The sequence below is a fragment of the Pseudoalteromonas sp. FUC4 genome, from assembly GCF_008370255.1.
In the GTDB taxonomy this organism is placed as follows: domain Bacteria; phylum Pseudomonadota; class Gammaproteobacteria; order Enterobacterales; family Alteromonadaceae; genus Pseudoalteromonas.
Window position 1 is genome coordinate 115,343 of record NZ_SEUI01000005.1, and the last position, 230,686, is coordinate 346,028.

General features: G+C 39.0%; 200 protein-coding genes and 1 other RNA gene (2 of these 201 cut by a window edge). 115 read left to right on the forward strand and 86 right to left on the reverse strand.

Going from position 1 to position 230,686, the window contains the following annotated elements:
* From EU510_RS15115 to mrcB, 3 genes are all read left to right on the forward strand, one after another.
* Positions 1-75: the end of a P-II family nitrogen regulator gene (locus EU510_RS15115; protein ID WP_004587162.1), read on the forward strand. 264 nt of this gene lie to the left of the window's left edge; only the last 75 of its 339 coding nucleotides appear in the window; its start codon lies off the left edge, out of view; it ends in the stop codon at positions 73-75.
* Positions 76-84: 9 nt separating this feature from the next.
* Positions 85-1,314, forward strand: coding sequence for an ammonium transporter (locus EU510_RS15120; RefSeq protein WP_149594178.1), 1,230 nt, complete (start codon positions 85-87; stop codon positions 1,312-1,314).
* A gap of 150 nt (positions 1,315-1,464) precedes the next feature.
* Complete coding sequence (gene mrcB, locus EU510_RS15125; RefSeq protein ID WP_149594179.1) at positions 1,465-3,807, forward strand: penicillin-binding protein 1B; 2,343 nt, start codon at positions 1,465-1,467, stop codon at positions 3,805-3,807.
* A 65-nt stretch (positions 3,808-3,872) separates the two neighbouring features.
* Here mrcB and EU510_RS15130 read toward each other — a convergent pair whose 3' ends face one another.
* The 5 genes from EU510_RS15130 to EU510_RS15150 form a co-directional block, all read right to left on the reverse strand.
* Positions 3,873-5,714, reverse strand: coding sequence for a methyl-accepting chemotaxis protein (locus tag EU510_RS15130; protein WP_149594180.1), 1,842 nt, complete (start codon positions 5,712-5,714; stop codon positions 3,873-3,875).
* A 178-nt stretch (positions 5,715-5,892) separates the two neighbouring features.
* Positions 5,893-7,173: a glutamate-1-semialdehyde 2,1-aminomutase gene (gene hemL / locus EU510_RS15135; protein WP_149594181.1), complete on the reverse strand. Its 1,281-nt coding sequence runs from the start codon at positions 7,171-7,173 to the stop codon at positions 5,893-5,895.
* A gap of 33 nt (positions 7,174-7,206) precedes the next feature.
* A complete protein-coding gene (locus EU510_RS15140) occupies positions 7,207-8,223 on the reverse strand; it encodes an aspartate carbamoyltransferase (RefSeq protein WP_002958914.1) in 1,017 nt (338 codons plus the stop codon).
* Positions 8,224-8,337: 114 nt separating this feature from the next.
* The gene (locus EU510_RS15145; RefSeq protein ID WP_149594182.1) at positions 8,338-8,772 is read right to left on the reverse strand and encodes a CopD family protein; all 435 of its coding nucleotides are present in this window, start codon (positions 8,770-8,772) and stop codon (positions 8,338-8,340) included.
* A 14-nt stretch (positions 8,773-8,786) separates the two neighbouring features.
* Entirely contained in the window at positions 8,787-10,469 is a 1,683-nt protein-coding gene (locus tag EU510_RS15150; protein WP_149594183.1) for a chloride channel protein, read from the reverse strand.
* Between the two features lie 322 nt (positions 10,470-10,791).
* On the opposite strand from EU510_RS15150, the gene erpA reads away from it, so the two are divergent.
* A complete protein-coding gene (erpA, locus tag EU510_RS15155; RefSeq protein WP_002958911.1) occupies positions 10,792-11,130 on the forward strand; it encodes an iron-sulfur cluster insertion protein ErpA in 339 nt (112 codons plus the stop codon).
* 49 nt (positions 11,131-11,179) lie between these two features.
* Here erpA and EU510_RS15160 read toward each other — a convergent pair whose 3' ends face one another.
* Positions 11,180-11,368: a hypothetical protein gene (locus EU510_RS15160; RefSeq protein ID WP_010555198.1), complete on the reverse strand. Its 189-nt coding sequence runs from the start codon at positions 11,366-11,368 to the stop codon at positions 11,180-11,182.
* Between the two features lie 444 nt (positions 11,369-11,812).
* Here EU510_RS15160 and EU510_RS15165 point away from each other — a divergent pair, with 444 nt between their 5' ends.
* Complete coding sequence (locus tag EU510_RS15165) at positions 11,813-12,052, forward strand: helix-turn-helix domain-containing protein (RefSeq protein WP_002958908.1); 240 nt, start codon at positions 11,813-11,815, stop codon at positions 12,050-12,052.
* Positions 12,053-12,122: 70 nt separating this feature from the next.
* Here the strand turns inward: EU510_RS15165 and EU510_RS15170 are convergent, their stop codons facing one another.
* Genes EU510_RS15170 through EU510_RS15185 form a run of 4 tightly spaced genes read right to left on the reverse strand, consistent with a single transcriptional unit; the run spans position 12,123 to position 15,878 of the window.
* Complete coding sequence (locus EU510_RS15170; RefSeq protein WP_149594184.1) at positions 12,123-13,502, reverse strand: AmpG family muropeptide MFS transporter; 1,380 nt, start codon at positions 13,500-13,502, stop codon at positions 12,123-12,125.
* A 49-nt stretch (positions 13,503-13,551) separates the two neighbouring features.
* Positions 13,552-14,172 (reverse strand): peptidylprolyl isomerase, encoded by a 621-nt coding sequence (locus EU510_RS15175; RefSeq protein ID WP_149594185.1) that lies wholly within the window; start codon positions 14,170-14,172, stop codon positions 13,552-13,554.
* A 2-nt stretch (positions 14,173-14,174) separates the two neighbouring features.
* The gene (locus EU510_RS15180) at positions 14,175-14,735 is read right to left on the reverse strand and encodes a YajG family lipoprotein (RefSeq protein ID WP_149594186.1); all 561 of its coding nucleotides are present in this window, start codon (positions 14,733-14,735) and stop codon (positions 14,175-14,177) included.
* Positions 14,736-15,878: a methyltransferase gene (locus EU510_RS15185; protein WP_149594187.1), complete on the reverse strand. Its 1,143-nt coding sequence runs from the start codon at positions 15,876-15,878 to the stop codon at positions 14,736-14,738.
* A gap of 42 nt (positions 15,879-15,920) precedes the next feature.
* On the opposite strand from EU510_RS15185, the gene EU510_RS15190 reads away from it, so the two are divergent.
* The 17 genes from EU510_RS15190 (at position 15,921) to cyoE (ending at position 32,811) form a co-directional block, all read left to right on the forward strand.
* On the forward strand, positions 15,921-16,532 hold the full coding sequence (locus EU510_RS15190) for an alpha-ketoglutarate-dependent dioxygenase AlkB family protein (RefSeq protein ID WP_149594188.1): 612 nt from the start codon (positions 15,921-15,923) through the stop codon (positions 16,530-16,532).
* Positions 16,533-16,586: 54 nt separating this feature from the next.
* The gene (locus EU510_RS15195) at positions 16,587-16,898 is read left to right on the forward strand and encodes a BolA family protein (RefSeq protein WP_149594189.1); all 312 of its coding nucleotides are present in this window, start codon (positions 16,587-16,589) and stop codon (positions 16,896-16,898) included.
* 114 nt (positions 16,899-17,012) lie between these two features.
* A complete protein-coding gene (gene fabV / locus EU510_RS15200) occupies positions 17,013-18,206 on the forward strand; it encodes an enoyl-ACP reductase FabV (protein ID WP_149594190.1) in 1,194 nt (397 codons plus the stop codon).
* Between the two features lie 629 nt (positions 18,207-18,835).
* The gene (locus tag EU510_RS15205; RefSeq protein ID WP_024596562.1) at positions 18,836-20,179 is read left to right on the forward strand and encodes a Na(+)-translocating NADH-quinone reductase subunit A; all 1,344 of its coding nucleotides are present in this window, start codon (positions 18,836-18,838) and stop codon (positions 20,177-20,179) included.
* A 4-nt stretch (positions 20,180-20,183) separates the two neighbouring features.
* Positions 20,184-21,386, forward strand: a complete 1,203-nt coding sequence (locus tag EU510_RS15210; protein ID WP_149594191.1) for an NADH:ubiquinone reductase (Na(+)-transporting) subunit B — start codon at positions 20,184-20,186, stop codon at positions 21,384-21,386.
* Positions 21,379-22,131 carry a Na(+)-translocating NADH-quinone reductase subunit C gene (locus EU510_RS15215; RefSeq protein WP_002958898.1) on the forward strand — a complete coding sequence of 251 codons (753 nt, stop codon included), beginning with the start codon at positions 21,379-21,381 and terminating at the stop codon, positions 22,129-22,131. The genes EU510_RS15210 and EU510_RS15215 overlap by 8 nt, the downstream gene beginning before the upstream one ends.
* A complete protein-coding gene (locus EU510_RS15220; protein WP_002958897.1) occupies positions 22,131-22,763 on the forward strand; it encodes an NADH:ubiquinone reductase (Na(+)-transporting) subunit D in 633 nt (210 codons plus the stop codon). Before EU510_RS15215 ends, EU510_RS15220 begins: the two co-directional genes overlap by 1 nt.
* Positions 22,764-22,773: 10 nt before the next feature.
* Entirely contained in the window at positions 22,774-23,382 is a 609-nt protein-coding gene (gene nqrE, locus EU510_RS15225; protein WP_002958896.1) for an NADH:ubiquinone reductase (Na(+)-transporting) subunit E, read from the forward strand.
* Positions 23,383-23,400: 18 nt separating this feature from the next.
* Entirely contained in the window at positions 23,401-24,630 is a 1,230-nt protein-coding gene (nqrF, locus tag EU510_RS15230) for an NADH:ubiquinone reductase (Na(+)-transporting) subunit F (protein ID WP_149594192.1), read from the forward strand.
* A 109-nt stretch (positions 24,631-24,739) separates the two neighbouring features.
* The gene (locus EU510_RS15235) at positions 24,740-25,771 is read left to right on the forward strand and encodes an FAD:protein FMN transferase (protein ID WP_149594193.1); all 1,032 of its coding nucleotides are present in this window, start codon (positions 24,740-24,742) and stop codon (positions 25,769-25,771) included.
* A 101-nt stretch (positions 25,772-25,872) separates the two neighbouring features.
* Positions 25,873-26,085 carry a (Na+)-NQR maturation NqrM gene (gene nqrM / locus EU510_RS15240; RefSeq protein ID WP_007376137.1) on the forward strand — a complete coding sequence of 71 codons (213 nt, stop codon included), beginning with the start codon at positions 25,873-25,875 and terminating at the stop codon, positions 26,083-26,085.
* A 1,167-nt stretch (positions 26,086-27,252) separates the two neighbouring features.
* On the forward strand, positions 27,253-27,672 hold the full coding sequence (locus tag EU510_RS15245) for a hypothetical protein (protein WP_149594338.1): 420 nt from the start codon (positions 27,253-27,255) through the stop codon (positions 27,670-27,672).
* Between the two features lie 318 nt (positions 27,673-27,990).
* A complete protein-coding gene (cyoA, locus tag EU510_RS15250; RefSeq protein WP_024603771.1) occupies positions 27,991-28,950 on the forward strand; it encodes a ubiquinol oxidase subunit II in 960 nt (319 codons plus the stop codon).
* A gap of 2 nt (positions 28,951-28,952) precedes the next feature.
* A complete protein-coding gene (cyoB, locus tag EU510_RS15255) occupies positions 28,953-30,941 on the forward strand; it encodes a cytochrome o ubiquinol oxidase subunit I (protein WP_149594194.1) in 1,989 nt (662 codons plus the stop codon).
* On the forward strand, positions 30,938-31,579 hold the full coding sequence (cyoC, locus tag EU510_RS15260) for a cytochrome o ubiquinol oxidase subunit III (RefSeq protein ID WP_149594195.1): 642 nt from the start codon (positions 30,938-30,940) through the stop codon (positions 31,577-31,579). The genes cyoB and cyoC overlap by 4 nt, the downstream gene beginning before the upstream one ends.
* Positions 31,579-31,917, forward strand: a complete 339-nt coding sequence (gene cyoD / locus EU510_RS15265) for a cytochrome o ubiquinol oxidase subunit IV (protein WP_149594196.1) — start codon at positions 31,579-31,581, stop codon at positions 31,915-31,917. The genes cyoC and cyoD overlap by 1 nt, the downstream gene beginning before the upstream one ends.
* Positions 31,918-31,926: 9 nt before the next feature.
* Positions 31,927-32,811: a heme o synthase gene (gene cyoE, locus EU510_RS15270; RefSeq protein ID WP_002958102.1), complete on the forward strand. Its 885-nt coding sequence runs from the start codon at positions 31,927-31,929 to the stop codon at positions 32,809-32,811.
* 101 nt (positions 32,812-32,912) lie between these two features.
* Here cyoE and EU510_RS15275 read toward each other — a convergent pair whose 3' ends face one another.
* The 5 genes from EU510_RS15275 to ettA all read right to left on the reverse strand — a co-directional run bounded on the left by EU510_RS15275 (position 32,913) and on the right by ettA (position 37,378).
* Positions 32,913-33,578 carry a hypothetical protein gene (locus EU510_RS15275; RefSeq protein WP_149594197.1) on the reverse strand — a complete coding sequence of 222 codons (666 nt, stop codon included), beginning with the start codon at positions 33,576-33,578 and terminating at the stop codon, positions 32,913-32,915.
* A gap of 85 nt (positions 33,579-33,663) precedes the next feature.
* Entirely contained in the window at positions 33,664-34,158 is a 495-nt protein-coding gene (locus tag EU510_RS15280) for a TlpA family protein disulfide reductase (RefSeq protein ID WP_149594198.1), read from the reverse strand.
* Between the two features lie 62 nt (positions 34,159-34,220).
* Positions 34,221-35,129, reverse strand: a complete 909-nt coding sequence (locus EU510_RS15285; RefSeq protein WP_149594199.1) for a histone deacetylase — start codon at positions 35,127-35,129, stop codon at positions 34,221-34,223.
* A gap of 53 nt (positions 35,130-35,182) precedes the next feature.
* A complete protein-coding gene (locus EU510_RS15290) occupies positions 35,183-35,548 on the reverse strand; it encodes a PilZ domain-containing protein (protein WP_149594200.1) in 366 nt (121 codons plus the stop codon).
* 156 nt (positions 35,549-35,704) lie between these two features.
* Positions 35,705-37,378 (reverse strand): energy-dependent translational throttle protein EttA, encoded by a 1,674-nt coding sequence (gene ettA, locus EU510_RS15295; protein WP_149594201.1) that lies wholly within the window; start codon positions 37,376-37,378, stop codon positions 35,705-35,707.
* A 333-nt stretch (positions 37,379-37,711) separates the two neighbouring features.
* Here ettA and EU510_RS15300 point away from each other — a divergent pair, with 333 nt between their 5' ends.
* The 9 genes from EU510_RS15300 to EU510_RS15335 all read left to right on the forward strand — a co-directional run bounded on the left by EU510_RS15300 (position 37,712) and on the right by EU510_RS15335 (position 47,860).
* The gene (locus EU510_RS15300; protein WP_149594202.1) at positions 37,712-38,365 is read left to right on the forward strand and encodes a porin family protein; all 654 of its coding nucleotides are present in this window, start codon (positions 37,712-37,714) and stop codon (positions 38,363-38,365) included.
* A 208-nt stretch (positions 38,366-38,573) separates the two neighbouring features.
* On the forward strand, positions 38,574-39,521 hold the full coding sequence (gene metA / locus EU510_RS15305; protein ID WP_149594203.1) for a homoserine O-succinyltransferase: 948 nt from the start codon (positions 38,574-38,576) through the stop codon (positions 39,519-39,521).
* Entirely contained in the window at positions 39,511-40,584 is a 1,074-nt protein-coding gene (locus tag EU510_RS15310; RefSeq protein ID WP_149594204.1) for a homocysteine S-methyltransferase family protein, read from the forward strand. Before metA ends, EU510_RS15310 begins: the two co-directional genes overlap by 11 nt.
* Before the next feature lie 9 nt (positions 40,585-40,593).
* The gene (metH, locus tag EU510_RS15315; protein ID WP_149594205.1) at positions 40,594-43,227 is read left to right on the forward strand and encodes a methionine synthase; all 2,634 of its coding nucleotides are present in this window, start codon (positions 40,594-40,596) and stop codon (positions 43,225-43,227) included.
* Positions 43,228-43,471: 244 nt separating this feature from the next.
* Complete coding sequence (locus EU510_RS15320; RefSeq protein WP_039487230.1) at positions 43,472-43,840, forward strand: hypothetical protein; 369 nt, start codon at positions 43,472-43,474, stop codon at positions 43,838-43,840.
* Between the two features lie 80 nt (positions 43,841-43,920).
* Entirely contained in the window at positions 43,921-44,058 is a 138-nt protein-coding gene (locus EU510_RS19930) for a hypothetical protein (RefSeq protein WP_188085429.1), read from the forward strand.
* A 103-nt stretch (positions 44,059-44,161) separates the two neighbouring features.
* A complete protein-coding gene (locus EU510_RS15325) occupies positions 44,162-44,917 on the forward strand; it encodes a hypothetical protein (RefSeq protein ID WP_149594206.1) in 756 nt (251 codons plus the stop codon).
* Positions 44,918-45,104: 187 nt separating this feature from the next.
* A complete protein-coding gene (locus EU510_RS15330; RefSeq protein ID WP_149594207.1) occupies positions 45,105-45,602 on the forward strand; it encodes a (2Fe-2S)-binding protein in 498 nt (165 codons plus the stop codon).
* Positions 45,599-47,860, forward strand: a complete 2,262-nt coding sequence (locus tag EU510_RS15335; RefSeq protein WP_149594208.1) for a xanthine dehydrogenase family protein molybdopterin-binding subunit — start codon at positions 45,599-45,601, stop codon at positions 47,858-47,860. The genes EU510_RS15330 and EU510_RS15335 overlap by 4 nt, the downstream gene beginning before the upstream one ends.
* Positions 47,861-47,923: 63 nt before the next feature.
* Here EU510_RS15335 and EU510_RS15340 read toward each other — a convergent pair whose 3' ends face one another.
* Positions 47,924-48,121: a CsbD family protein gene (locus EU510_RS15340; RefSeq protein ID WP_149594209.1), complete on the reverse strand. Its 198-nt coding sequence runs from the start codon at positions 48,119-48,121 to the stop codon at positions 47,924-47,926.
* A 274-nt stretch (positions 48,122-48,395) separates the two neighbouring features.
* Here EU510_RS15340 and EU510_RS15345 point away from each other — a divergent pair, with 274 nt between their 5' ends.
* Together EU510_RS15345 and hrpB are read left to right on the forward strand one after the other, a co-directional pair.
* Entirely contained in the window at positions 48,396-48,809 is a 414-nt protein-coding gene (locus tag EU510_RS15345) for a group II truncated hemoglobin (protein ID WP_149594210.1), read from the forward strand.
* An 83-nt stretch (positions 48,810-48,892) separates the two neighbouring features.
* Positions 48,893-51,319, forward strand: a complete 2,427-nt coding sequence (gene hrpB, locus EU510_RS15350) for an ATP-dependent helicase HrpB (RefSeq protein WP_149594211.1) — start codon at positions 48,893-48,895, stop codon at positions 51,317-51,319.
* A gap of 3 nt (positions 51,320-51,322) precedes the next feature.
* Here hrpB and EU510_RS15355 read toward each other — a convergent pair whose 3' ends face one another.
* The gene (locus tag EU510_RS15355; protein ID WP_002958138.1) at positions 51,323-51,538 is read right to left on the reverse strand and encodes a hypothetical protein; all 216 of its coding nucleotides are present in this window, start codon (positions 51,536-51,538) and stop codon (positions 51,323-51,325) included.
* A 170-nt stretch (positions 51,539-51,708) separates the two neighbouring features.
* Here EU510_RS15355 and EU510_RS15360 point away from each other — a divergent pair, with 170 nt between their 5' ends.
* The 4 genes from EU510_RS15360 to EU510_RS15375 all read left to right on the forward strand — a co-directional run bounded on the left by EU510_RS15360 (position 51,709) and on the right by EU510_RS15375 (position 56,972).
* Positions 51,709-53,616 carry a DUF1800 family protein gene (locus EU510_RS15360; protein WP_149594212.1) on the forward strand — a complete coding sequence of 636 codons (1,908 nt, stop codon included), beginning with the start codon at positions 51,709-51,711 and terminating at the stop codon, positions 53,614-53,616.
* A gap of 9 nt (positions 53,617-53,625) precedes the next feature.
* The gene (locus EU510_RS15365; protein WP_149594213.1) at positions 53,626-54,966 is read left to right on the forward strand and encodes a DUF1501 domain-containing protein; all 1,341 of its coding nucleotides are present in this window, start codon (positions 53,626-53,628) and stop codon (positions 54,964-54,966) included.
* A gap of 106 nt (positions 54,967-55,072) precedes the next feature.
* The gene (locus tag EU510_RS15370) at positions 55,073-55,786 is read left to right on the forward strand and encodes a DUF1499 domain-containing protein (protein WP_149594214.1); all 714 of its coding nucleotides are present in this window, start codon (positions 55,073-55,075) and stop codon (positions 55,784-55,786) included.
* A 139-nt stretch (positions 55,787-55,925) separates the two neighbouring features.
* Positions 55,926-56,972, forward strand: a complete 1,047-nt coding sequence (locus EU510_RS15375) for an NAD(P)-dependent alcohol dehydrogenase (RefSeq protein WP_149594215.1) — start codon at positions 55,926-55,928, stop codon at positions 56,970-56,972.
* A 339-nt stretch (positions 56,973-57,311) separates the two neighbouring features.
* On the opposite strand, the gene EU510_RS15380 is transcribed toward EU510_RS15375, so the two are convergent.
* On the reverse strand, positions 57,312-58,517 hold the full coding sequence (locus tag EU510_RS15380; RefSeq protein WP_149594216.1) for an MFS transporter: 1,206 nt from the start codon (positions 58,515-58,517) through the stop codon (positions 57,312-57,314).
* Positions 58,518-58,891: 374 nt separating this feature from the next.
* Between EU510_RS15380 and EU510_RS15385 the strand changes: the two genes are divergently transcribed.
* The 3 genes from EU510_RS15385 (at position 58,892) to EU510_RS15395 (ending at position 63,691) form a co-directional block, all read left to right on the forward strand.
* Positions 58,892-60,190, forward strand: a complete 1,299-nt coding sequence (locus EU510_RS15385) for a PAS domain-containing methyl-accepting chemotaxis protein (protein WP_149594217.1) — start codon at positions 58,892-58,894, stop codon at positions 60,188-60,190.
* 158 nt (positions 60,191-60,348) lie between these two features.
* Positions 60,349-62,514, forward strand: coding sequence for a TonB-dependent receptor (locus EU510_RS15390; RefSeq protein WP_149594218.1), 2,166 nt, complete (start codon positions 60,349-60,351; stop codon positions 62,512-62,514).
* A gap of 214 nt (positions 62,515-62,728) precedes the next feature.
* Positions 62,729-63,691, forward strand: a complete 963-nt coding sequence (locus EU510_RS15395; RefSeq protein ID WP_149594219.1) for a TDT family transporter — start codon at positions 62,729-62,731, stop codon at positions 63,689-63,691.
* Positions 63,692-63,693: 2 nt separating this feature from the next.
* On the opposite strand, the gene EU510_RS15400 is transcribed toward EU510_RS15395, so the two are convergent.
* Positions 63,694-63,885, reverse strand: a complete 192-nt coding sequence (locus EU510_RS15400) for a DUF2986 domain-containing protein (RefSeq protein ID WP_149594220.1) — start codon at positions 63,883-63,885, stop codon at positions 63,694-63,696.
* Between the two features lie 137 nt (positions 63,886-64,022).
* Here EU510_RS15400 and EU510_RS15405 point away from each other — a divergent pair, with 137 nt between their 5' ends.
* Entirely contained in the window at positions 64,023-65,510 is a 1,488-nt protein-coding gene (locus EU510_RS15405) for a dipeptidase (protein ID WP_149594221.1), read from the forward strand.
* Positions 65,511-65,549: 39 nt separating this feature from the next.
* Here the strand turns inward: EU510_RS15405 and EU510_RS15410 are convergent, their stop codons facing one another.
* Positions 65,550-66,326 (reverse strand): EAL domain-containing protein, encoded by a 777-nt coding sequence (locus tag EU510_RS15410; protein ID WP_149594222.1) that lies wholly within the window; start codon positions 66,324-66,326, stop codon positions 65,550-65,552.
* A gap of 217 nt (positions 66,327-66,543) precedes the next feature.
* Here EU510_RS15410 and EU510_RS20115 point away from each other — a divergent pair, with 217 nt between their 5' ends.
* Entirely contained in the window at positions 66,544-66,669 is a 126-nt protein-coding gene (locus tag EU510_RS20115; RefSeq protein WP_262501239.1) for a hypothetical protein, read from the forward strand.
* A gap of 399 nt (positions 66,670-67,068) precedes the next feature.
* Here the strand turns inward: EU510_RS20115 and EU510_RS15420 are convergent, their stop codons facing one another.
* From EU510_RS15420 to EU510_RS15430, 3 genes are all read right to left on the reverse strand, one after another.
* The gene (locus EU510_RS15420; protein WP_024593544.1) at positions 67,069-67,506 is read right to left on the reverse strand and encodes an OsmC family protein; all 438 of its coding nucleotides are present in this window, start codon (positions 67,504-67,506) and stop codon (positions 67,069-67,071) included.
* Positions 67,507-67,636: 130 nt separating this feature from the next.
* Entirely contained in the window at positions 67,637-67,771 is a 135-nt protein-coding gene (locus EU510_RS15425) for a DUF2256 domain-containing protein (protein WP_076916399.1), read from the reverse strand.
* Positions 67,772-67,773: 2 nt separating this feature from the next.
* A complete protein-coding gene (locus EU510_RS15430; protein WP_149594223.1) occupies positions 67,774-69,297 on the reverse strand; it encodes a cryptochrome/deoxyribodipyrimidine photo-lyase family protein in 1,524 nt (507 codons plus the stop codon).
* A gap of 120 nt (positions 69,298-69,417) precedes the next feature.
* On the opposite strand from EU510_RS15430, the gene EU510_RS15435 reads away from it, so the two are divergent.
* From EU510_RS15435 to EU510_RS15455, 5 genes are all read left to right on the forward strand, one after another.
* Positions 69,418-70,026: a flavin reductase family protein gene (locus EU510_RS15435; protein ID WP_149594224.1), complete on the forward strand. Its 609-nt coding sequence runs from the start codon at positions 69,418-69,420 to the stop codon at positions 70,024-70,026.
* Between the two features lie 298 nt (positions 70,027-70,324).
* A complete protein-coding gene (locus EU510_RS15440) occupies positions 70,325-71,992 on the forward strand; it encodes a YHYH protein (RefSeq protein ID WP_149594225.1) in 1,668 nt (555 codons plus the stop codon).
* A 9-nt stretch (positions 71,993-72,001) separates the two neighbouring features.
* Complete coding sequence (locus EU510_RS15445; protein WP_149594226.1) at positions 72,002-72,532, forward strand: hypothetical protein; 531 nt, start codon at positions 72,002-72,004, stop codon at positions 72,530-72,532.
* Positions 72,532-73,977, forward strand: coding sequence for an ATP-binding protein (locus tag EU510_RS15450; RefSeq protein WP_149594227.1), 1,446 nt, complete (start codon positions 72,532-72,534; stop codon positions 73,975-73,977). The genes EU510_RS15445 and EU510_RS15450 overlap by 1 nt, the downstream gene beginning before the upstream one ends.
* Before the next feature lie 38 nt (positions 73,978-74,015).
* Positions 74,016-74,690 (forward strand): response regulator, encoded by a 675-nt coding sequence (locus tag EU510_RS15455; RefSeq protein ID WP_024597035.1) that lies wholly within the window; start codon positions 74,016-74,018, stop codon positions 74,688-74,690.
* Between the two features lie 24 nt (positions 74,691-74,714).
* On the opposite strand, the gene EU510_RS15460 is transcribed toward EU510_RS15455, so the two are convergent.
* The gene (locus tag EU510_RS15460) at positions 74,715-75,572 is read right to left on the reverse strand and encodes a PA4780 family RIO1-like protein kinase (protein ID WP_002958167.1); all 858 of its coding nucleotides are present in this window, start codon (positions 75,570-75,572) and stop codon (positions 74,715-74,717) included.
* 301 nt (positions 75,573-75,873) lie between these two features.
* On the opposite strand from EU510_RS15460, the gene EU510_RS15465 reads away from it, so the two are divergent.
* Positions 75,874-76,149: an EF-hand domain-containing protein gene (locus EU510_RS15465; RefSeq protein WP_007581281.1), complete on the forward strand. Its 276-nt coding sequence runs from the start codon at positions 75,874-75,876 to the stop codon at positions 76,147-76,149.
* A gap of 12 nt (positions 76,150-76,161) precedes the next feature.
* Positions 76,162-76,614 (forward strand): hypothetical protein, encoded by a 453-nt coding sequence (locus EU510_RS15470; protein ID WP_149594228.1) that lies wholly within the window; start codon positions 76,162-76,164, stop codon positions 76,612-76,614.
* A gap of 88 nt (positions 76,615-76,702) precedes the next feature.
* Here the strand turns inward: EU510_RS15470 and EU510_RS15475 are convergent, their stop codons facing one another.
* From EU510_RS15475 to EU510_RS15495, 5 genes are all read right to left on the reverse strand, one after another.
* The gene (locus EU510_RS15475) at positions 76,703-78,082 is read right to left on the reverse strand and encodes an FG-GAP repeat domain-containing protein (RefSeq protein WP_149594229.1); all 1,380 of its coding nucleotides are present in this window, start codon (positions 78,080-78,082) and stop codon (positions 76,703-76,705) included.
* Between the two features lie 313 nt (positions 78,083-78,395).
* Positions 78,396-80,336, reverse strand: coding sequence for a putative bifunctional diguanylate cyclase/phosphodiesterase (locus EU510_RS15480; protein ID WP_149594230.1), 1,941 nt, complete (start codon positions 80,334-80,336; stop codon positions 78,396-78,398).
* Positions 80,337-80,595: 259 nt separating this feature from the next.
* Positions 80,596-81,441, reverse strand: coding sequence for a glutathione-dependent disulfide-bond oxidoreductase (gene yghU, locus EU510_RS15485; RefSeq protein ID WP_024604673.1), 846 nt, complete (start codon positions 81,439-81,441; stop codon positions 80,596-80,598).
* Between the two features lie 87 nt (positions 81,442-81,528).
* A complete protein-coding gene (locus EU510_RS15490; RefSeq protein ID WP_149594231.1) occupies positions 81,529-82,110 on the reverse strand; it encodes a rhomboid family intramembrane serine protease in 582 nt (193 codons plus the stop codon).
* A 117-nt stretch (positions 82,111-82,227) separates the two neighbouring features.
* Positions 82,228-82,911: a type 1 glutamine amidotransferase domain-containing protein gene (locus EU510_RS15495; RefSeq protein WP_149594232.1), complete on the reverse strand. Its 684-nt coding sequence runs from the start codon at positions 82,909-82,911 to the stop codon at positions 82,228-82,230.
* Positions 82,912-83,068: 157 nt separating this feature from the next.
* On the opposite strand from EU510_RS15495, the gene EU510_RS15500 reads away from it, so the two are divergent.
* Positions 83,069-83,992 (forward strand): LysR family transcriptional regulator, encoded by a 924-nt coding sequence (locus EU510_RS15500; RefSeq protein ID WP_149594233.1) that lies wholly within the window; start codon positions 83,069-83,071, stop codon positions 83,990-83,992.
* A gap of 19 nt (positions 83,993-84,011) precedes the next feature.
* On the opposite strand, the gene EU510_RS15505 is transcribed toward EU510_RS15500, so the two are convergent.
* From EU510_RS15505 to EU510_RS15525, 5 genes are all read right to left on the reverse strand, one after another.
* Positions 84,012-84,746, reverse strand: a complete 735-nt coding sequence (locus tag EU510_RS15505) for a dienelactone hydrolase family protein (protein ID WP_149594234.1) — start codon at positions 84,744-84,746, stop codon at positions 84,012-84,014.
* A gap of 82 nt (positions 84,747-84,828) precedes the next feature.
* On the reverse strand, positions 84,829-86,154 hold the full coding sequence (locus tag EU510_RS15510; protein WP_149594235.1) for a glycerophosphodiester phosphodiesterase family protein: 1,326 nt from the start codon (positions 86,152-86,154) through the stop codon (positions 84,829-84,831).
* Between the two features lie 68 nt (positions 86,155-86,222).
* Positions 86,223-87,074 (reverse strand): carboxylate/amino acid/amine transporter, encoded by an 852-nt coding sequence (locus EU510_RS15515; protein ID WP_149594236.1) that lies wholly within the window; start codon positions 87,072-87,074, stop codon positions 86,223-86,225.
* 114 nt (positions 87,075-87,188) lie between these two features.
* Complete coding sequence (locus EU510_RS15520; RefSeq protein WP_149594237.1) at positions 87,189-89,324, reverse strand: M3 family metallopeptidase; 2,136 nt, start codon at positions 89,322-89,324, stop codon at positions 87,189-87,191.
* Between the two features lie 210 nt (positions 89,325-89,534).
* Positions 89,535-89,744: a hypothetical protein gene (locus tag EU510_RS15525; RefSeq protein ID WP_149594238.1), complete on the reverse strand. Its 210-nt coding sequence runs from the start codon at positions 89,742-89,744 to the stop codon at positions 89,535-89,537.
* Positions 89,745-89,944: 200 nt separating this feature from the next.
* On the opposite strand from EU510_RS15525, the gene EU510_RS15530 reads away from it, so the two are divergent.
* From EU510_RS15530 to yegD, 6 genes are all read left to right on the forward strand, one after another.
* Positions 89,945-90,805 (forward strand): mechanosensitive ion channel family protein, encoded by an 861-nt coding sequence (locus EU510_RS15530; RefSeq protein WP_149594239.1) that lies wholly within the window; start codon positions 89,945-89,947, stop codon positions 90,803-90,805.
* 420 nt (positions 90,806-91,225) lie between these two features.
* Positions 91,226-93,511: a TonB-dependent receptor gene (locus tag EU510_RS15535; protein ID WP_149594240.1), complete on the forward strand. Its 2,286-nt coding sequence runs from the start codon at positions 91,226-91,228 to the stop codon at positions 93,509-93,511.
* A gap of 105 nt (positions 93,512-93,616) precedes the next feature.
* Positions 93,617-93,916, forward strand: coding sequence for a hypothetical protein (locus tag EU510_RS15540; RefSeq protein WP_149594241.1), 300 nt, complete (start codon positions 93,617-93,619; stop codon positions 93,914-93,916).
* Positions 93,917-93,987: 71 nt separating this feature from the next.
* Entirely contained in the window at positions 93,988-94,644 is a 657-nt protein-coding gene (locus EU510_RS15545) for an HAD family hydrolase (protein ID WP_149594242.1), read from the forward strand.
* 33 nt (positions 94,645-94,677) lie between these two features.
* Positions 94,678-95,520: a DNA ligase gene (locus EU510_RS15550; protein WP_149594243.1), complete on the forward strand. Its 843-nt coding sequence runs from the start codon at positions 94,678-94,680 to the stop codon at positions 95,518-95,520.
* A 62-nt stretch (positions 95,521-95,582) separates the two neighbouring features.
* Positions 95,583-96,947, forward strand: coding sequence for a molecular chaperone (yegD, locus tag EU510_RS15555; RefSeq protein ID WP_149594244.1), 1,365 nt, complete (start codon positions 95,583-95,585; stop codon positions 96,945-96,947).
* Positions 96,948-96,966: 19 nt separating this feature from the next.
* Here the strand turns inward: yegD and EU510_RS15560 are convergent, their stop codons facing one another.
* The 3 genes from EU510_RS15560 to EU510_RS15570 form a co-directional block, all read right to left on the reverse strand.
* Positions 96,967-97,431: a methylglyoxal synthase gene (locus EU510_RS15560; RefSeq protein WP_149594245.1), complete on the reverse strand. Its 465-nt coding sequence runs from the start codon at positions 97,429-97,431 to the stop codon at positions 96,967-96,969.
* Positions 97,432-97,497: 66 nt separating this feature from the next.
* Positions 97,498-98,142 (reverse strand): LysE family translocator, encoded by a 645-nt coding sequence (locus tag EU510_RS15565; RefSeq protein WP_149594246.1) that lies wholly within the window; start codon positions 98,140-98,142, stop codon positions 97,498-97,500.
* Positions 98,139-99,338, reverse strand: coding sequence for a multidrug effflux MFS transporter (locus tag EU510_RS15570; RefSeq protein WP_149594247.1), 1,200 nt, complete (start codon positions 99,336-99,338; stop codon positions 98,139-98,141). Before EU510_RS15570 ends, EU510_RS15565 begins: the two co-directional genes overlap by 4 nt.
* Positions 99,339-99,521: 183 nt before the next feature.
* On the opposite strand from EU510_RS15570, the gene EU510_RS15575 reads away from it, so the two are divergent.
* The gene (locus tag EU510_RS15575) at positions 99,522-99,995 is read left to right on the forward strand and encodes a hotdog fold domain-containing protein (protein WP_002958195.1); all 474 of its coding nucleotides are present in this window, start codon (positions 99,522-99,524) and stop codon (positions 99,993-99,995) included.
* A 21-nt stretch (positions 99,996-100,016) separates the two neighbouring features.
* Here the strand turns inward: EU510_RS15575 and EU510_RS15580 are convergent, their stop codons facing one another.
* The 12 genes from EU510_RS15580 to bcsR all read right to left on the reverse strand — a co-directional run bounded on the left by EU510_RS15580 (position 100,017) and on the right by bcsR (position 120,006).
* Complete coding sequence (locus EU510_RS15580; protein ID WP_149594248.1) at positions 100,017-100,499, reverse strand: polymer-forming cytoskeletal protein; 483 nt, start codon at positions 100,497-100,499, stop codon at positions 100,017-100,019.
* Entirely contained in the window at positions 100,489-101,652 is a 1,164-nt protein-coding gene (locus EU510_RS15585) for a M23 family metallopeptidase (protein WP_149594249.1), read from the reverse strand. Before EU510_RS15585 ends, EU510_RS15580 begins: the two co-directional genes overlap by 11 nt.
* A gap of 143 nt (positions 101,653-101,795) precedes the next feature.
* Positions 101,796-103,109, reverse strand: coding sequence for a fumarylacetoacetase (gene fahA / locus EU510_RS15590; protein ID WP_149594250.1), 1,314 nt, complete (start codon positions 103,107-103,109; stop codon positions 101,796-101,798).
* 135 nt (positions 103,110-103,244) lie between these two features.
* Positions 103,245-104,291, reverse strand: coding sequence for a 4-hydroxyphenylpyruvate dioxygenase (gene hppD, locus EU510_RS15595; protein ID WP_149594251.1), 1,047 nt, complete (start codon positions 104,289-104,291; stop codon positions 103,245-103,247).
* Positions 104,292-104,609: 318 nt separating this feature from the next.
* Positions 104,610-107,342 carry a metallophosphoesterase gene (locus tag EU510_RS15600; protein ID WP_149594252.1) on the reverse strand — a complete coding sequence of 911 codons (2,733 nt, stop codon included), beginning with the start codon at positions 107,340-107,342 and terminating at the stop codon, positions 104,610-104,612.
* Positions 107,343-107,488: 146 nt separating this feature from the next.
* Positions 107,489-108,982: a peptide MFS transporter gene (locus tag EU510_RS15605; protein ID WP_149594253.1), complete on the reverse strand. Its 1,494-nt coding sequence runs from the start codon at positions 108,980-108,982 to the stop codon at positions 107,489-107,491.
* Positions 108,983-109,228: 246 nt separating this feature from the next.
* The gene (locus tag EU510_RS15610; RefSeq protein ID WP_149594254.1) at positions 109,229-113,047 is read right to left on the reverse strand and encodes a cellulose synthase subunit BcsC-related outer membrane protein; all 3,819 of its coding nucleotides are present in this window, start codon (positions 113,045-113,047) and stop codon (positions 109,229-109,231) included.
* A complete protein-coding gene (bcsZ, locus tag EU510_RS15615; protein WP_149594255.1) occupies positions 113,038-114,168 on the reverse strand; it encodes a cellulose synthase complex periplasmic endoglucanase BcsZ in 1,131 nt (376 codons plus the stop codon). Before bcsZ ends, EU510_RS15610 begins: the two co-directional genes overlap by 10 nt.
* On the reverse strand, positions 114,168-116,414 hold the full coding sequence (bcsB, locus tag EU510_RS15620; protein WP_149594256.1) for a cellulose biosynthesis cyclic di-GMP-binding regulatory protein BcsB: 2,247 nt from the start codon (positions 116,412-116,414) through the stop codon (positions 114,168-114,170). Before bcsB ends, bcsZ begins: the two co-directional genes overlap by 1 nt.
* Complete coding sequence (gene bcsA / locus EU510_RS15625; protein WP_149594257.1) at positions 116,407-119,076, reverse strand: UDP-forming cellulose synthase catalytic subunit; 2,670 nt, start codon at positions 119,074-119,076, stop codon at positions 116,407-116,409. The genes bcsB and bcsA overlap by 8 nt, the downstream gene beginning before the upstream one ends.
* Position 119,077: 1 nt before the next feature.
* Positions 119,078-119,794, reverse strand: coding sequence for a cellulose biosynthesis protein BcsQ (gene bcsQ / locus EU510_RS15630; RefSeq protein WP_149594258.1), 717 nt, complete (start codon positions 119,792-119,794; stop codon positions 119,078-119,080).
* Between the two features lie 8 nt (positions 119,795-119,802).
* A complete protein-coding gene (gene bcsR, locus EU510_RS15635) occupies positions 119,803-120,006 on the reverse strand; it encodes a BcsR/BcsP family cellulose biosynthesis protein (RefSeq protein ID WP_149594259.1) in 204 nt (67 codons plus the stop codon).
* A 114-nt stretch (positions 120,007-120,120) separates the two neighbouring features.
* On the opposite strand from bcsR, the gene bcsE reads away from it, so the two are divergent.
* The 3 genes from bcsE to tyrR all read left to right on the forward strand — a co-directional run bounded on the left by bcsE (position 120,121) and on the right by tyrR (position 125,238).
* Complete coding sequence (gene bcsE / locus EU510_RS15640; protein ID WP_149594260.1) at positions 120,121-121,743, forward strand: cellulose biosynthesis protein BcsE; 1,623 nt, start codon at positions 120,121-120,123, stop codon at positions 121,741-121,743.
* 169 nt (positions 121,744-121,912) lie between these two features.
* A complete protein-coding gene (gene bcsG / locus EU510_RS15645; RefSeq protein WP_149594261.1) occupies positions 121,913-123,493 on the forward strand; it encodes a cellulose biosynthesis protein BcsG in 1,581 nt (526 codons plus the stop codon).
* Positions 123,494-123,681: 188 nt separating this feature from the next.
* Positions 123,682-125,238 carry a transcriptional regulator TyrR gene (tyrR, locus tag EU510_RS15650; RefSeq protein ID WP_149594262.1) on the forward strand — a complete coding sequence of 519 codons (1,557 nt, stop codon included), beginning with the start codon at positions 123,682-123,684 and terminating at the stop codon, positions 125,236-125,238.
* Positions 125,239-125,266: 28 nt separating this feature from the next.
* Here the strand turns inward: tyrR and EU510_RS15655 are convergent, their stop codons facing one another.
* Positions 125,267-125,761: a hypothetical protein gene (locus EU510_RS15655; protein WP_149594263.1), complete on the reverse strand. Its 495-nt coding sequence runs from the start codon at positions 125,759-125,761 to the stop codon at positions 125,267-125,269.
* Positions 125,762-125,867: 106 nt separating this feature from the next.
* Here EU510_RS15655 and EU510_RS15660 point away from each other — a divergent pair, with 106 nt between their 5' ends.
* Positions 125,868-126,401, forward strand: a complete 534-nt coding sequence (locus tag EU510_RS15660; protein WP_149594264.1) for a thioesterase family protein — start codon at positions 125,868-125,870, stop codon at positions 126,399-126,401.
* A gap of 81 nt (positions 126,402-126,482) precedes the next feature.
* On the opposite strand, the gene EU510_RS15665 is transcribed toward EU510_RS15660, so the two are convergent.
* The gene (locus EU510_RS15665) at positions 126,483-127,136 is read right to left on the reverse strand and encodes an OmpW/AlkL family protein (protein ID WP_039487096.1); all 654 of its coding nucleotides are present in this window, start codon (positions 127,134-127,136) and stop codon (positions 126,483-126,485) included.
* A 409-nt stretch (positions 127,137-127,545) separates the two neighbouring features.
* Positions 127,546-129,252, reverse strand: coding sequence for a lysophospholipid acyltransferase family protein (locus tag EU510_RS15670; RefSeq protein WP_149594265.1), 1,707 nt, complete (start codon positions 129,250-129,252; stop codon positions 127,546-127,548).
* Between the two features lie 129 nt (positions 129,253-129,381).
* Between EU510_RS15670 and EU510_RS15675 the strand changes: the two genes are divergently transcribed.
* Both EU510_RS15675 and EU510_RS19935 read left to right on the forward strand, forming a co-directional pair.
* Entirely contained in the window at positions 129,382-130,302 is a 921-nt protein-coding gene (locus EU510_RS15675; protein WP_149594266.1) for a 2-hydroxyacid dehydrogenase, read from the forward strand.
* 96 nt (positions 130,303-130,398) lie between these two features.
* Positions 130,399-130,545: a hypothetical protein gene (locus EU510_RS19935; RefSeq protein ID WP_188085430.1), complete on the forward strand. Its 147-nt coding sequence runs from the start codon at positions 130,399-130,401 to the stop codon at positions 130,543-130,545.
* Between the two features lie 193 nt (positions 130,546-130,738).
* Here the strand turns inward: EU510_RS19935 and EU510_RS15680 are convergent, their stop codons facing one another.
* Positions 130,739-130,984 (reverse strand): hypothetical protein, encoded by a 246-nt coding sequence (locus EU510_RS15680; protein ID WP_002958222.1) that lies wholly within the window; start codon positions 130,982-130,984, stop codon positions 130,739-130,741.
* 106 nt (positions 130,985-131,090) lie between these two features.
* Positions 131,091-131,534, reverse strand: coding sequence for a hypothetical protein (locus tag EU510_RS15685; protein ID WP_149594267.1), 444 nt, complete (start codon positions 131,532-131,534; stop codon positions 131,091-131,093).
* Positions 131,535-131,647: 113 nt separating this feature from the next.
* Between EU510_RS15685 and EU510_RS15690 the strand changes: the two genes are divergently transcribed.
* A complete protein-coding gene (locus tag EU510_RS15690) occupies positions 131,648-132,031 on the forward strand; it encodes a response regulator (protein ID WP_002958224.1) in 384 nt (127 codons plus the stop codon).
* 108 nt (positions 132,032-132,139) lie between these two features.
* On the opposite strand, the gene rpsT is transcribed toward EU510_RS15690, so the two are convergent.
* Complete coding sequence (rpsT, locus tag EU510_RS15695; protein ID WP_002958225.1) at positions 132,140-132,400, reverse strand: 30S ribosomal protein S20; 261 nt, start codon at positions 132,398-132,400, stop codon at positions 132,140-132,142.
* 295 nt (positions 132,401-132,695) lie between these two features.
* Between rpsT and murJ the strand changes: the two genes are divergently transcribed.
* From murJ to EU510_RS15760, 13 genes are all read left to right on the forward strand, one after another.
* Positions 132,696-134,234, forward strand: a complete 1,539-nt coding sequence (gene murJ, locus EU510_RS15700; protein ID WP_410477421.1) for a murein biosynthesis integral membrane protein MurJ — start codon at positions 132,696-132,698, stop codon at positions 134,232-134,234.
* An 84-nt stretch (positions 134,235-134,318) separates the two neighbouring features.
* Positions 134,319-135,269, forward strand: coding sequence for a bifunctional riboflavin kinase/FAD synthetase (ribF, locus tag EU510_RS15705; RefSeq protein WP_149594268.1), 951 nt, complete (start codon positions 134,319-134,321; stop codon positions 135,267-135,269).
* A gap of 5 nt (positions 135,270-135,274) precedes the next feature.
* Positions 135,275-138,103, forward strand: a complete 2,829-nt coding sequence (gene ileS, locus EU510_RS15710) for an isoleucine--tRNA ligase (RefSeq protein ID WP_149594269.1) — start codon at positions 135,275-135,277, stop codon at positions 138,101-138,103.
* A gap of 12 nt (positions 138,104-138,115) precedes the next feature.
* Positions 138,116-138,616, forward strand: a complete 501-nt coding sequence (lspA, locus tag EU510_RS15715) for a signal peptidase II (RefSeq protein WP_149594270.1) — start codon at positions 138,116-138,118, stop codon at positions 138,614-138,616.
* Positions 138,613-139,053 (forward strand): FKBP-type peptidyl-prolyl cis-trans isomerase, encoded by a 441-nt coding sequence (gene fkpB, locus EU510_RS15720; protein ID WP_149594271.1) that lies wholly within the window; start codon positions 138,613-138,615, stop codon positions 139,051-139,053. Before lspA ends, fkpB begins: the two co-directional genes overlap by 4 nt.
* The gene (gene ispH, locus EU510_RS15725; RefSeq protein ID WP_149594272.1) at positions 139,053-139,982 is read left to right on the forward strand and encodes a 4-hydroxy-3-methylbut-2-enyl diphosphate reductase; all 930 of its coding nucleotides are present in this window, start codon (positions 139,053-139,055) and stop codon (positions 139,980-139,982) included. The genes fkpB and ispH overlap by 1 nt, the downstream gene beginning before the upstream one ends.
* Before the next feature lie 39 nt (positions 139,983-140,021).
* A complete protein-coding gene (locus tag EU510_RS15730; RefSeq protein ID WP_149594273.1) occupies positions 140,022-141,056 on the forward strand; it encodes a sensor histidine kinase in 1,035 nt (344 codons plus the stop codon).
* Positions 141,053-141,754, forward strand: a complete 702-nt coding sequence (locus tag EU510_RS15735) for a LytR/AlgR family response regulator transcription factor (RefSeq protein WP_149594274.1) — start codon at positions 141,053-141,055, stop codon at positions 141,752-141,754. Before EU510_RS15730 ends, EU510_RS15735 begins: the two co-directional genes overlap by 4 nt.
* Positions 141,755-141,939: 185 nt before the next feature.
* A complete protein-coding gene (gene pilV, locus EU510_RS15740; RefSeq protein ID WP_149594275.1) occupies positions 141,940-142,506 on the forward strand; it encodes a type IV pilus modification protein PilV in 567 nt (188 codons plus the stop codon).
* A 1-nt stretch (position 142,507) separates the two neighbouring features.
* Positions 142,508-143,503: a PilW family protein gene (locus EU510_RS15745; protein WP_149594276.1), complete on the forward strand. Its 996-nt coding sequence runs from the start codon at positions 142,508-142,510 to the stop codon at positions 143,501-143,503.
* Positions 143,491-144,021 carry a type IV fimbrial biogenesis protein PilX gene (locus EU510_RS15750; protein ID WP_039487071.1) on the forward strand — a complete coding sequence of 177 codons (531 nt, stop codon included), beginning with the start codon at positions 143,491-143,493 and terminating at the stop codon, positions 144,019-144,021. The genes EU510_RS15745 and EU510_RS15750 overlap by 13 nt, the downstream gene beginning before the upstream one ends.
* Before the next feature lies 1 nt (position 144,022).
* Entirely contained in the window at positions 144,023-147,193 is a 3,171-nt protein-coding gene (locus EU510_RS15755; RefSeq protein WP_149594277.1) for a PilC/PilY family type IV pilus protein, read from the forward strand.
* Between the two features lie 10 nt (positions 147,194-147,203).
* Positions 147,204-147,632, forward strand: a complete 429-nt coding sequence (locus tag EU510_RS15760) for a type IV pilin protein (protein WP_149594278.1) — start codon at positions 147,204-147,206, stop codon at positions 147,630-147,632.
* 6 nt (positions 147,633-147,638) lie between these two features.
* Here the strand turns inward: EU510_RS15760 and EU510_RS15765 are convergent, their stop codons facing one another.
* Both EU510_RS15765 and EU510_RS15770 read right to left on the reverse strand, forming a co-directional pair.
* Positions 147,639-148,169 (reverse strand): GspH/FimT family pseudopilin, encoded by a 531-nt coding sequence (locus EU510_RS15765; protein ID WP_149594279.1) that lies wholly within the window; start codon positions 148,167-148,169, stop codon positions 147,639-147,641.
* Positions 148,170-148,248: 79 nt separating this feature from the next.
* Positions 148,249-148,824 (reverse strand): GspH/FimT family pseudopilin, encoded by a 576-nt coding sequence (locus tag EU510_RS15770; protein WP_149594280.1) that lies wholly within the window; start codon positions 148,822-148,824, stop codon positions 148,249-148,251.
* A gap of 160 nt (positions 148,825-148,984) precedes the next feature.
* On the opposite strand from EU510_RS15770, the gene glnB reads away from it, so the two are divergent.
* Positions 148,985-149,323, forward strand: a complete 339-nt coding sequence (gene glnB, locus EU510_RS15775) for a nitrogen regulatory protein P-II (protein ID WP_002962211.1) — start codon at positions 148,985-148,987, stop codon at positions 149,321-149,323.
* 49 nt (positions 149,324-149,372) lie between these two features.
* On the opposite strand, the gene EU510_RS15780 is transcribed toward glnB, so the two are convergent.
* Entirely contained in the window at positions 149,373-150,137 is a 765-nt protein-coding gene (locus EU510_RS15780) for an outer membrane protein assembly factor BamD (RefSeq protein ID WP_002962210.1), read from the reverse strand.
* A 141-nt stretch (positions 150,138-150,278) separates the two neighbouring features.
* Here EU510_RS15780 and rluD point away from each other — a divergent pair, with 141 nt between their 5' ends.
* The 3 genes from rluD (at position 150,279) to clpB (ending at position 154,660) form a co-directional block, all read left to right on the forward strand.
* Positions 150,279-151,256, forward strand: a complete 978-nt coding sequence (gene rluD, locus EU510_RS15785) for a 23S rRNA pseudouridine(1911/1915/1917) synthase RluD (RefSeq protein ID WP_149594281.1) — start codon at positions 150,279-150,281, stop codon at positions 151,254-151,256.
* Positions 151,256-151,987, forward strand: a complete 732-nt coding sequence (gene pgeF, locus EU510_RS15790; RefSeq protein WP_149594282.1) for a peptidoglycan editing factor PgeF — start codon at positions 151,256-151,258, stop codon at positions 151,985-151,987. Before rluD ends, pgeF begins: the two co-directional genes overlap by 1 nt.
* Before the next feature lie 96 nt (positions 151,988-152,083).
* The gene (clpB, locus tag EU510_RS15795) at positions 152,084-154,660 is read left to right on the forward strand and encodes an ATP-dependent chaperone ClpB (protein ID WP_149594283.1); all 2,577 of its coding nucleotides are present in this window, start codon (positions 152,084-152,086) and stop codon (positions 154,658-154,660) included.
* Positions 154,661-154,883: 223 nt separating this feature from the next.
* Here clpB and EU510_RS15800 read toward each other — a convergent pair whose 3' ends face one another.
* Positions 154,884-156,431 carry a methyl-accepting chemotaxis protein gene (locus EU510_RS15800; RefSeq protein ID WP_149594284.1) on the reverse strand — a complete coding sequence of 516 codons (1,548 nt, stop codon included), beginning with the start codon at positions 156,429-156,431 and terminating at the stop codon, positions 154,884-154,886.
* A gap of 595 nt (positions 156,432-157,026) precedes the next feature.
* On the opposite strand from EU510_RS15800, the gene gshA reads away from it, so the two are divergent.
* Together gshA and EU510_RS15810 are read left to right on the forward strand one after the other, a co-directional pair.
* Positions 157,027-158,604, forward strand: coding sequence for a glutamate--cysteine ligase (gshA, locus tag EU510_RS15805; RefSeq protein WP_149594285.1), 1,578 nt, complete (start codon positions 157,027-157,029; stop codon positions 158,602-158,604).
* Positions 158,605-158,751: 147 nt separating this feature from the next.
* On the forward strand, positions 158,752-159,363 hold the full coding sequence (locus tag EU510_RS15810; protein ID WP_002962200.1) for a transglycosylase SLT domain-containing protein: 612 nt from the start codon (positions 158,752-158,754) through the stop codon (positions 159,361-159,363).
* Between the two features lie 57 nt (positions 159,364-159,420).
* Here EU510_RS15810 and EU510_RS15815 read toward each other — a convergent pair whose 3' ends face one another.
* Positions 159,421-160,689, reverse strand: coding sequence for an HlyC/CorC family transporter (locus EU510_RS15815; RefSeq protein ID WP_002962198.1), 1,269 nt, complete (start codon positions 160,687-160,689; stop codon positions 159,421-159,423).
* A gap of 61 nt (positions 160,690-160,750) precedes the next feature.
* Positions 160,751-161,557, reverse strand: coding sequence for an inner membrane protein YpjD (locus tag EU510_RS15820; protein WP_002962197.1), 807 nt, complete (start codon positions 161,555-161,557; stop codon positions 160,751-160,753).
* 252 nt (positions 161,558-161,809) lie between these two features.
* Here EU510_RS15820 and ffh point away from each other — a divergent pair, with 252 nt between their 5' ends.
* The 6 genes from ffh to tyrA all read left to right on the forward strand — a co-directional run bounded on the left by ffh (position 161,810) and on the right by tyrA (position 166,822).
* Positions 161,810-163,189, forward strand: a complete 1,380-nt coding sequence (ffh, locus tag EU510_RS15825) for a signal recognition particle protein (protein WP_002962194.1) — start codon at positions 161,810-161,812, stop codon at positions 163,187-163,189.
* A 261-nt stretch (positions 163,190-163,450) separates the two neighbouring features.
* A complete protein-coding gene (gene rpsP, locus EU510_RS15830; protein ID WP_002962192.1) occupies positions 163,451-163,699 on the forward strand; it encodes a 30S ribosomal protein S16 in 249 nt (82 codons plus the stop codon).
* Between the two features lie 17 nt (positions 163,700-163,716).
* On the forward strand, positions 163,717-164,253 hold the full coding sequence (gene rimM / locus EU510_RS15835) for a ribosome maturation factor RimM (RefSeq protein WP_024596584.1): 537 nt from the start codon (positions 163,717-163,719) through the stop codon (positions 164,251-164,253).
* Entirely contained in the window at positions 164,253-165,020 is a 768-nt protein-coding gene (trmD, locus tag EU510_RS15840; protein ID WP_149594286.1) for a tRNA (guanosine(37)-N1)-methyltransferase TrmD, read from the forward strand. The genes rimM and trmD overlap by 1 nt, the downstream gene beginning before the upstream one ends.
* A 33-nt stretch (positions 165,021-165,053) precedes the next feature.
* Positions 165,054-165,413, forward strand: a complete 360-nt coding sequence (rplS, locus tag EU510_RS15845; RefSeq protein ID WP_002962189.1) for a 50S ribosomal protein L19 — start codon at positions 165,054-165,056, stop codon at positions 165,411-165,413.
* Between the two features lie 275 nt (positions 165,414-165,688).
* Positions 165,689-166,822, forward strand: coding sequence for a bifunctional chorismate mutase/prephenate dehydrogenase (gene tyrA, locus EU510_RS15850; RefSeq protein ID WP_149594287.1), 1,134 nt, complete (start codon positions 165,689-165,691; stop codon positions 166,820-166,822).
* 61 nt (positions 166,823-166,883) lie between these two features.
* Here tyrA and EU510_RS15855 read toward each other — a convergent pair whose 3' ends face one another.
* Positions 166,884-168,041 (reverse strand): chorismate mutase, encoded by a 1,158-nt coding sequence (locus EU510_RS15855; protein ID WP_024604450.1) that lies wholly within the window; start codon positions 168,039-168,041, stop codon positions 166,884-166,886.
* A gap of 361 nt (positions 168,042-168,402) precedes the next feature.
* Here EU510_RS15855 and EU510_RS15860 point away from each other — a divergent pair, with 361 nt between their 5' ends.
* A complete protein-coding gene (locus tag EU510_RS15860) occupies positions 168,403-171,417 on the forward strand; it encodes an EAL domain-containing protein (protein ID WP_149594288.1) in 3,015 nt (1,004 codons plus the stop codon).
* 12 nt (positions 171,418-171,429) lie between these two features.
* On the opposite strand, the gene EU510_RS15865 is transcribed toward EU510_RS15860, so the two are convergent.
* Positions 171,430-171,759: a translation initiation factor gene (locus EU510_RS15865; RefSeq protein WP_002962947.1), complete on the reverse strand. Its 330-nt coding sequence runs from the start codon at positions 171,757-171,759 to the stop codon at positions 171,430-171,432.
* Between the two features lie 135 nt (positions 171,760-171,894).
* Here EU510_RS15865 and EU510_RS15870 point away from each other — a divergent pair, with 135 nt between their 5' ends.
* From EU510_RS15870 to EU510_RS15885, 4 genes are all read left to right on the forward strand, one after another.
* Positions 171,895-172,200, forward strand: coding sequence for an STAS domain-containing protein (locus EU510_RS15870; protein ID WP_002962948.1), 306 nt, complete (start codon positions 171,895-171,897; stop codon positions 172,198-172,200).
* Complete coding sequence (locus EU510_RS15875) at positions 172,200-173,849, forward strand: SpoIIE family protein phosphatase (RefSeq protein ID WP_149594289.1); 1,650 nt, start codon at positions 172,200-172,202, stop codon at positions 173,847-173,849. The genes EU510_RS15870 and EU510_RS15875 overlap by 1 nt, the downstream gene beginning before the upstream one ends.
* A 56-nt stretch (positions 173,850-173,905) precedes the next feature.
* The gene (locus tag EU510_RS15880) at positions 173,906-174,565 is read left to right on the forward strand and encodes a GAF domain-containing protein (protein ID WP_149594290.1); all 660 of its coding nucleotides are present in this window, start codon (positions 173,906-173,908) and stop codon (positions 174,563-174,565) included.
* 80 nt (positions 174,566-174,645) lie between these two features.
* Positions 174,646-175,836: an amino acid aminotransferase gene (locus EU510_RS15885; RefSeq protein ID WP_002962951.1), complete on the forward strand. Its 1,191-nt coding sequence runs from the start codon at positions 174,646-174,648 to the stop codon at positions 175,834-175,836.
* 77 nt (positions 175,837-175,913) lie between these two features.
* Here the strand turns inward: EU510_RS15885 and EU510_RS15890 are convergent, their stop codons facing one another.
* Positions 175,914-177,116 carry an aromatic amino acid transport family protein gene (locus EU510_RS15890; RefSeq protein ID WP_149594291.1) on the reverse strand — a complete coding sequence of 401 codons (1,203 nt, stop codon included), beginning with the start codon at positions 177,114-177,116 and terminating at the stop codon, positions 175,914-175,916.
* Between the two features lie 216 nt (positions 177,117-177,332).
* On the opposite strand from EU510_RS15890, the gene EU510_RS15895 reads away from it, so the two are divergent.
* On the forward strand, positions 177,333-178,226 hold the full coding sequence (locus EU510_RS15895; RefSeq protein WP_149594292.1) for a DMT family transporter: 894 nt from the start codon (positions 177,333-177,335) through the stop codon (positions 178,224-178,226).
* 2 nt (positions 178,227-178,228) lie between these two features.
* Here the strand turns inward: EU510_RS15895 and EU510_RS15900 are convergent, their stop codons facing one another.
* Positions 178,229-179,110, reverse strand: a complete 882-nt coding sequence (locus tag EU510_RS15900) for a flagellar protein MotY (RefSeq protein ID WP_149594293.1) — start codon at positions 179,108-179,110, stop codon at positions 178,229-178,231.
* A 202-nt stretch (positions 179,111-179,312) separates the two neighbouring features.
* Between EU510_RS15900 and rnt the strand changes: the two genes are divergently transcribed.
* On the forward strand, positions 179,313-180,011 hold the full coding sequence (rnt, locus tag EU510_RS15905; protein ID WP_024604455.1) for a ribonuclease T: 699 nt from the start codon (positions 179,313-179,315) through the stop codon (positions 180,009-180,011).
* Here the strand turns inward: rnt and EU510_RS15910 are convergent.
* A complete protein-coding gene (locus tag EU510_RS15910; RefSeq protein WP_149594294.1) occupies positions 179,995-181,620 on the reverse strand; it encodes a DUF342 domain-containing protein in 1,626 nt (541 codons plus the stop codon). The two genes, rnt and EU510_RS15910, sit on opposite strands and share 17 nt — an antisense overlap.
* 263 nt (positions 181,621-181,883) lie before the next feature.
* Between EU510_RS15910 and ssrA the strand changes: the two genes are divergently transcribed.
* The 6 genes from ssrA to EU510_RS15940 all read left to right on the forward strand — a co-directional run bounded on the left by ssrA (position 181,884) and on the right by EU510_RS15940 (position 186,025).
* Positions 181,884-182,240: a transfer-messenger RNA gene (gene ssrA, locus EU510_RS15915) on the forward strand.
* A gap of 177 nt (positions 182,241-182,417) precedes the next feature.
* Positions 182,418-183,656: an integrase domain-containing protein gene (locus tag EU510_RS15920; RefSeq protein WP_262501241.1), complete on the forward strand. Its 1,239-nt coding sequence runs from the start codon at positions 182,418-182,420 to the stop codon at positions 183,654-183,656.
* The gene (locus tag EU510_RS15925; protein ID WP_149594295.1) at positions 183,656-184,384 is read left to right on the forward strand and encodes a hypothetical protein; all 729 of its coding nucleotides are present in this window, start codon (positions 183,656-183,658) and stop codon (positions 184,382-184,384) included. Before EU510_RS15920 ends, EU510_RS15925 begins: the two co-directional genes overlap by 1 nt.
* A gap of 73 nt (positions 184,385-184,457) precedes the next feature.
* A complete protein-coding gene (locus EU510_RS15930; protein ID WP_149594296.1) occupies positions 184,458-184,712 on the forward strand; it encodes a helix-turn-helix transcriptional regulator in 255 nt (84 codons plus the stop codon).
* A gap of 9 nt (positions 184,713-184,721) precedes the next feature.
* Positions 184,722-185,165, forward strand: coding sequence for a hypothetical protein (locus EU510_RS15935; RefSeq protein ID WP_149594297.1), 444 nt, complete (start codon positions 184,722-184,724; stop codon positions 185,163-185,165).
* A 284-nt stretch (positions 185,166-185,449) separates the two neighbouring features.
* Positions 185,450-186,025 (forward strand): inovirus-type Gp2 protein, encoded by a 576-nt coding sequence (locus EU510_RS15940; RefSeq protein ID WP_188085431.1) that lies wholly within the window; start codon positions 185,450-185,452, stop codon positions 186,023-186,025.
* Between the two features lie 6 nt (positions 186,026-186,031).
* On the opposite strand, the gene EU510_RS15945 is transcribed toward EU510_RS15940, so the two are convergent.
* Positions 186,032-186,643 carry a hypothetical protein gene (locus tag EU510_RS15945; RefSeq protein WP_149594298.1) on the reverse strand — a complete coding sequence of 204 codons (612 nt, stop codon included), beginning with the start codon at positions 186,641-186,643 and terminating at the stop codon, positions 186,032-186,034.
* A gap of 100 nt (positions 186,644-186,743) precedes the next feature.
* Between EU510_RS15945 and EU510_RS15950 the strand changes: the two genes are divergently transcribed.
* Entirely contained in the window at positions 186,744-187,355 is a 612-nt protein-coding gene (locus EU510_RS15950; protein WP_149594299.1) for a hypothetical protein, read from the forward strand.
* Between the two features lie 191 nt (positions 187,356-187,546).
* Here the strand turns inward: EU510_RS15950 and EU510_RS15955 are convergent, their stop codons facing one another.
* The 3 genes from EU510_RS15955 to EU510_RS15965 all read right to left on the reverse strand — a co-directional run bounded on the left by EU510_RS15955 (position 187,547) and on the right by EU510_RS15965 (position 190,120).
* The gene (locus tag EU510_RS15955) at positions 187,547-188,626 is read right to left on the reverse strand and encodes a hypothetical protein (protein ID WP_188085432.1); all 1,080 of its coding nucleotides are present in this window, start codon (positions 188,624-188,626) and stop codon (positions 187,547-187,549) included.
* 157 nt (positions 188,627-188,783) lie between these two features.
* Positions 188,784-189,080 carry a hypothetical protein gene (locus EU510_RS15960; protein WP_149594300.1) on the reverse strand — a complete coding sequence of 99 codons (297 nt, stop codon included), beginning with the start codon at positions 189,078-189,080 and terminating at the stop codon, positions 188,784-188,786.
* A 35-nt stretch (positions 189,081-189,115) separates the two neighbouring features.
* Positions 189,116-190,120: a YHYH protein gene (locus tag EU510_RS15965; protein WP_149594301.1), complete on the reverse strand. Its 1,005-nt coding sequence runs from the start codon at positions 190,118-190,120 to the stop codon at positions 189,116-189,118.
* A 183-nt stretch (positions 190,121-190,303) separates the two neighbouring features.
* Here EU510_RS15965 and EU510_RS15970 point away from each other — a divergent pair, with 183 nt between their 5' ends.
* Positions 190,304-191,062: a sulfite exporter TauE/SafE family protein gene (locus EU510_RS15970; RefSeq protein ID WP_149594302.1), complete on the forward strand. Its 759-nt coding sequence runs from the start codon at positions 190,304-190,306 to the stop codon at positions 191,060-191,062.
* Positions 191,063-191,237: 175 nt separating this feature from the next.
* Here the strand turns inward: EU510_RS15970 and EU510_RS15975 are convergent, their stop codons facing one another.
* The gene (locus tag EU510_RS15975) at positions 191,238-191,873 is read right to left on the reverse strand and encodes an NAD(P)-binding oxidoreductase (RefSeq protein WP_149594303.1); all 636 of its coding nucleotides are present in this window, start codon (positions 191,871-191,873) and stop codon (positions 191,238-191,240) included.
* Between the two features lie 182 nt (positions 191,874-192,055).
* Complete coding sequence (locus EU510_RS15980) at positions 192,056-192,379, reverse strand: hypothetical protein (protein ID WP_149594304.1); 324 nt, start codon at positions 192,377-192,379, stop codon at positions 192,056-192,058.
* A gap of 316 nt (positions 192,380-192,695) precedes the next feature.
* Here EU510_RS15980 and EU510_RS15985 point away from each other — a divergent pair, with 316 nt between their 5' ends.
* Complete coding sequence (locus EU510_RS15985; RefSeq protein WP_149594305.1) at positions 192,696-194,177, forward strand: OmpA family protein; 1,482 nt, start codon at positions 192,696-192,698, stop codon at positions 194,175-194,177.
* Positions 194,178-194,234: 57 nt separating this feature from the next.
* On the opposite strand, the gene mnmC is transcribed toward EU510_RS15985, so the two are convergent.
* Positions 194,235-196,244 (reverse strand): bifunctional tRNA (5-methylaminomethyl-2-thiouridine)(34)-methyltransferase MnmD/FAD-dependent 5-carboxymethylaminomethyl-2-thiouridine(34) oxidoreductase MnmC, encoded by a 2,010-nt coding sequence (gene mnmC, locus EU510_RS15990; RefSeq protein ID WP_149594306.1) that lies wholly within the window; start codon positions 196,242-196,244, stop codon positions 194,235-194,237.
* Between the two features lie 179 nt (positions 196,245-196,423).
* Between mnmC and fabB the strand changes: the two genes are divergently transcribed.
* Positions 196,424-197,635, forward strand: a complete 1,212-nt coding sequence (gene fabB / locus EU510_RS15995) for a beta-ketoacyl-ACP synthase I (protein WP_024604462.1) — start codon at positions 196,424-196,426, stop codon at positions 197,633-197,635.
* 101 nt (positions 197,636-197,736) lie between these two features.
* On the opposite strand, the gene EU510_RS16000 is transcribed toward fabB, so the two are convergent.
* Positions 197,737-198,102 (reverse strand): hypothetical protein, encoded by a 366-nt coding sequence (locus EU510_RS16000; protein WP_024596750.1) that lies wholly within the window; start codon positions 198,100-198,102, stop codon positions 197,737-197,739.
* A 51-nt stretch (positions 198,103-198,153) separates the two neighbouring features.
* Between EU510_RS16000 and EU510_RS16005 the strand changes: the two genes are divergently transcribed.
* Both EU510_RS16005 and ggt read left to right on the forward strand, forming a co-directional pair.
* Complete coding sequence (locus EU510_RS16005) at positions 198,154-198,696, forward strand: GNAT family N-acetyltransferase (protein WP_149594307.1); 543 nt, start codon at positions 198,154-198,156, stop codon at positions 198,694-198,696.
* Between the two features lie 98 nt (positions 198,697-198,794).
* On the forward strand, positions 198,795-200,468 hold the full coding sequence (gene ggt, locus EU510_RS16010) for a gamma-glutamyltransferase (protein ID WP_149594308.1): 1,674 nt from the start codon (positions 198,795-198,797) through the stop codon (positions 200,466-200,468).
* 47 nt (positions 200,469-200,515) lie between these two features.
* Here ggt and EU510_RS16015 read toward each other — a convergent pair whose 3' ends face one another.
* The 9 genes from EU510_RS16015 to EU510_RS16055 all read right to left on the reverse strand — a co-directional run bounded on the left by EU510_RS16015 (position 200,516) and on the right by EU510_RS16055 (position 209,805).
* On the reverse strand, positions 200,516-201,367 hold the full coding sequence (locus tag EU510_RS16015) for a Tim44 domain-containing protein (RefSeq protein ID WP_149594309.1): 852 nt from the start codon (positions 201,365-201,367) through the stop codon (positions 200,516-200,518).
* A gap of 163 nt (positions 201,368-201,530) precedes the next feature.
* Complete coding sequence (locus tag EU510_RS16020; RefSeq protein ID WP_149594310.1) at positions 201,531-202,283, reverse strand: DUF3379 family protein; 753 nt, start codon at positions 202,281-202,283, stop codon at positions 201,531-201,533.
* Positions 202,283-202,840: a sigma-70 family RNA polymerase sigma factor gene (locus tag EU510_RS16025; protein ID WP_032827217.1), complete on the reverse strand. Its 558-nt coding sequence runs from the start codon at positions 202,838-202,840 to the stop codon at positions 202,283-202,285. Before EU510_RS16025 ends, EU510_RS16020 begins: the two co-directional genes overlap by 1 nt.
* 61 nt (positions 202,841-202,901) lie before the next feature.
* Positions 202,902-204,560, reverse strand: a complete 1,659-nt coding sequence (locus tag EU510_RS16030; protein ID WP_149594311.1) for a BatD family protein — start codon at positions 204,558-204,560, stop codon at positions 202,902-202,904.
* A complete protein-coding gene (locus EU510_RS16035) occupies positions 204,554-206,485 on the reverse strand; it encodes a VWA domain-containing protein (RefSeq protein WP_149594312.1) in 1,932 nt (643 codons plus the stop codon). The genes EU510_RS16030 and EU510_RS16035 overlap by 7 nt, the downstream gene beginning before the upstream one ends.
* A complete protein-coding gene (locus EU510_RS16040) occupies positions 206,485-207,471 on the reverse strand; it encodes a vWA domain-containing protein (protein WP_149594313.1) in 987 nt (328 codons plus the stop codon). Before EU510_RS16040 ends, EU510_RS16035 begins: the two co-directional genes overlap by 1 nt.
* Complete coding sequence (locus EU510_RS16045) at positions 207,464-207,898, reverse strand: DUF4381 domain-containing protein (protein WP_149594314.1); 435 nt, start codon at positions 207,896-207,898, stop codon at positions 207,464-207,466. The genes EU510_RS16040 and EU510_RS16045 overlap by 8 nt, the downstream gene beginning before the upstream one ends.
* 2 nt (positions 207,899-207,900) lie before the next feature.
* Positions 207,901-208,845, reverse strand: coding sequence for a DUF58 domain-containing protein (locus EU510_RS16050; protein WP_149594315.1), 945 nt, complete (start codon positions 208,843-208,845; stop codon positions 207,901-207,903).
* Between the two features lie 3 nt (positions 208,846-208,848).
* Positions 208,849-209,805 (reverse strand): AAA family ATPase, encoded by a 957-nt coding sequence (locus EU510_RS16055; protein ID WP_149594316.1) that lies wholly within the window; start codon positions 209,803-209,805, stop codon positions 208,849-208,851.
* A 306-nt stretch (positions 209,806-210,111) separates the two neighbouring features.
* Between EU510_RS16055 and fadI the strand changes: the two genes are divergently transcribed.
* The 3 genes from fadI to EU510_RS16070 all read left to right on the forward strand — a co-directional run bounded on the left by fadI (position 210,112) and on the right by EU510_RS16070 (position 214,213).
* Positions 210,112-211,422, forward strand: a complete 1,311-nt coding sequence (gene fadI, locus EU510_RS16060; protein ID WP_149594317.1) for an acetyl-CoA C-acyltransferase FadI — start codon at positions 210,112-210,114, stop codon at positions 211,420-211,422.
* Positions 211,422-213,629 carry a fatty acid oxidation complex subunit alpha FadJ gene (fadJ, locus tag EU510_RS16065; RefSeq protein ID WP_149594318.1) on the forward strand — a complete coding sequence of 736 codons (2,208 nt, stop codon included), beginning with the start codon at positions 211,422-211,424 and terminating at the stop codon, positions 213,627-213,629. Before fadI ends, fadJ begins: the two co-directional genes overlap by 1 nt.
* A 74-nt stretch (positions 213,630-213,703) precedes the next feature.
* Positions 213,704-214,213, forward strand: coding sequence for a GNAT family N-acetyltransferase (locus tag EU510_RS16070; RefSeq protein ID WP_149594319.1), 510 nt, complete (start codon positions 213,704-213,706; stop codon positions 214,211-214,213).
* A gap of 36 nt (positions 214,214-214,249) precedes the next feature.
* Here EU510_RS16070 and EU510_RS16075 read toward each other — a convergent pair whose 3' ends face one another.
* Positions 214,250-214,636 carry an MmcQ/YjbR family DNA-binding protein gene (locus tag EU510_RS16075; RefSeq protein WP_007580596.1) on the reverse strand — a complete coding sequence of 129 codons (387 nt, stop codon included), beginning with the start codon at positions 214,634-214,636 and terminating at the stop codon, positions 214,250-214,252.
* Positions 214,637-214,819: 183 nt separating this feature from the next.
* The gene (locus tag EU510_RS16080; protein ID WP_149594320.1) at positions 214,820-215,617 is read right to left on the reverse strand and encodes a hypothetical protein; all 798 of its coding nucleotides are present in this window, start codon (positions 215,615-215,617) and stop codon (positions 214,820-214,822) included.
* Between the two features lie 801 nt (positions 215,618-216,418).
* On the opposite strand from EU510_RS16080, the gene EU510_RS16085 reads away from it, so the two are divergent.
* From EU510_RS16085 to EU510_RS16100, 4 genes are all read left to right on the forward strand, one after another.
* Positions 216,419-217,243: a sulfotransferase gene (locus EU510_RS16085; RefSeq protein ID WP_149594321.1), complete on the forward strand. Its 825-nt coding sequence runs from the start codon at positions 216,419-216,421 to the stop codon at positions 217,241-217,243.
* Positions 217,244-217,302: 59 nt separating this feature from the next.
* Complete coding sequence (locus tag EU510_RS16090; RefSeq protein ID WP_149594322.1) at positions 217,303-228,852, forward strand: tandem-95 repeat protein; 11,550 nt, start codon at positions 217,303-217,305, stop codon at positions 228,850-228,852.
* Between the two features lie 147 nt (positions 228,853-228,999).
* Complete coding sequence (gene yeiP, locus EU510_RS16095) at positions 229,000-229,572, forward strand: elongation factor P-like protein YeiP (RefSeq protein ID WP_002962153.1); 573 nt, start codon at positions 229,000-229,002, stop codon at positions 229,570-229,572.
* A gap of 139 nt (positions 229,573-229,711) precedes the next feature.
* Positions 229,712-229,906, forward strand: coding sequence for a hypothetical protein (locus tag EU510_RS16100; RefSeq protein ID WP_149594323.1), 195 nt, complete (start codon positions 229,712-229,714; stop codon positions 229,904-229,906).
* Here the strand turns inward: EU510_RS16100 and EU510_RS16105 are convergent.
* Positions 229,903-230,686 carry the 3' end of an EAL domain-containing protein gene (locus tag EU510_RS16105; protein WP_149594324.1) on the reverse strand. 1,469 nt of this gene lie beyond the right edge of the window, so 784 of the gene's 2,253 nt are visible here — the last part of the coding sequence; its start codon lies beyond the right edge, outside the window; its stop codon occupies positions 229,903-229,905. The genes EU510_RS16100 and EU510_RS16105 overlap by 4 nt on opposite strands.

Genomic DNA, 230,686 nt, shown 5'->3' on the forward strand with positions numbered 1-230,686 from the left:
GGTAAAATTTTCGTATACGACTTAGATCAAATTGTTCGTATCCGTACTGGCGAACTTGACGAAGAAGCAATTTAAGGGGGTCTCATGGAAAATACAATAATAGAACTAAAATTTTCACTCGATACCTTCTATTTTTTAATATCAGGTATATTAGTAATGTGGATGGCAGCAGGTTTTGCCATGTTAGAAGCGGGCTTAGTTCGCTCTAAAAACACAGCTGAAATTTTAACTAAAAATGTCGCGCTGTATTCAATTGCATGTACGATGTTTTTATTAGTTGGCTACAACATTATGTATGTAGACAATGCCGAAGGTGGTTTTATTCCTTCAATAGGCGCTTTAATTGGCACACAAGCTGCTGATGCTGACCATTCTTTAGAATCTGACTTTTTCTTCCAAGTAGTATTTGTTGCAACGGCTATGTCGATTGTATCGGGTGCTGTTGCTGAGCGCATGAAGCTATGGGCTTTCCTTGGCTTTGCTGTAGTACTAACTGGTTTTATTTACCCTATTGAAGGTTACTGGACATGGGGTGGTGGTTTCTTATCTGAAATGGGCTTTGTAGATTTTGCAGGTTCTGCAATTGTACATGGCGCAGGTGCAGCTGCTGCACTAGCAGGTGTATTAATCCTAGGTGCTCGTAAAGGCAAATATGGTAAAAACGGTGAAATATACCCAATTCCAGGTTCAAACTTACCACTTGCTACACTAGGTACATTTATTTTATGGATGGGTTGGTTTGGCTTTAACGGGGGGTCTCAATTACTACTTTCGGATAAAGAAAACGCAACAGCGGTAGGTCAAATATTACTTAATACTAATGCAGCTGCTGCAATGGGTGCTATTGCTGCACTGTTTGTATGTAAGGTACTTTGGGGCAAATCAGATTTAACCATGGTATTAAACGGTGCATTAGCAGGTTTAGTTGTAATTACTGCTGACCCACTTTCACCTTCTCCATTAATGGCATGTTTACTAGGTTTACTTGGTGGCTCATTAGTTGTGTTTAGCATTATAGCACTTGATAAAGTTAAGATTGACGATCCAGTAGGTGCTATCTCTGTACACGGTGTGTGTGGTGCATTAGGTATTATGTTAGTACCGCTAACCAATGGTGATGCAAGCTTTGTTAATCAGTTAATTGGCCTACTTTGTATTCTTGCCTTTGTATTTGTAGCATCATTTATTGTTTGGACAGTGCTTAACAAAACAATGGGTATACGAGTAACTGAAGAGGAAGAACTAAACGGTATGGATCAACACGATTGTGGTATTGAAGCCTACCCAGAGTTTGTTTCTGTTCGAAATAGCTAATAGTTTATTTAAATAATAGTGTGTTTACACAAAGCCCTACTTCGGTAGGGCTTTTTTTGTTTCAGGGGGGGTTAACTTTTCGGATGTTAGGGTATGCCCAATATGCTAAGCTCACACTCGTGAATAACCCTTGGAATAAATTACACTTAAATGGCCGACAATAAAAAAACACCTACCAGCAAACCCGCAGCTAAACGTGCAAGTAAATCGTCAAGCACGACAAAAAAAAGCACATCAAAGGGCAGTAAAAAAACAGTGAAGCCCACTGCCAAACGCTCTTTTATGAGAAAAACATGGTCAGTGTTTTGGAAATTCAGCTTGGCTGTTTTTATTGCAATGGCAATGTATTTCATTTACCTAGATTCAAAAACAACACGTATATTTGAAGGTAATAAATGGCAACTTCCAGCACAAGTGTATGCTCGTTCTATGGAGTTTTATCCGGGGCAATTTTTATCTAGCCAAGAAGTTGTGTTTGAGTTAGAGCGTTTACATTATTCATCTGTTAATAGATTAAGCAGAACAGGGCAGTTTGTTAAAACAGCAGATAGCATCAAAATTTATCGCCGTGATTTTGAATTTTATGATGGTCTTGAAGAATCACATATTATTGAACTTCGTTTTGCAGGGCAAAAAGTTGCGACCATTAAAGATAAGTTCGGCAGGCGTGTAAACTCTGCTCGCCTAGAACCTGTGCAAATAGCGCGAATTGGTAACGACTCTAAACAAGATAGAGAATTTGTACCGCTAGATAAGTTTCCAGCCATGCTTAAAGATACGCTACTGGTGGTTGAAGACCGTGATTTTTATGAGCATCATGGTGTGTCGGTATTTTCTATTTTACGTGCGCTTTATTCAAATATTAAAGCGGGACGCACCGTTCAAGGTGGCAGTACACTTACTCAGCAATTAGCTAAAAATATTTACCTCACGCGAGAGCGTTCTCTAGTACGAAAAATAAATGAAGCCTTTATTGCTCTTATTTTAGATTATCGCTACTCAAAAGATCAGATATTAGAAGCTTACTTAAATGAAGTATACCTAGGGCAGTCATACAACCAAGGCATTCATGGTATGGGGCTTGCTTCTGATTTTTACTTTTCAAAGCCTGTAGACGAGCTTGAGTACGATCAAATTGCTCTGCTGGTGGCAATGGTTAAAGGCCCATCTTATTACAACCCACGTCGTTATAAAGAGCGCACAATGGAGCGCCGAGACTTAGTGCTTCGTCTAATGGTCGAAAACAAGTTACTTAGCACAAAAGAGTACCGTGCATCGCTTGATCGCCCAATTGATATTGCGCCAATGAAGGCCAGTTTACAAAAATCATACCCAGGCTATTTAGAGCTAGTAAACAGAGAGTTAAATAAATTATTACCTGATCAGCAAACACTTGATGCAGGCGTAAGAGTATTTACTTATTTTGACTTGCAAAAGCAAACAGCAATGGAAGAGTCGATTGAAAAGAGCTTACCGTATTTGGAAAACCGCCCTAGAACCGAAAAACTAGAAGCGGCCATGATCTCTGTTAACGTAGAAAAGGGCGGTGTATCTGCACTTGTTGCAGGGCGCGATGTTCGTTACTCAGGGTTTAACCGTGTTTTAGATACAAAGCGTAATATCGGCTCGCTGGTAAAGCCTGCCGTGTATTTAACTGCACTGCAATTACCGCATTATAATTTAGCTACACTGCTTGATGACTCACCAGTACAGGTTACAAACGAGCAAGGTAAAGTGTGGCAACCAGAGAACTTTGATCATCAATACCGTGGTGCAATTCCTTTGTATAAAGCATTTAGTAACAGTATTAATATTCCAGCAGTGAATTTAGGCCTCGATGTAGGTGTTGATAAGGTAGTTAACACACTAAAAGGTTTAGGTGCCACAGGGGCGATAGATGAATACCCATCGTTGCTTTTAGGGGCTGTTGAAATGTCGAGTTTTGAAGTTGCTCAGCTTTATACAACAATTGCTGCAGATGGCGAATATAAAAAGCTTACTGCAATTTCGGCCTTAACCGACTCAGTTGGTAAAGTACTTTATAAGCATGAAGTAAATGCAGAGCCTCGTTTTGACAAGTCAGCAATGTATATGACTAAATATGCAATGAAGCGCGTAACGAAAGACGGCACTGCTAAACGCTTAAATTTACACTTCCCATCAATCCAACTAGCAGGTAAAACAGGCACTAGTAATGATTCACGTGATAGCTGGTTTGCAGGTTTTGATCAAAATACAGTGACTGTTGCGTGGCTTGGCCGAGATGACAACAAAAGCACGGGCTTAACAGGCAGTGTAGGCGCATTAGAAGCGTATATTCGTTACTTAAAGCCACTCAACCCACAAGCAATAGCTGATACTCGTCCACCATCAATACGCTGGGCATTTGTAAATGAGCAAACGGGTAAGCAGGCACCACCAGGATGTGGCAAGGTGATTCAGCTACCACTTAGAGCGAGTGAGTTTGAGCCAAGACCACAGTGTATACGTTAATTTAAGATTACTTTAAACAACAAAGCCGCTTATTTAGCGGCTTTGTTGTGAGTTGTAGTTAACGCTTAAGATTTAAAAAACTGCATTGATTTGGTTAAATCATTAGATAAGCGACTTAGCTGCTGTGCATCTTGCAGCGTTGATTGAGCTGATGTTAGCGTCTGATCTGCTAAATTACTTACCTCTTGTGAATCATTCAATGCTTGTGTTGTGGCATTAGATTGCTGTTTAACACGCTCTGCAATAACTTCACCCTGATGTTTAATATCACCCATGCTTTGTTCTGCACTTTGCAATACATCATTAGTTTGATTGGCTGCTTTTACTGATTGCTCCATTTTTTCAACACTTGAGCGCATTTTTTGCTGAGTGTCGTCAGATGCCTGTTGTAAGGAACTAATAATTTGGTGAATTTCTTGGGTTTGCGTTTGTGTACGCTGAGCAAGTGTTCTTACCTCATCGGCTACAACGGCAAATCCACGACCATGCTCGCCGGCTCGTGCGGCTTCAATAGCGGCATTAAGTGCAAGCAAGTTTGTTTGATCTGCTATCTCACTGATCCCTTTGCTAACTTTGCTAATTTCTTGGCTATCTTGTGCTAGCTTATCGAGCGCTTGTTGGCTTTCTGCAAATTCAATTTGTAGATTTTGCATATATTTAGCAAGCTCCATTGTATTGTCTGAACCTTGTTTTACATGCATTGCAGCATCTTGCGCGGTAAGTGTTGCTTGGTGCGCTGATTCTTCAACTGCAAGTGCGTTTTGAGCCATTTCACTTAAAGCATTATAAATAGCGTTTACTCGGATTTGCTGTTTTGAAACGTCATTGCTTGTTTGGCTACTCGCATGTGATAGCGATTTAGTTGCGCCGCATAGCTCTTCTGTACTGGTTTTAACATCAAATAATAAGTGTGAAAATGCGTTAAGTAATGCGTTGTAACGCGATGCAATAATTCCCATTTCATCATTAGTGCTTGAATCGATAGTTGCATTTAAGTCGCCATTCGCGGCTCTATTCGCGGCATCAGCAAAGCGATTAATGGTATCAACAACCGCAAAATAAAAGCCTATCATTAAATAAAATGCAAATAATAAACTAATCAATGAAGCAGCTAAAACAAGATTTCGTGTCCACTGTTGAGTCTGTAGTTTTGCTTCAATAAGGCTCTCAAGTGTTGGAATGCTCTTACTAACAAGTTGATTAATACTGCTGTGAACGTTGTTTGTTAGCTTAGTGAACTCTGCTTGAGTTAATAAAATGTCATCTGGCTCAAGTAGTTTTTCATCTATCGCTTTTTTGAATGCACCCACAGCACTGTGTAAGTTAGTTAAAGGAGGCATGAGCGCTTTGTTTACTGATTTATCTGCATTGGTGGCTACATTGAGTATTTTATCGAGTTGTTTTTCGTATAAAGGAAGTGACTTACTAAAATTTGAAAGTGCTATAAACGTATCGGGCGTAAAACGATTACTAGCTAAAACAGTATTAGCGCTTTGCGCTGTTGAGTTTATTTGCATTATAAGTGCAGGAACTGGCGTGACTAAAGAGCGGTTTACATAAGCGCTTGCTAATTGATTGTCTAAGGCTAGATTTGATTGAATAGAAACAAGTTCAAGTACTTCATTTGCTTGAGTGTTTTTTATATCAAAGCCGAGTGAACGGGCTATTTTTATATTTTGATTTATATCACCTTGCATCAAGTTTGAAAGTATAGGTCTGTAGCCTTTTAGGCCTTGCTGCTGCATTTTTGAAACAGTAATACTGTCACTTAATAATGAGACTAAAAAAAACAAACTAAGAGCAAGAGGAACGAGTAAAATTCCAAACATTAAGCTGATTTTAGTTTTGTATTTTAAATTTGCCATTAGCTGGATAGCGGGAAAAGAAAATTGACGTAATCCTGACATAAGGCTCTCTTGTATTTTTGTAATTAGGGTAAAGGTGAATAGACCTTGTTATGCTTAATTATCATTCATTTATAATACTTTACAAATAAAAAAAGCCCTTTCGGGCTTTTTTCAATCTTTAGTCTTAATTACACACTTTAAAAACAAGCGCTTATAAAATATAAAAAGTAATTTTAACTTAAAGTTTAGCAAACGAGCGTTCTGCCGCCGCTATTGTGTCTTTTACTTCTTGCTCAGTATGCGCAGCACATACAAAACCAGCTTCAAATGCTGATGGAGCAAGGTAGACACCTTCTTCAAGCATAAGGTGGAAAAAACGTTTGAAGCGCTCTAGGTCACACTCAGTAGCTTGTTTGTAGGTCGTTACTTTTTCAGCATCAGTAAAAAAGAATCCATACATGCCGCCAGCATAGTTAGTTGTTAGCGCAATACCGGCTTTTTTAGCACCAGCTTCAAAGCCTTCACAAATTGCTTTTGAAATAGCTTCTAACTTATCGTGTAGACCTGGCTCACTTAATAGCTCAAGAGATTTTAAACCTGCAGCCATTGCAATAGGGTTACCAGAAAGAGTACCCGCTTGGTAAACAGGTCCTACAGGCGCAATGTAATCCATTATTTCTGTTTTACCACCAAATGCGCCAACAGGCATGCCGCCGCCAATTACTTTACCTAAACAGGTAAGGTCTGGTTTAATGTTGTAATAAGCTTGTGCGCCGCCAAGTGCAACACGAAAGCCCGTCATTACTTCATCAAAAATAAGCACAGACTTGTATTCATCACATATTGCGCGTAAACCTTCTAAAAAGCCTTCAACAGGTGGAATGCAGTTCATGTTACCAGCTACCGGCTCTACAATAATACAGGCAATTTCGTCTGCGTATTTTGCAAAAATAGCTTTTACTTCATCTAAGTTATTAAACGAAACTGTAAGTGTATGCTTAGCAAAGTCTTCAGGAATACCTGGAGAATTAGGCACACCCATTGTTAGTGCACCAGAGCCCGCCTTAACTAATAACGAGTCAGCGTGACCGTGGTAACAACCTTCAAATTTTAATATTTTATCGCGACCGGTAAAGCCACGTGCTAAGCGAATTGCACTCATTGTCGCTTCAGTGCCTGAGCTAACCATGCGTACTTTTTCGATTGATGGAACTAGCTCTTTTACTTTTTCAGCCATTAGTATTTCGGCTTCAGTTGGTGCGCCATAGCTAAGGCCATTTTCTACAGCTTCGTGTACGGCTTGTTTAATTGCAGGGTGGTTATGGCCCATGATCATAGGCCCCCAAGAGCCAACATAATCAATGTAACGATTACCGTCGGCATCAAATGTAAACGCGCCTTCTGCTTTTGTAATGAATAGTGGAGTACCGCCTACACCATTAAAAGCACGAACTGGTGAGTTTACGCCACCAGGAATAGAAGCTTGGGCGCGTTCAAATAAGTCTTGGCTAATTGTCATGAAAAATCCTATAAATTGTCACTTAAAAGGGGGTTAGCTGTCGCGTTTGCGGCTAAACCAAGGTACGTCTACTTCATACTTATCGACTTTGTTTTCTACGCCGAGTGTTAAAGCAAACAGTGCCATACGAATTAATACGCCATTTTGTACCTGGCGAAATATTGCTAAATTGTCGTTACTGTTTAAGTCGTTATCAAGCTCGTTGGCTTCTAAGCGACTGTCACGTGGAAGAGGATGCATTAATACTGAGTTAGGCTTACAGTGAGCGCTGTAAATAGACTGGCTAATCCTAAAGCCACCACGGTATTTATTTGCTTCTTCCTGCGAAGGAAAACGCTCTTCTTGAATACGAGTTTGGTAAACAATATCGGCTGCTAAATTACCTTCCATCTTATTTACTAGCTCAATTTTATGCCCAGCATTTTCTACTGCATCTAAAATGCTTGTTGGCATTTGTAAGCCATCAGGCGCGACCATCGAAAACTTTACGTTTTTATAATGGCACAATAGTTTAGATAAAGAGTGCACTGTGCGGCCATATTTTAAATCGCCAACCAGGGCTATATGCATGCCATCAATATTTTGACCAAAACGATGTAATTCGCGCTCAATGGTTAGTAGGTCGAGCAATGCTTGAGTAGGGTGCTCATTTGGGCCGTCACCACCATTAATAACTGGTACAGTACAACCATCAGCAAATTCGCTTACAGAGCCTGCATCAGGATGGCGCATAGCTACGGCATCAGCGTAAGCTGAAATAACTCGAGCAGTATCGTAAAGAGACTCACCCTTAGCAAGGGCTGAACTTTGCATACCTGTAGTTTCACGTACGCCACCGCCAAGTAAGTTAAAGGCGGTGCCAAAGCTAACTCGTGTACGAGTGCTTGGTTCAAAAAACAAATTAGCTAAAATAGCGCCTTCTAGAACCGTAGTTTGCTTTTGCTTTTTAGCATAAGGCTCCATTTTTTTTGCTACTGCAAAAATACGTTCAATGCAGTCTCTGTCTAGCTGATTTACAGACAGTATATGCTCACCTTGGAAACTTAACATGGGGTTATTCCTAATCAATCAAATGGGCGCGATAATCCATAAATGGGGCACGCAATCGCGCGTGTTATAACAAGTATTGTAAATTGCAGCGCAGTTTAACATGCACCGAAATGCTTATAAATTAGGTTTTATTACCGCAAGAGCCACTATGATGAGTAGCGCAATAACTGGGAGCTCATTAAAAATACGGTAAAAGCGGTCTGTTTTAGTGTTGCGGTCATGTTTAAAGTCACTCAATAACTTAAAACAGTAGCCGTGGTATATATATAATATGATCACCAGCACTAGTTTATAGTGCAGCCACATACTGTATCTAAACCAATCACGACCATATTCAACAATGGTTAATACACCAAATACAGCGGTTAATACAGCAAATGGGGTAACGAAATAAAGTAGTCTGCGCTCCATAACTTTTAGCATAGAGTTACATGATCTTTCTTCACTCATCGCGTGATATACAAATAAGCGAGGCAAATAAAAAATACCGGCAAACCATGCAATCATAAAAAATATGTGGAGTGTTTTATAAATCAATAATGCGCTCATAATAGTCCTATTGTTTAAAGTAAGCTGTTACGTATGGTTAAAATATGGTGAATTTGATCCCAGCGTAATAGCCCCATAATTTGTTGATTATCTAAAAGGTTATAAACGTAAAGCGCGCCACTTCTTTTATCTTTCAGTATATCGAATGCATCGGCTAGAGTGGCTTGGCTGCTGATGCCCTGCAAGCTAATGTAGTTTATATTTATTGTTTCATTAGACATTAGCGTTAAATCGTATTCAGCGAGGCGGTAACCATTTTCTTCGTCAAAAACAATTAACGGGGTTTGGCTATCCATCGCATCTAGCGTGTTTTTTATTTGTTCTTTGTCATCTGAGTAAAGCAATTTAAAGTCTTCATCCATATCATCCATTATCCCCACTTTTTGTAATGCTTCAGTCGCGGGAGATACATGGTACGGTAATCCCTGAAAGTCTAACTGCTGCAAAAATATGGAGCGATTTCCAAAAAATTGCAATGCAGTTACATATGCAGTGGTTATAACTATCATCGCAGGAACGATTATTTCAGGTGATGATGTAAGCTCCATGACTGTTGTTAAAGCAGCAAGTGGTGCATGCAGTGTTGCCGCTAATAATCCAGCCATACCTAACACCCCATACGTACCCGCAATATCAGTACCCGGGCTAATATATTGAGCAAAAAAGGCCATTAAAGTCCCAATTAATACGCCAAGTCCAATTACCGGACCAATTAAACCACCAGGTATACCCAAGCCGATAGCAAACAATGTGGCAAGTAGTTTAGCGATTAAAATGGTAGTAAGCAGCTTTACGTTATCAGGCGATTCAACCGCGATAGTAATCGCACTCATACCAGAACCCATAGCATGAGGCACTGCGTAAGCTATCAAGCTGGCAATACAGCCTGCGATTAGTAAACGAGGAAACATACTTAAAGGTTTAAATGTTTTAATAATTAACATTAAATTTTGATTAAAGCTAAATGCTATAGCGCCAAGCGCCATACCGCATAATATTAAATACGGGTAATGCCAACCACTTAATGGCGCTATTGTAATGAGTGCAAGTTCAGAGCCTTCACCAAAAACAAACTGTGTTGCCAGTGCGCCAGTAACAGCGGCAAGCATGATAGGTACAAATATATGTACTTTATATTCACGAAGTACCACTTCCATAACAAAAATAACGGCTGCAAGTGGAGTATTAAACGACGCGGCTATACCTGCCGCTACTCCACAACCACTTAGAGTACGCATGGCATTATGCGGTAAATGCAGCTTATCCGCCAAAATACTCGCCCCTGTTGCGCCCATATGCACGGAAGGCCCTTCTCGGCCAACTGAAAAACCGCTAATGAGAGCAAGAGCGCCACCAACAAATTGATTAACCGTATTGTATAAAGGCATTTGCCCATAGTGACGTTTAATTCTGTGTATAACAAAGGGGATACCCAAACGGTAATGTTTAAACCCAGTAAATGCAGCAAACGTAGCTATTAGTAATGCAGCAACTAAAGGCATTAGTACACGTTCAAGTGTTGGTAGGGTAGTAAAGTTGTCAGGTGTTTCTAAAAATAAGCTTTGGAAAAAAAGAATGGTTAAGCGAAATAAAATAATAAAAAATGCAGCAATTAATCCGGCAACTACGCCTAATAAGCATAATTGTACAGATGTTTTAGGTTTTGCCAGCCGACGCCTGAGTTGCTCAAGCCACATGCATAATTCCTCGCTGTATTTTTCAGCAGCATTTTAGCAAAAGAGTTTAGCTAAGTCCTTGTGATTTTGAAATTTTCGTAACTTATATTAACAATTTGCAATGAAGATTAAGACCTATTGACTATAACTAAAATATTTAATGGGTTTATAGCGTATAAAGGTCGCTTTTAGTTTGCTATAAGTATTATTTTAGCTAGTTAATGTTTGCCCACTTTTTTACTAATTTATAGGTATAACTTAGAGTAAAGAGTTGTTTTACTATACTTGATTAAAACACTCGGGTATTAGATAATCACGCCATTGCGATATTGAGGGTTTTAAAATGTCTGAAGAATTACCAATTAAGTTCAGCGATGCAGCTGCTGTTCGTGTTAAACAGTTAATCGACGAAGAAGAAAACCCAGACTTAAAACTGCGTGTTTATGTAACAGGCGGTGGTTGTTCTGGTTTTCAATATGGTTTTACTTTTGATGAAAAAGCGAATCCTGGCGATTTAGAAATTGTAAAAAATGGTGTAACACTCGTTATCGATCCAATGAGCATTCAGTATTTGGTTGATGGTGAAGTTGATTACACCGAAGGATTAGAAGGCGCACGCTTTTTTGTATCTAATCCAAATGCAACAACAACCTGTGGTTGTGGTGCAAGCTTTAGCGTTTAACAGCCAAACGCTAAATAGAATAAAGCCGCTTTTGCGGCTTTTTTAATGCCTACAAATCAGTTGGTGCGTATTCGGTAATTTGCATTATCAATACAAAAAAACCAAGCACAAAAGCTGAAAACGCTAAAATATATATAAAGCCTTTTTTACCTTGTTTAATTGGTACGCCGTTGTGGCGCAAAAAAAAGTACCAACCTAAACACAATACAATAGGTAATAAAAAAAGAAGTCTGAACATTATTTGGCCTTTTTGCTGCAAATTATTGCTTAATAATAAACGTGTAACATTAAAAAGGAACAAATATGTTATAAATATTTTTAAGCTATTTTATGAAGGTAATATTATTTTTTTAATATTTTCTGATGACTTAGGGTAAATATTCAGTGTTTATAAAGGTTTGTTCAGGTTGATTTTGTACCGAGTATGTAATTAATTATTTAACCAAAGTGTTAATAGTATATAATGTATCCAAGAATGAGACGGGCAAAATTTCATTCTCAATAAAAAAATCTTTACCATATTATTAGCGTAGTTTTTAGCTATGTTGGTGGAGTGAGTAGCAACACATGCTTTATTAAGCAATAGCTTGCTATTGAAAGTATGACTGCTTACCTGCCTACGGCTATTGATAGAAACTACTGCTTTAATGGGTACGTCAAATCATCTAGTAGGAGATGTAAAATGATGGGCAAAACAGTTTCTTCTGAAGAAAATGCAAAGCTAACAAAGTGGCTTAAAACTAAGCGCCATGAAAAGGGTCATACAATGCGAAGCCTAGCACAAGTGCTTGGAACGCCTCATTCATTTATCGGCAAGATTGAAAATCAAGAACGCCGTTTAGATGTCATTGAGTTTGTTCGCTATTGTACAGCTCTAGAAGTTGATCCACATGAAGCACTTAGCTTGCTAAAAGTAGATTAACTCAATAATTGCTTAGTACACTTTAAGGGGCACTTGATAGTGCTAAGCAATATGTTAATGCAGGGATGCATTAAATATTTTTATGGTAATTCTTCTCAAGCTCATACAACTTATGCCTAATCAGATATAAAAATATCAACGAAGGTAAAACCATTAAGGCTGTTAAAATAAAGAACAGCGACCAATTTCCCATTAACCAATCATCAATTACTACACCACTGTAGCTTGAAAGCAATGTTCGTCCTAAATTCCCTAATGACGCCAGTAATGCATAGTGCGTTGCACTAAATGCTCTATCGCATAACATCGATATAAAGGCCACCATAGCGACCAGCGACCATGCTTGCGTAAACCCATCAATAACAATAGCAAAGGCATACAGTCTTAAATCAGGGCCAACTAAAGCAATCCACGAAAAGGCTAAGTTTGAGGCAGCCATCGCAATACCACTTACAAATAAACCCTTAACAATGCCATATTTTTGATTAAATAAACTGCCAACAAATGTAAATATGATTGTAAGTACCGCTGTACCTACCTTCGAAAATGTAGCTATATCGCTATTACTAAAACCAATTTCTTTATAAAACACAATCGACATGCGCCCTAAAAACGCTTCGCCTATTTTAAATAAGAAAATAAACGCAAGTAATGCCAGTGCCGTTTTAACGCCATTTTTAGTAAAAAAAGCTCTAAAGGGATCAATAACGGTTACCGCAAGCCATGCAACAGTTTTTGTTAAAGGAGTTTGTTTTATAGAGGACAGCTTTTCAAGGTACACACGCTCAAGTTCAGCATGTACTGCTTCGCGGTTAGTTTCGGGCTCTTTTGCAAACAGCGCTCCACTCATTAACAGCAGCATTACAGCAGCTAAAAAGTAATAAATTTGTGGCCAGTCGAGCGAGGGAATATCGGCCATGTAAAACGGAATAGCACCTAAAAGCGCATAACCTGTCCACCAACCCGAAGTTGCCATAGCGGCTGCAGCGGTTGCTTTGTGTGATTCGCTTTCGCTTAGGGTGTCTATTCTAAAGGCATCAATAGCAATGTCTTGAGTAGCTGAGGCAATGGCGATTAACAAACAAACCGCAGCAACAATTGCCAAATTAGCTTTTAAATCAAGCCCTGCTAATAGCAAGGTGCCAATGAAAATAAAACTTTGGCAAAATAGTATCCAACTGCGACGTTGGCCTAGCCATTTATATAAAATAGGAAGTTTTGTACGGTCAATGAGTGGCGACCACAAAAAGTTTATGCTGTAAGCGCCAAATACAATGCCAAAAAGGCCTATCATACTGCGACTTAGCCCTTCATCTTTTAGCCAAGCAGACATAACAGAGCCAATTAAAACCCACGGAAAACCGCTACTCATACCAAATATGAAAATGTGGATTAAGCGTTTGTCTTTAAAGTAAGAAAAATATTCGCTAATAGAGAGAGATTTGCTCATAGGGCCTTCATTGGCTTTGATGCAGAGCAGCTAAGCTGCTCTTAAAAAATTATAGTGGGACTTGTTCAAGCACTTTAATATTTAGGATGATAACAGGTTTTTTAGGTACGAAATCGTAGCCAATTTTTTCATTAAAACCGGTTTCAACAGTCATAATTTTATCAAGCGTGTCGTAACCATCCATTACGCTACCAAATACAGCAAAGCCCCAATCTTTCCCTGGATTTAAGTGATCGTTATTATCCATGTTAAAAAAGAATTGGCGAGTTCCTGAGTGCGGTTGTCTATCTTGATAGGCCATAGCAATGCTATACATATCGTTTTTTAAACCGTTACCGCTTTCATTAAAAATAGGGTCATTTTCATGTAGACCATCATAGTCTTTATCGTAACCACCACCTTGAATAACAAAGTCGCGATCATTTTCTACATCACGCTCAATACGGTGAAAAACGCTGCCTTGATAACTTTTATCTGACACGTAAGTTAAAAAATTATTGACTGTGATGGGCGCTTTAGAACGATCCAGCTCAACCACGATGCTACCCATTGACGTTACAATTTCTACGCGTGGAAAAATGTTGTCCTTTTGCACAAAGCGGCCTTCTTGGGCTGCTAAGCTACTTACACTAAAGAATAGGCCTAAGCAGATTAAAAAAAGTCGTTTCATAGTTAACCTTCTAAAAATTCTATTAATTCAGGGTCAGATACAATGCGGGTAATAACTTGCTCAGTCAACTTATTGAGCTGACCTTCTATTTTTGCTTGCTCATGACTAAATGGGCCTTCTAAATTAGCACTACCTCTATACACTTTACTAAAGTTACTTGAGGCGCGAATAACACGCACGCCAAGTTCTATGTGGGCTTCGCTGGTATGGCTCACTAACTTTTCGGTTACAACAGCTTGCAATGCATGAATATCTACTTCAAAGCGAACCGTTGCTAAGTTAGAAATACTGGCTCCATTGCGGCTAAGGGCGCTGTCTAACACACTTTTAATAGAGCTGGTAATACCTTGGCTTGCAAAGGTTTTAGTTTTATCTGACTCAATAAGTTTAAGTGTTGATGTATCGCCACGTAAATCGATTACACTAGTACTTAAGCTACTATTTATAGTGCTTATTTGACCATTTTTATAAACAGGGTTAAGTATTACTTGGCTAGGCTGATTCGCGCAGCCACCAAGTATCAGTAAGACACAACACCCAATTATAATGTTTGTTATTTTCATTTATAGCATTCCACTATTTTTTGTTGCACTTAAAACGACAAACTTTTTGTTTGAACCTAACAACTTACAGTTGCCGAACATACGGTTTAATTTATCATGATAATCTAAATGACGATTACCAATAATACGCAGCTCACCGCCTTCTTTTAAAGTATCTTTTGCTTGTTTAAACATTTGCCAAGCAATATGGTCGGTAACGGCCTGAGCTTGGTGAAATGGAGGGTTACAAAGCACCATATCCACACTGTCTCTTTCAAAGCCTGTTAAACAGTCGTTTTCGATGAACTCGCAGTTATCAAACTTATCGCCAAGGTTAATTTCTACATTTAATCGAGCTGACTCTACTGCCATGTAAGATTCATCAACAAAGGTAACAGATGCATTAGGACAACGAGCAAGCGTCATTAATCCAACAACCCCGTTACCACAGCCTAAATCAATAATGCTTTTAGCTTTTGGTGTTTCTGGTAAGTAGTTAAAAAAGAAGCGTGCACCAATATCTAACGAATCACGCGAAAACACATTTGCATGGTTTGTTATATTAAACTCAGTACCTTCAAGCTCCCACGTTACAGGGAAATCTGCTGCTTTATATCCGCCTTTAGCTGTACTTAATATAAGACGGGATTTTTTAACTGCTAGGCTAGTTTTTGTTTCACCAATAAATTGCTCAAATGATTTTATTGTTGAGTTATGAATTTCTTTTGTTTTACCTGCGGCAATTACTGGCGTACCAGGTGCAAGGACTTCACTAAGCTCACTTAACTGAAACTGTAAAAAACCTACATTACGAGGGATCTTAATAAGTACTAAATCAACATCCTGCGGTAATGCAGACAAACTATCTAATTGTGTAAAATCTGCTGTAGACAGTTTGTTTTCTTGTAAGTTATAAGCCGCAGCTTGGTGGCTAATATAAGAATCGTTAACTGAACAAACTGTTAACTTATTAAAATAACAAGCAAGTGCACCAAAGCTATCGTTTAAAATAAGCAATGAGCGACAATCAGGGTGATGTTCGTTAACATAATTGATAAGGTACTCATCTGCCGAATCCCACGCTTGTAAGCTGCGGTTTTTTTGATCCAAAGGAAAGCGTTCAAGAGTAAAGGTTTTATCGCCTAGCTGGGCTTGCGTCGTCATAATGGTTCGTTGATCAGTAATCTAATGTAGGTAAATTCTAACATGCAACGGCAAAACGCCAACCCCCAACAGTTACCAAATGGCTTTTCTTATCAAAGTAGGGCGCTTAGTGCACAAAAAAGCCTCGATCTATTTTATTATTTGCAAAAAAACCTACGTTGGCAGCAACCCGATGTAACTGTTTATGGTAAAACGGGGCCTATTCCACGGCTACAATGCTTCATGAGCGATTTAAATATTGAATACGGCTATTCAAGTAGTAAGCAAATAGTGGAGCCATGGGATGAATTTTTACTTAATATGAGAAGGCGTTTAGAGGCGCACTTAAATCAGCCTCTAAACTCATTGCTCGTTAATTATTACCGAGATGGTAATGATACGATGGGCTGGCACAGTGATGATGAAATAGAGCTTGGTGATAAACCCACAATTGTGTGTGTCTCTCTAGGAGCTGAACGGGTTTTAAAGTTAAAGCACAAGGCGAGCAATAAAGTGACTGATTTAAAGTTACAAAGCGGTAGTTGCCTAATAATGAATGGAGATAGTCAAAGAGATTATCAACATGCAATACCCAAGCAAACAACGCTTGCACATCCTCGAATAAGTTTAACTTACCGATTTATTAAGCACATTAAACAAAAGCAATTTAGTTAGTTAATTTAACTTGTTATAGTAAGCCTATAAATTAGCTAATTAAAATGGTCTTTTATGTCAATGCAGCAACAGATCCAAGAAAAAATAAGCAGCGCCATTGCGTGTAAACATTTAAACGTAATCAATGAAAGTCACATGCACAGTGCCGGTACTGAGTCACATTTTAAAGTTATAGTGGTTAGCGAAGAGTTCGCGGGTAAGCGCTTATTACAACGCCATCGTGAAATTAACGAAATTTTAAAAGATGAATTAGCAAATCATATTCATGCACTTGCTATCCATACATATACACCCGATGAGTATACAGAGCAGGGCGGCGAGGCTCCTGATTCACCTAATTGTATGGGTGGCTCTAAATTAGCTTAAATAATTAATAGCGATTTGATTGTTTACACTCGTGGTTAACTGATCAGATCAGTGTTTTTAGTATTAGCCTTTAAACTAGCGCTAATTTTTATTGTAAAAGATATAGGATGATCAATGGTCATTAAGCCTAAAATTCGTGGATTTATCTGCACAAATGCACACCCAGCTGGTTGTGCAGAGCATGTTCAAGAACAAATTAACTATGTAAAACAACAGGGTGCATTAAAAAGCGCACCAAAAAATGTATTAGTTATTGGCGCATCAACAGGCTACGGCTTGGCATCGCGCATTACTGCTGCGTTTGGTGGTGGTGCTAAAACATTAGGTATTTTCTTTGAAAAAGAAGGTACAGAGCGTAAAACAGGTTCTGCTGGTTGGTACAATACAGCTGCTTTTCAAGATGCAGCAGGCGAAGCGGGCCTCTGGTCTAAAAATATTAATGGCGATGCGTTTTCTAACGAAATCAAGCAAAAAGCAATCGACACTATTAAAGCTGATTTGGGCAAAGTAGATTGTATTATTTACAGCTTAGCGTCTCCTCGTCGTACTGATCCAAACTCTGGTGAAGTGTTTTCTTCTACACTTAAACCAATTGGTAATGCTGTAACAACAAAAAATTTAAATACATCAAAGCGTGAAATTGATGAAATTACGGTTGAAGCTGCAAACCAAGACGATATCGACAACACCATTAAAGTAATGGGCGGTGAAGATTGGGAAATGTGGATTGACGCATTAAAAGAAGCAGATGTATTAGCCGATAACTTTAAAACGACTGCGTACACTTATATTGGTAAAGAGTTAACATGGCCAATATACGGACACGCTACTATTGGTAAGGCTAAAGAAGACTTAGACCGTGCAACTGCTGCTATTAAAGAATCTACGAAAGATTTAAATGGTGAGGCATATGTTTCATCACTTAATGCAGTGGTAACGCAAGCAAGTTCTGCTATTCCTATTATGCCGTTATATATCTCTGCTTTATTTAAAGTTATGAAAGCAGATGGCACATACGAAGGCACTATTGAGCAAATTCACGCATTATTTAGTGAAAACTTGTATGGTGAATCACCTCGCTTTGACGACGGTGGGCATTTATTCCAAAACTATAAAGAGCTAGAAGACGACGTACAAGCTCGCGTGCAGGCTGTTTGGGATAAAGTAGATACTAGCAGCATTGATGAACTAACAGATTATGTTGGTTACCATAATGAATTTTTACGCTTATTTGGTTTTGGTATAGATAGTGTTGACTACGATCAAGACGTAGATTCAGTTAAGCCAATTGCCAACATGATTGACTAACAGAATTTAGGGCCTGTTTATCTTTCGAGGTTAAATTTGCAGCAGTCTGTTTGGTATTTAGGCAAGGCAGAGCCTATGTAGTGTGGTTATTCCCCATAAATGGGCGATAACGTGGAATAAATGCCAAACATGCGCTGCCCAAAGGGTTCTGCCTAGGGGCTATTTACTCTTTGTTGCTCGGTTTTTACTTAGCCCACTAGGTTACAAACCTCACGCCGCGATTAAATAGCCCCTAGATTGAACGAATTTTAATCCTGAAAGGTCAACAGGCCCTAGTTATAAAAAGCCGCAATCGCGGCTTTTTTTGTATTATGCGATTTGTTGAATTTACGATGAAATTAGGAATGATAATTGCTTAGGCTACCACTTTGGTCTAGCTTGATTTTTATTTAATTCACTTAACAAAACTAAATAAGTGTTTCTGTCGTATAATTTTCATAAATACACTCGCATAGTCATCTAAAATGATGTTAAAATCTCGACAATATGTGATGAGTTTTACTACGTTGCTTGTTTGATATCTCCAGCAAGCTACTCTTTTGTACCTTGATATAACTTGGAATAACTCAAATGGCGACGTGGTTGATACGATTTTTCAGTTTCTTTCCTTTAATGTAATGCAAGTGCGTATGATCAACATAAAAAAAGGTCTGGATTTACCCTTAGAGGGCGCGCCACAGCAAGTTATACATGACGGTTCTGCTGTCAAACGTGTAGCTGTGCTTGGCGAAGAGTTTATCGGTATGCGTCCAACCATGCATGTTCGTGTGGATGACCAAGTCAAAAAAGGCCAGGTACTTTTTGAAGATAAAAAGAACCCAGGCGTCCTATTTACTGCTCCAGCTTCTGGTACAGTAAAAGAAATAAATCGTGGTGCTAAACGTGTGCTGCAATCTGTTGTTATTGAAGTAGCAGGCAGTGAGCAAATCACCTTTGACTCTTTCAAAGCAGACGAGCTTCCGAGCTTAGAGCGCGAAAAAGCCAAAGAAGTACTTATCCAGTCTGGTCAGTGGACAGCACTTCGTGTTCGCCCATTCAGCAAGGTAGCGGCTGTGGATGCAAATCCTAGTTCTATTTTTGTGACCGCAATCGACACAAACCCATTAGCTGCAGATCCTGCAGTAATTATTGCGGAAAATGCGCAAGCATTTGAAGCGGGTCTTGCAGTTGTTTCGCGTTTGACCGATGGCAAAGTATTTGTGTGTAAAAAAGCAGGCAGCCAAGTTCCTAGCTCATCTATAGCTCAAGTAGAAGTACATGAGTTTGGTGGTGTGCATCCGGCTGGCCTCGTTGGCACTCATATCCATCATCTTGATGCAGTTTCTGTTAGCAAACAAGTTTGGCATATTGGTTACCAAGACGTTATTGCGTATGGTCACTTATTCCTTACTGGTGAAATTTACACAAATCGTGTTATTTCGCTTGCAGGTCCTCGCGTTAAAAACCCACGTTTAGTGAAAACACAATTAGGTGCTTCATTGGATGATTTAGTGGCTGGTGAACTAGAAGACGGAGATAACCGCGTTATTTCTGGCTCGGTTCTATCTGGTTCTATTTCAAACGGTGTTCATGCATTCTTAGGTCGCTACCACGTTCAAGTGTCTGTTTTACTTGAAGGTCGCGAAAAAGAATTGTTTGGCTGGATTGCACCAGGTAGTGATAAATTCTCTGTAACGCGTACATTCCTTTCTCACCTTGCACCAAGTCGTTTATTTAAAATGACAACGTCAACAGGTGGTTCAAAACGTGCCATGGTACCAATTGGTAGCTACGAGCGCGTAATGCCGCTAGATATTTTGCCTACTTTATTATTACGTGACTTAATTGCACGTGATTTAGATAGTGCAATTTCATTGGGCGCGCTTGAACTTGATGAAGAAGATTTAGCGTTATGTACCTTCGTTTGTCCAGGCAAATACGAGTATGGTTCTATCCTACGCGATTGCTTAACTACGATCGAGAAGGAAGGCTAGAGAGATGGGTTTAAAAAAATATCTAGAAGATATCGAGCCGAATTTTGAAGCCGGTGGTAAATATGAAAAGTTTTATGCACTGTATGAAGCAGCTGCAACTATTTTTTATACACCAGGCTACGTAAATAAAGGCGCGACACACGTACGCGATAACATCGACCTAAAACGTATGATGATTTTAGTGTGGATGGCGACGTTCCCAGCTATGTTTTTCGGTATGTTCAATATTGGTCATCAGGCCGCCGGTGCTTTAGCACAAGGTTTTGAACTATCAAACACGTGGCAAGTTGGTTTGTTCCAGTTATTCGGTGGCGAGTTAACCGCTGATGCAGGCTGGGGCGCTAAGATGTTCTATGGAGCATGTTTCTTCTTACCTATCTACGCTGTAACATTTGCAGTAGGTGGTTTCTGGGAAGTTATATTTGCTTCAGTGCGTAAGCATGAAATTAACGAAGGTTTCTTTGTTACTTCTGTATTATTTGCACTTATTTTGCCTGCAACTATTCCTTTATGGCAAGTTGCATTAGGTATTACGTTTGGTGTAGTAATCGCTAAAGAAATCTTTGGTGGTACCGGCCGTAACTTCTTAAACCCTGCTTTAGCCGGCCGTGCATTTTTATTCTTTGCATACCCAGCTCAAATCTCAGGTGACACAGTATGGACAGCAGTAGATTCTTTCTCTGGTGCAACCATGCTAGGCCAAGCATTTGCTGGCACACTTGACTTTGCAAACATGGAATTATGGTGGAATGCGTTTTATGGTTTCATTCAAGGTTCTGTAGGTGAAACATCTACACTTGCATTATTAGTAGGTGGTTTGTTCTTAATTTACGTTCGTATCGCTTCTTGGCGCATCGTACTAGGTGTATTCCTAGGTATGGTAGCAACTGCATTTTTATTAAATGCTGTTGGCTCAGAAACTAACCCTGTATTTGCAATGCCTTGGTATTGGCATTTCGTACTTGGTGGCTTTGCGTTTGGTATGTTCTTTATGGCTACTGACCCTGTATCAGCTGCATTTACTAACAAAGGTAAATTAGCATATGGTCTATTAATTGGCTTTATGGTGGTTATGATACGTGTTGTGAATCCTGCTTTCCCAGAAGGCATGATGCTAGCAATCTTATTTGCTAACTTGTTCGCTCCACTGTTCGATCACTTTGTAGTGCAGGCTAATATTAAGCGGAGGTTGGCACGTAATGTCTAGTAATAACGAATCAATCGGCAAAACGTTATCGGTTGTTGTAGCACTATGTTTAGTGTGTGCAATCATTGTATCGTTTGCTTCTGTACAGCTTCGTCCTTTACAGCAAGCTAATAAAAACAAAGATATTCAAAGCAATATCTTAGCTGCTGCGGGCATTGATAAAGTTGAAAATGTTCTTGAAACATTTGATGCAAAAATCGAAGCGCGCGTTGTAAACATGACTACAGGTGAGTTTGTAGATACAGACCCAACAATCTTTGACTTTGAAAAAAGCAAATATGATGCAGCGCTAAGTGTTTCTCTTCAAGAGAAAGGCGTTAAAGATATTGCTGGTATTCAACGTGTGACTAAAGAGTCACCGGTGTATATCTCTAAAAAAGAAGATGGCTCAGTTGATGCAATCATTCTTCCTATCCAAGGCTACGGCTTATGGGGCTTAATGTACGGTTTTATCTCGCTTGAAAGCGATGGTGAAACAGTTAAGGGTATTATCTTTTACAAGCATAATGAAACCCCAGGTCTTGGTGGCGAAATCCAAAATCCACAGTGGACTGCTACATGGGAAGGTAAAGAACTTCCAATTCAAATTGTTAAAGGTACTGCGGGCAATGATGAGCATAAGATCGATGGTCTTTCAGGTGCTACATTAACGTCTAACGGTGTTGATCATGCAGTTGACTTTTGGACTGGCGAAAATGGCTTTGGCCCTTTCCTTGCGAAAGTACGTAAAGGAGCATTGAAATAATGGCTGATACTAAAGAAATGAAGGCGGTCCTATTTGGTCCGGTTTTAGCTAACAACCCAATCGCATTACAAGTACTAGGTATTTGTTCTGCGCTAGCGGTAACGTCTAGCTTAAAAAATGCGTTAATCATGTCAATTGCATTGACACTTGTAACTGCGTTTTCGAGCTTCTTTATCTCGCTTATTCGTAACCAGATCCCATCATCTGTACGTATCATCGTACAAATGACTATTATCGCATCATTGGTAATCGTTGTTGACCAAGTATTACAGGCATTTTCTTATGCTACTGCAAAAGAGCTTTCTGTATTCGTTGGTCTAATCATTACTAACTGTATCGTAATGGGTCGTGCTGAAGCATACGCGATGAAGTCGCCACCACTTATGTCATTCCTTGACGGTATTGGTAACGGCTTAGGTTACTCTGTAGTACTACTTACTGTTGGTTTCATTCGTGAGCTATTTGGTAAGGGTTCACTATTCGGTGTTGATATTATCCCATTAGTACAAGATGGCGGTTGGTATCAGCCTATGGGTCTATTGATCTTACCACCGAGTGCATTCTTCATCATTGGTTTATTCATATGGGTACTGCGTACCTATAAGAAAGACCAAGTAGAAGCTAAAGCGTAAGGGGCAAATAGTGGAACATTATATTAGTTTATTTGTAAAAGCCGTTTTTATTGAGAACTTAGCGTTGTCATTCTTCTTAGGCATGTGTACTTTTTTAGCGGTATCTAAAAAAGTAACTACATCAATTGGTCTAGGTATAGCGGTTATAGTTGTATTGGGTATTTCTGTACCTGTAAACAACTTGGTTTATCATGCGGTACTTGCACCTGGTTCACTAACTTGGTTAGGTTATCCAGATGCAGATCTTAGCTTTTTACGTTTCTTAACTTTCATTGGTGTTATTGCAGCACTTGTGCAAATTCTTGAAATGGCATTAGATAAGTTTTTCCCTGCACTATACAACGCGTTAGGTATCTTCTTACCACTTATCACAGTTAACTGTGCAATATTTGGTGCGGTATCATTCATGGTTGAGCGTAACTATAACTTCGGCGAGTCTGTTGTTTATGGTATTGGCGCTGGTGTTGGTTGGGCACTTGCAATTACATTACTTGCAGGTATCCGTGAGAAACTGAAATACTCAGACGTACCTGATGGCTTACGTGGTTTAGGTATTACCTTCATCACTGTTGGTTTAATGGGACTTGGCTTTATGTCATTCTCTGGTATTTCACTGTAAAGGTAGCGAGGATAAATCATGGATTATCAGATTTTCTTAGGCGTTGGTGTTTTTATCGCTATCGTTGTACTACTGGTTTTAGTCATCATTGGTGCTAAATCTCAGTTAGTTGCAAGTGGCGATATTCTTATCGGCATTAATGGCGACCCAGATAAAGCCATTAAAACATCAGCAGGTAGTAAGCTTTTAGGTGCACTATCTGAGTCAGGTATATTTGTATCATCTGCTTGTGGTGGCGGTGGCTCTTGTGGTCAGTGTCGTGTACACATTAAAGAAGGTGGTGGTGATATTCTGCCAACTGAGCTTGATCACATATCTAAAGGTGAAGCCCGTGAAGGCTGTCGTTTAGCGTGTCAGGTAAATGTTAAAAATGACATGGAAATTGAACTTGAAGAGTCAATTTTCGGTGTTAAGAAGTGGGATTGTGAAGTTATCTCTAATGATAACAAAGCAACGTTCATCAAAGAGCTTAAGCTACAAATTCCAGATGGCGAGTCAGTGCCGTTTCGTGCGGGTGGTTACATCCAAATCGAAGCTCCACCTCACCATGTTAAATATGCAGATTTCGATGTTCCTGAAGAGTATCGTGGCGACTGGAACCATTTTGGTTTCTTCGATCTGGAGTCAAAAGTAGACGAAGAAACAATTCGTGCTTACTCGATGGCTAACTACCCAGAAGAAGAAGGCATCATTATGCTTAACGTGCGTATTGCTGCTCCACCTCCAAGAAACCTTAGCTTGCCATGTGGTAAAATGTCTTCGTACATTTGGTCGCTTAAAGAAGGCGATAAGGTAACTATTTCGGGTCCATTTGGTGAGTTCTTTGCTAAAGACACTGATGCAGAAATGGTATTTGTTGGTGGTGGTGCTGGTATGGCGCCAATGCGTTCTCATATCTTTGACCAACTTAAACGTTTGAACTCAAAACGTAAGATGAGCTTTTGGTATGGTGCACGTTCTGAGCGTGAAATGTTCTACGTAGAAGATTTTGACGGCCTAGCCGCTGAAAATCCTAACTTCGTATGGCATACAGCACTTTCAGATCCACAGCCTGAAGATAACTGGGAAGGCTATACTGGCTTTATCCATAACGTGTTATTTGAGAACTATCTTAAAGATCACGAAGCGCCTGAAGATTGTGAGTACTACATGTGTGGTCCTCCAATGATGAATGCGGCAGTTATTACTATGCTTAAAGATTTAGGTGTTGAAGACGAGAATATCTTACTAGATGACTTCGGTGGCTAACACTAATACCAAAACAGTTTAGTTTTGGTTAAAATACCAGCCTCGTAGCACTTGTGTTACGAGGCTTTTTTTATTCTTTAATTTTATCAATCTATTAAGTAGAGCTGTTATGAATCGAGTAAGTACTTCACAGGGCATAATGGCCTTTTTACTAATTACACTGACTTTATTATTGTCAGGGTGTGGTGAAAAGCCAGAGTTAAAAGAAACCTTTTTAGAAGGTAAGACTATGGGCACCACTTATCATATTAAATATTATGATGAGCAAGCTCAGCTATCGGCTTCACAACTACAGCTGCAAATAGACGCTGTTTTAAAAGATGTGAACCAATCTATGTCTACTTACATAGAAGACTCTGAAATAAATACATTTAACAGATTACCTGCAAATCAAGTTATGCCAATTAGCGAAGATTTTAGGGCTGTTATAAGCGAGTCTATTCGCTTGGGTGAATCGACTAAAACACTCGACGTAACAATGGGGCCTTTAATTGATTTATGGGGCTTTGGGCCTGATAAAAAACCAACTAATCGCCCAAGTGATGAGGCACTTGCTGCAATGATTGAAAAAATTGGTGTAGATAAACTTAATCTTACAGAGCAGGGGCTAGCTAAAACTGTTGATGGATTGGAGCTTTCTTTTTCGGCAACAGCTAAGGGCTATGGTATTGATAAAGTTGCCCAGTTATTAGAAAGCCACGATATTACTAATTACATGGTTGAGATTGGTGGTGAGCTGCGTATAGCGGGTGAAAAGCCAAATAATCAGGATTGGAAAATTGCGATTGAGCAACCTGATGCACAACCTGGAGAGCGTAAGGTACACCGTGTTTTATCACCAGGTACAAGTGGTATAGCTACATCGGGTGATTACCGTATTTTTTATAAAATGGATGGCGAAATCTATACTCATTTAATTGATCCAGCAACAGGTATGCCTATTAAGCACGACTTAGTGTCGGTAACTGTGCTTCACCCAAGCGCTATGACAGCAGATGGTTTAGCGACGGCACTTACTGTAATGGGGATGCAAAAAGCGCAAGCTTATGCTGAACAACATGATTTACCGGTTTATTTAATAGGTAAATCAAAAGAGGGTTTAGTTACCTACTCAAGCCCAGCATTTAAGCCTTATTTATAGTATGGTGCTGACTTGTTTATTTCCGTGTTATTTGGGTATATAATAGCAGTCGCTCAAAAATATTTGAGTTTAATTTATTGCTGATCAATAGGGGCTAAGCAATGTCACTTTTTCTTCTTACTTTTGGCTTACTAATTTTGATAGTTTCGGCTATGGCCGTTGGTATGATCGTGCAAAAAAAATCTATGGCAAGCAGCTGTGGTGGTTTAGGTTCGGTTGGTATTGATAAAGCCTGTGATTGCGATGATCCATGTGATAAACGCAAAAACCGTTTAGCAAAAGAGCAAGCCTGGAAAGAAAACCAAATTATTTAAGCCTGTCTTAAATATTAAAAAGCGCTTTATAGCGCTTTTTTTGTACCTGTAAAACGCCTCCGCATCATCGCTTCCAAAGTAATCCAATCTAAATGTATTAGACAAAGGTATATAGTTTAGTTTTTTTCACCTATTAGGTTTATTTTTCTCGTTTGTCAAATTGGAGCTAACACTCTAAAGTTTAACCATAGACAAAGAGCAAGGATCTCGTCATAAGCTTGAGGCATAAGTTAGCCTCGCTTAAAAGAATCTTTATATTGTGTGTGAAGATGTTGTCAGTGTGAAAGGCAACTCAAATTCGGTGGTGACTGCATTTGAGTTGTTTTTATTTCCCTACAATTGCCACGTAATGTATACCAAGAATCTTTATATTGTGTGTGAAGATGTTGTCAGTGTGAAAGGCAACTCAAATTCGGTGGTGACTGCATTTGAGTTGTTTTTATTTCCCTACAATTGCCACGTAGTGTAAACCAAGAATCTTTATATTGTGTGTGAAGATGTTGTCAGTGTGAAAGGCAACTCAAGTTCGGTGGTGACTGCATTTGAGTTGTTTTTATTTCCCTACAATTGCCACGTAATGTAAACCAAAAATCTTTATATTGTGTGTGAAGATGTTGTCAGTGTGAAAGGCAACTCAAGTTCGGTGGTGACTGCATTTGAGTTGTTTTTATTTCCCTACAATTGCCACGTAATGTAAACCAAAAATCTTTATATTGTGTGTGAAGATGTTGTCAGTGTGAAAGGCGGCTCAAGTTCGGTGGTGACTGAATTTGGGCTGTTTTTATTTGTGCCACACAATTATTACTCCCTCCTAAAAACCTATAATCCTATTAAATATTTCTCTTTAAATCGTTTTTATTTAAACTAACCGAATGTTTTTTATCGTGTTATTTTTTATTAACAAAATAGCTTCGAAAGCTTAACTCAAATTAATTGATTTTTAGTTGAACAGAAAATTCTCTTTGTTATACTCAAGTTCGAACTTTCAGTAAGTTTTGAAAGTTTGGTTGATACGGATCAATTTTCGCTAGGTAAATATGTGCTAGCTGGATTTGATTGTATTTAGCACCTGGTTTTAGGGCTTACAACAGCAATGTTTTTTAAATTTTTCCATTGCGAACTGTATTACTCTAATTTTGTTATAGTCATTTTAGTAGGTTAATGTCTTTGAACACACTTTCTTTGCATCATACAACTACGGAACTTGCCTCTGGCGAGCCGCAGACGTGTGAGCGCTTGAATAAAGCAGGCAAGGGCGTGTGTGTAGCTATAACTTTATTAGTTTTTAATACTGTAATGTTGCTAAGCGGTGCATTAGAGGATGCCTTCAAGCTTGAAGCGCTATTAAGTGATGGGTTTATTGTAGAGCCACTGTTACTTAATCTTGCGCAATTTTTAGCTCATCCGATCATATCAAGTCAGTTACTTATTGGCCTTTGTTGGTTATTGTTCCATATTTGTCCAGCGCGTCGTGCTGGCATAATCCTCCGTAAAGCAGCCTTTGCTTTTAGCGAGGCTAAAGTTCTTCAGCCTGTGATCTCTTCACACGGTTGTCGTGCTCCACCTAGCTTTACAGGTTGCCTGTAACGCTGCATCTTGTTGCTGGTTTTAATTATTTGTTCTTGCTGTAAATAATTAAGGTTAGCTAAAACAAAGTAGCTCCGTGTTTTTTAAACACATTTCAGCCAACCACCACTCACCCAAGTTAACTTTTATTACGTTATATAAATGCGTTTAGAAAGCTGGGTTTGTTGCTAGGTCATTAATGGCATGAGCTTTAGGTTTTGAATAGCCCCCTTATTTTTATAATTTAATTCTAGTTAACTTGGGTTTTTATTGAAAAATCGTTGCTTTGGTTTTTATTTTAAGCAGCAAATTGAAACTCTAGGTTTGTAGGATACTCCCTTGTTAATTCGTAACCTTTGTAATATTGCTTTAGCTAGTACAGTGCTGGCGTTGTCAGGCTGTAAAGGCGGGATACTCGATCCAAAAGGGCAGATAGGCATTGATGAGAAAAATTTAATCATCATCGCAACCGTGCTTATGTTGCTTGTAGTCGTTCCCGTTATTGTGATGACTTTGTATTTCGCTTGGAAATATAGAGACACTCAAAACCAAGAAATTTATGCTCCAAAATGGGCTCATTCAAATAAAATTGAAGCCGTTGTTTGGGCTGTTCCTATTGTTATTGTAATCATTTTAGGTGTTATTACCTGGCAGTCTACCCAAGAGCTAGACCCTTATAAACCAATTGAAGGTAAAGGTAAGCATCTTACTGTTGAAGTGGTTTCATTAAACTGGAAGTGGCTGTTTATATACCCTGAGCAAGGTATTGCTACGGTTAATGAATTAGTGTTCCCAGCAAATGTACCTGTTGAATATAAAATCACTTCAGAGAGCACAATGAATTCATTTTTTATTCCGCAATTGGGTAGTCAAATATACTCAATGGCTGGGATGGAAACCAAGCTTCACTTAATTGCAAATGAGCCAGGTACGTTTAAAGGCTTTTCTGCAAATTACAGCGGCGCAGGTTTCACTGGCATGAAATTTAATGCCATTGCTACACCTACTCAAGCTGGTTTTGATAAGTGGGTGAGTGATGTGAAAGCGAATTCAAGCGCTAATAACCTGACTCATGCAAACTATGTTGAGCTTGCAAAAGCAAGTGAAAATAACCCTGTAGCCTATTACGGAAAAGTTGATGACGGCTTATTTCATACCATTGTTATGAAGTATATGCAGGCGCATGGCGATATGAACAAAAAACACCATGCAATGGGCGAACATGGGCAAATGAGTAAAAAGCATCATGAAATGAGTGAGCACTCAATGCCTTCATCTCACAGCCAAGGCGAGGAATAATAATGTCGTTATTAGGTAATCTTTCACTCGACGCAATTCCGTTTCATGAGCCAATTCTTGTGTTCACGATGTCGGTTATTGCGATAGCTGGGCTTATTATTGCCGGGCTTATTACAAAGTATAAAAAATGGGGCGTGCTTTGGCGCGACTGGATCACGTCTGTTGATCACAAACGCTTAGGCGTAATGTATATTCTTTTAGCACTAATAATGCTGTTTCGTGGTTTTTCTGATGCAATAATGATGCGTGCGCAGTTGGCACTTGCTACCAGTGGTGCGCCAGGTTATTTACCACCAGAACACTACGACCAAATATTTACTGCCCACGGCGTAATCATGATCATATTTATGGCAATGCCATTTATGATTGGTCTAATGAACATTGTATTACCACTTCAAATAGGTGCTCGCGATGTTGCTTTCCCATTTTTAAATAATTTAAGTTTTTGGTTTACAGCCAGTGGTGCAATTTTAATTAACTTATCACTTGTGTTTGGTGAGTTTGCAAAAACAGGTTGGGTGGCATATCCGCCGCTTTCGGAGCTGACCTTTAGCCCTGGGGTGGGGGTTGATTATTATATTTGGGCCTTGCAAATATCCGGGCTCGGTACACTTCTAACAGCCGTAAACTTTTTAGCTACCGTGTTTAAAATGCGTGCACCAGGTATGACCCTAATGAAAATGCCAATTTTCACATGGGCATGTACATGGGCAAACATATTAATTGCAGCATCATTCCCAATTTTAACTGCTGTACTTGCAATGCTAACGCTTGACCGTTATCTCGACTTCCACTTCTTTACCAATGAATTGGGCGGTAACGCCATGATGTACATCAACCTGTTTTGGGCATGGGGTCATCCTGAGGTATACATATTAGTATTACCAGCGTTTGGTATTTTTTCTGAAATTATTTCGACCTTTGCCGGTAAACGTTTATTTGGTTATAAGTCGATGGTTTACGCCAGCGGTGCAATCTCAATTTTAGGTTTTATTGTTTGGCTACATCACTTCTTTACGATGGGCTCGAGTGCTAACGTTAATGCGTTTTTTGGGGTAATGACCATGGTCATTGCCGTACCAACTGGGGTTAAGTTATTTAACTGGTTATTTACCATTTACCGAGGTCGTTTACGTATTAGCGTACCGGTACTTTGGACACTTGGCTTTATGGTTACCTTTACCGTAGGCGGTATGACCGGTGTATTACTTGCTATTCCTGGCGCCGATTATGTACTGCATAACAGCTTATTCTTAATTGCACATTTTCATAACACAATTATTGGTGGTGCTGTGTTTGGTTACCTGGCCGGTTTTGTATTTTGGTTCCCTAAAGCAATGGGCTTTAAACTTAATGAAAAATGGGGCAAAGCATCATTTTGGTGTTGGATTATTGGTTTCTTTGTAGCATTTATGCCGCTGTACGTACTTGGTTTCTTAGGTATGACACGTCGCTTAAACCACACTAACAACCCAGATTGGAACATATGGTTATACATTGCCGCAGGCGGTGCTGTAATTATTATGTTTGGTATTATCAGCCAGGTAATTCAATTATATGTGAGCTTTAGAGACCGTGAAGCGCTTGACGATACAACAGGCGATCCGTGGAACGGCCACACACTTGAGTGGGCTACAAGTTCACCTCCGCAAATTTATAACTTTGCAACAATTCCACATATTGATGATATTGATGCATGGACCGACATGAAAGAAAAAGGTCAAGCATATCAAGATAAGGCAAACTACAGCCCTATTCATATGCCTAAAAACACATCAGCTGGCGTGTTAATGGCAGCAAGCTTAACAGTATTTTGTTTTGCAATGATTTGGCATATTTGGTGGTTAGCTGTTGTTGGGCTAGTAGGCGGAATTGCCATATTTATCAAACGTTGTTACACCAGCGATGTAGATTACTATATACAACCTGATGAAATTGCACGCACTGAAGCTGCATATAATTCAAGTGGCATTAAGGAGCTAAAAGCGTGAGTACACTTTCTGCAAATTTAGAATCAGCAAATTTAGACTCTGTATCACACGATGATCATGCCCACGCGCATGATCACCACGATACTTCGGGTGACACGATATTTGGCTTTTGGTTATACCTAATGACCGATTGCCTATTATTTGCCTCGTTTTTTGCCACCTACGCAGTGCTTTTTATGAACACTGCCGGTGGTGTATCGGGTAAAGATATTTTTGAGCTCGACTTTGTAGCAGTAGAAACTGCTGCACTACTTATTAGTAGTATTACCTTTGGTTTTGCCATGATTGCCGCTCAAGGGCAAAAAAAGGCACTAACACTGACTTGGTTATTTGTTACGTTTTGTTTAGGTGCTGTGTTTATTGGTATGGAAGTATACGAATTTCATCACCTAATTGTGCATGGCCATGGCCCACAACAAAGTGCTTTTTTAACATCATTTTTCTCATTAGTTGGCCTACATGGTTTACATGTAACTGCGGGTCTAATTTGGATGACCATAATGATGATTGAAGTTGCTAAACGTGGCTTAGGTAAAGCAACCGTAACGCGTTTGAGCTGCTTAAGCCTATTTTGGCACTTCTTAGACATTGTCTGGATTTGTGTATTTACCGTTGTTTATTTAATGGGAGCAATGTAATGAGCCACAGCGAAACACATGCTGAGCACCATGATGAATCTCATGGCAGTGTTAAAACTTACTTAATTGGCTTTGTGCTATCGGTAATTTTAACTGCTATACCGTTTTACATGGTAATGGAAGGTGACTTCTCAAAAGTAACAACGCTTTGGAGCATTGTTACTTTAGCAATCGTACAAGTTTGGGTGCATTTAAAATACTTTTTACACCTTAATTTTACGACCGAAGATGGCCGAGCAAGTACTTTCTCATTCCTATTCAGTGCTCTGATCATCGTAATGGTTGTTGGGTTATCTGTTTGGATCATTTATGAATCTAACGCAATGATGATGTACTAGGAGTTGAAGATGTTTCGTCGTTATTTATCAGTGACAAAGCCGGGTATTATTATGGGCAATTTGATCAGCGTAGCGGGCGGGTTTTTACTTGCCTCGCGCGGTGATATAGACCCATGGTTAATGATTGCTACATTAATTGGTTTGTCGCTAGTAGTTGCATCGGGTTGTGCTATCAACAATGTTATAGATAGAGACATAGATGTGGCCATGGCGCGTACTCGTACGCGAGTAACAGTAACAGGCGAAATGTCGGCCTTTGCTGCACTTAGTCACGGTATTTTATTGGGTGTTGTGGGCTTTGGTTTACTTATAGCCTACACCACTCAAGCCGCGGTATTTTTTGCAGCCTTTGGCTACGTAATTTATGTAGGGGTTTATAGCCTCTACATGAAACGCAACTCAGTATATGGCACTTTTGTAGGTAGCCTTTCTGGCGCTGTCCCGCCAGTAGTTGGTTACTGCGCCGTGACAGGGCAGTTCGATATGGGCGCATTAATACTGCTAGTCATGTTTAGCTTGTGGCAAATGCCGCACTCTTACGCTATCGCTATTTTTCGCTTTAAAGATTATCAAGCTGCAGGTATTCCTGTATTACCAGTAGCGCAAGGTATTGATAAAGCAAAGCGCCATATCGTACTTTATATTGCTGTATACGCATTAGTGGTGATGTTACTGCCAATTACTGGCTACACAGGGGCTGCTTTTATGGCTGTGGCGTGTATTACCAGCTTTTGGTGGTTGCTAATGGCATTGCGTGGTTATCGTCGTAATATTGATATGAGCAGCTGGGCACGTAAAGTGTTCGCATTTTCAATTATTAATATTACAGCGTTAAGCATTGCTATGGCTGTTGACTACCATAGCGTTGCTCCACAGCTATTAACGCTTACCTAATTTAAAAATTTTTAACTATTCCAAAGTTAATCCAAAGGCTCGAAAGAGCCTTTTTTTATGCCTAAATATTAAGATAATTGAACATTCGTATACTCACTCTTTTACTTTTTAAAATTATCAGCGTTGTAATAAAGTGGCTTAAGCGTACCGCAGTTAATAAATTTATAGGTAAGCTCATTTTCAGCTGGGACACGTTTTGAGGTACGAAGCTTTTGCATACACGCATTAACTAAATCAACAAAAATAAGATGATTATAACTTGGAGCCTGTTGAATTTTATGGATATAAATTCGTTTAGTTCCCTTTAAAGTAATTAGGTCGTAGTTTTGCCACTGTGATGATTTAGTTAAATTTGTTAACTCTCTTGAGTAGAGTTTTTTACTCATAACAATTTCTCTGTTTGAGTAAATTAAGCTCCCACCTTGCTTATAATCACCATCAAAAACATCGGCGGTAATGGTAATTTCTGCGCCGCGCATTAAATGCTGAATATTAAAAGCTTGTGGCTTTAAAGTAATAAGGTCTGCGTTACGAACTAGCTCTAGAAAAGCGACATCAGGGTTTTCTATTTTATAGACTACTTGCACATCGTGTGGTGCTTTATACGTTGGTAAATTAATAGCAAAAATACTAGAACCCTGATTTAGCAAAGCCATTGGGTGTTCAGCATGGTAAGCGGGGTCTACCGGTGGAAGTTCTGCTTTTTCTTCTTCTGCTACAGCAAAGCCACTTAAAGTAACTAGTAATAAAGTAAGTAGTAGGCGCATTATAATCTCAATTAATTTATGAGCTTAAATTGTAGTATAAAGTTTATGTTACTTATATTTTTAAACTAAATTTAGATCTATATTATTATTCAGGTATTGAGTGCAACAATGTTCGTGCCTTTAAATGTAGGTTTGCGTCCTCTGGATTTGACGTATTAGTCAGCCAAATTACATTACCTTCTTTATTAACAAACAATGTAGTAGGTGTGCCTCGTATACCTAATTGCTGTGCAATTGCATCGGCTTTTACAGCTGTTTTAAAAGTATAACCTCTTTCGCTAAGTGCTTTAGCGGGAGTTGCATCGTCATCTTCTTTAAAGCTCACGGCAATAACTTTTAAGCCCATATCATCAATTTTTTGAAGTGCTGGCTGCAGCTTTTTACAGTACGGACACCATGTTGCCCAAAAGTGTAAAACGTAAGGCTGACCTAATAAATCTTGAGTGTTGAGAGCAGGCCCATCAGCCATTTGTAAATTTAATGTAGGTAGCTTAGGGTATGTTGCTTCTGAGCTTGTATCTTGTGCGTAAGCTGTAAAGCTTAATAAAATTAGCGTGATGGTAATAAATAGCTGTTTCATAATATGCTCGTTTTTATTTTACATATTAAATAGGAACGGGAATTTAACATTTTTCTTTCAAACTAAAAGCTAGCCGCTTGTTCAACAACAATAGCGTGGCGCTTAGCTAGGCGAAGGTGATCTCTATCGTAACCTCCACCTATCACTGTAGCTACAGGTGTATTGTGTTCAAGGCAGCGTTTTAGCACTAAATGATCACGTTTAGCTATGCCATCCCAGCTAATATCTAACTTACCCAAGCCATCACCTTGCCAAATATCAACGCCAGCATCGTAAAGTACTAAGCTTGGGTTTAGCTCTTTAAGTAAATAACTTAGTGTTTCGTCAACTATGGCAAGGTATTCGTCGTCCTTCATATTATTTGCCAGGCCAATGTCTAAATCGCTAGCTGACTTTCTAAAGGGGAAGTTTTTTTCACAATGGATAGAGCAAGTATACGCATAGGGTTGATGCTGTAACATTGCAGCTGTGCCATCACCTTGGTGCACGTCTAAATCAAAAATAAGTACGTTAGTTACCTCACCCGATTGAATTAAAGTTTGCGTGGTAAAGGCCAAATCGTTAACCATACAAAAACCTGAACCAAAGTCATTATGTGCGTGATGTGTACCACCAGCAAGATGACACGCTATACCGTGTTTAAGTGCTAAGCGGGCTGTTTGTAAAGTACCTTGAGGGGCTGTAAATGTACGTGCCATAAGCTCTTTTGACCAAGGTAGACCAATGCGACGCATTGCTTTTTCATCTAAGCGGTTGTGCCATAAATCGTGGATATAATTATCGCAATGCACAAGTTCAAGCGGCTCTGGCGTGCCTAATATTGGCTCAACTAGGTTACTGCCGATTAAACCAAGCTCTGCAACATGTTGATATAAATGTGCAAATTTACTCATTACAAAGCGATGCTTAGGATCAAAGCTAAACGAGTAGTTAGGATGGTATACCAAAGGCAAATGAGGATTTAAGCGCATATTTACAAGCTTTATAAAGTTTACGCTATGGTAATCAACTTAAGAGAATGAGTCTATTGTGAGTCATTAATAAGTGACGCTAATTCGCGATGCAGTAGCTCATCATCGGCTAAGTTTAGCTCTATTAAACGCTTTAAATAAGTAATACTGTCTATATCAATGTGATGGCATTTTAAACCAATATGATCGGCTTCAATATGGCAAATCACTACTTCCATTTTTATTTCTATATCGCTTTGAGGCAATGTAAAACGCAGTATTGCTTGCGTATTGTGGCTGCCAATAAATGCATCACAATTAGTGATTAACGCGCCATGTAACGATAGGTCGAGTAATTTACACGGATACTGTTGGCTATCAAAACATAACAGAGCGTTAGTTGAAAATAGCACACGAGAAAACTGACGACGATTTTGCATAACCTAATTTAGCCTTACTGTTTTTATAATAAATTAAGCATAGCGGGTAATTCTCTACATGCTAGCAGGATATGTTCCTGTAATGCTGGTGGTATAAAAAAGCCCCGCATAAATGCAGGGCTTAGTATTACTGTAATAAATTAATTACGGTAAATATTAACCAATTTTTTTGTACTTAATACGTTTAGGTTCAGTTGCTGCTGCACCAAGTGTCTTTTTAAGCCACTCTTCGTATTCAGTGTAGTTACCATCAAAGAAGTTAATTTGACCTTCGTCGCGGTAATCTAAAATGTGCGTAGCAATACGGTCAAGGAACCAACGGTCATGCGAGATACACATTACACAACCAGGGAACTCTAAAATAGCGTTCTCCAGTGCGCGTAGTGTTTCAACGTCCAAGTCATTGGTTGGCTCATCGAGTAGTAACACATTGCCGCCAGCTTTTAATAACTTAGCAAGGTGTAAGCGGTTACGCTCACCACCAGATAGGTCTTTAACAAACTTTTGTTGATCGTTACCTTTAAAGTTAAAGCGACTTACATATGCTCGACTTGGGAACTCAAAATTACCAATTTTCAGTACGTCTTGTCCGTCTGATATTTCTTGGAAAACAGTTTTGCTTTCGTCCATACCGTCGCGGAACTGATCAACTGTCGCAAGGTGTACTGTTTCGCCAACGCTGATGTTACCGCTGTCTTGCGTTTGCTCACCGCTTATCATTTTAAACAGCGTTGATTTACCCGCGCCATTCGCGCCAATAATGCCCACAATGGCACCTTTTGGCATGCTAAAGTTTAAGTCATCAATTAATACGCGATCGCCAAAACTCTTACGAAGATTAGTTACTTCAAGCACTTGGTCACCTAAACGTGGGCCAGGTGGGATAAACATCTCGTTAGTTTCGTTACGTTTTTGGTAATCAGACTGCTGCATTTCAGTAAACTGAGCCATACGTGCTTTTGACTTAGCTTGACGACCTTTAGGGTTTGAACGAACCCATTCAAGTTCTTGTGCAATTGATTTTTGACGTGCTTTTTCAGATTTTTGTTCTTGCTGTAAGCGCGCATCTTTTTGTTCAAGCCAAGAAGAGTAGTTACCTTCCCATGGAATACCTTCACCACGGTCAAGCTCTAATATCCAGCCAGCTACATTATCAAGGAAGTAACGGTCATGCGTTACTGCCACAACAGTGCCTTCGTAATCGTGTAAGAAGCGCTCTAACCATGCAACCGACTCAGCATCCAAGTGGTTAGTAGGTTCATCAAGAATAAGCATGTCTGGTTTTTCAAGTAATAATCGACATATAGCAACACGACGACGCTCACCACCTGAAAGGTGCTCAATTTTAGCATCCCATTCTGGCAGGCGAAGTGCATCAGCAGCGCGTTCCAAAACGTTGTCGATGTTATGACCATCGTGCGCCTGAATAACAGCTTCAAGCTCGCCTTGCTCTTTTGCAAGTGCGTCAAAGTCAGCATCTTCCATGGCGTATTCGTTATACACTTCGTCAAGACGTTTAAGTGCGTGTTTAACTTCGCCAACAGCTTCTTCAACAGTTTCACGCACTGTTTTGCTTTCGTCTAAAACAGGTTCTTGCGGTAAATAACCAATTTTAGTACCAGGCTGAGGATGCGCATCACCTTCAAAATCTTGGTCAACACCGGCCATAATACGTAGTAACGTAGATTTACCAGAACCGTTTAAACCAAGCACACCAATTTTAGCGCCAGGAAAAAAGTGTAACGAAATATCTTTTAAGATAGTGCGCTTAGGTGGCACAACCTTAGATACTCGACTCATCGAGAATATAAATTTATCAGGTAAAACCATGGAGGAAAGCCTTCAAATAATAATAAAAATTTCAATGTTGTATTGTAGTGGCTGACGGGTGAAACAGTCAACGAATGCTGTATAGAACAATACGCTTACCTAAGCGGTACTTTGTGTTGATTGCTCGTTTAAAACACTACTATTACAGGATTTCTATTGTGTAAAATTCTGTAATCTATTGTTTTATATTGTTCAAATACATTTCATTTTTAACAAAATTGGTACAGTATATTTACAAGCCGTAAAGTATAAGCAAGTTATATAGGCAGGCTACACTTAGTTTGTTGTTAAACATCACATTATTAAATATTACAAAGGTTTAAAGGAATGAACATGAAAACAGTTACTAAGTTAGGGGCATTACTTTTAGGTTTATACTCATTTTCGAGCCAAGCAGACACACTCCACGTAAATGGTTATTACCAAGGAATAGGGATAGGGTCTACGCAAATTGATGTATACGAGAGCGATAGCATACAGTTTACAACGCTATACGGGCGGTTTGGATATCAGTTTTCGCGTTACTTTGCATTAGAAGGGCGTATAGGTTTTGGGTTAAATGACGAATCAACACCACTAAACGGGCTCGTTTACACTCAGAACCCACAGGACGGTTCGCTTAGTTCAGAGCCTATTAAGAGCGAGATTGACTCAAGTCTTGATTTGCAAACAAGCATATTTGTAAAAGCTAATTACCCCATTTCATCTCGCGCTGATGTATTTTTATTTGGTGGCTATGGCAGAAATAAATTAAGTTACAATGAAGGCGATTTAAGAAATCTTGCAGAATCAATAATTGATATAGATTCACAGGTAAATACTTCATTAATCACTGAGCAAAACTATGATGAGGGCGGTGTAACGTACGGCACTGGTATTGACTATAGGTTATCTCAACGCTGGCAAATAAGCGCTGAATACCAATATTTTGATACAGATGAAGGCGATATTTACGCACTTAATTTATCTGTAAATTATCGTTTTTAATTATAATAGCGCTACTGATTTTAGTAGCGCTATTTCAATTCACTAAAACAAAGTACTTCAATATAAATGCATTCCCCTCATCTATAACTTTTAGTAAATCTTAAAAAATCATGAATAAATTTCATTTGGACATCTATACATCTAGAGGTTGATATTTTTTACTTTCAGTTCATAATTAAGCTTCGGTTTTTATGAGCAGGAGTAAAGTATGCCAATTACAGTAAAAGACGAGTTGCCGGCAATTGCACGTTTACGCCAAGAAAACGTATTTGTAATGCCAAAAACACGTGCAAAAACGCAAGAAATACGCCCAATGCGTTTAGCTATTTTAAACTTAATGCCTAATAAAGTAGAAACCGAAGTTCAGTTTATTCGCTTACTTGCCAATTCGCCTTTGCAAGTAAACGTAGAACTACTGCGCCTAGATACTCACCGCAGTAGTAGCAATTCAGAAGAGCACCTTGATACCTTCTACCGTTATTTTTCTGAGGTTAAAGACAACAATTACGATGCATTAATAGTAACCGGCGCACCACTTGCGCATTTAGAGTACGACGATGTAGCGTATTGGGATGAGCTAAAGGTTATTATTGATTGGGCTGAGCAACACGTTACCTCTACGTTATTTTCGTGTTGGGCAGCGCATGCAGCGTTATATCACCGTTACAAATTAAAGCGCGATTTAAAAGACGATAAACTATGTGGCGTGTTTACCCACCAGTGTTACTTTGATCACGGTGCATTAACTCGTGGCTTCGACGATACCTTTTTAGTACCGCACTCACGCTACGGCCATATTGATATAAATAAAATAAATGCCTGTGAAGAACTCGTTGTACTGGCTGGTTCTGAGAGAGTAGGTGCTTACTTGCTTAAAAATAAATCAGGTAGCCAAGTGTTTATAACCGGCCACCCAGAGTACGACGCCGATAGCTTAAAAGCAGAGTACGAGCGCGATTGTAAAAAAAGCCCTAATGCACCAAAGCCCGAAAATTACTTTCCGGATGACGATGCAACTAAACAACCTTCAAAAACGTGGCAAAGCCATGCTTTTTTACTTTTTTCGAACTGGTTAAATTACTACGTGTACCAAACCACACCGTATGATATTAATTTAGTTAGCCAAGATGTGAGGACTAACAACTATGCCGAATAACGCGCCTACAAATAACAAGCAAGCCGAAATAAGTGCCGCATTAAAAGAACGCATTTTAATTTTAGATGGCGCTATGGGCACTATGATCCAAGATTATAAGCTAGAAGAAGAAGACTATCGCGGAGAGCGTTTTAAAGACTGGCATGTATTAATTAAAGGCAATAACGATTTATTAAGCCTAACCAAGCCCTACTTAATCACTGATATTCATCGTGGTTTTTTATCAGCGGGCGCCGATATTATTGAAACCAACACGTTTAACTCGACCACTATTTCGATGGAAGATTACGACATGGCAAACCTAAGCCGTGAAATAAACGTAGAGTCGGCTAAATTAGCACGCGCAATTTGCGATGAATTTACAGCTAAAACGCCAGAAAAACCACGCTATGTAGCGGGTGTTTTAGGGCCGACATCAAAAACCTGTTCTATCTCGCCAGATGTAAACGACCCAGGCTATCGTAATGTAACGTTTGATAAGCTGGTTACTGCGTATGTAGAGTCTACCCTTGCATTAATGGAAGGTGGCGCTGATTTAATACTTATTGAAACCATATTCGACACCCTCAATGCAAAAGCCGCTTCATTCGCAGTAGAAGAAGCGTTTGAGCAAGCAGGGCGAACATTACCAGTTATGATCTCGGGCACTATTACCGATGCTTCAGGCCGCACGCTTTCGGGGCAAACAACCGAAGCATTTTATAACTCTATTCGCCATATCAAACCTATTTCAATTGGCCTTAACTGCGCCCTTGGGCCTGATTTACTTCGCCAATACGTAGAAGAGCTGTCGCGCGTATGCGAAACATTTACATCGGTACACCCTAATGCGGGCTTGCCTAATGAATTTGGTGAATACGACTTAGAAGCGCCTGAAATGGCAGCCGAAATTATCGATTGGGGTAAATCGGGCTTTATTAATATTGTAGGCGGATGCTGTGGCACCACGCCTGCGCATATTCGGGCTTTTGCAAAAGGTCTAGCGGGCGTTAAACCACGCCAACTGCCAGAGCTTGAAGTACGCATGCGTTTATCGGGTCTTGAAGCCTGTAACTTAAATTAAGGAGCCAACATGACCCAACAAATAGCAGTATTTACTAATGTCGGCGAGCGTACCAATGTAACCGGTTCTGCCATGTTTAAACGCCTAATCATGGAAGAAGACTTTGAAGCCGCGCTAACAGTGGCCCGCGAACAAGTAGAAAATGGCGCACAGATTATTGATATAAACATGGACGAAGCCATGTTGGACTCAAAAGCCGCGATGGTTAAGTTTTTAAACTTAATAGCCTCAGAGCCTGATATTTCACGCGTACCCATTATGGTCGACTCCTCTAAATGGGAAGTAATAGAAGCCGGCCTAAAGTGTATTCAAGGTAAGGCTATTGTTAACTCAATATCGCTTAAAGAGGGTGAAGAGCCGTTTAAACGCCAAGCTAAAATAATAAAACGTTTTGGTGCAGCTGCCGTTGTCATGGCGTTTGATACTGACGGGCAAGCTGATACAGCAGACCGTAAATATGAAATATGTGCACGTAGCTACAAAATATTAGTAGAAGACATTGGCTTCCCGCCGGAAGATATTATATTCGATCCTAATATATTTGCCGTAGCCACCGGTATAGAAGAGCACGATAACTACGCAGTAGAATTTATTGAAGGCACACGCCGCATTAAGCAAAACTTACCGCATTGTAAAGTGTCGGGCGGGGTGTCAAATGTATCGTTTTCATTTAGAGGTAATAACCCAGTACGTGAAGCTATTCACTCGGTATTTTTATATCACGCCATAAAAGCGGGTATGGATATGGGGATCGTAAATGCAGGGCAACTCGCCGTTTACGACGATATACCAGAAGAGCTTCGTAAAGCCGTTGAAGACGTAATACTTAACACAGACCCAGGTGCCGGCGAGCGTTTAGTAGAGCTTGCACCAAAATACTCTGGTATGGCACAAGCCGAGCGAGTAGAAGATTTAGAATGGCGCACATGGCCTGTAGAAAAACGCCTTGAGCACGCGCTTGTGAAAGGCATTACCACCTTTATAGATGAAGATACCGAAGAGTGCCGCGCTGCTGCCGATAAACCTATTCACGTAATTGAAGGGCCGTTAATGGATGGCATGAACGTGGTAGGTGATTTATTTGGCGCAGGTAAAATGTTTTTACCACAAGTGGTTAAATCGGCGCGCGTAATGAAACGAGCCGTAGCCTACCTAGACCCATTTATTGAAGCCGAAAAAGAAGAAGGTTCAACCAATGGTAAAATAGTGATGGCGACCGTAAAAGGCGACGTACACGACATAGGTAAAAACATTGTAGGCGTGGTACTGCAGTGTAATAACTACGAAGTTATTGATTTAGGTGTAATGGTACCGGCTGATAAAATACTGCAAACCGCCATCGACGAAAAAGCCGACATAATCGGCCTTTCGGGTTTAATTACCCCATCGCTTGACGAAATGGTGCACGTAGCAAAAGAAATGAAACGCCGTGGTTTTGAACTGCCGCTACTAATTGGTGGTGCAACTACTTCTAAAGCGCACACAGCAGTAAAAATTGAGCCGCAATATGACAAAGGCGTTGTGTATGTAAATAACGCCAGCCGTGCGGTGGGTGTGGTTTCAAACTTATTATCAAAAGAGTTTAAACCCGATTTTTTAGCTAAAACACAAGCTGAATATGTAAAAGTACGCGAGCAACAAGCGCGTAAAAAACCACGCTCTAAGCCTGTTACAATACAGCGCGCACGCGATAACGCAGCAAAGCTTGATTGGGATAACTACACGCCACCAGTGCCTAAAAAGCTGGGCGTGACTGAGTTTAAAAATGTATCAATCGCGACTTTGCGTAAATACATAGATTGGACGCCATACTTTATGACGTGGTCAATTGCCGGTAAATATCCGCGCATAATGAACGACGAAGTAGTAGGCGAGCAAGCACAAAGCTTATTTAAAGACGCTAATGATATGCTCGACGACCTTGAAAAAGCAGGCAGTTTGCAACCACTGGGTGTAATTGGTTTATTCCCGGCTAACCGCGTGGGTGATGACATAGAAATATACACCGACGAAACCCGCAAAGAAGTATTAACTACTTCGTGCCATTTACGCCAGCAAACCGAAAAAACCGACTTTGCTAACTACTGCCTAGCCGACTACATAGCACCCAAAGGCACACCAGACTATTTTGGTGCGTTTGCAGTAACGGGCGGCTTAGAAGAAGACGACTTAGCGAATGCGTTTGACGCACAGCAAGACGACTACAACAAAATAATGGTTAAAGCGGTTGCTGACAGGCTCGCCGAAGCGTTTGCAGAATACCTACACGAAAAAGTACGTAAAGAGTATTGGGGTTTTGCTCCAGACGAAAACCTTGGTAACGATGAGCTAATACGCGAAAACTACCAAGGTATTCGCCCAGCGCCAGGTTACCCAGCGTGCCCTGAGCATACTGAGAAAAAGAAAATTTGGCAGTTGCTCGATACCGAAAAACGCATTGGTATGCAGCTCACCAGCTCATACGCCATGTGGCCAGGTGCTGCTGTTTCGGGCTGGTATTTCTCACACCCTGAAGCTAAATATTACGCAGTAGCCGCAGTACAAAAGGATCAGGTAGAAGACTACGCTAAGCGAACTAATATGACGCTTGAAGAGGCTGAAAGATGGCTATCGCCTAACTTGGGGTATGATCCGGAATCATAGCGAAGTAGTCAAAGGTTGAAGCGGTCAGTTTTTAGCTGTCAGCTATCAGTAAAACAAAAACGAGCCTAATTAGGCTCGTTTTTTATTACAAAGCACTATCTAATATCTTTTTTTAATTTAGTTAATTACTTGTTTACAATAAGTTTATTAAATGAAATTATTGAGTGAAGAAATGGAAATCATTTTGAGGCCTCCCTCAAATGGTATTTGATAAGCTTTTTATACTTTATCAATAAGGAATATTATGACTGCAGAAATTAATCAATCAAACAAAATTAAACATGAATTTAGCTTTTCGACTCTGGGTTTTTTCGTAAAGCTTTATCTGGTCGGGCTATGTCTTTTTTCACTTGTTGCTGCTGGTGGGATGGTTTTTATTGTTCTCAAAAAGGGAAGTGTACATCCCTTAGCGCTAGCTTTGGCAGTGCTTGGCCTTTGTAGTTATGCTTTGTGGCATTTATGGGCTGTATCCAAGAGAAAAGTTAATCAAATAACTATTTTAGCAATACTCAGCTTATTAATAGGTGGAAATATTGCAAGCTGCGTAATAATGTTCTTTATTCGCCAAGCCGCAGTCAAAGAAAGAGCTTTAATAAACAAAGAGAAGCTCTAAATACTGGTTCTTTATCTCAACCACAATTAGCGTAATTTGGTTAATAACTAAATGAAGTTTAAACAACTTAAAGGAATAAAATGAAATTTATTCTTTGCTTTATTATATGGGTTACAAGTACATCATTGGCATACGCTCAGCCTATCGAAACAGTTACTGCACAAAGTGTGAGCAAAGTGAAAAAATTATGCTATCAACTAGAAGGGTTAACGAGTTAGAAAATGAGTTGTCGAGCTTGTCTTACGACGCAGAAAAGTATGTTCTAAGATTTTAGGTCAAAGTATTAGAAATATAATAAAAGCCCAAATTGAAGGACTATAAATGAAATATCTAAGCCAGATCCTACTGTGCCTATCTCTACTTTTCACATCTAGCACATTTGCTCTTGAGCAAAAATATCACGAGTTCGTTTTACCTGTTATTACTGCCTTTGCAGCTCACGATAAATCTACAATTGCTGCACTTATTAGCTACCCATTAAAACGACAGTACCCCATACCTGACATTAAAAATGAAGCTGAATTTATTAACCGCTTTGATGAAGTATTTGATGATGAGCTAGTGGCAGTTATTGCCAGTTCAAACATTGATACCGATTGGGAAGGCGGTGGTTGGCGCGGCACTATGCTAAATAACGGCGTGATGTGGATTGATGCTGACGGTAAAATTATCGGTATAAATCACCAAACAGCAAAAGAGCAAGTATTTGCCAAACGCTTAATTGAACAAGATAAGCAATCCCTGCATTCAAGTGTTAATAACTTTGAAAAACCAGTACTCGATTGGAAAACGGCTAACTACCACATTCGTGTTGATGATTTAGGGGATCATAATTACCGTTATGCAGTGTGGGGTATTAATAAAAAGCCAAGTGATAAGCCAGATATGGTTTTAATTAATGGCGATATTACATTTGAGGGTAGCGGCGGGAATCATCACTATACGTTTAAAAATGGACGTTATAGTTACATATTACACGTTATTATTATTGGCTGCGATACATCACCACCAGGTTGGCTTGAAGTTTATAAAGACGATGAGCGATTACTATTTGAAGATGTTATAAGCACTCTTTAATGTATGTTTTAGTATGCTTGATAATGTAGATCTGTTTTTAATAGTTAAACGTTCTAATAATTAGTATTTTTATAAAATAGATCTAAGTGGTAGGCTAAAAGTAGTAAGTATAAAATAGTAAGTAATTAAAAATAGTTCTCGCGCAACAAGGAACCCTCCTGTAAAGCGCTTTGCCAAGGAGTTTAGTATGATCACGCTTACCATTAATGGTAATAAACATGAGTTTTCTGGCGACCCGTCAACGCCAGTATTATGGTATCTCCGAGACGAATTAAATTTAACTGGGCCTAAATTTGGCTGTGGTATGGCACAGTGCGGTGCGTGTACTGTGCATATTGATGGGGTAGCTCAGCGCTCATGTGTATTACCGGTATCGGCTGTAGTAGGGCGCAATATTACTTCTATTGAAGGGCTAAGCGAGCAGGGCGATCATCCAGTGCAAAAAGCGTGGGTTGAGCATAAAGTGCCGCAATGTGGATTTTGTCAGTGCGGGCAAATTATGCAAGCGGCAAGCTTGTTAGCAGCGAACCCCAACCCAACTGATGAAGAAATAGTAAGTAATATGTCGGGCAATATTTGTCGTTGTGGTACCTACCCGCGAATTCATAAAGCAATTAAGTCGGCGGCTAAAACAATGGCGAGTGTTCAATATTTTGACCCAAATGAACAAGGGGAAGAAGTATGAGCCAAGATAACAAATACTTTGATTTAAACCGCCGTCAATTTTTAAAAACCAGTGCAATAGGTGCATTGGTACTCGGTACTTATTTTGTTGGCAGTGCGCCAAGAGCATTTGCGGGTGTGTTAGAGCAGCCATCTGAGCAAGCAAAGCGCGCAAACTTATTTATTGCACTGCGCCCAGACGGCATGGTTGAAATAACCTGTCATCGCTCTGAAATGGGTCAGCAAATTCGCACCGCGATTGCACAAATAGTTGCCGATGAAATGGAAGCCGCGTGGGATAAGGTTATTGTTATTCAGGGCAAGGGCGACCCTAAATACGGCGATCAAAATACCGATGGCTCGCGCAGTATTCGCTACAACATGCAGCGCCTGCGTGAAATGGGCGCAAGTGTACGTTACATGATGCAGCATGCGGCCGCTAAATATTGGAAAGTTGACCCACAAACCTGTACTGCTAATCAGCACGTGGTTACACACAGCTCAGGAAAAACGCTTACTTATAAAGATTTAATCGACTTAGCGCTTACAATAACGCCTCCAGAAGTTGATAAGCTAACACTTAAAACACGCAAAGAATGGCGTTATATTAATACTGGCATGGCGCACATAGATTTAGCCGATTTAGTAACCGGTAAAGCAATATTTGCAGCCGATGTACGCGAACCACAAGCGCTGGTGGCTATAATTGAACGCCCGCCGGTAGTAGGCGGTGTTGTTAAGTCATTTGATGCCAGTGCTACAAAAGCGATAAACGGCGTTATAGATGTTATTGAAATTCCTGCACCAAAAGGCGCGCCGCAGTTTCAGCCAAAAGGTGGCATTGCGATTATAGCTAAAAACACATGGGCTGCATGGCAAGGACGTAAAGCATTAAAAGTCGTGTGGGATGATGACAAAAATGGCGATTACAATTCAGAAGAATTTAAAAAGTCATTATTACAAACAGTACAAACTCCACAGGCAAACATACGTGATAAAGGCGATGCCATGGGCGTGTTGGCTAAATCGAGCAATAAACTCGTAGCTGATTATTACGCGCCGCATCTTGCTCAAGCACCAATGGAACCGCCTTGTGCAACAGCTATGTACAACAAAGACAGCGTTGATATATGGGCTGCTACGCAAAATCCACAAGCCGATATGAAAACAGTGGCGGCAATGCTTGGCATGGATGAGAGCAAAATTAATGTTCACGTTACCATGTTAGGAGGCGGCTTTGGGCGTAAGTCAAAACCTGACTTTTCAGCAGAAGCAGCTTACCTTTCAATGAAAGTAGGCAAGCCTATTCGTGTGCAATGGACGCGTGAAGACGACATACAACATGGTTTTTACCATGCGGTTTCGGCTCAGCACATTGAAGCATCGCTAGATAAAAATGGCGTAATAGAATCGTATTTACACCGCACCGCGTTTTCACCAATTACCTCTACCTTTTCAGAAGGGGCGACTACGCCAGGAAGCTTTGAACTGCGCTTAGGATTTACCGATAACCCTATTAACACACCTAATATGAAGTTAGAAAACGGTGATGCGCAAGCCAAAGCACGAATTGGTTGGATGCGCTCTGTATCAAATATTTTTCATGCTTTTGCTATTCAGTCATTTATTGGCGAAGCGGCGCACAAAGCTGGCCGCGACCAAAAAGACTATTTACTAGACACTATAGGTCCGAGTCGTATTGTTGATGTAACTGAGCAAAATGCTACATACGATAATTACGGTGGCGATAAAGCGGTTTATCCGTTAGATATTGGCAGACTGCGCCATGTTATTGAAAAAGTAGCTGACATGAGTAAATGGGGGCGAGAGCTTCCTAAAGGTCGAGGTTTAGGCATAGCAGCACACAGAAGCTTTTTAACTTACGTAGCTACGGTAGTTGAAGTAGAAGTGTCGGATACTGGCGATTTAAACGTAATTAAATCGTGGGTTGCCATTGACGCGGGTACGGTTGTAAACACCGACACCGTTAAAAACCAAACTCAAGGTGGTTCTATTTATGGGATTACAACTGCAATCAGCGATGGTATTACCTTTGACAAAGGGCGCGTGCAGCAAAGTAACTTTCATGATTATCGCGTACCGCGTATGAGCGATTCACCACTTGAAGTTGAAGTTGAAATTGTACAAAGTGATGCACCACCAGCAGGGGTAGGCGAGCCGTCTACACCAGTTTATGCGCCAGCATTATGTAATGCTATTTTTGCAGCGTGCGGAAAGCGTATTAGGCAGTTACCAATAGGTGGCCAGCTAAAAGCGTAACTAAATAAGCTACAGCTTAAACAAAAAAACCGCCAAAATGGCGGTTTTTTTAGAAGTTAGCGATTAGTGAGTTTTTTCAAACTCATCAACTTCACGCTCTGCTTCTTCTTTAGATTTACCATACTGCTGCTGAATTTTACCAACTAGCTCTGTACGGCTACCTTCAATTTTGTCTAAATCGTCGTCAGTAAGATCGCCCCATTTCTGTTGAGCCTTACCTTTAAGTTCGTCCCAATTACCTTTCATACGATCGCTGTTCATAAGTTTCTCCTTACTTAGATTTAATTAACGTTCAGTATAAAAGGAGCAAGGCGTGTACCAACAAGTTAAATTTTTATTTTTCATTTATAATCATGGTGTTATGTTTTTATTGAAGCAGTAATAATCAATGCTATCGGCACATCCTTAAAAAATGTACAGAGCGCTCTGTAATTATTGCTGACATAAGTTACGCAGCTTTGATGTAACTCACTCTTAAATTTTTGTTTTAAGCTAATATGCAGGTATTAAACAAAGTAGTTAACCTGAGTGAGTTATGAATACAAAAACGTGTGAATACGGAGTAGGTGACTGCTCATACAAAATGGCAGGTGAGTTAGTAGGTATTACACAATTGGTGAATGCGTTTTACGATAATATGGACGCTTTAAAAGAGGCTGAATATATAAGGAGTATGCATTCAAAAGACTTATCGGTGTCGCGTAAAAAGCTCGCTTATTTTTTGTCAGGCTGGCTAGGTGGTCCAAAATTATATGCTGAACATTTTGGCAGTATTAACATTCCTCAAGCACATAAACATTTACATGTAGGAATTGAGCAAAGTGACGCATGGCTTTTGTGCATGCAAAAAGCGGTTGATGAGCAACCTTACGAAGCATCGTTCAAAATTTACTTAATGGATCAATTACGCGTACCTGCTGATCGAATTAGAATGGTATCGGGTAATTAATAGCCGTTATTATTAAACATCAACCGCAGCTAGGCTTTGGTTTTTTGTTACAATGGCTGCAAAGCAATTTAGGGTAAATAGCTGTGCTGCCTGTTCAAGACATATATCAACAACTCGTTACTACATTACAAAGTAATCCTATTACGTTATTACAAGCACCGCCTGGTGCGGGTAAATCTACGTGGTTACCGCTAGAGCTTATGCGCGACGGGCATTTTAAACGTATTGTAATGCTAGAGCCCCGCCGTTTAGCTGCACGTAATATTGCCAGTTACCTAGCAAAGTGCCAAAACGAAAGTGTTGGGCAAAGTGTGGGTTTGCGGATTAGAGGCGAGAGTAAAGTAAGCGCTAATACGCATCTCGAAATAGTTACCGAAGGTATGCTAACCCGCATGCTGCAAAACGACCCTGAATTAAGCGATATAGATTTACTGATATTTGATGAATTTCATGAGCGTTCAATTGCAGCCGATACCTCACTTGCCTTTGCACTCGAGACCCAAAGTGCGCTGCGCGACGATTTAACTATTATGCTTATGTCGGCAACGCTTGATACAGAGCGTTACACTGCGTTTTTTGACTGCCCTGTAATTCAATCAAGCGGTCGCAGCTACCCAATAGACGAAGTATACATACCCATAAAAGATGAAAGCCGCTGGCTTGATGCAATCCCTAGCATAATAAAACAAGCACTTAATGAGCAAACAGGCAGCGCATTGGTATTTTTACCAGGGCAGTTTGAGATACTACGCGTGCAACAAGCACTAAGCGATTTACCAAGTAACTGCCAAGTTGCAACGCTATTTGGCGAGCAAGATAAAGCTAATCAGCAAACGGCTATTGCTCCTGCACCAAACGGCATGCGCAAAGTAGTGCTTACCACTAATGTAGCCGAAACCAGTTTAACTATTGAAGGCATACGCATTGTAATTGACAGCGGCAAGCGCCGTGCAGCGACCTTTAATTTAAAAACAGGGGTTACAGAGCTCACAACACAAAGTATATCGTGCTCGTCTGCTGTGCAACGTGCAGGGCGTGCAGGACGAATAGAGCCAGGCATTGTTTATCGAATTGGCTCAAAGCAAACCTTTGAGAGACGTAATAGCCACGACAATCCCGAAATACTCACATCAGACATAAGCCAACTTATGCTTGAGGCAAAGCAATGGGGAGCCAATATTGATGAGCTAACCTTGCTCGATAAGCCCACTGAGCAGCAATGCGAGCAAGCAAGTAACCTGCTTAACATGCTAGAAGCTATTAATAGCAAGGGTAAGCTCACACCGCTTGGCAGTAAAATGTTAGGTTTTGGTGCTGATATTCGTTTGGCGCATATGCTATTAAAAGCACAAATACTTGATGACCAACTCCCTGGTATTTTTAGGCTCGCTATTTATTTAGTGGCATTACTTGAGAGCCGAGTAAACAGTGCAAACGAGTTGAGTTTAGCGCTGCATAGCCAACAGCAACGTCCGCATCCGGTATTTAAACAACAGTTAAAGTATTGGCAAAGCCGCTTAAAAGTAAAAGACGAAAACAGCGAATTAAATACGCATTATATAAGTTTGCTGGTGGCATTGGCATACCCCGATCGCATAGCTAAAAAACGTGGGAATGGTTATTTACTCGCCAATGGTGCAGGGGCTGAGTTGAATGCCGATTACTGGCACAACGACGATTACTTAGCCATAGCAACCATGGGCGGGCACAAAGGCGGGCGTATATTTGCAGCCACCGCGCTTAACCCATTTGAGTTACAAGAATTTTTACCGCATTTATTTAGTGAACTTACTCGTTGTGAGTTTGATGAAAAGTCAGCGCGCTTTATTCATCAAGATGAAGTAAAGCTCGGGGCTATAACGCTCAGCAGCCAGCCTAGTAAACAAAAACTAGATAAGAGCGAGCGTGCTAAAGCGTGGCTTAGCTTATTTGCTAAACACGGTTTTGCATTATTTAACGAGCAACCTGATGCGCAGCAATTGCTGATACGTATGAGCCTAGCAAGTAATTTAATGCCTGATAAATTCCCGCAAATAAACGAGCAACAACTTATTCAAGATGCAGCGCAGTGGCTAGGTGTGTTTTTAGAAGATATTAAAACGCTCACGCAGCTTAAAAAGTTTAACTACTTTGAAGCATTACAAAACTGTTTTGATTGGCAACAACAAACCGCTTTAAAAGCACTGTTACCACTGCGATTAACGGTGCCAAGTGGCTCAAATATAAAAATAGAATACCAACTTGATGGCCCCGCAAAGCTAAGCGTGCGTATGCAAGAAGTTTACGGCTTAACAAGTACGCCTATGCTTGCCAACGGTAAACTGCCACTGCTTATGGAGTTGTTATCGCCAGGTAAACGCTCACTGCAACTTACTCAAGATTTAGCTCACTTTTGGGCTAGCAGTTACCGCGATGTGCAAAAGGAAATGAAAGGCCGCTACCCTAAACATTTTTGGCCTGACGATCCGGCCAATAGCGTTGCAACCAATAGAGTGAAAAGCAAAATGTAGTTATTAAACTTCTTTCCCGCCATGGCTCTGTGCTAGGTCATCAAGTTCGGCGCAAGTGTAATCAAAACCACTTTCGTCATATTCATATGTCACTTTTACACTATCGCCGCCGTTAAAAAGTCGTGTTTTTACATCGTTAACCGGCCAGTCTTTGAGCTCGTGTAAAAATCGGTTAGCAACTTGTGATGATTCAAAACAATAGCGAATTTCAGTTTTCATAAATAATAAAGCTCTGGCTGTTTACCCCTGCGGCTAGTGCACTATTAATGGGGCGTTCATGATTCGGTTACAAAAAATAAAGAGTTAAATTGTAAATTTTGTGTTTCAATAAATGCATCAAACTCGGTACACACTAACGTACTTTAATTAACAAATGATGACGACTTTACATGCATTATAAATTTGCTCTGATCGCAAGCTCGGTTTTTATACTAGGCGCTTGCGGTGGTTCAGGCTCCGATGATACGCCAACCGTTAACGGAAATAAAATCCCCATTTTGTCAGTCGCTGATATTCCTAGTGAATTAAGTAAAGGCCAAACAATTGAGCTAACAGCAACAGCCAGTGATAAAGATGGCACTATTACATCTGTTGTATGGCAACAAACGCAAGGGCCAGAACTAATTAGTGGAGCTTTAGAGGCAACAACTACCTCAGTAACACTACTAAATGCGCAAAGTTATAAGCCTGTGGATTATGCTTTTTCGGTAACAGCAACCGACAACGAAGGGGCAAGCAGTGTAAAAACGCTAAGCTTTACTGCACGTAATAATATGGACGAGATTAGCGCCGCACGGTTACTACACCAAGCAACAATGGGACCTAAGCTTAGTGAAATACAAAACGCACAAGGGTTAAGCGAGCAACAATGGCTTGATAAACAAATAGCGCTATCTATTAATTATCACCGTGATTATTTAGTAAAGTTAAATGACGATGACGACTTTAAATATATAAGCCGCATAGATGCATGGTGGAAAGCTGTAATGCAAAGTGACGATCAACTTCGTCAGCGTGTTGCGTTTGCGTTAAGTGAAATATTAGTGGTGTCGGATGAAAACAGTGCTTTAAGAGGCCAACCTGAAGGCATGATCACTTATTACGATTTATTACTAAAGCATGCCTTTGGTAATTATCGTGACTTACTCGAAGATGTAACACTTTCGCCAATAATGGGGACTTATTTAAGTCACTTAGGGAATGAAAAAGCAGACGATGCACTCAATATTCGCCCCGATGAAAATTACGCACGTGAAGTAATGCAGTTATTTACTATTGGCCTTGAAGAGTTAAACCTAGATGGCAGCGCCAAGCTTGATGCACAAGGTAATACCATTGCCACTTACGGACAGGTAGAAATAGAGGGTTTTGCACGCGTATTTACAGGTTGGACGTTTGCCGATAGTGAAACATTTAAGCGTAAAAGTCGTGATTATATTAAGCCAATGGAAGCGTTTGACGAGTACCACTCTAGTAAACAAAAAACCTTATTAAATGGCGAAGTTATACCAAAAGGTTATGCAGCAGAAGAGTCATTGCAAATAGCGCTCGATAACTTATTTAACCATCAAAATGTTGCGCCATTTATTAGCAAACAACTTATTCAGCGATTAATTACCTCCAACCCAACCCCCCAATATGTTGAGCGAGTAGCTAATGTATTTATTGATAATGGCACCGGTGTACGCGGCGATTTAGCGGCGGTAGTAAAAGCTATTTATTTAGATGATGAAGCGCGGCATTTTGGTTCAGTGCTTAACTACCAAGGGAAAATTAAAGAGCCTATTTTAAAAACTGTACAGTTTTGGCGAAATCTCGATGCTAAATCTTTGGCTGGTTATTATAAAACGTGGAATTTAATAAATAGCTATGGGCAAGGGTCAATGCAGTCGGCTTCGGTATTTAACTTTTTTAGGCCTGATTATCAAACCGCAGCTTTGCGAAATGAAGGTATTGTTGCACCAGAATTACAAATAGCAAACGATGCAACACTGATTGGCACCATGAACGCGCTTTACGCAAGTTTAGTGTGGAGTACCGCAGAAGCGCACAGTGATTTAAATTCAAATGGTATTTATGTTTATATTCAAGACGACATGAATGTTTTAGAGAAAAACGGTGTTAGCGCGCTACTAACTCAGTACAACACGTTATATTTTGCAGGTGCAATGAGCAGTGACACACGCCAAGCATTACTTGATTTAGATGCCTACTTTAATGAAGATCAATACCGTGAACGGGTTTCGTATTTATTATATATGATTGCTATTTTACCTGAATTTAACGTGCAGTATTAGGAGCGCATAATGAGCATTAATAGAAGAGAGTTTTTGTCGTTATGTGTAAAAGGCAGCGTATCAGCTGCCGCGTTAACGAGTCTTCAATTACAAGCATTAACTGGAGCGACCAATGCTGTCGAGTTAGGTGATTACAAAGCATTAGTGTGTGTGTATTTATATGGCGGGAATGATTCGTTAAATATGCTCGTTCCGCTTGAAGGCGAGCAACGGAGTTTGTACGAGCAAAGCAGGCAAAACCTAGCGGTACAGAGCCCTATTGAGCTAAGCATTAAAAGCCAGTTTGCCGGTGGAGTTGGGATTCACCCTTCACTTGAGCCTATACAAAATGTATTTGAATCTCAAAATTTAGCATTTATAGGTGGGGTAGGTACTTTACTCGCTCCCACAACATTGAGTGACTATAAAAATAAAATAATAGGTTTGCCTAAGCATTTGTTTTCGCATAACGATCAGCAAGCTGCATGGATGTATGGCCGAGAGAAACAATCGCTTAACAGTGGCTGGGGTGCACGACTTTTAGAACGCTTAGAATTACAGGATGAATTTGCGGCTAACATATCACTCGACGGTACTAATTTATGGCAAACGGGAAGTGCTACTAATGCATTTGCGCTTAACAAAAGCGGCATTAGTAATATTAACGCGTTTGGCGGGTACCAACCTCGTAGCGAGCACGTAACTTCTATTATGAACCGCTTACTAGGCAATACGAATCATCCGTTAAGTACAGCTTATGCCAATGGCTTAACAAGTGCGATAAATAACACTCAAGCAATGAACAGCGCGTTAGAAAGCGCGCCTGCACTTATTACCCCATTTAGCGATAATAGCCTTAGTGAGCAATTTGCAGCAGTCGCTAAAACAATTAGCGTACAGGCAAAATTGAGTACTCAGCGCCAAGTGTTTTTTGTTTCTATGGGTGGGTTTGATACGCACGACAACCAATTAACAACGCACCCTGCTTTATTAAATACGTTAGCTCAAGGGTTAAGTGAATTTGATAGTGCGATGAAAGAGCTTGATATGGCTGATAAAGTGACGACGTTTACTATGTCTGATTTTGGTCGTACGCTTACCTCAAATGGCGATGGCACTGATCATGGTTGGGCAGGGAACCAAATAGTAATGGGCGGCGCAGTAAAAGGCGGCAATATATATGGCGAGCTACTAACTCAACATTTGGATGGCCCACAAGATACCGGTGGCGGGCGTTTAATTCCAAGTGTTGCTAATGAGCAGTACTTTGCCACACTGGCTCAGTGGTTTGGTGTGCCAAGCTCTGAGCTTGTTGATATTTTTCCAAACTTGAGTAACTTTGATCACACAACATTGGACTTTTTTGTGTAATTAGTCGCTAATAGTAATCTAAAAGCACTTGTTAGTAGTATAAGCTATCGGTTGATAGTGCTTATCTGTTTTAATAATAAAAATCACACAATATAGGAATCATAAAATGAAAGTTTTAGTGAGCTTAGTTAGTTTAATCGCTTTTTTACTCGTCATACTGCCGGGGCCTTTGTATAAATTTGGTATTGTAGAACTGAAGGTTGCGTTTACGGGATTTAGATTTGGCGTTTACGCTGGTGGCGCTGCATTGGTGCTACTTATAATACAAGCGCTATTTATGCGTAAAACATTAACGCTAAGCAGTGGTGTTATTGCACTTGTGTTTTCTGTTGTGGCCATTGCTATGCCACTTAACATGATGAACAAAGCTAAAGGCGTACCGGCAATTCATGACATTTCAACAGATTTAGTTAACCCACCAAAATTTGTAGCAATTGCGCCACTACGTGCAAACGCATCTAACCCAGTAGAATACGCGGGCGAAGAAACGGCAGTACAGCAACGCAAAGCATACCCTGAACTGGTGACATTAAGCTTTGCACAATCTAAAGCCGATTTGATGACAGCAAGCGAACAAGCAGTTAAAAATCTTGGTTTTGCAGTAGTAAGTGCAAACACGGCTACAGGTATTGTAGAGGCTACTGATACAACCACATGGTTTGGTTTTAAAGACGATGTGGTCATTCGTATTAAAGATGAAGGCAGCCAACGTTTTGTTGATATTCGTAGTAAATCGCGAGTAGGGCGCAGTGATTTAGGTAAAAATGCAGAGCGCATTCATTCAATTATTAATGAATTAAACAGCTTACTTGAAAAATAAAACGACTTAGCCTGTATTCGGTTATTAGCGTATTAAAGCCCAACATTGTTGGGCTTTTTTGTTTTTAGTGTCAGTTTGTATTCACGACAACTGCGTTAGGGTTATTAAAATTTAAATTTTTAACCACTATGGAGTTATTATGAAAACAGTAGGATATGCAGCAAAAAACCAAGGTTCTGAATTAACAGAATTTTCTTTTGAGCGCCGCGATTTACGAAATAACGATGTAGAAATTGAAATTTTATACTGTGGTGTGTGCCATTCAGATCTACACGCCGTACGAAATGATTGGGGTGGCAGTGACTACCCGTTAGTACCTGGGCATGAAATTGTTGGTAAAGTTATGTCGGTAGGTAGCGACGTTAAAAAATATAAGCAAGGCGACACAGTTGCTGTGGGTTGTATGGTTGATTCGTGCAAAAGTTGCGATCAGTGCGACAACGACGAAGAACAATTTTGCCGCGAAGGCATGGTTGGTACTTACGCAGGCAAAGACCGCATTAGTGGTGAAATGACCCAAGGTGGGTATTCTAAAGATGTTGTTGTACGCGAAGAGTTTGTACTTTCTGTACCAGAAAATTTAGACCTTTCTCGCGTTGCACCACTACTTTGTGCAGGTATTACTACTTACTCGCCACTTCATAAATGGGGCGTAAAAAAAGGTAGCCGTGTTGGTGTTATTGGTCTAGGTGGGCTTGGTCATATGGCCGTTAAAAATGCAGTTGCAATGGGCGCAAGCGTTACGGTAATTGGCCGTAGTGAGTCTAAAAAAGATGATGCGGTTAAATTAGGTGCTCAGCACTACTTAGTGTCATCTAATGATGACGAAATGAAAGACTCGCAGTCGGCTTTTGATGTAATTATTGATACAGTGCCTGTTAAGCATGACCTTTCAATCTACACGCCTTTATTAGACATAGACGGCGCACTAATCATCGTTGGCCAAGTTGGCCCTGTAGAAGAGCTAAACACGGTGCCGCTGTTAATGGGTCGTCGCCAAGTAGCAGGCTCACTTATTGGTGGTATTGCAGAAACGCAGCAAATGCTTGATTTTTGCGGTGAGAATAACGTGCTGCCAGAGTGCGAAATGATCAACATTGACGAAATTAACACAGCATACGAGCGCATGGAAAAATCTGACGTACGATACCGTTTTGTTATCGATATGGCGTCGTTAAGCGCTTAATTTACTAGGGCCTGTTTATCTTTCGAGGTTGAATTTGCAGCAGGCTGTTTGGTATTTAGGCAAGGCAGAGCCTATGTAGTGTGGTTATTCCCCATAAGTAGGCGATAACGCAGCATAAATGCCAAACATGCGCTGCCCTTTGGGTTCTTTCTAGGGGCAATTTACTCTTTGTTGCTCGGTTTTTACTTAGCCCACTAGGTTACAAACCTCAGGCCGCGATTAAATCGCCCCTAGATTGAACAAATTTTAATCCTGAAAGGTCAACAGGCCCTAGGTAAATTAAAAATAAGAGAGCCGCTAATTAGCGGCTCTTTTTGTATTTACTATTTAAAGTATAGATTAACCAGCGGTTTGCGCTGTTGGTTGCTGTTTGTTTAGTTGTAAGTAACTTAGTAGCCACATACCCAAACCACCTAAAAATAATGCAGCTGCTACGTAACCTGTTTGATTAGGCGCCGCACCTTGTGCTATTGCAATACCGCCAACCCAAGGGCCTATAGCATTGGCAGTATTAAATGCGCACTGTACTAATGCACCAATCATAGCGTGGCCTTCGGGCGCAACGTCCATTAAAAGCGTTTGAATCAGCGTAGCCAAGCCCACACTGCAACCAATAAAGAAGATCACCGCGTAAAGAGCCCAAATATTGTTGCTTGCTGTTACATAAGCAAAAGCAAATACAATGGTACATACAAGCGCAAGGCCAGTCGTTTTAATTGCTGATTTATCGGCCGCTTTACCCAGTACATAGTTACCGAGCGTACAACCGATACCAAACATCACCATTGCGATAGAAATAGTATACGGGGCTGTTTTTGTTACCACTAATATGGTGTCGGCAATGTAAGTATAAATACAAAACACTCCGCCAAAGCCAATAATTACAATACCCAAAATAGACCAAACCAGTTTATTTTTGAGTACACCAAACTCGTTTAGTAAGTTAGAAGGTTTAGCGTTATCGATATTTGGCACTACTTTATAAACAAAAATAAAAGCAATAAATGCAAGTACTGCAGCGCCGGCTAAACAATACCGCCAACTTAAATTTTGACCTACAAGTGTAACTACAGGCACACCAACAATAGTAGCCACAGTTAAACCCATAAACACCTTAGACATAAAGCTAGCACGCTTACCTTTTGGGGCAATATCTGATGCTAATAAAATAGCCGCGCCAAAATATGCACCATGAGGTAAACCACTCAAAAATCTAAATATTACCAGCTGCTCAAGCGACGTTGCCATCGCACTTAATCCGTTTGAGATAAACATTAAGCTTATAAAAATGAGCAATGCTTTGCGCTTTCTCATATTAGCAGTTGTGAGCATTAAAATAGGGGCGCCAACTACAACACCAATGGCGTAAGCACTAATTGCATAGCCACTTTGTGAGGGCGTTGAGCCAAATGTTTCGCTAATCAGTGGCAGCATTGGCATCATCGAAAACTCAGATAATCCTAAAATAAATGTGCCAAGTGCTAATACGAGTAAAATAGCGGTTCTGTTAAGTTGACTAGATGCCGACGTTACATCTGATGTCATAGATGATCCCTTAAAGTTTAATTTTAAAAGTGAAACAGCACAATAAATTCTGAATAGAAAATATTATATGTATGCTTAAATATTGGTGTGAGAGGGTAGTCTGTGAGAGCGCTATTTTAAGTTAAAAAAAGTACAGAGTCATGCATAAATTAGTGTTTTTGTTAGGTTTTTAAAATGTTAATTAGAAGAAAATACTACCTAAAATTCATAAAATAAAAAAACTATTTATAAAGCAGGCGCCTGTAAGGTATTAAATATTAGCTGAAAGGCTATTTAAAGCTTATATTTACAGTATAGTTACATGTAGATGTTACATTAATTTGCTAATTTTAGGTCAACAACCCTAGTGCTAATTTACTCCTTAAGGTTTTTATATGTTTGGTATTTCTAAAAAAAACGCAAAAATTGAAGAAATGGAGCTTCAATTAATTCAAAAGCAGTCTGTTTTATCTGCAATTAATAAGCATGTGGCTTATATAGAGTTTACCCCTGAAGGAATAATATTAGACGCAAACCAGTTGTTTTTAAAAACTATTGGTTACAGTAAAGAGCAAATAATTGGTAAGCACCATCGTATGTTTTGCGAAAGTGAGTATGCAAGCTCAAACGAATACAGCAAGTTTTGGCAAGCATTAAAGGCAGGTGACTCTAAAGCAGGATCGTTTTTAAGATATAAAGCGAATGGTGATAAGCTTTGGCTTGAAGCAACTTACTTCCCGGTTGAAGAGCACGGCGTAGTTACTAAGGTTATTAAAATAGCCTCTGATATTACGGCTAGTTACATACAACGAAAGGCACAAGAAGCCATTGCTAGTGCACTTGATAAAGCACTAGCTACGATAGAGTTTACTCCTGAAGGAAATATTTTAAGCGCAAACCAAAACTTTTTAACAACAATCGGGTATAGCTTAAAAGATATTGTAGGTAAGCATCATAAAATGTTTTGTACTGAAGTATTTTATGAGAAAAACCCACGCTTTTGGAGTGAATTAGCGCAGGGGCAGTTTAAGTCAGGAAAATTTAAACGTATTGCCGCCGATGGTTCAGAAATTTGGCTAGAAGCTACTTATAATCCAATATTAGATAGCAAAGGTAATGTAATTAAAATAATTAAGTTTGCATCAAATATTACCGATCGAATTAATAATAACAGTGCAGTAACTGAAGCTGCTGCAATAGCTTATGAATCGGCGGTAGCTACTGCGCAAACAGCTAAAAAAGGCTCTGAAATACTACAAAGCTCTGTTGCAAACTCCGATGCCATTGTAAGCCAAGTACTTAAGTCGGTAGACTTAATTAAAAACCTTAATGAACAATCAGCTGTAATAGGTTCCATTGTTTCTACAATCAGCAGTATTGCTGATCAAACTAATTTACTGGCACTTAATGCTGCAATTGAAGCTGCACGCGCTGGGGAGTACGGCCGTGGTTTTGCTGTAGTAGCTGATGAAGTAAGACAACTTGCAGCCAGTACTAGTAGTTCAACTAATGAAATAGCGACCGTTGTTAAAAATAACCAAGAGCTCACTAATGATATATCAAGGCAAATAACGTCGGTTTCAGATTCTTCTGAGCAAGGCCGGGAGCTTATTGCGAATGTATCTGAGGTCATTAAAGAGATTGAACGCGGAGCAGATATTGTTTCTCAAACGGTCGCTAAGTTAAATGCTTAACGACTGTTTGCATCATTTTTACGTTTTAAGCTGCCAATCAAAGTACTTAAACATGCCTAACAACATTCTTAATTGATAAAGTGCGACAATATGTCGCGCTTTTGCTTTTGCAGTTCACACTATAATTACGCCAATTATTACAGTGGCATAAATTAACAATGGTTTATAAAAGCAAAACTCAAAAAACTTACTTACTTTCCCCTGTCGCACTTTTTATTAGCGGTGTGCTATCTCCTTTTGCATTTGCCGACGATACGCCTTTAGAAGTAATTGAAGTACACGGACATGCTCAAAATAAGCATTTAGCACTTGGTTCGTCAGAATCGTTATTAAGTGATTTAGGTGTCGATTTTTCAGCCGCGGGCGGCGTATCTAACCTCCCTATTTTAAATGGTTTAATGGGCGACAGAGTTAAAGTGTTAATTGATGGCGCAGATTTTACCGCTGCATGCGCTAATCACATGAACCCGCCACTTTCGTATATTTCGGCTAATCAAATTACGTCTTACAATGTGGTTGCAGGCGTGTCGGCTGTAAGCGCGGGCGGCGATAATATTGCCGGTGTTATAAGCGTAAACTCTATTTCACCACAGTATAGCGATAACAGTGAATTAGATTGGCACTCAGGTTATGTGTCAGCAAAATACAGTAGTGTTGATAACGGACGTAAACTTGGGGTAGGCGCTCGTTTAGCAAGCGACACGTTTAGCCTTAATTATCAGGGCTCGTTTAGCGATGCAGATAGTTATGAAGATGGTAACGGTGATGCAGTGCTTGATACGTTGTATCGCGCACAAAATCATAGCTTAACCGCAGCTATGCGCGATGATAAACAGCAATTAGTTATAAAACTAACGCATCAAAAAATCCCGTATCAGGGGTTTGCAAATCAGTATATGGATATGACCGATAACACCAGTTTCGGTGCAATAGCTCAATACAAGCGCTCCTTTGAAAACAGCGAGCTTGAAGGGCAAGTTAACTGGCATAGCGTAAAGCACGAAATGGGTTTTTTCAGTGAAGAAAAAACAGGCATGATGCGAATGAAAACCGATGCACAAGATATAAGTACGCAGCTTAAGTGGCGTATTGCCCTTGATAAGAACAGCACTATTTTACTCGGTCAAGAATATTACAATTACAGCATTGATGATTGGTGGCCAGGTATTGAAGGCTCAACCATGATGGGACCAAACGATTACGTAAATATAAATAATGGCAAACGAGAGCGCATAGCGGCATTTGCTGAATACGAGAGCCAAATAAATACAAAACTGTGGTTAAACGCAGGCGTACGTATTGAAAGTATTAATACCCACGTTGGAGAAGTTCAATCTTACAACGATGGTATGAGTATGATGGATATGGGCGATATGAGCGACATGGGTAGTATGCAAAGTATGTCCATGAGCGATACATCTACAGATAATACCATTGCTGCTGAGAATTTTAATGCTGGCGACAGAGATAAAACCGACACTGTAGTTGACGCTAATTTATTAATTAACTACCAAATAACAAATAATGATGAGCTACAATTTGGCCTTACCCGTAAAAACCGCGCCCCTAATTTATATGAGCGATACAGTTGGGGTGTAAGTACTATGGCAACCACCATGATTGGCTGGTACGGCGATGGTAACGGTTATATTGGTAACCCCGATTTAGATGTTGAAACAGCCCATACTATAAGTGCTACTTATATTAAATCGGCTAAAGATGATCGTTGGCGATTAAGTACTAATGTTTGGTATACCGATGTGAACGATTATATTGATGCTGATAGTGTGAGAAGTTTTAATAGTTATGACTTGGACAATACAGCGCGTAACATTTTGCAGTTTACTAATGTAGATGCCATTTTATATGGTGCAAAAATAGATTTAACAGCCAATATTTATGAATCTAAAAATTTAGGCAATTGGCAGTTACACGCTAATGTTACCAATACCAGAGGCAAGCGCGACGATACTAACCAACCGCTTTACCAAATTAAACCACTGGAAACTCAGCTAGGTATTAGCCAGCAAATGGGTCGGTTTGAAAACGCATTATCTTGGCAGTGGGTCGATACTAAAAGCCGTGTAGATAATAACCGTTTTGAAAACCAAACAGACAGCTACAGCTTGGTTAATTTAAGCTCTAAAGCCACATGGGATGCATTAACGCTAAGCGCAGAAGTGAGTAACGTGTTTGATGAGTACTACCAACTCCCGCTAGGGGGGGTAAGTATTGCAGCACTTAAACAAGATAGTAGCAACGGGTTTGAACAACTTGCAGGACAGGGGCGCTCATTTAATATAAGTGCTAGCTATGCGTTTTAATTAACCTCATATTCAAATTTAAAATAAAGCAAAAGCCATAACCATGTTATGGCTTTTTTGCACTTTAATAATTAAGCCGTAAGCTTATTTTTTATGAAATATTTGTACGCAAAAAGCGTTCTATTAAGCACGCTTGTACTAATTTATAGCGTTATTTTAAGGCAGTGCAGTAAAAAGCAGTAACTTGTTCATCACCCAATGATTAGGAAATACAGTGTTTAAGCAATTTAAAAATAAAGTGATGGGTGCGCCAACAGCTATGGCCGGTTTAGCTTTGGGTATTGCTAGTATGGGGTGGACATGGGAAAACGTTTTTAATTTAAACTCTCAAGGGCAATTTTTGGGATCGGTATTAGCTGGCGTATTAGTTTTACTTTTGGCTGCTAAGTTTTTACTATACCCTCATTTATTAAAAGCCGATTTAGCTCACCCAGTTGCAGGAAGTGTGATCCCTACATTTGCAATGGCTAATCTTGTTATTTCAAACTCAGTTGGGCAATTTAACCCATTAGTTGGCGACATTATGTGGGTTTTAGCTTTTGTTCTGCATCTCATATTTTTGGTGAGCTTTTTATACCAGCGAGCAAAAAAGTTTAATTTTGAAGATATGGCGCCCAGTTGGTTTGTGCCACCAGTGGGGATAATTATTGCAGACATTACTTTTTCGGGAAATCCAACATTAGCGTGGTTAGCTTACAGCGCACTGGTAATTGGTATATCAACGTACAGTATTATGCTGCCAATTATGTTTTATCGTTTTTTATTAGCATTAAAAAGTGACTACGAAATACAGCCAACACTTGCCATTTTAGCTGCGCCTGCCAGTTTAACATTAGCGGGGTATTTTCATATTGTAGCTAATCCATCACTTGTTATAGTGGGGGCATTATTTATATTAGCTATAATAAAAACACTGATTGTTTATGTGTTATTTATAAAGTTATTACGCAGAACTTTTACGCCGAGCTACGCTGCTTTTACATTTCCAATGGTTATTGGGGCAACTGCATTATTTAAAATGAAAGATTGGATGCAAAGTATAAACCTCGCAATGCCATATGTAGATACAGTTAATTACTTAGCTACGTTTGAACTTATAGTTGCCACGGGAGTGGTATGTTATGTAAGTGGTCGGTACTTTTGCCACTTTAAATTATCAAAGCAACAGGTAACGTAAAGTTACTCTTGGATTATTTGAGGCTCATTACTTTCTTGTTCAGCTAGTTTTTTGCGCTCAGCTTTTGATACATAAGACGGTTTGTTGCTTTTATGCAATTTAGCGTTAGTGCGTTTATCTTTCTTTTGAAATTTAGTGACGATTTTTTTACGACGGTTCACAATTAAATACCCTGTTAATTTTAAGTCGCGCATTATACAGTCATCCTCATAAAAGCTGCTATATAAATATTTACCTTAAGTAATCTGTGTGTTTAGCGTAAAGAGCTATAAGTAGGCGCTTCATAGCGTTATAATTACCGCTCTTAGTTATTAATTAAATGGGAATTGTTTTGAAAAAGTTAGCTTTAGCCAGTATTGCTTTATTTGCATTTAGCGCTCATGCGCAGTTAAATAAAAATATTGATAGCGTTGCCGATTACGCAGTAGATACCTATCAAAATGCTCAAATACACACTCTTACCAATTTAGTTGCTTTTCCGACGGTTAATAAGAGCGACATTAGCACTCCTCAAAATCCCGATTTTATTGGCTTTAAAGCACTTTTAAAAATGAAAGCCGCAGAACTTGGTTTCGACTATCAAGATTTAGGCTACACCGTATTAATTGGTATGGGCGAGCAAAGCGAAAAAGTAACCGTAGTAACCCACGGCGACGTGCAACCTGCTAATGCTAGCAAATGGAAACAAAGCCCTTTTATTATTGATACATCTGAACCGGGTAAATTAGTTGGTCGTGGTACTGAGGACGATAAAGGTGCAATAGCAACAGCGCTTTATGCCATGAAGGCAATTAAAGATAAAGGTATAACCCTTAATAACCGTATTGAGCTTATGATTTACCTTGCTGAGGAGTCTGATTGGGGTCCGCTTACTCAATTTATGAAAACGTATGAGCAACCAAAATATGCAGTAACGATTGATGCATCATACCCTGTAGTGGTTGCCGAGAAAGGTTGGAGCTTAATTGCACCTACTTTTAATGCAACATCACCACAGACGGGTTTATATGTGAGTGAAGTAACTGGCGGCGCGTTTAGAAGTCAAATTCCAGAAGATGCCAGCTTAGTACTTCACAATGCAGACGCTGCACTTATTAATACATTAAAAGCAAAAGCTAAAACATTAAATAAAGTTGAATTTAACTTTAGTGAAAAAAGCAATGGTTTAGCAATAAGTGTTAAAGGTATGTCGGCGCATTCATCAGAGCCTGAGTCGGGTATAAACGCCATTGCTTATTTAGCTGAGTTATTTAAAGGCGTGGAGCTTGAAAATAACAGTGACGGCGAGCTAATCGACTTTGTAAATCAGTTAATTGGTTTAGATATTCACGGTAAACAGTTTGGCGAAATAGCCTATAAGCACGACTTTATGGGCCCGATGACAGTGGCACCAACCGTTATTGAGCGCGATGGGAATGCACTAACTCTTGCCGTAAATGCACGTCGCCCAATGGGTAAAGACGAAGCTGTATTACAAAAGCAAATTGATGATGCACTCGCTAATTGGCAAGCCACTAACAATGTAACGCTTGCTAACATAGAAACAATTATTGGCACACCGATGCTACTTGATGGCGCGCCACATGCGCAAAAGCTGCTTGATATTTTCAAGCATTTTACGGGCGACGAAAAAGCTGACTTTGTATCAATAGGTGGTGGCACTAACGCAAAGCTGTTTGATAATGCGGTATCGTTTGGTCCTTCAATGCCAGGTAAGCGCTACACAGGTCATTCAGAGCATGAATTTATGACACTTGAGCAACTTGAACTGAATTTACGTATGTACACAGCAATGATGATAGAGCTAGGTAATATGTAGTTTAAGCCTTACTTAAATTTTAATAATAGGTGTTGAGTACTAATCAGCACCTATGTCCTTAAAATTTACCTCAGGCAAGTTTTCAAAACTTGGTTTGGCAAATAAATACCCTTGCATAAGCTCAACACCTGCGTTTTTAAGCCACTTATATTCTTCTACTGTTTCAATCCCTTCAGCCAGTGCGGTAATATTTAAATCGCGAAACATATTTAAGCAATGAGTTACTATTAATTGGCGTTTTTTGTCGTTGCTTATATCGCGTATGAGCGCCATATCAAGCTTGATAATATCTGTTTGAAAGTCAGCCAGTAGATTTAAACCAGAATAACCTGCACCAAAGTCATCAGTGGCGGTTTTAAATCCGAGAGACTGATAGTAATCAACAATGCGTTTAATGTGTGCGGTGTCTTCAATTTTTTCAACTTCAGTAAATTCAAACATAATATTTTGAATTGGGAAGTTATACTTTTTTGCAGCTTCTAGTGTGGTGCGTATACATCGCTCTGGTTTATAAATAGCATTAGGTAAAAAGTTAATGCTTAGCATTGATGTTATGCCCAGCTTTGCGGCTAGTTGAATAGCTTTAATACGACAAAGCTGATCAAATGCATAGCGGTTGTCTTCATTCACTTTTGAAATAATTGAATAAGCAGACTCGCCATTTAAACCCCTAACCAATGCTTCATAGCCATAAATTAGGCGAGTTTTACAGTTTATAATCGGTTGAAAAGCCATAGAAAAATCAAATTCAAGATCGTTGGCGTCAGCACAATTACTACATGTCACTTTTTCACAATCTTTTGATTTTTCGATCACTTAGTTCATCCTCTTATGTTTATTTTTAAAGTTAGTTGAGGGTAGATCCTAACACAAACAGATTAAAGTATTAGTTTATATTTTTTTTAACGTAATAAGTAATTGTTTATATGTGAGTGATATTATGACTAATGTCATGCTATTTAATGACATTTGGCAGGGGTTTACATTTCGTTTTTATATAAAAATAGATTTATACATTAACAGGAGGATAAACATGAATACATCAACAACAATATTTCAAAGTATTAAACAGTATGCAGTTGCTTTAGGGTCTGTTGATCTTTCAAGGTTAAATTTGCAGCAGTCTGTTTGGTATTTAGGCAAGACAGAGCCTATGTAGTGTGGTTATTCCCCATAAATGGGCGATAACGTAGCATTAATGCCAAACAGGCGCTGCCCAAAGGGTTCTTTCTAGGGGCTATTTACTCTTTGTTGCTCGGTTTTTACTTAGCCCACTAGGTTACAAACCTCGCGCCGCGATTAAATAGCCCCTAGTTTGAACAAATTTTAATCCGCAAAGATCAACAGACCCTAGTGTTTTTAGGATTAATTAATTTAATTACATCACCAAACACCTTATGGGTGATTTGGCCCGCGCTTGGCATGGGGATCGCTTTATTATCTGAAGTCTTAGGTATAAGCAGCTCTAAAAAGGTATCTTGATGATTAGTAAGCCAAGTAATAATTTACTTGGCTTTAATTTAATGTGCTTTATTTACAGTAATCTAAACCTAAATATTTAAAATGCTGATTGAAGTGTCGCATCTAGTGATATTTCGGTATTTAAGAGTTTTGAAATAGGGCAGCTCTTTTTGGTTTGCTCACATAAGGCTTGAAACTGCTCGTTTTGAATATCATCAATACGCGCTTTTACCTCAAGGGCAATATGCGTCACCGAAAAACCATCATCTACTTCATCAAGGCTTACAGTGGCTTTAGTATCAATTTTATCTGCGGTAAAGCCTGCATCACCTAATGCAAGTGAAAGCGCCATACTAAAACATGCACTGTGCGCTGCACCTACTAATTCTTCAGGGTTTGAGCCTGCCTCATCTTCAAAGCGGGTATTAAAACCATATGGTTGTTTATTAAGCGCGCCACTTTGAGTTGATATGCTACCTTTGCCTGTTTTAATGTCGCCAGACCATGTTGAACTTGCCGTTTTTTTAATCGTCATCATCTTCTCCTTGCTTGAGTGTAAGCTTTTCAGGTTATCTAAGCCTTATTTACAAAATAAGCTTATATAAAGCCTTAAAAGCACTAATTACTGATGATGCTGCAAAATAGACGCCAGTTAATTATTACTCTTATTTATTACGCCTGCAGCGCTCTGAACAGAAAATAACGTTATCCCAGTCGCGCTGCCATTTTTTACGCCACGTAAAAGGTTTATTACAAATAGGGCATATTTTTTGAGGTAAGTTTAGTTTTTTGTGCGCCATGCTTACTTAGTCTCACTATTACTTTTAGTATCCGTTTTACTTTTTGTTCGAGTAACTTTTTGAGTACCCCCAACGTGCTTTTTAAGAATCCTCCCTATGGCGCGTTTAACATCGGCTCGCTCACGGTATTGCCATAAGCGCTCGCGTGCTTCTTTTGAAGCCGCTGTTAAATCAAGCATGGGTTCAGGGTAATCCTCACCTAACTTAAAGTCGTTAAATAGCGCTTCCATCGGAGTTTGCTCCCAAGGCTGATGTAAATATTCAATAGGGAGTTTTTCAAGCTCGGGGCACCACTTTTTAATAAATGAACCTGTTGGGTCTTGATCCTCCGATTGTTTAATTGGGTTGTAGTGCCTAATGGTATTAATACCTGTTACCGAGGCTTGCATTTGAATTTGCGGGTAGTGAATTCCGGGCTCAAAATCTAAAAAGTAATTAGCGAGGGGAAAGCTTGCTTGCTGCCAACTTATATTTAAATGATGTGTGACAAAGCTTACAAGCATGGCGCGCATTCTAAAGTTTATATAACCGGTGGCTTTTAAGCAGCGCATACAAGCGTCAATAATGGGAATACCAGTTTGACCTTGCGCCCAGCGTTCAATATCGTTTTTAACATGTTCATCATCACGATACGGAAATACATGATAACCCGGATTAAGGGCTAAAAATTCCATGGAGCACTCGCTTTCAAACTTTTGCATAAAGTGGCAGTGCCAATGCAAACGGGATACAAACGCAGCAAGCGGCCGCTTCCAGCCTCTTTTATCAGGGTGTTTTGAATGATATTCATCAATTGCCATTTGATACACTTGCCTAAGGCTAATGTTCCCCCACGCTAAATACGGAGAAAGCCGAGAGCAATGTGTTTGGCTTAAACTTGGGCTCGATATTCCTTTTTGATAACCTTTACCGCGCTCGGCAAAAAAGCTCTGCATTACAGTTCGCGCATGCAGCGGGCCACCTTGTTGAAAGCTGTCGTGATCTTGCGTGTAAGCGCTTGGTAGCTCAGGCGCTTGATAGTTATTAAGGGTAATTGTTTTTATGCTCTTCCAATTAGGAACAGCAATAGGTGCTTGCATTGTTTGCTGCCAGCGTTCGTTCCAATTATTACGATTTTTTTTGCCGCGAATCACCGCGCCTGTTTGCGACTCTTGCCAGTTAATGTGGTTATGCTGGCACCAAGTTTTAATAGCTTTATCGCGCTCAAAGGTATTGTTTAAGCCTATTTCTTGATGGCTAAATATATTTACTATTTCAAACTGCGTCTTTAACGACTCAAGTAAGTCGCTCATGTTTAAATTAAATATATAAACACAGGCGTTAAAACGCGCTAGCTGATTATTTAACTCAACTATTGATTGATACACAAAGCGCCAGTGCCGCTCATTGTAGTGCGCATCTTCGAGCAGCAATGGCTCAAAGTTATAAAGTAATAGGGTCGGTAAGCCATTACTAAATGCATTTTTTAATGGTTGATGATCGCTAAGACGTAAATCACGTTTAAACCACACGATGTTTATTTTCATATAATTGGTTTATTGCTTTAAATAGAAATAAAAATTAACTTGTTATTTAACTGAGTCAGCCAAACCTATACGTAACTAACTTAAATTAAGATTTAGTTTTAATGTATTAAAAGGAAAAGTATGTTTTTAGATTTAACTGTAAATAAAGAGCTTAATGTTTATTCGTATTTAGTTGGCGGGATCAGCCCTCGTCCAATTGCATGGATAAGTACATTAAGTAGCGACGGTGTGGCTAATATTGCTCCTTACTCATTTTTTACAGTAGCGAGTTGTAATCCACCAGTATTGAGTGTGACGCAAGTAAATCCACGCGATAAGCCAAGTAAAGATACATTAATTAACTTATTAGCGACTAAAGAATGTGTGATTAACATTGTGAGCCATGAACTGGTTGAAAAAATGAATCAAAGTTGTGCTAATTACCCTAGTGATGTTAGTGAGTTTGATGCTGCAAATATAACTAAAATTGATAGCCAAATGGTCGCAGTTCCGAGTGTTGCTGATTCAAAAGTACGCTATGAGTGTAAGCTACGTGAAGTTATTACTATTTCAAGCGAGCCTGGCGGCGGACAAATGATGTTACTAGATATAGTGGGTATTTGTGTTGACGATGAAGTGTTTGTTGACGGTTATATTGACCCAACACTTTTAGATGCGGTAGGTAGAATGGGTGGGGATTATTATGCAACCACTAAGGATAAATTTGTACTTAAACGACCACAAATTTAGGGCGTGTTGATCTTTGTGGATTGAAATTTGTTCAATCTAGGGGCGATTTAATCGCGGCGCGAGGTTTGTAACCTAGTGGGCTAAGTAAAAACCGAGCAACAAAAAGTCAATCGTCCCTAGAAAGAACCCAAAGAGCAGCGCATGTTTGGTCTTTATGCTGCGTTATCGCCTATTTATGGGGAATAACCACACTTCATAGGCTCTGCCTTGCCTAAAAACCAAACATACTGCTGCAAATTCAACCACCAAAGATCAACACGCCCTAATCTTATGTTTATTCTTCCTTAGTTTGTGCACATTGTTTGCACTTTTACTTGTTAACTTTGTTTTATTAAACGTTAAAGTAAAGGTTCAAGCATTGAAAACACTTCTTAAAACAAAAGCCTCTAATGTAACTAAGCTATTTGCGTTAAGTGCGCTTTGTATAGCTTTAAGCGCATGTAACAGCGATTCTACAAGTACTACAACAGACGGCGAAACAGTCAGTAATAGTGCTCCAACGGTTGACGCCGGTATTGACCAAACTGTTAATGCGGGCGATACCGTTTATTTAATTTCAACAGTTGAAGATGATGGCGAAGTATCCGTTAGCTGGTCACAAACATCAGGCTCTACCGTTAGTTTATCTTCAAGTACTGCGACGTCTACTGAGTTTGTTGCACCTGAAGTTTTAATCGATGAAGCACTTGTGTTTGAAATTAGTGCAGATGACGGCACAACCGATGTCGTTGTAGATACCGTTATAGTTAATGTTATTGCTTCATCAGACTCAGACTCAGATACTGGTGCAGTTGATAATAGTGCAAAACTTACCAGCTGGTTAATTAACAACGATACAACCTCCACTTATATACAAAACAATGGCGCAGTGGTTGAAGATGTTCAATCAGTTGAGGTTGTTACTGTTACTGAGGAAGATGCTGACGTTGAATACATGTATGTGCAAACAACTGACATCCCTAAATATGACGTAACGCTTACACAAGACCAAGTAGACGCACTTAATAATCGCCCGCGTGCTGCTACTGATTTTTATAACGGCGTAACCTCAGCAGCAGTAGGCCAAACTATTTCGTTTGGTGAAGATATTGGCTATAACAGCAGCACTGAAAACTGTGATGACACAGGCGGTGCAGGCTATTGGCCTCCAGGACCAGGTTGCCCGACAGAACAAACCGTTGAAGCGTATTTTCCGATAACACCTACCGATTTATCTGACACTGAAACTTGTGAAACAGGTTTAGGTACAGTTGGCTTAATGGTTAATGGCACCAGTATATTTAACTGGGGCGATGGTATGAGCTACGGTAATAATATTTGGTATACATTAGCGCCCATTGCTGAGCAATATGATGTTGATGTGTGTGGCGGACATGCTGCTAACGGTGAATATCATCACCATTTTTACACTAGTTGCTTAGCTGATTTACTTGAAGATGATGGCGATGCACATTCACCTATTTATGGGTTTGCAGCTGATGGCTATCCGCTTTATGGTCCTTATGAAAGTAACGGACAACTAGCATTAAGTGGCTGGGAAATACGTGATTATGGCGCATCAGAAAGTGAAGGTGGTTGTGGTACTGAGGGCGAACGAAGCTGTACCTTAGTTGATCAATACGATGTTAGCCAAGGCACAAAAACAAGTGATGCAGGTCCTGCTATTGGCGCAGAAGTAACGACGCTCTCTGGTAATACATTAAATGCCGACGATGGTTACTACTTTGAAGATTATTACTACGCACAAAAAACAGTAACCGGTGCTCAATTAGATGAGCATAACGGCCACGATACTAACGATGGCAAGGGTTATCACTACCATATAACATTAACGTTAGACAGCGATGGTAAATTACAGCCTTCTTTTCCTTATCAAATAGGGCCTCGTTTTAAAGGGCAATTGGCCGATAATTCAATTGGTCGCTGTGATACGGGCGAAACAATGGGTCCACCACCGGGAATGTAAGGAGTAACTATGCGTTATTTTAAATACGCATTGATCCTAACTACTGCTGCGCTATTGAGCTTTAAGCTCTTTGCGCAGCAGGAAATGATGGATCATAGCCATATGCCCATAGCAGTACCAAATGATATGCCAGTCCCGGCATTAAGCCTTAAGTTATTAAAAGATAGTATGTCGGGTTATAACTTAATTTTAGATACACAGAACTATGATTTATCTGTACCCCCTGAGGGCGCAATGAACATGCAGAAAATGATGAGCGTTACTACAAACGATGACACGGGCTTTTTACAAGGTCATGCTCATTTATATATAAATGGGGTTAAAATACAGCGAATTTACGGACATGCATTGCATTTACCTGCTAACTTATTTAAAACTGGTATAAATACCGTATCGGTTACTTTAAATAATCATGGTCATATGTATTGGACCGCTCAGGGCAAAAAAATAGTTGCTACGTTGTATGTTAACGACCAAACCAAAGAGTTTATAACATACCGATTTGAAAGCTTTCCTAGCAAGGTTGAAAACACGCATTAATGAAAATTCATAATAAACTTTTTTTAATACTATTTAGTTTTACCTTTAGTGTTATTGCTGGGCTGGTGGTTCTTATACAGTGGAGCATAGGGCAAGGCGTAATTGATTTTGTTAATGCAAAAGAAGTAAAAGCGCTTGAACCACTTGTTGTGCAACTTGCAAAGCAATACGAACAAACACCCGCATGGGAACGTGTTGTCGGCAATGGCGAAAATTTTAGAAAACGCGTCGAATCGCAGCTAGAAAATAGCCAGTTTTTACCTAGGCCACCAGAAGGTCTAGGCCCAAGAGGGGGAATGATGCGACGCCCGCCACCCGATCATATTCGTTTAGGGGGAGAGCGCCGCCTACCACCTGAAAATATTGCTCATTACGCTTTGCTTGACGAAAATAAACAGCGAGTAGTGGGTAAATACCTTAGCGATTTAAAATATATAACAACCCCAATTATTGTTAGCGATAAAGTAGTGGGCTACTTAGCGGTTTCTAAAAGAGATAGCTTGGTTGATGGATATGAGCTTGATTTTTTACAGCAGCAAACTAACTACTTATGGTTTATTGCTTTAGCTGCGGTATTGCTTACATTACTGGTTACCTTTTTATTGTCTCGCCACTTAGTAAGCCCAGTAAAGCAAATTGCTAACGGTATGCATCGCTTAACGCAAGGTAATTACGAGACCAAACTTACGCTTGAACGAAAAGATGAGTTGGGCCAATTAAGCGAAGATTTTAATATCCTTGCATTTACACTCGCTAAAGATGAGCAAGTACGTAAGCGTTGGCTTGCTAATATTTCTCATGAGCTTAGGACGCCAATGAGCATTTTACTCGGTGAACTTGAAGCTATGCTACTTGGTATACGAGAACCGAACGCAAAAAACATAAGTTCGGCTAACGATGAAGCTCTACATTTAAAACGCTTAATAGACGACTTGCATATGCTCAATAGCGCAGAGTTAGGAGGTATGCACTACACAATGCAACCTACTGATATGGCTTTATTATTAAATACTATTGAGCAAAAATATCAGGTTATACTTGAGCAGCACAATATAAAAATTTACTTACTCAATAGCGCTAAACATATAACGGTACAAGCAGATAAAACCCGACTTTTGCAGCTGCTCGATAATATTTTAATGAACGCGGTGCATTATGCACAATGCACCACTATTTCATTAACGGCTAACAATATAAGCATTAAAGGGCAAACCTACTTAGAGCTTATAATTGAAGATAATGGTGTAGGTGTAGAGCAGTCGCATTTATCGCATTTATTTGAATATTTATACCGAGTAGATAGTTCGCGTAATCGCCAGGAGGGCGGTTCTGGCTTAGGTTTATCTATTTGCCTGCATATAGTTAAAGGTCATAAAGGTGAAATAGCTGCAGAAAAAGCCAGCTTAGGCGGCCTTGCTATTATTATTAGATTGCCAACTATTTAGTTTATAAAATAAAGTTAAGGTTACTTACAGAGATGCCTATGAGTGAACAAATACTAATTGTGGAAGATGAAGTAAAGCTAGCTAACTTAATGAGTGACTTTTTAAGCAGCCATCACTTTATTACTCATCAAATACATCACGGGAATGAAGTATTGCCTTGGCTTGAAATTAACAGGCCGAGTGTAATCTTGCTAGACATAATGTTACCAGGGCAAAGTGGTATTGAACTGTGTAAAGCAATCAGGCGCTTTTCAAACGTGCCTATTATTATGGTATCGGCAAAAGTAGAAGAAATAGATAGGCTGCTTGGGCTGGAATTAGGTGCAGATGATTATATTTGTAAGCCGTTTAGTTATGCTGAGCTGGTGGCACGCGTAAAAGCTATTTTAAGGCGATTAAATAACGCAAGTGACGTTACAGAGTCAACAATGAAGCTTGATGAGAGCAGCTATAGCGTAAAATATAAATCAAACAGTATAGAATTGACGAACTTTGAATTTCAGCTATTTAAACCTTTGTTTAACAACCCAAATCGTATTTATTCGCGCGATAGCTTAATGGACACTATGTACGCCGATCAGCGTATTGTGAGCCACCGCACTATTGATAGTCATATTAAAAAGTTGCGTAAAAAACTAGATGAAGTGACACAAACTGAAAGTGTTATCCAGTCTGTTTATGGGGTTGGCTACCGATTTGTGCATCCACAGTAAGGTGGAATGAGCTATGACGATGAGTTATTCATCATCGTCAGCATTTTTAATTCGCTCTAAACGGTCAAACTCTTCGTATTCGGCAGCTTGAATTTCATCAAGAATAGAATCTACATCAGCAAGTTCGTCGCTGTCTTCAAATTCACCTGTAAGCGTTGAATTAGGCGTTAAATTGGCCTCTTCAAATAGTGCCCACATTTCTTTAGCGTATTGAGTTTTTAGTATACTTGGCGCAAATTCACCATAATAGCGGCGTATGTTATTTACATCGCGTGCAAACATAGCTTGTGCACTGTTATTTGCTGAAGCGTTAACGGCTTGCGGTAAATCTATAATTACAGGGCCGTTATTATCTACAAGTACATTAAACTCAGATAAATCGCCGTGTATTATACCAGCGCAAAGCATAAGCTTAATGTAATGTATCATGAGTTTATACTGCTCAATCGCTTGCTCTTCACTAAAAACGACATGTCCTAGTTGAGGGGCTACGTTACCATCCTCATCAGAGACGAGTTCCATAAGCAGCACGCCATCAATACAAAAGTAAGTATCAGGAACACGTACACCCACGCCAGCTAAACGAGATAACGCATCAACTTCAGCATTTTGCCAAATTTCTTCTTCTAATTGGCGGCCATAGCTAGAGCGTTTACCCATAGCACGCGCTTGGCGTCCACCACGTACTTTTCGGCCTTCTTGATATTGGGCCGCTTTTTTAAAACTACGTTTAACTGCATCTTTATACACTTTCGCACAGCGAATATGTTCACCACAGCGGACAATAAATACATCGGCTTCTTTACCGCTCATTAGTCGGCTTATTACTTCGTCAATAAGGCCATCATCAACAAGAGGTTGTAGGCGTTTAGGTATTTTCACAGATTGCCTGCTAAGTAGGGTTGGTTATTAATCATTATTTATGAAAGTGCTCTGTATTTGTTTGTTTAATTGGCTCAAGCAGTATATCAGCTTTGAGAATTAAGGGCAGTAACACTACTGCTAGAGAGTAATTAATCGTATTATTTTATTAGCTTATATATTGATTGCAAAGCAATCAACCAGAACTTTTTTGAATCATCAGTTTTTATTAAAAATAATTTATTACTTCCTCATTATTTGCACATTGTTTGCGTTTTTAAAGCGTAAGCTTAGTTTAATTCTTAAACACGAGGTTATTACTATGAAGCATTTTTCAACTCTTGCCACTGTGGCAATATTATCTATTGCTTTTTCAGCTAATGTAGCTGCTCGAGGCGGTGACAATCCTCCTGAAAAACCTGACTTTTCAACTATTGATACTGATGGTGATGGCGTAATTAGCTTTGAAGAGTTTAGTGCTAAAAAACCGCCGCACGGCGATGCACAAACAATTTTTGATTCTATAGATGCCGATGGTAATGGTGAAATTAGTGAACAAGAGCTTAGCGATCATAAACCACCTCGTCGTGAACGTTGAAAGGATACTAAAATGATTAATAATATTGGCAGCAGCTCTGCGAATTTTATGCCGCAACAAAGTAGTCAAGCTGCAAAATTAACAACAGAGCAAAGCGATTTTGTTAAAGAAACGCTTGCACAGTTTGATGCAGAAAACTTAACTAGCGACGATGCGCAAAGTATTCAAGCGGCATTTAAAGAGCAAGGTATTGAACCAACAAAAGAGCTTGCTGATTTAATGGGTGAACTCGAGTTTGATGCTAAAAGCATTGGTGATGCAGGAAGAGCAGAAGGTCAAAGACCGCCGCCACCACAAAACTCATTAGAATCAGTCGATACAGACGAGGTAGTGAGCTACTTAGATGAGCTATTAACTGAGTATTCAAACCAGTTGTCTGATGAAGATAAAGAATCAATACTTGCATCAGTGCAAGAGAAATTTGGTTTAAGCGAAGGCGATTCGCTGCTAAATGTAACTGCTTAGGTGTTATTACTTAGAGTAAAGCCGACTGTTACTCGAAAGTCTTAAGTCCAAAGCCCAACGGTTAATTCTGTTGGGCTTTTTTATTGGCTTAATTGAACCGTGTTTCTATTTTGCTGGTGCCATCTTCTTCGGTAAATTTAAATACAAAATCTTTTTTACCGTCTTGGTTTATATCTACCAGAAGAATATCTTTATTATTTTTAGGCAGCGTTAGCTTTAATTTTTTGCGTTTATCATTTAGCAGTGAGTCTTGCTCTCCGTAATAAATATACAGCGTTTTTTTACTGTATTTGTATACCGCATCAATATAGCTGTCGCCGTTAATATCACCTAAGTAGAGGGCTGGCTCGGAATCATCGCCGTTCATTCCCACTTCCATTTCTAAATCAAGCTCAATACTCGATTTATTGGCAAATGAGCCGTCGGGCTGTTGCTTATAAATGTTCATTTCTACATCGACATCAGTACTACCACCGCCTAATGCCATAGACGCGATAGTACCTAAGCCAATATCTAAATCCATTTTTTGTAAATCAATTAAGCCATCATTATTAAAATCAGTTTTGAGCAATAACTCACTAGGGCCCTGTGTTTCAAATAAGGTAATGGGCGTATTACTAAAGCCTTTAGCACTCCCTAGGTACAAAGTATGTGCTATTTTTATATCTAACGAATCCATACCTTGCGTTGGTTTAAACTGTCTAGTTGTAAAATCTAGAAATCCGTCGTTATTAATATCAATAATTTGCTTTATTTTACGAGTCTCGCCATTGCTTAGCTCGCCTAGCTCAATGTTAAAATCAATTGAGGTGAGCTTTTGCTCAAAGCCCTCTGAATTAGCAAGTAGTACATCTGCTCCAAAGTCATTTGAAAAAACCAGGTCGTTTAATCCGTCGTGGTTAAAATCGATAACCACAGGTTTATTGTTAATATTAACTTCTAGAGAAAGCCCTTTTTCTGAAAAGCGGCCTTCATACTTAGGCGTTTGCTTAAGTTGGTCAGGCTTAAAGCTGCCATCTTTATTTTGAATGTATAAAGTACTGCTTGCTAACCCAGGAATGAAAATATCGCTTAGACCGTCGTTGTTAGCATCGAAAACAAAGTCTACTTTTTCAAATTTATCTATTTTTAATTGATTAAGAACCGACTCATAATTAAACAACAATGTTGGTTTACCTGCTTGAGCTTTATATACGCCATCACTTGTTAGTACGAGTGCTTGTTTATCGGTAATGTTAGCAAGTGTTGCAACATCAAACCCGATGGCGTTTTTTGGTAAAGCAAGTTCACTATTAAGTGATGTAAGTAAATTGATGGCTTCTAATTGTTTTGATTCTTTATTATATGCAAATAAAATCTCTGAATTGGTTGATACTAATTTATCCGTTGTTTTTATTGCCATTGTTTGAGCTATAACGCTTATGGGGGTAAGTAAAGTGATGAGTGAATAGCAAAGTGATTTTATCATGCAAATTCCTTTTTATATTTAGTTGTATCGTTAAAGTTTTTATTATTAAAGCAACGTCAGCGCATAATTTTACGTACTATCCAGCGCTGGTTTTTTTTATACACATGTAAGTTGGATTATATTTAGCCTACGCTAATTACTATGTACTGGGTGTAAGTAATTGTAAGATTATGTTTTAGGAGAGTCTGTTGACCTTTGATGGTTGAAGTTTGTTTAACCCAAGGACGATTTAATCGCGGCGCGAGGTTTGTAACCTAATAAAAAAGGTAGCGCAAAACTCGTATGGTAGTTAAGCGCTTTTAGAGGGAGGGGGTTAACTACACAGCTTATTTTGCCCATGCAGATAAGCGTCTACAAAATCTACTTCCATCGGTTTTGAAAAGTAGTAACCTTGTAGGTGAGATACACCAATATTAGTAAGCGTGTTTGCTTGTTCAATAGTTTCAACGCCTTCGGCAACAACCGTAAAATCTAAAGTGGAGGCCATTTGTACAATTGCATGAATAATACTTAATCCTCGTTTATCCATATTTTGAATAAAGCTTCTGTCTATTTTTACTATATCGACACCAATATCAAGCATGCTTGATAGTGATGAGTAGCCTGTACCAAAATCATCAATTGAAATACAAAAGCCTTGTTTTTGTAGTGCTTTAACGGCTGTCAGAAATGTGAGTTTATCCTCGGCAAATACTGACTCAGTAATTTCTATATGTAGATTTTTAGGCTCCACCTGATGGCGATTTACTATTTTTAATACCTTAGATACAAAATCAGGATCTTGTAGTTGAATAACCGATACGTTTACGCTTATAGCAATTTGTGGTTGTAAGTGACTTAATTTTGTTGCTTGTATACATGCCTGTTCTATTACCCAAATACCTAACTCGGTTATTAAACCGTATTGCTCGGCAATAGCTATAAATTCATCAGGGAAAATATTTTCACCATCTAGTTGCCAGCGTAATAATGACTCAAAAGAGGTTACTTTTGATGTTTTGCTATCAACAATTGGTTGAAATACTAGCCTTAAACTATTTTCTTCTATGGCACAGGCTAAGCGTTGACTCAAAAGGTACTCTCTTTCTTGTTTTAATTTGAGCGAATCGCTATAAATATTGATATTACCTTTAGCTATGCGTTTTTGGTGATACATTGCAGTATCAGCAGAGCGAATTAAGGTATTAAAATCACTCCCGTGCTCAGGGTAAATGGCAATACCAATAGTTGCAGATACCCATTTTTGATATTTATATGCTTCATGCTCGGCACCAATGCTTTGAAGTACTTTATCTGCAAATTCAAAAAGTTCAGCTTGGTTTTGATACGTTGCTAAAATTAAAAACTCATCCCCGCCCCAACGGCATTTAAATAGCTGTTGATTGCATACATTACTAATTCTTCGTGCTATTTCTTTTAATACTTTATCGCCTACTTTATGACCCAACGAATCATTTATTTGTTTAAACCCATCTAAATCTACAAATAATAAAGCAAAGGGTTCTTGAGAGTTATCTGCTAGTTGTTTGTTTGCATTTTTTAAAAATGCAGTTCGATTTAATAAGCTTGTTAGTGGATCTGTATTCGAAAGGCGGTAAATTTCCTCAGTACGTTGCTCTACTTTATCTTCCATTTCATCAAGTAGTTCACGGTTTTGGTTTTTTAACTTTATTGCGCTTTGCGTGAACGATGCTGATTTATAAGATGACGCGACCATAATAGCGGTAAATGTTAGCCCTAAAACACCAAGTACTGAGTTGTAGTTATCGCTAGAAAGCGTTAATAAAAAAGAGTAGGGAGCCAATAAAAGAATACTATAAAGTACAGCAGTTACTCGGCTTCCTGAAAGCAGGTTTGCAGAGCCACCAGCAAATGCAGATAAAATAGCAATCGTTGTTGTAATTTCAATTGTTGACGAGCTGCTATGAAACCATAGTGCATATCCACACCAAGAAAGCGCAGTTAAAATACACCCGGTTGAAAACCTTTTTGAGTATGTGTCAGCATTAAATAACGGGTTATCTTTTTGGGCTTTATAAAACCATATTACATCAATAGCGCGAGCTGCTAATAAGGTGATCATAATGCTTAGCCAAATATTTTTTTCATAGGATATTTGGTGGTTACTCAAATCAAAAGCAAACACTAATATAAAACTGACTACGGTAGAAATGGCAATACCAGAGACAGCATTAGAGTATAAAATTTTAACTGATTCTCTGTGTTCTTCACTGTTTAGATTTTTATATGGCACTAAGCAAAACCTTATACAAAGTCACCCCAACTAGCGATGGGGAAACGTTTAAGAAAATACACTAAATGTTTCAGATGAACAAAAGCGCATTAAACATCGATTAGTTAGGCTCTAATCCTGACTATAGGAATAAATATAGTTTATGAAAGCAAAAAAAAAAGTTAGCACAGCAAAAAGGCTGATAATAAATAATCATTATGAGCCTTAAAATTATCTAGCAGGTTAAAGTGTTAACCACTTTACTTACTGTTTTGTAGATTTAGCCTTCGAAATCACTATCGTTATGGCGCTCTGCCATTTGCTCTTCTTCAGGACCCCATGTGCGATTTACGCGACGACCGCGTTTTACAGCAGGGCGATCAGCAACCTGTTTTGCCCAGCGAACAACATGAGTGTATGAGGCTACATCTAAAAATTCAGCTGCATCATATAAGTCGCCTAAAACAAGCGAGCCATACCAAGGCCAAATTGCAATATCGGCGATTGAGTATTCATCACCCGCCATGTATTCATTCTCGCTTAAATGACGATTTAACACGTCAAGTTGGCGTTTAGTTTCCATGGTAAAACGATCAATAGGGTACTGCATTTTACTTGGGGCGTAGCTATAAAAGTGACCAAAACCACCACCTAAGTATGGCGCTGAGCCCATTTGCCAAAATAGCCAGTTACGACACTCTGTTTTAGCTTTTAAATCTTTAGGGATGAGTACATCAAATTTTTCAGCCAAATACTGTAAAATAGAACCAGATTCAAAGATGCGAGTAGGTGGGGTGGTTGAATGATCCATTAGCGCTGGGATTTTTGAGTTTGGATTAATATCAACAAAGTCAGATCCAAACTGATCGCCATCACCTATGTTTATTAAATATGCGTCATAGTCTGCATCGGTGCAACCAAGCTGTAAAAGCTCTTCAAACATAATTGTAGCTTTTTGGCCATTTGGCGTAGCAAGAGAATAAAGCTGAAATGCGTGCTCGCCAATAGGTAGAGTTTTGTCATGAGTCGCGCCTGCAATTGGGCGGTTAATGCTGGCAAATTTACCGCCACTTTCACTTTCCCACGTCCATACTTTTGGTGGCGTGTATTCGTTTTGATCACTCATAAATAACCTCAATGTTAAATGAAAATGTTTAATACTTACTCATAAATGTGGCCATAAAAAATTAATTAAAGGCCCTAAATATTTAATTTACCGACCTCTTAGTTTATCGGCTTTTGCTAATCTATAACCTAAAAAGAACCCGCTTAGCGCTCCAAATAAATGGCTTTCAAACGATACATGATAGCGCTGAGGTAAAACACCCCATATAAAACCGCTATAAAGTATAGCCACTACAACTGCAATTATAATTGATTTTAATGAGCGTCTTACTAAGCCGTAGCATAGAATAAAGCCCCATAAACCATATATAACACCGCTTAAACCAACATGTATGTTACTGCGCCCAAATGCCCAAACTAAAAGTCCACCGACTAGAGCGGTAAAAATAAATACGTTATAAAAACGTTTTACGCTGTACTGGCAAATTAGCCAACTTAATACTACAAATGGGATCATATTACTGGCAAAGTGCCACCAGCTACCATGTAGAAAAGGTGCGCATAGTATGCCAATTAATCCTTGGATACTGCGTGGATATATACCTAAACCATTAAGATTTAAGCCAGGTAGGCTATTGATCACCTGTAGTACGAAGCAAATAACAACAATACTAAATATTGCGAAACGGGTACTTGTTAGTAATGACAGTGTGGTTGGCTTGGTTACCATATAATCGTCCTAATTGACTTTAAGAGTTGCCAGTATAGGAATTGTATTTGCTAATGAAAAGCAATTAAAAAAAGCACAGCATAAAATGCTGTGCTTAATTTTAGTTATTAATCACTATTAACCTAATTTAGTTAATAGTTTTTTTGCAGCTAGTTCAGAGCTTGCTGGGTTTTGGCCGGTAATTACTAAACCGTCTTCTAGTGCTAATACACCCCAGTCGTCAGTTTTTTGATAATCGCCACCTTTTTTGATTAGCTCGTCTTCAACTAAAAATGGCACGATATCGGTAAGTTGGACTGCAGCTTCTTCAGAGTTAGTAAAACCAGTTACTTTTTTACCCGCTACTAGTGCATTGCCATCGGCATCTTTAACATTTAAAAATGCAGCACTTGCATGACATACCGCAGCAACAGGTTTTTGCTCTGTTACAAAGCTTTCGATAAGAGAGATTGAATCTGTGTTGTCAACCAAGTCCCATAATGGGCCGTGGCCGCCTGGGTAAAATACAGCGTCAAAATCGCTAGATTTTACTTCACTTAACACTTTAGTGTTTGCCATTAATGTTTGCGCCGCGCTGTCTGCGTCGTAACGTTTTGTTGCATCTGTTTGAAAATCGGCAAGTGTACTAGTTGGATCAATAGGTGGTTGACCGCCAGCAGGAGACGCTAAAGTTACCTCAACGCCTGCATCAACAAAGGCATAATAAGGGGCTGCAAATTCTTCTACCCAAAAACCTGTTTTTTCGCCAGTGTTACCAAGTTCTGCGTGAGATGTAAGAACCATAAGTATTTTTTTAGACATTGAATATATTCCTTCTGATGATTTTAATTAGTTTATCTTGCTTACCAATTACTATATGCACTAACACTACTTTAAACAACGATGATAAATTTAACTTTATTGATTTAATAATTGATACAATAAAAAGGTTGAATTTAAAACACACTACGGAGCATTTATGAAGGTGTCGTTTGAGCAGTTAAAGAGCATGGTTGTATTTGCACAAATTGTAGAGCAGGGCAGCTTAACCGCTGCAGCCAAACAGCTAGGGCTTACGCGAGCAGTTGCAAGTTATCATTTAAAAAAATTAGAAACGCAGCTTGAAGTTACTTTACTAAATCGCTCAACCCGTACCATGGCGCTCACTGAAGCGGGCATTGCTTATTATGAGCGTTGTAGAATAATTACCGAACAAGCTAATGCGGCTAATCAGCAAATAGAAAATATAAAGAGCGAGCCACAAGGTTTACTTAAAATTAGTTGCCCAGTAAATGTGGGAATGCAGTTAATTGTGCCTGCTATAAATACGTTTAAGCGCCAATATCCTAAAATTCAAATAGACTTACAGCTTACTGACGATGTGGTTGATATTATTAAAAATGGGTTTGATTTTGCAATTAGGGGGGTGGCACTGAGTGACTCCAACTTGCAGGCAACCAAGCTGACTACAATGAGCACGTGCATTTGTGGCGCGCCTGATTATTTTGAATATTTTGGTAAGCCTAAAACGCCTTTAGAGTTAGTAGAGCACCAATGGGTTGTTTATCAATTGGGCAGTAAAACATTAACACTTCAAAAAGATGGCAAAAAGCACGATATTACAATGCAAGGCGGCTTAAGCACCAATAATGCCGCTGCTCGTACTGCTTTTGTTGAAGCTGGGCATGGCATTGGGCGTATTCCGCTTTACGATGCGTGGCCAAAAGTGCAAGCTGGACAGCTTGAAATAATATTAGATGATTATAAAAGTAAAGATATTGAGCTTTACGGGGTATTTCCGCCAGGGGCTGCGGGCTCTAAAAAGCTACGATTGTTTATTGACTACTTAAAAGCATACTTTGTAAAACAGCATACCGCTTTAGGTATGCTGAAAAGTAGTTAATGAGTAGTTTTTACAGCATTTATAAAGTTCGGCTAAATAATGCCACCGCTTGTTGATACATATTTATCGCAAGGGCTGCATCGTATCGCTCACCTTCATCACGCATAAAGGCATGCTGTGCGTTAACTTCCTGCCACTGGTAATTGATGCCCGTGCTTACACATTGTTGGTATATTTTAGCCCGGCCTTCTTTTGGCACATGCGGGTCTTGTTTACCCCATATAAAGTGAATTTCACCTTGTATATCAGCCATACGCTCGAACGAGTTATTCCCAGGTTGCGCAGGTAATGTATTGCTGTGAATATCAGTTGCGTATAAACAAAAAGCCGCATTAATTTCAGGGTTTAGTGCCGCTCTGTAAGCTAAGTGACCGCCAATACATACGCCCATTACGCCGACGGTGCCTGTGCAATAGCTTTGTAATCTAATAAAGTCGATCATAGTTTGTGTGTCACTGTCGTGGTGCTCAAGTGGCTTTGCCCATTTGTCGGCATTGCCTTTGCCTTTACCTGCATCATCATAAGCAAGCACAGTGCCTATAGGGTTTAACTCGTGAAACACTTCAGGCACTAACACCACAAAACCATGGCTTGCTAAAATAGCTGCGCTGCGTGCAATAGGTGCAGTTTTTTGAAATATTTCAGAATAAAAAATGATAGCAGGAAACTGTCCTTGCGCTTGAGGGCGATATACAGTTGTTCGCATTAAACCTGTCGGTGTTGGCAAGTCAGCATTATGTTGTTGGATTATCATAAAAAGCGCTCAGTAAAATAAAATTATGTATGCTGATATGGTAACTGAGCGCGATAAAATAAACGACTTTTGTAGTCTGTTTTTAAATACTTGCAGGCATTTTATTACAGCTGGCGTAATAACTTACCGTAGCCGGCCAATCTGAAAAAATACCCATTACCCCCACGTCCTTTGCGAGTACGTCGACTACCGTCATCATGTCGCCATCGTTATCTATAACATCAGCAATTGATTGATAGTAATAACCGCCACCTTCATTAAGCGGGCCCGAGCGCTCAAGGCTCCATGCAATAAGCTTTAAACCAGCTGCTTTTGCGTCAATAGCGTATTGCGATGGCACAATATTACTTTCGTTATCTATTGTTAGCATCATCCAAATTGGAGGAGCTAAAATCTTAACGCCATCGGCAACAAGTTCATCCATGCTCGGTTGCCATGTTTGTGGGTTACTTGGATCAAATCCGGCTTCACTGTCGCGACCATCTAAGTATACGCTTTTATCTGCAAAGTCAGGATTAGTGTTAATCCAGTATTTTACGTCATCAAGGTTAAACGATTGCGGATAAACTTTTGAGGCTGGCACACCCATTTGTGTGTACTCGTCTAGCATTTTTTGCGCATATTGCTCTTGCGTCATGCCATCAAACGGCATGCTTACTTGTGGCGATTTTAGCTCTGGGGTCATTTTTACGCCCATCTCATTAAACAGTGCAATGCTTTGTTTATGAGTCATTAATGTGCCGTTGGTGGCGTATAGATCAGTGCGCCAACTTGGTGTGCCATCCATGTAATCGGCAACGGTCGTTGCATTAGTGTTTGCACCATCCATTTTACCTTCAAGGGTTAAAAACTCCGTTAAACTTATATCGCTGGTACAGCATTTAGCTGAAGCTGCAATACCATTAGCTGGGTCGGCTGGTGTAAATGGCACACTGCATTTAGCTGCAAGTTCAGGAATGGCTAAAATATTCGTCGTGGTATGTAAGTCACATTGAGAGTGGCGACATACAAGCTCTTTGTCGTTTGTAAATGTAACATCGCATTCAACAATGCCAGCGCCCATTCTCGCTGCCGCAATGTAGGCTTCTTTAGTGTGTTCTGGGTATTGCATTGATGCACCGCGATGACCAATAGAAAAATCGGTGCGGTAAAAAGGACCTTCGCTGCATGACTCTAACTTTGTTTTTAGTGTGCTTTGCTCCATATCGTTAACTAAATAGTCAGGGCGAGTCCCTAGCTGAATATTTACTCCTTCAGCAACCTCTACAACAATGGGCGTAGGTACTTCAACAATTTCCACTTCGGTGTTGGTAACAACCACTTCTTTTTCTACTATTTCTACATCGTCATCGCAGCCAGCAAGTGTGGCTAACAATATACAGCTTGTAAGTAGGGTAATACGTTTCATTGTTTATCCTTAAAAGTAAAATTTGTACTACCTTAATGATTATTAATGACAATTTTGCTACAAGCTTATTAATTTACTTTTTTATTAATAATTTGATTCACCAATAATGCACCTAACATTATAGCTGCCCCAATACTTAACCTGACTATATCGGCATCTCGGTTCCAGATCAGCACGTTAATTATAATTCCAGCTGGGATAAGCAAGTTATTCATAACCGCCAAAGCACCTACGTTGACAAGGGTTGCGCCTTTATTCCACATAAAGTAACCAAGTCCTGATGCAACTAACCCTAAATAAATTAGTATGCCCCACTGTGTAGAAGTGGTTGGTAATTTGTTTGAGTTACCAAATAATGCATAGCAAATTGTGGCAATAATAAGTGCGCCTATAAAAAACCATCCAAATACGGCTTTGTCATCAAGCTGGTTATTATTCATTAAGCGTTTGTAGGTAACTTGGCCTACAGCAAAACTTATATTCGCCCCTTGAACGATTAATAAGCCGATTATGAAATCGCTATTTAGGTTTTCGTAGCGAATAGTAATTGCACCGATTACAGCAATAAGTGCGACTATAAAAAAGCGTGGGTTAAAGCGTCTGTTCAATGCGTCATTTAGCAGGGTAATGTACAAAGGAGTCATTACAGTAAATAGCAGCACTTCGGGAACGGTTAAAAATAAAAATGAGTGGTAGTAAAAGCTATACATAACACCAAGTTGTATAGCGCCAATCAGCATAAGCTTTAAGGCTAAAGGTTTAGGTGTTTGTTTAAGCTTTAAAAAGGGTAAAAATACGAGGGTTGCTAGTGCTATGCGAATTAACACACTAAACCATGCATCAACCTGACCTGCTAAATACACGCCAATTAAACTAAATGAAAATGCCCAAAGTAAAGTTACTGCAAATAAGTACCGCATAGCCGTCGTCTTTTAATAAATATTGAGCTAAGTTTATCTGTTATATGTGAGGGTATAAACAATAAAAGCCCGCAAGCGGGCTTTTATAAAAGTGAGCTTAATAAATTAAGTTATTTACTCAACTAAACCACGGCGCTTAAGTAATGCGTCGGTAGTTGGTTTTTGGCCTCTAAACTCAATGTAGCTTTGCATTAAGTCGCGGCTGTTACCTTTAGATAGAATTTCTTTACGGAACTTATCACCATTTTTACGTGTTAAGCCGCCGTTGTTTTCCATGTGTGCAAAGGCATCGGCTGCAAATACTTCAGTCCAAAGGTATGCGTAGTAACCCGCAGAGTAACCACCGGCAAATGTATGGCTAAAGTAGTTTGATTTATAACGCGGTGGTACAGGGTAGTAATCAATACCGTGTGCTTTTAGCGCATCGTTTTCAAACTTTTGAACATCAGTAATTTTTTTATCTGAGCCAAACGAGTGCCATTCCATATCAAGTAAAGCAGCGGCTAAATATTCAGTGGTACCAAAACCTTGGTTGAATTTTTGCGATGCAAGTACTTTATCAAGTAAAGCTTGTGGAATTGGCTCACCTGTTTTGTAGTGTTTGGCGTAGTTAGCAAGTACCGTAGGTTCAATCATCCAATCTTCATTCGCTTGCGACGGAAATTCAACAAAGTCACGCGCTGTAGCAGTACCCGCTAAGCTTGGGTATTTAACGTCAGAGAATAAACCGTGCGCCGCATGACCAAACTCATGGAACATAGTTGACACTTCGTCGAAGGTCATTAACGTTGGCTCGCCTGCAGCAGGTTTTGGAATGTTCTGCGCATTGTAAATAACTGGTTTAGTGCCTTTTAAGCCGCTTTGACTTACGTAAGCGCTCATCCATGCACCGCCACGCTTACCTTCACGTGCGTATGGGTCTAAGTAAAATAAACCGATGGCGCTGCCGTCAGCGTTAAATACTTCGTAAGCTGTAACATCTTCATGATAAACCGGTAAGTCTTTACGCTCTTTAAATGTAATACCGTATAGCTTGTTCATTGCAAAGAATAAACCATCGTGAATTACAGAATCCATTTCAAAGTAAGGCTTAACAAGGGCTGGATCTAAGTCGTACTTTTCAGCACGTACTTTTTCTGCGTAAAAAGCCCAATCCCATGGTTTAAGCTCAAAGCTTTCACCTGAATCGTTAATTACTTTTTGAATAGCAGCTGCTTCAATTTTAGCTTTTTCAACTGCTTTTGGTGCTAGGTCATCTAAAATACCGTACACGTTGTCAGTTGTTTGCGCCATGCGCGACGTCATTACATACGATGCCCAATCTTTAAAGCCTAGTAGCTCTGCTTTTTGAGCGCGTAGGTTTGTTTCTTCAATAATAATTGGGCCGTTAGTTTTTGCTGCACGGTTAGCAGAGGCTTTAAAAATTTGCTCACGTAGGTCGCGGTTTTCAAGGCTTGATAAAATTGGCTGTTGGGTTGTATTTACTAGCGTGATCATGTAGCCGTCTTTACCGGCTTTTTTAGCCGCGGCCGCAAGACCTGCAATTTCACCTTCAGAAAGGCCAGCAAGTTTAGATTTATCGGTAACTACAATGACATCTTCTTTAAACGATTTTAAAATGTTTTGAGAAAACGCAGTAGAAAGCTCTGCAAGTTGTGAGTTGATTTCACGCATTTTTGCTTTTTCAGCGTCATTTAATTTAGCGCCTGCTTTTACAAATTGCTTATAGTAAAAATCTACAAGGCGTTGATCTTCAGCATTAAGCGAGTCTTTGTTGTCGTAAATAGTTTGTACGCGCTTGAATAATGCACCATTTAAGTAAATGTCATCAGAGTGAGCAGATAACACTGGCGCCATTTTTTTACTTATACGCTGGTATTCGTCATCAGAAATCAAACCTGATAAGTTATAAAAAGCAGCCGATACACGGTTTAGTAGCTCGCCAGACATTTCCATTTCAACTAATGTATTTTTAAAAGTTGCAGGAGCTGGGTTGTTAGCAATAGCTTGTACTTGCGCAGTATGCTGAGCAATACCCGCATCAAAGCCGGCTTCGTAGTCTTTGGTACCGAACTTATCAAACTCAGGTGCCATGTATTGTAATGGGCTTGGCTTAAATAAAACATTGTTTGCGTTCATGTCTTGCACTTGTGCTGCGCCTTCTTTTGCCATGTTTTGTGTATCGTTAGATGAACAGGCAGATAGTATTAAAGCACTAGCAATAGTAGTGGCGATCAGGGTTTTACGCATAATAACTCCATAAAAAGATTAGCCGGAATAGGCTTTGCGAGTCGAAAAACCTAGTTAACTTATCAAATTTTGGGGTTTATACAATAAAGTTTATCGGTATTAAGGGGGATTTTAACGCAAATTAGCTAATATTTAGCTTTAAGGGAGGTAAAAGTAGCTCTAAAAGTAAACACTTGAGCTACTTAATCAAGTCGTTGAGTAATAATTTACTTAGTTATATCCAAGTACAAATTTTCTCTCAGAGCCAAAGTTGCTAGATTGTTGTTGGCCAAACTCTTTGTTAATAGATGCCAGTGTTTGCTCTTGCTCTGCAAGAAGGCACAAAATTTTATTTCGATAATCTAGGCTGCTCTCAAATAAATGTAAGTCTATCTGTGGCTGCAAAGTTGCCAGCCTTTGATTTAAAGTTAGTTGTGACATAGTGATCTCCAGTGCTTGTACACTATTTATATAGCACTCGGTGCAATAAAGAGTTAATAAATTGTTCATAAAAAGCATATTGAACTTATTAACTTGGCGTTTTAGTTATATTATGACTGCTAAACTTACCCAACACTGAACCGCTTTTACTTTACAGTGATTTAAATTTAAAGCGCTCCTTTGCTTGTTTTGGAAAATAAATGACCTTAGAACACATAAACCAAATTCTTGCCTTTGTTGTATTTAGTTACAGCGATGTACACATTACCGTAGCAAAAATTATTCAAGTGCCTTTAATACTTTTCGTTATTTGGTTTATTGTTACACGCATTGGTAAGCTAATAACAAAAACGTTATTGGCAAAAAAATTAAGCCAAGATGCCGTGCATTTATTCACACGTATGTACTTTATTTTAAGTATCGCCATTTTAATTTTTACATCCTTAGAGGTATTAAGCATACCGCTGACTGCATTTGCTTTTGTGTCAGGTGCAATAGCCATTGGTGTTGGTTTTGGTGCACAAAACATTATTAATAACTTTATCAGCGGTTGGATACTAATGTGGGAGCGCCCAATTCGCATTGGTGACTTTTTAGAAGTGGGTAACGCAAAAGGCGTAGTTGAAACTATTAATACGCGCTCTACACGTATTCGCCGTAACGATGGCGTTCATATGCTTATACCTAACTCCCAGCTTTTAGAAAATACAGTAACAAACTGGACACTGATAGATGGCAATGCACGCTCATCGGTAAGTGTAGGTGTTGCCTATGGCTCAGATGTAGTGCTTGTTGAAAAACTCATTCAACAAGTGCTTGATGATCATGACGCTATTTTAACTAATCCAAAGTCATCAGTGTTATTTGATGACTTTGCAGATAGCTCGCTCGTTTTTAATGCCATTTTTTGGGTATGCGCTGAGTCTGAAACTATGCTTAGAAAAGTACGCAGTGATATTCGCTTTAGCCTTTATGATGTATTTGAAAAGCACGATGTTGTAATTGCGTTTCCACAGCGTGATATTCATATAGACGGCGAAATTGCTTTTAAGCGCTCATAGTTCAAATATAGTTAATATTTAAAGTCGCTCTTGGGCGGCTTTTAATAAAATCACAGGTGTTTCTATTTTAGGTTAACATGTAAAACAATCCCTTATTCCTACTTCATTTTATCAAACCCAATAAAGGACATATGTCCTTAGTATTGTGATTTAGCATCTAAATAGTGATAAAAACACGTGATTTTGTAGTTAAATGTTGCAAAAAAGTTTCTAATTATGTCTATATTTATGCAGTAAAATTGTCACACAATGATATAATCTTAATCGTTCGTTCAGCCTTATAACATCGTTTTTGTACTCTCGGTAATAAGGTCCGCGCGCATGACGCAAGTCGCGAAAAATTGAACGAGCCCGCAATGAATACATTGCGCAACACAAAAAACCGTTGAACAAGAGTGCACAAAAAAGGTTAAACCCAACATGAAAGCAATGAAAAGATCTACGTTAGCTACCCTAATCAATGCAACGTTGTTCTCTGCAGTAGCAGGTACTTCATTTTCTTCTTTAGCTGTTGAAGAAGAAACAGCTAAAAAAAGTAATCAACTAGAAGTTATTCAAGTAACAGCACGTAAGCGTGTAGAAAATGCTCAAGAAGTACCTGTAGCAGTCTCTGCATTACAAGGCGATAACCTTGATGCATACAGCTCTGCGGGTATGGATATTCGTTTTATGAATGCGAAAATTCCAAGCCTAGCAATTGAGTCTTCATATGGCCGTACTTTTCCGCGTTTTTATGTACGTGGCTTAGGTAATACCGATTTCGATTTGAATGCATCTCAGCCAGTATCGTTAGTTGTTGACGATATTGTACAAGAAAATGCGATTTTAAAAGGTTTCCCGGTATTTGATGTTGAACGCGTTGAAGTATTACGTGGACCACAGGGCACATTGTTTGGTCGTAATACACCGGCTGGCCTTGTTAAGTTTGACTCGGTTAAGCCAAGCCAAGAATTTGAAGGGTTTAGCTCAGTATCATACGGTACTGACAGCGCTGTTGATTTTAGAGGTGCTGTAGGTGGTGGCTTAACGGATAACCTTTCTGCACGTGTTTCTGTTTTATGGCAAGATAAAGATAACTTTATTGATAATCGTGCACCAGGTTTTGAACAGGACGACGTACTTGGCGGGTATACAGACCGTGCTGCTCGTATTCAATTTTTGTACGAAAAAGATGATTTCAGTGCTCTTCTTAACTACCACGTACGTAACATGGATGGTACGCCAATTCCATTTCGTGCTAATGCAATCAAAAGTGGTACTAACGATCTAGTTGATGACTTTGACTACAAAGTTGTTTATCACGATGCAGCAGCACGTGAAAAGCAAGCTGTTGATGCAGAAGGTATGAGCTTAAAGCTTGAGTATGATTTTAATGATTATACTATTACCTCTATATCTGGTTGGGAAAGCGCTGAAGTAAGCTCGCGCGGTGATATTGATGGTGGTTATGGCGCTGATTTCCTAGGCGATTACCATGGCCCTGGTTCAATTCCATTTGCATCTGAAAGTGAAAGTGTAATGCCTGACCATGACCAATATACTCAAGAGTTGCGTCTAGCAAGTAACTACGACGGTGATATTAACTTTCAAACTGGTTTATTTTACTTCGACGAGTCCGTAACTATTGAAAACTATGGCTATAACACTCTAGCTGGCGGCGCGTTAAACGGTTACGTTAACCAGCAGCAAGATACGAAAGCTTGGGCTGTATTTGGCTCTGTAGATTACACGGTATCAGACGATTTAAAACTAACAGCTGGCCTGCGTTACTCTGACGATGAAAAAGACTTCGAAGCCGTGCGTAAAACAATAAGTGATGATTGTTTAAACAACTTAATGCAATGTACAACTGATATCACACGTACAGCAGAAGTAAGTGATGATCATGTAAGTTGGGATATTTCAGCGTCTTACAAATTGAATGATGACGTTAACTTATATGCGCGAGTTGCAAATACATTCCGTGCGCCAAGTATTCAAGGTCGTATTACATTTTCTGATAAAATTACTACAGCTGACTCAGAAACGGTTACATCGTATGAGACTGGTATTAAATCAGACGTGCTTGATGGCCGTGGCCGTGTAAATGCGAGTATTTACTACTTTACAATGGACGATCAGCAATTAACGGCTGTTGGTGGTACTGCAAATACAACAAGCTTACTTAATGCTGATAAAACAACTGGCTATGGTTTTGAACTTGATACAGAGTGGGTATTAACTGATGAGCTTAATGCAACATTTAACTTTAGTTATAACAAAACAGAGTTAAAAGATGACAGTATTACTATTCCTGTACCAGATCGTGAGACGCTTCATATTACTGACACGACAGTAAATGGCAGAGCTATCATTGATGGAAATAGTTTACCAAATGCTCCTGAGTTTATTTCTAACTTAACACTTCGCTATTCTAAAGAGTTGGCTGATGGTAACTTTTACGCTTACACCGATATATCGTACCGCAGTAAAGTTAACTTCTTCTTATATGAAGCAGTTGAGTTTGAAGGTAAACCGTTAACAGAGGTAGGTGTGCGCGCCGGTTACACATGGGCTCAAGATGATAATGAGTACGAAGTAGCTTTATTTGCTCGCAACTTATTTGATGAGCAAGTTGCTATTGGTGCAATTGACTTTAATAACAACACAGCAATGGTAAATGAAGAGCGTTATGTTGGTGCTGAATTTAAAGTTAACTTCTTCTAAACGTTAACCTAGATTATATTAATTTTTAAAAGCCTGCCTTGTGCAGGCTTTTATGTTTTTATAAAGCTGGTAAAGTAGCATTAATTAATTTAAAGAGATAAAAAAATGGCTGGATTTTGGAATTACCGTGTAATTTTTTGTGAAGCAACGAAAGACGAAGCAGCGCAATATCAAATACACGAAGTAGAATATAACCTAAATGGTAAAGTAACTAACTGGTCAGAAACTGGCGCAGCCCCTTTTGGAACAACCTTAGATGAGTTGAAAGATGACTCTGAGCGCTTAAAAACAGCATTTGATAAGCCAGTACTTAAAGTTGTACGTAAAACGCGTGGCTACGAGCTTGTTGATGTTGAAACGGGTGAGGAAGCAACGGGTGAGCCACCTGCTGGTTTGGCTGAGTAATAGTATTAATAAAGGCGCTTAGGCGCCTTTTTTATTATCAAAATTTAGCTTAGGTTAAGTAAGGAATGAGGATGACATTAGAAGCAGTATTATTTGATATGGATGGCACATTAGTTGATTCAGAAAGCATGCACTTTGTATGTTGGAGTAAACTACTTAAGCCTTATGGTGTTAGTTATTTAGAAAATGATTTTTGTCAGCGCTTTTCAGGACGACCCACTTTAGAAGCTGCAATCGAAATTAAGCAAGAGCATAACTTATCAGTAACCGCACAATTTTTAGCGGATGAAAAATACCGTTTATTTGGCGAATATGTAATAACACATTTACCACCACTAATGCCGTTTACTGAGCAAACGTTGAAAGCGGTAAAAAGTAGTGGCCTAAAAATGGCGCTAGTAACAGGCAGTGCTACAAGTGAAGCCATGCCAATACTTAAAGGTTTAGGGTTTTATGAGCTGTTTGACACAGTTGTTACAAAAGACGACGTAACTAATCCTAAACCTGCAGGAGATCCATATTTACTGGCACTTGAGCAGATAAATATACAACCTAGCAATGCAATTGCTGTTGAGGATACTTACACAGGGGTAACAGCTGCTAATAATGCTTTATTACGTGTGGTAGCCATTGCCAATAGCCATACTAAAGATCACGACTTTAGCCAAGCTACCTATCAAATGAGCAACTTAGATGAGTTTTGGCAATGGGCGCAATCTCAACTATAGTTTAAGCCAACTTTTACGTGCTTGGATGCGCCAATGTTTACTATTAAACATCTGCTTTTAATTGTTGTTGTACTTTTTACGCAATGTATAAGTGCAGCACAACCCTCTGTTTTACTGGCTAAAGTATATAACGAAACGAAGCATTATGATGTAAGTAAATATTTAGTCAGTGAAAAATATGATGGCGTAAGAGCTATCTGGACCGGCACGGAGTTTGTAACTCGTAAGGGTAATATTATCAATGCGCCAAGTTGGTTTACAGCGCCATTGCCAAATGTATGGTTTGATGGTGAGTTGTGGACTAAACGTGAGCACTTTTCTGCGCTTAGTGGCATAGTCAGAACTAAAAAACCTAATAATCATGATTGGCAAACTATTACTTATAAAGTATTTGATATGCCAAATGAAAATCTGCCTTTTAGCACTCGCTATAAAAACTATAATGAGCTTATTACTAGCCTAAACTCGCCGCACATTAATGCTGTAGTTCAATATAGCTTTACAAATAATGAGCAACTTACAGAGTATTTTGACAACATAACTAAGCAGGGCGGTGAGGGCGTAATGCTTCATTTAGCAAGCGCTAAGCACAGCAATGGAAGAAGTAATGCATTACTAAAATTAAAACCTTATTTAGATGCAGAAGCTGTTGTGATTGCGCACTTACCAGGTAAAGGCAAATACCAAGGTATGTTAGGCGCATTGAGAGTAAAAACAGCACAGGGGCAGGTCTTTTCTATTGGTACTGGGTTTAGTGATACAGAACGCTCCACTCCACCTGAGATTGGTAGTACTGTAACGTACCGATTTCATGGCTTAACAAAAAATGGGTTACCGCGTTTTGCTAGCTTTTTACGTGTCAGAGATAGTTTATAACATTTATAAATTTTACAAAGTGTGCTAAATTGCGCGGCCTTTTTGGTAATGTGTGGTGAAGTATGTTTGTAGGTTTTGATTACGGTAGTTCTAATTGTGCTATGGGTGTTATGGACGAAGGGCAGGTTCAATTAGTACCGCTAGAGCAAGGAAAACATTACTTACCATCTACACTTTATACTCATCACAGCGCCTTGGTTGTTGACTTTGTTGCTAAGAATTTACATGGCACAGCTCATGAGCATGACTTTTTAACCCAGCGCCAAGCATTATTAAATACCTTGCCTCGAATTAAATCTGACCTTGATTTACAACCTTCAGATGAAACTCTATTTATTGGTCGTGAAGCGATTAGCGAGTATGTACAGTTTCCTGAAGAAGGCTATTTTGTTAAGTCCCCTAAATCATTTTTTGGCGCAACGGGCCTTAAACAAGGTCAAATCAACTTTTTTGAAGATATCGCAACAGCGATGATTCTAAAAATAAAGCAACGTGCTGAGCTCTCTTTAGGTAAAACCCTCACACAAACAGTGATTGGCCGCCCAGTAAACTTTCAAGCTGTGGGTGGCGAGCAATCAAATCAACAAGCAGTCGGTATTTTAGAGCGTGCTGCTAAACGTGCTGGTTTTAAAGACGTAGAGTTTTTATATGAGCCACTTGCTGCGGGTATCGATTATGAGAGTGATTTAACTCAAGATCAAAAAGTACTCGTTATTGATATTGGTGGTGGTACAAGTGACTGCTCATTTGTACAAATGGGCCCAAGCTTTAGAGGAAATAGCCAGCGCGATAGCGATTTTTTATCTCACAGTGGTAAACGTGTTGGCGGAAATGATTTAGATATTGCTTTGAGCTTTCATGGTTTAATGCCGTTATTGGGTTTAGGTAGTACGTTTAAATCGGGTTTGCCTTTGCCTAATCAAGCGTTTTGGCAAGCGTGTAAAATTAACGATGTAAACTTACAAAGCCAATTTTATAGTGAAAGTCATACCCGAGAGCTAAATACACAATTACGTGATGTAAGTGCGCCTGAGCTTTATAAGCGTTTAATACATTTACAGCAAAACAAGCAAGGCCATCAATTAGTGCAACAAGGTGAAGCGGCTAAAATAGCACTTTCATCAGCTAGTGCGTTTGATTGCGATTTAAGCTTTTTAGATAGTGGACTGAATAAAAATGTATCGGTAAGCGATTTAGCTGTTGCCGTTGAGAGTAGTATTAGCCAAATAGTTACTTTAGCAAAACAAGCAATCAGCGACGCTGCGACCACGCCAGACATTATTTACTTAACAGGTGGTAGTGCACAATCACCATTGATTAAAGCGGCTTTAAGTGAGCACTTAGGCGATATAAAAATGGTTAACGGGGATCACTTTGGTAGTGTAACCGCTGGCCTGACTAAATGGGCCAGCATGCTTTATAAGTAACCTAGATTACAATTGAGGTTTAAAGATCTATTTGTCGGGTTGCGAGGTATTTTTCGTAATCTGGCAATGTACGTTCAAGCTCTACGTCCATAAGCGGTGAGCTTAATAACATATCTGCACTCACTTCATTACACGCCACCGGAATATTCCAAACAGCGGCTAAACGCAGCAGTGCTTTAACATCAGGGTCATGAGGCTGTGATGCTAATGGGTCCCAAAAAAATATTAAAACATGTATCTCATGTTCTGCTATTTTAGCGCCAAGTTGTTGATCGCCGCCCATAGGTCCACTTAAAAGCTGAACTACATCAAGCCCCGTGGTTTTTTGAATTAAATGCCCCGTAGTACCTGTGCCATATAAAGTGTGCTGACTTAGTATTTTTTTGTGTTTTTCACACCATAATTTTAATGCTGCTTTTTTACCATCGTGTGCCACTAAAGCAATATTTTTTTGTGCGGGAAGAGATTGTGTTTTTTGTTCCATGCTAATTCTTTTTATTGGTGAACCTAAACTCGGAAGAATAAATCTCTTAACCAAAGTGCAGGTTAGTTAAAATAATAGATTGATAGCAAGGGCAATAAATACAATGCCAGTGATCCTATCAATCCAAAGTTGGCTATTTGGGTTACGTCTAAAAAACTGTGCAATTTTGTCGCCAAAATAAATATACGTGCAGTCAATCGGAAAAGCAAAAAGAGGGTAAAGTAAGCCAAAAAAAGCGAGCTGAAAAGTAGCCGATGAAAGCGTTGGATCTACAAATTGCGGAATAAATGCAATAAAGAATAATGCTACTTTAGGGTTTAGTACTTCAGTCATCATTGCCTGAAACATGACATTACTTTTTTTACTGGTACTTATATGTGGTTTATCGATTTGCTTGTCACCAGGTGTCGGCTCTGGCTGCTTTAGCGTGCCTTTAATCATCACAAACCCTAAATAGCATAAGTATGCTGCGCCTGCATATTGCACTGCGGCATAGGCACTAGGGGAAGCTTTTAGGACTGCGCTTAGGCCTACAACAGCAAATAGCGTATGAACAACCCCACCTAATGCAAAACCAAAAGCACTTTGCATACCAGCGCTTCGACCATTTGCAAATGTTTGCGCCATCAAAAATGCATTTGATGGCCCAGGCGCTACTGCCATTAAAAAGCTGGCTAATAAAAATGAGACTAGAAAGTCAGGATTGATCATTGAGTACTTTTAGCTGGGTGTAAAGTATGTGCTTTTTTGCTCATTAAAATAAGCCAAAGCGGAACTAGCAATAATAAGTGAAAAGCAATCAACCAGGGTGTGCTTAGCCCTAGATACTGGGTTAAAACGACAAGTATACTTGCGCCACTCATTTGCATAGCACCGAGTAATGCAGAGGCTGTGCCTGCTTGTTTAGGAAAGCTAGACAGAGACATTCCTGCAGCAGAGCCTAAACTCAAAGCAAACCCTAATGCTGCAATTAAGATAGGTAACATAAGCGCAAATGCCGTTTCTATACCGCTCAGCGCTAGCATTAAAATGCCTGAGAAAACCAGTACACTCACACCGACACGCAAAGCACGTTGGCTATTTCGTTTAATGTAGGTTGGTAAAATAAAACTTGCGACAATACTTATTACGGCATTTAGCGTAAACCAAAAAGTAAAGTCGGCTACTGTGCCGCCTAAATGTGTAATAAGCCAGCCCGGTGCGAGCGTTACATACACTAATATGGCCGACATTGAGACCATACAAATTAGGCTATTAAATAAAAATACCGGTGTTTTAATAATCGGTGTAAAGCGACGTAAATCTAAAATATGCCCCTGATAATGACTATCAGCAGGGCGAGTTTCCCTAAAAAAGAATAGGGTAACAATAAGGCCCAAAATGGCAAACGCGGTTAAAAACATAAAGTTCATACGCCAGCCAAACTGTACGGTAAGCCAAGCCCCTAAAATAGGCGCCATTGCCGGAATGAAACACACAATCCCGTTAAGGTAGGTAATCATTTGTCCGCTTCGTTCACTACCATATTTATCACGTACTATCGCAAATGCGACAACAAATGTGGCACACGCTCCAAATCCCTGAAAAGCACGTGCTATTAGTAATATCTCAAAAGAAGGCGAGTAGTATGCGAGTAATGCAGAGCTTGCATACAAACTAATGCCCACTACTGCCACTGGTTTTCGACCAAATTTATCGGCCAAAGGGCCCGCAATCAATTGGCCTAGACCTACTGTTAGCATAAAAATAGCAACGGTTTGCTGTACTTGTTGTTCAGTAACTGCAAATTGTTCTGCAATAGTAGGGAAAGCAGGTAGGTAAATATCGATTGCCATAGGGCAAAATATAACGAGTAACGCTAAGATAAGTAACAAAGTCATATTAGGTTTAGCGGGCTGTGTTTGCATTGAGTCTCCTTTTGTCGAGTATTTTAGGTGGGCACTCATAAAAAAGAAAGGGCTTATGACCCCTGCATAGGTTGTCTTTCTTACTTTTTGATTGGATTAAGTTAAAAAGCCAGCATAAATGCACTTTTTAAAACTGGTCTGATGTGTTAGTTTTGCAAGAGTAACTGTTGATGGAAAATAATAATGAGTAATAAATCTGCACTTGTACAAACATGGCATAAATTTAAGCGCCTACCTTTTGGGAATTGGCTTTTTACTAAGGCTGTTTGCTTTAAAGCGCCATATTTTGGTTCGATGAAACCTTACGTACTTGATTTGAGAGAGGGCCATTGTAGTGCAGTGGTTAAAAATCGTCGCAGCGTTCATAATCATATTGGAACTATTCATGCTATTGCACAGTGTAACTTAGCTGAATTGTGTGCAGGTGTAATGGTTGATGCAACAGTGCCAGTTAAAACGCATCGTTGGATCCCAAAAGGTATGACAGTTAGGTATTTGGCTAAAGTAGATACAGATGTACGAGCAGTCGCTGAAATTGATTTACCACATAAGTGGATTGATAAAGAAGACTTAGTAGTACCGGTGAAACTTTATAATACCCGCAATGAACTTGTTTTCACTGCAGATATTACTATGTACATTACTGAGAAAAGGTAACTTACGTAAAGCTGATTTGACTTAGCTTTTATCAGCGGCTTGTTTATTTACAAATGATAAGTCGCTGCCATCTTCTTTCAATAATGCTTTAACTTCTTTTGCGGGTTTTAGTTCTTTCGAAATTAGTTCCGGCTCTTCTTTTTCAAAGCGTTGCTTTAAACTGCCTTCAATGACTGCGCCTGCATCAATACTCAATGTATCGTGAAATACATCGCCATGAACATGAGCACCACTTTGTACTTTTACTTCACTGGCATTAATTGACCCAATAACTTTACCTTTAACAATAACGCTTTTAGCTTCAACAATTCCTTCAACAACTCCCGTTGAGCCAATAACTAAATGCTCCACTTTTATGTCACCATCAATACGTCCATCAAGCTGTACTTCACCTTGGCTAACTAAAGTGCCTGTAAGGCGTACGTCTTCAGCAATAATAGACGGTGTATGATTCACTCTTTTTAAATTAGAGCTAACTGTTTTTTGTTTTTTTCTACCAAACACGAGAAAGCGCCTTTGTTATTTTTAGAGGATTGACTTGTTTACCATTAAGTAATACTTCGTAGTGTAAATGCGTGCCTGTGCTTCGCCCAGTGCTGCCCATTAAACCGATTACATCATGTTTAGTGATTGCTTGACCTTTCTTTACTTTAATTTTATTTAAGTGTCCAAATCGAGTCACTAAGCCATTTTTATGTTCAAGCTCAATAAAGTTACCATAACCACCATTACGACCAGCACGAAGTACTACAGCGTCTGCTGGAGCAAATATTTCGGTTTTATGCCAACCGGCTAAATCAATTCCTTTATGAAAGGCATGATTACTATTCATGGGATCTTTTCTAAGGCCAAAATTACTCGAAATATAGTATTTAGCTTTAGCTAAAGGCAGGGTGTTTGGTAGCTCAGTTAAAAAGTTTTCTAAATTATTTAATATTAATAACTTATCAACGATGGCTAAAAAGTGGCTCGGGATTTTTGTTTCGTTAAATGTATCAAGTGGCCCACCTTGTGCAGTTGTCTGGGCGCTTAATATTAGGTGTTGTTCAAGCGCAGACTCAATTCCTGCGCCTTTGACCATAGCTAAAATAGCTTGGTGGCGTTCACTAATTTGGTTATCTAAATAGGTAAAGTTTTGCTCATAATGATTATTTAAGTTGGCCACTCTTGTTGCGAATGTAATTGGAGCGATTAACTGTGCTTGTTTACCTTTTTGATTTTCATCGACTAATGGCTCATGAAACTCATTGCCATTTTCATTAATAGGTACATCAAGTTCAGTATCAAGCTTAATGACATCTTTGCTAAGTGAAGCAGGAAGGGATTCTATCATGCTTTGCAGTAGCGCCTGCTTTTGCTCAAGTATTGCAAGTTGCTCTAACTGCGTTGCTTGAAGGGCTTGTTGCTCACTGACTTTTTGTTGCCATAGCGTTTGCTCGGTTATTTGATTTTGTTTTATGTCAGAGATTTTATTTGTTTGTGTATAAACACGAAAGCTCGAAATACTCAGCCAAGTAAAAGTGACTAAAATAAGCAACGCTACAAGAAGTTGAAACCAAGAGGCTAAAACAACATGCTTAACTTCGCCATTTTGACGAATAAGTAGCTGACGAGCAGGGAAAAATTTATGATAAAAAGACTTTATAAATACTGACATGGCATATAAATACTGGCTATTAACCGAATTAAGATAGCAATTTGAGTTAAAAAAGCTAGAAAAAAATTGTAACTGTTCAAAAATTAATGAAAAAGGGTTGCTTTTAGTAAGCAGCCCTTTTAATAAATTTTTTAATATTCGTATTATTTTGCCGGCAGTACAGTGCTCTCTACAGAGCCAAAACCTATACGTGCATAGCCTTCTTTTTCACACCAGCCACGCATAATAACGTTATCGCCATCTTCTAAAAAGCTGCGTTGTTCGCCGTTGCTTAGCGTAATTTTTTCTTTACCGCCACGAGAAAGCTCAAGTAATGAACCAGCTTCTTCGTGCGTTGGACCAGACTGAGTGCCCGAACCTAGCATGTCACCTGGCATAAAGTTACAGCCATTCACTGTGTGGTGAGTAACCATTTGTGCCACGCTCCAGTAAGAGTGCTTAAAGCTAGATGTTGATACGCGCGTTGGGTTATGGCCTTCGCTACGCATTTTTTGCGTTTGAATTTTAACATCCATTTGAATATCAAAAGCACCTTGGTCGCGATTCGCTTTTGATTCTAAATAGTCCATAGGCTGTGGATCGTTTTCATCACGTGTCCAACTTGTTCTATAAGGCGCTAATGCTTCGGTTGTTACAATCCAAGGCGATACAGTTGAGGCAAAGTTTTTAGCTAAAAATGGACCAAGCGGTTGGTATTCCCACGCTTGCAAGTCACGTGCTGACCAATCGTTAAATACACAAAAGCCAAATACGTGGTTTTCAGCATTTTCGATAGCGATTGCATCGCCCAGTGCATTGCCTTTACCTAAGTAAATACCCAGCTCTAGTTCGTAATCAAGGCGTTTACAAGGGCCGAATGACGGTACTTCTGCATTAGGCGCTTTAGTTTGACCTTTAGGGCGATGAAATGTTTGACCCGATACGTCAATAGATGAAGAGCGACCATGATAACCAATAGGTACCCATTTATAGTTAGGTAGTAATGGGTTATCAGGGCGAAATAAACTGCCTACGGCGGTAGCATGATAAATAGAAGTGTAAAAGTCGGTGTAATCACCGATACGACAAGGCAAAGAAAACTCTATATCAGACTGTGCAACCAATGTATCGCTAAGCGCTTGTTGGTGATCAGAGCCTGCTCTTAGTGCTTTTGAAAGGGCTAAACGAAGGGCTGACCAATACTGCTTCCCTAAACCCATAAATGTATTTAAGGTTGCTTCACTTGCTGCATCTGCGGCTGTTTTAGCGTCACCTGTTAAAACGTTTAATTTACTTAGTTTTGCTAAATCGATTACTTGGTCACCAATTGCAACACCACCACGAAAGGCCTCATCAGATCCTTTACGACGAAATTCTGCAAACGGTAAGTTTTGAATCGGGAAGTCGCAATTATCAACATTAGCTGATTCTACCCAGCTGGTTAAATTAATATCGTGGGTTTCGTTAATTAGGCTCATTACATTTCCTTTGGATTTTACTGTATGGCGACAGGTATAGTTTATTTAATCATACTTGTACTTGGCGCCATACTTTTTAAATATTAAAACGACAAAAAGCAGCGAAGTTCGCTGCTTTTAATTTACTCAAATATCTTATAAAACGCCGCGACGCTCTTGGTCACGTTCGATTGATTCAAATAGTGCTTGGAAGTTACCTTCACCAAAGCCACCATCATCAACGCGTTGGATCATTTCTATAAAGATTGGACCAAATAAGTTTTTAGAGAAAATTTGTAATAAATAACAATTTTCACTTTGGCTATCTACGAGTATTTGATGCTGGCGAATTTTTTCTTTATCTTCAGCAACCCAAGGTACGCGGTCAAAAATAGTATCGTAGTACTCTGGAATAATATCTAAAGTGGCAATTGTTGATTTATCCAGCTTATCAAGAGAGCTTACTAAGTCATCTGTTAAAAACGCTAAATGTTGAACGCCTGGGCCGTTATACTCACCAAGGTATTCGTCAATTTGGTTGTTATCGTTACCTTTACCTTCGTTTATTGGAATAGAGAAGGTGCCACAAGGTGATTTAAGTGCATACGAAATAAGCGCTGTTTTTTGACCTTTAATGTCAAAGTAGCGTACTTCAGTAAAACCAAATACGTCTTTATAAAAGTTAGCCCATTTTTCCATGGTGCCTTTATAAACGTTATTGGTTAAATGATCGATTCGGATAAAGCCTTTATCTTCTACAACATTTTGCGTTTCTAAGTCTTCAAAATCACTCTCGTAAATAGTGCCTTTGTCGCCAAATTGCTCAATAAAGTAAATTAGGCTGTCGCCAATACCATAGATTGCAGGGTAAGGCATATTTTTATGCGTTGAGTCTGTCGCTGGTTTTGCACCACGTTCTACAGCTGTTTCAAATGCTTTTTGCGCATTCTCAACACGCCAACCCATTGAACAAATAGCAGGACCATGGCTTTTAGCAAATTCTGCAGAAAAACCTTCACGCTCGTTATTCAGTAAAAAGTGAATATCGTTTTGGTTGTAATAAACAATGTCTTTACCTTTGAATTTTTTAAGCTTAGAGAAGCCAAAATCAGTAAATACTTTATCCATATAATCAGCATCAGGTGTTGCGTACTCAGTAAATTCAATACCGACTAAACCTAAATAGTTATTTACTTCACTCATTATTATTACTCCCGCAATTAAGCACTGCGATTATGTGTTGTTGTCATATTGCACTAGATAATCAACCAGATTTTTAATTTGGGGAAGAGGGGGGCACTATTTAGTATGTAGTGCATGTGTAAATTTTATAGGACGGTTATTATAAAGTTACGTGTTTGTAATACAGTTAAGTGAAATGAAGTTATATGGTATAAATTCAAGTGGGAGTGCTTGTTTTTAAGTTGTTGTATTTAAATACTAAAAAGGAGGTTTAACCTGCGTTAAACCTCCTTTTAGAATTAATAAGCAAAAGCCTTTTTGTATGTAATTATTTACACTTTAAGAGCCGTTACCGAAGAACTTGTTTCGCTGCTCTATCCATAAATTAGTTTTTATTGCTGGAGCTGCTTTGTAGTGACGTTCAATCGTTTGATTTAACACACGCATCGGTTGTTCAAATGTCAATTTTTTTTGCGCAGCGCCCATGCTTTTAATTTCGCCACGGGTCATAGCGCGGCCCGCATAGAGTAAGGCATTTAAATAACCAGGGACTGTTTCGTAGCCATTATCAGTAAATAAGAGCACTGCTTTGTTTAGAGCCCAACGTTGGTCTATTTCTCCAAACTCTTTTACACCCGCTAACTCACCATCAATATATACTTCAAACACGCCATTTTTTGGTGCCGTGTAAAACACAAACGCTACACGATGCCATACCTCTGGTTTAGTATCACCAAAATATCCACTTTTAAACGTTGCTTCACCATAACCGCCACTGGGATCAATAAATATATCTGCATCATCTTCTAAATAATCTACTGTTTCAGTTTGGATTATTGCACGATAAGAATCACTATCTTCTGATGGCCAATATAAATCCATTATTAGAGTATAGTCAGATACCATACCGTCACTTGCAAAGTCACCATTTGCTTGTGTGTTTAATTCAATTTTAAAACCCTCTGTAGGTGAGTGATCAGTAAAAGCCATTACACCAGAAGGACCATCAGTTAAATCCGCAATATTAAGATCTGTGGTTGTCTCATAACGGGTGTCTTCTGGGCCCCAACCATCATTTTCTGGGTCAAAGTAGCTTAAAACCGATGGACCAAAGTCTGGGGCCAGTGGGTTTGTTGGATCGTCAAAGTTCCAAATTGTTATATTAGCCACATCTTTGCAAGCATTAAGTTGTGTATCTGTATCAAGGTGAAGACATTGCGTTGTTCTAAAGCGTGCGTATTGATCAAGTAGCCACCATGCTTCGGCAATTGGTTTTACATCTTTAAAAATAACACTACTAAAGAATAAATCTGGATTAAGTGCTGCGCCCTTAAATAAAGCGACATTATAATTTGTTGTTACTTGAATATCTTCCGGTTTGAGTACAAACCAATCGGGCTGACTGGCAATCATTGTATTTAAATCAGTACCAGTAACAGTTACTTGATACAGTGAGTTAAAGCCTGGAGTATTTGACGGCTGTCTTTCAACATAAAATGCTTTGTGAAAATCTTCTTGTGTAACTGTACCTGGCGTCCACCTTTTTTGTACAAGCTCAGGATTGAGCAGTGCTGCATTAATTGAGCTTGAATGTTTAGTTGCAAGTGCAGTAATACCCGCAACTTCAAAGTCACTTGGGTAGTTTTCTGAAATGGCAATTTCGGTATCAGCATCGGGTGCGTAACGTCCCATTATTTCATCGATAGCCAATTTGGTTTCTTCGTCAGGTTCTATAGATGTTCGTGTATCTACATGTTGATAATCGTAACGACTTAGTGTTTTATCAGCTGTATCAAATACTAAATTTAAGTCGGTGACTCCGCGTGCATAAAAGTCGGGCTGAATAACTAAAGCATTATTCTCAAGCTCTATAAAATTCTCACCACCATGAGTATGCCCGCCAAGTACTAAATCTATACCGGGTACATTGGTTGCTATCTCAACATCAGTTCCTATGCCCAAGTGGCTTAGCATGATCATGTAATCAACGTCATCGCTGTATTGGCTTACAATACTTTGCGCGATTTGTTGCCATTTCCAACTCATTTTAAATTGTTTTATAAAGTCAGGAATAGGGTCATCTTCAATTGGTTCGTCAAGCTCATCCCATGGTACTGACGTCATCCCAAACACACCTAATGTTATGCAACCAACCTGTACCTTAGCAAAGTCGACACCACCAAAATTCTGACTGTTTTCTCCCTCAAAGCGGGTATTACTGGCAAGTACAATGGCATTATCGTCTTGTGAAAATTCAAGTAGTTTTTCAGGGCCCCACGCATAGTCATGGTTCCCTAAAACACGTAAATCAAAAGCCATTAGTTTTACGGTTTCATCAGAGGCTAACCCTTGCGATATTTGCTCTGCTACAGTGCCTTTTTCGTAATCATCGCCACCATCGGTGAATAATGTATGCGGTGATTCGCTTAGCGCTTTTTTATAATAAGCTTTAATGCGACTAAAATATTGTTCTTGATATCCAAAGCGAGAATGCATGTCGGCAACATGAACAAACCTTACAGATTGCTCTGTTGCATTAGCATCACATGTAGGGCCAACATCAGAAAACGCGACAGTACGTTGCATTTCTATTGCATAGCTACCTAGTTGGTTTACTTGTGCACTAACAAAGCCTTGCGATACCGTTGAATCAGTAATGCTTGACCAAGAGTCTCCGCTAAAACGAGCAATAGTTAATTGGCCGCCTAATACATAGTCGTCAGGTATTTTTATAGTGACAGTCATTGGGCTAGAAAGTTGAAGTGTATCTGGTGTAAGCGTATGTATATCTGAAATGATATTTTTTGCTTGATTATTCTCATCAAGAACTAATTTTTCGTAGGTTATTTCAGTATCGCTAGCCACTATTTGCCCAGGAGCATTGATAGTAAAGTTACCTTCATCTAATGAGGTTTGTAAGCCATTAGCGTTGGTAATAATTAAACCACTAGGCTCAGGCTCTACAGGATCATTTGGATTTACTGTTACTTCATCACCGCCACCACAAGCAGATAAAAAAATAAGGAGAAATAATGCTATTAGAGTGGTACGTGATAACGTCAATGCATGCATATACTGCTGTCCCTGAGTCTATTCAATAATCAATCAGGACATAATATCAGTTAACGAGAGTGGGGCAAAGTTGAATAAAAAAATTCCCCCATAGGCTCTATGGAGGAATGTATCGGTTATGTTGTTATATTTAAAATAAACAACAATTAAGAGGCTTTCTCTTCTAACCCTTGTTTTTCCCATACTTTAGCTTTAAAGGTCATTAGTACTAAAACAACACCAACACCAATGCTAAATAATGCAATTTGTAAGTATAAGTTAGGGATTTCTTCAACATTATTCGGATCGAAATTACCAGCAAGTAAACCTGCGATGATGTTACCGATTGAGTATGTTAATACAAACACACCCATCATTTGACCTGTATAACGTTTAGGCGATAACTTACTTACCGCACTTAATGCTACAGGGCTTAAACAAAGCTCACCCACAGTATGTAAAAAGTAGGTAGTAACAAGCCAGTAAGGCGCTACTTTTAAGCCTTCAGCTGCGTAATGAGCCGCCATAAACATAACTAAAAAGCCTGATGCCATGATAATTAAACCAATTGCACACTTAACGCTATAGCTAGGTGATACTAAGCTTTTAGATAAGTTAATCCAAAGCGCTGCAAAAAATGGCGATAAAGCAATAATAAACAGTGAGTTTAATGATTGAAACCACGTTGTAGGGATTTCAAAAGTGCCAATAAGACGGTCAGTATAGTCGCGAGCAAATAAGTTTAATGATGAACCAGCTTGTTCAAAGCCAGACCAAAAACATGCTGATGCAATACAGACTAAAAATAGTGCCCACATTCTTTGTTTTTCGGCATCGGTTAAATTACCTGTAAAGTAAATAACACCAAAATAAACAAAAAAGATAATAGTAAATACAATAGCTACGTACCCTGCAACCACTGTTGGATTGATTACAATTGCGCCGGTCATTGCTGCCGTAGTAACTGCAGCAGCTGCAATTATAAATACAGCAATACCACCCCAAGCGCGTGAAGTGCCTTTAGGGCCTAATGGATTAGCAGGTAGTGCGCCGTGCTCTGGTAAGTTATTAAGTGTGAGTTTGTACTGCACTAAACCAATAGCCATACCTACAGCTGCTGCACCAAATGCCCAGTGCCAGCCTACGTTCTCCATAAAGTAACCACAAACGTAGTAACCTATTAAAGAACCCATGTTAATACCCATGTAGTAAATAGCGTAACCGCCATCACGACGCTCATCAGCATCACTGTATAATTGGCCAACCATTGCGCTGATATTTGGTTTTAGTAAACCAGTACCTGTTGCTACAAATATTAAGCCAATGAAAAAAGAATAATCATGTGGAATAGCCAAAATAATATGGCCAATCATAATAATTATGCCGCCATACCACACTGCTTTTTGACCGCCAAACAATCTATCTGCTAGCCAGCCACCTGGTAAACCTAAAAAGTATACCGCACCAGTGTATAAACCATATATTGCAGCAGCTGAGGCAACAGTAAAGGCAAGGCCTTCTTCTTGTAAGCTTGCTGTCATGAATAATACGAGCATAGCTCGCATACCGTAATAACTCATTCGTTCCCACATTTCAGTGAAGAACAATGTTGAAAGTCCTTTAGGGTGGCCAAACCAGCCACTATCTGGAGCTGAACTCATATTTACTTCCTAACTTTAAGTATTGTTATGATGGCCTTATAATTTTTTGCTTTAGCTATTTTAGAATTTGTAACCACTAAAATGCTCGACCATCAGTATAGTATTTGTAGCTAAGATAATGATTTGCTATATGGCAGTAACACCACAAGGTAAGAGACACACCCTTATCCTAGTTACAATTGCGCTCAAGTATACATATACCTTAGTGCTAGGGGAAGTATTCGCGGTGTATCACCTTATGCCAAGTTAAAACTCAGCATAAGGAACAATAGGAGTGCCTGGAAACTCAAGTGTTCCGTACACAGGATTAAAGTAATAACGTATATAAAGCTGACCAAAGTTTGGTTCGTAAAAGTCAGAACGATCGATGGCTAAGTAGCCACCAAAAAACCAATTCGGCGTTATTCTATACTCAAAACTACCTTCAAGATTATATGAAACACCAGAACTTGTTTCACCTTCAAAAACAGGATCAACACCTGTTATTGACTCTCTATCATATGCAGCTATTTGCAAATCGCTATCGTTAGGGAAGAAATCAATAGATTGAGTTTTTGTTTGCGAGTAAGAAATACCTGTTTTTAATCGATAGACAAAATCATCGCCCCAACGCGCGTCATAAGTGAGTGGCACAGATAAGCCTACATAGTTTTGTGGACTGTAATAACCACCATGGCCCCATGTTTCTTCACTTAAATTATACTTGTATGCCCAATGTAATAAGCTAGCGCCTACGGTAAATTCACGCTCTTGATTGCTAATTACACGGTAATAAGTACCGCCCATCATACGGTAGCGTTGGTTGTCTTTTACATTTTGGCCTTTATAAAGGGTAAAGTCGGCACTTGACCAAAAACCCCATTTTCCACCTAAGTCATGCGATACATTAGCAGTTAGACCTGTAGAGCGTACGCCACCCCAAACTTCACCTGTATTTACATCTTTTAAGCCTGCATAAGAAAGTACTGAGCTCGTAACTGGGCGTTTTTCAAGTTCTAGGCTATATCCAAAGTCGCCAAAACTGTCTGCGTAATTTACGCCCCACACAAAGTCTTCAATTAAAAAGCTAAGTGGGGTAGTGCCTACATCTACACGCCAGTTTTCGTTTTGCCAACCAATACCTATATCTACACCATTTTCCTCTGGTGTCACTTCATCGACTGAACAAGTGAAAATACATAAAGCACCTTGTCCGTAGCGACTACCAGCGAACTGCTCATCAAAGCGAGTTGTTTGTGCGCTAATAGTAGTCGGGTCTACTTTAATAAACCCTTGGCCTTGCCAAAGCGGAAAGTAAGCCTCAATCGGGACTAAGCCCGCACCAAGTGTTGCTTCACTTTCGGTACTTGTTTGCCCACTAAAGTTAACACCAATAGCAATGTAGGCTTGGTTTTTATTTTGCTCGTTTATTAGCTCACGTTTAGCACCGTTTACATACCATTCATCGTTTTCATTTATTTTTAAAAGCGCTCCGTAAAGCTCTTTTTCATTCAATGTACGATTAGGTGACAGGGTTTGTGCATACCAAAATTGTGCTTGTTCGGTTTCATTAAACTTACTGGCTACTTGAGCGCCTAAATAACGTAACTCTTGATCGTTTGGTGACTTTTCAATAAGTTGTTTAGCTAAATAAAGTGCATCCCCTGAGTAATTAAACTCATTAAGAGATGACATGATTTGGCGTTGTAAGTAACCATCTTGCGGCGTGGTTTGCGTAATCGCTTTTTGCGTAACTTCTTTTGCTTGAAAGTCGTCTCCAAGTTCTATGTATGCATTAGCAATAGCGAGAAGCGCTTGAGGCTCTATGGTTTGTTTGTTTTGAACTTTTTGTTGATACAAAATAACCGCTGCTTCGCGCTGTTCAAGTGCTAAGTTTGCATTAATAAGGGCCGTTGTTGTTGCTGGAGTATTTTTATATTTTTGATCCAGCTGGTTAAGCTTAGCGATTAAATCACTGCCATTATAATACTCAGTAATATAGCTATTTTGTAGCTGTACATATTGAGTTTTTTCGTTTTCAGTAGCGCTCTCTGGTAACGTGTAATTTTCAAACCATTGCTTCGTTTTATTTTCATCTCCTTGATCTAAAAGCCATTCACCATAAAGTGTATGCCAATAAGGAGAAAGCGAAGGCTCAGCTTTCAGTGCTTTGTTTATAAGTCTTATAGCGTGTTTTTTTTCGTCGATTCGATACCAGCTTCGCGATAACTCAGCCTGCATGGCAGGTGTTAAGCTTTGTGCTTCTAAGTTACTTAAATGATAGATTGCAGTGGCTTTATCTTTAGCGTCAAGGTGGCGCTCACTTTGTGTTAAAGACTCATTAAGTTGCAGCTGTTGTTCAAGCGCAATAATATCTTTATCTCTGGATTTAAATGGAATGTACTGCAATGTTTTAATAGCACCTTGATAATCATCAAGGGATCGTAAAAAAAGCGCGTGGCTATAACGAATTTGAGGATTTAGCGGAAACTGCCACAGCACATTATTAAATAAAGTACGGGCCTCTTCTGTGAGTCCTTTTTGTTGATATATAAAGGCTAAATCGTAATATAACCAAGGCTGCTCAGGCGCTATTTCAATTGCATCTTTTAATACTTTTTCGGCTAGCTCTAAGTCGCCTGACTGCGTTAATGCATCAGCTTTTGCGCGGTACTGACTGCTTAAAGAGACAGAATATGAATCTTTAACTAATTTTTTTTGATTAAACGATAAGCTGTTATAAAAAGAAGTTAAGGCTTGTTCATTTTGTTCTAATTCAGCTATTTCAAGCAGACCAATTAAAGCGCTGCTATTAAGTGGATCACTTTTTAAAACAATTTGATATGTAAGAGCAGCTTGTGAATATTGCCCTTGAGCAAATTGTAATAAACCTTTGTTATATATTACTGTATTAGTTTCTTGCCCTAAGGTAGCGGCTAAATCTAGCTTAAGTTTAGCAGTTTTAAACTCTTTATTATTAATAGCATTTTTAGCTTCGCGAATATAAAGCCAAAGCTTAGCTGTTTTTGCCAATTCTTGCAGTGTTTCACGCTCGGCGAACTCAGCTGTAAATTTTTGCGCACGAGTAAAATATTGATACGACTTTTGGTTTTCACCAAGACGTAAATAGAGTGTGCCAAGGCTTCGCATTATAGCGCCGTCTTGCGGACGACCTCTTAAGGCTTTTAAAAGCAAAGGCTCTGCGGCGGCAAGTTTATTTTTCTCAAGTAATCTATCGCCCCTAACCCAAAGCTGATAGGCAGGATCGGCAAGCAGTGTTTGGCGTTTTTTATAATCTTTTAGAAAATCTTGATATTGTAACTCGCCCTTACTACTAAAAGGGTAAAGCGTGAAATAGCGTTGATACTGCTTAACTGTATCATCTGTTAAGGGCATTTCTAGCAAAGCACTAAGCCAAATATATTCTACTTCATTAATAAAAGTAGGGCCTGCGCCATATTTACTTAAAATATCAATAGCTTTTTTATCTGTCAGATTACGCCTAAGTAAGTGGCGTGCATAAGCGACTTCTATTTGCGCGATACTTGGGTAGTTTTGAGCTAATTTTTCATAGCCTTTTTTAACGCTTTCCCATTGGCTGCTGTCTTGCCCATACCAACTTAAATGCTCAAGCTCGTAATCTAATGTAGGGTAAACGTTTTTAAAAATATTATTGTAGATTTCGCGAGCTTGTTTATAACGACCCGCACGAGCCAGTAATTTAGCTTCTTGAATTGAAGATTTATCTTTACCTTCAGTACGAGAAAGTACTTTTAGTTTTTCAACGCACGGGGTCTGTTTGGTAAGCCCATTATCTATTTTATTTAATAACTGGTTGGCTTTCGCAGATTCGCCATTGGCAAAATCATAACGCGCTACTGCGCACTGTGTTTCTATCCGGGCAGGGGCAATGGCGACTAGCTTTCGTAAGCTATCTTCAACTAGTTTTTTATTTTGCTGTGCTTCACCAATACTTATTTGGCTTAATAACCAATCAACAGATTGCGTATCAATATCGTTGACTGTGTTAGCGCTCAATCCAGAGCTAAGCGCTAATGTGCAAGCGAGGGCAAACCTTAACGGCATTCAGTGCTCCATACCGGTTGTAGCGTCCCATCTGCTGTAATTGAAAAGCGCTTATTTAAAGCACTTGTACCAAACAAGTTAAGCACGCTGTCGTAATAACGAGTCTGGGTAAATGATTTATCAACCATTAGTTTTTGCTGAATTGCCATTACTGTAGAATTATCGCTATTAGTCGCTAGTAAAGGTAATAAAGCTGAGTTAAAGCCTAACGGGCCTCTTTTTTCAGATTTTCCTGACTTAGAAAAAGTATTTAAAGGCACGTAGCCACGTTTATTAATTGTTTCTATAAAAGGATTGAATTGCGCTAAAAGCTCTTTTTTATAAGGAGCGTTATCTGCCATCATACTTGCCCATAAATATACTCTGATGGCGTTATAACTGCCCAAATCGCTCGTTTTTTTATCGTAGTAAAAGCCATTATTCGCATCAAACATTACCCAGTCAGGGCTAACACCTTGCTTTGCTGTATCTAAAATTAGCTTTGCTGAGCCTTCGTGTAATTGTTGCCAAGGCGAGTGTGGGTAGAGTTTTTTAAACTGCTGGTAAATAAATAATGGTGAGTAGCTCGGGTTTAACTTAAAACGTTCATTATCAAATTCAAAACCTGTAGGAGCAGGTAGTAATGATAAACCTAGGCCCGAGATATAAGCGGTTTCTTCACGCATTATTCTCTGTGCAAGTACAGCTGCTAATATGCTGTAGCGGCGCTCATCCCAAAGAATAGCTGCTTGCGATAAGCTGTATGCTATCCATAAGTCAGAATCAGACGCAGGGTTTGAATCTAAAATTCCGCCAATATTTTGATTATTAACACCCCATTGCCATGCCGGTAAACGAGTGCTCAAATCACCTTCTGATAAATGTTCTTGCGTCCAATCAAGCACTAGGTCAAACATTGCTTTGTCATTTGCTACAACAGCAAAAAACAACGCATAAGATTGGCCTTCTGAGGTTGTGACTTTTTGCTCGCTACCTAAATCAATTACGCGGCCATCCTGGCTTATAAAGTTACTTTTAAACGTTTGCCATGCATCCCATGGTTGGCATTGCTCTATTTGTGCATTGGCATTAAAGGTAAATAATGCAATCACGGTAAAAAATACATTAATGAGTGACTTCATTACTTATCTCCTTCAGCTAAGCGCTTGTATGTTAATGCTTGCAGTAATCGCCATATAATAAATGAGATCAGCAGTAGTGTTAAAATAGACAACAGTGCCAATACAAACGGATGATCCGATAAATGGAACCAAATTAGGGTATGTACAGGAATGTGGCCAACAAAGTATTGCTCATCAGTTTTAATTGTTTTAATGCCTTGAGAGTTTATGACCGCAGCACTGCCTTTAATTTGCGCAAGAGCTTGTGAACTCATTAACGCATCATCTAGTAGAGTAAAGGCTTTTTGTGATGTTGCACTAAGCGATACAATTGAACGCTCTGAATCAAACGGTGATTGAAAGCCTGTAATAACGGCCATATCACCACTACTTTTTATACTAACTTCAACTTTATCTGTTGTCTGCTCATCGTAAGCACCATTGTATATAGCTTGTTTTATAGCGCGCTGATTATTATCAAGCAGGATATTGGTTTGCGCATCTTCATCTAAGTTATTAGCAATGCTATTAGGTTTGGCGATTACCAATATGTCTTTATCATCTAAGTTGGCATTTTGATTTAAATGAGCAACACTTATTCTATGAGCGGGGTAGCCTGTAATAGCACCAAAGTGGCCTGTTAAATTAAACAACACAGATAGCGCTTTAGGTGATGGAACTTCATCTATCAATACTAAAGTTTGTTGTAAGTCTGCGTATTTTGTAAATGGGAATCCGCTGTTTGCAAAAACATTTAAATCAGGCAGAGCTATGTAATGGTCAAACCCACTTACATCAATGTTGGAGTTTCCATCAATTACTCCGTATTCGCCACCAGGTGGAGCAATGGCACACTCGCCTTTTTTAAGTACTGCAAATCTAAAGTCAAAATTTAACTCATTTCGGCTGGCAAGGTTAATACCATCCAATGAAAAGTCTTCAGCGCTTTGCGTTGTGTCTGTATTAGCGATTAAAGGCAGCAAGGTTTTAGCGGTAGTTAACGATGTGTCTTTTTTATCAAGTAAAAAACCACTTATAAACTCTTGGTTTATTAACATGTTTAAACGTGAATTTAAGGTTTCGCTCTCTGGCGTATTACGGTATTGCAAAGTAATAGGAATACCTTTTTCACGCCAAGTAAATAAATCAGGTGCAAAACGAACATTTAGTTTTATAGGACCGTTGTTAAGTCCCTCAGCCTGTAACTGAGTTGGATAGTCAATAAGCTCGTCAAAGTGCACCGGACGATCGTTTCTAAGCCATCTCGGCGCATCATAAGCTTTACGCAGTGGGAGTTTGTTAATTGCTTCGATGCTCGCACTTCGGCCAGTCATAATTTTATGACCAAACACAAGACCAGTAACCGCTGTTTTTAAGTCTTTTTCGTCACGCCCCAAAATTAGCAGCATTTTATTGTATCTGTGAATAGGGCTTGAAATTAGCTCGACGGTTGGCTTTTCAACATCTGGATAATCTTTTAAAAAATCAGGTTTTGAGTCATTAGTAATAAACACCACACTGTGCTGCTCTGGTGCTTTATTTAAAACTACGGGAAAGTTAGCGCCACGCCAGTCTGCTTGTGCGCCAAACCAACTTGATAAAGTGGCTGCGGCTTCTATTGCTTGTGTATTGGGCGTGTTTGCAAATACAAAAGGTAGGTTTAATTTGTTGTAATCTTTAGCATCAAAAAATGGTTCTGGTAAATATTCAAGGCGGCTATCAATTGCTAACTGTTTTTGGTCAAGGGTGATGTTGCTTGATTTATTTATTTCAGTCCAAATTGAACGGCTAAAATAATCTTGGCATTGTAAGTCGAAGTAACCAACTAACTCAAAGCGAATTTGGTTGTAGTCTTGAATGTATTTAGCATTTAGGTCTAGGTTATGACTTACTGTGTTTTTTACAACACTTAGTTTTTCATTAATAGGTAAAACAGTGACTAAGTTATCGTTAAAATAAACTTTTAAGTGCGATACATTAGCCAGTAATGAAGGGGAATTAGTATACGAAAAGTTAAGCTTTAAATTAGTGCTCAATTTATCAATTCTATTTGTGAAATCGACTCGAGAATTATTATTCACGCCGTCGAGTTTATAGTCGTTGAATCCTAACTTTTCAAAGCTAAGACGTAAACTAGAAACCTGAGCGCTCTCAGGGTAGCCGTTTACAAACATAGTTTTGTCGTGCATAGGCTCGATAGCGAGCACTTTATATGCGCTACTAATAAGTAACAATGTTAGTAATGTATTAAGTAACTTTTTAATCATAATTATTATGCACTATCGGTTTTTTTGGAGTAAATGAATTTATGTAAATGACAATATTAGTCATTAACTTAATAACTGGTTGTAACGCTCTTGGAGCATGAAATAATAAATTACTAAAGCCCCGTAAACTGGTTTTTTGTACTTCTTTGAAGCTATACGATGGACGGTCATGTCTAAAGTTATTTTGCCAATCTAGCCAAGCATCTGCTCTTGAGAAGGTACATTGTATAAAAGCTCTCTGTTTTTCGAGAGATAAATCTTTAAGTGTAAGGCCAATTTGTTTTTTACGGGTATTACATACGTAAGTAGTGAATGAGAATTGCTTGTTACCGCGACTCATTAATAATTCAATTTTATCGTTAACACGACATAAATGCGCGTGATCTGTCTCTATGCCTACGCCGTTATCTGAATAATCCGTTATTTTTACTTTTAAAGTATGACCATTTGCTAAACGAACGCCGGCAGGGAAGTTTGCCTTTATACGATGTGAATGCCTAACTTGGCGTGCTTCCGCAGCAACAGCAACCGCAGCACCTAAAATTATAATATTATAAAAAGCCCAACCCATACTTATCATAAGTACGCCAATCTGGCTTGGGTCACCTAAAAATAGACGTAATACACCCACTAATATACCAAGTAAATTAATAAGTAAGAGTATTAAATACGGTTTTGAAATACCCCAATCGTAATGCTCTTCATCATTTAAACCGCCTTTTTCGGTTACGTTAAATTTACCCTTATTGGGATTAAATAAAGCAACGGTAGTTGGTTTTAGTATGTACCAAGCAAGCACTGACTCATACACCTCACCCCAAAAGGAGTAACGGTATTTACCTTGAATACGTGAGTTAGTCGCTTTTATTTGAATTAATGTCGGCACTACATAAATAAAAATAGCTAAAAATGGGGCATAAATTATATATGCATTAAAATATATTAGCGCTAAAGGGGCTGTTAAAAATACAATACGAGGAATACCCGATAAAAAGTGCAGCATTGCGTTTATATAGCATAATCGTTGAGGAATGCTTAAACCCTTACCCATTAATGGATTATCAAGCCTAAATATTTGCGCCATACCACGCGCCCAGCGAATGCGTTGACCTATATGCGCTGACAGGCTGTCGGTAGCAAGACCTGCTGCCTGTGGGATATTTATATAAGCAGTTTTATAACCAGCGCGCTGCATGCGAAGTGCCGTGTGAGCATCCTCAGTTACTGTTTCAAACGCAAAACCGCCAATATCATCAAGCGCAGCTCGTTTTAATACGGCGCAAGAGCCACAAAAGAAGGTTGCATCCCACATGTCGTTTCCGTCTTGAATAAGCCCATAAAATAACATGTTTTCATTAGGGATTTGACTGTGGTTATTAAGATTTCGCTCAAATGGATCGGCAGAAAAAAAGTGATGCGGTGTTTGGACCAAACACACTTTACTGTCTTTTAAAAACTGTCCCATTGTCATTTGTAAAAACGAGCGAGCAGGGACATGGTCACAATCGAAAATTGCGATATATTCGCCATCGGTATAACGCATAGCGCTATTCATATTACCTGCTTTAGCATGATTGTTATCTGTACGAGCTAAATAACCCACTCCAATCTCGGCTGCAAATTCCTTAAACTCTGGGCGCTTACCATCATCTAATATATAAACATTTAGTTTATCTGCAGGCCAATCGATGCTTAGAGCAGCCAGAGTAGTTGGCCTTACAACGCTTAATGGCTCATTATAAGTTGGAATATACACATCAACTGTTGGCCATAAGTCAGTGTTTTTTGGTAAAGGAACTGGTTTTCGCTCAAGCGGGTTAATTGTTTGGAAAAAACCTAAAATCAGTACAAGCCAGGCATACGTTTCAGCAAGTAATAAGCCACCACCTAGTGCAAGTGCGAGTGGATCATCCCAATTTAAAGTCTCGGTGTAACGCCACCACAAGTAACGAGAAGACGTAGTTACTGACAGGGTAATCATGACAATGGTTGCCATTTGGCCTTTTACTCGTTTAAGCGCATACGCAACTAGTAAAATGAAGCTTATAAAAACGGCTTGAGCTTCCAAGCTAAAAGGAATTGTAATAAATATTGCTAATAAAAATAGAATAAACGCGAGAATGACGTATTTGACTAGTTTATTTTGCCATACACGCGCATCCGCCATGGTTTTAAACGCACTTTTTTTAGGGCCTTTGTTGTTTTTTGATAGTAGGCGCTTTAATAATCTACCTAGCTTTAAATCAAACCAACGTAATTGTCTTAAAAGGTAGCTAACACCGTCATAAAAATAATTAACAGCATCTTCTTTTACAGAACTAGATTTAAGCTGGTTTTTAAAGAATACTAAAAAAACACTTTGTATAATAAAGCGTAATATATTTGAGTAAATGTAGGTTCGGTAAGGCAACCTTAAATGAGGGTAGTAGTCATAAAGGGTATATTCAAAGCTGATTTTATGCTGTTTAATATTTATAAACAGTGAGCTTAAAAGCGTAATAAAAGGCATTAAAAAAGCTTCAATTACATTTACTTTATGTTGATTAAAGTAGCTATGAAACTTAAATAAAATGTACCTGACTAACTTATCAGTAAATAGAATGCTCAGCAGCAAGTATAAAGTGCTGTGAATAGGGCGCTGATAAAATAGTGTAATGCTCATGTTATAAGGCCGCTTTACTAACCAGCCAACCAGCTAGAGTTTCAAAGTCATCGTTTGCGACACTATATGGCGCGCAATTAAGCGCTACATTTCTGTATGCGGTTGACTCTTTAATTACTTCATCACTGTTGATAAAAAATGGAGCCATAAGGGGAAGAGTAGATTGCCATAGGGAAAACAAGTCAAATTCTAACGTGGATGCAGAGTTATAACGGTTAACTAAAAAGTAATGCTTCCAATCAGTATCTGAATTTTTAAGTGTTTGTAGGCGTCTATAAATTAAGCTATGGCAAATGGCATCGCAATTAACCAGTTCAATCACAATATCGTTTTTCTCTAACGGATAGTGGGAAAGGTTAATATGTGCAGGGCAGTCAAAAATCACCCATGCTTCTTCGTTATAATTTAGGTTTTTGTATCTGTTTACCATTTTAGTGATGTTATCGATGCTAGTATCAGTGCTGTCACCAAATGGTAAAAATATAATGCCATCGTCATCTTGATGAAAATGCACAAGTGCATCTTCAAAGCTCGCTTCATTACTCCAGCCTTTGGTATATTTCCATGGCAAGCCAAAATGTAAACCTAGGTCACTTTTTGCATCTAGATCGATTGCAATAACGTCAACGTCAGACTTTTTTAGCACGCACGCTAAATTTGCAACCACAGAGGTAGTGCCTAAACCGCCTTTGATACCTTTAACGAAAACTCTTTGCAACGGATGTTTTACCTATCGTTAATTGAACTAACTTGTGTGTTTAGTTCGTTGTTTATTTCTTTAAGTAATGCGTACTTATTAATTGTATTATTATTTTGCTGTTTGTTTACAATTTCTATGTAGTCATTGCTCTTTCCACCAAAACGTAGTGCAAGGTTTTCTATGTCACTTGATGTTAACGTTTGTGAGTTTTTAGGCGTCAAGTTATTCATTCTTACCTTTACAGTTACTTTAATTATTTTGATTAAAAGTGGACAATATTTGGCTATTATATATAGAATAACGGTTAAAACTAGTAAAAAAGTATTTTTTATAGGGCGTTTTAAGTGCATAACTTTAACATAACGGGATTAGAGCCTGCTGCAAAAGAGTTAAAATCGGCTTCAAGTTATGCTGTTTTAGCCCCTTTAGACAATTTTGTAATTGAGTTGGCGTTACATTCAATTAACCAAAGCTTGGTTAATGATATATATATAGTTTCCCAAGAGGTTGAATCATTTTTTGATTCTTCTTTTTCTGCATCGTTAAATTTAGCTTACGAGCATAACAGAGTACACCCTTTTTCGTTGGCCTCAGAGACTCAACATTACTCAATCGAGAGAATCAATTCAGGTATTATAAAAGAAATTAGTGCTTATAAACGCCTAAACACAGCACTTATTTTTGTTCACTTTAGTACAACACAGCTAAATAGTGCTGACGAAAAAAGCTTAGAACTGATGATGAAAGAGTATAAAAACTTCACTCAAAAGACGGGTGCTACATTATTGTTTTTAATATCTGGGCCTGATATTGCTAATTATCGCTTTTTAGTAAGACGGCTAAACAGTGTATTTGATGGGCTGGTATTTGTTGATAACGACTCTGCGGTTCGAGTGCTTGAATATGATTATTGGCGTCATAGCACGGGAGTTATTGCTGGTGGAGACTATCAATTATTGTTAAGTAATAATCAGTTTGTTGTTCAAACTGGAATAGTAAGCGAAGGTAAAACACTTAAAAGCTCAGACTTTGCCGATGAAGATGATGTTTGGCTCGTGCAAAGTGCTGTGCCCGAAGGTACTAAGTTACCGATGCACTATAAAAGTGTAAAAGATAATAATGATTTATTTAATAAAGGCCCAAAAGTAGAAGCAGCCACGCTAATTTTTGCAGTTACGCGTTACACCGACTTGGCGCTATTAGGTAAGCAGTGCTTTGAACTTAGAAAAAACTGTGGGCGCTGGTTAAAGCTTGTTATTCAAAATGTTGATGGTGTTATTCGCCATCAAGATGAGTGCTTATTTTTAACCTTGGGTGTAAATCTAATTTTGTATAGCTTTTCAGAGCCTTCGCGTTTGCTTTCACAAGTTCAATCTATTCAAGGTTTTAAGTTTTCAAGACCTTTACCTCCCTCAGTTGAGGATGTATTAAAATATACTGAAAATACCTTTTCGAAAGGGTATTTACCTTTTATTGAGTTTACTAAACAAGTAGAAATTCATAGTGACTCAGCTGTTAATTTAGGTGTGAGTGGTGTGCTAGTGAAGCTTGAACTACTACCAAGAATTGATCCTATTCATCCTTTGCATTTATTTCATATTAAGCGCGAAGGTGATGTATTTAGCATTGCAGATAATACAGTTTATTTATATTTGCATGCTTGTAGAGAAAATGACGTTGATAATGCAATCAAGCATTTGTTTAAATTAAAAACGAGTGATTTTTTTGTACAGCAAAATATAATTTCTGACCACTTTTACATTCAACAAGAATGTAAACAGTTAAGGCGATTTTATAAAGGTAAGAGTGTTGTAGATTTTTCGCAAAAACTTGCTGAGAATGATAGCTATAAATTTGCACCTGATATAGCAAACAGCGTTACTGAAAATATTAACACCCCAGAATTTTCTAGTAAAAGCCGCCCAGATGCTAAGCCTTTTATAATGAAACTAAGAGATAACTTATGAGTATGAATCAGCTTTTAATTACCGTGTTTCTTGCAATGGTGCTTGGTGCGGTGCTTTGTATGCTAGGCAAATACATTTTATCTCAAATAACAAAATATTATTATAAGCTTACTTTTAAACATGAAGTACTAGAGCCTTATACACCAAATACAGTAAAAAAGGATAAGCAGTGAAATTATCAGGTTTAGGGGTTTGGAACCTTTATTTTTTAGTTAAGTTTGCTCTGTTTTATTACGGTGCAATTGATTTTAATGTACTAACTAATGCTGCTTTTGCTGCATTGCTTGCGATTAAATTTAAACAGCCATTAATAGAGAAGGCAAAACATATAGTAGGTGCTGTGTTTGCTGTGGTGTTACTTTATCAAGACTCATGGTTGCCACCAATAAACAGGTTGACCAAACAAGCAGGTAACGTTCAAGATTTTAGTTTTGGTTACTTTATCGAGCTATTAACTCGTGTTATTAACATTGATATGTTGTTGGCTTTGTTCGTAATTAGTGTATGTTTTTGGTATACATCGCAATGGATACGTTTTACAACCGTGACTATTGTTGGGCTGTTAGTTGTAGGGTGGCAAGGAGATGACTCTCAATCACAATTTGTTAATAGTGTGGCCAGCCCTGAACCGGTTACCCAAAATCAGAGTAATCCTCAAACACAAGTGATCACTCAGGCAGCGCAATCTCCCGATCAAAAGCTCGCTGATTTTTATCAACAACAAAGCTTATTAATGAGCCACTTTCCAAACCAAGTAAATGGTGAGCTGTTTGATGTAATTATTTTGAACATATGCTCAATGGCTGTTGCTGATTTAAATGCTATTGGTGTAAGTGTTACTGATATGTATAAAGACTTTGATGTGGTGTTTTCAGACTTTAACTCGGCTACGTCATACAGTGGACCCGCTGCGGTAAGACTGCTGCGCGCTAGTTGTGGGCAAACGAGTCAAACAGCATTATTTAAAGAAGCACCTGAACAATGCCACTTGTTTAAAAACCTAGAGAAACTAGGTTATCAAAATAATGTTGTGATGAATCACGACGGACATTTTGATGAGTTTAAAGGTTTAATAAATAAGTACGGTGGCCTAGATAGCACGCCATTTAATATAGATTCAATGCCAGTGGCGCTTCGAGGCTTTGATAATAGCCCTATTTACTCAGATGAAGCTGTGCTGGATGGTTGGTTAGAGCAAGCTGAAGATTGTAAGCCGTGTGCAATGTATTACAACACCACAAGTTTACATGATGGTAATCAGCTAGAGAATCAACCAAGGGTGAATAGTAAAGAGACATACCCAATCAGACATAAAAATTTGTTTGCTGATATAAACCAATTTGTAAAAAAATTAGAAAAACGTGGTCGCAACGTTATGTTAATGATAGTGCCTGAACATGGTGCTAATTTAAAAGGTGACAAAGTACAGTTTGCAGGTTTACGTGAAATCCCTAGCCCAGCGATTGTGTCGGTACCTGTAGCAATTAAATTTATAGGCCCTGATGTACAAAACTACTCGCAAATTGTGGTGGATGATTCAACAAGTTACTTTGCGCTTTCAGAGCTGGTAAGTAAGGCGCTGCAGACTGATGTATTTGGTGGGAATAATAGTGTTGCTAATTTACTTGAAAACCTACCTAAAGCACCTAAAATTGCTGAAAATGAAGGCACAATAATGATGTATGTTAACCAACGACCATTTATACAATTAGATGGTGGTGATTGGTCAGCTTACCCACAAGGTAAGTAGCCTTGTAATAAGATTTAACAAACAGCACTGGTATAGTGAAATATCAGTGCAGTTTTTCTTCGCTTAATTGCATTTCAACTTATCGCTTTAGTAGTCTATTTCGTCCAAAAATGTTTACAATAAGCTACCTTCTCAAAGCGACTTAGCGTATTATTCGGCTAATATAGTTTTTCCTTCTTTGAGGATGTATGCGTCTAGATATTCACTGTGCTGATCGAATTGGTATTGCTCAAGAAATTCTTAACATATTAGTTAACTACAGCGTTGATTTAAAAGGAATTGAAGTCGATTCTGTAAATTGTCGTATGTACGTTAGTTTTCCCGAAATAGAATTTGAACAATTTCAAAAAATTATGCCATCGATACGTTTAATCGACGGCGTACATGACGTACGTACCACTGCGTTTTTACCATCTGAGCGTGAACACAACGAATTAAATACTTTGCTACGTGCATTGCCTGATGGCGTTATCTCTATTGATGCTAAAGGTTGGGTGCGTTTATGTAACGATGCAGCATGTAAGGACTTACAGTTAATTGAAAAAGAAGTTATTGGTGCAAATATTAATAACTTACTTAAAGGGTTTAACTTTACGCGTTGGCTAGAAGGTAAAGAAGTGCTTGGGCAAACCACGCGCGTTGAAGTGGCGGGTGAAGATTTTATTGCAGACATTTTACCAATTGCAGTCCCTCAAGGTAGTGAAGGTGATGTGCTTGCGGGTGCGGTTATTAACATTAAATCGCAAAGCCGCTTAGGGCAGCAGGTCAGTGCATTTAGACGCTACGGGCAAGAAAGCTTTGCTACTATTCATAACTTTAGTACGGCAATGCGCCGAGTTGTGCGCGAAGCACGCAAAATGGCGCAACTAGAAGCCCCTATTTTGATTACTGGCGAAACTGGCACAGGTAAAGAGTTATTAGCTCGAGCGTGTCATTACGCATCTAATCGCTCTGTTAAGCCTTTTATTGCGCTGTCGTGTGCTTCGCTTCCTGATGATGTTGCTGAGTCTGAATTATTTGGTTATGCCGGGTACGAAGAAAACGCAGCGCCAAAGCGTGGTGTTTTAGAGCAAGCTGATGGTGGAACTGTATTTTTAGATGAAGTTGGCGAAATGTCGACTCAACTACAAACTAAGTTACTGCGTTTTTTACAAGATGGTACGTTTAGAAAAGTAGGCGATGAGAACGAAGTTAAAGTAAATGTACGTATTGTTGCCGCTACTCAAAAAGACTTACCTGCAATGGTACAAGAAGGGGTTTTTAGAGAAGACTTATACTACCGTATAAACGTACTTACTTTAGAAATAGCGCCACTAAGAGATAGAAAAGCAGATGTAGGGCCACTTGCAGAGCATTTTATTCAAAAATATGCACAGCAAAATGGTCATACAATTCCTGTTTTATCACAAGAGTGTTTAAGCTTTTTACAAGAGTATCCGTGGCCTGGAAATGTTCGTCAGCTGGAAAATGCCATTTACCGTGCAGTGTCGTTACTAGATGATAGCGAGCTTCGCGTAGAGCATTTGCAGTTACCAACTTTTACTCATGATTTAGGGTATTTAGAGTCTGATTTTGAAGGCTCACTAGATCAAGCTGTTAAACGTTTTGAGGCGACTTTACTTCGTAAACTCTACCCCGCTTACCCAAGCTCACGTCAGTTAGCTAAGCGATTGGGCCTAAGTCACACCGCTGTAGCTAATAAGTTACGTGATTACGGGATTAATCGAAAAACAGTAAAAGTGTAATTGGCCTAAATAAATTAAAATATGGGGACTAATCTTTAGTGCCCATATTTTTTGTTACCCCATCAATTGCAATCGTCTCAATACCTTCTTCGTTAAAGTTCATTACGATACTGGCGTTATTACGAGTGAAAAAATAGCTACGGCCATTTAGCTCAATAACATAGTCACCTTTTACTGGATCGCTAAACTGCTGCTTTTTTAGAGTGACTGTATGTTCGCCAATTTGCCATTCAAACTCCTCAATAAACCCATTATTAAATTCTTGAACCCATACTTGGCTGTCATCTTTTGAAAGCGTGATGGCGACAGAATAAGAGCTAGGAATTTGCTCCATATTGTAACTTTTAGATCCAATAGTGAATTTCTCAGCTTTTTGCTGCCATTCAAAACCAAATTTAAATTCTTTAACTACACCGGTAGGGTAGGTAATAGAGCCTTTACCTGGTAACGAAAAATCGGCAAAAGCATTGTAGCTAGGTACTAATAGGGCCAGTGCAGCGATAATTTTTAGTTTTGATTTCATGAGTTATCTTTTTTATTGTAATAATGATTTAAGATTAAAGTAGAATATTCGCCTTCGCAAGGGGCTATGCTACACTCGAATAAATTTAACTGGTAAGACCTTTTTTGTGAACTTATATATTCGACTTTTATTATTATTTTTCAAAATTAAACGCAATAAACAATATCAAAATCTACTTGATACAATAGATATAGATTACAAAGCTTTGCCGACTGATTGCGATATTAATCTACATTTAACGAACTCACGCTATCTTGCGATGATGGATTTATCTCGCACATGGATGACAGAGCGTGTTGGCTTACTAAAACAAATAATGAAGCGTCGTTGGTTTCCGATTGTTAACGCAACTGCCATTACTTATATCCGCGATATTAAACCTATGCAGCGATATACAATAAGTACTCGGTTAGTTGGCTGGGATCATAAATACTTTTATATTGAGCAAAAGTTTCACTCAGAGCGAGGCTTACATGCTATTGCTTTTGTACGCGGTGTATTTAAAAGTAAAAAAGGTATTATAAGTATTGAAGAAATGCTTGAAGTGGCTGGTTTTGATGGCCAAACACCTATATTGCCAAGTGAAGTGATGCACTGGAAAGAAATGTTAGAGCAGAAAAAGTTAAGTAATCTACCCTAATCTCTACAAACGAAAAAAAAGGCCTTTCGGCCTTTTAACACACATTGTAATTGGGTAACTATGTACTTCTTTATATATGCTTTAAAAGCTGTACCTAACACCGAACATAGCAACAACGGGGTCAAGCTCAACAGTTGATGTAAGTGCTTTTGCACCATTCGCATAAACAGTGGCATCGGTATCAATATCCATAATAGATACCATAGCGTGCAAACCCCAGTTTTTATCAATTTTATAGTTAGCACCTACCTGAGCCATAAAGCCAAACGAATCATCTAATTTTACTTCTACATCGTCTGTTCCTAGCGTCGCTTTAAGTGCTTGAGAAGGTTGCTCATCAAAAAATGCAGTGTAATTTATACCTACACCTATAAAAGGTCTTAGCGCATAACTTGTGTCTAAAAAGTGGTATTGCGCAACTAAAGAAGGAGGAAGCTGTTTTATATCTGCAATTTTGTTGCCTGCTAAGCCGCCTGCGCCATTTACATCGTGTGAAAACGGTGTTGCTGCTATCAGCTCTAACACCCATTGATCGTTAAATGCATAATCTACAGTGATACCCAGTTGAGTATCAGAATCACCTTTAAGGCCCAGCGTAGGTGCTTCATTAATCGCTGAGCTACTATTATCAGGGTTTACGTTAATAGCGCCAACATTTACGCTAAAGTTAGCGTGTGCAGCTGGAGAGAGTGCTAATAAAGAGGTTAATAATGCGATGCTAATTTGAGTTTTCATGTTGTTCTCCAAGAACTACTGTTTGATTGGCGCTATTATTACCAAGCAATAAAAATGAAAACCTGTTCTAGATCAAAGTTTAAAAAGCATTTGAAACTTATGAAATATTTTATTGATTTAGATTAATTTTAGTGTCGTTATGCTTTGTAAAGATTGACATATTTATTTAATTAACAGTCACATGAATATATTAAGGCAGGCACTGCTTTGTCATAATCTCGTGTTTAACCAAGGGCCTTAATGAACAAGAGAATATGTTTTTAGCAGGATTCTAAAAATAATTTAAGAACGGATACTTAAAAAGAATTGGAGGGCTTAAATGCGATTGAGTCGGTATTTATAATGAAATATCAACCGAGTACTTTATGAGGCATAAAATACTCGGTGCACTGACTTTATTTATCAATAGTTATTCTAAATAACGTTTAGCTTTGTTTTCTTTCACACTTCTAAGATCGACTAATACCAATCCATCAATACAATTATTAAAATCGGGATCAATGCTAAAGCTTAAAAATTGTGCCCCACCAGGATTGCAAAGCTCAGTGTATTGTTTAAATAAAGTAGGGACTTGAGCGCCCATATTAGCTAACACATGTTTTAACTCTACAAAATCTTCTTTAACATCGCTTCCATTAAAAAGAATATTGCATTGAGTTAGCTGTTGCTCAGTTAATTTAAGCTCATTATTAGGCGTAGCTAGTTCTATACTGCTTTTATAATAATGTTGATAGAAATAAACGAGCATGGCTTTGGCTTGCTCAGGTAGAGCGTTGGACACACTTACAGCCCCAAATAAATATCTATACTGTGGGTAGTTTTTTATAAAAGCACCAATACCGTACCATAAATAGTCGAGACTCTTACGTCCCCAATACTTAGGTTGTACAAAACTTCGACCAAGCTCAATTCCTTGTTGCAGATAAGGCGTCATAGCGTCGGTGTAAGAAAATAAACTATCGGTATATAAACCTTCACGTCCATGTTTTTGTATTATATGTTGTGCGCAGGCTAATCGATAAGCACCTACTAGCTCTAGTTGCATAGGGTCCCACAGTACAAGGTGTTGGTAATCCATATCGTATTTATCTATATCACGACGCTTACCGCTTCCTTCACCTACTGCTCTAAATGCGATTTCTCTGAGGCGTCCCAGCTCTCTAAAAATAGGTGAACTACCTACATATTGATATAAATGAATGTGCATACCGTCTTGCGTTTTACCAAGTAGTTGGCATTGCTCAATTGCTTTTTTTAGCTCTTTTCTGCACTCGGGAACAGCGATAGGTGTTTGTGTTTTTAGCGGCAGTGCTTTTTTTGTTGTAAGCCTATAAAGCTGTTTACGGATGAGGTTTACAACTTCTTTATCTTTAAGATTTTCTATTAAGTAAGATTCAGGAGGGATAGAGGCGCCAATCTCAAACTCTAAAGATTTTTGGCGCTGCTTAAACATTTCGGCCACTAATAGTAAACTTGCCAAAGGTTTATAAATCATTGATGTGCCATAAAAAAGTGGACTGTTTTTGGCTTTAATAAAAATAGGTAAAATGGGGCAATTGGCTTTTTTTGCCATACGTAAAAAGCCGCTATTCCATTTGCAATCCTTAATACCGGTTGGTCCTAGGCGCGACACTTCTCCTGCAGGAAATATAAGTAAGGCACCTCCACCTTTTAAATGATTTTGTATATTACTAAGCTCTTGCTTTTTACTCATACCAGATAAGTTATCAACAGGGAGTAAAAGAGAATGCATTGCCCTGACCGACATTAACATGCGGTTTGCGACTACTTTTAGATCTTGCCTTACTGTCGAGAGTACTTTGATAAGTGCTAAAGCATCTAATGAACCAATAGGGTGGTTAGCAACAATAACAAGTTTACCTTCGCTTGGAATATGTTCTATTTGTTTAGGTTTATAGCGCGTATCAAAATTGAGTTCATCAAGTACTTGCTCAACAAATTCTAATCCTTGTAGGTGAGGGTACGTATTACCAAAGGTGATAAACTCTTGTTCATGCAATAAGTAACCTAAGCCCTTTTTTACTAAACCTTTTACTTTTGGAGAGTTCTCTAGTTGTGGTAAGTTTGCTGCAATTACTTTATCAACACTTATCATATTAACCTCATATTCCGTTTGGTCTATTCGCCATACATGTAAGATTAAAAAAAGGGTGTGACAGTTACTTTGCAGTAGTGTGACTTTTTAAAGTACTAAATTATAAACTGTGAATTGCTAGGAGAATTTATGTCGGTCTTGGTGGCTATAACGGGGCGCAACAACGAAAAGCTAATAACGAAGTTACAAGAGCGATTACCAAATACATTGATAGAGCAATGGCCTGATTGCAAAAACGCAAATAATGTGGATTTTGTACTTGCGTGGAATGCTCCTGAGTCTCTGTGGCCGCAGCTGCCTAACTTAAAAGCTGTGTCGTCATTTGGTGCAGGTGTAGACAGTATCGATTTAACATTATTACCTAAACATGTTGAAGTAGTGCGTATTGTGGACATGCAACTAGCTGAAGATATGGCGGAATATGTACTTACACATGTCTTAGCTCACAAATTACGCTTAAAAGAGTATTATATTAAACAAGCACAGCAAACATGGAAGCCAAAACGAGCTTTTAGTAATAAACATGTTGGTATACTTGGATTTGGCGAATTAGGTAAAGCATGTGCGCAAAAACTTATAATTAATGGCTTTAAAGTAAGTGCCTGGGCGCAAAGTAATAAAAATACGGCTAATGTCGAGATTTATTATGGCGATGAAGGGCTTAGCAATATGCTTTCTGACGTTGACTACCTTGTATGTCTATTACCCCTTACGCAAGCAACTACAGGCATTATTAATCGCTCAATGCTCGCTAAGCTACCTTCACATGCTGTTGTTATTAATGTAGCACGCGGTGCTCATGTGGTTGAGCAAGATTTACTAAATGCATTGAATAACGATAGCTTACGCGCTGCTACCTTGGATGTTTTTGACCAAGAACCTTTAACGCAGAACCACCCTTACTGGGGAAACCCCAAAATAACACTTACACCACATTGTGCTGCGCTATCTGATTTAAATAGCGTTATAGACCAAATAGCCGATAATATTGAACGTTTGAATAAGGGTTTAGCACTCAATAATTCAGTGGATAGAACTAAAGGTTATTAGCTGATAGCTAATTAGTTTAAAAAACAGCTTGTTAACATTTGTAGTTTTCATTAGTGTAAAAGATATTCTCACTAATAAAAATATAAAGAGGGTGTTATGAAATCCAGTCAAAGTGGGGCTAAATTAAGCCTCGTTGTTATTTCAATTATTGTGCTAGGTGTTTCAGCTTGGTTTAATCAGGCTAACGCTGAAGATAGCCCATCTAAAACACAAATCCAAAGTGAATTAACAATAGCAGATTAACCTAGCTTATTAGGTATTTTCGGTTTCGTCTTTCTTCTCGTTTTTCTCAACAGTACATGCACAGCACCATTATTGCAGTGGTGCTTTAGTGGTGCTTAATATTGTCCTGATCCATCGTGTTTCTAATATTTTAAAAATTAGCAATAAAAAAGCCCAGCAATGCTGGGCTATTAAATATTCTAAGGAAAAGTTGTTAACTTTGGGTTACATTAAACTGCCCAAATGTATAAACTTTAAACAGGTAAAAAGTGTTGATCAACACTAAACTCATATTTGAAATAACGCTCGACGACATAAGATCTAGGCTAAATGATAAGAATAATAAACCACATGCACTAATGGCAGCAACGCGCAGCAGTGTTATCTGGTTAATAAAGAATGCACCTAAACCTAGTGCAAGTAGTGTAGTATTTAAAAGCCAATCTAGCTCATTTAGCATGGTCGTTTCAATAGTTCAGTTGTTGAAAAAAGGAGCGCCATTATGTTGATCTTTTGCACACCTTTCAACCAAGTAATTTTAAATTTTCAGATTATTTTTTTTAATGCTAAAAGTAACTGCCAATTGCCGAAAACAAACCATTGTCAGCAATTACTTGATACTTTTGACAGCTCTGTGGTTTTTGTAAATCACTGCATAAATAAAGGGATTCACGGCTAGAATCATAGTTGGGGTGCAAGTTGGAATCAATTAAAGTAGCTCCGTAACCTAAAAGTCCAGGCCAGTAAACACTCTCACTTACCATCCCTAATTTTTTATAGGTGAGCAAGGTTGGTTTTGGAAAAGCTAAAATTATTACAATAACAAGGGCCAGAGATATAAATAGCCCCTTTTTTGACTTTGTTTTTTGGCTAGTGCCATTGTTTATGTTTGTTCTTTCCTCTGCGGGTATAGATCGCTGAGTAGGGCGTTGCGGCTTTCTTTTTTGCGCTGTTTTTTTTCTTATTGGTGCTTTACCTAGCAACGACTGTTTATTTGGGGTTTTAGACATAAAGCAAATCTGGCCTTTTTTCCGTAGGTCTCTATAATTAAATGAGCAAATTTATATACTAAGCTAATTATTATGATAACTTAAAGTTAGCTTATAGCCTACGAGGAATAAAGATGAATACGCAGCTATCAATTTTAATTGTAGATGACGTTAGCACAGTGCGTAGTTTTTTGAGCCAAACGCTCATGCACTTAGGGATAGATAACGTAAAGGAAGCATCTACTGCCTCACAATGTATTAGTGAGTGCCAGGCTGCAAATTATAATATCATTTTTTTAGACATAGAACTGCCGGACGGCGATGGCAAAGATTTGATTGCACAAATCAATGAATTAAGCCCTGAGACAAATGTTGTAATGGTATCTGCACATTCAGGTATTGAAAATGTTAAGGATGCGATTGATAAAGGCGCTAAAGGATTTGTAGTGAAGCCGTTTACACCTAAAAAAATAGCGGCAATGCTTAAGAAGTTTTATCCAGACTTGGAAAATGTATGACGCCAACCTGCTTAAATATTTATGTCGGCTGTTATTAAAATACGAGATTAAATTTTAGATAAAAAAAAACCGGCAAAAGCCGGTTTTTTATATTCTATCAAAAACAAATTATAGAGCTTTAATCTTAGCTGCTATACGGCTCTTATGACGAGCTGCTTTGTTTTTGTGAATTAGACCCTTAGTTGCATAACGGTCTAGGATAGGTGTAGCAACAGAAAAAGCTTGCTGTGCAGCTTCTTTATCGCCCGCTTCAATAGCAACAATTACTTTTTTGAAGTAAGTGCGCATCATTGAACGACGGCTTGCGTTGTGCTGACGGTTTTTTTCGCTTGTGATAGCGCGTTTTTTTGCAGACTTGATGTTAGCCAAGGTTTGCTCCTAACAATCTTAAAATAAAGCTTAAATTAAAGGCCGTGGAATATGCCTGTTTCTATCATGGATGTCAATTTAAATTTAACAATCCAAGAAAAACTGCACCATATAACGAGCATCAATTTGCCGCTTTAGCAGTTAATATAGACATTGTAACAAAGCACAGACCCCCAGCCTAGTGCTTTAAAGCGATTTATAAAAAAGACTGTGGCATAATCGCCTATCTTGAGGATTTTTGAGTAGGTTTAAGGTGTCAAAAGGTTTATTTCGCTCTGGTATGATTGTTAGTTGTATGACTATGATATCGCGTATTTTAGGGCTCGTTCGAGATGCTGTCGTCGCCAATTTATTAGGTGCAAGTGCAGCGGCTGATGTTTTTTTATTTGCTAACCGCATTCCTAATTTTTTACGCCGTTTATTTGCAGAAGGTGCCTTCGCACAAGCATTCGTACCTGTGCTAAGTGAAATTAAAGAACAGGAAGGAGACGACAAAGTCAGACTTTTTGTTGCACAAGCAGCAGGCACATTAGGAACCATTTTACTAATTGTCACTATCATTGGTGTTGTTGCTTCCCCTGTTGTTGCAGCATTATTTGGTACCGGTTGGTTTATAGATTGGTGGCAGGGCGGACCTAATGCCGAAAAATTTGAGCTTGCAAGTTCATTACTTAAACTTACGTTCCCTTATTTGTTTTTTGTAAGCTTAGTTGCACTTAGTGGTGCGGTAATGAACGTGTATAACCGTTTTGCTGTTGCCGCATTTACACCAGTTTTGCTTAATGTTTCTATTATTACGTGTGCAATTTTTTTACATGATAAATTTTCGGTAGGTGCTTATTCACTTGCCATAGGTGTATTTGTCGGTGGTGTAGTGCAGCTGCTGTTTCAACTTCCGTTTTTATACCGTGCAAAAATGTTGGCGCGCCCACGCTGGGCCTGGCAAGATGAAAACGTAAAAAAAGTACGCAAACTTATGTTACCAGCTTTATTTGGCGTATCTATCAGCCAAATTAACTTATTGCTTGATACCATGATTGCATCATTACTGATGACAGGCTCAATCGCATGGCTTTATTATTCAGATCGCTTAATAGAATTTCCGCTGGGTTTATTTGGTATTGGTATTGCGACAGTTATTTTACCGGCGCTTTCTAAACTACATAGCAGTAAAAAAAGTAGCGACTTTCAGCATACTCTCGATTGGGGAGTTCGTTTTGTTATATTTTTAGGCCTACCAGCAATGATAGGCTTAATGATCATCAGCCCACTTATTATTACCGTATTGTTCGACCACGGTGCATTTAAAGAAGACAGTATTGACCATGTCAAAGCTGTAAGCTTAGGCGTAGTCGCATATTCGGTCGGTCTTGTAAGCTTTATGCTAATAAAAGTACTCGCTCCTGGCTTTTATGCTCGTCAAGATACAAAAACACCGGTGCGTATTGGTATTATTACCTTAGTACTAAATATGGTGTTTAACATTATGCTGGCTCCTTTCATTGGTTATTTAGGGTTGGCTCTTGCTACTTCGTTATCAGCTAGCTGCAATGCATTTTTATTATACAGACAGCTTAAAAAAGAAAATGTATACCAGTTCTCATCAATGAGTATGCGTTTTACACTTAAATGTGTTGTTGCAAGTATTGTTATGGGAGCTGTCACATGGTTTGTGAGCAGTTACTATGATTGGGCTACATGGGCCTTTACACAGCAAGTAATATTATTAGTAGCGCTAGTGGCTCTGGCAGGTATCAGCTACTTTGCAATGCTATTTGTGATGGGCGTTAGACTAAATACGATAAAAAGTGTAGCAATTACTGAATCAAACTAAAAAAAAGATTATAATCGGCAACTCTGCGGCTTTAATCATTTTTTAGCCGTAATTAATAGCTCGCTAAACAAGGCATTAGGTGGCATGGAGTTAATTAGAGGTATACACAATATTCGCCCACACCATTTTGGTTGTGTGTTAACTATTGGTAATTTTGACGGCGTTCATTTAGGCCACGCAGAAGTATTAAAAGGTTTACTTAGCGATGCTAAAGCGCATAGTTTGCCAAGCACTGTAATGCTGTTTGAGCCTCAGCCACAAGAGTTTTTTGCTAAAAATAATGCCCCAGCAAGGCTAACGCGCTTACGAGATAAGTTACGTTTATTAAGTGATTTAGGTATTGAGCGAGTTATTTGCATTAGCTTTAATCAGCAATTTGCAAACATGCATGCTGAGCAATTCGTTAATGAGATTTTGATTAAAAAGTTAGGTGTTAAAGCACTTACTGTTGGTGATGATTTTAAGTTTGGAAAGCAACGCCAAGGTAACTTTGACTTACTTGCTAGCATGGGTAAGCAAGCTGGCATGGATGTAAAAAGTACCGCGAGCTTTCGTCAATTAAATGCTAGAGTAAGCAGCACTTTAATACGAGATGCTTTAGCATCCGGTGACTTAGGAAGTGCTAAAATAATGCTTGGTCACGATTATGCTATTTCTGGGCGTGTTATACATGGCTGGAAAAGAGGACGTGAACTCGGTTTTAGAACGGCAAATATTGCCCTAAAACGCCAAGTGTGTCCTGTCAACGGAGTGTTTGCAGTGCAAGCAACGATTGCAGGAAAACAGATTTTTGGAGTTGCAAATGTAGGTAATAAGCCAACATTTAATGGAACTCGTGCATTATTAGAAGTTCACCTTTTTGATTTTGCACAGGATATTTACGGACAATTTATGCATGTGGAGTTAATAAAAAAACTTCGCGATGAGAAAAAATTCGAGACATTAACACAATTAACGGCACAAATAGCAACTGATGTTGCTGCCGCTAAGCAGTGTTTTGGTTTAAATCAGGTAGCCGATAGAGACGGAATGTAGGATAAATGAGCGACTATAAACATACTTTGAACTTACCGGAAACACCGTTTCCAATGCGTGGCAATTTGGCACAACGTGAACCAAAAATGCTTAAAGCATGGTATGAGGACGACCTTTATGGTCAAATTCGCAGCGCTAAGAAAGGTAAAAAAACCTTTATTTTGCATGACGGCCCTCCGTATGCAAATGGCGATATCCATTTAGGCCACTCAGTTAATAAAATATTAAAAGATATTATTGTTAAGTCTAAAACATTATCTGACTTTGATTCACCATTAGTTCCTGGTTGGGATTGTCATGGTTTACCAATCGAGTTAATGGTTGAGAAAAAAGTAGGCAAGCCGGGTGTAAAAGTTACTGCGAGTGAGTTTCGTGAAAAATGCCGTGCATACGCTAAAAAACAAGTTGAAGGTCAAAAAGTTGATTTTAAACGTTTAGGCGTATTTGCAGATTGGGATAAGCCTTATTTAACAATGAACTTTGACTTTGAAGCGAATGCAATTCGTGTGCTTGGTCGTATTATTGAAAAAGGTCATTTGCATAAAGGTGCTAAGCCTGTTCATTGGTGTACAGACTGTGGTTCTGCATTAGCAGAAGCAGAAGTTGAATACCAAGATAAGCAATCTCCAGCAATCGATGTGCGTTTTACTTTTATTGATCAAGATGCTGTTGTTAGTGCATTTGATTTGGCTGATGGTCATAAAGGTGAAGGCAGTGTTGGTACTGTTATTTGGACAACAACACCGTGGACGCTTCCTGCAAACCGTGCTGTGGCTGTGCATGCCGATTTAGAGTATGCGTTAGTACAGGTTGAAGATGAAGGCGTACAACAACGTCTAATTTTAGGCTCTGAGCTTGTTAAAGATGCTATGGACCGTTTTGGTTTTAATCACTTTCACGTACTAGGGTATGTAAAAGGTGCAGCGCTTGAAAACTTGCAAGTAGCCCATCCTTTTTATGATTTTAATGTACCAGTGATTGTTGCAGAACACGTAACTACTGATTCAGGTACTGGTGTTGTACATACCGCACCTGGACATGGTCAAGAAGATTTCGTAGCTGGTTTAAATTACAACCTTGAAGTGGCTAACCCTGTTGGCGCTAATGGCGTTTACTTACCAGATACCGAGCTTTTTGCAGGTCAGCACGTATTTAAGGCGAATGCGAGCGTAATTGAAGTATTAAAAGAGCGTGGTGCGCTTATGCATCACCATGCGCTTACGCATAGTTACCCACATTGTTGGCGCCATAAAACACCAATCATTTTCCGTGCTACACCACAATGGTTTGTAAGTATGGATCAGGCTAATTTACGTCAAGATTCTCTTGCTGAGATTAAAAACACGCAGTGGTTACCAGAGTGGGGCGAAAGCCGTATTTCAAACATGGTTGAAAGCCGTCCAGATTGGTGTATTTCTCGCCAGCGTACTTGGGGCGTTCCTATTGCATTGTTCGTTGATAAAGACACCGGTGCACTTCACCCAAATACACAAGAGCTAATTGCTCAAGCAGCAGAGCTTGTTGAAAAGTCTGGTATACAAGCATGGTACGATTTAGAACCAGCTACTTTACTTGGTGAGGAAGACGCCAAGCAATACATGAAAGTGCAAGATACGCTAGATGTATGGTTTGACTCAGGTGTTTCGCACGCGTGTGTTGTAGACGCACGTGAAGACTTAGTTGGTCCAGCTGATTTATACCTTGAAGGCTCTGATCAACACCGTGGTTGGTTTATGTCATCAATGATGACGTCAGTGGCAATTAATGGTCATGCGCCATACCGCCAAGTATTGACTCATGGTTTTACTGTTGATGAAAACGGCCGCAAAATGTCTAAGTCACTAGGCAATGTTATTTCTCCACAAAATGTGATGAATAAACTAGGCGCCGACATTCTTCGTTTATGGGTTGCTTCTACCGATTACACAGCAGAAATGACTGTATCGGATGAAATATTTAAACGCTCTGCTGATCGTTACCGCCGAATTCGTAACACTAGCCGTTACTTACTAGCTAACCTAAATGGTTTTGATCCAAAAACAGATCAAGTTGCTGTTGATGATATGGTTGAACTTGATAAGTGGATTGTGGGTCGCGCAGCACAGTTGCAGGACGAAATTTTAGCCGCTTACGATAGCTACCAAATGCTATTAGTAACGCAAAAGCTAATGAACTTCTGTACGGGTGAGCTTGGTTCATTCTACTTAGATGTAATTAAAGATCGTCAGTATACAGCTAAAAGTGACAGCCATGCACGTCGCTCTTGTCAAACGGCGCTTTATCATATTGCAGAAGCAATGACGCGCTGGATGGCTCCAATTATGAGCTTTACCGCACAAGAAATTTGGGAAGCGTTACCGGGCGAGCGTAGTGACTACGTATTTACGTCTGTTTGGTACGATGGCTTACAAGTGCCAACTAATAGCCAATTTAGCAACGATGACTGGTTAGAAATTCTAACAGTGCGCGACGAAGTAAACCGTTTATTAGAAGCAGCACGTAAAGAAGAAGTTATTGGTGCAACACTTCAAGCAACGGTTAATTTATTTACGGGCAAAGAGCTTGCCGCTAAATTAAATGCGCTTGGTGATGAACTCCGTTTTGTACTATTAACATCAGCTGTAAATGTTTCTGAAGTTGATAGTCAGCCTGCTGATACACAAGCTACCGAAATTGAAGGTTTATTCATTAGTGTTGCTGCAACAGATGCTGCTAAATGTGAGCGTTGTTGGCATTACAGTGAAGATGTAGGTATCAATCCTGCTCATCCTGAAATTTGTGGTCGTTGTGTAAGTAATGTTGACGGCGAAGGCGAAAAGCGTCAATTTGCTTAGGAGTTATTCTTAGTGAGCAAACTAGCCCAAAAAAGTGGTTTAGTGTGGCTTTGGTTGAGTCTATTACTTTTAGTAATAGACTTTGCCAGTAAAACACTTGTTGTAGGGACTATGGCTTATCAAGAGTCGATAAATTTACTCCCTGTTTTTAGTATTACTTATGTACATAACTATGGTGCAGCCTATAGCTTTTTAAGTGAAGCAGGTGGTTGGCAGCGCTGGTTTTTAAGCTTTATAGCCATTGCTATTAGTGCTTTGCTTGTGTGGTGGCTAAAACGCTTACCTGCAACAAACAAAGTATTGTGCGGTGCTTATGCACTGGTACTTGCAGGCGCTATTGGTAATTTATACGATCGTATTGCGTATGGTTATGTAATAGACTTTATTCACGTTTTTTATAAAGACTCACATTTTCCTGTATTCAATATTGCTGATTGCGCTATTTGTATTGGCGCAGCATTATTGTTATTTGACGCCTTTACCGGCGAGAGTCCAAAGGAGCATAAAGCATGAGCCAAGCTGTAATTGGTGAAAACTCGCAAGTTATTTTCCATTTTTCTATTAAATTAGAAGATGGCTCTGCCGCTGATTCAACCAAGGTGCACAACAAACCTGCTAAATTAACAATGGGCGATGGCAGCTTAACGGCAAACTTCGAAAAGTGTTTATTAGGTTTAACTGCAGGCGAAAGCAAAACGTTTGAATTGGAACCCGAAGATGCGTTTGGTCAGCCAAACCCAGATAATATTTACTATGTTGACCGTAGTAAGTTTGGTTCAGAAACACCAGCTAAGGTAGGTGCAATTATTGCGTTTACTCAACCTGATGGCACTGAGCTTCCTGGTTTAGTCCGCGAAGTGCAAGGTGAGTCGGTAACAATTGATTTTAATCACCCTTTATCTGGCCAGCGTTTAACGTTTGAAGTTGATATTATTGAGGTGGAAGGTTAATGGAAATATTACTAGCTAATCCTCGCGGCTTTTGCGCTGGTGTTGACCGTGCTATTAGTATTGTTGAGCGCGCTTTAGATATTTTTGAAAAGCCAATTTATGTTCGCCACGAAGTCGTACATAACCGTTATGTGGTTGATGGATTAAAAGGTCGTGGTGCGGTATTTGTTGAAGAACTCGATCAAGTACCTGACGATAGCATTGTTATTTTTAGCGCACATGGTGTTTCACAAGCGGTTCGTAATGAAGCTAAACGTCGTGATTTAAAAGTATTTGATGCAACGTGTCCGCTTGTAACTAAAGTGCATATGGAAGTTACACGTGCGAGTCGCAAAGGGATTGAGTGTATTTTAATTGGTCATCATGGTCACCCTGAAGTAGAGGGAACAATGGGACAATATGATAACTCAGACGGTGGTATTTATCTTGTTGAAACCGTCGATGATGTTGTTGCGCTTAATGTAAAAAATGCTGAAAATCTTTTTTATTGCAGCCAAACAACACTCTCAGTTGATGACACCGCAGATGTTATTGACGCACTACGCAATAAATTTCCATCAATTGACGGACCTCGTAAAGATGATATTTGTTATGCAACGCAAAATCGTCAGGATGCTGTTCGTGACCTAGCTGACAAAGTTGATGTGCTATTAGTTGTTGGCGCTAAAAACAGCTCTAACTCTAATCGCTTACGTGAACTTGCAGATAAAATGGGCACTGTTGCTTATTTAATTGATGACGCAACTGATGTGCAAGAGCAGTGGGTTTCAGGTTCTAAATCAGTGGGTGTAACTGCGGGTGCCTCTGCGCCAGAAGTACTTGTACAACAAGTTATAAGCCGATTAAAAGAGCTAGGTGGCACACAGGTTGTTGAAAACCCAGGCGAAGAAGAGAATATAGTATTTGCTGTTCCAGTAGAGCTGCGTTAATTTAAATATATTAAACATTTAGATTAAAGGAGAGGCGTTATGAGCAAGTCACTTAAAAATGATGGTTTGCTTTTTTCGGCTCTTTTTAATGAGCGAGGCGTATTAGCTTCGCTTATTGTTTCTCAAGTTATTGCTATTGTTTTAGCTTTTGCACCCAATGTAGAAGGAGATATTTGGCTTCGACTTGGAATCATTAGTTTATTTTTACATTTAATTGTTTTAATCGGCACTTCTTCTTTATATTTTTGTCGTTTTTTCTTACAAAAGCGCACCCAAGCTTTTCAGTTAAGTCTATTCTTTGCCTCTTTTTTATTATCTACATGCATTTTTAGTATTTTATTTTCCCATTTTGCTTTTGATATAGATGATACAAAGAACCTAATTTATTTTACACTTCGCAATTGCATTATAGTAACTTTGCTGGCAGCTTTATTCGTCCAATTTTTATTAATTCATTTTGAAAAAGAGCAGCAAACTAAAGCGCTTTCTCGCGCTGAGCTTGATGCCTTGCAAGCTAGAATACGTCCTCATTTTTTATATAATAGTTTAAACACAGCTGCAGAGCTTACTCATCATGATGCCGATGCGGCAGAGCAGGCTATTTTAGCATTAGCCGCCTTATCGCAGGCTGCAATGCACTCAGGAAAAAATGTATCTCTTGACGATGAAATAACGCTGAGTAAGCAATATATAGCACTTGAAACATGGCGTTTTGGTAATCGCTTAAGAGTTGATTGGCAAATACCCAATGAGCTACCTACATTGAATATTCCTTGCTTAACCCTGCAGCCATTAATTGAAAATGCAGTATGCCATGGTGTTGAAACAAGTGAGCATGGTGCAGAAATAAAAGTAGAGCTACATATTACTACCGGCTATATAACCATGATTGTATCTAACCCAATAACAATTTCTAATGCTCAAACTAGGCCTAATAACGGCATGGCGCTTGAAAATATTCGCCAGCGATTAAATATTTATTATAAAAATAAAGCGCAGTTAACAATTACTAATAAAAATGATGTGTTTAGAGTTAAGGTCGTTATTCCTAAACTAATAGGGGGCAGTGTATGAATGTACTCATTGTTGATGATGAACCTCTGGCGAGATCTCGCTTAATCCGTTTGTTAGCACATGATAAAAGTATAGTTGTGCAAGGTGAGGCAAGTAATGGTAATGAAGCCTTAGCACTTACTAAAAAGCAAACGCCCGATTTGATTTTTTTAGATGTTGATATGCCCGGTATGAATGGTTTACAAGTTGCTAATGAGCTCAATAGTTTAACTCTACCGCCTGCTATTGTTTTTATAACAGCGCATCCTGAGCATGCCTTCGATGCTTTACAGTTAAGTGCTGCAGGTTATTTAGTTAAACCTATTACAGAGGAATCATTGCAAAAGGTACTTAAGCAAGTAGGGCGATTAAATAAAGTACATATTCAAAAACAACAAAATGTAAAAATCTCTTATCAGCTAGCTGGCATTCTTCGTAGTGTTGATATAAATGATGTTTTGTATTTTAGTGCCGAAGAAAAGTATACCAAAATGATATTCAGTGGTGGAGAGGCTTTACTGGAGCAAAGCTTAAAGCAATTAGAACTGCAATATCCTGCATATGTTTTACGAATTCACCGCAATACGTTAGTTAATAAACAAAAAGTAATAGCCTTGCATTCAAAAGGCAATGGACATCATATTATTGAGCTGCAAGGGTGTAGCGAGTTATTGCCTGTGAGTCGCCGCGAGCTTAAATTAGTTAAAAATACGCTTTAGGCTTACTCTGCGATTAAATTGGCTTTGACTTAAGTATATCTGAGGCTTAATTATCAACAGCTTTATTGAATGAATAAATTTAATTAACCGTTTATCAACAAATATAACCGCTTGTCTTAGTCCTCATTGATTCCTCAAATAAATAGCATAAACTTAAAATCAGATAATTTTTATTTGGTTTTACTATGCAATCATCTCAAACAAAAATGCAAAGAGGCTTCACTCTGATTGAAGTGTTAATTGCATTTATTATTCTTAGTTTTGGCCTTTTAGGTGCAGTTGCCTTACAAGCAAAAGCAAAGCAAGCAAGCTTTGACTCTATGCAGCGTGCAGCAGCCGTTGCGCTTGGTAACGATATTGTGCAGCGTATTAGAGCTAACGATACCATTGCATCTATTGAAAAATATGGAAAGGCGAAAATAGATAGCAGTGGTGCACTTGCTACAACTAAGGCTTGTTTTGGAAGTCCCTGTAATTCATCAGCAATAGCGGATATGGATATAGTGCAATGGAAACGTGCCATTCAAGCTCGTGAAAATACAGGTACTTTAGATGATGCGACAATATGTATAAATCCAACATCAGTGGCAGATACTGGAGGGAAAGGGTTCAACATTGAGGTAATTATATCATGGCAAGGGCGACAAGAGTTTAAAGCAAATACAGATACAGGAAAAATTACCTGTGGTGATAAAACTAACAATAAACGCCGTTTAGTGGTTTTAACCAGTTATATATATGTAAGGAGTTAACATGAAGCAAAAAGGGTTTACTCTTGTAGAAGTTATGATTTCACTATTTATTGGCGGTTTAATTTTAGGTGGTGTCATGTTTACTTACCTTGGCATGAAATTAACTACAAAGGACACGATGACCATTGGTGAGATCCAAGAGTCAGGACGCTTAGCTATAAATATTATGCAACGTGATATTGAGCAAGTTGGGTTTTGGGGAACTTATTATGATGATTCATTTACTGCTATAAATACCACCGTAACCTCCAAAGTTAGTGGTAAAGATTGCGTTGAAGGAACTAATAATGGGAGCTTTCCTGATCTAACAAGTAGTAGTAATTTTCGTACTATATATGCAGAAACAGCTAAAAGTACAAGTGAATTAAACTGTATAGCTGATGTAACTAAAGGGACAGACATTCTCCAACTTAAATTTTTACAAGGAGATTCCCAGTATAATGGTATTACAGGTACTAACAGTACAACCGATAACATAGATTATTTTATTGCCGAGCAAGAACAAGCAAGTTTTGTAACCGGTAAATATACTCCGACAAATATCAATGCAACTATTTGGCCATATAGTCACCATGTTTATTATATTTCAGAGCAAGAGTATGAAGTTAATAATAAAAAAATAAAAGTACCTGTATTAAAACGAAAACGATTAGTAAAAGGGAAAATGACCACTGAAACGATAATGGAAGGTGTTGAAAACATGCGTTTTCTTTTTGGCCTTGATACTAACAGTGATAGTAAGGTTGACACTTATAAAAGTGCTGCAGATATAACGGCTACAGAATGGGAAAACCGTAAAGGTATTTTAACCGTTCAACTTTTCTTATTAATTAGATCACTAGAACCCGATCCTGGTTTAAAAATTAAAAATAAAAAATACATACTTGGGGAAGGAGAGACTCCTAGGGAACTAAGTTTTGATGATAATTATAGACGCACTGTTTTTACAACAACTATTCGTTTAAGTAATGTTGGAGGTAATCTATGGAAAATTTAAAGTTGTTACCCAGTAAGCAGCAAGGTGTGGTGCTTCTAACCGCATTAATTATGGTGATAGCTGTTACCGGCATTGCAGTTACTCTTATGAGTAGTAGTACAATTGATATTAAAATTACTAATGCAGCACAAGAACGAGAAGTTGCAGAAAATCAATTGATTGGTGAAGTGCAAAGAGTGATTGCGTCAGAAGCTAAGGAAGGTGCTGATAGTGACTTTTTTCTTACTCCAGATGAGATCGCTACAGATTCGGGCAAGCTTGATAGTGATGGTAATAAAATAATGATACCAGAGAAAGACATTACAGAACCTGGACACGAAATGAAAAGCATAATGACGAATTTAAATCGTGGTTCGCTAGAACTTAATTGCCCGCGTAGTTATAGTTTTACAGCGGGTGTTTCATGCAACATGGTTCAAGTATCTACTACGATAGAATATGGCTCTAAGAGTAAGCACCAGTTAACTATTGTAACAGGTATAGCTCAAGAGATGGCCAGTACGGGTAAGGGAATTTAATATGAAATTTAAACTTTATGTAGCACTCGTTTTATTATTTACATCAGCAATTAATATGCAGGCATACGCAGAGGATATTGAGCTTTACGTAAATAAAGATGCTAATTCAGATGAAAAACCGCGAGTACTATTAATTTTTGATACCTCCGGGAGTATGGCTTGGTCTTCAAGTACAGGGAATAACGGTTGTTACGGTTCATGTGTTAGTCGGCTTGAAGCTGCTCAAGAGGCTATGAGTAAAGTTGTCAATGATAATGAGGATTCAATCGATTTCGGATTAATGCGCTTTAATGGGACCGATGGTGGTTATGTTTTAAATGGGATTGGTAGTTCGCCCGATTCCATAAAAGCATCTATTAATAATCTGCCTGCAAGTGGGGGGACTCCATTAGCTGAAACACTGTGGGAGGCTTACTTATATATCACCGGTAAAAGAGTGCAATACGGGCTTGGTGTAAATGAAGGTAGTAGAGATACGGGGGTAGAGAGTAAAGTTAAAGTAGGTAGTCAGTGCACAAAATGGAAAAACGGGTCTTGTAAGAAGTCTGAAAATGTATATAGCTATACATATATATCACCTTTTGCTGATAGTGTGGCTGAAGCTAAGCGTTGTGATAACTCAGTAAATATAATTTATATGACTGATGGAGACCCATCTTCGGGAAGTGATAATGAGAGAGATTATGACATTAGCGTTGAGCATAATAAGTATTTTGGTCGTTATTTAACTACTGATGATCGCTATTATAACAACATGCTGCATCAGCTTGCTAAAGTTATTTATGGAACAGACGACACTATTGTTGATTTGTATCCATCTACTCCCGATATTAATGAAACAGGGCGTCTATATACCATCGGCTTTGGTTCTGGCATGACTGAAAAAGGTCAAAACTTATTAAAACTAGCCTCAACATTAGGTGGTGGTAAAAACTTACCTGCAACTACACCAGAAAAGCTTTCTGAAGCTTTAAATAATGCCGTAGCGGAGATTAGACAGGAAAATAGTACTTTTACAGCCCCTTCTGTTGCAAGCAATAATGTAGATCAAACTCGTAGTCGAGATGCCATATACTTAGGTATGTTTTATCCTGAAAAGCATACTAGATGGCGTGGTAATCTAAAAAAACTGAAATTATCAGGTAACAAAGTTATTGATTCCAAAGATATAGAAGCGTTTGATAGTGATGGCCTTATAAAGACGAGTGCGCATACATTTTGGAGTCCTGATGGAACTTCCGATGGTAGCTCTGTAAAAGAGGGTGGAGTCAATGCAGCATTAATAAGCAGTGACAAAACTCGTAATATACTTACAAACGCAAATACTAATGTATTAATAGATTTTAATCTTGATAAGATTGAAGATGCCTATGACACTAATAAAAAAGCTGCTGTTGTTTTTGATGTAAATGAATCTGACTTAAAAAATACTATAGACTGGGCGCGTGGAGTTGATGTTGATAATGAATTTTCATCGTCAGCAGTGCGCGGTGATATATTTGGTGATCCACTGCACTCAAAGCCAGTTGCAATAGATTATGGTAACGGTGACATTCGTATTCTAATTGGTACTAATGCTGGTTTTTTGCATATGTTTAAAGACGATGATACGAACAATAAAGTTAGTGAAAGTTGGGCATTTATCCCATCTGAACTATACAAAATTATTAAGCCGCTTCGAGAAAAAGAGAGTAGCAAAGAATACGGTATAGATGGGCCTATTAGTGTTTATTTCAACAATAAGAGCCTAAATGATAAAGGTTTAAATGATGGAACTATTAACGCAAACAAAGGCGACCAAGTTTGGGCTGCGGTAGGTATGCGCAGAGGCGGTCGTAATTATTATGGTTTGGATATTACGAAGCCAGACTCTCCAAGTTTAATGTGGACTATTAAAGGTGGTGAAGGGAAATTTAAAAACCTTGGCCAAACGTGGTCTAAACCCCAAATTGCTTATATAAAATCAAAAGGAAATACCCCCCTTTTAATATTTGGGGCAGGCTATGATGACAATAAAGATTCGAATGATGCCGATAAAGCTAATATAAAAACTAAAGACAAAGTCGGCCGCGGTATTTATATCGTTGATGCAAAAACAGGTGAGAAAGTTTGGATTTTAGCTCCTAAGGAAGATGTATCTAAGGATGCTGAGTTTAAGGGAGAATATAGTATTGCTGCTGATGTAACGTTATTGGATTCTAATTATGATGGCTATACTGACCGTATATATGCTGCAGATACCGGTGGAGGTATTTGGCGTATAGATATATCAGATGAAGGTGAATTTAGTCATTTTCAGTTAGCCGATCTTGGTAGTGATGCAGATAGACGCTTTTTTTACAAGCCCGTAGTGGCGAGAACTATGTTTAGTAAAGTAACTATAACCGATGATGGTGTAGTCACTCGATTAGATACACCTTATGATGCAATTGTGATTGGTAGTGGAAATCGTTCTAACCCTAATGGAGGAGGCACTGCTGACGAATTATTTATGATTAGAGATGAAAATACGGTTACTAAATTATTTGAATCTGCGCCTCAAACTATAACGCCTAGTATGTTAATGGGGATGAATAATGATAAATTTGGTAGTGCATTAGATAATGTAACTGAGTTTGTAAAATTAGAAGATGAACTTGCGAATGATTTTGTCGGGTGGCGTTATAAACTAGCTACTGGTGAAAAGTCGTTAGCAGCAGCAACCGTTGTTGGTGGAGTTGCTTATTTTACATCTTTTACTCCTACATTGGATTCATCAATTAAAAATCAATGTTCATTAAGTGGAGGAGGGGGCTCTCTTTACGCATTTCATTTGCACTACGGTACTAAAGTTTATGACGATCTGAAATTTGCTACAAGTACAGAGGTGCCAGATACGCCCCAACTTTATTTTGGTTCTTCATGTGCAGATAGTGATGATAACGGAAAATGCGATGATGATCCTGATGAGGAAGTAAAAAGTCAGTTTTATTTAATTGGTCCGGGCATCAAAGGTGAAAATGCTGAAAACCCGCTGCAACCACTTGAAATTACAGGCCCAAGATTAAAAGTTGTAGATGATAAGATACAGCTTGTTAATGACAAAGCATTAGGGTTTGGTTTTAAAACTCAGCAAACTTATATATATAAGCGTGAAGAAAATGATGAAAACATACAGAATGAAGACGGTTAAGGAGGTTTGAATGATAAAAAAACAACGTGGTTTTACCTTAATTGAGCTGATGATAGCCGTTGCTATCGTCGGCATACTTGCAGCAATTGCGCTGCCTAATTATACAGAATATGTAAAGCGTGCCTCGCGTGCGGAGGCCGTTGCAGCATTATTAGATGCAGCAAACAAGGAAGAGCAGTATTTTGTTGATAATAGGGAATATACAGAGAAATTTACTGATTTAGGGTTGCAAGACAAAACTGAAAATGGTCATTTTAAATTATCTATTGATGTAGATGATGACGACAATACATTTACCATTACCGCAAAACCTATGGCAGGGCCGGTAAAAGGAGATGGTGATTGCACTGCATTATCTATAACTGATATAGGTACTAAAGGAGCGCAAGGGGCAAAAACAAACAAGGGAGCAGATATTGACTACTGCTGGGGAAGATAATTTAAATTACTTTTTTTGACATTTATCAGTTGATTTAATACGAATTCTACCCGTTTGACTTACAGATAAAGCCAATCCTTCAAGGTTGGCTTTATCACTATTGGGGCAATATATAAAAGTACCGTTTTGAAAGCCATTTAAAGACCCATCCGGGCGAAAAGTAATGGCGCTACGAGGGTATTCTAAAGTATCAGCTTCATGAACATCCTCGAAGGTACTTAAGAGTAACTCGTCATCATCTAGAGTCGTTGATTTATCTTTGTCGATAAATAGCGACATTTGGCCATCCCACTCATCCTTTGTACATTGACTGTTTTTTAGTGCACAAAGCGTGACGTAAGTACCATTTTCAATGGCGTAAAGACGGCCATAATTTATATTTCGGTGTAGGAGGTTTACGTGGTTATCTAAGCGATTATTCGCTAAAAAATCTGGGTAAAACCACATAGATAATTGGCTGATAATACTAACAAGAGCCATCGATACCATTAATTCGAGAAGTGTTACCCCCTTAGATTTTAATATTGATAATCTCATCCCTGAAGACCTGAGTTAATAAATGATTAACTCAGTCTAGTAAATAATACAAATATGACAAGATTGGTTTGTGTGTTTTTTAACCGCACGTTTGATCTGTATCACCAGCATAAAAAGACGTACCAGATTGAGATACTGTTAACGCTTTATTGTTTTCACTGCCGTTATTAGGGCAAAACACAAAATCACCAGGGTTTGTTGTTATTCTACCACTGGTGTCAAACCGTAGTATTCTTTCATTGCCAGTATATTTAACTTTATCTGTTAAGCTTATTTTTTCCATAACACGAAGTAAGGAATCTTCTGACGACTTATACGTTGCATTTTTATTTTTTATATTTTTCTTTGTTGTTAATTTGTCTATAAATACAATAATTATCTTATTGTTATCCCATACTTTTTTGCATTGCAGTGCTTTATTGTTATTATTAAAATCATTATATTGAACAGGGCATACAATGACAACCTCATCTGTACTCGCTGCTTGAGCACGGGCGTAGCTAATATTACGTTTTAATTCCAACAAAAAGTTCTCAGCTCTATTTTCTTCTAACATGTCACTGCTATTCCAAAGTGCAATTGAGGCGATAATGCCAACAATAGCCACGGTTACCATGAGTTCTAAAAGAGTGAATCCGTTTTGTTTGTTTTTCATATTAATCTCATTTACTGCTAGTCATTTAAGTATAGCTATTTTTATATAACAAATTATACCATGAACGGTTGTTTTATCACCGTAATTCAATCGCTTTGTTTGCTATGAACATCATGATTGTCTAAAATCGAGGCAACTGGAGCTTTCAAAAGTAATTAATATGAAAAAAATAGAAGCAATTATCAAACCTTTTAAGTTAGACGATGTGCGTGAAGCATTGTCTGATGTAGGTATTACAGGTATGACGGTAAGCGAAGTTAAAGGCTTTGGACGTCAAAAGGGTCACACTGAGTTATATCGTGGCGCAGAGTATATGGTTGATTTTTTACCTAAAGTAAAACTTGATATTGTATTGACTGATGAAGATGTAGACCGTGCAATTGAAGTTATTGTAAAAACGGCTCAAACAGGAAAAATCGGTGACGGTAAAATATTTGTCACAGATGTTGAGCGTGTAATACGTATTCGTACTGCAGAGGAAGATGAAGAAGCGATTTAAGCTTGTTTTTCTATGTAGTAAAAAGGCGCTTAGTAAGCGCCTTTTTTATTTATTTAGTTCTTTTATTTAGTTTTCGTGTTTGCTTTGCGTGCTCACTAAGCTCAGTTAAACCTAATTGGTCGTAACTTTTCTCCATCATTTCAAGCGCGGGATCTAAGTAACTGCTTTGTGAATAATGCTCAACAACAAACTTACCTCTATTAGCAGCAGCTAAATAAGCTTCACGTTCGTAATAGTAAGTTGCTACTTTTAATTCATAACGTGCCATGCGGTTTAAAAGCCACACTAGACGACGCTTAGCTTCAGGCGCGTAATCACTTTTAGGAAAACGTTTTACTAATGTCGATAAATCAGTAAATGCAACACGTGTACGGTTAGCATCACGGTCTGCTCTATCTACACCAAAGTACTCTTGGAACGCATTTTTATCAGCTTTAATATTTACTAAACCACGCATGTAATACATGTAGTCTAAATCTTTATGATTTGGGTTTAAGCGAATAAAGCGGTCAATGGTTGCAAGTGCTTGTTCAGTATTACCTGATTGATAATGTGCATATACTAAGTCCATTTGTACTTGCTTAGAGAATGGGCCAAACGGGTAGCGAGAGTCTATTGCACTCAAAAGTTCAATTGCACGAGCATATAAACCAGAATCTAGCGTTTCTTTTGCATCTTCATATAAAGCGTGTGCAGATTTATTCGGTACACGTTGAATGTCTTCTTGGTCTGGAGCAGACGAACAAGCGCCTAAACTAAGTACAGAAACTGAAAAAACAATGGCAAATGCACGTTTCCCTATTTTATTTATCATTTTATTTGTTACCTTCGATGTCTTCGGCTAGGCCAAGTCGGTAAAACCGAGTAAACTATGCGTATTATATTATGCTTTTATTAAAAGCGATTCTAACCCAGTCGAGCAAAGCTTGCACTGGTAAATTGGGTAAAGTTACTAATGTCAGAGCAAATTTCTCTTCAAGCCGACGTTCCAACCGAATTAGGTGGTAAACGTCTAGACCAAGTATTAGCACAATTGTTCCCTGATTATTCACGTTCTCGTATAAAAACGTGGATTTTGGATGATAAAATCACCGTAGACGGTGAAATTTTCAACACTCCACGCGAAAAACTACTAGGTGGTGAAGTTGTAAGTGTTGAAACAACAATTGAAGCACCACGCGAATACGAAGCACAAGATATCAAATTAAACATTGTTTATGAAGACGATGATATTTTGGTTATTAATAAACCAATGGGCCTAGTGGTTCACCCTGGTGCGGGTAACCCTAATGGAACAGTGCTAAACGCATTGCTACATTACTACCCTGAAATAATTAACGTGCCACGCGCAGGTATTGTGCATCGTTTAGATAAAGACACGACCGGCTTAATGGTTGTAGCTAAAACGATTCAGGCCCAAACGCATTTAGTGAAAGCACTACAAAAGCGCGAAAATTTCACTCGTGAATATGAAGCACTGTGTAATGGCACCATGACTGCTGGTGGTATGGTTGAAAAAGCAATTGGCCGCCATCCTACGCAGCGTACGCATATGGCCGTACATGAAATGGGTAAGCCGGCAATTACACATTACCGTGTTGCTGAAAAGTTCCGTGCTCATACTCGTTTGCGTTTGCGTTTAGAAACAGGTCGTACTCACCAAATTCGTGTGCATATGGCACATTTAAATCATCCGCTAATTGGCGATCAATCTTATGGCGGCCGTCCGCGTCCACCTAAAGGTGCAACACCTGAGTTATTTGAGTTACTCCGTAGCTTTAGACGCCAAGCATTACATGCTGTAAAATTAAGCATTGCGCACCCAATCACGGGTGAAATGATGACATGGCAAGCTCCTATCCCTGACGATATGGTTGCCATGACACATGCACTACGTGAAGATACTAAAGCTAATCCTGATATCGATAGATAATGCACTTATTGTCAGCGACATGGCAAAACCTTCATAAAGTAGGAACGTTAAGTACTACTTGTGGAGGTGGTGTTTCAAAAACCCCATTTGAAAGTTTCAATTTGGGATACCATGTTGGTGATAATAAAAGTGATGTATCAAAAAACCGCTCACTATTAACCAAACACTTACCTAAACCTGCGGTGTGGCTAAATCAAGTTCATAGCTCTGATGTTGTTATTGTTGATGAACATTTTGATTTTGATGAGTTACACAATGCTGATGCGCTTTATACTCAGTTACTAAATCAGCCTTTGGCTATAATGACCGCCGATTGTTTACCTATTTTATTAGTGAGTGATGATGAGAAGGAAGTTGCAGCTATACATGGTGGTTGGCGAGGGCTTGAGCAGGGAATTATTAAAAGTACTTTAGAATGTTTTAACTCGAGGTATGAAAATATAAATGCTTGGCTAGGGCCTGCAATTGGGCCAACTCAATTTGAGGTTGGAGCTGAAGTGTTTGAGTTATTTAAAAAAAAGTCTCCCTCATTTGTTCAAGCATTTACACCACAAGCTAATGGCAAATATCTTGCTGACATTTATGGCATTGCGCGTACTTTACTTACCCAGCAAGGCGTTAAAAATATTACAGGCGGCGACTATTGTACAGTCTCTCAAAGTGACTTATTTTTTTCTTATCGGCGAGATGGACAAACCGGACGCATGGCAAGTTTGATCTGGCGCAAGTAATTAGCACCTTTAGCTATTATATTTCTCTCTATACCTTGAACAAACACCTAAACATACCCATTAATTAAGCAATTAGATTATTTAATAGGTAACACCATGCGTTTAGATAGATTTACAAGTAAATTTCAATCTGCGCTTTCTGATGCGCAATCGCTAGCCCTTGGCCGCGATCATCAATTTATTGAACCCGTACATTTAATGTATTCATTACTGCAGCAAAGCGGCTCCAGTGTGCGCGCGTTATTTGCACAAACGGGGGTTAGCGCTGATGAACTTAACACCAAGCTTTCTCAAGAAATAGAAAAACTATTTAAAGTAGAAGGCGTAGGTGGCGACGTACAGCTATCAAATAATATGGCTTCACTTATCAACTTATGTGATAAGTATGCACAAAAACGCAAAGACAAATACATTTCAAGTGAATTGTTTGTACTGGCGGCATGCGATGATAAAGGTCCACTTGGCGATATATTCAGATCGTTAAATATTACCTCGACTAAAATTGAAACTGCAATTAAAGCGATTCGCGGCGGTCAAAAAGTTGATGATCCAAACGCCGAAGAAACACGTCAAGCGCTTGAAAAGTACACCATTGATCTAACTGAGCGAGCAGAGCAAGGTAAGCTTGACCCTGTAATAGGTCGAGATGACGAAATTCGCCGCACGATTCAAGTACTACAACGGCGCACTAAAAATAACCCTGTATTAATCGGTGAACCAGGTGTTGGTAAAACAGCAATAGCAGAAGGTTTAGCACAGCGTATTATTAATGGTGAAGTACCCGAAGGATTAAAAAACAAACGTGTTTTATCGCTTGATTTAGGAGCACTAGTTGCGGGCGCTAAATATCGCGGTGAATTTGAAGAGCGTTTAAAATCAGTGTTAAACGAATTGGCTAAAGAAGAAGGCCAAGTTATTTTATTTATTGATGAAATCCATACTATTGTGGGTGCAGGCAAAAGTGATGGCGCAATGGATGCGGGCAATATGCTAAAACCAGCATTAGCACGTGGCGAGCTACATTGTGTGGGGGCGACTACGCTTGATGAGTACCGTAAATATATAGAAAAAGACGCAGCTCTTGAGCGTCGATTCCAAAAGGTACTCATTGAAGAGCCGTCGGTTGAAGATACCATCGCAATATTGCGTGGGTTAAAAGAGCGTTACGAGCTGCATCATTCAGTAGAAATTACTGATCCCGCGATTGTTGCTGCGGCGCAGTTATCTCATCGCTATATTAGCGATCGTCAGTTACCCGATAAAGCAATTGATTTAATAGACGAAGCGGGTTCCTCAATTCGATTACAAATTGATTCAAAACCAGAGTCGTTAGATAAGCTTGAGCGTCGTATTATCCAGTTAAAATTAGAAGATAATGCACTTGCTAAAGAAAAAGATGAGGCGAGTCAAAAACGTCGCAGTGAAATGCAAGAGTTGATCACCGACCTTGATGAGCAATATCGTGAGTTAGACGAAATTTGGAATGCTGAAAAAGCATCTCTTCAAGGTACGCAAGTAATTAAAGCCGAGCTTGAACAAGCAAGATTAGATTTAGATGTAGCGCGAAGAGCAAGTGATTTACAGCGTATGTCAGAGCTGCAATATGGGCGAATTCCAGAGCTTGAACGAAAACTTGATTTAGCCTCACAAGCCGAAATGCAAGAAATGACCCTGCTTAAAAACCAAGTAGGTGAGGATGAAATTGCTGAAATTTTATCTCGCTGGACAGGTATTCCTGTTGCAAGAATGCTACAAGGTGAGCGTGAAAAGCTGCTGCAAATGGAAGATAAGTTACACAGTAAAGTAATAGGGCAAGATGAAGCGGTCGTTGCTGTTGCTAACGCAATAAGACGCTCACGTGCAGGGCTTGCAGATCCTAATCGCCCAATTGGTTCTTTCTTGTTTTTAGGTCCAACTGGTGTGGGTAAAACCGAGCTGACAAAAGCACTGGCTGGTTTTATGTTTGATACCGAAGACGCCATGGTGCGTATCGACATGTCTGAGTTTATGGAAAAGCACTCAGTTGCACGCCTAGTGGGAGCACCTCCAGGTTATGTGGGTTATGAAGAGGGGGGTTATTTAACAGAAGCTGTTCGTCGTAAACCTTACTCAGTTATTTTGCTTGATGAAATAGAGAAAGCGCATCCAGATGTATTTAATATTCTACTGCAAGTATTAGATGATGGCCGGTTAACCGACGGGCAAGGTAGAACCGTAGATTTTAAAAATACCGTTATTATTATGACCTCAAACCTAGGCTCAGATATTATCCAAGAGCAAGCGGGTAATAATGACTACACGACCCTTAAAGCTAAAGTAATGGAAGTATTAATTAATGAGTTTAGACCTGAGTTCATTAACCGTATAGACGAGACTGTTGTATTTCATCCGTTAGCTAACGAGCATATAAAAGAAATAGCTGATATTCAGTTAATGAAATTACGTGAGCGTTTAACAGAGATGGGGTATCTGCTTGAAATAAGCGATGCGGCTCTTGAGCGAATTGCAGAAAGTGGTTTTGACCCTGTGTACGGTGCACGTCCACTTAAACGTGCTATTCAACAAACGATAGAAAATCCGCTGGCACAAAAGCTACTTAATGGGGACTACATACCTGGTTGCGTTATCGTTATCGACGCAAATGACGAAGGTTTGGTATTTACTAAGCGTTAATTGTAAATAATTAAAATCAAAAAGCCGCTGAAATAGCGGCTTTTTAATGTTTACCTAGGTATTATACCAACCTGCATAAATCTTTGATCAATTTAACGAATTAAATTGCACTATAACGTCGTTAAAAATTTTTTATTTAGAACAACTAGATACAAAAATTTTTGCCTAGTTCTAGCGTAATTTTCTTAACGTTAAATAGACCCCATATATAAGCAGATTGGTATTAAACTTTAAAGGTTAGTAATAAATCGTTAACTCTACGCGAACCTTCAACAAGCTCAGCTGCTCCCGTTGCCACATTAAAGCTTAAGCTTAAGTTTTCATCACCAAAGTCTTTAATTTGCGAAACATTATTACTAATGTCGTTACTAACCATTTGTTGCTCTTCTGCAGCCGATGATGTTTGTATAGCCAAATGAGATATTTCACTAATTTGAGTAAAAATTTCCTCAAGTTCAACTTGGGTTTTATCTGTTGTCAGAACACAGTTATCAGCTTGTGTTTTGGTGCGTTGCATTACTTTAGACCAGCTAAATAAAGTGTCTTGTATTTCTTTAATAGAACTATGGATTTGTGTTGTCGCATTTTGAGTACGAGACGAAAGAGTCCTTACCTCATCGGCAACTACTGCAAAGCCTCGACCATGTTCTCCTGCTCTAGCTGCTTCTATTGCTGCATTTAGGGCAAGTAAGTTAGTTTGATCCGCAATACCTTCAATTTCACTCATTACTTTACCAATTTTGTCGGCTTCAGAGGCTAAGCTGGTGGCTGTGGTTGCAGCCTCTTCTACTTGAAAAGCTAAATCAGATACCATTTTACTATTATCGGCAATATGCTCTTTTATTTCAGAGCAGCTTTGATGGGTGTTATTTACTTTATCAGCTGTTTGAGAAGTATTTACTGATATTTCCCCAATGGTCGAACTCATTTGGGTCATCGCGGATGCAATTTGCTCTAAACGTTCACCTTGTGAAGAAATACCTTTTTCAGTAAGCGTTGATTGTTTATCTAGATTAGTGGCGATGCTATTAAAGCTTAATGTAGAGTCTTTCATACGGCCAAGAACCGTGCGCAATTTTGCGTTTAGCATCTGCTCTCTATAATTACTTACACTATGGGGATTGTGGCCGCTGTAAATATAGCGAGAGACTGAATCGGCTTTTGCTTTTTGAACGCGTAATATTTTAGGGGTAACAATGAGTTCGTCATAATTTAGTGCAATAACTAAAGCGCAAATAAATAGGCTAATTGCAGCTATAGTGATTGATCCTGCGACTGCAAGAAAAATTAGCCAAAGTAATAGGCATATAAAAGTAATGCTTTGTCTTATTGTGGTGTGTTCTCGCAGATTAAATAATGATTTGTTGGTATTTAATTTGTTGTAAAGAGTTTGTGCGCGTTGTTTTAGCTGTGAGCTTGCTTTGGCTCTTACTGATTGATAACCAATGAGCTGACCATGTTCAAATATAGGGGTTACAAAGGCATCGACCCAGTAATAGCGACCATCTTTACAGCGGTTTTTAACCATACCGCGCCAAGAGTGTCCTTGCTTTAGTGTTGTCCACATTTCTTTAAAAGCAGCTTTTGGCATGTCAGGGTGACGAACAATATTATGATGCTGACCGATAAGTTCTTGCGCACTATATCCGGCTATAGAACAAAACTCTTGATTGACGTATGTTATTACACCTTTAAGGTCGGTAGTAGAAACAAGCTCTTGTGACTCATCAAAGTATACTTCTTCATTTTTTAAGCTTTTATCATTGCGCATTATATTTGCTATCATCCTTTATTGTTGGAGCCATTATATTGGTTACAACATACAAAGCAAAAAATAGCGTATGTCCTTTTGTACTCATAAGGTAAATAATTGCTTTTATTGATCTAGATCAATTTTAAATATCGGGTAGCTAAGTTGAACTCATTTTGAATAAGTTCCGGTCTGTTAGTTTAGGCTTGTTTTTTATGTATTTAATTTATACTTAAATAGCATTTAAAGCATTTAAAGCATTTGTATAATGCACATAGCAATGGCAATATTACGACTTAATATAATGATGTTGGTCATATTAGCGCATGTATAAAGTGGGCAAAGAATTATTAGATTTGAAAAGTTATATTGTTCTTAGCAATTTATTCCAGTTGCATTAAATAAATGATCTATTATAGCGCTAAGGAAATAGCACAATAACAAGGCGAAAATTATGACATATAGTTGTTCTATATGAATAATTTGTAATGCAGTGAGTGCGCTATTTAACGCGATAGAATGATCATATTTTCAATAAAATTGGTATTCATCTTGAGTCTAAGTAATTAGCCCCCATAACCTTATGATTAAGCCACGTGGCCCGAGGAAAGATTTTTTGACAACACATGATTTAGCTAACGCACTTGAAGCGTTATCAGTAGATGAGCACCAACATGCAGTTAATGGCATTAAACGCGGCATAGAGCGAGAGTCACTAAGAATACAAGAGAATGGTGCTATATCACCTAAAGGCCATCCTAAAGGGGTGGGCAGTGCGTTAACTAATGGCCATATCACAACTGATTTTTCTGAATCTTTACTTGAATTTATTACTCCAGTTAGTGAGTCGTCAACGCAAACTCTTAAGCAATTAAAAGACCTTCAAAAGTTCACTCTAGAAAAAATGGGTGATGAACTACTTTGGCCTATTAGTATGCCGTGCTTTATTGAGCATCAAGATGATATTGTTTTAGCTCAATTTGGTAGTTCTAATACAGGCAAAATGAAAACACTATACCGTGAAGGATTAAAAAATCGCTACGGTAGTATGATGCAAGCAATTGCAGGCGTTCACTTTAATATTTCATTTCCAGATACGCTTTGGCAGTCGCTTCACTCGTTACAACAAAGTAATGCAAGCATTCAAGATTTTATTTCAGACGGCTATTTAGCGCTTATTCGTAACTTTAAACGCGAACTATGGCTAATAAGTTACATGTTTGGTGCATCACCAGCATTATGTAACTCATTTTTACAAGGTCGAAAAACTGATTTACCATTTAAAAAACTAGGTAAAGGTACGCTTTACTTAGAAGTTGGTACGGCACTGCGTTTAGGCAATTTAGGTTATACGAATAGCGCTCAGTCGTCACTACGCGTAATGTATAACTCGTTAGATGAATATGTAGCAGGCCTTAAAAAAGCAATCAACACACCATCAGAAATTTATGGTGATCTTGATGACTATAAGAGTGAAAACCCTAAACAATTAAATAAAAATATTCTGCAGATTGAAAACGAATTTTACTCGCCAATTCGTCCTAAGCGTAATGCTAAAAGTGGCGAAACGCCAACGGATGCATTGCTTCGAGCAGGCATTGAATATGTAGAAATTCGCGCGTTAGACGTTAACCCGTTTAGCGAAGTTGGTATTGATATTGAGCAAATTCACTTTTTAGATGTGTTTTTAACGTATTGTTTATTAAAAGATTCAGCTCCAATGGATTGGAAAGAACAAGCACGCAGTACTGAAAACCTCGACACAGTAGTCAATCAAGGTCGAGAAGAAGGGCTAATGCTTAACTTTAATAATACACAGCGTAGTCTTCAGTCGTGGGGTGATGAAATATTTGTCCAGCTCACTGATGTCGCTAAATGGATGGATAATGCTTATGGTGTTAATTATTACTCTGATACTATAAAGCGCATGGCAACGTGGGTGCATAATCCAGAGCTTACCTATTCTGGACGTTACGTGTCACAATTAAAAGAGTCTGGTTTAGACAACGGTCACTTTGCGCTAGCACTGGCTAATAAATACAAACAAAGCCACGCAGACACTGATTACAGTGAGTTTTTAAAGCCTTGGCTAGAACAACAAGTTGTAGAATCTAACGAAGCACAAACTGTAATTGAGCAAGCAGATACCCAGTCATTTACTGCCTTTTTAGATGCGTATTTTGACGGTAAATAATCTTAATACCTAGCAAAATTTAAGCAAAAAAAACGCAGCCTAAGTAGGCTGCGTAAATATATATTCAGGGATGAACTAATGCTGTACTGCTGCATTCATTGAGTCAGACCCACACTTTTTAAAAAAGTTCTGTGAGATCTTAAAAAAATGAAAAAAAATGCAATTATTTTATCTCTTGCCATTACTTTAGCTGGTTGTGCTACAGCGCCCCCGAAACAACCTAACGATCTATGCAAAATCTTTGAAGAAAAACCTGATTGGTATTTTGACGCAAAAGACGCGCAAGAAAAATGGGGCTCTCCTAAGCATGTACTCATGAGTATGATGTACCAGGAAAGCTCTTTTAAGCATGATGCGGCTCCACCTATGGAGTACTTCTTATGGATAATTCCAACCGGTCGCGCAAGTGATGCCTATGGTTATTCACAGGCTAAAACACCAACATGGTCAGATTACATTCGTGAAACAGGCAACAATGGTGCTGATAGAGACGACTTTGATGATGCAATCGACTTTATGGCATGGTTTGTTTATAAAACGCATAAAGTAAATAAAATCTCTAAGTGGGATGCCTATGCGCAATATCTTAATTATCATGAAGGTTGGGGTGGTTATAAGCGTGGCACATATAAAAAGAAAAAGTGGTTAATGGGTGTCGCAAATAAAGTTAAACACAGAGCAAGCCGTTATGGTGCGCAATTAAAACGCTGTGAAGACGAGCTTGATAAAGGTTGGTTTGAACGCCTTATATTTGGCTAGAAAGTTATTAATGGATATAAAAAAGGAGCCAATCGGCTCCTTTTTACTTAGTGAGAACTAGCGAGAACGCTTGTTAGGCTGAATCTTCACCTGTTTTATCATATTCTCTTTTACTTCGAGTACTTCAATAGGGTACCCCGCAATACGTAAACTAATATTTGCATCGGGAATATCTTCTAAGTATTCAACAATTAAGCCACTCAAAGTTTTCGGGCCGTCTAGTGGGAAATCCCAACCCATCTCTTTATTTAAATCGCGTACGTTAGCGCCGCCATCTACAATACAAGAGCCATCGGTTTGTGTTTCTACTTCTTCGCTTGGTGTACGGGTTTGTGTAGTTGTAAAATCGCCAACAACTTCTTCTAAAATATCTTCAAGCGTTACTAAACCTTGAATATCACCATACTCGTCTACTACTAAGCCTATGCGTTCTTTAGACTGCTGAAATTTTAACAGCTGAGTGTTAAGTGATGTTCCCTCTGGGATAAAGTAAATTTCGCGTACAGCACGCAGCAAAGATGGTTTATCAAATTGCTCTTTTGTAAGTAGGCGAAGTGCATCTCGAGAGTGAATAAAGCCTACTGCGTCATCTATATTATCGCGATACAACAACACGCGAGTATGTTGTGCATGGGTAAGCTGGCGACTAATCAGTTTCCAATCATCGTTAATATCAATAGCCACAATTTCGTTACGTGGGATCATGATATCTTCAACGGTTACTTGCTCTAAATCTAAAATTGAGGTCAGCATACTTTGATGGCGAGCAGGGATAAGTGCGCCTGACTCATTGAGCACTGTTTTTAATTCTTCTTTACTCATGCTGTGCTCGTCGATTTGAGCGGCACTAATACCAAATAATCGCAATATTCCGTTGGTCATCCAGTTAACGATAACAACAAAAGGAAAAAGAATTTTTAGTAACCCTTTAAGTATTATTGAGCTTGGAAAAGCTACTTTTTCAGGATAGAGGGCAGCAAGAGTTTTAGGTGTTACTTCGGCAAATATAAGCACGACTAAAGTTAACACACCCGTAGCGATAGCAATACCAAGGTCACCGTAAAGACGAATACCTATAATGGTAGCAACTTGAGCTGCAGCTATATTGACAAGGTTATTGCCAATTAAGATTAAACCGATGAGCCTATCTGGACGGCTAAGTAATTTACTGACTCGTTTAGCTGCACGATGATCCTCTTTAGCGAGGTGTCGCAGGCGTATACGATTGATTGACATAATTCCGGTTTCTGAACCAGAAAAATAAGCAGAAAAAAGCACCAAAAAACCTAAAATGATAAATAGGGTACTTGTCGATATGTCGTCCAACGATGGATCCTTTTCTTATAAATCAATGCGTATTAAGCTAGAGTGAGCAAGCAGAGTCAAGTTAAAACTTATTTAGTATCACTTCTTGTATGAAACGGCTGCCAAAATATGCGAGTGTGAGGACAAATGCAGCGACCATGATGGTAATAACCACAGGTTTACCGCGCCAACCCTTTTTCATATGCCCGATGGCTACAATGGCAAAAATAGCCCACGCAACTAACGACAATATCGTTTTATGAATGAACTCTTTAGCAAACATCCCATCAAGAAATACAAACCCCGAGAGTAATGCAAACGTGAGTAATATGGTGCCTAAATTAAGCAGTTGGTAAAGCTGGCGCTCAACAACCATTAAAGGCGGAAGGTGACTATGCACAATTGCTAAATCTTTACGTTTTAAACGTTTATCAATAAAGTAGAACTGCACGCCATATAAAGTAGCAATAATTAAAATACAGTAGGCCAATAGGGATAAGGAAATGTGTGTTACTAAGCCAACCTCAATATTAATGCTTTGCAGTAAAATATGATGAGGAATAAATAAACTGGCAATGGTAAGTAAAGCACCAAAACCATAAACAACGGGCAATAATAAGGTAGCAGGGAACTTTAGCGATACAGCTGTTACTGAAACGACAATAACCCAGCATGTTAAAAGGGAGACGTTTACAATACTTAAGTCTTGACCGTCGGATCTAAAAACAGAGTTAACTAACAGCAGCATATGCGCCACTATAGCAACCGTGCTCAATATGACGGTTACCTTTTGGCTAGGGCCTTGTTGATGAAACAGGCGTGAGAGCACGTGAGACGTTGCTAACACATAAAATAAACTGGCAATAATAGTTAAACTAATAATCAGCATTGTGCTTGGGCCACTTAATTTGAGACAAAATAATCCTTGTTGTTATATAGTCATTGTATTTTATAGCAAAGCAAATGCATAGACCTTAAAAAAAGAAACTCAACAAGGTGCACTTGAACACTATATTGTAAGACGCCATATACGGTATACTACTTTCAATTGAAACTTAATAAGTCAATCCTGGTTAATTGAAAATCAAACTAACCGTAAAATTTTAATGGATTGATATAAACGTCTTATCGGAACCGTTACATGTTTGAGAACCTCCAAGAACGATTAGGTAAAACCTTAAAAAATATCAGTGGCCGTGGCCGTCTGACTGAAGACAACATAAAAGACACACTTCGCGAAGTGCGTATGGCATTTTTAGAAGCCGATGTGGCATTGCCTGTTGTTCGCGAGTTTGTAAAACAAGTTAAAGAACGTGCAGTTGGGGTTGAAGTTACAAAAAGCTTAAGCCCAGGCCAAGTATTTATAAAAATAGTGCGTGAAGAACTAGAAAAAGCAATGGGTGAGGCCAATGAAGAGCTAAGCCTAAATGCGCAACCGCCAGCCGTTGTTATGGTAGCGGGTCTGCAAGGTGCGGGTAAAACCACCAGTGTAGCTAAGCTTGCTAAGTTTTTAAAAGAACGCAAAAAGAAATCAGTGCTTGTAGTAAGTGCCGATGTTTATCGCCCTGCTGCGATTAAACAGCTAGAAACGCTTGCTACAGAAGTTGATGTTGATTTCTTTCCAAGTGATATTTCGCAAAAGCCAGTGGATATTGCAAACGCTGCAATCTCTCATGCTAAAAAGAAATTTATAGATGTAGTACTTGTTGATACCGCAGGTCGTTTACATGTTGACAGCAACATGATGGACGAGATTAAAGATCTTCACAAAGCAATCAACCCAATTGAAACTTTATTCGTTGTTGATGCAATGACGGGTCAAGATGCGGCAAATACAGCTAAAGCATTTGACGAAGCTCTGCCACTAACCGGTGTAATATTAACAAAAACCGATGGTGATGCACGTGGTGGTGCTGCTTTATCTATTCGTCATATCACAGGCAAACCAATTAAATTTATGGGTGTGGGTGAGCGAACTGACGCACTCGAGCCTTTCCATCCAGACCGTATAGCGTCGCGTATTTTAGGCATGGGTGATGTACTTTCATTAATCGAAGAAGTCGAAATGAAAGTAGATAAAGAGCAAGCTGCTAAAGTTGCTGAAAAAGTATTTAAAGGTGCCGGTTTTACCCTTGACGACTTTGCTGATCAATTAAAGCAAATGAAAAACATGGGTGGCATGATGTCGATGCTTGATAAGCTCCCTGGTATGTCTAACTTACCAGATGCTGTTAAAGGCCAAATGGGTGACAAAACATTTATCCAAATGGAAGCTATTATTAGCTCAATGACTAAAAAAGAGCGTGCACGTCCAGAAATCATCAAAGGTTCGCGTAAAAAACGTATAGCAGCAGGCTCTGGTACACAAGTACAAGAGATTAATAAGTTGCTTAAGCAGTTTACGCAAATGCAAAAAATGATGAAAAAGATGAAAGGTAAAGGCGGCATGACTAAAATGATGCGCGGTATGAAAGGCATGTTACCACCTGGGATGATGGGTGGCGGTGGTCCTAAGTTTTAAAAAATACTTTTGAGTTATTTTTTAAAACAATAGCGAATCATATTTAAAGGAGCAAATAGCTCCTTTTTTTGTTGAATAAATTATGCATGTAATACACCTTTAACCCTAATTTGTCGTTGAGATCACGGTTTAACCTACTAAACTGTCTTTTTGCTTCACTTCTTACTTGCGTTATTGCCAAAAACTCGTACAATTCCCCAGCTCCTCATTCTGGGGAGTAAATCTTATTAATGAAAACAGTCAATCTTTATAGAGGACGGTATGGTAACTATTCGTTTGCAACGTGGTGGCGCTAAAAAACGCCCTTTCTATCAAATTGTGGTTGCGGATAGCCGTTTCTCGCGTGACGGTCGCTTCATCGAGAAAGTAGGCTTTTTTAACCCAATTGCTTCAGGTCAAGAAGAAAAAATTCGTTTAGATTTACCACGTGTTGAACACTGGGTAGGTCAGGGCGCATCTCTTTCAGATCGCGTAGCTAAGTTAGTAAAAGACGCTCGTAAAGCGGCTTAATAGGCGTAAGTGTAACCATGAGTCAAGAGAACACCTCATCAATAATTGTCGTAGGAAAGCTCGGTGCCCCATATGGTATAAAGGGCTGGCTTAAGGTACATTCATTTACTGATGATCCCGTAGGGATCTTCGATTTCAGCCCGTGGTTGATAGGGCAGCAAGGTAAATGGCAGTCCTTAGAAGTGGTCGACTGGCGTCGCCACAACAAAGGCTTTATCGCTAAATTTGCGCAGATAAACGACCGAGACGAAGCAATGGCTTATACCCATGCTGAAATCTCAATGGATGCAGCGCATTTACCAGAACTCCCGCAAGGTGAGTTCTATTGGCGAGATCTCATTGGCATGTCTGTTGTAACCGATAAAGGTTATAGCTTAGGCATTGTTGATGACCTTATGGAGACAGGGTCAAATGACGTACTAGTTGTGAAAGCAAACAGTAAAGACGCATTTGGTCAAGCTGAACGTTTGATTCCTTTTTTAACTGATTCAGTTATTAAAGAAGTTAAATACGATGCAAGAGAAATTACCGTAGATTGGGATCCTGGTTTTTAATGACGCAAACTAGTTCATTATGGGTAGGGGTGATAAGCCTTTTTCCAGACATGTTTGACGCTATTACAGACCAAGGTGTTACCGGTCGCGCAGTAAAAAATGGTTTAATTGATTTTAACTGTTGGAATCCGCGAGACTACGCTTTAGATAAGCATAGAACCGTAGATGACCGTCCTTACGGGGGCGGACCAGGTATGTTAATGATGGTTGAGCCATTAAAAAAAGCGATTGCCGAAGCTAAAAAAGCAGCTGGTGATGGCGCTAAAGTAATTTATATGTCCCCGCAAGGGCGCAAACTTGATCAGCAGGGCGCTGGCGAACTCGCTAACTCTAATAAACTGATTTTGATTGCCGGTCGCTATGAAGGTATAGATGAGAGAATAATAGAATCATATGTTGACGAAGAATGGTCAATTGGTGATTTTATTTTGAGTGGTGGTGAACTACCTGCTATGACATTAATTGACGCAGTAGCGCGATTAGTGCCAGGTGTGTTAGGTCATAACCAGTCAGCAGAGCAAGATTCGTTTTCGGATGGCTTGTTAGATTGTCCACACTATACACGACCAGAAACATTGGACGACAAACAGGTTCCTGCTGTATTACTCAGTGGAAACCACCAAGAGATAGCAAAGTGGCGGCTTAAGCAGTCATTAGGTAGAACTTGGCTACGACGTCCTGACTTGTTGCATAACCTAGCTCTGACTGAGGAGCAAGCGGTATTACTCGCAGAATTTCAGCAAGAGTACCAAAAAGCTTGTGGCTAGAAGACAGTTACACCTAGGAAAGTGAGAAACATAATGGCAAAAGTAAACCAAAATATTATTAAAGCGCTTGAAGATGAGCAGCTTAAAACAGACGTACCTGCATTTGGCCCTGGTGATACAGTAGTTGTACAGGTAAAAGTAAAAGAAGGTGCTAAAGAGCGTCTACAGGCCTTTGAAGGTGTTGTAATCGCTAAGCGTAATCGTGGTCTTCACTCAGCATTCACAGTTCGTAAAATTTCGAACGGTGAAGGTGTTGAGCGTGTATTCCAAACGCACAGCCCTCTTATTGATAGCGTAGCAGTTAAGCGTCGCGGTGCAGTTCGCCGTGCTAAGCTTTACTACCTACGTGAGCGTTCTGGTAAATCTGCACGTATTAGAGAAAAACTTAACTAATACGCGCTGTTTATCAACGCAAAAAAACGGGTTGCATCCTTCGGGTTGCAACCCGTTTTGGTTTTAGAATATTATTTTCTCAATTCTCAATTCTCAATTCTCAATTCTCAATTCTCAATTCTCAATTCTCAATTCTCAATTCTCAATTCCTCATTAGTAAAATTTAAGCTTTAGCCTTTTATCAGTTAGCTGATCCTGTTAGTATTTATCGTATTGATTAGTTTACTTTTATGTAAATTTATATTTACGTTATTTGTTTTTAAGGTGGTATGAACGTGGCTGATATAAATGATTTAGCACAGCTAAGAGAAGGTATCGATGAATGCGACGCACAACTTGTCGCCTTACTCGCTAAACGTAATGGTATTACGCAAAAAATTGGTGAGATAAAACAACAAACAGGCGCGCCTTTACATGCACCTAATCGTGAAGCAGAGCTATTAGCGGCAAGAAGACAAGAAGCAATAAATCAAAATGTAAGCCCCGATCTCGTTGAAGATATACTAAGACGCATGATGCGAGAAGCCTATCAAAACCAACAAGCAAAACTTGCATGTGCAGCGCCAGATCTTTCGCCAATTGTTATTGTAGGTGGCCAAGGTGCTATGGGGCAGTTATTTGCTCAGCAGTTTATTCGCTCAGGTTACGAAGTTAAAGTTTTAGATAAAGATCAGCAAAACGATGCACAAAATATTTTAAAAGGTGCCAAGCTAGTAATGATTAGCGTACCAATTAATGCATTGGACGCAGTAGTTGCTAAGTTACCTAAACTAGATGATGACTGTTTACTAGTTGATATTACATCGGTAAAGCAATCGCCTATTAAAGCACTAAAAGCTGCGCATAGTGGCCCTGTGGTTGGTTTGCACCCTATGTTTGGCCCTGACATATCACACTGGGTAAAACAAACGGTCGTTGTATGTGAAGGGCGAGAGCACCAGGCGGCAAAAGGCTTGTTACAGCAGTTGCAGGTATGGGGCTGTCAGCTTGTTGAGCTTGGTGCTAAAAAGCACGACGAAGCAATGCAAATTATTCAGGTAATGCGTCATTTAACAACATTTGTGTACGGACAATTTTTAGCAAAACAAAGTCATACACTAGAAGAGTTACGTAGTTGCTCGTCACCTATATATCAACTAGAGCTGATGATGGTAGGGCGTTTATTTGCGCAGTCGCCGGAGTTGTACTCAGATATTATGTTAGCGCAATTCGATGATGTAGAGAGCCTACTTGCACAGTACCAAGACACTTTTGCAAGTACATTGGAAAAATTAAAAGCAGGAGATAAAGCAGCGCTTATTGATTCTTTTGCGCAGGCGAAAGTTTACTTTTCTGACTCAACAGAGCACTTTTTAACACAAAGCAGAAGCTTATTAAATAAAGCAAATGATTCAAAAGTGCTGGACTAATACTTATTACTTTTTACTAAAAAGGGCCGATATCGGCCCTTTTATTTTATGAAAGTGTGGATTAAGTATTAACGCTTACTGCCTGCAATGATTCGCTTTGGTAGCAGCCTAGAATACGCACATATTGAGTGTGTTCTTTAAGCTCTTCTAGCGCTTCTTTTACTTGGCTATCAGCTAAGTTTGCTTCAAGATCTACATAAAATACTTCTTCCCACGGATTGCCTGGAGTTGGGCGCGACTCAAGTTTTACTAAATTAATCTTATGTTGTTTAAAAATCATTAACGCATCGGCTAGTGAGCCCGCTTGCTGTTTTGTCGACATGATTAAACTAGTTTTAGTTGGAATTTGGTTAGACACTTGCAGAGGTTTACGCGCAACCACAATAAAGCGGCTATGGTTTTCGCTTTGATTAGCAAGATTTGATTTGATGACTTCGAGGCCGACATTTTTTCCTGCTTGAGCAGAGCCAATTGCAGCACTATTTGGTGTGTTCAGAGCTGATTGTAATGCACTTGATGTAGAGTCACATGTTTCGTGTTGTAAATCACCTAAGCCTTGTAAAAAGCGGCTGCACTGCGCAAATGGTTGTGGATGTGCAAATACTTTTGTCAGTTGGCTAAGTTCAGTATCAGGGTTTGCGAGTAAGCAATGCTCTACACTGTGAGTGACTTCTCCAACAATCGAGACCTGTGCGTGCTGTAATAAGTCAAATACTTCGTTAATACTACCAGAGCTTGTGTTTTCAATCGGTAATAAACCAAAATCAGCTTGGCCGTTTTCTACTTTACCTGTTATGTCGTCAAACGATGTACAGCCAATTTCAATTAATTTACCAGGGCGGCGACTAAAGTATTTATGACATGCAAGCTGGCTATAAGAACCCTGACCACCTAAGTAAGTAACACGATGTGTTTCACTCAGTGCATCTGGATTAAGGTTTTTTTGCAGCATTGCTTGTTGGTGTAAAACTGAATCTTCCAAAATAGTTTGAAACACATTATTTACGTAGTAAGCATCTAACCCTAGTGATTTACCATAACCAATCAATTTTTCTAGAAGCGCGAGTTCACGAGCTTCATCGCGAATTGGCTTATTGTTCGCGATTTTGTATTCAACCACGCCGTGGCTAATGCGACGGCGTTTAGCTAATAACACCAGTAAGTCGGAGTCTATTTCATTTATATCGTGTCTTAGTGCATTTAATACATCATTTGTCATTTTGGTATCCTCATTCCAAAAGTAGGCTGTTACTACACAGCAAAAACAAAAAAGCCTCCCAGTTGGGAGGCTTTACTATTCGATTGATTTTATCTCACAAACAGGGAAGCCTCTTTTATATAAAGAAGCTAAAAAACGAAAAAAAAGTGCGAGAGATAAATATTTTCATGCAGTTAATGTATGGAGAGTTACTAACAATGTCAATAACGATGCGGTGCTAAATAAGCGCAAAGCGCTATTTATTTGGTCATAATTAGTTTTTAGTGATATTTAACAAATAATTTATAAATATTAAGTCAGATCTGATATATTTCGTAAACTGGTTCAAATAATAACAATTATTAATAATTAAGGTTGACCTGTGGTTTACAGACGCCCTCCATCGCGTTTTGGATTTAATTCTTTAAGTGTAAAACTTTCACTGCTTATATCTGCTATTTGTTTAATAGCAGGGGTGTGTGCGGCTGCCTTAATGCTTAAATCTGAAGAGAAGCAACTTGTTTTTGAAGAACATGAGGTGTTAAAAAGCTCTACAGATTTATTAGTGAAGCAGTTTAATGAACGTATTAAAACAAAAATAAATATAGCTCAGCAAGCCAATAACGTAGTGACAGAGCAGCTTTTTCAATCTAATTTACCAATTAATTTAAGTAATAAATCACAGTTACAGTTTAATAGCGATGGTACGATTCGAAGTGCCTCGGCTGATGGATTATCAGCAGCATTTTTACCACAGCAAAATTACTCTCCTTTTTATAAACGCCTATTTAATGATTCCGAAATGTTATGGCGTATAATTTCTCCGACTCTGGTACACGACTTTTTTAACTTTTATTTAATTACCGATGACGATTTTATCCGCGTTTCCCCTCCAAACTGGGCATTAAATGCGCCAGCCGAGTTTAGAGTTACGCAAGGGTCAACGTACAAATCTATTAAAAGTATGTTAGGGTCAGAGCGAGAGCCTGCATGGTCAAAAGTTTATTACGATACAGTATGGCGAAAGTGGGTTATTAGCTTACTAGTGCCGGTGTATGTTGATAACGAGTTTTTAGGTGTAACGGGAAGCGATATTTCCCTTAACAAACTTATTTCATTTTTACCTGTTGGCGATAAAGAAAAACACTTACTTGTATTTGATAGTAAAGGGCAATTGTTAGCCCACCCCAACCTAAACCCTGCATTATTGGCTGACTACGGTAGTGACAATAAAGCACTCGCTACTAACGAATTTGTAAACCCAGAGCTGCAGTCAATTATTGACGATGCAATTGCGGTAAAGTTACCAGAGTATGCTAATTCATTTGAACAAAATGATGAAGCTCACATTATTAATATTCGTAAAATTGATGATTTAGATTGGTACATAGGTGTTTATAAAAAACGTTCATCAACATTATCTGCGTTACAAGATTTAAAGCTGAAGTTTTTTGGACTCTTTATTTTATACGCAATATTAGTTGCCTTATTGCTGCATCAGGCGCTTTATCAACTAGTACTTCGCCGTTTACATACTTTAGTTTATGCAGTAACAAGCTTTGGTAAAGGTCAGTTAACAACTGAGTTTCCGCCAGAAAACAAAGATGAGATTGGTACCCTTAATGGCTCATTTAGAGACATGACGGTAGAAATCCGCAAACTTATTGATGGTTTAAACCAAAGAATTACAGAAAAAGAAATTGCTGAAAAAGCAGCTAATCGTTTATCTAAAGCGGTAGCGTTCTCGGGCACTGGGGTTGTGATCACCGATGAAAATTTTGTCATTGAGTACGTAAACCCCAAAATGCTCGAAATGACAGGCTATCCAGAAAGTCATTTTAATAGAGCGCCATTACTTAATATTATTGCCTCAGAAATGTCTATCTTAGTTGAAGATATAGATATAGATTTACGCAGCCGTAATTACTGGCGCGGGGACACATTAATAGCGGGCTTAAATAAAGAGCCAATTTGGGTGTCTTTAAGTGTTTCGCCAATTCGTGAAGAGGGCGGTGAAATAACCAGTTATGTAGCATCGGCACAAGATATTTCGTTTGTAAAAGAAAGCCAGCGTAAAATGGAACAACTAGCTTACTTTGACACCCTTACGGGCCTTGCCAACAGAACGTTTTTTAGAATGCAATTGCGTAAATCAATGGCATTAGCAGAGCGCGGGCATTATGCATTTGCTTTGTTTTACTTTGATTTAGACGAATTTAAGCGTATTAACGACACATTAGGCCACGATGCTGGCGATCAATTATTAATTGAAGTAGCAAACAGACTTAAAAAACGTTTACGAGCTGAGGACACCATAGCGCGCTTAGGTGGTGATGAATTTGCAGTGTTGCTAAGTGGTATAGAAAGCCAAGCTCATGCGGCTGATGTTGCCAATACAATTCAAAAAACACTGAATGTGCCTATAAAACTAGGTAGTAATGAAGTTATTGTCAGTGCAAGTATCGGTATAACTATGGCTCCTTACGATAGCTTAGAGGAAGATCAGTTACTCAAACATGCTGATTTGGCAATGTATGAGGCAAAAGCAAAAGGGCGTAATACATTCCACTTTTATAGCCAAGAATTAAACGCAGCCGCAAATGAACGTTTATTTATCGAAAATGAGCTACGTATAGGGCTCAAAGAAAAGCAGTTTGAAGTTTACTATCAACCTCAAGTTGATAGCCGTACTCATCAGGTTGTTGGCTATGAAGCGTTATTAAGATGGTTCCACCCAGCTGAAGGCGTAATCCCTCCAGATAAATTTATTCCTATTGCTGAGGCGACAGGTCTTATAGTTGAATTAGGCGAATGGGTGCTTCAAGAGTCCTGTGATTTTGCAGTAAGACTAGCAGAGCAAGGTCTAGAAAATAATATATCGATAAACTTATCGGCCCGCCAGTTTAAAGACTCAAGCTTAGTTACAACGCTGAGCAAGATGATAATTAAGTCGGGTGTTTCAGCAAAGCGCCTTCACTTAGAGCTGACCGAAAGCATGCTAATGGGCAATGTAGAGGCAGCCATTACACAATTGCACGAGCTTAAAGCATTAGGTATATCTATTTCTATTGATGACTTTGGTACAGGTTATTCGTCGCTCAGTTACTTAAAACGATTCCCGGTTGATATATTGAAAATTGACCGTTCATTTGTAAAAGATATCCCAGAGGATACGAATGATATGGAAATCACTGCAGCTATTATTGCCATGGCGCAAAAGTTAAAGCTAGACGTGGTTGCAGAAGGGGTTGAGACAATAGAGCAGATGCAGTTTTTACAAAATAATAATTGCTTCATTGTACAAGGCTATTATTTTAGTAAGCCAATTGCGGAGCACGAACTACCGAATTTGTATGAAAGGTTAAATGAACTCGCAAATAGCGAAGTAATTAGTTAATAAAATTGCGGGTTAACCGCCCGCAATTTTAACTTTAAATTTTAATGCTTCTAAAATACCTTTTAGTTTATCTCGGTCATCACCTTGCACTTCAATAATGCCTTCTTTTACTGCGCCGCCTTGGCCCATTTTGCTTTTTATAGTTTTAGCTAACTTTTTTAAATCATGATCTTTTGGATCAATGCCAACAACTAGCATTACGCCTTTGCCTTTACGCCCTTTTGTTTGACGCTCAATGCGAATAAAACCATCTTTAAAAAGTTTAGCGTGTAACTCTTTTTCTGGTTTTGGCTGGTCAATGCGACCCGTACTAGTTGAATATACTAAGTGACTATCACTCATACCTTACCTTTGTGGATAAAAATGAATTAAATACTGGTGTAAATGATAGCAAATTTGAAGTTGTGTGTTTTTCTTTTTGCTAAATACTTTTAACAGGTTATATTTAGTTCAAAGGAAATATTATTGGAGTTTACTATGAGTTTAACTAAGAATGAATCTGTCGATGGCACTACATTAACAATACAAATTAAAGGTAAGTTTGATTTTAATTTAGTACAATCTTTTCGCCAAGCTTATGCTCAAATGAGCGAAAAAACAGTAAAGGTAATTATCGATTTAAGAGAGACTGATTATATGGATAGTTCAGCACTTGGCATGTTACTTAATATGAAAAAAACCATTGATAGCCAAGTGAAAACCATCGAAATAAGTAATTGCCAACCTCAGCTTAGAAAAATCCTACAAATTTCACGTTTTGATAAAAAGTTTGATATTAGCTAATGATACATGTGTTGATTGTTGACGATCAGGCGCTCAATCGCATTTTACTAAGTAAAATGCTTGAGCAGGAAGGTTATAAAATCTCATTGGCTTACAATGGGCTAGATGCACTTAATGTACTTAAAAGAGAGCAAATAGACATTGTACTACTTGATGTTTTAATGCCCGTAATGGATGGTTTTGAAACCGCTGAAAAAATAAAACAGCAGTATAGTGAGGTATACTTACCGATTATTTTTATAACTTCCTTAGACGATCAAGCAAGTTTTGAGCGCTGTCTTGCGGTAGGTGGCGATGACTTTATTCATAAACCATTTGAAAAAGTTATTTTGTACGCAAAAATTAAAGCACATAGCCGCACCAGAGAGTTGAGTAAAAAATCAAATCAACAAAAAAAGCTGCTTGAATATCATCACAATCAAATTGAACGTGAACACGAAATAATTGAGCATATTTTTAATAACTCATTAGAGAATCAAGGCAAGTTTAAAGAGTACCTCGATTTTAATTTATCGCCGGCGTCTATGTTTAACGGCGATATGTTTTTAGTGGCGCAAAGTCCAATAGGCAATCTGTATTGCATGTTGGGAGACTTTACCGGGCACGGTTTAGCGGCAGCTATTGGGGCATTACCTATCTCTCGTGTTTTTTATACTATGGTACAAAAAGGCATGGCGATTAATGACATTGCCTGTGAACTAAATACACTGCTTTACAACCTCCTACCTGGACACATGTTTTGTGCTGCAACCATTATAGAGCTTAGTGCATCCGGTAAAAGTATTTCTGCATGGATGGGCGGCCTGCCAGATGCGTATCTAATAGATAAAGACGGTAATGTAAAACAAACATTAGAGTCGCAACATATGGCGCTGGGGATTTTAGACGACCAAGAATTTGAATATGAAGTTATTCACTTTGAAACAAATAGTAATACACGCCTAGTACTAGCAACCGACGGTATTATAGAAACAGCAAACAAAGAAGATACATTTTTTGGAGAAGAGCGTTTTTTACAAACCTTAAAAAGTAAATCGATGATTAGTAGCGAAGATATAGTGGCTAATGTTACTAAGTTTGCTGATGGCACTAAGCAGCAAGATGATTTAAGTATTGTTTTACTAAACTGCCTGCCTTTAGTTCCTGAGGAGCAAGAGCGAGAAGCATTTTCTACTTTAGCGTTTAATTTATCTTTGAGTTTAAACTCAGAACAAATAAAAAAAACAGACCCCGTTTACGACGTTGTTAATATTTTAAGTAGTGTTGAGGGGTTAAATGCTCACCGCTCTAATATATTTTTACTGTTGTCTGAGGCTTATAACAATGCGCTTGATCATGGTGTACTAGGGCTAGACTCAGAGATTAAAAAACAAGAAGACGGCTTTTTTCGATATTACGAATTAAGAGAAGCAGCTTTAGCTAAACTTACAGATGCAATGATTATTATTGATATGCGCTATTGCCCCGATACGCTCAGTTTATATTTCATCATTTGTGATTCAGGCCGAGGGTTTAGTAGTAAGCACGATGAGCTGGCAAAGGTTAATAATGAATTTGGTAGAGGGGTGTCTTTATTAGAAGAAATAGCTGAAAAGGTAACTTATAACGCCAGCGGTAACCAAGTTGAAATGTGCTACAAGTTGAGCTAGCTCTGCAAAAATATCCATGCTATTATTCTCGAAACTTTAGATGTATGGATGGCCAAATGATTTCTTCTTACTTAAAACAAGCACAACTAAGTGCTAATCCAGCTTTGATTTCAACAGAGCTTGAAAAGCTTGAGCTACATTTAGCAAACACAGCTTTGCCTGATGTATGTTGGGAGTATCAAATACCTGAGCTTGGCGAGGGCGGTGCATGTAGTTTATTTGGTTACCTACAAGATGAGCCATTCAAATTAACTGACTATCTTAAAAATGATGAGCAAACACAGTTCAAGCTAGCTAATTTACAGAGTATTGTTAGCTATATTGAAGAGCAAACAAGTGTTGATTGGTATGGTATTTATCAATCAACCAATACTAGTGAAGGTAAGCAACTACTTAAGCTTGCTTATCATGGTGCACCAAGTCGCCCTTTATTTCCGCTTACAGAAGCGTTTGCAGCTGGTAGTAACAATGTACAAGTTGCGCTTTCTCACAAGGGCCGTATTATTAATAACGTTGAAGAGTACTTATCACAAGGTGGTGAATACTACACATGCGATCCTAAAGTTAAATCAGAAACCTGCTTACCTTTATTTAATACACAAAATGAATGTGTTGGTATTGTAGATGCAGAAGCCTTTAAAAATGATTTTTTTGATGAAAAGACGCTTGCCGTTTTAATTGCATGTTGTATTAAAATTCCTCACTTTCTAGTGTAAATAACGCTAGTCAACATGATGTGCTTTTATGTTAAGCTTAGCTTAACAGCTAACCCCTAAATAACGATAAGAGATAGCCAATGTTCTCAGTATTAAAACCATTACCAACAGATCCTATTCTTGGCCTTATGGCGGCCTATAAACAAGATACAAACCCTAATAAAATTGATTTAGGTGTAGGTGTCTACAAAGACGAGCAAGGCAATACACCGGTTCTTAAAGCGGTTAAAAAAGCTGAAGCGTTTCGTCTTGAAAACGAAATGAGCAAATCTTACATTGGTTTAGCGGGTAACTTAGATTACTGCCAAAAGATGGAGCAGTTACTACTAGGCGAACATCAAGCATTGCTAGCAAATCGCGTACGTACTGCGCAAGCGCCAGGTGGTACGGGTGCACTTCGCGTTGCAGCTGAATTTATTAAGCGTTGCAATGCAGATGCAACAGTATGGGTAACTAACCCAACATGGGCAAACCATATTAGCTTGTTTGAAGCTGCAGGCTTAACAGTAAAAGAATACCCGTATTACGATTACGAAAATAAAGACTTACTGTTTGATGAAATGATCAACACACTTAAACAAGTGCCTAAAGGTGATGTGGTTTTAGTGCATGCATGTTGTCATAACCCAAGCGGTATGGACTTAAACGAAACACAGTGGAACACAGTTGCCGAACTTGCAAAAGAAGTTGGCTTTACACCACTTGTTGATATTGCATACCAAGGCTTTGGTGCTTCACTTGAAGAAGATGCACGTGGCTTACGTATTTTAGCTGATGCAGTAGAAGAGCTAATTATTTGTTCTTCATGTTCTAAAAACTTTGGCTTATACCGCGAGCGTATTGGTGCATGTTCACTAATTGCAAAAGATAGCGCAACAGCAGATATTTCAAACTCTGTAATGCTAAGCGTTGTACGTAGTATTTACTCAATGCCGCCAGCGCATGGTGCTGATATTGTTAATACTATTTTAAGCAGTACAGAGCTTACACAATTATGGCACTCTGAGCTTGATGAAATGCGTAGCCGCATAAATGGCTTACGTAGCCTAATTAAAGAAAGCTTAGCAACTAAAGATATTGCGCAAGACTTCTCATTTATTGAACGTCAAAACGGTATGTTTTCTTTCTTAGGTATTAATAAAGAGCAAATTGCTCGCCTACAAAAAGAATATGGTATTTACATTGTTGGTTCTAGCCGCGTAAATGTTGCAGGTGTTAGCCAGTCAAATATTGAATACTTTTCAAATGCTGTAGCTGACGTTTGTAAATAAACGCAGTTAATATAAAAAACCGCACGTCATTTCTAATGATGTGCGGTTTTTTATTATCTAAATTAAAACAAAAAGCTTTAACCGATAGCAGGAATTAGTCCCGCCATTTGCATAAACTGCGCAGTAATAATCGTTATGCCACATATAGCTGCTATGCCAAGCCCAACATTCCCACTTTTAACTTTGTAGCCTGTTTTATTTGATGTTGTACGCTGTTTATAAACTATTGCTACAGGCAAAAATATTGCAAGTACGACAAGTGCTATTGCAGCGTAACCTAAAGCCATAATAAAGCCTTGAGGATAAAATAATGCAAAGCCAAGCGGCGGAATAAACGTAATTAAGGCCGTTTTAATTCGGTCTGTTTTATTGTCACCTTTTTTAAATGTATCAGCAAAAAAATCGAATAATCCTAAACTCACCCCTAAAAATGATGTCGCAAGTGCTAAATCAGCAAATAACTTAACGGCCGTTGCCACACTTGGGTTATGCGCAATACTTGCCACGCTTGATACAAAGCCACTAAGGCCTTGGCTGTTGAGTAAATCAGCTTGGCTCATAATACCTTGGCTAAGTAGTTGCCAAAAAATATAAATGACTAAAGGCAGGGCGGCTCCAGCAATCATTACTTTGCGCAGTACTTTTATTTCTACACCAACATATTTAATAATAGAAGGAATAGAGCCATGAAAGCCAAACGAAGTAAATATAACCGGTATAGCCGAAAGGATTAACCCTTGCTCTACAGGCATCTCTAATAAATGCTTACCTTGTACATAAGGGGTTAGCATGTAAAACAAACTAGCTAATACAATAATTTTTATTGTAAATAACACTCTATTTAGTTTATCTACCTTGCTAGTGCCCAGCGTTACCACACTTGCAATAATAACAGCGAGGATCACAGAGCCAAACTGTGGGGCTATATTTACATTAAAGCCTATATTTATACGCGCTTGAAGTTGTGCACCACCACCTGCAATATAAGCAGCGCATAAAGCGTAAAATAAAAAAACCATCGAAAAATTCGCGATGTATTGTCCGCGCTTCCCCAGCCATAATTTAGCCAACGTATTTAACGTTGCATCGCGTGGTGCATATTGGTGTAGCTCTAGCATGAGTAGTGCGGTGTAGGTCATTAGTAACCAGCTAGCAATTATTAATGCAAGTGCTGTACTAAACCCAAGCCCGGCAGATGCTATTGGCAATGCCAACATACCTGCACCAATAGTTGTGCCTGCAACAATTAACATGCTTCCAGTTGTTTTATTTTTAAGCACTTAATTACCTTAATTATTATTAATATACATGCACGATATAACTAGTTACTCAAATCTCAAATAGTTTTGTAATAAAAGAGCACTATTAAAATGTAACTTACAATTTACAACTGTATTTATTAAGGACTTGTATGCATTTAAAAGTATTAAAATAGGGTGGTGAGGGTATAATTTTATGTACGTTGGATTGCGTTATAAAACGCTAAGGATTGGCATGTGCCGGTAAAAGTATCGTATTTTTTTATGGTTCTCATTTGGTCTACTACACCACTGGGGATTGTGTGGAGCAGTGAAACAGTGTCGCCAACGCTTGCTGTATTAATGCGTATGCTGGTGGGGTTGTTTTTAGGTGGTTTAATTGTTGCCATAACAAACATTAGAGTACCTTGGAGCAAAAATGCATGCTTACTTTATTTTTATTCGAGTATAGGTATTTTTGGCGGTATGTTACTGAGCTATATGGCAGCTAAAACAGTCCCTTCGGGTATTATTTCGCTTATGTTTGGCCTTGCGCCTATTTTGTCGGGGTTGCTTGCTCAGCAGTTATTAAATGAACCTAAATTTAGCCCTATTAAATTAGTGGCGTTAGCGTGCGCCTTAATTGGCTTATATTTTGTTAGTTATAACCAAGTACAAAGCTCGCAAACTCAAGGGCTCGGGTTACTTTATGTGTTTATGGCTGTCTGCTTTTTTAGTTTAAGTGGTGTGATGATTAAGCGCGTACAAATTGCGATTCATCCTATGGCAACAACATTTGGTGCCTTAGTTTTTGTAACCCCACTCTTTTTTATTGCTTGGTGGTTATTAGATGGTCAGTTGCATATACAAAATTGGAGTGCAAAATCATTGTGGGCTATTGGCTATTTAGGTGTATTTGGATCTTTAGTTGGGGCTTTGGCGTATTTTCATGTGTTGCAAAACCTAAATGCGAGTACGGTATCACTTACTACGCTCATAACCCCTAGCTTTGCGTTAGGCTTAGGAGCTTGGCTAAACAATGAGCCATTAAGCCAAGAGCTAATAATTGGTGCAATTATTATTTTAATTAGCCTAGGTTTTTTCCAATTTGGTGATAAATTTTTAAAGCGAAATAAAGTAAACACAAATTAGCTTTACTGCATTTTTTCTATTTGAATAATTAAACGACGGTTTTTGTCTCGGCCTAAAATGTTATCGTTATTATCAACAAAGCGTTTTTCGCCCAAACCGGTTGTTTGTACTTTGGCTTCATCAACACCCAAGCTCACCATATAATCCTTTATTGCTTTGGCGCGCTTGCGCGATAAATCTAAGTTATTCCAGCGCCCGCCATAGCTATCGGTGTATGAGTCAATGCTAATGGACTCTATGCTTGCATCATTTTTTAAATACTCAGCAATCTTATCAAGGCGTTGTTGCGAGGATTTAGTTAATTTACTGCTGTTAGATTGATAGTTCATTACAGTAAACGAAATATCTTCAAAGCTGTAAGGGAGTAGCTCATCACGGCATTGTAAAAAAGCCCAGTAAGCTTGTTTAAAGTTTACGCTCGATATGCCAACGGCAATTTTATCGGCACTGTTTTGCCAGTCTTGATAATAAAAAGTAGGGTAGTAGCCTTTTTCAAGCTCGCTAAGCATTTCCCATGCGGTTTTATTGCCTAGCTCGCCATCAAACTTTTTAAGTAATTTCATATTTGCAATATCGCGAGCGGGCAATCCTGCACGCCACGTAGGTGGCACTGCTTTTAAACCTGCAATTGCGTAGTTATCTGGGCGTACAACCATATCTAAATTAAATATTAAGTTTTTATTTTTACTTGCTGAAGCTTTAAATATAGCTTCCCCATAATAAGGAACTTCATGATTTAATTGGCATTGTAAGCGCGTTGTTTTAACGACTTCCCAGTTGGAGTTGTCTTGGGTTGCTGTATATTGGCGCATAGCAGCTTGCGAGTGAGTACTGTAAAGCACTGCACTTATACTAAGGCTAATAAATAACAACTTATACTTCATGGTGCTCTCCAGCTATCCGGGAATGCCAATAATTTGGCAAATTAACGACTGCAATGATTAGTTTGTTCTTTACGTAACTAACTTATAAGTTAAAGCAAGTTATGTGCCTACAATTTTAAAGCAATAAATACTTAAATCCCCTAGCCTAGGGGGCATCAATTTTGACATAATAGTCAGCTTACACGTATAAACAAAGAAGACTATGGCAAATACTGAGCAAACACCTTTCGCAAAACGCTTTCGTGGATTTTTTCCTGTTGTTATTGATGTTGAAACTGCAGGTTTTAACAAAGAAACAGATGCCTTGTTAGAAATAGCAGCTTCTGTTTTAAAAATGGATGACGAAGGACTGCTCAGCATAGATCATACTGTTCATTTTCATGTTCAGCCATTCGAAGGCGCGAATATAGAACAAGCAGCCATCGACTTTAACGGCATAGACCCGTTTTCACCATTACGTGGTGCAGTACCTGAAGACGAAGTAATTAAAGAAATATGTAAAGTAGTACGCAAAGCGCAAAAGGCCGCAGGGTGCCAACGCTCAGTTATTGTGGCGCATAATGCCGCATTCGACCATGGCTTTTTAAATGCAGCAATAGAGCGTAATAACATTAAGCGTACACCATTTCATCCATTTGTAAGCTTTGATACAACATCTTTAGCGGGTTTAGCGTTAGGCCAAACAGTATTAGCAAAAGCATGTAGAGCGGCAGGTATCGAGTTTGATAACAGTCAAGCACACTCAGCGCTTTATGACACAGAACGTACAGCTGAGCTTTATTGTCTAATAGTAAACCGCTGGCAGCAATTAGGTGGTTGGCCATTAGCGCCACTAGATGACGCTGACACTGATGCGGAAGTTGAAACTGAAAATGACGAAGAAACTAAAACGTCTGAGTAATTTTACCTTCAGTTAGCTTAACTAGGTGGGGCGGGTAAATACGCGAAAATTGTTTAGAATCTTTCGCTATTTTAAGTTCCACACCAGGGTGCATTAATTCATTTACTTTTAAACGGCTACTGGCAAGTAATTGCACTATTTTTTGCTTAATAAGTAGTTTTTGACGATGAATATGCGCAGAGCGTATTTTTATATGCTTTTCATTTTCAGTTATTTTATTCATAAATTGCTGGCGCTGAGCAGCCCCCGCAATTTTACTCGCTTTTTCACGAGCTTGTTGTAAAGCGGTTACTTTAGTCGCAAGTACTTTTTCAAAATCGGTTATTTGAGTTTGCTTTTGGCGAAGCTCAAACCAGAGCTGCGCTAAAAACACACGCGTTTTGGTACCGGCTGGCGCGCCTAGTTCACCTGTTTCAATGCGCATAGCATCTAAAATATTACCGCCAATAATTTTACCTCGCGGATTATTTGCTTTGCCTACACGTATTAATCGCCTAGCACTTAAATCACAATGCAGAGCTTGGCGTTCAATAAATAAATCTTGTTCGGATTTAATATTGCAGTACTGGGCATAACCAATCGAAATAGTACGTTGAGCGATTATACTACACGTAAATGCTTCCTCGCCTTCACGTTTTCGGCCAATTGCGCCAAGCATAATAGTGACTGCACTTTTACTTTCAACAGATCCTGATTCTACAAAACCCAGTACCGTAATATCACCGTTGGCTTTTACACGCATGCCGTCTTTAATATCGCCAGTAATAATTACGCTACCATCAAAATCAACGTGGCCTGTACTTACATCTACGTTATCAAAGCATAAAACGTCATCTACACGCATGCCACGGGGTAGGGCAACGGGCACACCTTTGCAGTCGGCAATAAGCATATTAGGATTATTAGGATCTACTTTTGTACCTTCGAAAGGCTGGAGTTGGTGATCTTTACCTGGTTTTGCACTAATTGAATCGCCAAATACTGTATAGCCTTCTTCTCCAGGGGTTGCGGCAATGCGCTGCATTAAGGGCGTGCCGGGTTTTACAGTGATGATAGCACCAAGGTTTTTCATATCAACCTTACCGCCTTCTTTAGCTTGTGGGCTAAGTACTCGGTCTTGGGCTGTTGAGCATAAACGCACAAATTTAGCGTCGCTGCCTTCTTTAGGATTGCGCCCATGTGCAATTATGGCATTGTAAGAGCTTCCTGCTGGTTGCTCAAACTGCTGGCCTAAAAAGGTATCAAGCGCACGAGGACTTATTCCTTTTTTAACACCTGCATCAGCAAGTGCTTTTTGCGCGCCTTCCATAGACAAAAGTGCGCCACCTTTAGCGGTAGTTAATGTTGCTTCTGCGACCATGTTTTTTTCATCAATATTAATGACAAGCGACGCATCTACAGCTTTAGCAACTACAAGCGATACTTCCTGATAATTTTTAGTTGGCGCAAAAAGCTTTCCAATATTAGCTGCTATAGCTTCGTACTCACTAAACTCAGATTGTTCAAGCATTTCTACTAACTGAGTACTCGTAATAGGAAAACCACTATCAATAGGGTGACTTACTAAAGAGACAAACCCTGTACTTTTATCAAATGAAAAAACCGACATTTATAAATTCCTTACATTATGCCTGTTATTATTTTTATTTTTTACAACTAAAGGTTTAGAAATAGCAAAAACCTTAACTCCTTATTTGAACACAGGTTAAACACATTGTTAAGCAAATGTTTGTATAGGCTTATATATACTAAATTTTGTTTGTTTAATGTGCGATTAGTGCGTGCAATTAAAATAAAGCGTTACTAGGCCTTGAGTATCAGTACTTTACTCAGTTATACTGTTTGTACGCTCTGAATTGAGTTACTAATTCAGGGGCTGATTAGGATTCGACGGAATTCAAGAAGCCCAAGGTGCATGTCGAGGTGCGGTTTGCCTCGTTAAACAGCCGCAACCTAAAGTAATCGCAAACGACGATAACTACTCTCTAGCAGCTTAGGCTGGCTAGCGCTCCTTCCATGTATTCTTGTGGACTGGATTTTGGAGTGTCACCCTAACACCTGATCGCGACGGAAACCCTGGCCGGGGTTGAAGCGTTAAAACTAAGCGGCCTCGCCTTTATTTACCGTGTTTGTCCGGGACTTAAAGGTTAATTAAATGACAATACTAAACATGTAGTACCGACGGTCGAGGCTTTTCGGACGGGGGTTCAAATCCCCCCAGCTCCACCAAATCAAAGAACTAAGACGCCTTTTAGGCGTCTTTTTTTTGCCTAAAATTCAATGATAATCAACCATGTAGGCTGTATGTAGTTCCAGTAAGGGTTTTTAACAGTTTATAAAATCCACAACTTTATGTACCATCGGAAGTACCACAAGGGCTTTTTAATCAAAATTGGTGGTACAAAGATGCCAAAAATAGTTACACCGCTAACGGATACGCAAGTAAAGCAAGCAAAGGCAAAGGATAAAGAATATACCTTACCTGATGGGTACGGTTTAGAATTACGCGTTAGGCCTTCGGGTTCTAAGCGTTGGGTATTTCGTTACCAAAAACCTTTTACTAAGCAGCGCTCAAATTTAGGTTTAGGCACTTACCCTGAAGTTAGCCTTGCTGATGCGCGAAAGATACGTATAGACTTCCGAAAACTACTTAAACAAGATATTGACCCTAACGAGCACAAAAAAGAGCATACGCGTCAGCAAACGGAAGCCGCGTTAAATACATTTTCTCACGTTGCTGCTAACTGGTTTGAAGTAAAGCAAACGCAAGTAAGTGAAAAACACGCTATCGATCTTTGGCGTTCTGTTAAAAACCATCTAATCCCACCGTTAGGCAAATTGCCGATTAGCAAAATTACAGCACCTAAAACAATAGAGGTATTAAAGCCTATTGCCGCTAAGGGGAGCTTAGAGACTGTTAAGCGTCTTAGTCAAAGGCTAAATGAGATAATGACCTTTGCGGTTAATACAGGCCTTATACATGCAAACCCTTTGGCGGGTATACGTTCTGCTTTTCAAAAACCCCAAAAACAAAATATGCCAACGATTACGCCTGAAGAATTGCCGCAGCTAATGAAAGATATTAGCTATGCCAGTATTAAGCTTGTAACTCGTTATTTAATTGAATGGCAACTACATACCATGGTGCGCCCAAGTGAAGCTGCAGGAGCTAAATGGTCTGAAATAGATCTTGATAACAAGCTTTGGACAATCCCAGCAGAACGTATGAAGAAAAAGCGTGAACACTTAGTACCACTTACTGAGCAAACTTTAGAGATTTTAGAGCGCCTTAGGCCATTAAGCGGCCATAGAGAATACTTATTTCCAGCAGACAGAAACCCACGTAGCCATATAAACGAGCAAACAGCGAATATGGCGCTTAAACGAATGGGGTATGAAAAGCGGCTGGTGGCTCATGGATTAAGAGCTTTAGCCAGCACTACATTAAATCAACATGGTTTTGATCCTGATGTGGTAGAAGCCGCACTTGCTCATATAGATAAAAATGAAGTTAGGCGAGCTTATAACCGCGCTGATTATCTTGAACGTAGAAGGGTAATGATGGATTGGTGGAGCTGTTTAATAGTTAATCAACCCGTGAAAAATATTATTGTACTAGAAGATAAAGTGAGAAGGAGCTCATAATGCGTAAATTAAAGATAAACACAAAATCAGTGGGTGATGTAGAAATTACAGAAATGAAAAACAAATATGGCTCAAACTATGGAAAGAGATCATCTATAAAAAATCAAAGTAAGGTTTTTGGTGGCCATGAAATGCTAGAGTTTGACACCTTAAAAAATGTATTTGAGTCAGAAGGTGCCAATGAAGCTTACGATATCAAAACATTAATTAATGGTATTGAAAAGCAAATTGTTGGGTGGCTACAAATCAAAGGCCTACCTGTTGAGGGTTCTAAAAATATAGAGCAGGAGCGCTATTCATTTAAATCATTATCACAAGTATTGAAAGATGATTATCCAGATATTAAAGGGGCTTTAGAAGCTGCAAGCTGCTTACATGAATTAAATTGCTGTAGAGAGTATTTTTTAAGAGAAGATTATGAAGCTAGCTTAAAAAATTCATTAAGGTTAACTATGGCTTTTCAGTTGTTTTACTTTTCTATTAATGAGTCAAAAATAAGTTTAGGTAATTATAAAAATAAAGCATTGATTGGAAGCAATACAAAGTTAAACACCGAACAATATGATCAGGCATTTGAATATTTTGAGAAAACTACGTGTAACGACACAAGGAAGCTTAATAAAGGTGAGCGGTGGGAAAAAGTGAGCGAATACGTCAGAGAGCAGCTGAATATAAGTATAAAAGCTGATACTTTAAAAAGAGCTTACGGAAAACGTAAAAAACTTTAGTAGCACGTTTAAAATCCCAAAAAATAATTTTGTATCCTTAAATCTGTCCGATAACAACTATTTAAGGTTTACAATGTACAAACAATCTTTTCTTAAAATTATTCGTCGTCCATTAGTTTTAGAAGCAACTGGCTGGTCAAAGTCGACGCTTTATAACCGTATTCAAGAAGGTTTATTTCCTAACCCAATTAGCTTAGGCGCTCGTGCTGTGGGTTTCGTCGAAAGCGAATGCGACAAAGTTATTCAAGCTATGATTGCTGGCTACTCTGAACAGCAATTAAAAAGCTTGGTTAAAGAGCTTGTTGCTAATCGCTCAGTGAAACTATAGGGGTCTAATATGGAAAATATACTACTTACTGCGCCTGATAGTGCGCTTCCAGAAGTTAGCAGCCCAGCATATGAATTACTTTCGCTTTTATACGGTAGTGATGAAAAAAATAAACTACCAAGGGACTTTTTATGTAATGAGCTAGGTGGTGGCTTTAGGGCTTATTTACAAAAACTAATGGGTGAGCACTATCAACACTGGTTAATTCACACTGAGCAGGACGTTTATAACGGTAAAAAACAAACTTTTTACTGGTTAGATGAAAGGCATATTTCCTGTGATTGGGAGCAGGACAAGGACGCAAGAGCGATTGCTTGTAAGCGATATAAAGATCGCTCTTACTACAGCACTAAGCGCGCTGTTGAAAGGCTAGAACGCGCCAAAAGGGAAAAGGCCGCTGCTGATAAAGAATACCAGCAGCGTATCAAAAGCAAAAAGCCTACTCAGGACTAACCAAAGTAGACTTTTTAAAAGTGCGGCTGGTGGTTTAACTTCGACATTGCGCCACCAGCTTTTTTATCATAAACCTTATTACTTACTCTTACAATAATGTTAGTAAGCACTATCATTAAGGGCTTATGTTTAATCTTAATAAGACTTTAATAAGTGTCAATTTAAGGTTTTTGACCCTATATAAATTCAGTTAGTTTAATAGATATCTTTATATAGCTTTGCTCAGAATGATAGTCGTAACTAACTTAGTGCTAGGTAATTAATAATATCCTTTAGTGAAGCCCATGCCTTACATAATGAATACCCGCTACCTTGAAGTGAATAACACAGTATTTTGGGTGAATGGTAAACACAGTGGCATCTATTCTCACATGGCAAAGCAGATGATTGGACAAGTAAACGCTATGCTCAGTTACCACAGCAAAGTACATTTAATTCGTTTTGATCTCCGATTATACAAATACACCGACAACAATGAGGTTGTGAGCAAATTTAATCGTATATTGTTTAAGTGGCTAAAGCGCAAATATGAGCTTAAACGTGTTGGCTTTCTTTGGTGTCGTGAAATGGAAACCGCAAAGCAGCAACATTATCACTATGCTCTCATGTTAGACGGCCATAAAGTTCGGCACCCATACGATATACTTATCAAAGTGAAAGATGTTTGGGAGACTAATTTACAAGGCTCTGAATATACCCCTAAGCGCTGTTATTATAATTTAAAGCGTGAGTGTGAGGCCTCTATTCAACGCGCAGTATGGCGTATCTCATACTTGGCAAAGGCTAGAGGTAAAGGGTATAAGCCGAGCCAAACTAAAAACTATGGAGCTAGCAGGATCAGGATAAATAACAATTCGTAGGAAAAGCTATTCAATTTTAATTTCAGAGTTCACTTCTACAAGAAACTCTTTGATTGATAGCAGGGCTGTAGGAGCTCCACCACCTGATCTTTTTATTAAAAAATTAGAATCTTGATAACCTTTATTTGTATTTATTCTTATGAGACAACTGTCAGCACTAACCATTTTTTCTAAAAGTTCTTTAGGTATTACAACCGCGTTTTGGCTTTTAGTGTAAATTGTTTTTGAAACAGAGTTATAACCACTATTATCAAATGAAGTAGCTGAATTTGTTGTAAAAGAGTGTTTAGTATTGTTTAAATTAATTTCAAGTGAATTTATTTGAGCATAAGATGAGCCACTTGATGATGACGAATCATAAACTAAATCAATGATTATATTGTCAGGTTGAGAGCTTTTCCATCTAGCACCCAATTTAACGTTATTTGCCCCCCAATCGCTTTGAGATTCAAATAAAAAATTAGGTGTCACTTTAATAATTTTTTCATTATCAAACGTTGATTGCTCTTGCGATACTACACCTAGACCAGCCATTTGGTTTAGAGAGTCACTAACACTTTCGCATCCAGTTAGTGTAACAAAAGATAATAAAGCTAAACTTACCAAGCCTTTTTTCATTCTATAATTCCTTTTAGTTAATAAACTTAATTTAACGCCTGTTTTTCGTACAACAAACGGATGGTATAATAAATCTAAGGTCAGTAAAAAGTAAATAAAAATGTCTAAAGCTTTTCATTTTGGTCACATAAGAACTCGCCAATATACGGCTGGGTATACAAGAATATTTGCTAAAGATCTTAAGAGTTTACTTACACTACCACTTGGTAAATATTGCCTAACAGATGAATACAACTCTATTTCTATAGAGCTAAAACAAATAGATAATGGGATTAGGTTCTTTAAAACAACTAATACGATAGATAAGCAGGAAATAGGTTTAATTACATGCGGTAAAAGCGCTAGTACAAAACTTTATTTAACATGCCCTTATTGCCAGATAAAGCGTCAACATTTATATGAGTTTAAAAAAGGATATTCTTGTAAAGCCTGTTTGAAATTAAGTTATGCGTCACAGAGTGAAGGTAAACAGGAAAGGTTAGCAAGACGTATTAGGAAGCTTAGAAAGAAAATATGGGATAACTTTCCCGATATAAATAATTTGATAGAGTCCGCTGAATATTTTCCAAAGCCAAAGTATAAACGCTGGGCTAAATATGAGCTTGAAAGGGCTAAAGTAATAGAGCTGGAGAAAGAGTTTTGGGGTTTGGCTAGCTCTCAGTTTCATCGACTTTTTGGAAAAGATTGGGATAGCTACAAAGATTTAATGTAACACATAAAGTAACACCGGATAACGGTGTTGTTTTTTATTTTTAATATAAACAATGTTTTATGCTTTGAGTTCAGATGACCCCAGCCCAATAAAGGTTTACGAACTCGTTATTCGAAAACCATAAGAAACCCGCAATTTGTTAATCCAAATTTGCGGGTTTTTTTATGGAATTTGTAAAGTAAAAATAGAGTTTAAGAACTTCTAATTGCACGTAGCTTCATTTTTATCGCAATTATAAAAATACTAAATAGCGACAGCATACTTATTAATAACGTTAGATTAAGTATTGGGTTACTTTGCTCATCGGTACTGACAGGGGGGGGGGGTGTAGTTTGCGAGTTTTGATGTTGCCTAATATAGCTTTGGCTTATCCAATCTACTGCGTTTATCCATTGTACTTTGGCAGGATTAGTATTATTGAGTGCCGCCATTGTATGCGTATCATTATTTAAACTTTTTGAAAGTTGTATTAGTTGCTGCCAAAATTCATTTTTAGGGCCTAGATCGTCTATTTCTTGCAGGTGCTGTTGTAACTTATCGCCACCCATCGTTTTAATATCAGCTTGTCCGGTACTTTGCGCGTAGCTATTTATTAGCGATGAAAATCGACTAAAGTACTCATTGCTTTTTTGCTGTGTAGGGTTAGCTGTTCGCTCGTTTGTTACTTTTTTTCCTGGCTGATTTAGGTTGTTTTGAGCAATTAAATATTGCTTATAGCTTTGGTAGCTTAAGTTGTTCGTAGTTGTGCTATTTGGAGTGGCGAAGTTGTTTTTAAGTGCATTAAAACTAATTATTGCGCCTAGTAAGGTAATAATAAAAAGGGCGCAATAGCAAAAATACAATGCACTTTTTAAAGTGTTGTGCAGTAGTTTATATTTATTATTACTTTGCTCTATAGTTGAATTTTTACTTGGGGCTGCATCTGTATTTAGTAACTCACTTTGTGTTGAGGTGCTTTTTTCATGAGTGCTCTTACTAATGTGTTTATTAGTATCTTCACTGTGCTCAGTGAGTACTACTTGATTGTTTTGAGGTTTAGCAAGTTGGGGCTCTACTTTAGTTATTAGGCCAAATTTTTTAAGTGATGATTCTGTTTTAACAGCATCAATACTCGATAGGTCTTTTTTTAAAGCATAAGCTTTTCCATCAAATAATTGAATTACAATATTATGAGGGATATTCAGAAGTTGGCTGAGTTGTTCTTGGGCAGAGGTTATATCTGCGTCTTGATGTAACTGACCATTAAAAATAATTTTAAATGTAGCGCCCACATTAGTTCCTTGTGCGTGTTATTCCATATTTGGAATTTTTTTATTTTATGTACACAAAAACTAATCTAACAGATAAAGGTAGTACTTTCTAATGGTTTTTTATTTAAAAGCCTTAATAAACAGCGTTAAGGCTTTGGTGTGTAACTATTATTTTACTTTATAGTTTAGCGAGTGATTTTACAGATTGCTTTTGCTCACTTAGGGGTTGAGTTGCTTTGTCTATTATTGTTTCAAGTGGTTTATTTCGAACACACATAAGTACTTTGTTCATTGCTTGGCATGTGCCAGTCGCTTTTTTATCATGGCTTGTGTAGCTGCAATCTTCATTAATGACTTTTTCTTCACATGCTTTCCAAGGCGCGTTTGAACCGTGGCCCGCATGGCTTAGCGCTGAGTATGAGGTAGCAAGTAAAAAACTAGCTATTAGAGCGTTTATTACGTTAGATATTTTCATTTTTTTCCCACTTAATTATTTGGCCATAATGCGAGTTATCTTGCGGTAGCACCTTTAAAACACCCAATAAACATGTTTTCAGATACATCGGCTGCATGGTAGTGATAACCGCGTGTATCGTCGGTGTGGCCTCTACACTCGTCTAAATCAGTTGGTTCTATTCCATCTTCGTTGAGCATGCCAAATATACCAAAGCCATCAAGTGCGTAACCCATCATGGCGGCGTGACCATCTGATTGAATTTGTGTTTGGCTACAACCTGCTTCACCGTGGTAGTGATAACCTGCTACTAAGTTAATATGCCCAGCGCAATCATCAAAGGCTGCAATAGTGTATGCGCCTAAAATAGCCTCAACAGGGGCGGGTGCAGCAAGTACAACACCATTGAGAGCAACACCTACATTAGCGTTACCAATACTGCTATTTTGCGTGCCTGCAACGGGGATTATTGGAATTAAAAATGATTCTGATATACCGCCATCAACATAATCGATAGAGCATTCTACGCAGTGGTTTTGGTATTGTTCTTCTACGTTTGGACGGGCAGCGCCATCGCACGACTCTTGCGTGTCGGTTACATTTACAAGGCCTGTACCTTCGTCGTATAGCTGCCAATGACTATCGTTATATAATGTTGGTAGGTTTAAAATAAAGTCGCCAGTTATATCGTAAACTTCACCGGTGCCATCAAACCAGATACCGGCTTCGTCAGCTGTTGATGTGATATTTTGAGGGCAAAACACACCAATCTCGTAATTTGAAGGCACACCTGCAATATCAATTTTGTAGCATGAGGTTTCATCGCCGTTGCTTAGCGTACATGTTTGAGTGGTGATGGATGAGATAAGTGCATCGCTTTCAAAATTAAAAGGGTCTACTTCTACAACAAAATCGGTTGAAGTATCTGCTGTTGTGCTCTCATCAGTGGTTGCTTCAGTTACAACGCTACTTTCAGTATCGCTACCATTACAGGCAGCTAAACCCAGTGTAAGTATGCACACTACAAGCGGTGTTAAAATTGGTGCGTTAAATCTTCTCATCAAAAATATCCGGTAATGAAGTTGAATGTATAATATTTGTTAAATGTGCAAACAAGGTGCAAGAAAAGTGCAATATAGTGCATTACTGTAAATAGCAAAAATGCAGCTATATAGATGTGCGCATGTCCTTTTATTAGTTAAAATAGTGCGCTTTTACAGTATCCAAGTTAACAGTGGAATTTCATGGACTTTTTATTTCCCGATAGCGTGTCTTTATTTTTGTTTTTAATGATGGTTGTTACGGCTGGTTTCTCATCTTTTGTTTCTGCTGCTTTTGGAGCCGGTGGCGGATTAATGCTGCTTGTTGTTATGGCGTCGTTTATGCCTATGGCAGTTGTTGTGCCTGTGCATGGTTTAGTACAGCTTGGCTCTAATGCAAATAGGTTATTACTCAGCTTTAAGCATATTGATAAAAGCATGTTTGTATATTTTGCGTTAGGCGGCTTAGTAGGGACGGGGTTATCAAGTTTTGTTATTGATGATATATCGCTTGATGCTATGAAGTTAGTGGTCGCTATTTTTGTTATTTATTTACTGTGGGGTAAAACGCCACCTATAAAATTAACCTCTAAGCTATGGCGCATGGTTGCCGGTGGCATAACGACTTTTATTTCTATGTTTGTGGGGGCAAGCGGGCCATTAGTTGGTAGTTTTTTATATATAAATAATTACGAAAAATTAAAGTTTACGGCAACGTTTTCGAGCATTATGAGTGTGCAGCATTTATTAAAAGCCGTAGTTTATGGTGCTGTTGGTTTTAGCTTTTGGCAATGGATGCCGCTTGTAATTGCTATGGTGCTAAGTGGTGCTGTAGGTACTTGGTTTGGAATTAAATTACTTAAAAGTATGTCTGGGGATAAATTTAAGCGTATTTTTAGAGTCGTTTTAACGCTATTAACGCTACAACTCGGTTGGCAAGGTATTAAAATATTACTCCACTAATTTACTAGTGGAGTAAATTTAACTTTATTAAACATAAATTACTTAAGCGAATTAAATAATTCATTGCCTAAAAACCACCAATGCAGAGGGACTACACTGTAATTTTTTTGCTTATCGATGAGCTATACTAATCTGCAATAATTGTTTATACGTTTAATTAAATTGGTATTAAAGCTTATTTAACAGCGGCTTTAATTGGTTTGTCGCCATCAAATAACTCAAAAATGCGGTTACTAATAAATGAGCTAGTCGCAATATGTAATAGTGCATTAGCTACGTTTTCACGGCTAATTTTAGCCTCAGAACGATCACTTGGTCGCTGCGTCGTTACTTGCATTGAAGCGCTATCATCAGTCAGTGTACCAGGGCGAACAATGGTGTAATTTAAACCACTATTGATTAAGTGCTCGTCAGCCATGTGCTTAGCAACTAAGTAAGGTTTTAAATCACCTTGAATCGAATCTGGGTCGTCTGCACCAATTGAACTGACCATAATAAAGTGTTTAACGCCATGCTCTTTTGCAAAGGTAGCTGCTTTAGTTGCAGCCCATAAATCAATAAGTACAGTTTTATCATCGCCTGTACTTCCGCCAGAGCCAGCAGCAAAAATCACTTGATCACAGCCTTTCATTGCATCACCAAAATCGCCTTCAAGATCTTGCTCAACAATAGTTAAAAAAGAGCTGTTTAAATCGCTTAGCTTATTCTTGTCGCGCACTAATGCCACAACATTTTGCTCATTTTCTAAAAGTAGCTCAGTTGCCATTTTGCCTATTTGTCCGCTTGCGCCAATAATTAGGGTCTTACTCATAATTAACTCCTTCCAATAAATAGTAAAAGTAATGTGCTTACGAATAGACCTTGGGGTAGGGGATAATTTTTAAAGGGTAAAAGTGAGTTTAAATGAGCCAATTTAAAAAAATACGTTAATTAAAATACGATGCTTAACTGAGCATTAAAATTAGCTGTTTTTATCGCGTTCTTTAGAACATTTTAGTCAATTATTATATCAACTTCAGTTACATCATTGTGGTGATATAAGCTAATTCGTACATTACGTTCTTTGTAGCTGTAAAAAAGAGTGTGATAAGTACTATTACCTGTATTTTTTAAAGGCTCTCCTAATTTTTCTTTATAAAAGTGAATAATACTGTCAATTGAATCAGTTAAGTAACCAGTGCGAATCATTGGGTACTCATCTGTAACATCCATTGTTATAACAAACTCTTCAGGAAGCGGGACTTCGGTGATATTTTGGCTGAGTACGTTAAATGATAGAGTACATAGCAGTATTATTAAAAATGCTAAAATTTTCATGAGAGCTCTTTGTGTAATAATTTCCTTTTATTAATGCCTATCTTACTAAAATAAAAATTTATGTCATTTAAATTCCTATTTTGTATTTCATTGCGTAAAGGGAGGTATCCAATGAGAATACTTAGCTTGCGTACTCGCTTAATAGGCGTGGTCGTTATTTGATGCTTTCGGCTAAGTGACTAATTAAAAACCTTTTATTCCTCTATTCTCCTGAATACCTAGAAAGCTAATAAAGTTATACAAATAAGGAACATTGAATTAAGTTTACTCATTAGGCATAGTGCTAATGTAAACTAATACTTTAAAAGGAGTTTCCATGAAAAATAATATTATCAAAGTACTTTTAATTTGTACTACCTACCTGTGCTGCGCGTTTAACCTGCAAGCAAAGCCATTATTAACGGCTTACCCCGGTGCGAAATTAGAGAATAAAGTCACTTTAGCGGGCGAAGAAACACAGCTTGTATCTGCTTTTAACCCTGCGCTAAAAAAATCTCAGCAATTTGAATATAAGACATTTATTGGTGATGTAAGTCATTTTTCTTATCAAGTAAAAAATGTTGCTTCTTTAAAGGTAATGGAAAACTACAAAAACGCTTTAAGTGAGGCTGGGTTTAAAGTTTTGTACACATGTTCTTTAAACGATTGTTATAAAAAGCGAGAGGATAAATTGCTAGCCGAAGAGTCGAGCTATTTCAACGTGTCTAGTTATTACAGCCAACCACATTATATTTACGCAACAAAAGGAGAGGTTCCTGAGGCTGCCATTTCGTTATTTGTTGGACAATATAAAAATACGACACAAGCGCTTTTGACGACAGTTAATATTAAAGAAATTGAAACTGGGCTAATAAAAGCTGATTTTGAAGCATTCAAGAAAAAAGTTAGTGATAAAATAAAAAAATCTACACATGAAGATCTTAAAGGTTCTGCAGATCATCCTTTATTAAGTCGTTATCCCGGTAGCTATATTGAGGATTATCAAAATGTTGACTATGAAGAGTTTAGCATTCCAACTGGAAAATTTGATAAAAAAGCGAATGCTTTTCCTATACTTGATGTTACAGGTGATTTAACGCGAATTACTTATATTGCAAATAAAGTATCGACGCTAAAAATTTATCATAACTATGTGAGTGCTTTAACCAAAGAAGGTTTTGAAACCGTATTTTCTTGTCAAAAAGATAAATGCGGTACAAAAAGAAAAGAGATTCAAGCATTAGGCGATAAGCTGGCAATCAAACCTGTTTATAACTACTTTCACCAACCTAGATATCAAGTTATGAAAAACACTCTAAATGAGCAAACTACCTACGTTGCCTTTTTTATAGGTAACTATAATGGCGATTCTCGTATTCAGCTTGTTGTTGCTCGTACAGAGCCCTTAGTGACAGGCTTAATAGAAACGAATAGTGATAAAGTTCTTGAGCAGTTAGAGCAAAAAGGAAAGGCGTCTATTTACGGTATTTTATTTGATTATGATAAAGCCACTATTAAAGCTGAATCTAAAGAGGCGTTAGATGTTATTGCTCAAGTAATGGAAAAAAATAAAAAGTTGAGTTTATATGTTGTTGGACATACTGATGATAAAGGCTCGCCTAATTATAATGTAAACCTTTCAAAGCGCCGTGCTGATGCGGTTATTAACGCATTAATTGCTGATTATGGGGTAGCTAAAGAAAGGTTATTAGCTCAAGGAGCGGGTCCTTATTCACCCGTTGCAACTAATAAAAATGATTTAGGTCGTGAACTAAATCGCCGTGTTGAATTAGTTGAAAGGTTGTCTAGTTCAAAATAATTTATGCTTTTAATTTATATGCACATTAGATCTATTATTTTAATGTGCATACTTCATTTAAATCTTATTACGAATTAAATCTCGTACTATAAACCGAGCAGGGTGAATAGCTTGGCTTACACGCTCGCTTAATGGGCGAGGCTCGTTATTTAAACAGCTTACGAGATGTTCTGCACTTAGCGGTGCGCTACATAAAGCGCGGGCGCCAAAGCCGGTAAAAATATGTAGGCCTTGTTGTGGCTTAATAAGTTGCTCGTACTGATAGCGTTTACCTAAACGTAGATTAGCAAAGGCCATTGTATAATCACTTTGCTCACACCATTGCCCAGCCATTGGTAGGTGATCTATAAATGTGCATCGAACAGCTGCTTTTGCCGAGGTAATATTGCCAAGGGTAGAGGCAAATTCACTTTGCTTATAAAAGCTGAGTAGTTGCTCTTGGTTTAATTGGTTGTCGAGCGCTGTAACTTGGCGGCTTTTGGTATTTTTTTCAAACGTGGCACCCATACAGTGATGATCTAAATAGGCTGGGGTAAAATACCCTTTATGGCACAACACTGTTTTAAGTTTGCGTGATTGCTCACTTGCCTCAATATGTGAAACTTGCCCGCGTACGCCTACTATTGGTAGCGATTTTGTTTGCTCAAATGCATCACTGTGCTCGCCTGCACAAATAATTACATCACTAAAAGGACCTAGCCGTTCATCATTTGTTGATAAAAACCAGCCGTTATCGGTTTTTTCTAGCTGTTCAATATTACAACTAAATGAGCTTTTAAATGGGTTTATGCTATTTGCAGCGCTTAACATGGCGTTTACTAGTTGCGGAGGGTTAACCCAGCCGCCTTGTTCAAAAAACATGCCCGAATAACCTGTTTTTACACCGACTATTTCGTCGCCTTGCTCTGCGGTTACGTTACGCATTAGTTGGGTTGGCCACAGTTGTTTTTGTGCTAAGTTTTCGTGCTTATCAGCTAGAGGCTTTTTTACTGCGTGTTGTAATACGCCGCACCAATCGTAATCAAAATTAAAACCACTGCTAAGTAAGTTGTTATACACGCGTTTGGCGTATAAAAAGCTATGTGCAAACAATTCGCTGTGCGGCGAGTTTTTTGCTTGTAGGTGAGGGTAAATAGCACCTTGCACATTGTGCGATGCCCCCATAGCTGGTTTTTCATCTTGGCAGAATAATTGGCTTGCTATGCCTCGTTTAGCCAAACTATATAAAATGCAGCTACTGGCTATACCGCCGCCAATGACCGCTACATTTTTTAAAGCGCTGCTATCTTGATGAAAATATGCAGGAGCTGATTGAGCATCATCTATGCACTCTAGTTGGCCAACAAGCATATCTCTTTTTTGGCCAAAGCCTTTGGCTTTTTTAGTATTAAAGCCTGCATCAATTAATCCACGGCGAACAAAACCTGCTGAAGTAAATGTTGATAAGGTGGCGCCTGTCCTTGATATATTGACCATAGAATTAAATAAACTTTGCTGCCACATTTCGGGGTTTTTACTTGGTGCAAAACCATCTAAATACCAAGCGTCAACAATTCCTGTTTGCGGATAGCTCATTGCTTGTATTGATTCAAGTGCATCACCAAAGTATAAATCGAGAACAACAAGTCCATTGTCAAACTCGAGTCTGTGGCATCCTTCTAAATTAATCGGGTATTGTTTAGATAATTTGTTACTAAAGTCGCTTAATGAAGGCCATGCCAGTAGTGCTTTGTTTAAATCGTCTATGTGCAGTGGATATTTTTCAAATGAAATAAAGTGTAAGCGTTTAACACCATTATCTAATTGATTTTGAACTTGTTGACGTGCAACGTGGTCAGTAAAGCGTTGCCATGTATTTAAAAAGTTTAAACCTGTACCAAAGCCGGTTTCGGCAATAACAAAATGCGGCTGGTCATGATTTTGTAATCGTGAATCTATATTATTTTGCTCATAATACACATAATGCGATTCAGCTAAGCCATCGTCATTAGAAAAATAAATATCACCGAAGTCATTAGCGAAAGGTGTACCTAAGTTATTAAAGTGTATATGTGCATTTTTGATCATGATTTTTTAATTTTATAGATATATTTTTTAATTATTTTACGGGTTTTCTTTGAAATAGTCTGGCGTTATTTATAAGCTAGCAGTTCAGAGTACAAGTGTACGCTAGAAAGCTGACCACTTAGGTGATTAAATTCGCGTAAAATAGAATGCAATTAAGTATTAAGCTAAGGGAATTACCCATGAGAAGAGCTGTAATTACAGGTATCGGTGTTGTATCAAGTATAGGTAACAACAAAGAAGAAGTATTAGAATCGTTAAAAACGGGTAAAAGCGGCATCGCTTTTAATCAAGAATTTGCCGATTATAAGTTACGTAGTAACGTATCGGGTAAAATTGATATTGACGTTAAAGCACACGTTGACCGTAAAGCAATGCGCTTTATGGGAGATGCTGCTGCTTACTCTTATATTTCAATGCAGCAAGCAATTGAAGATGCAGGCTTATCTGATGATCAAGTGTCTAACGAACGTACTGGTTTATTAGTTGGCTCAGGTGGTGGTTCGTCTAAATGGCAAGTAGAAGCTGCTGACATTTTACGTGAAAAAGGCGTAAAACGCGTAGGGCCTTATATGGTGCCACGTACTATGGCAAGTACTACATCAGCATGTTTAGCAACACCATTTAAAATTAAAGGTGTTAACTATTCAATTAGCTCTGCTTGTGCAACATCTGCGCACTGTATTGGCCACGCTGTAGAGCAAATCCAACTTGGTAAGCAAGATGTAATTTTTGCTGGTGGCGGTGAAGAGCTACACTGGACATTGGCAATGGAATTTGACGCTATGGGCGCACTTTCTACTAAATACAATGAAACACCTGAAAAAGCATCTCGTACATACGATGCTAATCGCGATGGTTTTGTTATTTCTGGCGGTGGCGGTATTGTTGTCGTTGAAGAACTTGAACATGCACTTGCACGTGGCGCGCACATTTACGCTGAAATTGTTGGCTACGGTGCAACATCAGATGGCTACGACATGGTTGCTCCATCGGGCGAAGGTGCAGCACGTTGTATGCGCCAAGCTATGCAAGATGTAGATAGTATTGATTACCTAAATACGCACGGCACATCAACGCCTGTAGGCGATGTTAAAGAGTTAGGTGCGATACAAGAAGTGTTTGGTGGTAAATCACCAATGATCAGTGCAACTAAAGCAATGACAGGTCATGCATTAGGTGCTGCAGGTGTTCACGAAGCTATTTTCTCATTATTAATGCTAGAGCACAGCTTTGTAGCACCTTCAATTAATATTGATGAGTTAGATGAGCAAGCAGCAGGTTTAGATATTATTACTGAGCGTCGTGACGTTGAGTTAAATACTGTAATGTCTAATAGCTTTGGCTTTGGTGGCACAAATGCGACTTTAGTTATGAGTAAGTACAAAGGTTAATTTGAGCTTATAAGTCCTATATGCAAACGCATATCTTGACTAAATAGCCCAAAACAAAAAAGGAAAGCCTAGGCTTTCCTTTTTTATTATCGAAAGTTTAATTAACCTTCGTTATGTTCTTGACGCGCTTGCTCAATTTCGTCAGCAATTTCTTGCGCTTTTTGCTTAGTTTTTTCAGTTAACTCGCCAGCAGCTTCTTTGCTTTTAATCCATGCGTCAACCGCAATCTCTTTGCCGTCGTCGTACATGTCTAAGCCCATTGCTTTACTTTGCTCTAATAGCTCGTTTAAAGACTCGTCATTTTTAAGATCGTTAGTTGTCTCTTTAACGTCGTTCCATGCATCACCAAGCTTTTCTTGCATTTGTGCGCTTTTATCTTTTGCATCTTCTTTTACTTCGTTGGCATCTTCACAACCAGTTAATGTAATTAAAGTGCCTAATAAAGCTAAACCTGCTAATTTATTCATGTGCTATCTCCTTTAGAGACTGATAATTAATTCGAGGCAGACTATACAACAATGAAAATGAACGTCCCCGTAACAAAACGATTAAATTTTAAATTAATGAATGAGCATGATTGGCCTCAACTCTTTGAACTCGACCAAGACCCAGCTGTAATGCAGTATTTAACGCGAGGTGTACCTACCTCTTTAGAGCAAATAAAAAATGAGGGAGTGCCTCGTATGCTCGCATATCGAAATGAGCTAAAAGGCTGGGGGCTGTGGAGCATCACTATAAAGCAAAGCAATACATTTATTGGTTGGGTATTAATAAGGCCTATGGGCTTTTTTAGTGATGCACCAAACTACAGTGATATTGAAATAGGCTGGCGCTTTAAGCAAGCGAGTTGGGGGCATGGTTATGCAACCGAGGCGGCTTTAGCATTATGTGATGAGCTTATAAAGCAAGATGGCGTTAAGGCGATAAGTGCAATGGCACTAAAAGATAATACGGCCTCTATAAAAATAATGAAAAAGCTAGGTCTGCAATTTATAAAAAACTATACACATACAGATGAGCAAGGCGACTTACCTGCGGTGCTTTATTCAAAAAGTGTTTAAAGATGATTAAATATCAACAGTATAAAGATTGACCTGTTCTTAAGTGACGTGCATTAATAAGAATACGAAACTAAAAAATAATAAATTAAGGATGTTGTATGGGATTGTTTTTTTCACCAAGTAAATTAATCGTCAAAAGTGTGCTGGTTTTACAGTTCGCTACTTTTAGTGTTTTAGCGCAGCCTTTATCGCAAAGCGCGGTCGCAATGCCTGACTCGTTCAGTGCCGATGCTGCTAAAAGTATATTAGAGCAAGGCGGTAATGCTGTTGATGCGGCTATAACGGCACAATTTGTACTTGCAGTAACGCTTCCTGAAGCCGGCAATATTGGCGGCGGGGGATTTATGCTTATTCAAAAAGATGGCAAGGGCGATTTTATAGACTATCGCGAAACAGCGCCAACAGCGGCTCATCGTGATATGTATTTAGATGAGCAAGGTAATGTTATTGCAAACAAATCAATATATGGCATTCACGCAAGCGGTGTACCAGGCAGTGTAGCGGGCATGTGGCTTGCCCATCAAAAACATGGCACTTTAGAGTGGGAAGCACTAGTACAACCAGCGGTAACATTGGCTGAACAAGGGTTTGTAGTTCCGCCCAAGTTAGCAAAAGGTGTGAGCAATTATATAGCTCACCTAAAAGAGCAAAAAATAAATGTAAACTTCGAAAAATACTTTGCTGATGTAAAAGCTAATAAAGTATTTAAGCAACCCGAGTTAGCGGCAACATTAAAACGTATTCGTGATAACGGACAAGATGGGTTTTATAAAGGCGAAACTGCAAATATTATTGCTAAATTTATGCACCAACATGGCGGTATAATTAATCAAGATGATTTAAAAGGTTACACCGCCAAATCGCGTACACCTATTAAAGCGAGTTGGAATGGTTATGAAGTACTTACTTCGCCACCGCCGAGTTCAGGTGGTATTGCTATTTTACAGTGGCTTAAAATGTATGAGTTACAAAAACCAGATGCGGGCTTAGCACATAACTCTACTCAATATGTACACTTACTTTCTGAAATAGGTAAACGTGTATTTGCAGATAGGGCGGAGTATTTAGGCGATCCTGATTTTTTTGATGTACCAGTCAACGCGTTAACTAATATTAACTACCTTAAAGAGCGCAGTAATAGCATTTCATTAACCGCTATCTCGACTACCGAAAATATTAAACCAGGACTTAAAGAAAGTGAGCAAACTACGCACTTTTCAATCGTTGATAAAATGGGTAACGCTGTCGCAAATACCACCACAATAAACTTAGGGTTTGGTAGCGGTGTAGTTGTTGAAGGTGCAGGGTTTATTTTAAATGATGAAATGGATGACTTTAGTGCCAAGCCAGGCGTTATGAATGTGTTTGGTGCAATAGGCGGTAAAGCTAACGAAATACAGCCGCACAAGCGTATGCTTAGCTCTATGACGCCTACAATACTCCTCAAAGATAACACCGTTAAAATGGTGACAGGCTCGCCTGGTGGCACAACTATTATTAGCTCTGTGTATGAATCTATTTTAAATGCGGTAGAGTTTGATATGACTGCTGAGCAGGTTGTAAATAGCCCTCGTTTTCATCATCAATTGTGGCCTAAAAATATAATTAGAACACACATAGGTTTAACCGATAGCGTAAAAGCAGAGCTTACAAAAATGGGTTACACCATAGATGAGAATCACTTTGGTGACTTACACGTTATTATTAATAAAGAAGGCCAATTAGATGCCGCTTCTGAAGCATCTGGGCGCGGTAAATCAATTGTTTTTTAAATAAAAAAACACCGCGCTAAAAGGCGCGGTGTTTTAAACGTTAACGCTTATTGCGTATCAATTAAATCTTCAACACCCACTATTAGCCATGGAGCATCGTCTGAAATTAGACGCTCTAAGTGCCAAATTTCTAAAATAGGCTCTTCTTTTTTATCGCCTAAATCACGGTACTTACCTTTAAAGCGAACACTAACCTGCCACGATTGCGCGTTTGTATCTGCGCGCACAAGTTCGGCATCAATAAGCATCACTTCTGTTTCTACGCTTTGTATAGCTTCACGTTCAGCTTTAAACTCGGCAACAAGTGCAGGGCTTAAGTATTCAGCCATTGTGGAGTAATCGGCATTGTTCCATGCAGTTTGTAGGGTATGGTAATGACTACGGGCACCTTGCAAAAAGCCATTAACGTCAAAGTTAGGTGGTAAATTAAAAGGCACACTTTCACCTTGTGGGGCGCTGCTTGCAAAGCCTGTACTTGTTGGTTGCTCGATAAGTGCTTGTTTAAAAGCATTTTGCTGAGCACTTGTACTTGCACTGGCAAGTTGTGGGGCACGATTAGCACGTAAAAAACCTGTTACTAGCTTAAATAAAATAAAGAGTCCGCCAGCTAATAAAATCATTTCTAATAGCTGAAAACCTTCAAAATCGTCGCCTAGCATTGCTGCAATTAAGCCACCCGCTAAAAGTCCCCCAAAAACGCCTGCCATAATGCCTTTTTTATTTGATGTGGCTTTGGGTGCTGTTGATGCAGGTACATCAGATTGTTTATTTTGTGTGGTTTGTTGTGTTGTAGGCGTTTTTCCGCGTTTGCTGCTGCCAAACTTTTTACGTGCGTGTGCATCAAAACTGGCAGTACATAACAATGCCAATAGTGAAAAAATAACGATGATGTTCTTCATGAAATTCCCTAATTAAAATCGAGCCGCGATTATAATTTACTTTCTTTAGGAATTTAATTAATTACTTTAAAAATCAGAGGTTTTGGGTATAGAAGAAACGTTTTATTGGTGAGTATATAATCAAAAAACCGCTCAGTAGAAACTAAGCGGTAATTTGTCTATTTTAAAGCCAACGAATTGCGCCAGTAACGCGTTCATTGTATGTATCTAGAGGTGCTCCAAGACTTGCCACTAAAATAGTATCAGCTTGTGAGCCACGATTAATGTGACCTTCAAAGCGCTCATCGCGGAAGTTGTCATCCCCAAAACCAAATGATTTATTTTCAGAAGGCACTATAAATACCGTCATTGGACCAAAGTCAGACTCAAATATTAAATGCAGACCTTTTTCGCCTTTAAAATCACAAAACATGGCATAAGTTACAGCACCAGGAAGTTCATCAAGATGACCACCTAATACTGCAAGCTTGTCGTTAACGCTTTGTAGGCTAATGGGCTCTTTTTTATCAAGCGCATTAATTTCGTAGTACACATGGGCAAGCGCATGCTCACCTGCTTCGTGTGCAATATTTTGCTCTGTACTAAAAAAGAAGGCACTAATCGCCACTACAAAAGACGCTGCTAACGCAAGATGTATACGATCAAACTTAAAACGTGATCGAGCATCAACCACGTTTTTGCCTGTTGCTTGCTCTTCTTGGAGTGCTTTTTCTTTTAATGATGTGTTTAAAAGAATGCGGTCTGCAAGATTTTCAGGCACAGGTATATCTAAAGAATCTTGAATGAATTTATCAAAATCTTTCATATCGTTAATAAAACTTTGTCGCTCTGGGTTATTGTCAGCAAACTCCATAAGCTCCTTGTCAATGTCGTTTGGCTGCGCAATAGTGCGGCGACGAAACTCAAGTTCATCCATTATTTTGATGCCCCTTTAAGTTGTTCATCATCACGGCTTAAAGCCTCTTTAAGTTGATTTCGGGCACGGTATAAACGAGTCATTACCGTGTTTTTATTTAAATTAAGTATGCCTGCAATCTCTTCACCAGAGCAGCCCATTACAACTTGCAGTAATAATGGTTCTCGGTATTCATCAGATAGCAGTGCAATCTGGCGTTGAATTACCGTTTGTTCCATTTCATCGTCTAATGAATGGCTGGTTTCATCAACAAGCGTATCGTTTTCTACGTCGCTGTAATCGAACTGTTTACGTTCAAATCGGCGTGCGTTTTCTCTTCGTAATATAGTAAGCAGCCAGGGTTTAGCTGCCTTTTGATCAAGTAAAGAGTCGAGTGAACGCCATGCGCGTAAAAACGTTTCCTGTACTAAATCATCTGCTATGTGCGGATCACGGCATAACCAATAAGCAAAGCGATAAAGCTCTTTATTGTAAACGTGGACCAAGGCTTCATAACGCTTTTGTTTCTCTGCCATATCGATTAAGACCTGATTGTTTGATTTTTTCTTTCCAAGCATAAGCACTTTTTTAATTAAAAATTATTATTTATTGCAAAAAAAGACCTGATTATCGTAGTTATTAATCATAAAGGTCTTTTAATACAGCTTGTTGCGACTTTGATGCCTGAGTTTGATAGTTCTCAAGAATTTTAATAATAGCATTAAGATCCGTGTTTGCGCCTCTATTACTATAAAGTTGTGCCTGCAATTGGCTAATGAGACCATTAAGTTCGCTGCTGTTTACGCGGATGCAAAGCTCATCAATCGCGCCAACATTTTTATGGGTCACCTTTACAGAAAAGTTATTTAATGCGGTGTAAAAGGCTTTCACATCATGTGTTTTGGCTGATGCTTTAAGCTCATTTAAGCTTGGCTGAGAAATACCACGGGTGTTTAGCTGTAATTTTTCAGTCGTATTTTTAGTAGAACGGGTTATTAAGTAAAAAATTACAGTACCAATCCATAAAATATACCCTAAAGCGGCAACAACTATTAACCAAAGAGGGGTATCGCTTTTAGTTTCAATAGGTTGTATGGCTGTTGCTTGATTCGAAATATTTTCAAGAGCAGGTGAATTATTTGTGCTGGGTTGTGGGTTTGCTATGGCTGTATTAGGCGCGGTAGTACTTGGCGTTACTGTAATAGTGCGCTTTGGTAATGTAGCTATGCTGATACGGTTCATTTTGGTATTAAACCAAGGCAGCTTTATTTCAGGCAAAGTATAAGTACCTGGTTTTTGTGGCAGTAATGCATATGATGCCGTTTGCTGCGATACAACGCGTCCGTCTCGTACTGCATTGTTATTTTCTTTTTTATCAGGATAGCTGCGTATGCCATCAATAGTAGGCATAGAGATTTCAGGTAATTGCTCTTTTGTAACTCCAAGCGCGGTAAGTGTAATAGTACGTGTTATAGGCGTACCTACTTCTACTGTGTTGTCGTTAGGTTGCCATTCTTCATCAAGGTTAACCAATTCGCTTGGTAACCATGCACCTTTATAGTCACTCGGGATTGGCTTTATTTCTACTTGCTGATCGTCCCCAAGAGCAGATACCTCCAATTGGCGGTAATTTTGCTGTACTCGCCCTTGAAAAGCGGGGCCTGCAATCGTGTAGGCACCACTTTTTTGTGGCTGAATTAAATACTCACGTGTAATAACAAGGTAGCGTTTGCCATCAACCAGCTCATAACTCTCAGTTTGTTTACCTAATTGGGTTAGCTGAGCATCTTCCATACTTGGTGTGCTTAAGCTGCCATCAAGCAGTTCTTTGGCAAGGTAGAGCTTAACAGTGTAAACACCGGCTTCTTGCACAAATAATGAATTACTCGAGAGCGACGTTTTTAAAAATATTTCGTTATTTTTATCTGCATCAACTGAGCGTTTTGCCACTTTTAATTTAATAGGTTGTGAGGTTAACCCTGCAACGCTAAATGCCGGTATCGTATAATCACCCTCTGTGCGGGTCATTAGTTTAACTGACCACGTAGTTTGTTTATTAATGCTGCCATTAATAATGTTGGTACGAGAGCTTAAGCTCGTCGGGCCTACAACAAAGTCTTTTAACAGCGATGAGGTGTCTGGTTGCTCGCCTTTAACTGTATCGTCTACCGATATATTAAGCATAAAAAATTCACCCGCTAAAACAGGGTTTTTATCTACGCTGGCTTCTAACTTGGTGGCAGCCCACGAAGGCATCGCACTTAATAGCAATAAACAGCAAAATAATCGCATTACCATGATTTTTCGACTCCTGTAGGGCGACGTTTATATTGTCTTTTTTGGGCTTCTAATTGCATTTTATTCCGTAATAAAATAGCCGGATCGTCCGGTACTTTTCTAAGTAGTTGATTAAGCTGTTGTGCTTTTTCTTTTTCTTCATTAGTGAGCTCACTTGCTTGGGCTTGCATCGCTTGTTGCTGAGCATTTTGTTTTTGCTCATCAGTAGCAGGTTGCTCACTTATTGCTTGTGGCTTACTTTGTTGCTGCTCGTCTTCTTTAGGCTGGTCAGCGTCTTTATTTTGCCCTTGCTCACTTTGTGGCTGGGCTTGCATATCAGGTTCATTTTGCTTATCTGATTGCTCGCCAGGCTCACCTTTTTGATCTTTTGATTGTTCAGACTCTTTATCAGATTTTTCATCGCTTGAGCTTTGACTTTCGTTTTCGCCTTTTTCAGAATCGCTTTTATCACCATTTTGTTGCTGATCCTGTTTTGACTCATCAGAATCTTGCCCTTGGTTTTGCTCATCTTCTTTCTGGCTATCATCTTGGTCTTGAGAGTCGTCGCCGTCGCTTTGCTGATCTTGCTGGTTTTGTTGCTCTTGTTGATTTAGTAATTGCTCAACTAAGGCTTGGTTATCGGCTGCTTGCGTAAAGTCATCTTGTAAGGTTTGGGCTTGTTTGTAAGCTTCAATTGCGTCCTCAAGTTTGCCAGCTTTGGCAAGGGCATTACCGTAGTTGTATAAACCGGTAGCCGACTTATCATTACTAAACTCATTAAGTGCAGCATCAAAATTACCTTGCTGGTAAAGCGCCGCGCCTTTTAACTCACTCGATTGTGCCTGTGTAGCTGCATCGTATTCTTTATTATTGTAAGCCTCTAATGCACGTTGATCTGCATTTTGCAAAAGAGTAGGGAGCTCTACGGCATACGCATTTTGCTGAGGTAAAAAGCCAAAAGCTAAAAACGCGCCTAATAAGGCAGCACGTCTAAATAAATACAAACCAAATGGCAGTAATAACAAGAGCCCGTAAATACCTGCATCTATTCGCCAAAGCGCATGGCTTTGTTTTTCGTCTTTCAGTAATTCACTCTGTGCATTTGGGGCAAATGTGTTTATGTCGTTATTGCTAGGTTGGTAACTAGCAAATTTACCGCCGCTGCTTGATGCTAAATTTTTAAGCTGAGAGGCATTAATTGTAGGTACTACAATTTGGCCGTATCTGTCTTTCAAAAAGCCGCCTTCAGGTAACTTAATTGGTGCGCCTTGAGCGGTACCTACACCATATATATTTAATCTATATTGGGTGTTACTGGTAAAGCTACTCACGTCGCTTTGTTCTTGTTGGTCAATACCGTCGGTCACTAAAATAATGTCGCCATCAATATAACCCGCTTGCGTTAATAGCTCTTTGGCCATATCAAGACCCGCTAAAACGTTTGAGCCTTTGTCTGGCATTATTTCTGGGCTTAAGCTTGGAATTAAATTACTGAGTGTTGTGGCATCGTTTGTTAGTGGTGAAATTACATAGGCCGTGCCTGCGTAAGCGACAAGCGCGGTATCGCCTTCTTTAAATAGCTCAATCATATCAAGCGCTTTAAAGCGTGATTGCATTAAACGATTTGGCAAAATATCGGTGCTGTACATTGAGTACGACATATCCATAACAATTACACGGGCACTTTTACTTTGAAATACGGGCACTTGTTTTTTCTCAAAGCTAGGCCCTGCACTAAATAAAATGCCAAGGCTGCAAAATAAAGCAACTAGCCAAAGTGGCTGGCTGGCTTTAGTGTTTGCTTCGCTCATTATAAATTGTGCTAAATGCGGTGCAATTAACTGCTCACTAGTCGTTTTTTTATGCTTAATTAAGGCGACAAAAAATAATGCCACAGCAGGTATGAGTAACCATAAAAGAGCGGGGCGAATAAATTCAAAATCCATTAGTTTGGCTCCTTTAATGTACGCAGTGTACTAAGCATTACTTTTAAGCTAATAAGTAAAATAGCGATAAGTAACGGGTAGTAAAATAATGAGCTTTGTGGGCGAAAAGTTTGTTCATCAGCGCTAATAGGTTCAAGCTTATCAAGCTCTGCGTAAATTTGTTGAAGGCCAGCTACATCTTTGGCTCTAAAGTATAATCCGCCAGTTTGCTCGGCAATCTTTTTAAGTAAGCTTTCATCTAAATTACTACCACTAGAGCCACCCATATTAAAGAGACTAAAGCCGCGCGGATTATCAGAGCCAACACCAATGGTGTACACTTTAATACCTTCTTCGCGGGCTAGCAGTAGGGCATCTTCTGGGTTTAGGTTACCAGCGGTATTTTGTCCGTCGGTTAATAGCACCACAATACGGTTACTTTCATCTTTATTGGCAAAGCGTTTTACCGAAAGACCCAATGCATCACCAATGGCTGTTGCGCGTCCTACTAAACCAATTTGGGCTTCGCTGAGCATTTTACTTACAGTTTTAACGTCGCGCGTGAGCGGGGTTTGTAAAAACGCGGTGTCGCCAAATAATATCAGCCCAAGCCTGTCGCCTTGACGCTGTTCTATAAAATCACTGAGCACGGCTTTTACCATGGTGAGGCGGTCAACATATTGGCCATTGTAAGCCATGTCTTGTTCGGTCATCGAGCCCGATAAATCGACCGCTAACATTATATCGCGCCCTTCATTTGGTAATGAGATTGGCTCATCTAACCATGTTGGATTAGCAGCGGCAATAACAAGTAATAACCAAATTATCCACTCGAGGGCATTTAAACGTCGTGCGTGTGGCTCGATACTTTGGCTGGTTAAATTGTGCTTTGCAAAACTGGGTATACGTAAACGCGTACTGGCATTACTTGCTGCGGGTTTTAATAGTAAAAGTAATAAAGGCAAGGGCAGTAATAAAAATAACCATGGCCAGCTAAATTCAAACATTTACTGACTCCTTTATTTTAAATTGTTTAATACCTTGGCGAAATTTTTCGCACAGTGTCGTATCTTTTTGGTTGGGGTTATACAAGCTTAGTATTTCTTGTTCTGTAAAGCTCAAACCGGTAAGCGTATTAAGTGTGCTGCACCATTTAGAGGTAGATTGCGCAGCAAGGCGCTTGTCGTAATATTCAATCACTAAACGTTTTAAAATAATATGCAGTTGCTGAGGGTTTTGCTCACTTTGGCTCAATTGTATTGCGTAGCGTTTAGGCTTTTTAAATTTATGTTTTTTATAAAATATATAAATAGCTGCGCACAGTGCTAAAAACAGCAGTGCAATAATAACCCACCAAGCAGGGGCGAGTGGCCACCAATTAACTTGGCTTGGCGCTATTATATCGTGCAGGCCATCGAGTGGATTGGTTTGCATGGTTATTTTCTCACTAATTGCAGCTCAAGCGGTGTTGCTGCATTGAATGATATTAAATTAAGACCCGATTTAGTTAAGCGATTAAAGCGCGCGCTAAATGCTTGCTCAGCATTCTTGGCAAAGCGTTCTCTAAAGCTGTTATCCATTAATGGTAGGGCAAAGTCTTGACCATTTGCATTAACGGTAACGGCTTGCTTAAACGCAGGTAACTGATGCTCAAACGGATCGCTTATGTGGCAACCAATCAGCTCGCAGTGACGGCTTAATATTTCAAGTTGCTTAAAGCTGGCATCATCCAGAGCATTAAAATCAGACACTAAATACACTAAGCTGCCTGGTTTTGCTAAATGGTTAAGGCGCTTTAGGTTATCGCTAAAGTTGTTAGTGGCTGTTTTATCGATATTATTAAGCGCTTGCTGGTGGTTGTCGCATAAATTATGGCAAAGCTTAAGCACGGCTTTTTCACGGGCGCTGGGTTTTAGTTCTAAATGCGAGTGCTGATTAAACACAATACCGCCAATTCTATCGCCGCGCTGACACGCCGACCATGCAACAAGAGCGCTTATATGCGCAGCTTGCACCGACTTTAACAGTAACTTTGAGCCAAACAGCATTGAGTTTGAAAAATCAGTAAATACAAACACAGGGCGCTCTTTTTCTTCTTGAAAGAGCTTTGTGTGAGTCTCGCCGGTACGCGCAGTAACTCGCCAATCAATAGAGCGAATATCGTCACCTTGCTGATAATGTCGCACTTCGGCAAATTCCATTCCTCGGCCTTTGTGCGGTGCAAGGTATTGCCCTGTTAAGGTGTTTTTTATTTTTACCTTAGGGGCAAGCTCAAGCAATTGCGCTTTGGCTTTGTAATACATCAGCTCTTTAAGTGCTAAATTAACACCGTTGCTATGACTCTCTTTAAGCCATGCTTGGGGATCTAATTGTTTTTGCATAACTTATGGTACGGCTACAAGTTCAACTATACGGCTTATTACTTGATCTTTAGTAATGCCATCGGCTTGGGCTTCGTAACTTAAAATAATGCGGTGACGCAGTACGTTATGTACAACTGCCTGAATGTCATCAGGTGCTACAAAATCACGACCTTGTAACCATGCATGAGCACGAGCACATTTATCAAGTGCTATTGTTGCACGCGGGCTTGCACCAAATTCAATCCAGCTACCTAGTTGTGCATCTAATTTAGCGCCTTCACGGGTGGCAATAATAAGTTGTACTAAATATTGCTCAAGTGGCTCTGCTAAATAAAGCCCTAGTATTTCTTTTCGCGCTGCGAATAAATCGCTTTGACTAATTTTTTGCAATACCGGCTGTTGCTCGTTAAGTGCTTCGCCGCGTGTTAAACGCAGTATATCAAGCTCATGCTCTGCGCCAGGGTAGTCAATACTTAGGTGCAGTAAAAAGCGATCCAGCTGGGCTTCTGGTAACGGGTAAGTCCCTTCTTGCTCTAACGGGTTTTGCGTTGCCATAACTAAAAACAGTTCGCTAAGCGGATAAGTATTTTTACCCACGGTAACTTGTCGCTCTGCCATGGCTTCTAATAGTGCTGATTGTACTTTGGCTGGTGCACGGTTAATTTCGTCAGCTAAAATTAGGTTGTGAAAAAGAGGGCCTTTTTCAAATACAAACTCGCTAGTTTGTTGGCGGTAAATATCGGTACCTGTTACATCAGCTGGTAATAAATCTGGCGTAAACTGTACGCGCTGAAATGAGCCTTCAATGCCTTTAGCAAGTGCATTAACTGCACGTGTTTTTGCAAGCCCAGGAGGGCCTTCTACTAATAAGTGACCATCAGCTAAAATAGCAATAAGTAGCGCTTGTGTAAGCTCTGGCTGGCCAATGATTTGTGTATCTAAGTACGTTTTTAATTGTGAAAATGCGTTAGCTGCCATAATAAGTGGACTGTCCTCGTAAGCTGGGTTTGTACCTAATAGTGTTAGGTGATAAATACTGACCTATTTATAAGGTTTATAATTAGGTAACTCAAGAGTTAGACTGTATTTTTTAAAATAGTTCGTTATTTTTTAACGATTTTTAGCGTACCACAAAACTTTGTAAATGCGTCTAAAAAAGCCTATTGTGATAGTCGTAATTAAACACTGTTTATATAAATTTGTGTTTATCTATTGGCTTTAGGGCACGGGTTGTTTAGAATCGAGGAAAACAAACAGGTCAGACCTGTCAGCGGGAGAGCATAAATGTCTGAGCAAAACATACTAAAAACACCAAAGGGCGACCGTATTGCTATAGTTAGCGGCTTACGTACACCTTTTGCAAAGCAAGCAACAGCGTTTCACCATGTACCTGCACTTGATATGGGTAAATTGGTGGTTAACGAAATGCTTGAACGATTAAATTTCAATAAGTCAGAAATTGATCAACTTGTATTTGGTCAAGTAGTACAAATGCCAGAAGCGCCAAATATTGCACGTGAAATTGTACTGGGCACAGGTATGCCGGTATCGGTCGATGCATATTCTGTATCGCGCGCATGTGCTACCAGCTTTCAGGCTATTGCTAATGTAGCTGAGTCTATTATGGCGGGATCTGTAAGTGTAGGTATTGCAGGTGGCGCAGATTCGTCATCAGTACTGCCAATTGGCGTTAGTAAAAAGCTAGCAGGCAGCTTAGTTGATTTAAATAAAGCGCGTACGCTTGGTCAACGCTTAAAAATATTTTCAAAACTGCGCTTAAAAGATTTATTACCAGTGCCTCCTGCAGTTGCAGAGTACTCAACAGGCCTTTCAATGGGGCAAACTGCAGAGCAAATGGCTAAAACACATAATATTAGCCGTGAAGATCAAGATGCATTAGCGCATCGTTCTCACTCACTTGCAACGCAAGCATGGGCAGATGGTAAGTTAAAAGATGAAGTAATGACGGCACATTTACCGCCATATAAAAGCTTTATTGAAGAAGATAACAACATTCGTAAAAACTCAACGGTTGAAGGCTACGCCAAGCTTAAACCTGTTTTTGACCGTCAGCACGGTACTGTTACCGCTGCAAATGCAACACCATTAACTGATGGTGCAGCGGCCGTACTTATGATGAACGAAAGCAAAGCAAAAGCACTTGGCTATGAAATACTAGGTTACGTACGTAGCTTTGCATTTTCGGCAATTGGCGTAGAAAAAGACATGTTAATGGGCCCAGCTCATTCAACGCCTATTGCACTAGATAGAGCGGGTATTACGCTTGCTGATTTAGATTTAATTGAAATGCACGAAGCGTTTGCATCGCAAACACTTGCCAATATGAAAATGTTTGCCTCAGACAAATTTGCACAAGAGCATTTAGGTCGCAGCAAAGCAATTGGCGAAATTAACATGGATAAGTTTAACGTTAACGGCGGCTCTTTAGCATATGGTCACCCATTTGCAGCAACAGGTGCTCGCTTAATTACGCAAAGCTTACACGAGCTTAAACGCCGTGGTGGCGGTTTGGCATTAACAACAGCGTGTGCTGCTGGTGGTTTAGGTGCAGCCTTTGTATTGGAGAGCGCGTAATGACTGATTCAGTATTTAATTTAGCGGTAGATGAAAACAAAATTGCCGTAGTAACGATTGATGTGCCAGGGGAGAAAATGAATACCCTGCGCAGTAGTTTTGCCGATGACTTAAAAGCATTATTAGAAGACGCTAAGTCGCAAAATGTAAAAGGCATGGTATTTATAAGCGGAAAAAGCGATAACTTTATCGCTGGCGCCGATGTAAAAATGCTCGATAGCGTTCAAAAGCGTGATGATGCTTTAGCTATTAGCGAACTATGCCATCAAGCATTTTTTGATATGACAAAACTGCCATACACAACAGTAAGTGCGATTCATGGCGCTGCATTAGGTGGTGGTTTAGAGTTTGCGTTAGCGTGTGACTACCGTGTTGGTACCGACAGCGATTTAACAAAAATTGGCTTACCAGAAGTGCAACTTGGTTTACTACCAGGTGGCGGCGGTACGCAGCGCTTAACTAAAATTGTTGGTATTCAAAAAGCACTAGAGTGGATGCTAACAGGTAAGCAAATTCGCCCTAAGCAAGCTAAAAAAGCAGGCGTGCTTGATGACTGTGTACCGCACAGTGTGCTGTTAAAAGTAGCTAAAGAATTTGCGACTAAGAAAAAGCCACAAGCAAAAGAGCCAAAGCTCGACAATATTAGTAAGTTATTAGAGTCAAACCCGTTTGGTCGTAACTTTATCTTTAAAAAAGCCAAAGAAAACGTACTTAAAAAAACGGGCGGGCACTACCCAGCACCACTTGCTATTATTAAAGCAGTGCGAGCTAGTGTAGAGCTTGATGAGCTAAAAGCGTATAAAACAGAAGCTGAAAGCTTTGCAACACTTGTAATGAGTGATGAATCTAAAGCGCTTCGCGGTATTTTCTTTGCAACCACTGAAATGAAAAAAGAGTGGCGCAATGATGACGCACCCGCAATCAGCAAAACGGCTGTTTTAGGTGGTGGGCTAATGGGCGCAGGTATTGCACACGTAAGTGCAGTTAAAGCTAAAGTACCGGTACGTATTAAAGATGTAGCAGAGCAGGGCATTAGTAATGCAATGAGCTACACCTACAAAATTTTAGACAAGCGTCTTAAGCGCCGTATTATGTCTAAAGCCGATATGCAGTTAACAATGAACCGTATTACAGGTACAACAGACTACAGTGGCTTTAAACACATTGATTTAGTAATAGAAGCGGTGTTTGAAGATCTTGCACTTAAGCAAGGTATGGTTGCAGACGTAGAGCAGCAATGCCAAGCAAATACAATTTTTGCAAGTAACACGTCATCATTACCAATTTCGCAAATTGCAGCGCAGGCAGCACGTCCTGAAAATGTAATTGGCTTGCATTACTTTTCACCAGTAGAAAAAATGCCATTAGTGGAAATTATTCCACACGAAGGTACATCTAAAGAGACCATTGCTCGCGTTGTTAACTTTGCACGTAAACAAGGTAAAACGCCAATTGTTGTAAAAGACATGGCAGGTTTTTACGTAAACCGTATTTTAGCGCCTTACTTAAATGAAGCTGCTAATTTAATGCTGGCGGGTGAGCCAATTGAAAAGATTGATGCAGCGCTTGTTGAGTTTGGCTTTCCGGTAGGTCCACTGGCTCTACTTGATGAAGTAGGTATTGATATTGGCTCTAAAATTGCCCCAATTCTTGAAAAAGAATTAGGTGAGCGTTTTAAAGGCCCTGATGCATTTACTCGTATGATTGATTCAAAACGCCTTGGCCGTAAGTCGGGTCGTGGTTTTTATGAGTACGATAAAAAAGGCAAAAAGGTTGATGAGTCAGTTTACGAACTATTGGGTGTTACCCCAGCTCCACGTTTAAACAAAAGCGAAATTGCTAAGCGTTGTGTATCAAAAATGCTTAACGAAGCAGTACGCTGTTTAGATGATGGCATTATTGCCAGCCCACGTGATGGCGACATTGGTGCAATATTTGGTATTGGTTTCCCACCATTTTTAGGTGGCCCGTTTAGCTATATGGATAAATTAGGCGCAAGTAAAATAAGCTCTGATATGTCTACATTGGCTAATAGCGATGCTAACTTTGCACCTTGTGAGTCACTGGTAACAATGGCAAGCTCTGGGGCTAATTTTTATAATACAGCAGCTGTTGAAGTTGTAGCTCCTGAAGTACAAAGCACTGAGGCACAAGAGCAAAGTGTCACTGAGCCTGAAGTTACTAAAGAGATTGAAACAAAAGAATAAAGTTTCTACTGTTTATAAAAACCGCATTTAGATGCGGTTTTTTTATGATTTTTAATATTTAAATGAGGAGCTTAATGACATTATTTACACAAAGATTGAGCATGTACCAAATAGAAGAGTCTGATTGGCCTCTTTTTCTAGCGCTTCATCGCGATCCTCAAGTCCTTAAATATTGTTTTGATATGCCAATGGAGTCACTGGTAAGAAACCGCTTTGAGATACGCTTACCTAAGTGGGATACTAAATCACGCCACCCACTGTGCTTACTCATTATTAATAATAAAACAAAACAACCTGTGGGTGTTACAGGCTTTGCCTATGACGGAGAAACCGCAGAGCTTGGTTATTTATTATTGCCAGAGTATTTTAATAAAGGCTACGCGACAGAATCCCTAAGAGCTGTGATTGATTGGGCTTGGAAAGAATGTGGTATTAGGCAGTTTAAAGCAGTCGTAACGCGTGGCAATATTGGTTCTGAAAAGGTGCTCAGTAAGTGCGGCTTAACCCATACCGATACACTTTTTAAAGTGCATACAATAGGCGAAAAATTATATGACGATTTAATTTATACGCTTAAGGTGTAGGGTTTTAATGGGCTAGTAGCCTAGCCCAAAAAGTGTTTACAAGTGAAGTGAAATAGCTTTGCGGTCTTTTTCTGGCATGTTTTCTACGACTAAATTAAATGAGTTATCAATCATTCTCTCAATTTCACCTTGTGGAATTGTGCCGTCTAAAATTACTGTGTTCCATAAGCGTTTATTCATATGGTAACCAGGGATCACTGCCGGGAAAATATCACGTAATGATATTGCTTCATCAGGATCGCACTTTAAGTTAAGCCACCAAATAACCTCACCATCATCATTAGTTTGACCGTCATTGCCAATAGCAAGAGTCGCAAACATTTTATGATTCACTTTATATACATCAACCTCTTGCGCAAATGGTTTTGTAACCTGAACAAGTGGTTTTTTAACTAAATACTCATGTACTTTTTTTTGGTCCATGATCCATTCCTTGAAGTCATACTCGGTAAAGCTACCATAGCATTATTTTATTATTTTTGTGATACGAAATATTATTTGTACTCATTTTTTCTTCATTAATACACTGAAGTGGTGGAAGTTATCAGTATTGGCAAAAAGAAAAACCCTATAAATACGAAAAGTAACCAAGCTAACGCTATGGAGCTAGACAGTTTTAGGTAGCGATGAATAAGCGATTACAGCGGCGTCACGTTGAGTGAGATTTGGCCTCGTTGTATTGTGGCTATAAAGACGACAATATTCTATGGGATCGCCTTCGTATGTTAGATAATGTTCAGTGGTGAATTGCAGTAACGTCTCTTTCCAGCGCTTTACAATATAGGGGGGTGGGTTTGGTAAAGCATTTAAAATGAGTTTAGATTCTTCAAAATTACTATTAATTGCCACATTAAGCATGTCATCGTTTGCAGCGGCTAGCCAACTAGCGCCATTAGTGCCTACGCAAAGTAATGGCATATAAGGTGCCAACGCTGGGCATACATTGTTTTTGTATATTTCAACTTGCCAGTATGGGCGCGCTATTTTTATAAATTGAGTAAAACTTTCAATTGTCGTAAATTTGGATGTTGCAAGAGGTAGAATTTCAACCCTAGGTTTATTCGCGTTCACCGTATCATTGGCAACATCAATATACCAAGGTCCAAGTATGAGCGCGTTTTGAAAGTACTCCTCTCGTAGTGATCCCCACGCCTTTTTTAAATCAGTACCTTGGTGAATGCATTCTTTTAATAAACTGAGCCCGAGCTTATCAGTGTGTGGTAATTGTGCTTGTAATAATGCAAACATTTCATCGCGAATTTCTCTGCAACGTCCTATCGGATAAGGCTTATTGGCAAAGTAAGGCATTTTAGGTGCAAGTTTTAAATCGACGACTAATCTTAGTTGTGCCAGATCGTTGCAGAGCATTGTTAGCTGTTGTGGTGTGAAGTTATTATCAAGCACGTATATTTCCCAAAATCGTTATTGTAATTTGCTTAACTGGGTTTGTGTATAGGCGTCATTTCTTAGCCACCTTAACATGTTTGGATAATCGTTAGGCTTATCTGGCTGTTCACACATAAAGCATGAATACAAAAGAGGGTAACCAAAACTAGTGCTGTTGGTAAAGGCTTTTGAACTATGGCATTAATGCAGTGTTTAGTTTTTAGGTAAAACAGCGCCTATGGCACGCCTTTATAGTCATGATTTAAGAGTAGGACGTCGGTACTGTATTTAAGTAACAGTCCGCGGCCCATGAGCATCTTCTTGCCGCTATTAATAAGCTGCTTGCGCACTAAAATACTCGCTTTTCACTTGGTAAATCTAAGTTGTTAATAACGGAAAAGGTAACTCTGCATTGGCTTTAATTACATCTTTTATTGAGGGTATTGCAATTTTCAAGGTGCGATAGTGTTAATACTAAGTGCACAAAGTGTGAGTATTTTTCACACATCAAGTAAGTGCTAGCTAAACTGCATTATCTATAAGCAATAAGTAGTGCAGTGTAAAAGAGACGAATGCTTTATCGAGGGCCTTGCCATACCCACTAAGTAATAATTCACTATCTGTTATCAATGGATTTTTATTGTTACATTTAGGTAAATTATTGCTACAATATTATTAAATATGAATATAGTATTAATAATTTAGTTTTGTACGACAATAAAGCTCACAGAAGTGCTTAAATATGAAAGCACATAGTTTACAAGCTGAGTCTTTCTAGTTGCCTTGCAAGGCATATATCCGAGTCGGAGTTAATTTTTTATGCATCACCATTACCATTTTATTGCGGGTTTACCAAGGACAGGCTCAACATTATTGGCTGGTATACTGAGGCAAAACCCCGATTTTCATGCCGACATGTCAACACCTGTAGCTGGTTTTGTTACTAGCTTACTTGAGCAAATGGGAGCGGGAAGTGAGTTTGCTACTAGTATAAGTTCAGCGCAGCGCTTGAATATATGCCGTGGGGTTTGGTCTGGGTATTATCAAGATGTTGAAAAGCCAGTTGTTTTTGATACCAACAGACTGTGGACTGCAAAGCTTAATCTATTAAATACTTTGTTTGGTAATGACTTTAAAGTTATTTGCTTGGTGAGAAACCCTGCTTGGATAATGGATAGTTTTGAGCGTGTTTATAGGCAAAACAGCCTAGAATTTAGCCGCATTTATTCCCCCGCAGCACGACAAAACGTGTATACCCGCTGTGAGCACATTGCGTCTAACCAAGGGCCTTTTGGTAGTGCTTGGGCTGCGCTAAAAGAAGGTTTTTATGGTGAGTTTTCGGATCAGTTACTACTGCTTGATTACGATTTGCTCGTAAGTAAACCTGAAAAGAGTGTGGCTCTAATTTATCAGTTTTTAGGTTTACCGAACTTTGCGCATGACTTTGAAAATGTGACATATAACGCCAGTGAGTTTGATAAAAACTTAGGTGCAGATGGCTTACATACAGTGAAAAATAAAGTGGCCTTTACAGGGCGCAAAACAGTACTCCCCCCAGAATTATTTAAAAAATACAGTGATATGGCTTTTTGGTTAGAACCACAAGGCAGTAACGCAAGTTTAATAACACAAAAAACACCTTAATTTACCAATAATGGTATTAAAAACGTGGTTCTCCATAAATATCTTAAAGGATTTACCCAATGCTGCATTTCTCTTTATCGCCAATTTCAATTTTTGTCGGTTCGGTTTTAGGGCTTACTCAAGCAACAGGGCTTGCGCCTAGTGTAAAAGCACCAACACAATCAGAAGCTAAGCTCAACCTAGTTACGGTGGCAAGTATTAAGTCATTTGAGGCAAAGGCAGATGAGCTTGTATTGACAGCAACACGCAGTACTAAGCACCTAGTAATTATCGATGCTGGAGTACCTGACAAAGCTGTATTTTATAGAGATTTGTATGCAGAAACAGAGATTTTTGAACTCCATGCCGATGAATCAGGCATAAAGCAGCTCGAGGAGTTACTTGGTCGTTATCAGCAATTAGAGAGTGTGAGTATATTTTCTCATGGGCGCAGTGGCGAGCTACAATTAGGTAATAGCCAAATAAATACAACGGTTATTGAAAATAACCCTCAATTTATGACGGTATTTAAGGGGGCTTTAAAATCTGGAGGGGATGTATTTTTTTATGGTTGTGATATTGGTAAAGGATCACAAGGCGACCAATTTTTAACACTATTTAGTCAATCAACGGATCTTGATGTAGCCGCCTCTAACGATTTAACTGGTAATCGCAATAAAGGTGGAGATTGGGATTTAGAAATAGTTAAAGGGGATGTCGATTTTGCTGACAGGCCATTTTCAGAGCATGCTCTGATTGATTTTTCAGAGGTGTTGGCGTTTAGTGGTACGTTGGGATTTGAGAATTTTTCTACAGGGTACGCGAACAGTAAAAGTTATCAAATACCGAGTACCAGTTACAGCATAAAAATCAAGTCAGGAGCGAATGGCAGCAACGATTTATATAATTCTTCACCGGGTTATATTTACGCAGGTACAAGTAGTTCAACGCAGACGTACAGTAAAATATATTTTACAAATAACGAAACGTTTGATTTATCTAGTTTATATGTCTATAACTCAAGTGGTAATAATAGAGTTATACGGCTAACAACGGATAAAGGAGGCGTAGCGGATAGCTTGACTTTACCGAGCCGTAACGGCGAGAATGTAAACGCCTCTGGTGCGTTATTTACAGAAATAAAATGGTTAAAAATAGCTTATTCTGATAACTCTACTCTTAGCTGGTTAAGAATTGACAACCTTGCTATCACTAACTTGTCTTCAACTCCTGTTAATTCAGCTCCCGTTGTTGATTTAAATGGTACGACAGGGAGCTCGCCTGCGTTTTCTGAAGGCCGAGGTGCTGTAAATATTGCGCCCGATGCTACTGTTACTGACTCCGATGGCGACACAATAACAACAATAACCGTCGCATTAACAAACGATCAAGACGGATTGTTTGAAGGTCTTAATGTATCTGCCAGTGCGCAAAATGCACTCGGGGGGATTAGTGGCGCATCTGATATTACCTTACAAGATACAATTTCTATTACAGGTGCAACTGCAACAACGGCTGAAGTTGCCACTTTCCTCAAAGCAATCACGTATAACAATACCAGTTCGTCGCCCAACACAACTTCGCGCGCAGTGTCAGTTGTTATCAATGATGGAACTGAAAACGGTATTAGCCGTACCGCGACAATTTCAGTGGCTAACCTTACATCAGCTATTCCTACAGCGGCGGGTTTTAGTACCTTAGATGGTACAAATTTAAATCCGGCAATTACGTTCAGTAGCGACGACGAAACATTAACGATAACCAATCCATCGCATATTACAGGTTCAGTGGCTGATGGTGGCGCTGGTACAGACACTATTTTCGTTCCGACTGGATCCGATTTAACGGCTTTCACTACATTAACAAGCTTTGAAACATTATCAATGCCAAGCAGCGCTACTTTAACGCTAACTGAAGCGCAGCATGAGCAATTTACGACTATTTATGGGAGCGGGGCTCCTGTCTTTACGATTACAGCAGGCAGTGGGGGCGATGCAAATTTAACGACAAACAACACGATTGCAAAATATGTTTTAAATACACCCATTGCATTAACGGTTATACATAAAGACCAGTCGGTTACAGGCAGTAATTTGGCTGATTCAGTCGATATTTCTAACTTTTCGTACCGAGGAACTCTCGATGGTGGGGATGGCACAGATACACTTACACTAGCTGATGGCGCGAGTTTAGCGGCGGCAACGATTTCGAACTTTGAAACACTTAATTTGAGCGGCGGCGTATCTGTCACGATGAAAGAAGCGCAGCATGATGCGTTTTCTACAATTTCAGGCGCAGGTACAGATCAAATTACCATTTCAGACGCAACTAATGGTTTAATTGCTGCGAATGATATTGAAACGTATGTGCTCGGTAGTGCAAACACAATTACCTTATCAAATGGCTCACAAAATATAACAGGCAGCACGGGCAATGATACGGTAAATATTGCAGGTTTAACGGTTACAGGTACACTCAATGCAAATGGTGGTACCGATACATTAAGCATGGCAACAGGTGCCGACACCACAAGTGCTACAGTGTCTAGTTTTGAAAACTTAACCCTTGCAACAAACTCATCGGTGGCTTTATCTGCAGCGCAAGTGAGTACATTTACAGGCACTATTACAGCGTCTGGCGCTGAAACGATTACGGTTTCGGGTGATGGTAACTTTACAACACTTAGCAATATTGAAACGTTTAACGTTGGTGATGATTCAACAAATACACGAACAATTACGTTAGGTTCTTCGTCTGTCAATGTGACAAGCGCATCAACAACCGATGCAAATACGTTTGATGTCAGTGGATTAACGTTTACTGGAACAATAACAGGTGAAGCAAGCGTTAATGATACGCTATCTATCAGTAATACGGGGGATATTACTGGAGCAACAGTTTCCAATATTGAAAACCTAACACTTAGCAGTGGTGCACGGGTTTCAATGACTCGTTCGCAACACGCCGGTTTTACAGGCACTATATCTGCAATAGGTTCTGAAACAATTGATGTTTATGGCGATGGTGATTTTTCTACTTTCAGTGATGTTGAAACTTACAACGTATTTGATGATTCTTCAAACAGTAGAACAATTACGATTGTCTCAGCGACTCAAAGTATAATAGATAGATCTAGTAACACAGCAATGACCTTCGCACTTGGTGGCGCTGGCTTTAGTGGTTCATTAACCTCAGAGCTAAATGCTGCAGATAAGGTGAGTGTTACTGACGATGCTGACGTGACTTCAGGCTCATTCTTTAATATTGGTACATTAAGCTTAGCCTCTGCAGCAACAGTAGTAATTGATGTTAATAATATTAATGATTTTAATACTGCAATTACAGGCTCTGCTGGCGCTGATACACTAAAACTGATGGATGGTGGTATTTTTAATTTTTCCAGCACCACGGTATCGGGTATTGAAAACCTGGCAATCGGCACTAATAACAACACGACTATCACCTTAACCGATAATTTTAATACTGATGCTGGCGTTGTGTCTTTTTCTAATGTTAGTGGCAGTGCAATTACAGCCGCAGTGACCCTGGATGCAAGTGCATTTAGCGCCGACATTTTAACCATGACCTCATCAGATTTTAATGGTGATGATGTACTTAAAGGTGGCTCTGGCGCCGATACTTTACGCCCAGGCGCTGGTACAGATACGCTAACAGGCAATGCAGGTAATGATAATTTTGTAGGTAGCTCATCACAATTATCAGGGGATACAATTACCGATTTAGCCGTAGGTGATCGCATTACAATTACTGGTATCACAGGGCTTTCAGCCAGTAACGTGCGTTTTAATGGCACAAGTACATTAGAAGTAGATACCAACGCCACTGATTTTAATATTTCTGAACTTACTCTTTCACTTACTAATGCGCCTGGCAATGATTTGGCCTTTACGGTTGCTGATAGTGGCTCAGATACACTTATTACATTTAGTTCGGCAAACTCTGCGCCTACGTTTAGTTCGCTTAATGGTGGTGCTACATATATTGAAAATGGTATTGCCGTTATATTAGATAGCGATATTACAATTGCTGATGAAGAACTTGATGCGCTTAATGGCAACATTGGAGATTACAATAACGCCAGTTTAACGATTAACCGAAACGGTGGGGCATCAACACAAGATGTATTTGGTAATATTGGGTTTTTAGGAGTATTGACCGAGGGTAATACATTTAGTTATAACGGGAATGATGTGGGTATTGTTACTGTAAATTCCTCAGGAACGTTAACACTTACATTTAATAGCAACGCTAACTCTGCGATAGTTGATTCTGTTGCACAATCAATCACCTACCTTAATGATTCGGATGATATTCCTAGTTCTGCTGTATTTAATTATACGTTTAACGATGGTGTTCTAGACAGTGTTGGTACAAATCAGGCAACGGTCAATCTTACTAAGGTTAACGATGCGCCAACAGTGACGGCTATCGGGGCTAACCCAACATTTACAGAAAATGGCTCACAAGTTGGTATTTTCTCTTCAGCCTCTATTAATGCTGTTGAAAGTGGACAAAATATTGAGCAAATATTACTGACGGTAAGTAATGTAAAAGATATTGGCAATGAGTTCCTTCAATTTGGCACTGATGTTATTAGGTTAGAAAATAATGCATCCGGTACATATTCGGGGTCAGTGAATTTTAGCTATGTTGTCACTCTTAGTGGTTCAAAGGCAACGGTAACGATTGTAGCCTCAGACACCGCGACCGTATGGCAGAACTATGTTCCTTTCTTAGTTTATAAAAATACGAGTGAATCACCGACAGAAGGAGATAGAGTTGTAACGCTAACGTCTATAAAAGATAGCGGTGGTACATCTAATGGTGGTGTTGATAGATCTACGGGTAGCTTTGGTTCTTCTACGGTTAAAGTAGTGGGTGTAAATGATGATCCAACAGACATTACTTTATCGGCAACAAACATCAATCAATCTTTAGTGTCTTTGGGCGCTGATGTTGGGACTTTAAGTACAACGGATCTTGATGATAGTACGCATACTTATACATTGGTAGCTCCTAGTTCATCAGCCAGTGGTTCGTGTTCATCAAATAGTGGTAACAGTAGCTTTCAAATTAATGGGAGCGTGCTAGAAACTCAAGCCGCCATTTCAGCAGGCACCTACATAGTATGTGTGCAAGCGGATGATGCTTCGTCATCGTTTAAAAAATCATTCACTGTAACGGTGACTGATAATATTGCACCGACAGGGCATAGCGTTTTAATAACTCAAGATACGATTACTCGAGATAATGAAGCCGCGTTAGGTTTTACTCTAAATGGGCTTGAAAGCAGCGGTTCATTTACTTACAAAGTGACTGATGGCTCAAATGAAATTATAGGTGATTCTAGAGCAATAACGGGAGCTTCAGCTCAGGTTACGGGTGTTAATGTAACCACTTTAAATGAAGGTACACTTACACTTTCGGTGACAGTATCAGATGCCGCTGGGAATGAAGCCAGCGATGTAACGGCAACAATTGTTAAAAGCTACAACATTAAACCTGTACTATCAGGTACGCCATTGGCGACAATAGATGAAGATTCTCAATACAGCTTTACCGCAACGCTCACTGATCCGGATACAAGCGACATGCATACGTTTAGTATTACTAATAAGCCAAGTTGGGCAACATTTGATACGGCCACAGGTTTACTGTCAGGAACACCCACCGATCAAGATGTAGGTACCTCAGCGAATGTCAGTATAAAGGTATCCGATGGTACTGAAGATAGCGCAGCAATGATATTTGATATTGAAGTAAAAAATACCAATGATGCGCCTGTAGGTCAAAACTTTGCATTTAGTTTAGATGAAGGGGCATTATTTGCAGCCATCTCTGTTAATGGTGTATTAAGCAATGCCACTGATGATGACCTTGATAGCGGTGATACATTCACTGCAGTGAAAGTGACAAACCCGTCATCGGGCACGGTTACGCTTAATAGCGACGGTAGCTTTAGTTATCAACATGATGGCAGTGAAAACACGTCTGATAGTTTCACCTACCAGGTAGAAGATGCCGCAGGAGACAAGTCAGCAGTTCAGACGGTAAGCTTTACTGTTACGCCAGTAGAAGATGCGCCTATTGTGGTTGCCGACTCTATAACAACTGATGAAGATACTCCTGTTACTTTTAGTGTTGTTAGTAATGACAGTGACGCTGAAGATAATATGGTTGTATCTTCTGCTGCGATAGTGGAGGCACCGACTAAAGGGCAAGCTGGTATTGCAAATGGAATCGTAACTTATACACCATTGAGTAATGTATCTGGTACAGATTCATTTACATATACAGTAAAAGACAGCACGGGTTTAATATCTGAAAAAGCGACTGTATCGATTACTATAACCCCAGTGAATGATGCGCCGATTGCTATTAACTTTAATGAGATGGTCGATGAAGATACACCAACTTCTGCACTTTCAATTAGAAGCAACGCTACCGATATAGAAGATACTATTCCAACGGGTGATATTAGTGTTGTAGCACAGCCATCCAAAGGGTCAGTGAGTGTTGATCAAAATGACGGTACTTTAATTTATACACCTACAGGCAATGAAAACGGAAGCGATACATTTACCTATACGATAGCCGACAGCAATGGTTTGGCATCAAATACAGCCTCTGTGACGGTAAATATAGGTGCGGTGAATGACCGTCCGGTTGTCGTTAATGATGCAGTGACGACCGATGAAGATACTGCAACCAGTGTGGCTATTTTAGCGAATGATTCAGATGTAGAAGACCAAGGTTTTAATGGCGCAAATGTGCTGTTAGAAAATAAAGGCGATGGTGCAGGTGAATATGATTTTGCCAGCGTAAGCGTGAACCTTGATGGTAGTTTAGCAATTATCCCTAAAGTAAATATAAATGGGGTTCACAGTTTTACTTACACCGTTACTGACAGTGAAGGACTTACTTCGCTGCCGGCCACAGTTACACTGAGTATTACGGCAATAAATGATGCCCCAGTTGCCGTTGATAACACTGCACAGTTACAAGAAGAAGGGCAGTTTGAGGTCAATGTTCTGGGTAATGATAGTGATGTTGATATTGGTGATAGCCTTAACGCGAGCTCTGTAACGATTGTTACTAACCCTGCAAATGGATCCGTGAGCGTATCAGTAACTGGTGCAATTGTTTACACGCCTCAAGCGAACTTTTTTGGCGATGATAGCTTTACCTATACGGTTGAAGATAGCAACGCAGCTGTATCAAATATAGCGACAGTGACTATGAGTGTCGCTCCCGTGAATGATAAACCGATTGCCGTTGCGCAATCGCAATCACTGGATGAAGATGGCTCAATACTACTAACGTTAGTTGCAACAGATATAGATCAAGACACATTAAGTTACCGGATAGTCAATGCGCCAAGCAAAGGAACTTTGGTACAGCAAAGTAACGATAGTTGGCTTTATACGACGAATGAAAACATTAATGGTACAGACAGCTTTACGTTTGTGGCCAACGATGGTGAAATTGATTCTGATGAAGCCACTGTATCGTTAATTATCAATGCAATTAATGATGCGCCTACGGTCGCTGGGCAAGTACTTTCAACAAATGAAGATACAGCGCTAACGGTTACTCTATCGGGTAATGATATTGAAGAGCAGTCTCTAAGCTATCGAGTGGTAACTGAGCCTGCTAATGGCAGTACGACCTTAACCGGTAACATACTTATTTATACACCAAACAGTAACTTTAATGGCAGTGACTCTGTGAGCATTGTGGCTAATGATGGTGAGCTTGATTCAGAGTTTGCACGTATTTCGATTACGGTCGACAGTGTTAATGATGCACCGTTGATAAGTGGGATACCTGCGGTATCAGTGAACGAAGACAGTGAGTATTTATTTATCCCGATAGCAAGCGATACGGATAATGATACGCTGATATTTAGTATTAGTAATAAACCTAGTTGGGCGAGCTTTAATAGCGAAACCGGAAAATTAAGTGGTACGCCATTAAATGCGCAGGTAGGTAGCTACAGTAACATCGTTATAAGTGTTAATGATGCAACAGTGACTCAAAGTTTAGCGCCATTTAATATTACGGTTATTAATACTAATGACGCACCAACAATCACGGGTACGCCGACAGCACAGGTTAATGAAGAAGAGTCGTACAGCTTTACACCAAGTGCACAAGATATGGATGGGGATTCATTAACCTTCAGTATCAGTAATAAGCCAAGTTGGGCTAGCTTTAATAGCGCAACAGGGCAACTTAGTGGCACACCAGTAAGAGAAAATGCAGGTCAATTTACTAATATTGTTATTGCAGTGACTGATGGACAACTTGAAGCACGCTTACCTGCATTTACAGTAACAGTAAATAACACAAATAAAGCCCCAGTGTCGCAAAGTATGATGTTAGATGTTCTTGAAGACGCTTCCATTACTTTTGCTCCAGATGTCTCAGATCTTGATGACGATATACTTACGCTAACAGCCATATCGCAGCCTCAATTTGGTACTTTAAGTAAGCAAGGCAATGTGTTTACGTACTCACCAAATGCGAATTACTTTGGTATTGACACTTTTACGTACATTGTAAGCGATGGTACAGAACAATCTGCAATCGCTACGGTAAGCTTGAATGTTGTTTCAGTGAATGACAGACCGGTTGCGAATCCTGATGTATTCTCAATAGATATAAATGAGGAAAACACGTATTTATTGGATGTATTAGCCAATGATACCGATGCTGATGAACAACCATTGAGTATTATCGGTGCAAGCGCGAGCGTGGGTAGTGTAACAATTGAAAATGGTGTGATTGCATATAAATCGCAAGCGAGTACACAAGGGATTATTCAGATTAGTTACCTAATTGAAGATCCAGATAAAGCAAGAAGTAGAACGACTGCTAAATTAACGTTGAATAAACAAACAGATGATGTGCCAACGATTGAAACACCGGTTGATTTGGATATTAATGCTAAAGGATTGTTCACTAAGGTGGATTTAGGTGTACCGCTTGCTACTGACAATCAAGGTAACCGATTGGCAGTATCACTCGTTGATTCAACGTCACTGTTTACTCCTGGAAGTCATTTGGTGTATTGGCAGGCTTTTGACAGTAATGGGCTTGAAGCAATTGCTACACAGAGCATTAATGTTAATCCGCTTATTTCTTTAAGTAAAGATAGCCAAGTAGCAGAGGATCAAACATATCGCTTTAATGTATTTTTAAATGGCGAGTCACCGACCTATCCAGTAACAATTCCTTATACTGTTTCAGGTACGGCCAACAGTGCTGACCACGATTTAACATCAAGTGAATTAGTTATTGAAAGCGGCGTCCAGGGGCAAGTAAGCTTTACTGTTTTTGCTGACTCAGAGATTGAAGGCAACGAAACAATTATTGTTTCATTAGCGAATACGTTAAATCTGGGTGCGAGATCAACGGTTAATATTACGATTGTTGAAGATAATGTAGCACCTACAATCTCTACATCGATTAAGCAAAATGAGGAAGCTAGATCGCTTGTCGCGATAGGCGAGGAGTTAGTCACTATTACTGGGGTCGCAGAGGATATAAACCCAAGTGATAACGTAACACTAAATTGGTTATCACAAGATGATCAGTTAACTAATACCAGTACAAATGAGGGGGAATTTGTTTTTTCAACGCAATCACTTGCTCCGGGTATTTATAAAGTGTCAGTGACGGCTGAAGATGACGGTGAACCAAACTTATCAACAACAAAAGAAATCTATGTTGAAGTAGTACAGTCTCTTGATACCCTCGATTCGGGTGATTCTGATGGCGATCTAATACCGGATGATCAAGAAGGCTTTACCGATACTGATAATGACGGCATACCAGATTACCTAGATGCTATTAGTCAATGTAATGTGGTACAAGGTCAAGTCAAAGACAGTGACAAGTTTTTAGTTGAAGGCGAGCCAGGTGTCTGTGTTAGAAAGGGCGTGACTGTTGTACAAAATGTGACAGGAGGGGTTCAATTATTAGAGAGTGAATTACCAGCCGACGCTAACGCATTAAATATTGGTGGAGTATTTGACTTTATTGCGACAGGGCTTCCAAACCCTGGAGATACCTACAGTATTGTATTTCCACAAAGAAAGCCAATCTCACAAAATTCAACTTATAGAAAGTTTAAAGAAGGCCAATGGGTTGATTTTGTATCTACAGCACAGGACCAAATATTATCTGCTGCGGGTGAACCAGGTTATTGCCCACCACCAAGAAGTAGTGAATGGACGCAAGGCCTAGCGGAAGGCGCATGGTGTGTGCAACTACAAATTGTTGACGGTGGTCCAAATGATGATGATGGAAAAGCAAATGGCTCTATTGTAGATCCTGGCGGTGTTGCTGTTGTGCGAACAACGAATGAATTACCACAAGCAAATCAAGATGAAGTAACGATAGGTGCAGGTGAATCTATTACTATTGATGTGCTAGAAAATGACACAGACATAGATGGAGATGCATTAACACTGACGGGTGCTACGGTTGATTTTGGGCAAGTGAGTATTATTGATAATCAGATACTTTATATTCCGCCTACATCATTTATCGGTATTGCGACCATTGAATACAGCATTACTGATGGGCAAGGAGGAACATCGAACAATAATGCCAAGGTTAACTTGGTGGCAAATAATGCACCAACAGCAATATTTGATACAGCCAGCACCACCGATCGCGTATCAATAGAAATTGATGTACTTGGTAATGATACTGATATTGATATGGATGAATTATTTATTATTAGTGCAGCGGCAACTTATGGCACTGTATCAATTAATATTAATGGCACTTTACAATACATGCCAAAGGTAGGTTTTGAAGGTGTTGATACTGTCGACTATACAATTAAAGACAGTAAAGGAGCTAAATCTTCGGCACAAGTTGAAGTTACCGTTAGTGCAGTAAAATCAGTTTCTATTAGTAATAAGTCATCAGGAGGAAGTATGGGAGGCGTTGGGTTGTTGCTGATTTCAATGTTGGTATTTAGCCGTCGAAAGTCATTGTTTCCAAGTTTTGCGATAATTACTACAAGTTGCTTAATAAGTGGCAGTGCACTCGCTGATGCATGGTCTTTTGAGGGAACTGTAGGTCAAGCTAAAGCTAAGCATTCTTTGGCAATAACGGACAGTGATGTTAAGACCATTTCAGTTGATGATAAAGATACTAGTTGGTCTGTGGGCGCTTACTATGAGCTAGCTCCTAATTGGGAAGTTGCAATACGGTATATTGATTTAGGGCAAGGACGTGTTGAATTAACAGCGGATACAACAGCACCAAATGACCTTCATAATGACTACGCGCGTTATGCTCCAATCTTACCAAAAGGTGTTGCCACGGAAGTCGGTTATTTATTTATGCCTGCTGAATCATTTAGTACTAAGTTGTTTTTGGGGGCTTATCGCCATCAATATAAAATACAAAGTGATATAACCGATGGTGCAACGCTAGAGTCTAAAAAGCATACGACCAAGCTTTATGCGGGTGGTTCAGTTGGGTATTCGATTTATAAAAATACCGAGTTACTACTCAAGTATAGCTACTATAAAGTGTCAAAAAACGATGTAAGTGAGCTATCTGCTGGCGTTAAAGTCCGCTTTTAAAGTCACTCTTAATAAATCAGCGCGCCATTAAGGGGCGCTGATTTTAAGTATTATTCAAAAAGTATCACTAAGTTGTTTTGTTTCTATTGAAGAATCCTGAGTTCGTGGTATGTTTCTCGCAATCAAAAAAATAATAGGAATTCACACATGCCAAAGGCGAGTGATGTTAAAAAAGGTACTGCTATTGACTTCAATGGCCGCGTTTTAGTTGTAAAAGATATTGTGCGTTCTGTGCCGCAAGGTCGTGCTGGTGGTAGTTTATACCGTATGCGTTTATACGATGTGGTAACCGGTGGTAAAGTTGACGAAACATTCAAAGACAGTGACATGCTAACGCTGGCTGATTTAACACGCCGTGAAGTAATGCTATCGTACATTGATGGCGACGAGTATGTGTTCATGGATAATGAAGATTACACGCCTTACAACTTAAACAAAGATGCTATTAGCGAAGAAATTTTATTTGTTAATGAAGAAACGCAAGGCGTACACGTAATTGTTATTGATGGCGCGCCAGTAGGGCTTGATTTACCTTCAAGTGTTGAACTTGTTGTTGAAGAAACAGACCCATCTATTAAAGGTGCATCTGCAAGTGCGCGTTCAAAACCTGCACGTATGTCTACTGGTTTAAATATTTCTGTGCCAGAGCATATTTCAACAGGTGACCGTATCCGTATTAATACTGTTGAACACAAATTTATGGGTCGTGCTGAAAAGTAACCCTTAAATTATAATTTTAAAAGCCGAATCTGTATTTAACAGCTTCGGCTTTTTTGCGCGCAGGGATTTGTTGCTTTAAATTTAATCACGTTAGCGTTAAAATAATCGCCGTATTTTTGAGCAACTTTAAGGCGTGATTTTGTTTATAGTTTTACTAAGCAGTGCTTTTATAGCTTTAATGTATTTAGAAGCTATTAAAAAAGGCATGCCAATTAAGCGATGGCTTATTTTAGGCGGTTTACTTGGGCCTGTGGCTTGGTGCTTGTTTAATCTACATTATCGCCGTGCATTAGTAAAAAATGTAGGTATAAACGCATGTATATGGCGCCCCTAATTTATTGACGCCACTTTTTTATTTGCTCTAATTAAGCTTGGTGCTGCTTTAGTTTGTTGCTGCTTTAAAAATTCAGTAAATTCACTTTTTGATAATGGTTTAGAATAGTAATAACCTTGTACTGTTTCGCAATTAAGCTTTTTTAGTATATCAATTTGATGAGCTTGTTCTACACCTTCAGCAACTACATGTAAATCAAGGTTATGCGCAATAGTGACTATTGAGTCGACCATATTACGGCCACGTTCGTTGGTCATGTCATCTATAAATGCTTTATCTACTTTAAGTGTATTAAGCGGAAATTGCTTTAAATACGCTAAGGAAGAATAGCCCGTACCAAAGTCATCCATTGCCAAATGAATACCTCGGGCACTTAACGAGCGCATAATAGCAATGGCTTCTTTTGGGTCGTCCATTACGGTACCTTCTGTTATTTCAAGTTCTAAAAAGTACGAAGGTAATTCGTTTTTTTGCAAAATAACATCAATACGTGAGGTTAAATCGGGAAGGCTAAATTGCTTTGCTGATAAGTTAACGGCTACTCGACCGCTAAATAAACCGCTATCTAGCCATTCTTTTACGTCTCGGCAGGCTTTGTTTAATACCACTTCACCAATTTCAATTATTTGGCCTGTTTCCTCGGCAATGGGTATAAATACGCCTGGGCTAATAATACCTTTTTTAGGCGTAATAAAGCGCACTAACGCTTCCATGCCGATTAGCTTACCAGTGCGAATATTCATTTTTGGTTGGTAGTACACTTCAAAATGATCTTCTTTT

Coding starts and splice junctions, on each gene's coding strand:
- EU510_RS15205 (WP_024596562.1), top strand. CDS start 18,836: ATGATCAACATAAAAAAAGGTCTGGATTTACCCTTAGAGGGCGCGCCA.
- EU510_RS16050 (WP_149594315.1), bottom strand. CDS start 208,845: ATGCAAAAACAATTAGATCCCCAAGCATGGCTTAAAGAGAGTCATAGC.
- EU510_RS15215 (WP_002958898.1), top strand. CDS start 21,379: ATGTCTAGTAATAACGAATCAATCGGCAAAACGTTATCGGTTGTTGTA.
- EU510_RS15545 (WP_149594242.1), top strand. CDS start 93,988: ATGACATTAGAAGCAGTATTATTTGATATGGATGGCACATTAGTTGAT.
- EU510_RS15210 (WP_149594191.1), top strand. CDS start 20,184: ATGGGTTTAAAAAAATATCTAGAAGATATCGAGCCGAATTTTGAAGCC.
- cyoB (WP_149594194.1), top strand. CDS start 28,953: ATGTCGTTATTAGGTAATCTTTCACTCGACGCAATTCCGTTTCATGAG.
- EU510_RS16005 (WP_149594307.1), top strand. CDS start 198,154: ATGAAAATGAACGTCCCCGTAACAAAACGATTAAATTTTAAATTAATG.
- EU510_RS15655 (WP_149594263.1), bottom strand. CDS start 125,761: ATGAAATCAAAACTAAAAATTATCGCTGCACTGGCCCTATTAGTACCT.
- EU510_RS15900 (WP_149594293.1), bottom strand. CDS start 179,110: ATGAAGTATAAGTTGTTATTTATTAGCCTTAGTATAAGTGCAGTGCTT.
- EU510_RS15300 (WP_149594202.1), top strand. CDS start 37,712: ATGAAAACAGTTACTAAGTTAGGGGCATTACTTTTAGGTTTATACTCA.
- EU510_RS15150 (WP_149594183.1), bottom strand. CDS start 10,469: ATGTGGCTTGAGCAACTCAGGCGTCGGCTGGCAAAACCTAAAACATCT.
- EU510_RS19930 (WP_188085429.1), top strand. CDS start 43,921: ATGAAATTTATTCTTTGCTTTATTATATGGGTTACAAGTACATCATTG.
- bcsR (WP_149594259.1), bottom strand. CDS start 120,006: ATGAATAACTTGACGCCTAAAAACTCACAAACGTTAACATCAAGTGAC.
- murJ (WP_410477421.1), top strand. CDS start 132,696: ATGACTATGATATCGCGTATTTTAGGGCTCGTTCGAGATGCTGTCGTC.
- EU510_RS15435 (WP_149594224.1), top strand. CDS start 69,418: ATGTTTTTAGATTTAACTGTAAATAAAGAGCTTAATGTTTATTCGTAT.
- ettA (WP_149594201.1), bottom strand. CDS start 37,378: ATGGTTTTACCTGATAAATTTATATTCTCGATGAGTCGAGTATCTAAG.
- EU510_RS15760 (WP_149594278.1), top strand. CDS start 147,204: ATGATAAAAAAACAACGTGGTTTTACCTTAATTGAGCTGATGATAGCC.
- EU510_RS15445 (WP_149594226.1), top strand. CDS start 72,002: ATGCGTTATTTTAAATACGCATTGATCCTAACTACTGCTGCGCTATTG.
- EU510_RS15180 (WP_149594186.1), bottom strand. CDS start 14,735: ATGAAAATAACAAACATTATAATTGGGTGTTGTGTCTTACTGATACTT.
- EU510_RS16045 (WP_149594314.1), bottom strand. CDS start 207,898: ATGCAAACCAATCCACTCGATGGCCTGCACGATATAATAGCGCCAAGC.
- EU510_RS15495 (WP_149594232.1), bottom strand. CDS start 82,911: ATGTCTAAAAAAATACTTATGGTTCTTACATCTCACGCAGAACTTGGT.
- EU510_RS15220 (WP_002958897.1), top strand. CDS start 22,131: ATGGCTGATACTAAAGAAATGAAGGCGGTCCTATTTGGTCCGGTTTTA.
- fabV (WP_149594190.1), top strand. CDS start 17,013: ATGGTCATTAAGCCTAAAATTCGTGGATTTATCTGCACAAATGCACAC.
- EU510_RS16085 (WP_149594321.1), top strand. CDS start 216,419: ATGCATCACCATTACCATTTTATTGCGGGTTTACCAAGGACAGGCTCA.
- EU510_RS15390 (WP_149594218.1), top strand. CDS start 60,349: ATGGTTTATAAAAGCAAAACTCAAAAAACTTACTTACTTTCCCCTGTC.
- EU510_RS15425 (WP_076916399.1), bottom strand. CDS start 67,771: ATGGCGCACAAAAAACTAAACTTACCTCAAAAAATATGCCCTATTTGT.
- EU510_RS15920 (WP_262501241.1), top strand. CDS start 182,418: ATGCCAAAAATAGTTACACCGCTAACGGATACGCAAGTAAAGCAAGCA.
- EU510_RS15670 (WP_149594265.1), bottom strand. CDS start 129,252: ATGATAAGTGTTGATAAAGTAATTGCAGCAAACTTACCACAACTAGAG.
- EU510_RS15380 (WP_149594216.1), bottom strand. CDS start 58,517: ATGACATCAGATGTAACGTCGGCATCTAGTCAACTTAACAGAACCGCT.
- EU510_RS15885 (WP_002962951.1), top strand. CDS start 174,646: ATGTTCTCAGTATTAAAACCATTACCAACAGATCCTATTCTTGGCCTT.
- EU510_RS15750 (WP_039487071.1), top strand. CDS start 143,491: ATGGAAAATTTAAAGTTGTTACCCAGTAAGCAGCAAGGTGTGGTGCTT.
- ffh (WP_002962194.1), top strand. CDS start 161,810: ATGTTTGAGAACCTCCAAGAACGATTAGGTAAAACCTTAAAAAATATC.
- bcsZ (WP_149594255.1), bottom strand. CDS start 114,168: ATGAAGTCACTCATTAATGTATTTTTTACCGTGATTGCATTATTTACC.
- mnmC (WP_149594306.1), bottom strand. CDS start 196,244: ATGATCAAAAATGCACATATACACTTTAATAACTTAGGTACACCTTTC.
- EU510_RS15685 (WP_149594267.1), bottom strand. CDS start 131,534: ATGTCTAAAACCCCAAATAAACAGTCGTTGCTAGGTAAAGCACCAATA.
- EU510_RS15780 (WP_002962210.1), bottom strand. CDS start 150,137: ATGATAAATAAAATAGGGAAACGTGCATTTGCCATTGTTTTTTCAGTT.
- cyoE (WP_002958102.1), top strand. CDS start 31,927: ATGTTTCGTCGTTATTTATCAGTGACAAAGCCGGGTATTATTATGGGC.
- rplS (WP_002962189.1), top strand. CDS start 165,054: ATGGCAAAAGTAAACCAAAATATTATTAAAGCGCTTGAAGATGAGCAG.
- EU510_RS15870 (WP_002962948.1), top strand. CDS start 171,895: ATGAGTTTAACTAAGAATGAATCTGTCGATGGCACTACATTAACAATA.
- EU510_RS15365 (WP_149594213.1), top strand. CDS start 53,626: ATGAGCATTAATAGAAGAGAGTTTTTGTCGTTATGTGTAAAAGGCAGC.
- EU510_RS15855 (WP_024604450.1), bottom strand. CDS start 168,041: ATGACAAATGATGTATTAAATGCACTAAGACACGATATAAATGAAATA.
- EU510_RS15680 (WP_002958222.1), bottom strand. CDS start 130,984: ATGCTAAATGAGCTAGATTGGCTTTTAAATACTACACTACTTGCACTA.
- EU510_RS15945 (WP_149594298.1), bottom strand. CDS start 186,643: ATGAAAAAAGGCTTGGTAAGTTTAGCTTTATTATCTTTTGTTACACTA.
- fabB (WP_024604462.1), top strand. CDS start 196,424: ATGAGAAGAGCTGTAATTACAGGTATCGGTGTTGTATCAAGTATAGGT.
- cyoD (WP_149594196.1), top strand. CDS start 31,579: ATGAGCCACAGCGAAACACATGCTGAGCACCATGATGAATCTCATGGC.
- EU510_RS15975 (WP_149594303.1), bottom strand. CDS start 191,873: ATGAGTAAGACCCTAATTATTGGCGCAAGCGGACAAATAGGCAAAATG.
- erpA (WP_002958911.1), top strand. CDS start 10,792: ATGTCTGAAGAATTACCAATTAAGTTCAGCGATGCAGCTGCTGTTCGT.
- EU510_RS15930 (WP_149594296.1), top strand. CDS start 184,458: ATGTACAAACAATCTTTTCTTAAAATTATTCGTCGTCCATTAGTTTTA.
- EU510_RS15275 (WP_149594197.1), bottom strand. CDS start 33,578: ATGCGCCTACTACTTACTTTATTACTAGTTACTTTAAGTGGCTTTGCT.
- fadJ (WP_149594318.1), top strand. CDS start 211,422: ATGACTGATTCAGTATTTAATTTAGCGGTAGATGAAAACAAAATTGCC.
- EU510_RS15575 (WP_002958195.1), top strand. CDS start 99,522: ATGAGTAATAAATCTGCACTTGTACAAACATGGCATAAATTTAAGCGC.
- EU510_RS15800 (WP_149594284.1), bottom strand. CDS start 156,431: ATGCGCAATGATAAAAGCTTAAAAAATGAAGAAGTATACTTTGATGAG.
- EU510_RS15165 (WP_002958908.1), top strand. CDS start 11,813: ATGATGGGCAAAACAGTTTCTTCTGAAGAAAATGCAAAGCTAACAAAG.
- bcsA (WP_149594257.1), bottom strand. CDS start 119,076: ATGAGCATTACACTATTTTATCAGCGCCCTATTCACAGCACTTTATAC.
- EU510_RS15310 (WP_149594204.1), top strand. CDS start 39,511: ATGCCGAATAACGCGCCTACAAATAACAAGCAAGCCGAAATAAGTGCC.
- EU510_RS15175 (WP_149594185.1), bottom strand. CDS start 14,172: ATGAAACGACTTTTTTTAATCTGCTTAGGCCTATTCTTTAGTGTAAGT.
- fahA (WP_149594250.1), bottom strand. CDS start 103,109: ATGAGCCTAATTAACGAAACCCACGATATTAATTTAACCAGCTGGGTA.
- EU510_RS15475 (WP_149594229.1), bottom strand. CDS start 78,082: ATGATAAAATCACTTTGCTATTCACTCATCACTTTACTTACCCCCATA.
- EU510_RS15360 (WP_149594212.1), top strand. CDS start 51,709: ATGCATTATAAATTTGCTCTGATCGCAAGCTCGGTTTTTATACTAGGC.
- hemL (WP_149594181.1), bottom strand. CDS start 7,173: ATGACAATTAGCCAAGACTTATTTGAACGCGCCCAAGCTTCTATTCCT.
- EU510_RS15735 (WP_149594274.1), top strand. CDS start 141,053: ATGAATGTACTCATTGTTGATGATGAACCTCTGGCGAGATCTCGCTTA.
- EU510_RS15285 (WP_149594199.1), bottom strand. CDS start 35,129: ATGCGCTTAAATCCTCATTTGCCTTTGGTATACCATCCTAACTACTCG.
- clpB (WP_149594283.1), top strand. CDS start 152,084: ATGCGTTTAGATAGATTTACAAGTAAATTTCAATCTGCGCTTTCTGAT.
- EU510_RS16040 (WP_149594313.1), bottom strand. CDS start 207,471: ATGTTTGAATTTAGCTGGCCATGGTTATTTTTATTACTGCCCTTGCCT.
- EU510_RS15770 (WP_149594280.1), bottom strand. CDS start 148,824: ATGAAAAACAAACAAAACGGATTCACTCTTTTAGAACTCATGGTAACC.
- EU510_RS15510 (WP_149594235.1), bottom strand. CDS start 86,154: ATGAAACGTATTACCCTACTTACAAGCTGTATATTGTTAGCCACACTT.
- EU510_RS15810 (WP_002962200.1), top strand. CDS start 158,752: ATGAAAAAAAATGCAATTATTTTATCTCTTGCCATTACTTTAGCTGGT.
- nqrF (WP_149594192.1), top strand. CDS start 23,401: ATGGATTATCAGATTTTCTTAGGCGTTGGTGTTTTTATCGCTATCGTT.
- EU510_RS15505 (WP_149594234.1), bottom strand. CDS start 84,746: ATGATAATCCAACAACATAATGCTGACTTGCCAACACCGACAGGTTTA.
- EU510_RS15345 (WP_149594210.1), top strand. CDS start 48,396: ATGAATACAAAAACGTGTGAATACGGAGTAGGTGACTGCTCATACAAA.
- pgeF (WP_149594282.1), top strand. CDS start 151,256: ATGCACTTATTGTCAGCGACATGGCAAAACCTTCATAAAGTAGGAACG.
- EU510_RS15130 (WP_149594180.1), bottom strand. CDS start 5,714: ATGTCAGGATTACGTCAATTTTCTTTTCCCGCTATCCAGCTAATGGCA.
- EU510_RS19935 (WP_188085430.1), top strand. CDS start 130,399: ATGAAATCCAGTCAAAGTGGGGCTAAATTAAGCCTCGTTGTTATTTCA.
- EU510_RS15730 (WP_149594273.1), top strand. CDS start 140,022: ATGAGCAAGTCACTTAAAAATGATGGTTTGCTTTTTTCGGCTCTTTTT.
- EU510_RS15335 (WP_149594208.1), top strand. CDS start 45,599: ATGAGCCAAGATAACAAATACTTTGATTTAAACCGCCGTCAATTTTTA.
- EU510_RS16000 (WP_024596750.1), bottom strand. CDS start 198,102: ATGAATAAATTAGCAGGTTTAGCTTTATTAGGCACTTTAATTACATTA.
- EU510_RS15970 (WP_149594302.1), top strand. CDS start 190,304: ATGGACTTTTTATTTCCCGATAGCGTGTCTTTATTTTTGTTTTTAATG.
- ggt (WP_149594308.1), top strand. CDS start 198,795: ATGGGATTGTTTTTTTCACCAAGTAAATTAATCGTCAAAAGTGTGCTG.
- EU510_RS15665 (WP_039487096.1), bottom strand. CDS start 127,136: ATGAAAACTCAAATTAGCATCGCATTATTAACCTCTTTATTAGCACTC.
- nqrM (WP_007376137.1), top strand. CDS start 25,873: ATGTCACTTTTTCTTCTTACTTTTGGCTTACTAATTTTGATAGTTTCG.
- EU510_RS15235 (WP_149594193.1), top strand. CDS start 24,740: ATGAATCGAGTAAGTACTTCACAGGGCATAATGGCCTTTTTACTAATT.
- EU510_RS15525 (WP_149594238.1), bottom strand. CDS start 89,744: ATGTCACAACTAACTTTAAATCAAAGGCTGGCAACTTTGCAGCCACAG.
- fadI (WP_149594317.1), top strand. CDS start 210,112: ATGTCTGAGCAAAACATACTAAAAACACCAAAGGGCGACCGTATTGCT.
- ileS (WP_149594269.1), top strand. CDS start 135,275: ATGAGCGACTATAAACATACTTTGAACTTACCGGAAACACCGTTTCCA.
- tyrR (WP_149594262.1), top strand. CDS start 123,682: ATGCGTCTAGATATTCACTGTGCTGATCGAATTGGTATTGCTCAAGAA.
- EU510_RS15600 (WP_149594252.1), bottom strand. CDS start 107,342: ATGCATGCATTGACGTTATCACGTACCACTCTAATAGCATTATTTCTC.
- metA (WP_149594203.1), top strand. CDS start 38,574: ATGCCAATTACAGTAAAAGACGAGTTGCCGGCAATTGCACGTTTACGC.
- EU510_RS20115 (WP_262501239.1), top strand. CDS start 66,544: ATGAATACATCAACAACAATATTTCAAAGTATTAAACAGTATGCAGTT.
- trmD (WP_149594286.1), top strand. CDS start 164,253: ATGACGCAAACTAGTTCATTATGGGTAGGGGTGATAAGCCTTTTTCCA.
- EU510_RS15935 (WP_149594297.1), top strand. CDS start 184,722: ATGGAAAATATACTACTTACTGCGCCTGATAGTGCGCTTCCAGAAGTT.
- EU510_RS15965 (WP_149594301.1), bottom strand. CDS start 190,120: ATGAGAAGATTTAACGCACCAATTTTAACACCGCTTGTAGTGTGCATA.
- pilV (WP_149594275.1), top strand. CDS start 141,940: ATGCAATCATCTCAAACAAAAATGCAAAGAGGCTTCACTCTGATTGAA.
- EU510_RS15340 (WP_149594209.1), bottom strand. CDS start 48,121: ATGAACAGCGATCGTATGAAAGGTAATTGGGACGAACTTAAAGGTAAG.
- EU510_RS15330 (WP_149594207.1), top strand. CDS start 45,105: ATGATCACGCTTACCATTAATGGTAATAAACATGAGTTTTCTGGCGAC.
- EU510_RS15470 (WP_149594228.1), top strand. CDS start 76,162: ATGATTAATAATATTGGCAGCAGCTCTGCGAATTTTATGCCGCAACAA.
- rnt (WP_024604455.1), top strand. CDS start 179,313: ATGGCAAATACTGAGCAAACACCTTTCGCAAAACGCTTTCGTGGATTT.
- EU510_RS15190 (WP_149594188.1), top strand. CDS start 15,921: ATGCAACGGCAAAACGCCAACCCCCAACAGTTACCAAATGGCTTTTCT.
- EU510_RS15925 (WP_149594295.1), top strand. CDS start 183,656: ATGCGTAAATTAAAGATAAACACAAAATCAGTGGGTGATGTAGAAATT.
- EU510_RS15910 (WP_149594294.1), bottom strand. CDS start 181,620: ATGTCGGTTTTTTCATTTGATAAAAGTACAGGGTTTGTCTCTTTAGTA.
- EU510_RS15290 (WP_149594200.1), bottom strand. CDS start 35,548: ATGCAAAATCGTCGTCAGTTTTCTCGTGTGCTATTTTCAACTAACGCT.
- EU510_RS15535 (WP_149594240.1), top strand. CDS start 91,226: ATGAAAGCAATGAAAAGATCTACGTTAGCTACCCTAATCAATGCAACG.
- glnB (WP_002962211.1), top strand. CDS start 148,985: ATGAAAAAAATAGAAGCAATTATCAAACCTTTTAAGTTAGACGATGTG.
- EU510_RS15355 (WP_002958138.1), bottom strand. CDS start 51,538: ATGAAAACTGAAATTCGCTATTGTTTTGAATCATCACAAGTTGCTAAC.
- EU510_RS15985 (WP_149594305.1), top strand. CDS start 192,696: ATGAAAAATAATATTATCAAAGTACTTTTAATTTGTACTACCTACCTG.
- EU510_RS15960 (WP_149594300.1), bottom strand. CDS start 189,080: ATGAAAATATCTAACGTAATAAACGCTCTAATAGCTAGTTTTTTACTT.
- EU510_RS15420 (WP_024593544.1), bottom strand. CDS start 67,506: ATGACGATTAAAAAAACGGCAAGTTCAACATGGTCTGGCGACATTAAA.
- EU510_RS15875 (WP_149594289.1), top strand. CDS start 172,200: ATGATACATGTGTTGATTGTTGACGATCAGGCGCTCAATCGCATTTTA.
- EU510_RS16020 (WP_149594310.1), bottom strand. CDS start 202,283: ATGGATGAACTTGAGTTTCGTCGCCGCACTATTGCGCAGCCAAACGAC.
- rpsP (WP_002962192.1), top strand. CDS start 163,451: ATGGTAACTATTCGTTTGCAACGTGGTGGCGCTAAAAAACGCCCTTTC.
- EU510_RS15690 (WP_002958224.1), top strand. CDS start 131,648: ATGAATACGCAGCTATCAATTTTAATTGTAGATGACGTTAGCACAGTG.
- yghU (WP_024604673.1), bottom strand. CDS start 81,441: ATGAGTGATCAAAACGAATACACGCCACCAAAAGTATGGACGTGGGAA.
- EU510_RS15195 (WP_149594189.1), top strand. CDS start 16,587: ATGTCAATGCAGCAACAGATCCAAGAAAAAATAAGCAGCGCCATTGCG.
- EU510_RS15375 (WP_149594215.1), top strand. CDS start 55,926: ATGAAAACAGTAGGATATGCAGCAAAAAACCAAGGTTCTGAATTAACA.
- EU510_RS15185 (WP_149594187.1), bottom strand. CDS start 15,878: ATGACGACGCAAGCCCAGCTAGGCGATAAAACCTTTACTCTTGAACGC.
- EU510_RS15385 (WP_149594217.1), top strand. CDS start 58,892: ATGTTTGGTATTTCTAAAAAAAACGCAAAAATTGAAGAAATGGAGCTT.
- EU510_RS16070 (WP_149594319.1), top strand. CDS start 213,704: ATGACATTATTTACACAAAGATTGAGCATGTACCAAATAGAAGAGTCT.
- EU510_RS15765 (WP_149594279.1), bottom strand. CDS start 148,169: ATGAGATTATCAATATTAAAATCTAAGGGGGTAACACTTCTCGAATTA.
- mrcB (WP_149594179.1), top strand. CDS start 1,465: ATGGCCGACAATAAAAAAACACCTACCAGCAAACCCGCAGCTAAACGT.
- bcsB (WP_149594256.1), bottom strand. CDS start 116,414: ATGATTAAAAAGTTACTTAATACATTACTAACATTGTTACTTATTAGT.
- metH (WP_149594205.1), top strand. CDS start 40,594: ATGACCCAACAAATAGCAGTATTTACTAATGTCGGCGAGCGTACCAAT.
- ispH (WP_149594272.1), top strand. CDS start 139,053: ATGGAAATATTACTAGCTAATCCTCGCGGCTTTTGCGCTGGTGTTGAC.
- EU510_RS15400 (WP_149594220.1), bottom strand. CDS start 63,885: ATGCGCGACTTAAAATTAACAGGGTATTTAATTGTGAACCGTCGTAAA.
- EU510_RS16035 (WP_149594312.1), bottom strand. CDS start 206,485: ATGGATTTTGAATTTATTCGCCCCGCTCTTTTATGGTTACTCATACCT.
- rimM (WP_024596584.1), top strand. CDS start 163,717: ATGAGTCAAGAGAACACCTCATCAATAATTGTCGTAGGAAAGCTCGGT.
- EU510_RS15565 (WP_149594246.1), bottom strand. CDS start 98,142: ATGATCAATCCTGACTTTCTAGTCTCATTTTTATTAGCCAGCTTTTTA.
- EU510_RS15950 (WP_149594299.1), top strand. CDS start 186,744: ATGTCTAAAGCTTTTCATTTTGGTCACATAAGAACTCGCCAATATACG.
- EU510_RS15490 (WP_149594231.1), bottom strand. CDS start 82,110: ATGGTAACCAAGCCAACCACACTGTCATTACTAACAAGTACCCGTTTC.
- EU510_RS15570 (WP_149594247.1), bottom strand. CDS start 99,338: ATGCAAACACAGCCCGCTAAACCTAATATGACTTTGTTACTTATCTTA.
- EU510_RS15320 (WP_039487230.1), top strand. CDS start 43,472: ATGACTGCAGAAATTAATCAATCAAACAAAATTAAACATGAATTTAGC.
- fkpB (WP_149594271.1), top strand. CDS start 138,613: ATGAGCCAAGCTGTAATTGGTGAAAACTCGCAAGTTATTTTCCATTTT.
- EU510_RS15530 (WP_149594239.1), top strand. CDS start 89,945: ATGACCTTAGAACACATAAACCAAATTCTTGCCTTTGTTGTATTTAGT.
- EU510_RS15455 (WP_024597035.1), top strand. CDS start 74,016: ATGAGTGAACAAATACTAATTGTGGAAGATGAAGTAAAGCTAGCTAAC.
- EU510_RS16015 (WP_149594309.1), bottom strand. CDS start 201,367: ATGAAGAACATCATCGTTATTTTTTCACTATTGGCATTGTTATGTACT.
- EU510_RS15605 (WP_149594253.1), bottom strand. CDS start 108,982: ATGAGTTCAGCTCCAGATAGTGGCTGGTTTGGCCACCCTAAAGGACTT.
- EU510_RS16055 (WP_149594316.1), bottom strand. CDS start 209,805: ATGGCAGCTAACGCATTTTCACAATTAAAAACGTACTTAGATACACAA.
- EU510_RS15370 (WP_149594214.1), top strand. CDS start 55,073: ATGAAAGTTTTAGTGAGCTTAGTTAGTTTAATCGCTTTTTTACTCGTC.
- EU510_RS15940 (WP_188085431.1), top strand. CDS start 185,450: ATGCCTTACATAATGAATACCCGCTACCTTGAAGTGAATAACACAGTA.
- yegD (WP_149594244.1), top strand. CDS start 95,583: ATGTTTGTAGGTTTTGATTACGGTAGTTCTAATTGTGCTATGGGTGTT.
- rluD (WP_149594281.1), top strand. CDS start 150,279: ATGTCAGAGCAAATTTCTCTTCAAGCCGACGTTCCAACCGAATTAGGT.
- hppD (WP_149594251.1), bottom strand. CDS start 104,291: ATGAGTGAAGTAAATAACTATTTAGGTTTAGTCGGTATTGAATTTACT.
- EU510_RS16075 (WP_007580596.1), bottom strand. CDS start 214,636: ATGGACCAAAAAAAAGTACATGAGTATTTAGTTAAAAAACCACTTGTT.
- EU510_RS15820 (WP_002962197.1), bottom strand. CDS start 161,557: ATGCTGATTATTAGTTTAACTATTATTGCCAGTTTATTTTATGTGTTA.
- EU510_RS15755 (WP_149594277.1), top strand. CDS start 144,023: ATGAAATTTAAACTTTATGTAGCACTCGTTTTATTATTTACATCAGCA.
- EU510_RS15550 (WP_149594243.1), top strand. CDS start 94,678: ATGTTTACTATTAAACATCTGCTTTTAATTGTTGTTGTACTTTTTACG.
- EU510_RS15520 (WP_149594237.1), bottom strand. CDS start 89,324: ATGCGTAAAACCCTGATCGCCACTACTATTGCTAGTGCTTTAATACTA.
- EU510_RS15675 (WP_149594266.1), top strand. CDS start 129,382: ATGTCGGTCTTGGTGGCTATAACGGGGCGCAACAACGAAAAGCTAATA.
- EU510_RS16025 (WP_032827217.1), bottom strand. CDS start 202,840: ATGCTTGGAAAGAAAAAATCAAACAATCAGGTCTTAATCGATATGGCA.
- EU510_RS15430 (WP_149594223.1), bottom strand. CDS start 69,297: ATGAAAATAAACATCGTGTGGTTTAAACGTGATTTACGTCTTAGCGAT.
- EU510_RS15745 (WP_149594276.1), top strand. CDS start 142,508: ATGAAGCAAAAAGGGTTTACTCTTGTAGAAGTTATGATTTCACTATTT.
- EU510_RS15120 (WP_149594178.1), top strand. CDS start 85: ATGGAAAATACAATAATAGAACTAAAATTTTCACTCGATACCTTCTAT.
- EU510_RS15880 (WP_149594290.1), top strand. CDS start 173,906: ATGATTTCTTCTTACTTAAAACAAGCACAACTAAGTGCTAATCCAGCT.
- EU510_RS15980 (WP_149594304.1), bottom strand. CDS start 192,379: ATGAAAATTTTAGCATTTTTAATAATACTGCTATGTACTCTATCATTT.
- EU510_RS15145 (WP_149594182.1), bottom strand. CDS start 8,772: ATGAGCGCATTATTGATTTATAAAACACTCCACATATTTTTTATGATT.
- EU510_RS15450 (WP_149594227.1), top strand. CDS start 72,532: ATGAAAATTCATAATAAACTTTTTTTAATACTATTTAGTTTTACCTTT.
- EU510_RS15515 (WP_149594236.1), bottom strand. CDS start 87,074: ATGCGGTACTTATTTGCAGTAACTTTACTTTGGGCATTTTCATTTAGT.
- EU510_RS15325 (WP_149594206.1), top strand. CDS start 44,162: ATGAAATATCTAAGCCAGATCCTACTGTGCCTATCTCTACTTTTCACA.
- ribF (WP_149594268.1), top strand. CDS start 134,319: ATGGAGTTAATTAGAGGTATACACAATATTCGCCCACACCATTTTGGT.
- EU510_RS15865 (WP_002962947.1), bottom strand. CDS start 171,759: ATGAGTGATAGTCACTTAGTATATTCAACTAGTACGGGTCGCATTGAC.
- EU510_RS15465 (WP_007581281.1), top strand. CDS start 75,874: ATGAAGCATTTTTCAACTCTTGCCACTGTGGCAATATTATCTATTGCT.
- EU510_RS15280 (WP_149594198.1), bottom strand. CDS start 34,158: ATGAAACAGCTATTTATTACCATCACGCTAATTTTATTAAGCTTTACA.
- EU510_RS15560 (WP_149594245.1), bottom strand. CDS start 97,431: ATGGAACAAAAAACACAATCTCTTCCCGCACAAAAAAATATTGCTTTA.
- EU510_RS15585 (WP_149594249.1), bottom strand. CDS start 101,652: ATGTCAGTATTTATAAAGTCTTTTTATCATAAATTTTTCCCTGCTCGT.
- EU510_RS16090 (WP_149594322.1), top strand. CDS start 217,303: ATGCTGCATTTCTCTTTATCGCCAATTTCAATTTTTGTCGGTTCGGTT.
- EU510_RS15170 (WP_149594184.1), bottom strand. CDS start 13,502: ATGAGCAAATCTCTCTCTATTAGCGAATATTTTTCTTACTTTAAAGAC.
- EU510_RS15610 (WP_149594254.1), bottom strand. CDS start 113,047: ATGCCGTTAAGGTTTGCCCTCGCTTGCACATTAGCGCTTAGCTCTGGA.
- EU510_RS15500 (WP_149594233.1), top strand. CDS start 83,069: ATGAAGGTGTCGTTTGAGCAGTTAAAGAGCATGGTTGTATTTGCACAA.
- EU510_RS15160 (WP_010555198.1), bottom strand. CDS start 11,368: ATGTTCAGACTTCTTTTTTTATTACCTATTGTATTGTGTTTAGGTTGG.
- EU510_RS16030 (WP_149594311.1), bottom strand. CDS start 204,560: ATGGTAATGCGATTATTTTGCTGTTTATTGCTATTAAGTGCGATGCCT.
- yeiP (WP_002962153.1), top strand. CDS start 229,000: ATGCCAAAGGCGAGTGATGTTAAAAAAGGTACTGCTATTGACTTCAAT.
- EU510_RS15140 (WP_002958914.1), bottom strand. CDS start 8,223: ATGTTAAGTTTCCAAGGTGAGCATATACTGTCTGTAAATCAGCTAGAC.
- EU510_RS15540 (WP_149594241.1), top strand. CDS start 93,617: ATGGCTGGATTTTGGAATTACCGTGTAATTTTTTGTGAAGCAACGAAA.